General features: G+C 44.9%; 129 protein-coding genes, 1 tRNA gene and 2 pseudogenes (1 of these 132 cut by a window edge). 97 read left to right on the top strand and 35 right to left on the bottom strand.

What is annotated here, in order from left to right:
• Positions 1 to 449: the 5' portion of a YgjP-like metallopeptidase domain-containing protein gene (locus ACTD55_RS00790; protein WP_438862393.1), read on the bottom strand. It extends 61 nt beyond the left edge of the window; only the first 449 of its 510 coding nucleotides appear in the window; it begins with the start codon at positions 447 to 449; the stop codon falls past the left edge of the window.
• Positions 450 to 594: 145 nt separating this feature from the next.
• Between ACTD55_RS00790 and ACTD55_RS00795 the strand changes: the two genes are divergently transcribed.
• The gene (locus tag ACTD55_RS00795) at positions 595 to 927 is read left to right on the top strand and encodes a DUF3392 domain-containing protein (RefSeq protein ID WP_438862394.1); all 333 of its coding nucleotides are present in this window, start codon (positions 595 to 597) and stop codon (positions 925 to 927) included.
• A 34-nt stretch (positions 928 to 961) separates the two neighbouring features.
• Here the strand turns inward: ACTD55_RS00795 and ACTD55_RS00800 are convergent, their stop codons facing one another.
• From ACTD55_RS00800 to ACTD55_RS00810, 3 genes are read right to left on the bottom strand one after another with little or no spacing between them, the layout of a single operon-like run.
• On the bottom strand, positions 962 to 2,149 hold the full coding sequence (locus ACTD55_RS00800) for an endo-1,4-beta-xylanase (RefSeq protein ID WP_438862395.1): 1,188 nt from the start codon (positions 2,147 to 2,149) through the stop codon (positions 962 to 964).
• A gap of 35 nt (positions 2,150 to 2,184) precedes the next feature.
• The gene (locus ACTD55_RS00805; protein ID WP_438862396.1) at positions 2,185 to 4,329 is read right to left on the bottom strand and encodes a hypothetical protein; all 2,145 of its coding nucleotides are present in this window, start codon (positions 4,327 to 4,329) and stop codon (positions 2,185 to 2,187) included.
• A 33-nt stretch (positions 4,330 to 4,362) separates the two neighbouring features.
• Positions 4,363 to 6,009, bottom strand: a complete 1,647-nt coding sequence (locus ACTD55_RS00810) for a glycoside hydrolase family 43 protein (RefSeq protein ID WP_438862397.1) — start codon at positions 6,007 to 6,009, stop codon at positions 4,363 to 4,365.
• A 382-nt stretch (positions 6,010 to 6,391) separates the two neighbouring features.
• Here ACTD55_RS00810 and ACTD55_RS00815 point away from each other — a divergent pair, with 382 nt between their 5' ends.
• From ACTD55_RS00815 to sugE, 3 genes are all read left to right on the top strand, one after another.
• Complete coding sequence (locus ACTD55_RS00815) at positions 6,392 to 9,475, top strand: TonB-dependent receptor domain-containing protein (protein WP_438862398.1); 3,084 nt, start codon at positions 6,392 to 6,394, stop codon at positions 9,473 to 9,475.
• A gap of 118 nt (positions 9,476 to 9,593) precedes the next feature.
• Complete coding sequence (locus ACTD55_RS00820; RefSeq protein WP_438862399.1) at positions 9,594 to 11,012, top strand: glycoside hydrolase family 28 protein; 1,419 nt, start codon at positions 9,594 to 9,596, stop codon at positions 11,010 to 11,012.
• Positions 11,013 to 11,218: 206 nt separating this feature from the next.
• Positions 11,219 to 11,539 (top strand): quaternary ammonium compound efflux SMR transporter SugE, encoded by a 321-nt coding sequence (sugE, locus tag ACTD55_RS00825; RefSeq protein WP_438862400.1) that lies wholly within the window; start codon positions 11,219 to 11,221, stop codon positions 11,537 to 11,539.
• 293 nt (positions 11,540 to 11,832) lie between these two features.
• On the opposite strand, the gene glpK is transcribed toward sugE, so the two are convergent.
• From glpK to pepA, 5 genes are all read right to left on the bottom strand, one after another.
• Positions 11,833 to 13,311, bottom strand: a complete 1,479-nt coding sequence (gene glpK / locus ACTD55_RS00830) for a glycerol kinase GlpK (RefSeq protein ID WP_438862401.1) — start codon at positions 13,309 to 13,311, stop codon at positions 11,833 to 11,835.
• Positions 13,308 to 14,927, bottom strand: a complete 1,620-nt coding sequence (locus ACTD55_RS00835) for a glycerol-3-phosphate dehydrogenase/oxidase (RefSeq protein WP_438862402.1) — start codon at positions 14,925 to 14,927, stop codon at positions 13,308 to 13,310. The genes glpK and ACTD55_RS00835 overlap by 4 nt, the downstream gene beginning before the upstream one ends.
• A gap of 156 nt (positions 14,928 to 15,083) precedes the next feature.
• Positions 15,084 to 17,852 carry a valine--tRNA ligase gene (locus ACTD55_RS00840; protein ID WP_438862403.1) on the bottom strand — a complete coding sequence of 923 codons (2,769 nt, stop codon included), beginning with the start codon at positions 17,850 to 17,852 and terminating at the stop codon, positions 15,084 to 15,086.
• On the bottom strand, positions 17,845 to 18,306 hold the full coding sequence (locus tag ACTD55_RS00845) for a DNA polymerase III subunit chi (protein WP_438862404.1): 462 nt from the start codon (positions 18,304 to 18,306) through the stop codon (positions 17,845 to 17,847). Before ACTD55_RS00845 ends, ACTD55_RS00840 begins: the two co-directional genes overlap by 8 nt.
• Positions 18,306 to 19,814, bottom strand: a complete 1,509-nt coding sequence (gene pepA, locus ACTD55_RS00850; protein ID WP_438862405.1) for a leucyl aminopeptidase — start codon at positions 19,812 to 19,814, stop codon at positions 18,306 to 18,308. Before pepA ends, ACTD55_RS00845 begins: the two co-directional genes overlap by 1 nt.
• 172 nt (positions 19,815 to 19,986) lie before the next feature.
• Here pepA and lptF point away from each other — a divergent pair, with 172 nt between their 5' ends.
• The 6 genes from lptF to ACTD55_RS00880 all read left to right on the top strand — a co-directional run bounded on the left by lptF (position 19,987) and on the right by ACTD55_RS00880 (position 30,632).
• The gene (gene lptF, locus ACTD55_RS00855; protein WP_438862406.1) at positions 19,987 to 21,093 is read left to right on the top strand and encodes an LPS export ABC transporter permease LptF; all 1,107 of its coding nucleotides are present in this window, start codon (positions 19,987 to 19,989) and stop codon (positions 21,091 to 21,093) included.
• A complete protein-coding gene (gene lptG / locus ACTD55_RS00860; protein WP_438862407.1) occupies positions 21,090 to 22,151 on the top strand; it encodes an LPS export ABC transporter permease LptG in 1,062 nt (353 codons plus the stop codon). The genes lptF and lptG overlap by 4 nt, the downstream gene beginning before the upstream one ends.
• 420 nt (positions 22,152 to 22,571) lie before the next feature.
• The gene (locus ACTD55_RS00865; RefSeq protein ID WP_438862408.1) at positions 22,572 to 25,394 is read left to right on the top strand and encodes a TonB-dependent receptor; all 2,823 of its coding nucleotides are present in this window, start codon (positions 22,572 to 22,574) and stop codon (positions 25,392 to 25,394) included.
• 77 nt (positions 25,395 to 25,471) lie between these two features.
• Entirely contained in the window at positions 25,472 to 26,419 is a 948-nt protein-coding gene (locus tag ACTD55_RS00870; protein ID WP_438862409.1) for a hypothetical protein, read from the top strand.
• 55 nt (positions 26,420 to 26,474) lie between these two features.
• Positions 26,475 to 29,027 carry a family 20 glycosylhydrolase gene (locus tag ACTD55_RS00875; protein ID WP_438862410.1) on the top strand — a complete coding sequence of 851 codons (2,553 nt, stop codon included), beginning with the start codon at positions 26,475 to 26,477 and terminating at the stop codon, positions 29,025 to 29,027.
• A 45-nt stretch (positions 29,028 to 29,072) separates the two neighbouring features.
• Entirely contained in the window at positions 29,073 to 30,632 is a 1,560-nt protein-coding gene (locus tag ACTD55_RS00880; RefSeq protein WP_438862411.1) for a tetratricopeptide repeat-containing sulfotransferase family protein, read from the top strand.
• On the opposite strand, the gene ACTD55_RS00885 is transcribed toward ACTD55_RS00880, so the two are convergent.
• Complete coding sequence (locus ACTD55_RS00885) at positions 30,629 to 31,759, bottom strand: helix-turn-helix domain-containing protein (RefSeq protein ID WP_438862412.1); 1,131 nt, start codon at positions 31,757 to 31,759, stop codon at positions 30,629 to 30,631. The genes ACTD55_RS00880 and ACTD55_RS00885 overlap by 4 nt on opposite strands.
• 139 nt (positions 31,760 to 31,898) lie before the next feature.
• The gene (locus ACTD55_RS00890; RefSeq protein WP_438862413.1) at positions 31,899 to 32,411 is read right to left on the bottom strand and encodes an RDD family protein; all 513 of its coding nucleotides are present in this window, start codon (positions 32,409 to 32,411) and stop codon (positions 31,899 to 31,901) included.
• Positions 32,412 to 32,585: 174 nt separating this feature from the next.
• Between ACTD55_RS00890 and ACTD55_RS00895 the strand changes: the two genes are divergently transcribed.
• The 5 genes from ACTD55_RS00895 to ACTD55_RS00915 all read left to right on the top strand — a co-directional run bounded on the left by ACTD55_RS00895 (position 32,586) and on the right by ACTD55_RS00915 (position 39,778).
• Positions 32,586 to 32,672: transfer RNA gene (locus ACTD55_RS00895), tRNA-Leu, on the top strand.
• A gap of 218 nt (positions 32,673 to 32,890) precedes the next feature.
• The gene (locus ACTD55_RS00900; RefSeq protein WP_438862414.1) at positions 32,891 to 36,997 is read left to right on the top strand and encodes an AAA domain-containing protein; all 4,107 of its coding nucleotides are present in this window, start codon (positions 32,891 to 32,893) and stop codon (positions 36,995 to 36,997) included.
• Complete coding sequence (locus ACTD55_RS00905; RefSeq protein ID WP_438862415.1) at positions 36,987 to 38,054, top strand: DNA cytosine methyltransferase; 1,068 nt, start codon at positions 36,987 to 36,989, stop codon at positions 38,052 to 38,054. Before ACTD55_RS00900 ends, ACTD55_RS00905 begins: the two co-directional genes overlap by 11 nt.
• A 197-nt stretch (positions 38,055 to 38,251) precedes the next feature.
• Positions 38,252 to 39,010, top strand: coding sequence for a DUF2034 domain-containing protein (locus ACTD55_RS00910; RefSeq protein WP_438862416.1), 759 nt, complete (start codon positions 38,252 to 38,254; stop codon positions 39,008 to 39,010).
• Positions 39,011 to 39,028: 18 nt separating this feature from the next.
• Positions 39,029 to 39,778, top strand: coding sequence for an NYN domain-containing protein (locus ACTD55_RS00915; protein ID WP_438862417.1), 750 nt, complete (start codon positions 39,029 to 39,031; stop codon positions 39,776 to 39,778).
• 151 nt (positions 39,779 to 39,929) lie between these two features.
• On the opposite strand, the pseudogene ACTD55_RS00920 reads toward ACTD55_RS00915, so the two are convergent.
• The 3 genes and pseudogenes from ACTD55_RS00920 to ACTD55_RS00930 form a co-directional block, all read right to left on the bottom strand.
• Positions 39,930 to 40,063 (bottom strand): annotated as a pseudogene (locus tag ACTD55_RS00920) (transposase); the annotation flags it as partial.
• Positions 40,064 to 40,238: 175 nt separating this feature from the next.
• Positions 40,239 to 40,988, bottom strand: a complete 750-nt coding sequence (locus ACTD55_RS00925) for a CPBP family glutamic-type intramembrane protease (protein ID WP_438862418.1) — start codon at positions 40,986 to 40,988, stop codon at positions 40,239 to 40,241.
• Between the two features lie 167 nt (positions 40,989 to 41,155).
• Positions 41,156 to 42,019 (bottom strand): hypothetical protein, encoded by an 864-nt coding sequence (locus tag ACTD55_RS00930; RefSeq protein ID WP_438862419.1) that lies wholly within the window; start codon positions 42,017 to 42,019, stop codon positions 41,156 to 41,158.
• 621 nt (positions 42,020 to 42,640) lie between these two features.
• Between ACTD55_RS00930 and ACTD55_RS00935 the strand changes: the two genes are divergently transcribed.
• The 5 genes from ACTD55_RS00935 (at position 42,641) to ACTD55_RS00955 (ending at position 50,051) form a co-directional block, all read left to right on the top strand.
• Positions 42,641 to 45,289 carry a TonB-dependent receptor gene (locus ACTD55_RS00935; protein ID WP_438862420.1) on the top strand — a complete coding sequence of 883 codons (2,649 nt, stop codon included), beginning with the start codon at positions 42,641 to 42,643 and terminating at the stop codon, positions 45,287 to 45,289.
• Between the two features lie 171 nt (positions 45,290 to 45,460).
• Complete coding sequence (locus ACTD55_RS00940) at positions 45,461 to 46,498, top strand: helix-turn-helix domain-containing protein (protein ID WP_438862421.1); 1,038 nt, start codon at positions 45,461 to 45,463, stop codon at positions 46,496 to 46,498.
• Between the two features lie 204 nt (positions 46,499 to 46,702).
• Complete coding sequence (locus ACTD55_RS00945) at positions 46,703 to 47,341, top strand: c-type cytochrome (RefSeq protein WP_438862422.1); 639 nt, start codon at positions 46,703 to 46,705, stop codon at positions 47,339 to 47,341.
• A 103-nt stretch (positions 47,342 to 47,444) separates the two neighbouring features.
• Entirely contained in the window at positions 47,445 to 48,503 is a 1,059-nt protein-coding gene (locus ACTD55_RS00950) for a cytochrome-c peroxidase (protein WP_438862423.1), read from the top strand.
• A gap of 33 nt (positions 48,504 to 48,536) precedes the next feature.
• Positions 48,537 to 50,051, top strand: coding sequence for a parallel beta-helix domain-containing protein (locus tag ACTD55_RS00955; protein ID WP_438862424.1), 1,515 nt, complete (start codon positions 48,537 to 48,539; stop codon positions 50,049 to 50,051).
• Positions 50,052 to 50,201: 150 nt separating this feature from the next.
• Here ACTD55_RS00955 and ACTD55_RS00960 read toward each other — a convergent pair whose 3' ends face one another.
• From ACTD55_RS00960 to ACTD55_RS00970, 3 genes are all read right to left on the bottom strand, one after another.
• Positions 50,202 to 50,834: a GNAT family N-acetyltransferase gene (locus ACTD55_RS00960; protein ID WP_438862425.1), complete on the bottom strand. Its 633-nt coding sequence runs from the start codon at positions 50,832 to 50,834 to the stop codon at positions 50,202 to 50,204.
• Positions 50,835 to 50,917: 83 nt separating this feature from the next.
• Positions 50,918 to 52,135 (bottom strand): acyltransferase family protein, encoded by a 1,218-nt coding sequence (locus ACTD55_RS00965; protein ID WP_438862426.1) that lies wholly within the window; start codon positions 52,133 to 52,135, stop codon positions 50,918 to 50,920.
• A 65-nt stretch (positions 52,136 to 52,200) separates the two neighbouring features.
• Positions 52,201 to 52,800, bottom strand: a complete 600-nt coding sequence (locus tag ACTD55_RS00970; protein WP_438862427.1) for a CIA30 family protein — start codon at positions 52,798 to 52,800, stop codon at positions 52,201 to 52,203.
• 335 nt (positions 52,801 to 53,135) lie between these two features.
• Here ACTD55_RS00970 and ACTD55_RS00975 point away from each other — a divergent pair, with 335 nt between their 5' ends.
• From ACTD55_RS00975 to ACTD55_RS00995, 5 genes are all read left to right on the top strand, one after another.
• On the top strand, positions 53,136 to 54,695 hold the full coding sequence (locus tag ACTD55_RS00975; RefSeq protein ID WP_438862428.1) for an RNA polymerase sigma factor: 1,560 nt from the start codon (positions 53,136 to 53,138) through the stop codon (positions 54,693 to 54,695).
• 168 nt (positions 54,696 to 54,863) lie between these two features.
• A complete protein-coding gene (locus ACTD55_RS00980; RefSeq protein WP_438862429.1) occupies positions 54,864 to 56,951 on the top strand; it encodes a TonB-dependent siderophore receptor in 2,088 nt (695 codons plus the stop codon).
• Between the two features lie 56 nt (positions 56,952 to 57,007).
• Positions 57,008 to 58,156 carry a PepSY-associated TM helix domain-containing protein gene (locus tag ACTD55_RS00985; RefSeq protein ID WP_438862430.1) on the top strand — a complete coding sequence of 383 codons (1,149 nt, stop codon included), beginning with the start codon at positions 57,008 to 57,010 and terminating at the stop codon, positions 58,154 to 58,156.
• Positions 58,153 to 58,335, top strand: a complete 183-nt coding sequence (locus ACTD55_RS00990) for a hypothetical protein (RefSeq protein ID WP_438862431.1) — start codon at positions 58,153 to 58,155, stop codon at positions 58,333 to 58,335. Before ACTD55_RS00985 ends, ACTD55_RS00990 begins: the two co-directional genes overlap by 4 nt.
• 245 nt (positions 58,336 to 58,580) lie before the next feature.
• Complete coding sequence (locus ACTD55_RS00995) at positions 58,581 to 60,545, top strand: serine hydrolase domain-containing protein (RefSeq protein WP_438862432.1); 1,965 nt, start codon at positions 58,581 to 58,583, stop codon at positions 60,543 to 60,545.
• A gap of 119 nt (positions 60,546 to 60,664) precedes the next feature.
• Here ACTD55_RS00995 and ACTD55_RS01000 read toward each other — a convergent pair whose 3' ends face one another.
• Positions 60,665 to 61,819 carry a diguanylate cyclase gene (locus tag ACTD55_RS01000; protein ID WP_438862433.1) on the bottom strand — a complete coding sequence of 385 codons (1,155 nt, stop codon included), beginning with the start codon at positions 61,817 to 61,819 and terminating at the stop codon, positions 60,665 to 60,667.
• Positions 61,820 to 62,055: 236 nt separating this feature from the next.
• Here ACTD55_RS01000 and yghU point away from each other — a divergent pair, with 236 nt between their 5' ends.
• Complete coding sequence (yghU, locus tag ACTD55_RS01005; RefSeq protein WP_438862434.1) at positions 62,056 to 62,895, top strand: glutathione-dependent disulfide-bond oxidoreductase; 840 nt, start codon at positions 62,056 to 62,058, stop codon at positions 62,893 to 62,895.
• A 103-nt stretch (positions 62,896 to 62,998) separates the two neighbouring features.
• Here yghU and ACTD55_RS01010 read toward each other — a convergent pair whose 3' ends face one another.
• Positions 62,999 to 64,303, bottom strand: coding sequence for a glycoside hydrolase family 2 TIM barrel-domain containing protein (locus ACTD55_RS01010; protein ID WP_438862435.1), 1,305 nt, complete (start codon positions 64,301 to 64,303; stop codon positions 62,999 to 63,001).
• A gap of 407 nt (positions 64,304 to 64,710) precedes the next feature.
• Here ACTD55_RS01010 and ACTD55_RS01015 point away from each other — a divergent pair, with 407 nt between their 5' ends.
• The 3 genes from ACTD55_RS01015 to ACTD55_RS01025 all read left to right on the top strand — a co-directional run bounded on the left by ACTD55_RS01015 (position 64,711) and on the right by ACTD55_RS01025 (position 69,386).
• A complete protein-coding gene (locus tag ACTD55_RS01015) occupies positions 64,711 to 66,957 on the top strand; it encodes a TonB-dependent receptor (RefSeq protein ID WP_438862436.1) in 2,247 nt (748 codons plus the stop codon).
• A gap of 143 nt (positions 66,958 to 67,100) precedes the next feature.
• The gene (locus ACTD55_RS01020; protein ID WP_438862437.1) at positions 67,101 to 68,126 is read left to right on the top strand and encodes a DUF1611 domain-containing protein; all 1,026 of its coding nucleotides are present in this window, start codon (positions 67,101 to 67,103) and stop codon (positions 68,124 to 68,126) included.
• Between the two features lie 123 nt (positions 68,127 to 68,249).
• Positions 68,250 to 69,386, top strand: a complete 1,137-nt coding sequence (locus ACTD55_RS01025; protein ID WP_438862438.1) for a hypothetical protein — start codon at positions 68,250 to 68,252, stop codon at positions 69,384 to 69,386.
• Here ACTD55_RS01025 and ACTD55_RS01030 read toward each other — a convergent pair.
• Positions 69,383 to 70,069, bottom strand: coding sequence for a GntR family transcriptional regulator (locus ACTD55_RS01030; RefSeq protein ID WP_438862439.1), 687 nt, complete (start codon positions 70,067 to 70,069; stop codon positions 69,383 to 69,385). The genes ACTD55_RS01025 and ACTD55_RS01030 overlap by 4 nt on opposite strands.
• A gap of 241 nt (positions 70,070 to 70,310) precedes the next feature.
• Between ACTD55_RS01030 and ACTD55_RS01035 the strand changes: the two genes are divergently transcribed.
• The 9 genes from ACTD55_RS01035 to ACTD55_RS01075 all read left to right on the top strand — a co-directional run bounded on the left by ACTD55_RS01035 (position 70,311) and on the right by ACTD55_RS01075 (position 81,668).
• The gene (locus ACTD55_RS01035; RefSeq protein ID WP_438862440.1) at positions 70,311 to 71,849 is read left to right on the top strand and encodes an amidohydrolase family protein; all 1,539 of its coding nucleotides are present in this window, start codon (positions 70,311 to 70,313) and stop codon (positions 71,847 to 71,849) included.
• Positions 71,850 to 71,975: 126 nt separating this feature from the next.
• Positions 71,976 to 73,892 (top strand): serine hydrolase domain-containing protein, encoded by a 1,917-nt coding sequence (locus ACTD55_RS01040; RefSeq protein WP_438862441.1) that lies wholly within the window; start codon positions 71,976 to 71,978, stop codon positions 73,890 to 73,892.
• Positions 73,893 to 74,146: 254 nt separating this feature from the next.
• Positions 74,147 to 75,328, top strand: a complete 1,182-nt coding sequence (locus tag ACTD55_RS01045) for a dipeptidase (protein ID WP_438862442.1) — start codon at positions 74,147 to 74,149, stop codon at positions 75,326 to 75,328.
• Positions 75,328 to 77,271 (top strand): serine hydrolase domain-containing protein, encoded by a 1,944-nt coding sequence (locus tag ACTD55_RS01050; RefSeq protein ID WP_438862443.1) that lies wholly within the window; start codon positions 75,328 to 75,330, stop codon positions 77,269 to 77,271. The genes ACTD55_RS01045 and ACTD55_RS01050 overlap by 1 nt, the downstream gene beginning before the upstream one ends.
• Positions 77,272 to 77,397: 126 nt before the next feature.
• Positions 77,398 to 78,507, top strand: coding sequence for a mandelate racemase/muconate lactonizing enzyme family protein (locus tag ACTD55_RS01055; RefSeq protein ID WP_438862444.1), 1,110 nt, complete (start codon positions 77,398 to 77,400; stop codon positions 78,505 to 78,507).
• A gap of 39 nt (positions 78,508 to 78,546) precedes the next feature.
• On the top strand, positions 78,547 to 79,689 hold the full coding sequence (locus tag ACTD55_RS01060) for a DUF819 family protein (RefSeq protein ID WP_438862445.1): 1,143 nt from the start codon (positions 78,547 to 78,549) through the stop codon (positions 79,687 to 79,689).
• Between the two features lie 119 nt (positions 79,690 to 79,808).
• Positions 79,809 to 80,882 (top strand): branched-chain amino acid aminotransferase, encoded by a 1,074-nt coding sequence (locus tag ACTD55_RS01065; RefSeq protein ID WP_438862446.1) that lies wholly within the window; start codon positions 79,809 to 79,811, stop codon positions 80,880 to 80,882.
• A gap of 115 nt (positions 80,883 to 80,997) precedes the next feature.
• Entirely contained in the window at positions 80,998 to 81,174 is a 177-nt protein-coding gene (locus ACTD55_RS01070) for a CopG family transcriptional regulator (RefSeq protein WP_438862447.1), read from the top strand.
• 161 nt (positions 81,175 to 81,335) lie between these two features.
• Positions 81,336 to 81,668, top strand: a complete 333-nt coding sequence (locus ACTD55_RS01075) for a zinc ribbon domain-containing protein YjdM (protein WP_438862448.1) — start codon at positions 81,336 to 81,338, stop codon at positions 81,666 to 81,668.
• A gap of 46 nt (positions 81,669 to 81,714) precedes the next feature.
• Here ACTD55_RS01075 and ACTD55_RS01080 read toward each other — a convergent pair whose 3' ends face one another.
• The 3 genes from ACTD55_RS01080 to ACTD55_RS01090 form a co-directional block, all read right to left on the bottom strand.
• The gene (locus ACTD55_RS01080) at positions 81,715 to 82,245 is read right to left on the bottom strand and encodes a DUF3750 domain-containing protein (protein ID WP_438862449.1); all 531 of its coding nucleotides are present in this window, start codon (positions 82,243 to 82,245) and stop codon (positions 81,715 to 81,717) included.
• Positions 82,246 to 82,357: 112 nt separating this feature from the next.
• Positions 82,358 to 83,230: an endonuclease/exonuclease/phosphatase family protein gene (locus tag ACTD55_RS01085; protein WP_438862450.1), complete on the bottom strand. Its 873-nt coding sequence runs from the start codon at positions 83,228 to 83,230 to the stop codon at positions 82,358 to 82,360.
• A 71-nt stretch (positions 83,231 to 83,301) separates the two neighbouring features.
• Positions 83,302 to 84,216 (bottom strand): AraC family transcriptional regulator N-terminal domain-containing protein, encoded by a 915-nt coding sequence (locus tag ACTD55_RS01090; protein WP_438862451.1) that lies wholly within the window; start codon positions 84,214 to 84,216, stop codon positions 83,302 to 83,304.
• A 377-nt stretch (positions 84,217 to 84,593) separates the two neighbouring features.
• Here ACTD55_RS01090 and ACTD55_RS01095 point away from each other — a divergent pair, with 377 nt between their 5' ends.
• The 3 genes from ACTD55_RS01095 (at position 84,594) to putA (ending at position 89,993) form a co-directional block, all read left to right on the top strand.
• On the top strand, positions 84,594 to 85,073 hold the full coding sequence (locus tag ACTD55_RS01095) for an ester cyclase (protein WP_438862452.1): 480 nt from the start codon (positions 84,594 to 84,596) through the stop codon (positions 85,071 to 85,073).
• Between the two features lie 188 nt (positions 85,074 to 85,261).
• Entirely contained in the window at positions 85,262 to 85,906 is a 645-nt protein-coding gene (mlaC, locus tag ACTD55_RS01100; protein ID WP_438862453.1) for a phospholipid-binding protein MlaC, read from the top strand.
• Between the two features lie 286 nt (positions 85,907 to 86,192).
• Positions 86,193 to 89,993: a bifunctional proline dehydrogenase/L-glutamate gamma-semialdehyde dehydrogenase PutA gene (putA, locus tag ACTD55_RS01105; protein WP_438862521.1), complete on the top strand. Its 3,801-nt coding sequence runs from the start codon at positions 86,193 to 86,195 to the stop codon at positions 89,991 to 89,993.
• An 85-nt stretch (positions 89,994 to 90,078) separates the two neighbouring features.
• Here the strand turns inward: putA and ACTD55_RS01110 are convergent, their stop codons facing one another.
• Positions 90,079 to 92,250, bottom strand: coding sequence for a multiheme c-type cytochrome (locus tag ACTD55_RS01110; RefSeq protein WP_438862454.1), 2,172 nt, complete (start codon positions 92,248 to 92,250; stop codon positions 90,079 to 90,081).
• A gap of 244 nt (positions 92,251 to 92,494) precedes the next feature.
• Between ACTD55_RS01110 and ACTD55_RS01115 the strand changes: the two genes are divergently transcribed.
• From ACTD55_RS01115 to ACTD55_RS01130, 4 genes are all read left to right on the top strand, one after another.
• Complete coding sequence (locus tag ACTD55_RS01115) at positions 92,495 to 93,547, top strand: metallophosphoesterase (RefSeq protein WP_438862455.1); 1,053 nt, start codon at positions 92,495 to 92,497, stop codon at positions 93,545 to 93,547.
• 393 nt (positions 93,548 to 93,940) lie between these two features.
• Entirely contained in the window at positions 93,941 to 94,153 is a 213-nt protein-coding gene (locus tag ACTD55_RS01120) for a calmodulin (protein WP_438862456.1), read from the top strand.
• Between the two features lie 84 nt (positions 94,154 to 94,237).
• The gene (locus ACTD55_RS01125) at positions 94,238 to 94,450 is read left to right on the top strand and encodes a calmodulin (protein WP_438862457.1); all 213 of its coding nucleotides are present in this window, start codon (positions 94,238 to 94,240) and stop codon (positions 94,448 to 94,450) included.
• An 81-nt stretch (positions 94,451 to 94,531) separates the two neighbouring features.
• Positions 94,532 to 94,744: a calmodulin gene (locus tag ACTD55_RS01130; RefSeq protein ID WP_438862458.1), complete on the top strand. Its 213-nt coding sequence runs from the start codon at positions 94,532 to 94,534 to the stop codon at positions 94,742 to 94,744.
• Positions 94,745 to 94,862: 118 nt separating this feature from the next.
• Here ACTD55_RS01130 and ACTD55_RS01135 read toward each other — a convergent pair whose 3' ends face one another.
• Positions 94,863 to 96,995, bottom strand: coding sequence for a M3 family metallopeptidase (locus tag ACTD55_RS01135; RefSeq protein WP_438862459.1), 2,133 nt, complete (start codon positions 96,993 to 96,995; stop codon positions 94,863 to 94,865).
• Between the two features lie 269 nt (positions 96,996 to 97,264).
• Between ACTD55_RS01135 and ACTD55_RS01140 the strand changes: the two genes are divergently transcribed.
• The 9 genes from ACTD55_RS01140 (at position 97,265) to ACTD55_RS01180 (ending at position 107,888) form a co-directional block, all read left to right on the top strand.
• Positions 97,265 to 98,572 (top strand): hypothetical protein, encoded by a 1,308-nt coding sequence (locus tag ACTD55_RS01140; protein WP_438862460.1) that lies wholly within the window; start codon positions 97,265 to 97,267, stop codon positions 98,570 to 98,572.
• A 46-nt stretch (positions 98,573 to 98,618) separates the two neighbouring features.
• Positions 98,619 to 99,782, top strand: a complete 1,164-nt coding sequence (locus ACTD55_RS01145; protein WP_438862461.1) for a DUF819 family protein — start codon at positions 98,619 to 98,621, stop codon at positions 99,780 to 99,782.
• A 19-nt stretch (positions 99,783 to 99,801) separates the two neighbouring features.
• Positions 99,802 to 101,223: a C40 family peptidase gene (locus ACTD55_RS01150; protein ID WP_438862462.1), complete on the top strand. Its 1,422-nt coding sequence runs from the start codon at positions 99,802 to 99,804 to the stop codon at positions 101,221 to 101,223.
• Positions 101,224 to 101,231: 8 nt separating this feature from the next.
• Positions 101,232 to 102,335 (top strand): dipeptide epimerase, encoded by a 1,104-nt coding sequence (locus ACTD55_RS01155; protein ID WP_438862463.1) that lies wholly within the window; start codon positions 101,232 to 101,234, stop codon positions 102,333 to 102,335.
• Positions 102,335 to 103,096 carry a L,D-transpeptidase family protein gene (locus ACTD55_RS01160; protein WP_438862464.1) on the top strand — a complete coding sequence of 254 codons (762 nt, stop codon included), beginning with the start codon at positions 102,335 to 102,337 and terminating at the stop codon, positions 103,094 to 103,096. Before ACTD55_RS01155 ends, ACTD55_RS01160 begins: the two co-directional genes overlap by 1 nt.
• A gap of 153 nt (positions 103,097 to 103,249) precedes the next feature.
• Positions 103,250 to 104,839: a sodium:solute symporter gene (locus tag ACTD55_RS01165; RefSeq protein WP_438862465.1), complete on the top strand. Its 1,590-nt coding sequence runs from the start codon at positions 103,250 to 103,252 to the stop codon at positions 104,837 to 104,839.
• 4 nt (positions 104,840 to 104,843) lie between these two features.
• The gene (locus ACTD55_RS01170) at positions 104,844 to 105,752 is read left to right on the top strand and encodes a BadF/BadG/BcrA/BcrD ATPase family protein (protein WP_438862466.1); all 909 of its coding nucleotides are present in this window, start codon (positions 104,844 to 104,846) and stop codon (positions 105,750 to 105,752) included.
• The gene (gene murQ, locus ACTD55_RS01175; protein ID WP_438862467.1) at positions 105,742 to 106,686 is read left to right on the top strand and encodes an N-acetylmuramic acid 6-phosphate etherase; all 945 of its coding nucleotides are present in this window, start codon (positions 105,742 to 105,744) and stop codon (positions 106,684 to 106,686) included. Before ACTD55_RS01170 ends, murQ begins: the two co-directional genes overlap by 11 nt.
• A complete protein-coding gene (locus tag ACTD55_RS01180) occupies positions 106,683 to 107,888 on the top strand; it encodes an exo-beta-N-acetylmuramidase NamZ family protein (protein ID WP_438862468.1) in 1,206 nt (401 codons plus the stop codon). Before murQ ends, ACTD55_RS01180 begins: the two co-directional genes overlap by 4 nt.
• A gap of 76 nt (positions 107,889 to 107,964) precedes the next feature.
• On the opposite strand, the gene ACTD55_RS01185 is transcribed toward ACTD55_RS01180, so the two are convergent.
• Entirely contained in the window at positions 107,965 to 108,816 is an 852-nt protein-coding gene (locus tag ACTD55_RS01185) for a MurR/RpiR family transcriptional regulator (protein WP_438862469.1), read from the bottom strand.
• Between the two features lie 254 nt (positions 108,817 to 109,070).
• On the opposite strand from ACTD55_RS01185, the gene ACTD55_RS01190 reads away from it, so the two are divergent.
• Positions 109,071 to 111,923, top strand: coding sequence for an FAD-binding and (Fe-S)-binding domain-containing protein (locus tag ACTD55_RS01190; RefSeq protein WP_438862470.1), 2,853 nt, complete (start codon positions 109,071 to 109,073; stop codon positions 111,921 to 111,923).
• A 49-nt stretch (positions 111,924 to 111,972) separates the two neighbouring features.
• Here ACTD55_RS01190 and ACTD55_RS01195 read toward each other — a convergent pair whose 3' ends face one another.
• The 3 genes from ACTD55_RS01195 to ACTD55_RS01205 form a co-directional block, all read right to left on the bottom strand.
• Positions 111,973 to 113,172, bottom strand: coding sequence for an acyltransferase family protein (locus tag ACTD55_RS01195; RefSeq protein ID WP_438862471.1), 1,200 nt, complete (start codon positions 113,170 to 113,172; stop codon positions 111,973 to 111,975).
• Positions 113,173 to 113,185: 13 nt separating this feature from the next.
• Positions 113,186 to 115,063, bottom strand: coding sequence for a glycoside hydrolase family 3 protein (locus ACTD55_RS01200; protein ID WP_438862472.1), 1,878 nt, complete (start codon positions 115,061 to 115,063; stop codon positions 113,186 to 113,188).
• A 232-nt stretch (positions 115,064 to 115,295) separates the two neighbouring features.
• Entirely contained in the window at positions 115,296 to 118,310 is a 3,015-nt protein-coding gene (locus ACTD55_RS01205; RefSeq protein ID WP_438862473.1) for a carboxypeptidase regulatory-like domain-containing protein, read from the bottom strand.
• Positions 118,311 to 118,802: 492 nt separating this feature from the next.
• On the opposite strand from ACTD55_RS01205, the gene pbp4b reads away from it, so the two are divergent.
• The 3 genes from pbp4b to ggt all read left to right on the top strand — a co-directional run bounded on the left by pbp4b (position 118,803) and on the right by ggt (position 124,607).
• Positions 118,803 to 121,274 (top strand): penicillin binding protein PBP4B, encoded by a 2,472-nt coding sequence (pbp4b, locus tag ACTD55_RS01210; protein WP_438862474.1) that lies wholly within the window; start codon positions 118,803 to 118,805, stop codon positions 121,272 to 121,274.
• 103 nt (positions 121,275 to 121,377) lie between these two features.
• Positions 121,378 to 122,940: a serine hydrolase gene (locus ACTD55_RS01215; protein ID WP_438862475.1), complete on the top strand. Its 1,563-nt coding sequence runs from the start codon at positions 121,378 to 121,380 to the stop codon at positions 122,938 to 122,940.
• Between the two features lie 17 nt (positions 122,941 to 122,957).
• Positions 122,958 to 124,607, top strand: a complete 1,650-nt coding sequence (gene ggt / locus ACTD55_RS01220) for a gamma-glutamyltransferase (RefSeq protein ID WP_438862476.1) — start codon at positions 122,958 to 122,960, stop codon at positions 124,605 to 124,607.
• A 45-nt stretch (positions 124,608 to 124,652) separates the two neighbouring features.
• Here the strand turns inward: ggt and ACTD55_RS01225 are convergent, their stop codons facing one another.
• Complete coding sequence (locus ACTD55_RS01225; RefSeq protein WP_438862477.1) at positions 124,653 to 125,636, bottom strand: LysR family transcriptional regulator; 984 nt, start codon at positions 125,634 to 125,636, stop codon at positions 124,653 to 124,655.
• Between the two features lie 142 nt (positions 125,637 to 125,778).
• Here ACTD55_RS01225 and ACTD55_RS01230 point away from each other — a divergent pair, with 142 nt between their 5' ends.
• From ACTD55_RS01230 to eda, 6 genes are all read left to right on the top strand, one after another.
• Positions 125,779 to 127,038, top strand: coding sequence for an efflux RND transporter periplasmic adaptor subunit (locus ACTD55_RS01230; RefSeq protein WP_438862478.1), 1,260 nt, complete (start codon positions 125,779 to 125,781; stop codon positions 127,036 to 127,038).
• A gap of 2 nt (positions 127,039 to 127,040) precedes the next feature.
• Positions 127,041 to 130,223, top strand: coding sequence for an efflux RND transporter permease subunit (locus tag ACTD55_RS01235; RefSeq protein ID WP_438862479.1), 3,183 nt, complete (start codon positions 127,041 to 127,043; stop codon positions 130,221 to 130,223).
• 449 nt (positions 130,224 to 130,672) lie between these two features.
• Positions 130,673 to 131,821: an NAD(P) transhydrogenase subunit alpha gene (locus ACTD55_RS01240; protein WP_438862480.1), complete on the top strand. Its 1,149-nt coding sequence runs from the start codon at positions 130,673 to 130,675 to the stop codon at positions 131,819 to 131,821.
• Positions 131,822 to 132,097, top strand: coding sequence for an NAD(P) transhydrogenase subunit alpha (locus ACTD55_RS01245; RefSeq protein ID WP_438862481.1), 276 nt, complete (start codon positions 131,822 to 131,824; stop codon positions 132,095 to 132,097).
• 11 nt (positions 132,098 to 132,108) lie between these two features.
• Positions 132,109 to 133,479 (top strand): NAD(P)(+) transhydrogenase (Re/Si-specific) subunit beta, encoded by a 1,371-nt coding sequence (locus ACTD55_RS01250; protein ID WP_438862482.1) that lies wholly within the window; start codon positions 132,109 to 132,111, stop codon positions 133,477 to 133,479.
• 60 nt (positions 133,480 to 133,539) lie between these two features.
• Positions 133,540 to 134,157 carry a bifunctional 4-hydroxy-2-oxoglutarate aldolase/2-dehydro-3-deoxy-phosphogluconate aldolase gene (gene eda / locus ACTD55_RS01255; RefSeq protein ID WP_438862483.1) on the top strand — a complete coding sequence of 206 codons (618 nt, stop codon included), beginning with the start codon at positions 133,540 to 133,542 and terminating at the stop codon, positions 134,155 to 134,157.
• A gap of 629 nt (positions 134,158 to 134,786) precedes the next feature.
• Here the strand turns inward: eda and ACTD55_RS01260 are convergent.
• Both ACTD55_RS01260 and ACTD55_RS01265 read right to left on the bottom strand, forming a co-directional pair.
• Positions 134,787 to 135,998, bottom strand: a complete 1,212-nt coding sequence (locus ACTD55_RS01260; protein WP_438862484.1) for a DUF4861 family protein — start codon at positions 135,996 to 135,998, stop codon at positions 134,787 to 134,789.
• A 57-nt stretch (positions 135,999 to 136,055) separates the two neighbouring features.
• Positions 136,056 to 138,797 carry a TonB-dependent receptor gene (locus ACTD55_RS01265; protein ID WP_438862485.1) on the bottom strand — a complete coding sequence of 914 codons (2,742 nt, stop codon included), beginning with the start codon at positions 138,795 to 138,797 and terminating at the stop codon, positions 136,056 to 136,058.
• Positions 138,798 to 139,135: 338 nt separating this feature from the next.
• Between ACTD55_RS01265 and kduD the strand changes: the two genes are divergently transcribed.
• The 17 genes and pseudogenes from kduD to ACTD55_RS01350 all read left to right on the top strand — a co-directional run.
• Entirely contained in the window at positions 139,136 to 139,894 is a 759-nt protein-coding gene (gene kduD, locus ACTD55_RS01270) for a 2-dehydro-3-deoxy-D-gluconate 5-dehydrogenase KduD (RefSeq protein WP_438862486.1), read from the top strand.
• Between the two features lie 11 nt (positions 139,895 to 139,905).
• Positions 139,906 to 140,748 carry a 5-dehydro-4-deoxy-D-glucuronate isomerase gene (gene kduI / locus ACTD55_RS01275; RefSeq protein ID WP_438862522.1) on the top strand — a complete coding sequence of 281 codons (843 nt, stop codon included), beginning with the start codon at positions 139,906 to 139,908 and terminating at the stop codon, positions 140,746 to 140,748.
• A 29-nt stretch (positions 140,749 to 140,777) separates the two neighbouring features.
• The gene (locus tag ACTD55_RS01280; RefSeq protein ID WP_438862487.1) at positions 140,778 to 141,758 is read left to right on the top strand and encodes a TRAP transporter substrate-binding protein; all 981 of its coding nucleotides are present in this window, start codon (positions 140,778 to 140,780) and stop codon (positions 141,756 to 141,758) included.
• Between the two features lie 8 nt (positions 141,759 to 141,766).
• Complete coding sequence (locus tag ACTD55_RS01285) at positions 141,767 to 142,267, top strand: TRAP transporter small permease (RefSeq protein ID WP_438862488.1); 501 nt, start codon at positions 141,767 to 141,769, stop codon at positions 142,265 to 142,267.
• Positions 142,267 to 143,562: a TRAP transporter large permease gene (locus tag ACTD55_RS01290; protein ID WP_438862489.1), complete on the top strand. Its 1,296-nt coding sequence runs from the start codon at positions 142,267 to 142,269 to the stop codon at positions 143,560 to 143,562. The genes ACTD55_RS01285 and ACTD55_RS01290 overlap by 1 nt, the downstream gene beginning before the upstream one ends.
• A 3-nt stretch (positions 143,563 to 143,565) precedes the next feature.
• The gene (locus ACTD55_RS01295; protein WP_438862490.1) at positions 143,566 to 144,348 is read left to right on the top strand and encodes an IclR family transcriptional regulator; all 783 of its coding nucleotides are present in this window, start codon (positions 143,566 to 143,568) and stop codon (positions 144,346 to 144,348) included.
• A gap of 65 nt (positions 144,349 to 144,413) precedes the next feature.
• The gene (locus tag ACTD55_RS01300) at positions 144,414 to 145,448 is read left to right on the top strand and encodes a LacI family DNA-binding transcriptional regulator (RefSeq protein ID WP_438862491.1); all 1,035 of its coding nucleotides are present in this window, start codon (positions 144,414 to 144,416) and stop codon (positions 145,446 to 145,448) included.
• Between the two features lie 43 nt (positions 145,449 to 145,491).
• Positions 145,492 to 146,682, top strand: coding sequence for a glycoside hydrolase family 88/105 protein (locus ACTD55_RS01305; protein ID WP_438862492.1), 1,191 nt, complete (start codon positions 145,492 to 145,494; stop codon positions 146,680 to 146,682).
• A 171-nt stretch (positions 146,683 to 146,853) separates the two neighbouring features.
• Complete coding sequence (locus ACTD55_RS01310; protein ID WP_438862493.1) at positions 146,854 to 148,305, top strand: glycosyl hydrolase family 28 protein; 1,452 nt, start codon at positions 146,854 to 146,856, stop codon at positions 148,303 to 148,305.
• Positions 148,302 to 149,795 (top strand): UxaA family hydrolase, encoded by a 1,494-nt coding sequence (locus ACTD55_RS01315; protein ID WP_438862494.1) that lies wholly within the window; start codon positions 148,302 to 148,304, stop codon positions 149,793 to 149,795. Before ACTD55_RS01310 ends, ACTD55_RS01315 begins: the two co-directional genes overlap by 4 nt.
• 23 nt (positions 149,796 to 149,818) lie before the next feature.
• Positions 149,819 to 151,246 carry a glucuronate isomerase gene (uxaC, locus tag ACTD55_RS01320; protein ID WP_438862495.1) on the top strand — a complete coding sequence of 476 codons (1,428 nt, stop codon included), beginning with the start codon at positions 149,819 to 149,821 and terminating at the stop codon, positions 151,244 to 151,246.
• A gap of 11 nt (positions 151,247 to 151,257) precedes the next feature.
• On the top strand, positions 151,258 to 152,721 hold the full coding sequence (locus ACTD55_RS01325; protein ID WP_438862496.1) for a mannitol dehydrogenase family protein: 1,464 nt from the start codon (positions 151,258 to 151,260) through the stop codon (positions 152,719 to 152,721).
• 22 nt (positions 152,722 to 152,743) lie between these two features.
• Positions 152,744 to 153,679, top strand: a complete 936-nt coding sequence (locus tag ACTD55_RS01330; protein ID WP_438862497.1) for a sugar kinase — start codon at positions 152,744 to 152,746, stop codon at positions 153,677 to 153,679.
• A complete protein-coding gene (locus ACTD55_RS01335) occupies positions 153,676 to 155,028 on the top strand; it encodes a pectate lyase family protein (protein ID WP_438862498.1) in 1,353 nt (450 codons plus the stop codon). The genes ACTD55_RS01330 and ACTD55_RS01335 overlap by 4 nt, the downstream gene beginning before the upstream one ends.
• 570 nt (positions 155,029 to 155,598) lie before the next feature.
• Positions 155,599 to 155,796, top strand: a complete 198-nt coding sequence (locus ACTD55_RS01340) for a CPXCG motif-containing cysteine-rich protein (protein ID WP_438862499.1) — start codon at positions 155,599 to 155,601, stop codon at positions 155,794 to 155,796.
• Between the two features lie 226 nt (positions 155,797 to 156,022).
• Positions 156,023 to 158,368, top strand: a complete 2,346-nt coding sequence (locus ACTD55_RS01345) for a GH92 family glycosyl hydrolase (RefSeq protein WP_438862500.1) — start codon at positions 156,023 to 156,025, stop codon at positions 158,366 to 158,368.
• Between the two features lie 329 nt (positions 158,369 to 158,697).
• Positions 158,698 to 159,642 (top strand): annotated as a pseudogene (locus ACTD55_RS01350) (TonB-dependent receptor plug domain-containing protein); the annotation flags it as partial.
• Positions 159,643 to 159,657: 15 nt separating this feature from the next.
• Here the strand turns inward: ACTD55_RS01350 and ACTD55_RS01355 are convergent.
• On the bottom strand, positions 159,658 to 160,542 hold the full coding sequence (locus ACTD55_RS01355; RefSeq protein WP_438862501.1) for an IS982 family transposase: 885 nt from the start codon (positions 160,540 to 160,542) through the stop codon (positions 159,658 to 159,660).
• A gap of 374 nt (positions 160,543 to 160,916) precedes the next feature.
• On the opposite strand from ACTD55_RS01355, the gene ACTD55_RS01360 reads away from it, so the two are divergent.
• Positions 160,917 to 162,680: a TonB-dependent receptor domain-containing protein gene (locus ACTD55_RS01360; RefSeq protein WP_438862502.1), complete on the top strand. Its 1,764-nt coding sequence runs from the start codon at positions 160,917 to 160,919 to the stop codon at positions 162,678 to 162,680.
• A gap of 128 nt (positions 162,681 to 162,808) precedes the next feature.
• A complete protein-coding gene (locus ACTD55_RS01365; RefSeq protein ID WP_438862503.1) occupies positions 162,809 to 167,611 on the top strand; it encodes a pectate lyase family protein in 4,803 nt (1,600 codons plus the stop codon).
• Between the two features lie 41 nt (positions 167,612 to 167,652).
• Here ACTD55_RS01365 and ACTD55_RS01370 read toward each other — a convergent pair whose 3' ends face one another.
• A complete protein-coding gene (locus ACTD55_RS01370) occupies positions 167,653 to 168,036 on the bottom strand; it encodes a hypothetical protein (RefSeq protein ID WP_438862504.1) in 384 nt (127 codons plus the stop codon).
• Positions 168,037 to 168,355: 319 nt separating this feature from the next.
• Here ACTD55_RS01370 and ACTD55_RS01375 point away from each other — a divergent pair, with 319 nt between their 5' ends.
• The 8 genes from ACTD55_RS01375 (at position 168,356) to ACTD55_RS01410 (ending at position 183,045) form a co-directional block, all read left to right on the top strand.
• Positions 168,356 to 169,090, top strand: a complete 735-nt coding sequence (locus ACTD55_RS01375) for a DUF5020 family protein (RefSeq protein WP_438862505.1) — start codon at positions 168,356 to 168,358, stop codon at positions 169,088 to 169,090.
• 27 nt (positions 169,091 to 169,117) lie between these two features.
• Entirely contained in the window at positions 169,118 to 170,776 is a 1,659-nt protein-coding gene (locus tag ACTD55_RS01380; protein ID WP_438862506.1) for a methyl-accepting chemotaxis protein, read from the top strand.
• A gap of 285 nt (positions 170,777 to 171,061) precedes the next feature.
• Positions 171,062 to 173,254: a 4-alpha-glucanotransferase gene (gene malQ, locus ACTD55_RS01385; protein ID WP_438862507.1), complete on the top strand. Its 2,193-nt coding sequence runs from the start codon at positions 171,062 to 171,064 to the stop codon at positions 173,252 to 173,254.
• 4 nt (positions 173,255 to 173,258) lie between these two features.
• Positions 173,259 to 175,490, top strand: coding sequence for a 1,4-alpha-glucan branching protein GlgB (glgB, locus tag ACTD55_RS01390; protein WP_438862508.1), 2,232 nt, complete (start codon positions 173,259 to 173,261; stop codon positions 175,488 to 175,490).
• Positions 175,491 to 175,492: 2 nt separating this feature from the next.
• On the top strand, positions 175,493 to 177,607 hold the full coding sequence (glgX, locus tag ACTD55_RS01395; protein ID WP_438862509.1) for a glycogen debranching protein GlgX: 2,115 nt from the start codon (positions 175,493 to 175,495) through the stop codon (positions 177,605 to 177,607).
• A complete protein-coding gene (locus tag ACTD55_RS01400; protein WP_438862510.1) occupies positions 177,597 to 180,068 on the top strand; it encodes a glycogen/starch/alpha-glucan phosphorylase in 2,472 nt (823 codons plus the stop codon). Before glgX ends, ACTD55_RS01400 begins: the two co-directional genes overlap by 11 nt.
• Positions 180,069 to 180,143: 75 nt before the next feature.
• A complete protein-coding gene (gene glgC, locus ACTD55_RS01405; RefSeq protein WP_438862511.1) occupies positions 180,144 to 181,412 on the top strand; it encodes a glucose-1-phosphate adenylyltransferase in 1,269 nt (422 codons plus the stop codon).
• Positions 181,405 to 183,045: a glycogen synthase gene (locus ACTD55_RS01410; protein ID WP_438862512.1), complete on the top strand. Its 1,641-nt coding sequence runs from the start codon at positions 181,405 to 181,407 to the stop codon at positions 183,043 to 183,045. Before glgC ends, ACTD55_RS01410 begins: the two co-directional genes overlap by 8 nt.
• A 13-nt stretch (positions 183,046 to 183,058) precedes the next feature.
• On the opposite strand, the gene ACTD55_RS01415 is transcribed toward ACTD55_RS01410, so the two are convergent.
• On the bottom strand, positions 183,059 to 183,391 hold the full coding sequence (locus ACTD55_RS01415) for a hypothetical protein (RefSeq protein WP_438862513.1): 333 nt from the start codon (positions 183,389 to 183,391) through the stop codon (positions 183,059 to 183,061).
• A gap of 97 nt (positions 183,392 to 183,488) precedes the next feature.
• Between ACTD55_RS01415 and ACTD55_RS01420 the strand changes: the two genes are divergently transcribed.
• The 6 genes from ACTD55_RS01420 to ACTD55_RS01445 all read left to right on the top strand — a co-directional run.
• On the top strand, positions 183,489 to 185,489 hold the full coding sequence (locus ACTD55_RS01420) for a diguanylate cyclase (RefSeq protein WP_438862514.1): 2,001 nt from the start codon (positions 183,489 to 183,491) through the stop codon (positions 185,487 to 185,489).
• Between the two features lie 11 nt (positions 185,490 to 185,500).
• Positions 185,501 to 186,052: a pyridoxamine 5'-phosphate oxidase family protein gene (locus tag ACTD55_RS01425; protein WP_438862515.1), complete on the top strand. Its 552-nt coding sequence runs from the start codon at positions 185,501 to 185,503 to the stop codon at positions 186,050 to 186,052.
• Positions 186,053 to 186,090: 38 nt separating this feature from the next.
• Positions 186,091 to 186,522, top strand: a complete 432-nt coding sequence (locus ACTD55_RS01430; RefSeq protein ID WP_438862516.1) for an HAD family hydrolase — start codon at positions 186,091 to 186,093, stop codon at positions 186,520 to 186,522.
• A 77-nt stretch (positions 186,523 to 186,599) separates the two neighbouring features.
• Entirely contained in the window at positions 186,600 to 188,966 is a 2,367-nt protein-coding gene (locus ACTD55_RS01435; protein WP_438862517.1) for a DNA polymerase II, read from the top strand.
• A gap of 225 nt (positions 188,967 to 189,191) precedes the next feature.
• Positions 189,192 to 189,974: a PEP-CTERM sorting domain-containing protein gene (locus tag ACTD55_RS01440; RefSeq protein ID WP_438862518.1), complete on the top strand. Its 783-nt coding sequence runs from the start codon at positions 189,192 to 189,194 to the stop codon at positions 189,972 to 189,974.
• A gap of 305 nt (positions 189,975 to 190,279) precedes the next feature.
• A partial coding sequence (locus ACTD55_RS01445; RefSeq protein WP_438862519.1) for a DUF885 family protein occupies positions 190,280 to 190,983 on the top strand: 704 nt, incomplete at its 3' end.

Genomic DNA, 190,983 nt, shown 5'->3' on the forward strand with positions numbered 1-190,983 from the left:
TCCAATTGATGGTAATCCGCTAGCATATGGGTGCAAAGTTGATAAAACGCTTTGTTATGCTGCTTTTGTTTAAAGTGGGCTAATTCGTGCACGACTATCATGTTTAAAAACGCTTCGGGAGTGCGTTTGAATAAATCACTGATACGCATCTCATTTTTACTTTTTAATTTATTTCCTTGAATGCGTGTTGCGTAGGTATGTAAGCCTAAGGCGTTGTTGATAACGTGAATTTTTTTATCGAATAGGACTTTGCTAAGCGGCGCTGCATTTTTCATATAACGATTTTTAAGTGTTAACACATATTCACGTAAATCATTGTCATTAGCGATGTTATGGGTGTCTGGATATTTATTGCGTAAATACTCTCCTAGCTTATTTTGCGCTAATAAACGGCTGATTTGTTGTTGTAGCTCGGGTGAATAAGCCGACAGATAAGTTAAGGATGACACGAAACCGTTTTACACCATGCAGAATAAAAGATGTTTTATTGTACGTTAACAGAGCTGCGTTTAGGGGCAGAATTATTTACACTACAGCCACTTTTTATTTCTCAATCTTCAAAATTGAGACAAGTCGTTATTCAAGTGAGTCGTAATGGAAGTTTTGCAGTCTTTTTTATGGCAATTAACTCGTTGGATGCAGCCGTATTATGGAGAAATCGCCTTAACCATTCTCGCTACCGTGCTGGTGGTGTATGGTGATGTGTTAAATAAACATATCAAGCGGATGTTAAGTCCTTATCATTTTATTATCCGTACCATTGTATTTGTGCTGGTGTGCGCCTTTGGTTATGGATTGTTGATGGTGTTTACCACGCCGCTGGTGAAACAAATTTTGCTGATGATCCCCGGCTTATACCGGGGAGTCATTATTGTTGGCGTGTTTTTGTTATTGGGCTATTTGGCTGAACATCGGCGCTATATTTAGTCTTAATGCGTTAGCCAGTGACGAAGGATGACTTTTAAAAATCCATCACCGCGTGAAATGCAGATTTAGGCTGATGATTGACATCAAATAACATCGGGAAGTCCGCACGACCCGAGTCAAACTCCGATAACCAAGTATCGTCATCGGCAATGCCCCAGAAGGTCACACTGCTAATGGCATCGCGGTTGCGACGTAACATGGCAAACAAATCGGCGTAGCGTTGCGCCTGTTTTTGATCCAGTTCGGCAGGGATGCTATCGGCAGTATAAAAATCACTTTTCTGATACTTGTTCCCGCCAATATACAGCGATACATCCAGTTCGGTAATTTGCACCTCCAGCCCTAACGAAGCATACATCTGAATGGCTTTTTCCAGATTGTCGATACTCTGGTGGTAAGACTGGTGCTCAGGATTGGACGAGGGAATAGTATTGATATGTGCCTGTAATCCTACGCCGTGAACGGGGACACCGTCATCCAGTAACTCTTTCACTAGCTGATAAATAGCCTGCTGGCGGGCTGGAATGTAATTGTAGTAGTCGTTATAAAACAGTTTGGCTTGTGGATCGGCGGCGTGGGCATAACGAAATGCCGCGGCGATATAGTCTTTACCCACTGCGCCGTACCAGTAACTTTTTTGATTGTCGGCTTCTTCTTTATCGGTACGTAAGCTACCGTCATCCATAATTGCTTCATTGACCACGTCCCAGTAATCAACTGTACCTTTAAAATGACCGACGACATTGTCGATATGGTTTTTCATGATGGCTAATACTTCATCTTTGCTGCGCAGCTCGCCTTCATCATTAAAAAATACCCAGTCTGGGGTTTGCCGGTGCCAAACCAACGCATGACCACGCACCGCCATGTCGTTGCTTTTGGCAAAGGCTAACATCTTGTCGGCAATCTCATAGCTGAAATGATTTTGTGTTGGCTCCACGGATTCAAACTTCATCTCATTTTCAGTGGTCATACTGTTGAAGTGGGTTTTGAGCAACTCTGCATGAGTGATATACGAGCCTTGATCGGCAGCCGCGCCAATTAAAAAGTAATCGGCGTATTTATCACTCAAGCTTTGTTGTTTTGTTTGCTGAGTTATTTCCTGTTGAACACTCGCCAGCGCAGCGGTTGGATTGGTTGGACTATCGTTATTGGCCGGAGTACAGCCGATGGTAGCCAGTGCTGCTGCACAAATTATTGGAGTAAGTAATTTATTTCGCATGATATTTCCTATTTTTAAAGGGAGCGTAGTTAAATTCACTGTGCTAAAAATCCTTCTGCTTTAACTTGCCATTGGCCGTTATCCGGAAATCCCAGTGTTGGCTGGTTGGTATTGGTGGTCGCCATCCGTGCCACCGCTGCCAGTAAGGCTCCGTTGGCAGGTAGATAAACTGGCAACCCGACTTTTTTCTGTGGGCAATGACCGTTAACCATATAATGGTTGTTGTGGGCATCCATCAATAAGGCATCTATAGCCGTTTGTGGTTGATTTAGTTTGCTGGCGGTCATGGCAATCATTGGATAATCCCAGCCCCAGATCCGCGTTTCGAAATCCCAGCTATGCATCACCGCATCCAACGTATTGCGCATGGTAGTGAGATTAACCCTGTCGTCGGCTAACAAGCCCCAAGTCGCTAACATCGCCGGGTGATCGTTACGGCTATCGATATTATCAAAGGTGTCCGGTATGGTTTCTATCGCCACATATTTGCCGTCTTTTTGCGGTAAATCGGCCAATTTATCGATTTGATTTTGCCACAACGGATTAGGTTGTTGTCCCATACGTTGCCGCCATTGTTGCGCCGTTTGCAATGCAGTACGCCAGTAAGCTAGTTCAAATGACGGGTTTTTGGATTCGGTTACATCATAGTGTTCTTGCGCAATCCAGATGGGCGGATTGAGTGAATAACGCTGTTCAGCTTGTTCCCACATCAGCATCGACGACAAGCCTTGGGCGGTTTCATCCACTAACTGAGCGTAACGTTGCAGAATTTTTGGGGAGGGTTGACCTTGATAAATCAGCTCGGCCAAATCTATCGGTTGGGGTTGATTCCAAATAATTAACGGATTGCCGCCGGGGCTTTCTCGCCCATCTGGCCCCACCATTTTCGACCAGCGCGCACCTTGTAATCCTCGCTGTTTGGCGGTCTGTTTGGCTACGTCGATATGTGCTACATACCAATCGAGTACGTTTTCAGTTGGTTGCGGACGGCTCCATAGCGCCCAATGTGCCGTGTGCCACCAGCTCATTTCGGTATGAAATTTTCCATACCAAGAACTACTAGTTAGTCCGGTTTCCTGTGCCGGAATGGAGGCTCGTTCTTGTACCGCCATTAAATATTGACTAAGCACGATACGGCGTTCCAGCTCTTTGGCTTGTGGCGCAGTGCTACCGCTAAAATCAATTGCAGCACCACTGTTCCAGAATGTTTGCCAAGCCTGTTTGGCTGAATCCGCCACTTGGGAAAAGTTATTGTTATCCAGCAGCGTTTCTTTTGATTGGCTAAATTGCACGGTTAATGAAAAAGCTTGATTAGATGAAGCATTTTCTAACAATTGCAACTGGAATTGGTGGTCTTTCAATTGACTGAGCTTGGCCTTACCTTGCCATTGTAGTTTGACCCAGTGCTGTTCATCGTCAATCTGACGGTAGAACAGGGCTGAATGGTGATCACTTTGTTTGAGTTGGGTGGTGTGTTGTGAATCATCCTCCCAATCCAGCGCCGGGGTATTTTTTACCGCTAAATCATAGCCACGCGGAAAAGCCAGTTTGATACTCAGTTGTTGCTTGGTGATTAAATCCGACTGTAGTTTAAACGCCAGCGTATCGGACTCGTTGGCGGCAATGGTTTCCACCTGTACCGCAGTGGAATCCAATTGATATTGACTGCTTAATCGCCCTTGCCATAGATCCAATGATTGCCGAATGTTTGATAATTGCTCAGCCTGCAAAGCTTGGCCTTTATAGTTGAGAGAGATACGCGTTAACGGTAAATCATGGGGATTTTGGCGTAACCACTGACCGGCCGCCGAGTCCATATTGGTGGGAAAATCCACTTTTTTACCGTAAGCATCATAGCTTTTAGCCGCATCTTGTAATTTGTAGTTTGCAGGGTTTGGCCGACTGTGCCACGCCCAACGGGCTTTGGTTTCAAGCGGGGTCCCCTGGTTAAAATAGCTAGTCGCTAAGCTCTGAAAGCCGGTCACATCTGCCGTAAAAGCAAATTGACCGTTACCCACAGTAAAAGGTGATTGTAGATCAATCTGGTTGAGTTGTGGGTTATGGCGGTTGACTAGCGCGTGGCGATCTATCTTATGGTCGCTTTTACTGTTACTCCCGCAGCCCGACAAAATGATTAGCGAGGTCACAACGATTAAGCTGCCTTGTTTAAGGTACTTCATTATTATTCCTGTTTATTGATTGATGTTTGCTTATTAGTCCATTCTGAACCAGTCAAAATCGGCATAACCGCCGCTTTTATTAATACTGGGACTTAGTGCAAATAGACCGACTTTGGCACCAATCCATACACCCGCGGTGGCTTGTAGCGGCTCACCCAGTGCAGTAAATTTTTTACCGTCGCGGCTGTAATAAAACTGATATTCACCGCCTTGTTTAACGTCAACTTTGAAATAGTAGTCATACTGTTCTGATGCCGATGGTTCGGCAGCTATTGAAGCCATTTCAACGGTGGCATCGTCATACTGTTCATAGTGGCCTTTAAACGCGCCTAGTCGCACTCCGTCGTTAGTTTGATAGAGGGCTATATAGCCCCATTTTTGACCATTAACTACAAGGCCACTTTTGTCGTTAAGTTGTTTTGGATGGAAACTGATCTTGGTGGTCGCGCTAAAACTGGGTGAAGAAAACTTCTGCAACAGCTGATTACCGACAAAACGCAAATTACCAAATTGGGTTAAGTTCTGTTCTGCGTATAATCTAAGGTGACCGGGATTGGCCAGATTGAGTGAATACCAGTTTGGTTGCGGATTGGCATGCCATTGCCATTGCAAGCCCAGTTTATCCTGATTGAATTCGTCCGAAGTCTGCGGGACAGTGACCGGATAGGTTTGACCTACGTCGGGCTTTTTCCATCTAGCCACAGGCTCACCAATACCATCGTTATTTTGATCCTTCCCCATTTGTGGCCAGCCATCATGCCAAGTCATGGGTTGCAGATGCGGGATACGCCCGAACAGGCCGCGATCCTGAAAGTGCATAAACCACCATTCACCGGATTTGAGCTGTACAACGCCGCCTTGATGGGGGCCGTTAATCTCGGTGTTACCTTTATGCAATATGATTTTACTTTCGTAAGGACCATAAATATTTTTGGAGCGTAATACCGCCTGCCAGCCGACTTTTACCCCACCGGCCGGTGCAAAAATATAATAGTAACCATCCTTTTTAAGCACTTTTGGGCCTTCGATCACCGGTTGTGTGTCGAGATCTTTAAAGATGACTTGGCCGTCATCTAGCAGACGTTTACCATCGGCACTCATTTGGTGGATATATAAAATGTCTGCTCTCACCTTGCCGCGGATCAGGTAGGCTTTTCCATCATCATCCCAAAAAGGGGTGGGATCTTCCCACAGCTCGACACTGGCCATTTGTTCCAGTTGCCAAGGGCCAGCCGGATCTTTAGCGGTGGCAACAAACAAGCCGCTATGGGGTGTGCAAAAATACACATAAAACTGACCATTATGGTAGCGAATGGTTGGAGCCCAAGAGCCGTTGCCATGAGAAGGCTTGTCAAACTTTTCCAGTGGAAGTTGGTTGTAAACGTGGCCAATGATGGTCCAGTTAATCATGTCTTTGGAATGCAATATCGGAATGCCGGGCATGACATTAAAACTGGAAGACACCATATAAAAATCATCTCCTACCCGGATCATATCCGGATCAGAATAATCAGCATATAGAACCGGATTCTGGTACTGGCCATTTTTAAGGTCTGATTGCCATGTATCGGCGAATACGCGCTGCAATGGAACGACCAATAACAAAAGTAATAAATAACGTTTTATCTGCATAATTTTTTTACCCATAGCGTTTTTAATAATGGTGATTTGCAAAGACATTGAGACTATTCGAGCGATTTTGAGTGAATCGCAGGCAAAATGTTACGAAGTTGTTGCAATTTCAGTCATGAAATCTCTTTATCCGTTAATGTTTTTTCACACAGCCGAATTTCCCACTTCAAGCTGAATGCCTTGCTACCGGTGGCAGGGTAGCCAATTAAAGGATCTAATGTCAAATTTTCGTTAATAAAGTGTAATGATTGGTATTGACCTAAAATGTCTTATTGTATATTTTTTGTGAACTAATTTGATTGAATGTGATTAATTTTGGATCGCGTGAATTCAATAGTTAGGCAGCGTTATTAGATGACATAACTGCATTTACTTTAAATCTTTAGGGTGTTTGGGAAGCCATCCTATGGATACTTGGAGAACATAACAAATGAAAAAACAAACAGCATCTAAATTCCACTCAGGTAGCTTGTCCTTGCTCGCGATGGCGGTGGGGATGGCATTGATCCCCGGTGTGTCTCAGGCTCAGCAACAGCAAAAAGCTCAAGATGAAGCGGTCGAAACAATTGCGGTGACAGGTAGTCGTCTGGCACCTCGTGGTATGGACTCACCGACACCCGTTAATGTGGTGGGTGAAGAAGAATTTGTGTTGTCCGGCACACAAAATGTTGATGAATTACTGCTTGATACGCCACAATTTTCAGGTAATCAACTAGAAGGGCCTAAATCGAATACGGTTCAAGCGGGATCTCCGATAGGGGTATCAACCCTTAATCTGCGTAACTTTGGTGCTAACCGTAACTTGGTGTTGGTAAACGGCCGGCGTTTTGCGATTACCGGCCCATCAATGACAACGGATATTAATACCATTCCCGCAGCATTAATCCAGCGTACTGAAATTGTGACGGGCGGTTCTTCCGCCGTATATGGTTCTGATGCTATTACCGGTGTGGTTAACTTTGTGATGAAGGATGATTTTGACGGCGTTGAGCTAAATTTACAAAGCTCTTGGGATCAGCCTTCAAGTTCACCGACTTATAGTGTTGATCTTACCTTTGGTGGTAATTTTGATGAGGGCAAAGGCAATATTACCGCATCATTAGGTTATTTAAATCGTAAAGGTTTTACCACCAATCAAATTGCAGATATTGCCTTTCCTGGCCTATCTGATGGGTGTGTTACGGCCGATTCATGGAGCAACTCAAGCGCGGGAACGCCTCTAGATACTGGCGGACAAAGTTGTCAAGCTGCGGGCGGACGTCTTGGTTTTGTGACCGGTGGTTCATCCAGTGTCCCTAATGGACGTATTGGTAATCTGCCGACTGTGGGGTCAACAGGTGATCCAGAAATGGATGCCGCGTTAATTGCCGCTGGCTTGCAAAATATGACAGGACTGGGTGCTATTTTTGATCAGCAAGGTAATGCTGTCAGACCTTTTATCAGCCCTGATGACCGTTTTGATTTTAACGACAACTCTTTTGTACTTGCTCCGCAAGAACGTTGGATGGGTAATGTCTTCGCCAATTATGATTTAAATGAGGACACCCAAGCCTATTTGGAATTACATTACAGCGGTAATGTGACCAGTGTGCAAATTGCACCGCCTAATGTGGGTGAAAACTTCTTGTTTGATGTTGATAACCCCTATTTAAGTCCTGAGATGCAGAATATTCTGGCTTTGCTTGATGCTCGTGAAACCGGCACGACGACCGTTAATCCGGGTAATTTGAGTATGTCGACTGAGCCAAATGACGGTTTGGCACTATTGAATTATGGCCGTCGTTTCAACGATTTGGGCGGACGTTATGCCGAGGCTGACCACAATGTTTTTCGTACTGTAGTCGGTGTTAATGGTTTACTGCCTAATGTATCGAGCGATGTTTTATATGATTTGTCTTATGACGTTTATTACAGTTATGCCAAAACATCGGAAACGGATCTGCAAACCGGCTCTGTGTCCAGAAGTGCTGTACAACGGTCTTTGTTATCACAAAATGGTAATGCGCCACTACTCAATCTTTTTGGTAATGGTAATATCAGTGAGGAAGCTGCTGAGGCCATTGCCATTGGTGCGGTATCTAAAATTGATGCCGAACAAGAGGTGGCAGTTGTCAGCTTAATGGGTGTTGCGTTTGATATGCCTGCAGGGCCAGTTGATTTTGCAGTTGGACTGGAATGGCGCGATGCCTCTGGTTCTTATACACCTGATTCTTATCTTGCATCTGGTGATGTGTCAGGGTGGAACTCGGCTAAAGCCACCAGTGGAAGCCAGTCTGTTTCTGAAGTGTTTGGTGAGTTTCGCATTCCTCTTCTTGCTGAGTTACCGGGTATCGAGAAGCTAAATTTGAATGCGGCATTTCGTTATTCGGATTATGACGTAGGCAGTGATGATGGCGTATGGACCTACTCAAGTGGTCTGGAATGGGCGGTGAATTCTGATTTATCCTTCCGTGGTCAGTTCCAGCACGCAATCCGTGCACCGAATATCGGCGAGTTGTTTGGTGGACAAGGTTCCGATGGACCTACTGCTATTGATCCCTGTTCTGCTGGTCAGCCTGCTTCAGGGCAAACTCAAGCGGTTAGAGATCTTTGTGTCGCAACCGGTGTTCCGGCTGGAGCCGTTTTTACCGTTGGTGTTCAGACCTCTCCATTTTTAACCCAGATTCGAGGAGGGAATCCTGAATTAAACCCAGAGGAATCAGATACCACCACGTTAGGAGTGATTTACCAACCTAGCCAAATTAAAGGGTTGGCGTTAGCGATAGATTATTTCAATATTGAGCTACAGGATGCGATTGCCCCGTTGGGAGGTGGTGGATTGCAGAACGTTTTGGACTTGTGTTACAGCACATTACAAGATGCTAATAGTGTTTATTGCCAAGCCATTAACCGTGATAGTACCGGTCAAATAGCAGCACCGAAATACGTTTATACGACCAATGCTAATATAGGTGGTATTAAAACCTCGGGCATTGATATTAATGCTAACTATACATTTGATGTTGATTGGGGTCTGTTTGATGGCGGTAGTAATTTTAGTGTGAACACGTCGTGGACCTATACCGATGAATTTACAGTGACTCCCATTCAGGACTTACCTGATATCACTAATGAATGTGTGGGCGCTTTTGGTAATACTTGTGGGCAACCTTTGCCTGAGTGGAAGGGGACGTCCCGAATTACTTGGCAAAATGGACCTGCGCTGGTGTCATTGCGGATGCGTTATCTAGGAGAAGTAACGACGGATAATATTGTTTTACCAGAAACAAGAGGTGAATCAGCACCATCTGCTGACTCGTTTGTTCATCCAACTATTGATTCCTATGCTTACTTTGACCTGACAGGCGGCTATGAGGTATCGGAAGATACCAACATCACTGTTGGTATGCGTAATATGTTTGACAAAAAAGCGCCAATTATGGGCAGTTTGACCCTTGGTGGGGCTAATACAATTCCATCAACCTATGATGTACAAGGCCGTACTCTATTTGTTGGAATCAATACGCACTTTTAATCGTGTTTGAAATATTGGGAGGTGTAGCTGTGATGGTTACACCTTTTTTATTGCTTGTTTTCACGTTCTTTAATAGGACGATATGTTTATTCAAAAAACGGGTTAAGAGGGCATTATTGTGAGTTTTACATTATCCCGCCGGAATTTTATCTGGTTAAGTCTGATGACCAGCGCTTGCACTGTTATGCCGTGGGAAAACAGACAAGGTGCAGGAAAAAGCGCCGATGCCTGGCAGAGAGCTAGTCGAATTCTAGACTCATTGGTACCGCCGAAGATCCCTGATAACCAGTTTAACGTGCTGGATTACGGAGCGATGGCCGATGGTCAAACCAAAAATACGGAGGCGTTTGCCAAGGCTATTGATGCCTGTTACGCCGCTGGGGGCGGCACAGTGGTGGTACCGGAAGGACGCTATCTGACTGGTGCGATTCATCTTCGTTCTAATATCGAATTGCACATTCAATCCGGCGCGGTGATTTTATTCAGTACTGATCCGGCTGATTATCCGCTGGTATTAAGTCGTTATGAAGGCGTGGAGGTTTATAACTATTCGCCGTTAATTTATGCCCGAGATGCGCAAAACGTGGCGGTTACCGGTAAAGGCAAGTTACATGGTCAGGCCGCCGATGAAAATTGGTGGTCGTGGTGTGGCTCGTCCAAATTTGGTTGGCAGCAAGGGATGCCAAGACAAACAGAAGATCGTGATCTGTTGTTTCAAATGGCTGAAGCCGGTGTGCCGGTTGAGCAGCGACTCTTTGGTCAAGGGCATTATTTGCGGCCTAGTCTGATGGAGTTTTATCAGTGTGACAATGTGCTGGTTGAAGGACTGCATATACAGGATTCTCCCTTCTGGAATATTCACCCGGTATTGTGCCGAAATGTAATTGTGCGTGATGTTGATGTCTCAGGGCATGGTCCGAACAATGACGGCTGCAATCCCGAATCTGTCGACGGTATGTTGATTGAACATTGCCGCTTTGATACCGGTGATGATTGTATTGCAATTAAATCCGGGCGAAATGCCGATGGTCGTCGTGTTGCGATGCCATCGCGCAACATTATTATTCGCCAGTGTCAGATGAAAGCGGGGCACGGTGGCGTGGTGATTGGCAGTGAAATTTCTGGCGGGGTGTATAACGTATTTGTAGAAAACTGCCAAATGGACAGCCCGGATCTGTGGTATGCGTTGCGTTTCAAGAATAATGCTATGCGCGGTGGACGGATTGAAGATATTTACGTACGCGATGTCAATGTAGGGCAGGTCACCTACGCCGCCATTACCTGTGATTTTAATTATGAAGAGGGCGCGAATGGTTCTTTTACGCCTGAGTTAAATAATCTGGTGGTGGAACGGTTGCATGTTAAAAATGCCGGTCGAGTCATTGACTCACAAGGCCTAATTAATGCCCCGATTAGAGGTATCTATTTAAGCGATTGTAGTTTTAATGGAGTCCACAAACCTAGTGTGATTACCCATACCCAAAACCTCGAACTGGATAGTATTCGGGTTAATGGTGAACCCGTATCTAGCTTGTAAGTGTTATTTATTTTCGATTTAAACAGTTATTGTCCGTCAAAGTATCTGATGTTTATGCATCAGATACTTTTGGGGTTTTATTGCACTATAAAATTCAAATATTTTTACCTGATATAGAATATAATTCCAACCTCTATAAGAAGTGAGGACGACCTCACCGCTCTAATGTCAATTGAGGACGGCCTCGTCACTTAATAGAGGTATACATGAATTGGTTTCTTTTGATTTTAGCGGGGCTATTCGAAATTATGTGGGCGGTAGGGCTAAAATATACCGAAGGCTTTAGCCGCCTATGGCCGAGCGTTGGCACTGTACTGGCGATGTTGGTTAGTTTTGCCCTGTTAGGCATTGCGATGAAATCTTTGCCTGTGGGCACCGCTTATGCGGTGTGGGTGGGTATCGGCATGGTCGGTACTGCGATATTAGGGATAGTGTTATTTGCCGAACCCGCCAATACATTGCGTTTATTCAGTTTATTGTTAATTGTCGCCGGTGTGATCGGATTGAAGCTAGCCACACCGGTTTAGTTGACGGATTCTCACAGCACCAATACCAACCTAAAAGTGCATACATATCGGTAGGTCGGGCTTTAGCCCGTCAAGTTCGTTATCTCTGCCCAAAACACGGCAGGGATGACGATGGGGGCATCGCAGGAATGAATATATTGCATTGCTCTTCGACTATTCGTGCCTCATGCTCAGGGCGAACGGCGATTGTAATTAAATAACACCGTATCCCTGTGGTTAAATGGTTTTTTGCGCACCCTGCGGCGTGGTTATGGTTTTGCTCGTTGCTCGAAGTTCATGACTTACCATTCGCTTTAACTTTTCACTCGTTGAACCGCGTCCAGCCAGCCGTTGTATAACTTATTACGTTGTTCGGCGCTCATGCTGGGAGAAAAAGACTGTTCACAATGCCACAGGGCAGAGAGTTGTTCGAAATCAAAAATACCGGCTTGTATTCCGGCTAAATAGGCTGCGCCCAGCGCTGTGGTTTCGGTAATTTGAGGCCGCTCCACTACCGCACCTAACATGTTGGATAAAAAATCCAGAAACCAGTCATTGTTCACCATGCCGCCATCTACCCGTAACGTGGTGGGACGCAGGCCGTCCAATTGCATGGCTTTTTGTAAGTCTTTGCTTTGATAGGCCACCGATTGCAATGCGGCTGAGGCGATATGTTCTTTTCGGCTATCGCGGGTTAAGCCTAAAATCGCGCCTCGCGCATCGGGATCCCAATGGGGGGCACCTAATCCGGTAAACGATGGCACTAAATACACGCCATGCTCTAAGGGCACTTGTTGAGCCATGTTGGCGGTTTCTTTAGCGCTAGGAATAAGCTGCATATTCTCCACTAGCCATTTAATAATCCCGCCAGCCATAAAAATACTGCCTTCGATGGCGTATGTGGTTTTGCCTTTAAGGCGATACGCCACGGTGGTTAATAACCTATTATTGGATTTTAACGCTTTATCGCCGGTGTTAAGCATCACAAAACCACCGGTGCCGTAGGTGCTTTTGGCCATTCCCTCACTAAAACAGGCATGGCCGAATAGCGCCGCTTGCTGATCGCCGGCCACACCAAGAATAGGAATGGCGGCACCCAGTATGCTTTGTTGGGTAATGCCAAACTCGTCGGCACTGTCCATGACTTCAGGCAGCATACTGGCAGGAATATCAAACAATGCTAACAGTTCATCGTCCCATTGCTGCTGATGAATATTAAATAACAAGGTACGTGAAGCATTAGTGGCATCGGTGCGATGTTGTTTGCCGCCAGTTAATTGCCAAATAAGGTAACTATCCACGGTGCCAAAAGCTAACTGTCCGGCTTCAGCCTGCTGACGGGCATTGGGTACATTGTCTAATATCCAGCGGATTTTAGTGGCGGAAAAATACGGATCAAGCAATAACCCGGTTTTGGCCTGTAATTGGGCTTCAGTCTCAGGTGTGGAAAGTTGCTGACAGTAATCGGCGGTACGTCGGTCTTGCCAAACAATGGCGCGATATATGGGTTTACCGGTCGTTTTATCCCAGACTAAGGTGGTTTCTCGTTGATTGGTTACGCCAATCGCTGCGATTTGTTCGGCGCTTACTTGCTGTTCAGCCATCACTTGCCGACAGGTGGCGAGTACCGATGAATAAATATCATCCGGTTCATGTTCTACCCAGCCGCTATGAGGGTAATATTGGCTAAAATCTTGCTGGGCAATGCCTTTTATTTGGCCTGTTTGATCAAACAAAATCGCGCGTGAGCTGGTGGTGCCCTGATCAATTGCCAGTATGTATTTTGTGGTCATAGCGGGTTGTCCTGATGTTCATCAATATATTCTTGTAATTTGGCTTGCCATTGATCGGCAAATAATATTTTGCATGCCTCCACCAAACCCGGTGCATTAATAATATCTTGATGAGGCACCACTAAAGATATTTTGCTGCGGCGGCGTAAAAAGTCAGATAACTTGGTTACCATCTCACGTTTGGCGGCATGTTCCACTTCTACCCGTAAATATTCGGCTTTTTTAATCAGTAACTCAGCCATGGATGGATTTTCACGAATTTGTTCCAGCATATTGATAGCATTACGGCCATAGCGCCGCCAAAATCGTTGGCTTAGTGGTTCTGATGAGGTGGCCGGGGTGAGTGCATCCAGCCCCATTAATGTTGCCCGATGATAAAACTCATTCTTAACCGAATCATCCGGTTCGCCATACCATTTGTGTGCGGCGTAAGGCAGCGTGATACCGCATTGCCTGATAAGGTCGGCAACTTCATTACCCACATTGATACAATCGGTGAGTTTGCCGCCAAAAATAGACAAGTAACCGGTGTTTTTGTTTATATCGATGGCATGTTTGCGGGACAGTTGCACCCAATCTGCTTTGCCTCCTGTACCATCGATGGCCAGAGGACGCACGCCGCAACGCTCAGCAATAATATCCTGATCCGTTAAGGGGTGAGCTAAGTCCAGTAGTTTATTAACGTTGCTTAATACAAAGGCGCGGTCTTGCGCGGTTACGTTCGATTCGGGTTTTTCTACTTGCGTATCGGTGGTACCAATGCAGGTTTTTGGCCCCATGGGGATCACAAAAAACAAGCGGCCATCGTCGGCAAAAAAAGTCAGCACTTTATTGTGTTCGGTCAGGCGATTAACAATAAGATGAATGCCTTTGGAAAACACATGATGATGTTGGGTGGGTTGCTGGTTAATCTGGTTAACCTTATCCACATAAGGGCCGGTGGCATTAATCATGGTTTTACTACGAATAGTAATCTGTTTACCGCTGATACGATCGTTAACTTGGCTTACCCATATACCATCCTGTTGCTCCGATTTAATCAGTTCCACATAGTTAGCCGCGATACAGCCATAACTCATGCTGGAACGGATAAAGTTGAATACAAAACGGGCATCATTGTCATACAGGTAGCTATCGGAATATTCAAAGCCGCCGCTGACGTTATCGGTATTAATCACCGGCTCTATTTTTTTTATCGCTTGTTTGGATAAATAGCGGGGCATACGGGTAAAAAAGCGCCCCATTACCCAATACAGTCCGGTGCCTAAAAATACCAGCCAAGGAGGGAAACGAAAACCGCGTTGAATGCTGGTTAAAAAACGAATTTCTTTAACAGTCGAAGGGTAACTACGCATTAAATGGTTGCGGCTTTTACATAGCTTGTATACCAGCCCATATTCGTGGCTTTCCAGATATTTAATCCCGCCCCAAGCCAAGTTAGACGAATTAGAACTGGTGGCGCCAGCAAAGTCGCCCTGATCAATTAATGCCACCCGTGCGCCTTTCGCAGCTAATGCAGCGGCAGAGACTGCGCCATTAATCCCGCCCCCAACGATGAACACATCAAAGGTTTCTTGTGGGAGTTTATCGATATTGCTTTGGCGTAATGTATTCATGGCGATGTTATCGGCTCACTTATTGGTGATGACTATCATTAACCTTTTATACAAGATAAACCAATCCCTAAATAAAAAGCCGCAACTGAAAATTCAATTGCGGCTTATTTATTCTCTTTACCTGCAGTCTTAAACAGGCTTTATTTTTTAGTGCAGTTACAGCTGTTCAATCGTCTGTTTTTGCTCGTTGAGTTTATCGATTTGTAACTGGAATTCGTCCAGCTTAGCGCGTTCTTTGGCAATCACGGCCTCGGGCGCTTTACTGACAAATTTTTCATTACTGAGCTTGCCTTGGGTACGGCCAAAGTCGGCTTGGATTTTTTCCAGTGCCTTGTTGATCCGCGCTAGTTCGGCATCTTTATCGATTAAACCGGCCATGGGGATCATCACTTCCATCTCACCCACAATAGCGGTGGCAGAGGCGGGGCCTTTTTCACCGGCTGGCAACAACTCGATATTCTCCAGTCGCGCTAAACGCGACAGAAACACATCGGTGATTTTTAACCGGCGTAGGTCTTGCTCTCCGGCATTTTTTAGTAATACCGACAGCGGTTTACTGGGCGCAATATCCATTTCACCACGAATATTCCGTACCCCCACAATGACTTGCTTCAACCATTCAATATCCGCTACCACTTGTTCATCGGTTAAACTGGCATCTTGTGCAGGGAAGGTTTGCAGCATAATGCTTTGCTCACCTTCAATACCGGCCAGTGGTGCCACTCGTTGCCAGATTTCTTCGGTAATGAACGGCATCACCGGATGCAACAGGCGTAACAGATTTTCCAGTACATTGACCAGAGTATGACGAGTACCGCGTTTTTGCGCATCGCTGCTGTTGTCTGAATTGAGTACCGGCTTGGATAGTTCTAAATACCAGTCACAGAATTGGTTCCAGGTAAATTCATATACCGCTTGGGCGGCAATATCGAAACGATAATCTTTAAGCGCGGCTTCAAAAGCGCTCAGGGTTTGCTGGAAACGCGCCCAGATCCAGCGATCAGCCAGACTCAGTTCCAGTTCACCACCACTTGCACCGTTATCCTGATCTTCGGTATTCATCAGCACAAAGCGCGAGGCATTCCACAGCTTATTACAGAAGTTGCGATAACCTTCGACCCGGCCCATATCAAAATTAATATCCCGACTGGTAGACGCCATAGCGGTAAAGGTAAAACGCAGTGCATCGGTGCCGTAAGCGGCAATCCCATCGGGGAATTGCTCACGGGTACGTTTGGCAATTTTTTCGGCCAACTGGGGCTGCATCATACCGGCGGTACGTTTTTCCAGTAGCGCATCCAGTTTGATGCCGTCAATCAAATCGATGGGATCGAGTACGTTACCCTTGGACTTGGACATTTTATTGCCCTGTTCGTCGCGGATAAGGCCAGTGATATAAATCTCTTTAAACGGGATTTGGCCGGTGAATTTTTTAGTCATCATAATCATTCTGGCCACCCAGAAGAAGATAATGTCAAAACCGGTGACTAACACAGAGGACGGCACAAAGGTGTCTAATTCGGGCGTTTGTTTTGGCCAGCCCATAGTGGCGAAGGGCCACAAGGCAGAGGAGAACCAGGTGTCCAGTACATCTTCGTCCTGACGCAATACGACTGAATCATCTAGTTTATGTTTGGCACGAATTTCCGCTTCATCACGGCCAACGTAGATGTTTTCATTTTGATCAAACCAAGCTGGTATACGGTGCCCCCACCATAACTGACGGGAGATACACCAATCCTGAATGTTATTCATCCACTGGTAATAGGTTTTATTCCAGTTTTCCGGTACGAATTTAATCTCGCCGCTTTCAACTGCTTCAATGGCCGGTTTAGCCAGCGATTCCACCGCCACATACCATTGATTGGTTAGGTAAGGTTCGATCACTGCGCCGGTGCGATCGCCACGGGGCACTTTGAGTTTGTGTGCATCGATTTTAACCAATAAGCCGGCGGCTTGCAGATCGTCGACGATTTGTTTACGGGCATCGAAACGATCCAGACCACGATATTGCTCCGGTGCTTGATCGTTAATTTTGGCATCGTTGGTGAGAATGTTGATCATCTCAAGGTCGTGACGCTTACCCATTTCATAATCGTTAAAATCATGAGCCGGAGTGATTTTGACGCAACCGGTACCAAAGTCTTGCTCTACGTAATCATCGGCAATAATTGGAATTAAGCGGCCAGTTAGTGGCAGTTTAATTTGCTTGCCAATAAAAGCTTGGTAACGCTCATCATCGGGATGCACTGCCACGGCGGTATCACCCAGCATGGTTTCTGGGCGCGTGGTGGCGACGATTAGCTCACCGCTGCCATCGGCCAGCGGATAACGCATGTGCCACATGTGGCCGTCTTCTTCTTCATTCAGTACTTCTAAATCCGATACGGCGGTGTGCAATACCGGATCCCAGTTAACTAGCCGTTTGCCTCGATAAATCAGCCCTTCTTCATGCAAGCGGATAAACACTTCCTGTACCGCTTCAGACAAATTATCGTCCATGGTGAAAACTTCACGCTCCCAGTCGGGCGAGGTACCCAAACGGCGCATTTGTGAGGTAATGGTGCCGCCTGATTCTTCTTTCCATTGCCAGATTTTGTCGATGAAGGCTTCACGGCCCAGATCATGACGGGTTTTACCTTGGGCATTGAGTTTACGTTCAACCACCATTTGGGTGGCAATACCGGCGTGATCGGTACCCACTTGCCATAAGGTATTATCGCCTTTCATGCGGTGATAGCGGGTCAGGGTGTCCATTATGGTTTGTTGGAAGCCGTGGCCCATGTGCAAGCTGCCGGTTACATTGGGAGGCGGTAATAAAATGCAGTAAGGATCGCCTTTACCGCTGGCTTTAAAATAGCCTTTTTGTTCCCAGTCTTGATAACGGGTTTGTTCGATATTTTGTGGATTAAACGTCTTATCCATTGTGTGTCTCGTTGTTGATGGTGGCAGGCGCGGTACTTAGTTGATGACCGGCGGCACGGTAATGTTTGTATCTTTCACGGGCTTGTTGTTTCAGATTGTCATCGGCTGGCACAAAATCATAGATCTGCCGGAAGCGTTCAGGCTGAGTGGGCATCTGGTTACTTAAATTGATTAACACCGAACGATTGCTGATGTTATTCAACTGCCAGACTATCTCTACCGGCGATCCGCCATTGGGGCCTTCGCCACTAAGATTATGTGGCACAAAAGCGTCGGTTGGCCGTTGCCAAAGTAATTCATCAAAGGCTTCGGCTTGAGCCTGATCTTCAGCTAACACCACACAGCGTTGCCGTTGACGAAAGCAATCGGTGGCCAATTGACAAGCCAGCGCAAAGTGCGCTGGCTGCTGGTCTATCTGTTGCTGTTCAAGCAAATGAAATAAGATATTAGCCACTAGTCTTCCGTTGGTACGCCTGAACGATTAATTAAAAACTGGGTGAGCATCGGAACGGGGCGGCCGGTAGAACCTTTGTTTTTACCACCACTTACCCAAGCGGTACCAGCAATGTCCAAATGTGCCCAGTTGTATTTCTTGGTAAAGCGCGACAAGAAGCACGCCGCGGTAATAGTACCGGCCGGACGGCCTCCCAAGTTACTGAAATCGGCAAATGGACTTTCCAGTTGATCCTGATACTCATCCCATAATGGCAAGCGCCACGCTTTATCACTACTTTGCTCAGAGGCATTCATAATTTCATGAGCCAAAGGATTGTGAGTACTCATTAATCCGCTGGCATGCTTACCTAAAGCAATAACGCACGCTCCGGTGAGGGTGGCAACGTCAATAACCGCATCCGGGTTATAACGCTCGACATAGGTCAGGGCATCACATAATACCAAGCGGCCTTCGGCATCGGTATTGAGTACTTCAACCGTTTGGCCTGACATGGTAGTGAGAATATCACCGGGACGATACGCTTTGGCATCCGGCATATTTTCACAACCAGCCAATACCCCAATGACATTAATGGGCAAATTCAACGCAGCAATGGCATGCATGGTTCCCAAAACCCCTGCGGCACCGCCCATATCGTATTTCATTTCATCCATGGAATCAGAGGGCTTAATGGAAATACCGCCAGAGTCAAAGGTTAGTCCTTTGCCTACCAGTACAATGGGGGCCTGGCTTTCATTGCCCCCTTTGTGGTGAATAATCGTCATTATGGATTCGTTATCCGAACCCCGACCGACCGCCAAATAGGAATTCATGCCCAACTCGGCCATCTGTGCTTCACCTACCGATTCGACGCTAATCGACGGACATTGCTCGGCTAACTGATTTGCTAATTGCAGCAAATAAGCCGGGTTACAAATATTGGGTGGCATATTGGCCACATCTTTACAGGCCTTAACACCTGCGGCCACGGCCAGACCATGTTCAATAGCACGTTCGCCAAAAGGGAGTTCGCGACGAGTGGGGACATTAAATACCAGTTTGCGTAATGGGCGACGTTGATCGGACTTTTTACTTTTTAACTGATCAAAGCTGTAGAGTGAATCCTGAGTCGTTTCTACCGCTTGGCGGACTTTCCAGTATGTATCACGGCCTTTTACATGTAATTCGGTTAGGAAGCACACGGCTTCCATCGAACCTGTTTCATTTAGGTTACTGATGGTTTTGGCGACAATTTGCTTGTACTGGCGTTCATCCAGTTCCCGTTCCTTACCACAACCGACTAACAGTACTCGTTCACTGAGAATATTGGGTAAATGATGTAGTAGTAACATTTGGCCGGCTTTACCTTCCAAATCACCTCGACGGATCAGGTTACTAATGTATCCACCGCTAATTTCGTCTAGCTGCTCGGCAACGGGCGTCAGGCGACGGGGTTCAAATACACCGACTACTATACAGGCACTACGTTGTTTTTCCGGACTGCCACTTTTGACACTGAATTCCATGGCCTTGTCTGCTCCCCTTGAAGTTCGCTGGTTAAAGCTGTAATTTTCAATTAATAATCGTTAAAATGACTTTAATTATACGCTTCTGCGAAAATAAACTTGTGAAAACACTAAGTTTACTTAAAATTTCACAGCATTCCACTAAAAAACCCACTTTCCTTAGGTTGCGATATTGCTGATATTTAGATATTTACTGACCGAAACGATGAAATCGCAAGCTGCGGTTTTTATGGTTTTAATGGCAATCTTCATTACCCAAAAATTTGTCCGTGTGCTGGCAGATGCCACCAATGGCGACATTCCGGCTGGGTTGATTATGGGATTTTTGTCTTTACAGCTACCTTTTTTGGCTCCTCTAATTTTACCACTGAGTTTATTTTTAGGCATTATGCTTGCCCATGGTCGCTTGTACGCCGACAGTGAAATGTCAGTGATGCGAGCCTGCGGGATCAGCGAGTGGTATGTTACCAGAGTGATGTTGACCCTTGGTTTGGTCATGGCACTAATAACGGCATTACTGACAATGTGGTTAGCACCTGCTGCGATGGAAAGAGAGTATCAATTGGAAGAACAGGTGGGGGCGGAATCCGGGCTCACAACCTTAATGCCGGGACGTTTTCAGGAGACCGCCAATGAACAGGCGGTGATGTTTGTGCATGATATTGGCACTGAGGATAACCAACTTGAAGGGGTTTTTGTTGCCCAGCATAAAACCAAACCCGACGATAAGTCGGTACATATTGTTTATGCCAAAGTCGGCAATGTGAACGAAGAAGCCGATGGTTCCCAACAGCTGATTTTGGGCCAAGGGATCCAATATGAGGGCAATCGAGGTCAGCGCGATTATCAGGTGGTTAAATTTGATCAATATCAGGTTGAAATCGCTGAACAGCAGGCGGAGCAAAAACGTCGAAAATTAACCGCTTATCCTACCGAGCAACTATTGGCCGATGATTCTTTGGATGCCACCGCTGAATGGCAATGGCGTATCGCGGTGCCCTTGTCTATTCCGTTCTTGATTTTGATTGCGGTGCCACTGAGTTCAATTGATCCGCGCCAGGGACGCTTTGGTAAAATGTTTCCCGCCCTGATGCTGTATTTAGGCTATTTTCTGCTGTTAATGGCAGGTCGAAAAGTGTTGGAAGACGGAAAAGTGCCGCCAGCGGTTGGACTGTGGTGGGTGCACGGCGTTGTGTTGTTTATTGGGATGGTATTGCTGATACGAGGGCGCTCAGTTGGCGTGAAGATACGTGCGTTAATTAAGGGGCAACGGATATGATTAAGATACTGGATCTCTATCTGGCTCGCACCTTGATTGGCACGACCTTTATTAATTTACTGATATTGGTGGGGTTAAGCAGTCTATTAAAGTTTGTTGACCAGCTCAAACACATCGGCCGTGGTAGCTACGATATGATGGCAGCCGGTATCTATGTGTTGTTGAGTATGCCCCGCGAAATAGAGCAGTTCTTTCCGATGGCGACCTTGTTAGGTGGATTGATTGGATTGGGAATTCTGGCCAGTAATAGTGAATTAGTGGTGATGCAGGCGGCGGGATTAAGTCGCAGTAATATTATTGTGTCGGCCATGAAAACCGCATTATTAATGGTGATCTTTGTCATGGCCTTGGGGGAGTGGGTGGCTCCCATAACCGAAACCAAAGCTAAAGAAATTCGTACTCAGGCGATTTCGGGCGGTAGCCTGTTCTCAGGTGACCAGCTTGTGTGGGCGAAAGACGGTGATAACTTTGTCAGTATTGGCGATGTCATCAGTAAAGATGAACTGTCCGATATTACTATTTATCAATTTTCTCCTGAGCTTAATCTGGAACAAATTACCAATGCACGTAAAGCCACATTTATGGGATCGAGCTGGCGTTTAGCGGATGTGTCATACACCTATTTTACTGAACCGCAAATTCGCACAGATAAAGCCGCCCAGACACGCTGGCAATCCTCGTTGACCCCCGATAAATTAGGGGTAGTGACGATTACGCCCGAGGCACTATCTATTCGTGGATTACAAGATTATGTGACCTATCTGCGTTCAAATAGTCAGGATGCCAATCGTTACGAATTGGCGTTGTGGCGTAAAATTTTGCAGCCGTTGTCCATTGCGGTGATGTTATTGATGGCCCTGTCATTTATATTTGGCCCACTACGCAGTGTGACCATGGGGGCGCGTGTGATTATGGGGGTGTTAACCGGATTTGGTTTTTTTATTGCCAATGAGATTTTTGGTCCGTTGAGTATGGTGTATCAATTCCCTCCTATAGTCGGTGCGGCATTACCCAGTTTGGTATTTGCGACTTTTGCGATATATCAGATACGGCGCTAGCTAGTCTTCTCTTCAATATTGCGGTGGATCTACTGCCGCATAATCAGTCAGGTTTGCAGTACCTGGCAAATATGTTTTGCTTCAGCCAAATAAGTAATCCACTTGTTTTACAGCGCATAGATAAAAAGTAAGTTTATTTGTTATAAATTTATATCTTAGAATTACCCATATAATTCAAGTGGTTAGTTAAAGGTTCACTTTGTTGATTAAAGTAGGCCGGTGCAGTTTAGGAATATTCCTGTAGTGGGTCGACAGCTAAAAGAGCAATTTGCAATATTCAGCGAGCAGTTTGCTGGCAGTGTTTTTTTTAACACGACAATAGGTAACGATGTGGTCAGCAATCAGACAAAAAATAACAACGAATAATTGAGTAGGCTAGGAACAATTGGCTGCTCTCTGAAAATTGCAGAGGACACATGAATGTTTACAAGAACTAAACTCTCCATTGCTATGATTGGCGCACTGAGTACTTTGAGTCCGCTATATGCCCAGCAAGCGGACAACAACAAAGATGAAGAAGTCGAAAATATCGTAATTACCGGCATTGCTGGCAGCCTGGAACGCAGCATCAGTCGTAAACGTAATCAGGATCTTATTTCCGACGGCATTTCCGCCGAAGACTTAGGTAAATTTCCCGACAATAATATCGCCGATTCGTTACAACGCGTTCCCGGTGTGGCGATTGACCGGGCAGGTGGTGAAGGGCGTTTTGTCAGTATTCGGGGATTAGGTCCTGATTTTACCGGCGTAGTTATTAATGGCCGTACACCTGCCACCGAAAATGAAGAGCGAGCCTTCAGCTTTGACACACTGGCATCCGAACTAATCAGCACAGTGGATGTATTCAAAACATCATCAGCCAGCCTGAAAGAGGGCGGCCTAGGCGGTTTGGTTAACATTGTAACCGCCAAGCCTTTTGACTATGACGGGTTCAAGTTTGCTGGCAGTGTAAAAGCGATGTATGAAGAAAATAGCGATAAAGCCAAGCCTCAAGGCTCCTTTATCGTTAGTAATACATTTAATGACGGCAAGTTCGGTATTTTGGCCTCTGTTACCTATCAGGAACGTGCCACCGACAAATATACGGTAGAAAATGAACATATTGCCAAAACCACGCTGGAACCCTTTTTAGGCTTTACCGATCCCAGTCAGGGATGGGCTGGTGGTTATGCCTATTCTGGTGATGGCCTCGAAGAAGACACCTATCGTATTCAAAGCCTATATGCCGGTATTACCCATGAAGAGCGTCGTCGGGTAGGAGGTAATGTGGTCATGCAGTGGCAGGCAACGGATGATCTTATTCTTACCGCAGATTATATTTATTCTGATTACGATACCTCTACATCCCGCTATTGGACCGGATCTTACTTGTGGGCGCCGACGTTGTCGGACAAGAATGTGGTGGATGAAAATGGATTCTATCAAGTCATTAATCATGGCTTCGACGACGGATATAACATTAGTGGCTATGCACATGGTTTAACTACCACCGAAAGACCCACCAAATCCAGTGTGACTGGTTTGAATGCTGAGTGGTTAATCAATGATGAATGGACCATGGTGGCGGATATTTCCCGTTCGGATGCGCTACTGGATAACCGTGGTCTGGATCGTATGTATATCCTCGAGTTTCTTGATCGCCCCGGTTATTTGCTAACCTCAACGGGGGGCATTCCCAGTATTGAATATGCCGATGAAGCAGCCATTAAACCCGAGATGGGCAGCCAGAACATGAAGGATCTGCGGGCAAGAATTACTTCTGATGATGGTGTGTATAACAAGGCCGACAATAACGAGTTTAAACTTGACTTTAAATGGGAGCCTTTAGGTTCCAGTATCCGTAAAGTGAAGTTCGGGATGAATAATACTGTCGCCAAGAAACAGACCGAGTATTGGCAGACACCTGATCTTATCCGTCGGATGTATCATGGTTTGGCTACCCGTCAGGAAATTGATTACAACAGTATTGTGACGGGCGTATTCAGCCCGGGTGATGCATTCAACGGTTTAAGTGCCGATGTCTATATGATTGACCCGGATGCTTACCGTACCTGGATGGCCAACAATATTGATGGCAGAACAAAAGCCGATACAGCAGCAGGAATAGCATCCAAAGAAGCCTTTCTGGCCAACAACAGTAGCTGGGACGCAGTCAAGTCAAACGATTCCTATCTTATTGAAGAGGAAGTGACATCAGCCTACGTTGAAGTTTCTACCGATACCACCGCTTATGATATGCCATTGTCGATTACTGCGGGGCTACGTTATACCCAAACGGATCTGACTTCTAACGGTACTACCCAGGTTCTGGAAAGTTTGGAGCGTGAAAGTACCTTGCCGGATGAACCTCCCTCACCCTGGTTGGTACAAACTTTTGCTGATGCCGCAGGTACCGCTGTCGCACTGGATAACTCTTATGACAACTGGTTACCCTCAGTTAACGCATTATTGAAAGTAACGGACGAGTTTTATGTGCGCGGTGCGTTCAGTAAAACGCTAACCAGACCGACCTTATCTGCAATGGCGCCTTATACGTCGTATGGCACCACAACAGTGACAACTAGAACAGCTATGGGCGGCAATCCAAACCTTAAACCCTATACTGCAAAAAACTATGACCTTTCGTTTGAGTATTATTACGGTGATTCGAATATTTTGGCACTGGCTCTGTATCGTAAGGATATTGATAACTTTATTGTGCGATTGTCCGGTCCTGAGACATTTGACAATCTGCAGGTAGAAGATCCTGCCTGGAAAGAGTTTTATGTAACCCGGCCGCAAAACGGTAAATCTGCCACTATAGAAGGGGCAGAAATTAACTGGGCGATGACGTTCGATAATGGTCTTGGCGCCACAGCCAACTATACCTTTGTGGATAGTAGTGCATCTCTTAGCGATGCCAGTGACGCAGAACAATTTGCCTTACCGGGTTTAAGCGATACGGGAAATGTATCGGTGTTTTATAACAACGAAAAATTACAGGCCAGAATCGCCTATAACTATCGAACCCCTTTCTTGGGAATTGTATTTAACGGGCCTTCAAACGAGCCAATTCATTACGATTCTTACGGCACCGTTGATGTGAGTTTGAGCTACAACATCACTGAACAAGTTACCGCTTTTGTTGACGGTATGAATATTACCGGAGAAACCGTTAACAAGTATGGTCGTTACCAGAACCAGTTTATCGGTTTCGAAGATACCGGTGCGTTATTCACTGTTGGAGTCCGTGTGAGACTCTGATCACTGTGTTTGGCCCGATCTTGTATCGGGTCCTTTTTATTTCCTGATTTCATTTAATAACTATTGGAAATGACACAATGAACAAGTGGATAGGACTACTAAGTATACCAAGGGGTATAGGCGTTTGGTGTGCCCTGGGATTGGCTTTGCTGGTTTCATCTGTGCAAGCTAATGCCGATTGTGAGTGGGTTAAGGGTATGTACGTGTCGTTGAATCGACCCGAGTCGACATCCTTGCTGGGTGACCAGCAGCAGGAAACGACCTTGCTGGAATTTGCCGCGGAACATGGTTTTAACTATCTCATTTTGTATGATCTGGAAGGACTCCAGGCTAACAGCAAGCGGGCTGAACAACTCGCCCGCTTTATCAGTACAGCAAAAAAAGAATATGGTATTGCACGAATTGGCGCTGCGCTGGGCAGTAAACAGGCTGCCGATAATATTATTCGCTTCAATTTAGCGCATGCCAAATCGCAACATATCGATGTGCTTAATCTGGAATACGAGTTCTGGAACAAGTCAAACCGTGAACAGGCGTTTGAATATAGTCTGTCGGTACTCGACTATTTCGCTCAACTCGCATCCCGATACGGTATGTTGAGTGAAGTCTATATTGGCTGGATTACACCAGCAGAAGGTGAAGCGCTGGCGAAAAATGGTAGCCGCATCTTATTGCATTACTACCGACATGACGATGTGAATATCATCGATTACGGATTGGAGCGCATGATGTATTTGGCTAGCGCTGGCGTGACTGTCGATATCGCCCCTATCTTTTCCAATGAAGGCCCCGACAATTCTGCCGATCCTTCGGGTTATTTTATGGGCCCCTGGCTGGAAAAAAATGGTGTGGATAAAGCATTCCTGAGCTGGATACAGCAATACCAGCAGCTCGATGTTGATTGGAAATCTAACCTGCATGTTTTTGGCAGCAGCTGGTTTTTGTATAACCATTTTGACGATATTCAGTTTAGCCCGACGCTACCGGAAATCACCGATATGCCCAGTGTCCGCTGTGCACCATGAGGCTGGGGCAATCCTTATGCAGCCTTGTTATTCACTTACTCCAGAAAATAAATTTATGAAACTTATCCTTGCGATTTTATTCTCATCCTTTGTCAGCCATTACGCGTTTGCCCTGGATACGGAAAACTTTACCCGTCACGCCGAGCTTAAATTTGGTGTATCGACTAATTTTGTTAGTCAGGGCCGGTTTGAGGCCTTTGTGGAAATCAACAATCAGTCCAGAACCGCTATTCCTGAAGGGTCTGGTGATTGGCAAATATATATACATTCTGCCCGCCGTATCGTGCAGTCTTTAACCGAGCAAGTCACATTTCAGCGTATACAGGGCGACTTGTACCGTATTAGCCCGACTGACAAGTTCGCAGGTATCGCACCGGGCAAAATCGTGCGTTTTGGCTACCGCGGCCTCGGGGATATTGCCAGTTACAGTTATTTTATGCCCAGAGCCTTTATGGTTGATGGTAGTGAGCAACATTTTGTATTCCGTAATACCGACACGGAAACATTTGAATCCTACGTGTTGCCATTTGAACAGCCGCAACAATATTTGCGATTTAATCAGCCGGTGGATCGGTACGGTTTGAGTAAAGATGATCCCGAGTTTGAGCAGCACTATAAAATGGATGGTCAGACCGACAGAATTGCTATTGTGCCGACACCGCAGCAGGTTACCAAGTTGGGTGGCAAGGTTCATATTGATTCTGCCTGGACAGTAAAACAACCGGGCGGCCTGGAATTTGCCAAGGGATATCTTGTTGAGCAGCTAGCTTTTCGAGGGTTGAAATTGGATGCTGATAACCGCCAAGCCGACAGCAATGTTATTGAGCTGACTTTTGACCCATCCATCGACGATGCTGAAGGTTATCGGCTAGTTGCAGATTCGAATACCATCTCAATAAAAGCCAAAACTGAAGCCGGTATTTTCTATGCTGTGCAAAGTTTGCTGGGGTTATTGCCGTCTAAAACGGTCAAGCAGGTGTTAAGCCTGGATGCGATCGATATTAGTGACCATCCCCGTTTTACATGGCGTGGCATGCATTATGATATCGCCCGTAACTTTCATGGCAAGCAGGCCATTTTAACCTTGCTTGAGCAAATGGGCAGATTCAAGCTGAATAAACTGCACTTACACCTGACCGATGATGAAGGATGGCGGCTCGAAATCCCCGGTTTGCCCGAACTGACCGATATAGGCGCACAACGCTGTTTTGATTTGCAGGAACAGGATTGCTTGCTGACCCAGTTAGGTAATGGCCCGGGTAAATTGCAAAGTGGCAGTGGTTTTCTTACTACCGATGACTATATTGAGCTGGTGCGTTTTGCCAAACAACGCAATATTGAAGTCATTCCCGAGATAGACATGCCGGGCCACGCCAGAGCGGCAATAGTGGCAATGAAAGCGCGCTACCAGCGTTTGTTAAGTCAGGGAGATGAATCGGCGGCCAACCAGTATTTATTGGCTGACTTGCAAGATAAATCTGAGTATCTGTCGGTGCAAAGTTATAGCGATAATGCCATTAACCCCTGCCTGCCTTCGACATTTCATTTTGTCCAAAAAGTGATGTATGAACTGGAAAGAATGCACCGTATGGCAGGCAGTAAACTGAATATTTTCCATATGGGGGGAGACGAGGTAGGTAAAGGTGCGTGGCAGAAATCGCCTGCCTGTCAGCAGCAGTTTGATTCATTGTCTTCGCCTTTGATGGGCGTGGATGATATCAAGCCCTATTTTGTCAAAAAGGTAGCCGAACTGGCAGCACAACGGGGGCTGGCTATTGCCGGCTGGGAAGATGGTCTGATGTATAACCGTGACCAGCCTTTTCAGCGCAACGCTATCCCTAATCAGCAGGTGATTGCTAATGCCTGGGACAACATCTGGGAAGCAGGCGTGTCTGATCGGGCGTATTTGCTGGCGAATGCAGGATATGATGTTGTACTTTCCTCGGCCACACACTTGTATTTTGACCATCCTAACGAAGCGTCTCCCTTTGAGCGTGGTTACCACTGGGCAACCCGTTACAGTGACTTATACAAAGTGTTTTCCTACACACCGGACGACCTTTATGCCAACGCAGCCAGAACCTTGCCGGGGGACAAAATTACTGATCTTGACCATTTAGTTAACAAACATCATGTAGCATTGCAGGCGACCGGCAATGTGCTGGGAATTCAGGCCCAATTATGGTCAGAAACAGTGCGTAGCGCAGCGCAAATGGAGAATATGGTGTTTCCGCGAATTATCGCCCTGGCAGAGCGAGCCTGGCATAAAGCGGACTGGGAATTACAGCCCAGGAATAAACAATCCTCTGCTTTTGCCAATGATTGGCATGGCTTTTTGCGTGTACTGATTGAGCATGTGTTGCCAGAGCTGGATCGACAAGGTATTCATTTCTATGTACCTCCACCCAGAGTTAAACAGCAAGCGGATTCCTTGATTGCCGAGCCGCTCATCGAAGGTCTGGAGGTGCTGTATAGTTGTGACAAAGGCCAAAGCTGGAGCCGCGGGCAGCAAGCGTTTTGTGATGACAATAGTCAGGTGTTGTTCAAAACCCGTTTGGGTAACCAGCATAGTCGTGAAATATCACTGGCTGAGTTGAGCCAGTACTGATGGTAGACTGTGTGGTTATTGTCACTTATTCAGCAGGCTAATTGAATGCATCTTGAGCAGTTGGAAGAAAAAGCACGACTGGCACTCATCCAGGGACGGGATCAGCAGGCCTATGAGTGCTTGCAGACCATGCTGGCAACCGATGAAAACAATGATAAAGCCTATTATCTGCTCAGTACGCTGGCGCATAAATATGCCAATTATCGTCAAGAGTTGCAGATGCTGGACTCCGCCATTGCACTACAACCGGCAATCATTGATTACCAGGTTTATCGGGCTCGGGCGCTGGCGCAAGCAGGGGAAACTGACAAAGCCAAAAAGCAACTGGATCAACTGGGGTTGCAAACTATCAGCCAACCCGCATTGATTGATGCCATTGCCACGACCTATAACCGCCTGAATTTATATGCTATTGCCTGCCAGTGGTTCGAGAAACTGGTCCAGGTTGATGATGCTAATCCATATAGCCTGTTTAATTTGGCCACCTGTTATAAATTTTGCGGGCAATTTGAACGGGCGCAGCAAGCTTACACTAAGGCCGTTGCACTTAAACCGGATTATTACAAGGCCCAGGCCGCCATCTCGCAACTGGGGCACGCTCTTGACCCGGCCGAAAGGGTCAAATGTCTCGAATCATTAAGACAAACGCAGCCGCATCTCGATGCCCGGTTACACTTGGCCCATGCCTTGTCGAAAGAATATGAGAGCATGGGGCAGTTTGATAACGCATTTAAAATCTTGAAAGACGCCAAATCAGCAGTCAAAACACAACTCGATTATCAGTTTTCGTCTGATCAACAGCGTTTTGACGCGATTAAACAAGGCTTGACTAATACTGACGATCATAAGCCCGCTGAGTTAAGTAACCTGTTTGTTGTCGGTATGCCGAGAACAGGCACAACCTTGCTTGAACGCATTCTGTCGGCGCATGCTAACGTTGTGTCGGCCGGGGAGTTGTATCAATTCAGCATGGCGGTAAAGCAGGTGACTGGTGTGGCTGAACGCAGTTTTGCGCCTGCACCATGTTTGGGGGCTATCCAGCCCGATCAGTTGGAAAAAATAGGTCAACTTTATCAACAACGTACGGACTATTTTTGTGAAAACGGACAAATTTTACTGGATAAACTGCCACTGAATATTTTGTATGCCCCGCACATTCTGGCTGCGTTACCTAATGCCATTATGGTCTGTCTGGATCGCCATCCGCTGGATACTATTGTCAGCAATTATCGGCAACTATTCAGTTTTGAAGATGAAGCAACGCGCTATTCTCTGGATGGCCGGGATACTGCCCGTTTTTATCTGCAATTCAGACAATTGATGGATCTGTTGCGCAACCATTTCCCACAACGATTTTATGTAATTAACTACGACAAGCTGGTGACCGAGCCGCTCGAGGAAGCGAAAAAACTCTTTGCATTCTGCGAGTTGGAATGGAACGACGATTACCTTAACATTGAGCTAAATCATGCTCCGGTGGCGACTGCCAGTTCAGTCCAGGTGCGGAATAAAATTAGTTCGAAATCTGTTGGACAATGGCAGCGCTACGAACAACAGTTAAGCGAGGTAAAAGATATCCTCTCCCGCAACGACATTCACTTCTAAGCGGACGATTTGTGCGACATATGTGTGATTCGGTATTCGCTAGGTGACAAGTCGGTTAAACGTTTAAAAAACCGCTGAAAAGCAGATTTGCTGTTAAACCCGGACTCCAGCAGGATGTCCATGATCGACATATCCGCATATTGTGGATCGGCCAGATAACGCTTGGCCTCTTCCACCCGGTAAGAATTGATAAACTCGAAGAAATTGGTGCCGAATTCACGGTTGATAGCAAAAGACACATCTCTGGCTGGCAGGTTAATTTTGTCGGCAAACTGCTCAATATTAATACTTTGGTTGAGGTAGAGTTTATCGGTGTTTATGCCAGTCATAATGCCATCAATGATGTGTTTCAGATTACCTGAAATGTCGCTGGCTCTTGAATGCTTACGGGTCAAGGTCAGCTTTTGGGCATGCGACGCACTGTAAAAGAATAAGGCTATTAGCAGACCAAAGTTCAGGTAGTTTTCGGTAACGCCATAAGGGAGTCGATATACCAGGGCCAGAATACTCAGGATCACCGACCAGCAACTGGTGCCGATAAAGGCTAAAGTGAGCAAATACAGCCAGATAATGGCCTGTTCATTAACATCAGAGTTATCAGATACAACCGACTTATGGTAACGGTGCACAATCAGCAAACCAAACACAAAATAGGCCAAGGGTACCAGTTTTAGCGACCACCAGATCATGTCTGTGGTGAGATAGGCCGCCCGATCAATGCCAAAGGTATCTAGTCTCATCAGATTGATGTCAACACTAAAAAAGTACAGGCAACCAAATACAATCAATATTGGGATTAGATGGAATAAGTTGCGTTTGGATAAACTGAAATCCTGATGAGTAATACTGCCTACATACAGCACCAGCAGAGGGCCTTTTATGATAGTGGAAAAACTGTACAGATAGGGGACCAGCTTTTCGATCCAGCCGGGTTTGGGCAGATATTCATTCCAGATAAGCATGACGCCAATATCAGATATGGCGATAGAGATAAAAAACGCGCTAAGTAAATATTTTGACAGCTTATTTTTGGCCGCAATAACAGATTGAAACAGCGCCAGTATAATACTCAAACCAATAGAGAGAATTAATATTACATCATTAATATTAAAATAAAGTTCAGTCATTTTTATTGTAATTGTTCGACCTTATTGGCAGGTGATCAGGGTTGAATTTGATATTGTTATCATCTGAACAATATAACGGACAGTCTATCAGCAATGAAGAAGGTGGACCAAGCTCCCGATACTAAAGTTTTGCCAAAATTTAACTTAGGCCTTCCCAGCTGCGGTGATGGTTGGCTTCTTTGGTTAGACTCACCACTTCGGTATGGGCAATCCGGTCTTGCAGAGATTGTTTGTGTTTAAGATCAAACAATACCAATAACGTGCCTAAACCTAGTAATGAGCTGAGCATGCGCACAAAAATACGCGGATAGGTCAACGGCTTGTCTGTGGTACTTAATATGCGTAATCGCCAAGCCCGCATTCCCAGAGTTTGTCCGCCATTGCGCCAAAACCACATAAAAAAGCCCATAATCCACAGACCAACCCAAAGTTGAATGGCGGTTTTGATCAATACTGACTGCTGAATAAAATCACTGGAATGTTCAGCGCCTTGCATATCGATAACGCCGTTTTCCAGCAAAATAACTAGCGGCAAAATAATTGCCATTGCTGCACACATGCCCACTGCAACGGCAACTAAGGTATCGTAAATCATAGCGGCTAAACGTCGAAAAAAGCCTGCACGGGGAAAGGTATTAATTGAATCAGTCATCGGGTTATCACGACAATAAAAGAGGCCGAAGTGTAACAGTAATCCCTATCTGGAATAAACCCGAACATAAAATAGTCAATTGAAATAACAAGCTCATAAAACACTTGCAAGCAAGCCTTTGATCGCTATAATGCACAGCCTGTTCAGCACTAGCTGGATGGATCATCACTCAGTGCCAGAGTGGCGAAATTGGTAGACGCAGCGGATTCAAAATCCGCCGGTGGCAACACTGTGCCGGTTCAAGTCCGGCCTCTGGTACCAACTCTTTTTAGAGTTAAAGTAAACCGACATTATGTCGGTTTTTTTGTGTTACAAACACAATGCTCTGACTCTTTAGCAGCTACAGTAGATTTTAATTATCCTAGTTCATCCCGTATTGTACCGCGCTACTTTTAACTATAACAAAAAATCATTGAATGGTCGTATAGTGACGAATATTATCTTTATGATTATAAGTAGTTTAATAAGGAATAAGGTCTATGGATTGTAACTTCACAACAGCAACTGAAATCGGTGAATTCATTAGATTCAGTAGTTGCCAACGCAGATTTAAATTAGCGCATAATGGCAGAAAAGCGGCAAGAAACATTCCTTTTTATGACCAACTTGTTAAGTCACTTGATCCAGTATTACAACATGTAGGTGAGCAGAATGAGGTTAAATGGGAAAGAGCACTCGTTCGAGATCATAAGTTTGTAAATGTTTGTGATAGTAATTCAGCCCCTTTAGAGTGGTCAACATTCTTAGACGGCCTAAAGTCTATAGAGAAAGATAAAAAAAGCTTTTTCAGAGAAGTAGAAATCTGTGGGCAATTAGGTGATTTTGATGTCAAAGGACGGATCGATTTTATCTTAATAGATTGGACTAGTAAAATTCCAACTCTCAGAATTGTAGAACTTAAAGCTAGCCGAAAAGATAAAACATATCAGAGACTTCAGCTAGCAATTTACTATCAATTATTTTCTACAGAACTTGATGTCATAAAGAGAATTCTTGATATCAATGAAATTAATTTTGAAGCAGTTGTCGGGCGCATAAATGAAGATGACAATACCTTGCAGGATATTTTTAGTTTAGAGGGCTTTGATCTTAAAATTGAACTTCAGGATTTATATTATTTGACTATTAAAGATGGCGAATTAGAGCGTATTCTTAAGTCCTCACTTTCAGAATTACCATATCAACTAAATTCAAAATGTGACCAATGTGTTTTCAATACCCACTGCTTAACAGAAAGTGCACGAGAGAGACGAATAGAGCTTCTAGGAATCAGTACTAACAACGTTAGGGTACTTAGAAAAAATGGCTTAAAAACCATAGATGATGTTGCAAATATAGATCATAGCTTATTGTTAAAAATACAATCAGATCCCGATTTTAATATTAATGCTGAACATCTTATTATCAAAGCAAAAACACGCTGCTCCACTCTTCCAAACCAACCTGAGCCGAGCCCTAAAGTTGTTCAATTACCAAACTGTGGTTCGCAAACAAGCCAGCTTCCTATTCATGTAATTGAAGGACAAAGATTAGTGCGTGTTTACGCGACTGTAGAATTTGATTATACCGAAAACAGATTAATTGGAATTGCTGCACACGTTACAAACTCTGAAAATAATTTGCATACTGGCTTCTTTGAAACTAACGAAGGAAAAATAAAGCCGGACCCAAAAGTTTATGAGATAAACCCTAATACGAAAGAAGCTTCTCCCTTGAGTGGTATAGATGTCATTGTTTATCAGCATTCGCCATGGAGTGGTGATTTCGGCCAAGATTCTGGTAGAGAGCAAAGTATGCTCGCTGAATTTTTTGGAAAAGTCGTTAATGCCATAGCAAGTATTGTTGATGACGAATATGCTCCTGTTCATTTTTATGTTTGGTCTAGGCAGGAAATGTCTGACTTGATTGATGCTTGCACGCGAGCTGGTAGTAAAACCTTATCCAATTTCCAAGAATTGATGGGATGCCGAGCAAGCCTTGAGCAGTTAATTTTCTCATCTGTACAGGACGAAATAAAGTCTAGGTTTGCATTAGGATGGACTTCAAATGGTCGATCAGTGGCCTCTTCTCTTAATTGGTATGGTGACAGATTTCATTGGGTTAGGAACGTCAGGAACAAACCAGAACCTCTTGACAGAACATTTACACAAGGCCTGTTTGATTTTAAGACAGATTTATTCCTTTCAGAACAAAATGAATGGCTTAGTGCAAAAGAGATTGAAAATCTAAAGTTGAAACAAGATATTGATTCATTAAAAAATAAATTCGAAATAAGAAGTCGATTTAATGATGGTATCCCAGTCCCTTATTGGTATGCTCTTTGGAGAAAATTTTCTGATATAGACCTTACAAAGCTCCAAGGTAATGCCAAACAAGATATTGAACGCTTCAAAAAGTCAGCTAGACCACTTGTTATGGATGAATTTTTAAAAGCTCGGGCTCATTGCTTGAGATGGTTGGAAGAAAAGGTCAAATTCAAAAACCCTGAAATAGCTAAACCAGCCCTACATGTCGACAACTTGCCAGATTTCAGTCTAAACGTTAATGATATAGCTAGAGCATCCTTAGACTTTCTTCGATTAGAGCACCATGTAAAAGTTAATGATTGGCTAACAAGTCAATTAGATAATATAGAAAATAGAGTGGCGAGAGGTAAAACTCTCGTTCTGCAAAACTTCTCTAGGTCAGGAGATACAGTTACTGCTGAGATTGTATGCGAAAGATATGGACTTACATTAAAAGAGCTATCGAAAAGATCTACGCTAAGTGGATTTGGAAGGGTAACAAAGCTGCCCGAATCAGGCAGTCAAACTTTTAATATGTTACTAAAATTTGGTACTACTGTAATTATCAATGATATCTGTTGGGAATCTGGGCGGGTATCTCTCGAAGAACTCAGGAGCAACAGAGGCTCTAACTATATTCTTGGTTGTGCACCAGTTTTTGAAAATTCAGTTCTGGTAACCTTAGATGAGAGCGTTTCAGATTTTGTTTTTTCTAGGGTCGATGGCAGGCTTGAAGAGCTTAGAAACGGTACTGGAAATGTTGATGTTTTAGAGTGGCTTGACCCTACAGAACCGAATATACCAAAGGTAAATAAGCTTTCGGAAGCATTGCTCCAAAGAAGCTATGCAATTATAGATGCGATGAAGTTTGACGATGGCAACGGTAACAGCTTTTCGTTATCTGATGACCAAAAAGAGGCTCTATTCAAAAGCTTAAATACTAAAATTTTCCAATTACAAGGCCCTCCTGGCACAGGAAAAACTCAAACAACTGCAGTAGAGACGCTTTTAAAAATTCTAAATTGTACGAATGAAAATAGTTTAGTAATAGTGGCAGCAAATACTCATACTGCTGTCGACACTCTCCTTCGTCGAATTGAGAAAATTATTAAGCCTTTTTCCTCTGCATGCGATGAGGTGGGGGTTACCTTCAATATTCCCATCATTAGAAAAATCGTTTCCAAAAATGACGAAGATAACCTTTTACTTGACGAATCCGAGAATATACAAAAGATAAAAGCTACTAGCATCGTCAAAAGAATGAATGAGATGTTGTCTCAAAGCCCACTGATAATTGGGAGTACAACTAGTACTGTTCTGAAATGGGCAAAAGATTTGAATAACAAACCAAGCTTTAATAGTCGTAACGGTGTTGCAGCCGATATTTTGATAATTGACGAGGCGTCAATGTTGGTATTTCCGTCATTTCTAGCCTTAGCCTCTTTAGTTGCCAAAGACGGAAGAATGACACTTGCTGGCGACAATAGACAATTGTCACCAATCTTATCTCACAATTGGGCACAAGAAGAAAGACCTCCCATCGAACTATACCAACCACATATGAGTGCTTATGATGCCATCGTGCAATTAGAGACTTTTGATACAGTTCAAGAAAACCAAATTTCAATTGCCAGACTGAATAAAACCTGGAGATTACCGGATCCGATTCGAGAGTTAATCCAAACGGTATACAAACAAGATGACATAACCTTAACCGGTCGAAAAGAGTATACTAAGTCTGGTTCATTTAATTTCGACAATGATTTTTCAACTGTATGGAAAGATAATGTCGGAGTATTCCTTGTTGTTCATGAAGAGAATGAATCAAGGCTATCTAATGAATTTGAAGCAAAGTTGATTCATAAACTCGTCAGTGCAATAGATACCCACAAGCCCAAAAGTATTGCCATCATCACTCCGCACAGAGCGCAGCGAACGCTTTTGTCTGAGGAACTAGTAGATGAAAATTGTATCTCTCTAATTGATACTGTGGAGCGACTGCAGGGAAATGAAGAGAGTACAATTATTTACTCAGGAACTGAGAGCGACCCTTCATCAATAACATCTAATGCAGAATTTATTTTAAATCTTAACCGATCAAATGTAGCATTCTCGCGTTCAAAAGAACGATTAATTGTAGTCTGTTCTAAAAGCTTGATTAATCATATTCCAGCTGATATTGAAAATTATAGATCCGCTTCGTTATGGAAGAGTTTGAGAACCCATTGCTCCACTTTGGTAGAAACATTGAAAGTAGACTCTATATCAGTAGAAATTTACACGAGTAGAAATGATGCATAATACCAATTACTCATTGGCGTCTGTTTTTTCTGGTGCAGGAGGTCTAGATTATGGATTTCACAAGGCAGGATTTGAGCATATTCTAGCTAATGATAAAAATATCGACGCATGCGAAACTTTTAAAAAAAATATCAGTGATATTGAGTTTGGTCCTCTTAGCAGTATTCAAAAGAAGCTCGAAGCTCTCGATGGATTAGATTTATTTATTGGTGGTCCTCCATGCCAAGGGTTCTCGGTCGGCGGAAAAATGGATCCTGATGATTCCAGAAGCAAACTCTCCTTCGAATTTATGAGAACTCTAGATGTTATCCGCCCTAAGGTTTTTGTTTTCGAGAACGTAAAGGCACTCGCCAAGAATAAGCGTTGGTTAAACGTATTCCAAGAATTAAAAAATAGAGCCCATAGTTCAGGATATGAGCTGTTTTGCGATGTATTAAAGGTCAGAGAATTTGGGGTTGCGCAATTACGAGAGAGACTTTTCATTGTTGGTTTCAATAAAGAAAGAATTGCTAATGCTTACGATGCAAGGTTAGCCTTTGAGGAAAAGTTATACAGTTTAAAAAATAAAGCCGAACCAGCTAATAAAATTCTTTCTAAACTAGGACAGGCTGGCACAGACCAAAATCCCATAACATGCTCGGCTAAAGTTATATTTGCTAAAAAGCCAGTTCTCCGAAATAGTCCGTTTTCAGGTATGCTTTTTAATGGTTCAGGCAGACCCGTAAACCCTTCATATTTTTTTCCGACATTAGCTGCTTCCATGGGCGGTAATCGCACACCCATAATAGATGAAGCAAACCTTTTCATGGCGGATGAATGCTTTGTTAGCAGGTATTTCAATCGCCTCAAAAGTGGAGGAACACCATATATAGGTGAGGCACCAAGTAGATTGAGAAGAATGACGGTTAATGAGTGCAAACTGGCTCAAACATTCCCTGAAGATTTTATACTTAAAGGAACCTCAATCTCCCAATATACCCAAATAGGGAATTCAGTACCGCCCAAAATGTCAGAAGCCTTAGCCCTTTCAATTAAGCATGTTCTTGATTCATTGTAACTACCAGTCAATTAATACAAGAAAGACAATCAAGGCCAGTAAAGCAGGAGAAATATCGTCTCCTTACTCAATGGAACACTCTCTATTTTTTGTTACAGTGGGTTGCTCGAGCTTAATACTACACGATTGGAATTAATACCTATTTAAGATATTACTTGGGTTAATATACTTTGGGAATTCAACAAGGATGTTTGATTATGCCGAGAAAAAATACTTCTTTTGCTAACCTGTTATTCCACGCACCATGGTGGGCGTCTGTATTACTAGCAGCTATTGTCTACGTGGTAATGGGGCATGTTCTGCCTACACTTGATACAGAAAACCTGATACTGAATACGCTATTCAATGCGTTTGCTATTCCCGCACCGTACTTCGCTTTTTTTATTTTACTGATAGCGCCATTTGCTTTTTTTAATTCTCGTCGCAAAGCCAAGCAGTTCGATGCACAACGCAATATTGAGTCCATTCGAGAACTGCATTGGCGCAATTTTGAAGAACTAGTTGCAGAAGCCTATCGCAGACAAGGTTATCTGGTAACCGAAGGCGGTTTCGGTGCAGATGGAGGTATCGACCTGGAATTGAGGAAGAGCGGCGAGCTCACACTGGTGCAATGTAAGCAGTGGAAAGCCCAGAAAGTCGGTGTGAATGTGGTGCGTGAAATGTTTGGCGTATTGACTGCGAGTAATGCAAACAACGTCGTCATTATCTGCTCAGGCCGGTATACACAGCAGGCGATAGATTTTGCGGCTGACAAAGCGATCACTCTGGTAGGTGGAAATGAGTTGGTTTCGCTAATTCGCGATCTACAAGCAAAAGCCAATATTGAAGCTCCTGAAAAAAAGTCATGCCCGAAGTGTGGCGGCGAACTTGTAGAGCGTGTTGCTAAACGAGGAGCTAATACTGGTCATAGTTTTCTTGGTTGTTCTAACTTTCCAAAATGTCGCTTTACCGAATAATTAATTGAAGGAGAATAAATGAAAGACTTGGATATTCATAAAAAAGTGGCGGTGTTAATTGATGCTGACAATGCGCAACTAAGCAAACTTAACGTGATATTGGATGAAATCTCGGCGCATGGTCATGTGTTGATTAAGCGTGCCTACGGGGATTGGTCTATTGATTCACTGAAAAACTGGAAAAAGCCGCTCAACGAACTAGCCATCCAGCCTATTCAACAGTTTGCCTACACGACAGGCAAAAATTCAACCGATGCCTCCATGATCATCGATGCGATGGACTTACTTTATTCGGAGCGAATTGATGCTTTTGCGCTGGTTTCAAGCGACAGTGACTTCACCAAACTGGCTTCGCGGTTGAGAGAATCTGAAAAATTTGTTTTTGGTGTCGGTGAAAAGAAAACTCCCGTGTCTTTTAGAAATGCCTGTGATGATTTCATTTTTACTGAAAATCTTGGTGCGGGTCAGGTTTCCAAGAATGATGAAAACAAAGACTCAGTTACATCACCATCAAATGGCGCTGAAGAGTTGATACCTGCTCTATTAAAAGCATGGGAGTTATATCAAAACGATGATGGATGGGTAAATGTTGGGCCGGCCGGTAGTTTTCTGAAACGCGCGAAACCTGATTTTGATCCACGAACCTATGGAGCTGCAAAGGTGACAGATGTGATTGCTAACTTGTCGACGGTATTTGATATGACTAAACAAAAAGGAAAAGGAACGACACAGGTTATTCTGTATCGTCCCAAAATTTTAGGAAATTAACGTCGAATTGATAAGAGAATAGTATTTAGCTGATATCCTGTGGGGGAGCGCTGTTAAATGGCTGTAAGTCGAGCGCGATACGTGCGGTTCTAATCGGTACATCTCAAGTTCATGATCTCGAATCTGGACCATACTTTTTTATTCAGGCCTAAAGGCTGTGGGCTGTGACATCTAGTCGTTTGGCAACACAACAACGGAATGGCCGCGATCAACGTGTTTGACCGCCTGAATTTTGAATTCTTCGGGGTAACGTATACTCCTCGCAGGCACCTCTCTCTTAGTCATTTTAGCGAACTAAGAGGTGACTAGGAAATTAGTGGCGATTCAGAAGAATATTTGCAAGCCGTCTAATCTTTACTCTTAAATACTCTGGCTTAACCTTCTGCGACCAACTTTTTTCAACTTAATTAACTATCGTTGATAATGATCTGGAGTGCAGGGCGCTTATTTTACACTGGTGCTATCCGTCTGAATGGAAAGATAAAGTAGCGATGACAAACATCAGCCAGTCATTGGTAATATGAGCGCCGGTGGATACCCACAGGTTTTTGGTAATGATATAGACTGCGGTGAGTAACAGCCGTGCAAATCCAACGCCCCATAAAACCTGCAGTAGGTTCCAGTTGTATGCCGGCAAATGAATGAGCGCAAACCACACCGCAGTGATTATCCAGGCTAAGAATACGGCTTTGGGTTGAGACCAATGAAAACGGTGATGACAATAATAAATAATCGCCAGAAACGGCAAAATGGTGATTACCTCTTCGCCAAATAATTGCGGCACTGAAAATAGGAAAAAGCGTATTTTCTGGCCACCTGACATTGCCTCTAAACCTTGTATTCCATGGTTCGGAGAGGTATCAATAAGTTGCGTCATAAGGAGGGCACAGCTCACCGACAGTACAAAAGTCAATACGCCTAATCCAATGCTTTGGCCGACAGTTTTAAAGGTTACTCGTTGAAACAGACCTGCGCCTTTATCGGGGCTTACAAAGTAGAGTGTGGCAATCGGCAGAGCCGCAAACATCAGTATACTAAATTGGGTCGCAACTTCGTGTCCGTTAAACAGAGCCGGGAAAAATAACAGTATTGCTACTGCAACCAAGACACTAGCTAACACTATCCCCCACAGAGCGGGTGATAAATTTGTAGACGACTGGGAAACATAAGGGAACTCTGCCCGCACATCATCCGCAATTTTAGTGAACATATGAATACTTCCTTAAATTATCCTTTTCAGTTTATCCCGGTCAGACTCGCACTTTTTAAGGCTGCGTTATGCTTGTGCCAGAGTTTGGCTGTCATATCTTTAGATTTAAGCGTGGTCATAAAATAAATCCGTCACACGATAAGGGTAATTTTTGATGTGGACAGCGATTACTGCGCAATCACTTCCAAAGTATGTAATTGATCTTTCATGAAATAATGTACGCCAAACAACATTGCACCAGCGTTCCCTGCGACACTCATGTCGCCACTATGCCGGAAAATAACATAATCTTTTCCTTCTTCGATCAACTCACCGTCGGAGAGGTGCATCATGTAAGGCGAAACCAGCCCTCCGAGTCGACTTCCGTATAGATACAGACTACCAAAGTCCACTTTTTGGCCGGTTGGTTGCAATTGACCATTGGCGTCCCGCTCAATTAATTCAACAAGCTTGCTAAACCCTATTTTAAATTCATTTTTCATCTGGCTGAGCTCTTGCTCGGTTGGATTGCTAATATCCTCGGCAGGGATTGACGTAGGCACGTGATACAAATAGCGGCCAGTCCAGTCGGGCGATTCAATATGTATCGCCAACGAAATACGGAATTTTTCATCAATACATTCCTGCACATAGGCGACAGGATGAATTTGCATTGCACCGGCACTATCACTGGCCAGCGAGCTTTTTGCCAATGCATCGCGAGCAAAACCGACTACGTCTAAGCCAAGATAGTGGTCCCGATACGACTTGCTCTTACTGCTATTGACAGAATCTTCGACTGCTTCTCCAACAAAAGGGATCGGCATCAATAACGTTGCGGCATTTTCCGCAAAAACGACTGCAAAATGAGTATCTGGAATGACTTGAGCGTCCGAGGGCAGTGTCACAGGCATTTTATCACTCACGGTGAGACCTACTTGCCGGGCTTTTTGAGCGGGGATGTTAGTACTTGCCTGCATTGACACACAACCACCCAATCCAAGTGCACTCGCTAAGCCGATCACAATGAAAATACAGTTAAACTTATTCATACCTAATAGTCCTTTTTTCTTTATTACATCAAGCTCTGAACGACAGAATTTTAGCTATTCAGTGCTGTAGCTTTTCCCACAACTGCGGCTTTAACAATCATCAGTACAGATTATGCTGCGTTTGTACATACCTTGTCTTGGCTTGATGGTTCCCACCTAAGGGTGCCATTACGCCCATTTACTTTGAATTGTTTTCCAAAACTACCCACATATCGTCCAGCTTCATCCAGCAGAAAAATATCATTCTGGTTGCGATAGTCTATGCTGATTCCGGGCGGAATATAAACTCAGGCCACAGGTAGAGTTACATTCAATGAATCTATTCCCGAATATTTATCCCATTGGTTATAAGCGGCAGATGAAATTGCCAGTTTGATTAGCCATGTCATTGACTGATAAATCGTTGTTGTTTTTTGTTTTGGCTGTTGATTCTTCAACCGATTGTTGCGTTGCCTGAAAATTTATCAGTCGTTCAAATAATGAACGGGAAATCTGCTACAGGCCACTTATTTAGTACGATTTTTTGGAATCCGTCAGATTTTTTTTATATTCCGTAAGCTTATTTTTTCTACGAATCTTATTGTGGCTTAACAAAATAATAACAATCCACAGGGGATACAGATGCAGCATTGTCAGCAATTCAAAATTAAGAGTTTGAAAACGTCGAAAAAACTTCTTGCTACCACATTAAGCAGTATTTTGTTGGCAGGCAGTTTCAACACCGTGGCCCAACAAGTTGAAGAAAAAAATGAAGCAACCGAAGTGATTATGGTGACCGCTCAGAAGCGGCAACAAAATATCATGAAAGTGCCAGTGGTTGTGGATACGGTATCTGCGGATACACTGAAAAAAACCAACTCCATTTTACTCAGTGAGGTTGACAAATTTATCCCGGGTTTCGATTTTAGTGATACCAATATGACTCAGGCGGGTATTACCATGCGTGGGATCAGTAGCCCGAATATCAGTGTGGGCGGTGACCCGTCTTCTGCGACCTTTTTTGACGGCGTGTATATGCCCAAAGCGGCACAAAATGTGCTGTTTTCCGATATTGCTCGCATTGAGGTATTAAAAGGCCCGCAAGGTACCCTGTTTGGTCGTAATGCGGCGATGGGGGTAGTTAACATTATGCCCAATGCCCCAGAAAATGATGATCTTGGCTTTGTTAAAGCCGTCGTAGGTAGTGATAATCTGCGCCGTTACGAAATGATGGGGAATGTGGCATTAACCGATGACTTTTTCATCCGTGTGAATGCCATGAGCAACAAACAGGACGGTTTGGCAGAAAACATTTATGACGCGCCGTGGAACGCGGGTACGAAAACCTGGGATCCGGGGGCGAAAAATCACACAGCTGCTCGAATTGCGGCTAAATGGGTGATTAGCAACGAGACGAATTTACAATTCTCTTATGATTATGATGATCTCGAGCAAGCTCCTCCCATTGAGATCGGTGTTAGCCAATGGGCATATGGTGGGGGTAAGGACGTGTTTTCCGATAAAATGGAAAATGACGTACGTAATGGGATTGAAACCCGTGATATGTATGGCTATACGGCCAAACTGAATCACGAATTTAATGATCAGCTTTCGATGGCTTATACCGCCAGCTTCCGTGATTGGCAAACGGTTAACCGCGAAGATGAAGATGGAACCAAAGAGATTACTCGTTACTTCGACACATCGAATAACGAAGACTCCAATATTTTCTACCAGGAACTGCAACTCAACTATGTGGGTGACAAGTTCAATATGGTGGGGGGATTTTCCTATTCAAAAGAAAAAGTGAAACAAACCTCAGAACTTAACCTGACCGCAGATTCTGCCGCGCGCTTTATTACCGGTTCAGTCAATGATGTGATTAAAGGATCCATCGCGGAACAGATTGCCAGTATGATTCAGGTGGATGCTTTTGGTGGTGATGCCGATGCCGCCGCTGAAAATGCCTTTGGCCCCGGTGCAACCTTTAATGGTGTCGTTAATGATTTTTATACCAGTTCCGGTTTCCCTATCGATCATATGTGGGATGCTAACGCTTGGGCGGGCGCGCTTAATGCTTTAGGTTTTGGTGACGCTATTATGGGCGCAATCGGGATGGGCGGGATGCCGTTAACCGGTGATATTGTTAATGCCACCGGTGATGTGACCTACGATATCGTAGCCCAGCAAATGGGCATTGCTGAAATATTCGGACCCAGTCATTCAGGTGAGTTCTGGGAAGAAAGTATCAACAATACCGGCCACTTCACTAACTGGGGCGTCTATCTTGACGGTGACTGGGAACTAAATGATCACTGGAGTATCCTGGCCGGTTTGCGTTACTCCAAGGACAATAAAGATTTTAGCTGGTTTATTCCGCAGACTAGCTTTGCTGAATTACGTCCCGGTGTGGGCAATATATTGTTCCCGATGACGACCGATGCCGATGGCAATAGTGCACCGATTTTAGCTTCAAAAAGTTGGGACAAAATTACCGGACGTTTAGTGGCGCAATATCAGGTAAACAATGACCACATGCTGTTTGCGTCATTCTCGACCGGTTATAAAGCCGGTGGTTTTGATTCATTGGTAGTGTCAACGGCACAAACGCCATTTAAACCTGAAGATACCACCAATATTGAGTTGGGATACAAAGGGGTGGCCTTTGACTCATTGCGCACCACTGCCAGTATTTATCATTTGCAGTTAGATAATCGTCAACGTTCTATCGACTCCAAGGCACCAGATAGTCCTACGGCGGTACCGACCATTATTAACGGTGACACCACCATTGATGGTCTGGAATTAGGATTGGAATGGGCGGCAACCGATACACTTAACCTTGGTTTAGTCACAGAATTCAGAAACACTGATGCTCAATGGCAAGAGTTCTATAACGCTGAAGGTACCTTTGTTCCATCAGAAGAGTCTAAGAGTAAAGTGAGTAATAACTTCACTCTGCGTGCTGACTGGATGCCGGATTTTGGGGTAGGTACAACGACGCTGCATGTTGATTATGTGTATGTGGAAAACACCAATGCCGATCAAGTGGGACTGGAAGAATATAAGAAAGCCATTTCAGCCTACTTTACCGATACACAGGATTTGAACGCTCGAATTTCCTGGGAAAATTCTGATGATGATCTGGAAATCGCACTGTGGACGAAAAACTTGTTGGATAAACGTTATGTCAAAGGATTAGGCGGGTTAACGGCCAGTATTTTAGGTACGCCGGTAGCCAGCATTAATCGCGGCAGAGAGTTTGGTGTCGATCTGACTTATCGATTCTAGAAACTGGGCGTAGACTCAGTAATTTAACCTGCTTAAAGCCAACAACGTACATTTGTTGGCTTTTTTTTATAACGCGGAACGGTGTTAAATGTGTAAATTGGCCGTTTCTTCTGACTTTTTTTAAGGTATTGTAGAACATAGTGAATTTGGTTTTTTCTGAAAGATTTATCTGTGTTTATTGATCCCGTCTCCAGCTTTTTTTACACCTTTGCCCTGGCGCAAATGGTATTTTGTGCCATTGCCCTGCTAGCACGTCCCAGTAAAAGTCAGCTTGCCTGGCTGTATATTGCCCTGATGCTGTCGAGCAGTTTTTATTTGCTGGGACATATCACCAATAGCAAAGATTTTTATCCGTTGTACCTGATAACGTTTATTGCGGGTAACAGTTTGCTGGGAATTTTCTGGTTGGTGAGTCTTTGTTTGTTCAGTGATCATATTAAAGTCACTGCGAAACATTACCTTATCGCGAGTCTGCCTTTGCTATTACCCAGCCTGCTCAGAGTCTGGTCATTACTACAAGCCCCTCCTGTGGAAGTCGCTGAAGTGGTATCCAAAGTCGTAATGGTAGTGGAGTTGTCGCTAATTTTGCATGCCCTGACGATTACCTTGAAATATTGGCGCGATGACTTGATCCAGCAACGACGCTTTTTGCGGGCTTCATTGATTTGCTTTGTCGGTATCTATTTGTTTTTGGTTATTTTTTTGGAACAAGTCCTGCAAATAAAGGGTAGCTGGCTGACCCAAATTGAAAGTGGCGTACTGGCGGGGCTGAGCCTGTTTTTAAACTTTTTCTTGCTACAACTGCGTGAAATGTCGCTGTTTCCCAGTAATGAGCCGCAGCATAAGAAAAGTCATGCCAAAAAACATTCACCGGAAGTGGAGCCGATTTTGGCTGCGATGACCGAGCGTTCGCTTTATCAACAGGAAGGACTCACGATTACCGAGTTGGCGAAAATGCTGAATATGTATGAATACAAGCTGCGCAATGTGATCAACGGTGAGCTGGGGTACCGCAATTTTAATGACTTCCTCAATGATTACCGGATTAAAGAGGTCACTGCCAAGCTGCAAGATCCAAAGTGCAGTTCTATCGCTATTTTAAATCTGGCACTGGATAGTGGCTTTCGTAGTTTGAGTTCATTTAACAAAGCGTTTAAGGATAAACATCAAGTGACCCCCAGTGAATTTCGCAAACGCTACGTCGACTAATAAACATTATAAGCGCTGTCAAAAATTAGCCAGCGCAAACGGGGATAATTTCATATCAGCAATATTTGCCGGTTTTCAGTGACTTTTTTAGAATTCGTCAGCTGTTTTGTTAAAATCCATAAGCATTTTTGTGAATTTATCTCTAATTTATTAACTATTGTAACGCTGACTGGGCGTTTGTTATTTGAGTTGGAAAATAAAGTCATGAGACGTAGTAGATTATTATTGATGTTGTTGTTGGGGCAATTAACCGTTTTACACTCAGCGGTTGCTCAGGACGACAATGCTAAAGGCCAAAATCTGTATCAAAGTTGTGCAGCCTGTCACGGTAATAAAGGGCAGGGGCAACCGGCTATGCAAACCCCGGCGATTGCCGGCTTGTCAGCGGAATACATCACCCGCCAGCTTACACATTTCAAAACTAAAATCCGTGGTTCTCAAGACGATCCCTTTGCTGCACAAATGCTGGCATCCAGCCAATTATTAACGACAGATGAAGATGTTAAAGCGGTGGCGAGTTATTTAGCCTCGTTGCCGGTTCCAACTCTGGATAGCGGATTAGACGGGGATATCAAACGTGGACAAAACTTATATAACGGCAGTTGTGGTGCCTGTCATGGGGCTTCGGGAGAGGGAAATGACAACTTGCATGCTCCGCGCTTAGCCAATCAGTCCGTTGTTTACTTAACGCGTCAACTTAATGCATTTAAATCAGGTCAGCGTGGTACCGATCCGGCCGATAAGTATGGTCGGCAAATGGCCATGATGGCCGCCTCGGTTAATATTGAACGGGATTTAGCTGATATTTTAAGCTATCTGCAAGTTAAAAGTCAGGCTAAGTAATATGACGGTACGGCCCGTAATTTGGGGAATATTATTGTGCAGTTGTTTGTTGTTATGCGCTGTACTAAAGGCGGAGTCAACCGATCCATTAGGTCCTTTTAAATTGAGTGAACACTGCCCACCGAGTTTTGAAAAAACACCGCAAGGGCAATGTAAATTGGTCAGTTTTTATCAAATGTACGATTCGGTTGAAAACAAAGGGATGGGTGGCACTCAAACATCGTTGCCACCTTATCGGGATGGGTTTAGTCCGCAGCAGATAGATTTGGGACGTTATTTGTTTTTTGACCCGTTGTTATCAGCTAATAAAAACTTGTCCTGTGCCAGTTGCCATCAAGAAGATAAAGGCTTTAGTGATGGACGGGATCGCAGTATTGGTATTCTTGGCCAGAAAGTTAAGCGCGGAGCGCCCACTTTGTGGAATGCAGCCTTTTTAACTCGTCTGTTTTGGGATGGCCGCGCCACCAGTTTGGAAGAACAGGCTACCGGCCCGTTGTTCGCGGCTGATGAAATGGGCAATAGCCCTGAACAGTTATTGAACTCATTACAGACCAATCAGTTTTATCCTGCCATGTTTAAACAGGCCTTTCCCGAGGCGGATAAAATTGAACTGCCTCAGGTGTATGAGGCGTTAGCCGCGTTTCAAAGCAGTTTAATCAGTTTGAATAGTCGTTATGACCATTACGCCCATGGTTATCATCAGGCGTTGTCAGAAAAAGAAGTTGAGGGAATGAATATTTTCCGCTCTTTTGTTGCCCGGTGTTCCGAGTGCCATACTCCGCCATTATTCACTAATCAGCAGATTGCGGTGATTGGTACACCAGAGCCGGAAGGGCTGGCACTGGATGTGGGTGCAGAAGAGACCTTTCATAGTGATAAATTAAAAGGGGGGTTTAAAGTCCCCACCTTACGAAATATTGTTAAAACTGCACCTTATATGCATTCCGGGGTGTTTACTGACTTACGGGAAGCAGTGGATTTTTACAATAAAGGGCGTGGCCATGCCGTGCCTGAAGGGGTAAAAATGTATATTCACTGGCATATTTGGGAACCCAATTTAACCGAAGAGGAAATTGACCGTATCGTTGATTTTCTTGGCGCTTTAACCGATGAAAGTTTAGCACCGGCAGTCCCTCAAAGCCTGCCATCAGGCTTGAAGTAAACAATAACTATAAATTCGACATTGGAGATTAACATGAAAGTGAACAATATCGTTGTAACCCTGTTACTTGCCGGGGCCTTTGTTGGCGGCATGTATTTAGGGCAAAGTCGGTCCCCTGCAACGACTATTACTGACAGTTCCAAAAACGTCAGTTATCAGGGGGGGTATGATAAAAATGCAGATCAGCAAACCTCATCAAAAAGTGCAGTAAAACAGCGTGATGTGGCTGGGGAAACACTGGTTGTCAACGAAGGTGACAAGATCATGGACGCAGTAATCGCGGCCAAACCAGGTGATACCGTACAGATTATGCCCGGAACTTATCATGAAACCGTGTTTATCGATAAAGATGATATTCGTATCATCGGTGTGATCAAAGAAGGTAAACGTGCAGTACTGGACGGTCAGAAGAAGCTTAATGATGCGATCCTGTATTCCGGTAACAATATTGTGGTGGAAAATCTGAAAATTACCCAATACAAGGGTAATGGCATCATGGGACAGGCGGGTAACAACTTTGAAATCCGCAACAACATTATTGAAGATACCGGGGTGTACGGTATTTTCCCGCAACTGGGTAAAAACGGTATTGTTGAATACAACATTATTTCCGGTATTGAAGATGCGGCGATTTATGTGGGAATGAGTGACAATATCCATGTTGCTCATAACGAAGTCTTCGCCAGCGTGGCCGGGATTGAAATTGAAAACAGCCGTCACGCCATTGTAGAAAATAATCTGGTTTACGATAACGCCGGTGGTATTTTGGCTTTCGTAACCCCTGGTTTACCGGTTAAAACCACGTTTGATGTGATTATTCGCCATAACTTCATCAATAAAAATAATCACGTTAACTTTGGCGCACCTGGTTCAACCGTCTCGGGGATCCCTGCCGGTACCGGTATCCTGGTGATGGCGGCAGATGATGTGATCATTGAAGACAATATTATTAGTGACAACAAGGTTGCTGGTATCATCATTACCGACCACGCTAATGCGCCGAATATCACCATGGATCCAGAGTCGGATCCAACTCCCGAACGCACCATGATTTTAAATAACCTTATGGTTCACAACGGTTATGACACTATTGATGAAGCAAAAGTCTTGATGCTGTCTGAATTTAAACAGGGGAATCCGGATATTGTACGAGTGGGTGATAACACCGGCAGCTGTATTATAAATCGCCATCAATATGTCACCGTAGGTGTGAATGATTGGGCAGAATGTGACTTTACCAATACTGACAGTATTGACAGTTATATTCTGGATGAACCGGTTGCCCCTCGTGAGATCCATGGTAGTGAGCGCGGAAAAATGGCTTATTTAGGTATTTGTGCCGGTTGTCATACTTATACGGGACGTATGATTGGACCGCCAGTACAAGTTATTCAGGCAATGTATATGGATAACCCGCAAGGCTTGGCTGACTATATCGCGGCACCGGTCAAAAAACGTGATGATTATCCGGAAATGCCGGCGCAAAATTATCTGGATGAAGAAACTCGTTTGGCCGTCGCCAAATACATGCTGAGCGTAAAAAAGTAAGCTCGGATTAAGCAATAGCAGTCTGCACAGGCATATCAAACCCCGTGCAGATTGCCAATATTAACGTTTTGCGTTGATGTAAATGTTTTGGTTGGCGACAGTTAGAGTGTGTTGTCAGCCAGAAAATATCTTGTGGAGGAAGATGTGAGCCTATTGGTTTAAGGGCAATTCCATATAATGATGATCCACAACCTCACCAAACTGACTTTTCATCCCACCTTGATGACTCTGTTTTAGTGTAAAACCAAGTCGTTCATAGAGCGCTCTGGCAGCGGGATTGGTGTCTGCCACATCTAAACCTGCAATCGACAAATGCTGTTGTTTTACTTTGAGTAACAATTGTTGAATCAATTGCTGGCCAAGACCTTGCCCTTGTCTATCGGGGAGGATCGCCAGATGGTAAAGATTCCCCACTCCAGCACGAGGGGGCTTTATTACCTGCTCAATACGCAAGCCTCGCGTTATGGTGGTTAATGCCTGCATCGGCGAGTAAAACTGAAATATCTGTTGAGCGGCTGACAACATAAACGCAAAATTTTGTGAGGGATAACGCATGGCACCGATCCCGACCATCTCGCCATCCAGCAATACCGCCAGATGTTGCTTATAACTAAATTCGGACTTTGGCTGGACAAATGCCTTTTGCAAAAAGTGTTGCGCCTGTTGCGCAGAATCATGGCAAAATACGAAATTAAATGCAGCGGGACCGGAACTGTATATCAGGGGAACCGCAATCTCTACGTCTTGTGGTAGACAGGGTCGGAAACTGACACCATTAGTCATCTAATTATACTCGCTGCATCTATTTAATTTAATTATTAATCAATAACTTAAACTTGATTGTGGATTCATGCAAGCACAAACTGTTATCCATCCACAATGGTCGTCTTAGTCACTAACAGGCGGGGTTTGCGGCTGCCATTTAAAATACGACCCACCCATGTGGAACGAACAAAAGCATCGTAAATAACGGTTGATAAGGCAATGGTAATGGTGCTGATCCCCAACAATTTTAATGACCAATGCAGTGGCAACTCGGCAAAGGCAATCTGAAGCCAAACAACTATCGGCAAATGAACAAGATAGAGCCAGTATGAAGCATCAGCCATGTAACGGATAAACCGGTTAGGACGACTAAATATGCGTTTGCACAGGCCAATCGTTAACGCAATTAATGTCCACATCATCATGGCGTAACTAAACATAAAGCCGACTTTAATCAGGTCATAGCGTGTATGATTCAGTTGTCCTTCAAATTTGGACAGCAGCATTGAGGCGATGATTGCAATAAGACACAGTAGTGATTTCCCCCATGTTATCTGGGCAAATGTCTCTAACAGACGGGGCTGTCGATGTAATAGCCAACCGAATAAAAAGAATCCAGCATATATCAACGTGACAGGAATGGTGGGGACTAGTGATTTATCCGGTGTATCCATTCCCCAGTGTTGCATAAACCACAGGCTGGCAGCGGTGGGAATAGCGACAACCAACATCCCAACGGGAGTTTGGCAAATCCAGCTAATTATCCAGTCAGCCAGACGGGTTAGACGTTTTTGAAGCGGTGTTATCCGGCCGACAAAACAGCGAATCAATAACAGGCTAGCGGTGATAAATAGCAGGTAATACAAAAACCACAAATGGGTGCCAACCAGCAAGTCCTTTGGAATATCGGCCAAGGTTTTTATCCCCTGAACCAATGCTCCGCTAATATTGGCGTCACCGCGCATACTTTCCGCGCCCATGATCCAGCCGGATACCAGCATTGGACGAAACAAAAACCAGCCAACAATAAACGGAATGGCAATTCTCACCAGACGTGATTCGACTAGCTTGTGCCAACCCCGTTTATGAAAGTTCATGTGGCTAAAGAAACCGGCAATCAGAAAAAATAATTCCATTCGGAACGAGTGACTAATTAACGCAAAAAATGGAATGAGGTTACTGGTTGATATATCCATTACCGCCCAGCCAATAAACATCGGCATAAAGGATAGGCTGGCGTGGAAAATAATACCTAATATCAAGGCGAATCCTCGAACCGCATCAAGGTAATCAAGCCTGTTTGATGGTAGTGATGACATACTTACACCTTTTGTGAAGTCGTGATAATTCCGGGCTTGTTCAACAAGCCCGTTTACATTTGTGCTTAATAAAAACGGACTTCGTCGATTTCAAAATCAAAAGGAGCAGGCTGCATCGCGTAAGCAATAATACTCAGGCTGTTAAGCGTGGCCGGGTTAAGATGGGTTTGCTCCGACCATCCCCGTTTCATCGATTCAAAGGGGATTTTTACTTGATGAAAGGTGCCATCAGACGGCACTGAAATGGGGGCAGAATGATAGTCAAAATTATCAACCTCGGTACTGTTAGCAGAAATCGACAGGTTACCGCTATGGATTTTGATTAATAGTTGAATGCCCTTATATTGACTGGCATCTTCAGGCTCTCCCATATTGCCAAGTGGCAGTATTGAGCTGGCCCAGCCCGGCTGTCCTCGAGGCGGTACAATGTCACCTTTTAGACGCATCACACCCGCGGCTATATCAACTTCACTGCTGGTGTTGCCACCTGCTACGGTGTCACTCATCAATTGTCTTGGCAACCCAAGGTTATTGTCTGTGGCATTACTGAAGTCGTCTACCAGTGTTGGCAGTGAAGCACTCAATGCCCCAGTTGAAAATGCTAACATGGAGGTTAACAGCATCGTTTTAACGGAATGTAAAGCTACTTTGTATAATGTTTTCATAATCTGTTCTCTTGGTTAAAGTGGGTAAATCGTTCGGGATTGACTAAAAAATTAAGCGCCGTAATGCAGCGTTGTAGATAAGTGCCGGGGGAAATAGAAAAGGTGACAAAAAACTAGATATTTTTTTTCAGCAGGCGTTAATTCAATTATTTTAAAAAGAAGTTGTCACCTTTTGTATAAAGTAGGGCACATACTGGTATCAAGGGGCTGTTGAACTGTCATTTATCAACAGTGCTAAAGATAAAAGAGAAACAGACCCTAGCCAGAGATTGAGAACCATGAATTTATTTAGCAAAAAAAACTTAATATCCGATACAAGCGATTCCAATTTAGTGATGCACTCATTAGGAGGGGATCGTGATGCGTTTTGTGAAATCGTGACGCGCTACCAAAGTTTACTGTGTTCTTTGGCTTATTCCGCTGTTGGTGATGTCAAACATAGTGAGGACATCGCTCAAGAAACCTTTGTGGATGCCTGGAAACAGCTGGGCAGTTTACGTGATCCCGAAAAATTAAAATCCTGGCTGTGCGGTATCTTGCGATTTAAGGCAAGTCATCATCGTCGTAAAGAGCATAACCAGCCGGTTAAAAATGCTGAGGAGTTGGAAGATCATACGCTTTACCAAACCGATAATACGGGAATGGACGAGCTGGCTATTCAGCAGCAGCAACATAGCTTGCTCTGGAAAGTATTAGACAGGATGGAAGATAATTACCGTGAACCACTAATTTTATTTTACCGTGAAGAACAGTCGGTTGAACGGGTGGCAGCGCAGTTGGATCTCTCTGAAGATAGTGTAAAACAACGTTTATCTCGTGGTCGAAAATTACTTAAAAGAGCCATGACTACCTTCGTGGAAGAAGCGTTGAGCGAAAGCAAACCCGGGGTGGCATTTACTGCGGCTGTACTGGCGGCTATTAGTGGTATTCCCGCCCCTGCGAAAGCCGCTGCGTTGGGTGCAGGTGCAGCGAAAACCGGAACACTGTTTAATATAACGACGTTGTTAACCTTGTTGGCAACCTGTTCAGGGCTTATCAGCTCGTTTTTCGGCTTACGCTCCAGTCTTGACCAATCACGCACACAACGTGAGCGCCAATTAGTTATAAAGGTTGTGACCCTGTATATGTCCATTGCGCTGATTTATGTTTTGGGAACATTCGGATTGAAGTATCTGGCAGTCAGTTACAGTAGTGATGCTGGCTTTTATACGCTGGCTTCCGCGCTAGTGGTATTGGGCTTTGTCGTCAGTTATTTGCTTCTGGTAACCCGGATGTTTGCAGCAATGCGCAGACTCAGGGCGCAAGAGCGAATATTTCATCCCCAAGCGTTTCGCAGTCAAGCCGATCAGCCTGGATCCAGGCAACGTGAATATATAAGCCGGGCGCATTTGTTTGGCGTGCCATTAGTTCACATGCAGTTTGGTATGCCGGAAATGGGTGACAAACCGGCATTTGGCTGGATTGCCGGGGGAAGCAGCGCCCGTGGATTATTATTAGCCTGGGGTGGTGTGGCTATTGCACCGATTAGTGTGGGTATTGTATCGGTTGGTTTTATTAGTGTGGGAGCTGTGGGTTTCGGTATATTGGCGTTAGGCACTGTGGCGATTGGTATTATTGGTTTTGGTGCATCAGCAATCGCTTATAAAGCTTATGCCTCATTATCTGCTTATGGCTGGCAAAGTGCTTTTAGTAATGGTTTTTCAGTGGCAAAAGATGCCGCCATAGGACCGTTTGCTTATGCCGATCAAGTGAATAACTCAATCGCCTATGAAATCAGTCATGTCACCCAGTTTGGTCTTAGTTACCAATGGGGACTGGCCCTGATTGCGATTCTGGTTATTGTGCCGGCGGTATGGCATGCCCGTAAAGTGAGGCAACGGATGAAGCCTGAATAAGATTTTATTGCTAAACGACCCATTGAAACCTGCTTCGGCAGGTTTTTTGTGTGCTTCGGCAGGTTTTGTGTATAAAAATTCAAATGATAATAGTTATCATTTGAATTTGTTTTTGTGGTGCGCTAATATTTGCAACGAATTTCAACTCACACTTAACAACGGATAATCATGCAACCTATTTTTTCAAAACTCTCCTTAATAGCGGTAGCTTGTCTGGCAGCCTATGCAGCCCCGAGCCTTTCTTATGCAGATGATGACATCGATAATATTACGATAATCGGCATGCGCGATAATCGTGTTAGCGAAGGGGCAACCGGTTTGGCTCTGGATATTCAGGAAACACCGCAGTCAATTAGCGTGGTTGATCGTGAATTAATGGATTTGTTTGGTACCGATGATATTAATAGCGCGCTGGATTTGGTTACCGGTATTCGCGTGGAACGTTGGGAGACTAACCGGACTAATTATTTATCACGGGGGTTTGAAATTAAAAGCACCCAAATCGATGGTGTCGGTTTACCCAATAGTTGGGGCTTGGTCGAAGGCGCCATCGATTCTTTTGGCTATGAGCAAATAGAAGTGATCCGGGGTGCCAACGGGTTACTGACCGGTTTAGGTAATGCATCGGGAACCATCAATTATATTCGCAAACGCCCGCTGAATGAAAAAGCCGGACAGGTTGGCGCGAGTATTGGCTCTTACGCCCAGTATCGTGTTCAGGCAGATTATTCTTCCCCCTTGACCGAAAACGGTGACTGGGCTGGTCGGGTGGTGGTTGCTGCCGATCAGGCTAATTCCTACTTACGCGGTTACAGTTCCGACAGACAGTACATTTACGGCGTTGTTGATGGTCAGTTAACCGATGTGTCCAGTATAGCGGTGGGCTATTCCTATCAAAATGCCCAGTCTGATGGTGTGATGTGGGGAGGACTGACGTTTTCCAACCTTGATGGCACTCAGGCCGAATTTGACGTAGGCGCTTCAACCGCACAGGACTGGACCTATTGGGACAATATTAATCAAAGTGCATTTGTGGAATATAACCATCTATTGTCTGCTCAATGGCAACTGCAACTGAGTTATAACTATCGGGCGATGGAGTCGGATAGTGAATTACTATTTGCCTATAGCTATGAAGGGCTGGATCCGGACACTGCGGAAGGCTTGGTTGGCTGGCCCGGAAAATGGCCTGGGGAAGATAAAGCGAATATTTTTGAAGCAAAATTGACAGGTTATTTCGATTGGCTAGGTGGAGCTCATCAGGTGGTTGTCGGTGCCAGCTCGGCTAAAAATAAGAATGATTCATACATGCACCCATTTGCAGACGATGAACCTGCCTATGCAGGTTTACCGGCATTTCCTTATGGTGGTGCAGACATTCCAGAACCAGTTTGGGGAGCTAAAACTCTGGATAGTCAAACCGAAGATACCCTGCGCCGTTACTATGCTGTGACCCAGCTTGAGTTTTCTCAATTGGCACTGACACTCGGAGTCAACGCAGTGTCATTTGACCGTGATTCTTCTACGCTCGAAACCACCCTGAAGGGCGATGAAATCAGCCCTTATGCCGGTATTTCTTATCACTTTACCCAGGATGTCATGGGTTATGTGAGTTATTCAGATATTTATCAGCCGCAGGATTACTATGATGTTACCGGTGATTATCTGGATCCGACTAAAGGAACCAACTACGAAATTGGGGTTAAAACCGCCTGGTTGGATAAAAAACTGGTGGCTAATCTGGCATGGTTTAAAGCCGAGCAATTGGGGTTGGGTGTATATGCCGGATTAAACACCGACACTGGCCAGTATTATTATGAAGGTCAGGATACTTATTCAGAAGGTGTTGAGCTGGAATTACAAGGTCAATTATACCAGCAACTTCAGTTTACTTTTGGTGCCACATTGGTCGATGTTGAAGATGAAAACGATCAGGATGTTTATCCTTGGGTACCTGAAAAAACTGTTAATTTGTCGCTGTTTTCAGCGCTGCCACAAAATGATGATATAACTCTGGGGTTATCGGCCAAATGGCAGTCCGAAATCAGTAAAGTAGACGGTTATAGCGGTTTTCCTGTCAGACAGTCAGCGTATGCAAAACTGGATGCGTTTGCCACCTGGGATATCGATGAACACTCCCGTTTGCGTTTCAATATTGATAATCTTACAGATGAAAAATATATCACTAGCTTATGGGAGATCGGTTTCTATGCCGCCCCCCGCCAATATAAACTCAGTTATCAATACAGCTTTTAATATCAACAGGTCAATAAAAGGGAGCTGCGCTTCCCTTTGAATGTGAAGGATAGTATATGAATCGCTCGTTCAGAAACTGGTATTGGGTACACAAGTGGACCAGTCTGATTTCCACCCTATTTTTATTGATGCTGTGTATTACCGGATTGCCTTTGATCTTTTCACACGAAATCAGTGAGGTGTCTGGATCTGTTGTTGAGCCACTGGAAATGCCGGGAGTAACCACACAGGTTAGTATTGATAATATTGCAGCAGCAGCTAAGCAACGCCTGCCTTCTGATGTTGTGCAATATATGTTTCAGGATGCGGATGAACCGGAATATTGGTGGGTAACCATGGCGCCTTCCGTGGATGCAGTTGAAGCGTCGGCTTATTACGTCTATGACGCCAGAACTGGAGATTTTGTTTTTGAGTATCCGGTTGCACAAGGATTTGTGTACTTTATGTATCGCTTACATTTAGACATGTTTGCCGGTTTAAGTGGTACCTTGTTTCTGGGCGTGATGGGACTTTTGCTGGCCGCATCGCTGGTCTCTGGTGCGATGATATATGGACGCTTTATGACCCGGTTAGAGTTTGGAACGGTGCGAAAAAAGCGTAATCAACGACTTAAATGGCTGGATTTACATAACCTGCTGGGCATAGTCACCCTGTGTTGGCTAATGGTGGTAGGAGTCACCGGCGTGATTAATACGTTGTCGGTACCTATATTCGGCTACTGGCAAGGCACAGAGCTAACTCGTATGACTCAGAGCGTGTCTGCTGACAAGCCGCTGGCCGGTGAAAGTGTGTCGGTTCAAAACGCGTTTGATGCGGTTAAACAGGTGAGTCCTGATACTTACGTGAGCTTTATAGCCTTTCCCGGTAACAGCTTTGCCGGACCTTCCCACTTCGGTTTTTTCATGAATGGTAATACCCCGTTAACTTCTAAATTACTGACCCCTATTCTGGTTGATGCACGTACATCAGAAGTGACTGAAGTGGGCAAAATGCCTTGGTATGTTACCGCACTATTGGTATCTCAGCCGTTGCATTTTGGTGATTATGGGAATTTGCCGCTGAAGATCATCTGGGCGTTATTCGATATTCTTGCCATTATTGTGTTAGGTAGCGGTGTTTATCTCTGGCTTAAAAAACGTAAATTAACTGCCGAACAACGCTTTGGTTTATCTGAGACACCTTCGAATGTGGAAACGCGGATATGAATCGTGGTTTAAGTTCTGGTCAGATTTGGTTACGCCCGCTGATATATAATTTGTTAAGTCTTATTGGTTTGGTATCGGCATTACTGTCAGATTCGTGGGGAGATTGGTTAGCTTGGTTGACCTTAACATTGCCTTTATGGGTAATCGTTTATTGTTGGTGGGGCAAATCAGATGGTTGACGAAGTATTTGCTAATTAGATTAAAAGTTATCTAGTTAGTAACATTGCTATTGATGTTACTGGCTCGGAAGACTAGGTATTGAACAAAAGTGTCAACGTTATTTAGGACGGGTCATGATAGCGAATTAAGGCGGGCGCACTCCGCTTTTTTATAAAAAACGGTTAAATCTTTCAGTATTTTATCCTTTTGCGACTACGCTTAGGTTTTGTATAAATAACAACCAAAATCTAAAGGGATTTATGCCATGCGCCAACGCTGTGTTATTTTGCTTCGTTTTATCCTGTTCGCCTTCAATTTATTAATCTTCTCGACTCATGCCACCACCTTGGCAAAGGACACTCCATCCTCTACTACAAAGGGTAATACCTTCGTCGCGCCAAAAGAATGGTCACTTAGTCAGCAAGGGGCTGTCACCATTTTAGAAGTGCCGGAAGGGCAGTCCTATATCGTGCTGGTAGATGTACAGGCCGATAACGCCGAAGCCGCTGTTAGTCAGGCGTGGGGGGCTTATAAAAATTCAGGGCGTGAAATCAAGTTGGTGACTGAACAGCCTGATAAAAATGGGTGGTCGAAACAGAAAGAGTTTGAATATGAAACATCACCCAATGAAAAACGCAGTGTGTATGCCGGAGCTATGTTTGCCAACAATGGCTGGACTGTTTGGCTGTACGATATGGCACATCAGGTCGGTGAAAAACGCGGCGCACAAATCGGACTTATTTTTAGTAGCCTGACACCAAAAGGTTATAGCAAGGAAAGTTTTGCCGGTAAGAAAGCGCATAAACTGGATCAGAAAAGATTGGCCGAGCTCACCGATTTTATCCAAATGGCGATGCAAAAAGCAGATGTTCCCGGGGTGGGCTTGGGGATTTTACAAGATGGCAAGGTGGTCTTTGCTGACGGATTTGGTGTACGCGATTTTGACAAACGGCAGAAAGTGGACGCTGATACCTTGTTTATGGTGGCCTCCAACACCAAAGCCATGACCACAATGTTGCTGGCCAAACTGGTGGATGAAGGCAAGATGAACTGGACAACACCGGTGGTCGATTTGCTACCGTCATTTCGATTGGGTGATGATAAAATCACCCAGAGTGTGTTGGTCGAACATTTAATTTGTGCCTGTACCGGTTTGCCCAGAAAAGATATGGACTGGATTTTTGAATACGCTAACTTAACGCCTGAACTGGCCATGGTTGAAGTGGCTAATACCCAACCCACCAGTCAGTTTGGTGAAATGTTCCAGTATTCCAATTTACTTGCTGCCGCGGCCGGTTATGTGGGCGGGCATGTGGCTTATCCCGAGCTTGAATTGGGGGCAGGCTACGATAAGGCTATGCAAACCCGGATTTACGATCCGTTGTCAATGGGATCCACCACACTGGACTTTGATGCAGCGCTGGCAAAAAATCACGCCGAGGCCTTTGGTACCGATATCGATGGCCATAACAAACCTCTGGATATGAATATTAATCGAACGGTGATACCGGTTCGTCCGGCTGGTGCGGCCTGGAGTAATGTAAATGATATGCTCAAATATATTGCCTTTGAGATGAATGCAGGGGTATTACCCAATGGCAAACAATATATTTCCCGCCAAAATGTATTGGAACGACAAAAACCGATGGTGCCACTTGATGATAACGCAACCTACGGTATGGGCTTGATAGTAGACAATGAGTATGGGGTCAAAGTGGTACATCATGGTGGAGATATGTTTGGTCATCATAGCGATATGATGTGGTTACCCGAATTTGGTGTTGCAGCCGTGGTGCTCACCAGCAGCGATCCTGGCTGGTTAATTCGCTCCCAATTTCGGCGCAAATTGCTGGAAGTACTATTTGACGGGGAAGATAAAGCCGATAACGCGTTGACCACCGCTGCCAGTAACTATTTCAAACAAATCGGCAAAGAGGTTGATGGGTTGGATGGCGTTATGGATAACGATGCACTCAGCACCTTAGTTAGCCACTACTACAATAAAGATTTGGGTGATATTGATGTTACCCGCACAAAAAGTGAAGTGATATTCGATTTTGGCGAGTGGCAATCTCGGGTACGGAGTCGCAAAAATCCGGATGGAACAGTGTCCTTTTTAACTGTCGATCCGGGCTTGTTCGGTTTTGAATTTGTGGTGGGTTCCGCTGATCAACCACAACTGATCTTGCGCGACTCACAACATGAATATGTGTTCGAAGGTGATAAATAAACCGGAACGTGGATAAGTCTGTAAAAGGGCAGCCGATGTTGGCTGCCTTTTTAGTTTTGCTGTTGTCGCGTTGCCTGTTGAACATAGTGTTTTTTACAGTGGTTTGGATGGGGTAGTGATTAGTTAATCTCGACATTACTCAGGGTAATTGTATTACGTCCATCCCGTTTGCTTTGATATAGCGCGTCATCGGCCATTTTTAATGCTGCAGTGAAGCTATGTTGTGCAGGAGTGACGTTAGCCAAACCTATGCTAATGGTGACATTGACCAGATCGTTATCCAAGTAACGCATTTGCTCTGTAACTCGCTGACGGAGTCGTTGGCTAATGTCGATGGCCATGTCTGCACTTGCGTTATTTAATAACACGGCAAATTCTTCTCCACCGATCCGGGCGACAATGTCGCCACTGCGCAGACATTTGGATAATATCGAGGCTAAGTTTTTAAGTACATCATCGCCTTTGGCATGCCCAAAATTGTCATTGATGGCTTTGAAGTGATCAATATCAATCATCATTAACGTGACTGAGGTACCGCTATTTTCCTGCCAATATTTTTCAAGTTGACTAAAAAAATATTCCCTGTTGGCCAGTTTGGTTAATCCATCGCGCTGAGACTTAAGTGTGAGCTTGCGTTCCAGCCTTAGAAAAGACAGCCATGGCAAAAGTAACGCCGTTAATGTGGTTAGAAATACGTGACTGATTAACGTGTAGGCGGTGCTGGCAGGTAAACCTTGAGGATCGCTACTGGACCAGTGGGTGGCTATCAGCGTTGCTTGCAAGAGCATGATCAGGCTATGAAAAATAAAGATAAATTGCAGCGTACGGGTGTAAACCGGCTCACTAAAAACGGACTTTTTCAACAATATTGCACAGATAAAAAACAGTAATGCAATAATAATGGCAGCGACAATATTGGCGATTTGCGCGTGCTGGTGAGTGGAAAATAAAACAATAATGGTGAGCGCCAAAAAACTGTAGGAACGCTGGCGTTTGATTTTGGTAAAACGCAATCGTGAAAATTGAATGAGTCCAAGCAGGATAAAAACCGGAGCGAACAACAGCAACACGTCTGCTATAAAAAACGTGATAATTGGAGCGAAACCATAGGCGCGTAAGGCTGCCAGAGAGCCGCCTAAAACAAAACTTAAGCAGGATGCCGCCCAAAATTTGAAGCATTTATCTTTTGGTCGCCGCTGATACAGGATAAATAGGTAAAAACTGACCATCAGATTGATCATCAGGGTTACGGCTAATATTGTTGGTAAATGCATTTCTCTCCCTGATGCTTTGGTACATCAACATTAATCTCATGTTCCTTGCAGCAATGTAGCAGAGCTGCTTATAAATCACTATAAAATCATGGGTATAGCTAGCTGAAACCAGGTATATATTTTATTGGCTGTGATGGTTGGCCCTTTCGTTAGTTAAACTGATTATTGACTTGTTTTCATTAAACTTGCCCCAAGTAAGTTATTTAATACTTAGTTGTTAGCCAAGGAGATGTGACATGTCAGATCCAACTTATACGCCACCTAAAGTCTGGTCATTCGATGCCGAGAATGGTGGAGAGTTTGCCAGCATTAACCGCCCCACTGCCGGGGCGCGCGTTGATAAGGCACTACCTCGGGGTAAACATCCATTCCAGTTGTATTCTTTAGCGACCCCCAATGGGGTGAAAGTTACCATATTGTTTGAAGAGCTATTGGCCGCCGGTTTTAGTGAGGCTGAATATGATGCGTATTTAATTAAAATCGGAGATGGCGATCAATTTGGTAGCGGCTTTGTCGAGATTAATCCTAATTCGAAAATTCCGGCCTTATTGGATACCAGTACCAAACCGGAAACCCGTGTGTTTGAATCCGGTTCTATCCTGCTTTATTTGGCGGAAAAATTCGGTGCCTTTATTCCAACGGATCCTGCTGGCCGAACCGAATGTTTAAATTGGTTATTTTGGCAAATGGGTAGTGCACCGTTTTTAGGGGGAGGATTTGGGCATTTCTATAAATATGCACCGGAGAAATACCAGTATCCGATTGATCGTTACACGATGGAGGTAAAACGTCAGCTGGATGTACTGGACAAACAGTTAGCTAAACATCGTTATATTGCTGGTGATGACTATACGATTGCCGATATTGCAATTTGGTCCTGGTATGGTCAGGTGGCATTGAACCGTGCCTACGAAGCGGCCGAGTTTTTACAAACTCATGAATACAAGCATGTACTTCGTTGGGCTAAGGAAATTGATCAACGGCCAGCGGTAAAGCGGGGTTTAAAGGTTAACTGCACTTGGGGAGAGCCGGAAGAACAGGTTCATGAGCGTCATAGTGCTGCGGATTTTGATTAACACGGATTGGCCAGTGGCCTGCTAACACAGGAGACTGGCCTTGGTCGTGTCCAATTTGTGGATTACAGCTTGAATACGCCTGTTTGATTGCTAACGACAGGTTTTATGATTCATCCACATAAAACGGAATATTGGCATTGGCGACTTTATTGTCTTCGCTACTAATCGTTACGAATAACCGATAGGCACCTGGCTTAGCGGGAGCACTGAAACTTAGATTGCCTTGCTTGTCCTGATACTCAAAAAGTCCGGAGACTGGCTTCGGACGGGCTTCCGGATCGCCACCGGCTTTAATATCGGTGCTTTCCGGCAGGATTTCCCAGTGGATGGTTAACGCACCTTCACCGTGATGCAGTATATCCACGGCAGCCTGATTTTTGCTGTTGCGGTTTAAATGAATGCTGTCGATAGCATGTTGGTTATTGATGCTATAATCAGCAATCGAAGGGGCACGGCTGGCAGGCCATTCGCCTGTCCACAAGTATTGCAGGTTATCGACAACTTCATTTGGATTACCTTGTTCGGTAAACACGCCATACCAGGTTGGGGTGGTTTCCTGTTTTTGTCCCCATAAAAATGCGTAGGAACCTAACGCTCTGTCAGGAGCACCTAACACTCCGCCTTGATAACGGCTGCGATAAGAGGCGGCTTTTTCAGTACTGGTCTGTTCAATCGGCGCATCCCAGTCGGTTTTAGGGACTTCCCAGTGTCCGGTTGGTCCCCATTCCGTTACACAATAAGCTGCGGTATAACCGTAATCGAGTAGTTGTTGGGGTAAGGCTTCTAATCCACCATAGGTATTAATACTTAAATAATCGATGCTGGGCACCCGTTGCATAATGAGTTCGGTTTTGGCTTTATCAATACCTGCGGTGACGGTGGTCACCAGATGATTGGGATCGAGTTGTTTGATCATCCTGGCAATATCTTCCACGGCATACCAGACATTGGTATTGGTATAAAACAAGTCCAGTTCGTTACCAATTCCCCACGCGAGTAGGGCGGGGTGATCTTTATATTTAAGTACTTGTTGACGCACGGCTTCTTTTTGCGCCGCAACAGCCTGTTTATCATTGTAATCAAAACCGTGCCGTTCAGGTGTTAAGCGTAATCCCATCATGACGGTTAAGCCGTTGGCTTGGGCATTATCCAGCACTTGTTGGGCGTTATCGGTTCCCCAGGTACGTATTGAGTTTCCGCCAGAGGCTTTAAGCAACGCCATATTGCCGCTGCCACCACCGCCTTTAACAAAATAAGGCTGGCCATCGCGGATTATTTGATAGTGACCATTTTTGTGCTGCAAGCTAGTTTTAACCGCTTGAGTATCTGAGCTGCGGGTTAACGGTTGCTGACAAGCGGCTAGTAATAATAGTGAGCTGAATACAGCGATTCGTAAGATTACATGCATGAGTAGACTCTTCCTGAAGGACATAAACGAATTAAAATGATAGCGCTTACATTAACCTGCTTATTAGATGAGATGCAAAGGTTTGTTAGGGCGGGTTAGTTGTTGGCGTCTCAAATTTGTTCTAACCAGCCTTTTTTGATCGCGACGTCCGGTTACAAGTCAGCTGCATTCAAGTTAACACCCATCAACAGTGAATGACTCACCAAGTTAGTGACGTTTAATTAACTCAAATTAGCTGATTAAAATCATTTTAATTCAGCCTTAATATAAAAAAAGACTGTACAGTTAAAAAATGTATGGCTAAAGTATGAACAGAATTGTCAGAATTTGTACGATATTTTTTGAGCGTTGGCATTCTCGATAATAGACATCTCAACTAAAACTAAAAAAATTCAAGGGGAACAATTGTGTCTGAGCAAACAAAGAAATATTGGTTATTAGCAGCCATGTCAGCTGTTGTGTTACCACTAAGTTCGCTAGCTTATGCAGCAGACGAGGCGAATACTGATAAAGAAGCCGAGGACCTCGAAAAAATAACAGTGACTTCATCAAGAAGGGTGCAAACCATTCAGGATGTACCCGCGTCGGTCACAGCGGTCAACCCGGAGTCTTTCCTGAATACTGGCTTGAATTCGATAGGCGACATTATTGATTATAGTGCCGGTTTCAATATTGATCGGGGCAATGGTCAGCGAGGGCGCGGCTCAATTTCGGCTCGCGGTGTCAGCCAAACCGGCTCAACAGCGGTCACTGCCATTTATGTGGATGATGTCCCCATGACCAGTAACAGCGGCTTTGCAGAGGGAGGCACCTTGTTTTTTGACGGTCTGCTCGGCGATGTTGAGCGAGTAGAGCTGATCAAGGGACCACAAGGGACGTTATTTGGTGCTACTGCGATAAGTGGTGCAATTCGCTATATCAGTAAAGAACCGGCTTTGTTTGAATCACGGGGTAGTGTTACTGCCGATGTTTCTGCTATTAAGGATGGCGGGATTAACAAACAGTACCGCGGATTTTACAGTTTTCCCCTTGTTGAAGATAAGCTCGGACTGACCTTGTCGGGATTTTCTTCCGATGATGCCGGTTATGTGGATCAGGTTGATCCTGCCAGCGGTGACGTGTTGCGTGAAGATGCTAACGACGCGGATAACTACGGTTATTCTGCTGATTTGTTTTATGAGGTATCAGCGGATTTAAGTTTCCGTGTTAAAGGATTAAAACAAAAGTCTTCGTTTGGTATGGGGTCGGCGGTAAAAATTGCCTCTTTGGATAAAGATGAGGCTTATGGAAAACTGCAAGGTGACGACTCCTTTGGCAGCGATGAAATGGAAAACACCATGTTATCCGCCAGTATGACTTATGAATTTAGTGGTGCGACACTGGATTTGACTACCAGTGACGTTGAGTACCAAGTAGCGCGTAGCGTTGACTATACCCAGATCTATGGTCCCTATCTGGATCTGTTGGAAGGTAATCCTCCAGGCACAACCACATCCGCACCTGTTACCTACGATATTCAGTCAGAGAAGCGGGTACATGAAGCACGTTTAACCTCAAAAAATAACGATAAAATTGAATGGATTGCCGGATTGTACGCCGCCGATGAATCCACTAATAATCAGCAGTCATTAATTGGTCTACCTACCAATGTTATTGGCTTGGTTGCCGCCTTTCCGAGTGAATATGAAGAGTTGGCAGCTTTCGGGAATCTGACTTATTACGTGACGCCTGATTTTGATCTGACGGCGGGGGTGCGTCTGGCAAAAACCGAATTGGCATTGCGTTTTATGCAAGAAGGATTGTTGGTGCAGGCCTCGGACGAACAATTGGAAACCGCTAAATCGGATATTCAAACGTATTTGTTGACGTCGCGATACAGACCGAATAAAGACACGTCTTTTTATGCTCGTATTGCCAGCGGTTATCGTCCTGGTTCGTCGAATCTGTCATTGGTTGATCCGGTAACCGGTGTGTTGTTATCGCAACCTACTGTTGAACAGGACGATTTGTGGAGTTATGAACTGGGGGTCAAAGGCGATGTGGACAATCGTTGGTTTAGCTACGATACCAGCCTGTGGTATCTGGATTGGGATAATTTCCAGAGTGCGGTGTATTTCAATGGTTTGGGCACTGAAGGTAATGCCAAAGGCGGTGTCACTGCGTACGGTTTTGAAGGTGCGTTTACTATCAATCCTGGCAATGGTTTTAGTTTGACCACCTCATTGGCGTATTCGCGCAGCACCCTGAATGAAGATGAACCACAGTTATATGGTGTTAAAGGGGCAGATCTGGCCGGCGTTCCCAGGTGGCGGGCAACCTCCATTGGTCGTTACGATTTTGAATTAGCCAATGGCACCGATGCCTGGGTTGGCGGAGGTTTCCGTTATACCGGTAGTGCACCGTCCAGCTTCGTTAACGGCGACCCGACAAATCCGCTGGTCAATATTGATAGTGACAATGTGTTGCTGGTTGACCTGAATGCCGGGCTTGAGTGGGAAAGTATCCAGATTAACTTTTATATCAATAATCTGCTCGATAACGATGCTTATAGTAGTTATACCGCCAGAGCTGTGCCGGGAACGGGTACTTTCAATATAACCGCAATCCCGCTGCAACCAAGAACAGTAGGCGCCAGCCTGACTTATTCATTTTAACTCGATTGGGAAATCTCATGATTCAATCCGCCAGGGGTGGATTGGATCATGTCAAAGAGTGTCTTTGAGAGATCATTTTTCGAGTCGTTACGCATTATTTTTATCTTGATAGTAATGCAACGATTCCGGCTGAGAATGTATATATGAATCAAGTTACAACAATTAAGTTATCCCCTCCCTATGTCATTTTTCTTGGTGATGTGACGGAGCTGTTGCATGCCAAAACCGGTGCCGGACTCGTACAGTGGTGCCCGGAAATGGTGGTGGGCCAGTATCGTCAACGTCCTGATGTGGTGGATTTAGGAGTCCCGGATTTAGATATTGAGCAGTGTGTTGCTGCCGGAGCTAAAAGTCTGGTCATTGGAGTGGCTTCTGTAGGGGGAGCCATTAGCGATAACTGGGTACCCTTATTGAATCAGGCTGCGTTAGCCGGTTTGGATATTGTCAGTGGATTACATTCTGACTTAGCTAATGTTCCGGGCTTGGCTGAATCGGCCAAACAAGGCGGAGCCAAGCTGGTTAACGTGCGCAGAGCGCCAGCCCGATTACCGGTGGGTAATGGTCGTAAACGCGCAGGTAAAAGAGTGTTAATGGTGGGCACCGATTGTGCCGTGGGGAAAAAATATTCTGCGTTGGCGTTGTCACAATCCATGAATGAAAGGGGAATAGCAGCCACTTTCCGTGCAACCGGGCAGACCGGTATCATGATTGCCGGTAGTGGAATTCCGGTGGATTCGGTGATCGCCGATTTTATCAGTGGTGCTGCAGAAGTCATTTCACCAGATAATGAAGCCAATCATTGGGATATTATCGAAGGGCAGGGCTCGTTATTTAACCCATCTTATTCAGGCGTCAGCCTTGGTTTATTGCATGGTTCCCAGCCAGATGCCATTGTGGTCTGTCATGATGCCAGCCGCGAATTTGTCAGCTCGTGTCCCGATTACCGCTTGCCATCGGTTAAAGACTGTATTGAGCTGAACCTGAGCTGTGCGAGAATTACTAACCCTGAGGTTGTCTGTATAGGCGTGTGTGTAAATACGTCAAAATTATCCGAAGAAATGCGTCAGGATTATTTACAACAACTTTCAGCACAACTTCAACTGCCTTGTGTTGATCCTATTCGTGATGGTTGCAATGCGCTGGTGGATGAAATACTCAAACTAACATAAAGCCCTTGATACTCCTGTACTGATGTCAGGGGCCAGTCTTTGTGACACAATTATCGACGTTGAATAAAGCCATCGATAGTGGGTTATGAAACTGATAATAAATATAATTAAACAGGAGTAAGCATGGCCAACACGGCTTTTGGGTTATTTAATGCCAATCACGTTGTACGCCGGTATCTGCTGCCCGGATTGGTTTTTCAGTCGGTAATTGTCGGAGGCGGCTACGGTACCGGGCGCGAAATTGCGGAATTCTTTCTGGTACATGGTCCCTTGGGTGGCCTGCTGGGGATGGCAATCGCCTGTATTGCATGGGGACTGGTGTTAGCCGTGGCGTTTGAATTCGCCAGATTGACTAAAAGTTATAACTACCGCAGTTTTTTCCGTCAGCTTCTTGGCCGCGCCTGGCCATTATTTGAAATTATCTATTTGCTAATTGCCTTGTTGGTGCTGGCCGTGCTTGGTTCAGCAGCGGCAGAAATGGTTTCCTCGGCATTGGGCATACCGGGCATTATCGGCACATTTGTTTTACTGATTACCGTTGGCAGTCTGGCTTATTTTGGTAGTAAGGCAATTGAAGGGGTATTGGCTTTTTGGTCATTACTGCTTTATGTGGTTTACGCCGTATTTCTGGTGTGGGCGTTAAATGTCTTTGGTGAGGATATTTCCACAGCCCTTGGCAGTGAAGAAATAATCGGAGCCTGGCATCTTGATGGATTACGCTATGCCGCTTATAACCTCAATGCGCTAGCCGCGGTACTGTTTGTGCTGCCGCATCTTGAAACCCGGCAAGAGGCAATTGGCTCAGGCTTATTGGCTGGGGTGATCGGTATCGTTCCCGGCATCTTTGTGTTTATTGCCATGTTGGCACAATATCCTCAGATAATTGAAGTGCCGGTGCCTATTACGTCGTTATTGCAGGGCTTAAATGCACTGTGGTTTTTTATCGTGTTCCAAATTATTTTGTTTGGTACCTTTATCGAAACCGGCGCTGGTATTATTCACGCCATTAATGAACGCGTGGCGAGTGTGTTTATGGAACGGCAACGACCATTTCCTAATGGTTTACGTTTTGGTTTGGCGGTCGGGATTCTGGCTATTGCGGTATTTTTAGCTGATAGCGTAGGGATTATCGGTTTGATCGCCCAAGGCTATGGAATGTTGTCTTATGCCTTTATTCTGGTGGTGATTGTGCCGCTGATGACGGTAGGGGTGTACCGGATTGTTCGTTCCAACAACCCGGTAAATCGACAGGTTGATTAAACCAGTAAGTCCTGAGTATAAAATTGTTCATGAGAAAAGATGGCGTTCAATATGCGTTCTTCGGTTTGCAAGATCATTTCTTGCACCACCGTATAAATCTTTTTCGGCTCATCTGTTTTGATCACATCCAGAATAATGCTCTGTTGTTCGCTGGAATAGGGAAAGGACTTTCTGGTTTTCACATATAGCCAGTAAATTCGCATCGCAGTATCTTCCAATTGACGTGCCCAGTCGTCTACCAACGGATAACCTGCCGGAGTGCAGAGCGCCAGATTCAATTGTTTATTGATTTTGAGAATGTCCAGCGCGGACAGATCATCTTTAATGGGTAATGAACGTTGAATTTTTTCATGTAATGCATTGATATGCTTGAAATCGACTTTTGCCCCGGACAGCGAAATAACTTCAGGTAGCAAGATCTTGCGCAAGGTGAAGTTTTGCTTAATTTCCAGCAAGGTTAATGGGGCTACCTGTGTCACCCGCGGAGACAGGGAGACTAAAAATTGTTGGGCGATTAGCCTTTCAATCAAGTTTCTTGCTACGGTGCGACTGATACCAAACATGTCGCTTAAAATATTTTCAGACACTTTCTGACTAGGAGTCAGTTTTTGCGTCACAATCGCATCCATTACGATTTCATAGGCATCGGCAGCATCGTTATTCTTGGCGGCTCCCTTACTCATTGCTTTTCCTCAATATATTTACAATGTGCATTTTGTAACCTACCCAATCCGAATATACAAGGGTTAAGAGCCGCTTAAATTAAAAATAAGACTGTATTAATTTATAAAATGGCTGTACAAAAGCGTTGTGTTGTGATTAAAGTATAACCAGTTCGATTCGGTGCGGTAATTTATGACCAAACTGAATTTTGTTTCATTAAGTGATAACTGCCTGAGATAAAGGCAGATTTTGGTGACAAAAATGGCAGACCTGATTAAACGAGCCTTGCTTATTATGATCGCGCTTCTTCCTTTGGGCAGCATGGCTAATAGTTATGACATTGCGATTGTCGGTGGCCGCGTTATCGATCCGCAAAGTGGTTTGGATGCCGTGCGCAATATTGCGATTAGCAACAACAAAATTATGTTGGTCACTGAACAAAATATCACTGCCGATAAAGTCATTGATGCTAATGGTCTGATTGTCAGTCCCGGTTTCATTGATATGCATGCACATGGTCAAAATCTTGTTGCCGGTCGGGTTCAGGCTATGGATGGGGTTACCACCGCATTGGAACTTGAATCGGGAGCCTTGCCAGTCAGTCAGTTTTATCAGCAAGCCGCAGATGAAGGACGGGCAATCAACTATGGTGCATCGGTTAACTGGGCGAATGCGCGGATTGCAGCATTTGTTAAGGATTTACCTGAAGATGGTTCACAGTGGTTCGAAGCCAATATGGACAAATTAGATTGGCAACAACAACCCGCCAGCCAAGAACAATTGGATAAAATTCTCACTGCTGTTCAGCAAGGACTGGATGAAGGTGGCTTGGGAATTGGCTTTTTACTCGGTTACGCACCCGGTAGTGGTTATAAGGAATATTATCAGGTATCCAAACTTGCCGCACAGGCCGGGTTGCCTACATTTACCCACGCACGGTTTTTATCCATGCTTGAGCCAGACAGCTCTTTTGAAGCCATGTCGGAAATTGTGGGGGTGGCAGCCAGCACGGGTGTGCATGCCCATATCGTCCATCTGAATTCTATTAGTCTGCGCGATATCGCGTTAATTGGACCGATGATTAAACAGGCACAGCAGCGCGGTGTCGACATTAGCACCGAAGCCTATCCCTATGGAGCCGGTTCCACTAGCGTGGGATCGGCATTATTTCGCGGGCCAAACTGGCGCGAAAAAGTCGGGGGGATCAGTGCGCACAATTTCGATCTGAATGGCCACCGCTTAAATGAAGACGAACTCGCTCATTTACAAAAAGACGAGCCCGGCACAGAAGTCGTTATTCACTTACTGGATACCTCTAATCCTGTCGATCAACATTATCTGGATGAATCTATATTATTTGAAAATGGCGTGATCGCCTCTGATGGTATGCCCTGGATGCTGGACGGCCATCCGGTTGCAAGTGGTGAATGGCCTTTGCCGGTTAAGGCGTGGAGTCATCCGCGTAGCGCTGGAACCTTTTCACGTTTCTTACGTATATATGTTCGCGAACGCAAGTTGCTTTCCTGGTTGGAGGCAATTGAAAAACTCAGTTATGGACCCGCCAAAATACTGCAAGATGCGATCCCGCAAATGAAATTTAAAGGCCGGATCCAGCCCGGTGCCGATGCCGATATTGTGGTATTTGATCCTAAAACCGTGACAGATAAAGCCACGTTTAACCAACCGGCACAGACCTCAAGCGGGTATCACTATGTGTTGGTAAATGGCGTTCCGTTAGTGGATCAAAGTCAGTTAAATCCGGCGGTATTTCCCGGTCAGGCGATTCGTAATGCTCACTAACCGCTGGTGTGTTGGTTGGCTAGGCGCTGCCCTTATACAGTGCTGGCCAATCAACCAGCTGACATACATAACCATCAATTCATCAACATTATTTATAACAACAATATTTGCACAGGAGCGAAAAAAATGACCCGTTTACCCCTTTTCAGGTATTTATTATCTGCTGTAATTCTGCTTTTTAGTTGCGTGGGATTGACCAATGCGCAAGATGATTCCAGCGTTGAGAGTGAGCCGTTACCCGGTCTTGAATCCTTTATGGACGGTCTGGTTAATGCGCAGCTTAAAAATAGCCATATCGCCGGCGGAACTATTGGCATTGTAAAAGATGGCAAAGTATTAATGGCCAAAGGATATGGTTATGCGGATGTTAAAAATCGCGTGCCGGTTAGTGGTGAAAAAACGTTATTTCGTCCTGGTTCTACATCAAAATTGTTTACTTATACCGCTGTGATGCAATTAGCTGAGCAAGGCAAAATTGATCTTAATGCCGATGCGAATAGCTATCTGACTCAATTCCAGATCCCTGACACCTTTGAGAAGCCAATCAAAGTCATTGATTTACTGACCCATACTGCCGGTTTTGAAGAGAAATTTATCAACATGATTGTGTTTGATGAAAAAGAACTGGTGCCAATGGATCAATTTTTAGCAAACGGGTTGCCAGATCGGGTTCGTCCTGTTGGTCAAAATTCGTCTTATTCTAATCATGCGGTGGCGATTGCCGGTTTGATTGTGGCTAATGTATCGGGCATGTCATTTGACGAGTATGTGGAAAAAAATATTTTTTATCCGTTAGGGATGAACAGCACCACCTTCAGAGAACCGTTGCCAGCCAATCTGATCGATAACATGTCGAATGGATATACCTACAATCCAGATACCGAAACCTATCATCAGGAAAAATTCGAAATGGTGCATATGTTAGCGCCCGCTGGTTCGTCTTCGTCGACAGCTGCGGATATGGCTAAATTTATGATCGCACATTTAAATCAAGGTAGTTACAACGGTGTGAGTATTTTACAGCCGGAGACGACTGCTAAAATGCACAGCAAACTGTATTCCAAAAACTTTGGCGGGCACGCCATGGATTATGGATTTTATGAGACCAGTTATAAAGGTCTGGATATGATTGGGCATGGTGGTGACTTGCTGTTCTTCCACTCGGATATGTATCTTTTACCGGAACAAAATTTCGGTATCTTTATGTCATTTAATACCGCGGATGTTGGTGAAACTCGCAATATTATTATTACTGCATTGTTAGATGAGTATTTTACCCAAGAGACTGAGGTGCCAAAATCTCCCGCTGATTTTGCCAGCAAGGTAGGAAATTATGTGGGTGAATATCAATTTATGCGCCATTCTTCCAGCGACTTCACTAAGTCTGCCGGTTTGCTTGGTGGCACACTCAGTGTGTCTCCCGGGGAAGATAATACCTTGTTGATTAAACCAATGGGCGGACGCTTTGCGCAAGTGGATGATCATCTGTTTGTCAGTGTTGATTTAAGTTCACCTGATTTTAGTAAAATAACGTTTAATCTGGATGCAAATGGAGAGGCAGATGAACTGTATTTATTGCCCTTCATGCATGCGACCAAGCTGGGCTTTTTTGAAAGTCCCAGTACCCATCAGGTGTTCCTGATTATTTGTGCGATTGCGTTTGTTTCCATCCTGATCAGTGCATTTCGTCAGAGAAAGAAACATGTTGGTGTGGCTAAATCGCAATTACTGTTGCCTCGTTTGTTAGCGGTAGTCAGTGGTCTGAATCTGTTTTTTCTGGTGTTTTACGGCATAGCGTTCTCTATTAACTATGCCACTTTATTTGCCGCTTCGTCGTCAGCGTTCATCATGATACCTATTGCATTAACGGTTCTTCTGGTGTCGTTGCTGGTATCGATTCCGCTGGTCTATGTGACTTATGTTGCTTGGGCTAAAGGTGAATGGCATACCAGAAGACGAGTGGCCTATACAGTGGTGACCGTGTTGGTCGTGCTGTTCCTGATACTGATGAATTACTATAACTTGATTGGATACCAATACTGATTAGTGACCAATATTAGTAGTCTGTCTGATGCCCACCATCCGGTGGGCATTTTTTTGTGTTTCCCCCTTCCGAATCCGATAGATAGCCTATCCTCATTAACATGGCTGAATAAAAAATAAATTAACACAGCGTTAATTTAAAAAAAGGCTGTACAGTGTTGGGGTGTTGTGGTTAAAGTATAACCAGATTACATGTTCAATATGGGATCGTTAGTGCGGTACATCCTTATTGTCTGAATGACGAAGGTAAAAAAATGAAAATAAAAAAACAGATCGCCTCAGCTCAGCAAACTAGTCGACGTTCTTTTCTCAAATCCGCTGTGACAGCGTTGGCGTTACCGATGATTAATTTGGGTTCATTCAAGGTGTTTGCCGCATCCGAAACCCGTTACAGCAGTAAAGTCATTGATTTAGTCAACAGCACACAGGTGTTTGATATGTTATCGCTGCTCACACCTATCGGGCAGATGATGGAGGCGATGTACAGCGACAAGCCCAAACAGCAGGACGCTTATACAATTTCCGACCAATATATGCGTACCATTTTGTCCTCCGGCATCGATGTTTTTCACCCGGCGGTGGGACTGGGTGCCGAAGAGGCTATGCCCTTTGTGGCCGGTTTAAATTCGATGATCGCCGAACACGCAGGGCATATTAAACGTATTGATTCTATCAGCGACTTGGAGGGGCTTAAAAAAGGTCAACAAGTTGGATTGATTATCGGCATTCAGAATTCGGATCACTTCCGTCAGGTCGATGACGTGGATCAGTTTTATCATCTGGGTCAACGGGTTAGCCAGTTAACTTACAACAGCCAGAATCTTATCGGCACCGGGTCTACTGACCGCAGTGATGGTGGACTAAGTTCTTTCGGGGTGCAGATAATCGAACGGATGAACAAACTCGGTATGGCGGTAGACGTCTCCCATTGTGGCGATCAAACCACGCTGGATGCCTTTGAAGTGGCCACTAAACCGGTTTTGATTACCCACTCAAATGTCAGGGCTCTGGCCGGTGGTCACGTCCGTTGTAAATCTGATGAGTCCATCAAAGCAATGGGCAAATCCGGCAGTGTGATGGGGATTACCGGTGTTCGACAGTTTGTCAGCGACAAGGAACCGACCAATATCAACAATATTATTGATCATGTTGATTACGTTGCCCGTTTGGTGGGCGTGGAGCATGTTGGTGTCGGTTCGGATATGGATATGGACGGTTACGATGATATTCCCCAGCCTTATTACGACGCGCTAAAAGCAAACTATAACGCCAGCTATGCATTTCGCGGCAAAATCGATACTGATGGTTATGACCATCCCCGCCGTATTTTTGACTTAACCGCCGGATTACTCAAAAGAGGCTATTCAGATGAGGATATTCGTTTGATTCTGGGTGGAAATTTCAAACGGGTATTAGGTGAAATCTGGTCTGCCTGATGATTGATAATACTAAAAATAGAGATAGCAAGATGAACAGCAAAGCAAATAATAAAGTAAGAGCAGGACTGTCCTGCCTGTTGGCGATGACGCTATTGTGGATGACCAATTCGGTGCACGCCAACAATGTTCCTGATGTTACCGACCCCGCAATTGTAGAAGCCTTTGTGGATGGTGTGGTTAAACCGAGTATGAAAAACAATCACAACCCGTCAGGTGTGGTGATGGTGATGAAAGACGACAATATCATCTTTGCCAAAGGCTATGGTTATATCGATGTAGACAAGCGCATTCCGGTTGATCCGCAAACCAGCCTGTTTCGTCCCGGATCTATTTCCAAATTGTTCACCTGGGTGTCAGTAATGCAGCAAGTTGAACAAGGCAAACTGGATCTGGATGTTGACGTTAATACCTATTTATCGACCTTTAAAGTGGCCGATACATGGCCCGGTCGTCCGGTGACTTTGCGCCATATTATGACTCATACCGCTGGATTTGAAGATGGGGCACTGGGGTATTTGATTCTAAATGATCCAACCCAGATTGTGCCTTTAGCAGAGTCGTTGCAGCAGCATCAGCCAGCGAGAGTAAACCCTCCGGGCGAGCATGTTGCTTATTCAAATTGGGCCACTGCGCTGGCAGGCTTAATTGTCGCGAATGTGTCCGGTCAGGATTTTAATAGTTATGTACAACAGCATATTTTTGATGTGCTTGGCATGACAAGTTCGACTTTTGTGGAACCATTGCCTCCTGAGCTGGATGCCAATATGGCTAAGGCCTATCGCTATGAGGCAGATCAATATACTGAACTGAACTATGAAATAGTTTCAAACTTTGGTCCAGCGGGTGCCATGGCCACTACTGCCTATGATATGTCGTTATTTGCCAGAGCGTTGTTGAATAATGGTGAATACAACGGCAAGCGTATTCTCAAAGCGGTAACCTTGAAGCAAATGTTGGAACAGGGTTTTAGCCATGACGAGCGGGTACGGGGAACCGGGCTGGGATTTCTGAAACGTCGTTTCGGCCCCGATGGCTTTGACAATTTCGGTCATGATGGTGCTACTAACGTGTTTGTGTCTCATTTTGGCCTGTCCTTGAAAGAACATTTTATGCTGTTTTCGTCCTTTAGTGGGGTACCGGGCGCTCATGGTCCACATAGTGATTTGGTAAAAGCATTTTATGATGAGTTTTTCCCACGTGATGTACCGGTAATAACCCCTCCGGCAGATTTCGCGGAGCGGGCCGAAAAATACGCCGGAACTTACAATAACTGGCGTAATAATTTCACTCAGGCTGAGTCGTTATTAGGACTTTTTGCTGGCACTCAGGTTACTCCCATGCCGGATAATACCCTGATGATTGGGGATAAGCGTTATGTCGAAGTGGAGCATAATCTGTTTCGTGAAGTAAACGATTATGGACGCATTGCCTTTCAGGAAGACGCTAATGGACAGATTAGTGGTTATGTAATCGATGGCTTTGGTGTGATGCAGTTTTATAAAGCGCCTTTCTATCAAACAATGGGCTTTACCAGCTGGTTGATGGGCTTATCGATTATTGTCTTTATCAGTGTATGGATTCGATTGGCATACCAATGGCGGACTTACAAGCAAATGGCCTTGCCGGAAAAGAATACTTTCCGTGCCTCTATTGCGGTAGCTAGTTTTAATTTGTTGTTTTTAATCATTTTTACATTGGGACTCAGTGCCGGGATTGACGAACTGATTTACGCGATCCCAACCACGCTGAAGGTGTCGCTTATCTTCCCAATATTGGCATTGATTGCCACCCTATACCATTTGTATTGCACCACCCAGGTCTGGCAGCGCAGTTTGCTGAATGGAATCTGGGCTCGGCTGCGTTATTCGGTCGTGAGTGGCTGCGCAGTGTTCATGGTCTGGTTTTATTATTACTGGAACCTGTTTGGGTTTCAGTACTAACCCGGATTGATAATCTATCCCACCTCCCTGGGATCAGGATTGTGGCTGTTTTTGACCCTGCAGCCACAAGCCTGCTTTAGGGGGCGTTTCATCTGATCGAATCTGATATTAGCGGAACAAAATGTTATGCAAATTAGCAAAATCGAAATTAGCCATCTGAATGTGGCACTTCATCACCCCATTAGAACGCCTCTGGGGGCGATCGATGCCGCGCGCAATGTGGTGGTAAAAGTTTGTACTGATAGTGGTTATGTTGGCTGGGGGGAAGCCAGTCCTTTCGCACCTATTACGGGAGACAGTCAGGACAGCAATTATATTGCTGCCCAGCAACTGGCCAAACTGATTATCGGTAAAAATCCACTGGCAATAGCGGCGCGAATGGCGCAAATTAATCATTTTACCCTGGGGGATCCTTCTATCCGCTCCGCGTTTGATATGGCGCTGTATGATATTGCCGCTAAGGCAGCAGGATTGCCGCTGTATCAATTCTTGGGGGGAGAAGCCAGAGCGTTGCGTACGGATTTAACCATCGGTATGCAGGACAGCGTAGAGCAAACAGTGCAACAGGCGCAAGCCATACTGGATGCGGGATTTGATGCTATCAAACTCAAAGTGGGTCGTGATGGGTTGGAGGATGTAGCCCATGTCGCTGCCGTACGAGAACTGGCCGGTGCCAATGTAGCGATAAAAATTGACAGTAATCAGGGCTGGGATTATCCCACTGCGGTAGCCAACCTAAAGGCGATGGCGTCACTCAACCTGCAGTATTCAGAACAACCTCTTGCCGCCTGGGATCATGCCGGCTTGGCTCGTTTAAGAGACAAGGTTGATTTACCAATCTGTGCCGATGAAAGTGTGTTCAATCATCATGATGCCCTTAAGCTAATCAAATTGGATGCAGTGGATTATCTGAATATTAAACTGGGTAAAGCCGGTGGTATTCAAACGGGGATGAAAATCAACACTATTGCAGAAGCCGCCAAGATTAAATGTATGATTGGCTGCTTTGGTGAGAGTCGTTTAGGCTTGTCTGCTGCCGCACATTTGGCCATGGCCAGACCGAATATTACCTTTCTGGATTTGGATTCTGCCTATCATTTTAAAATGAATCCGGTTAAAGGTGGGCTTGTTTATGATGAAAAGACAGGAGGGGTTATACATTTACCTGATGCACCCGGACATGGTGCTGAAATTGATGAAACCGCAACCGAAAATCATATTAGTATCGAGCTGTGATACGAGTTTTGAAAGCAACAAATATGCGTGGAGAATGCTGTGTCAATTATTAGTGCCGATAATAATATCGCGTTACTGGCGGTAATTATGCTGATTGTGGCGTTTGGGTATCGCTGCGAAAAAACCTCGTTGGGCAGCAAAATATCCGCGCCTCTAATTATTCTGGTTGGTGGACTGATATTGGGAAATATCGGTGTGATCCCCAATAGCGCCGGATTATATGATGCTGTTCAGTCACTGTTGGTGCCGCTGGCTATTCCTCTGCTGCTGTTTCGTGCGGATTTGGTTCGGGTGTTTAAAGAAAGTGGCACGATGTTGGTTGCTTTTGGATTAGCCACTGTATTTACTGTGATCGGGGCCTTTATTGGAGCCTGGCTGGTGGATCTGGGAGAACTGGAAGGTAAAATTGTCGGGGTGCTGACTTCCAGTTATATCGGCGGTAGTTCGAATTTTGTTGCGACCTCCGAAGCGGTGCAATTGACGGATTCATCAGTGTATTTATCGACGTTAGCTGCTGATGCAATGGGGGCAGTAGTCTTTCTGATTCTATTGATGTCATTACCTGCCTCTGCGCTGATCCGACGATTTGTGCCTTCTGCCCATATGGACAATGCGACAACGCTGCAAACCACACAGGATGAAAGCATAACCCAACAGACCACTTCCGTGACCATGAGTGGTGTGGTTAATGGTCTGGCATTAAGCCTAAGTATTTGTGTGTTGGGGGGATTTTTGGCGGAATATATACCTATTCCCGGTATGTTTATTATTTCGATTACAATTTTGTCATTAATCGCGGCTAATTTTGGCAAAAAAATGATAAGTAAGATTAATTTCGACTTTGAAATTGGCACTATTTTTATGTACATCTTCTTCGCTACTATCGGTGCCAGTGCTAATATGAGTAACTTGCTCGGCTCAGCCCTGATGATGGTGTTGTTTCTGGTTGTACTGATTGTGGTGCATATAGTATTACTGTTACTGTTTGGTTGGTGGTTTAAACTGGATTTGGCAGAACTAATGATTGCATCCAGTGCTTGTATACTTGGACCGGCTGCCGCTGCAGCACTGGCTGCAGGACAGGGGTGGCGGTCATTGATCACATCAGGCATGCTGGTGGGCGTATTAGGTTATGCTATTGCCACTTTTATCGGTATTAGCATTACAGGTGTTTTATCTTAAATAATCTGAGTTTTGCTGGTTACTAATCAGCATTTTTCCCATAATATTCGGCGATAAAATCATTTTTCAGAGGCGGGATGTTTTCACCCTTCTCTTATACAAAGTTAGGAGCAATATAGATGTCTATTGTTATAAAGCCACTTGATGTTGCCAAGCGAGGGGCTTGCCCAGCTGAATTCAGTTTTGGTGGTACGTTTTCGGATCATATGTTTAGTCAGGATTACGCTCCGACAGTGGGATGGCATAATGCCGAAGTCAGCCCTTATCACCCGTTAACCTTGGATCCGTCAGCGGCGGTATTGCATTACAGTCAGGAAATTTTTGAAGGTCTTAAAGCGTATCGTAATGCGCAAGGCAATATTAATTTGTTCCGTCCCGGTGAAAACTTTAAACGTTTTAATCGCAGTGCCAAACGGATGGTGATGCCACAAGTGGATGAACAGTTCCATTTTGAGGCATTAAAATCATTGATTGAATTGGATCATGCCTGGGTTCCGGATCAAGTTGGTTCGTCGTTATATATTCGTCCTACCATGATTGCGACCAGCTCCAAATTGGGCTTGGGGGCTAGTGCTAACTATACTCATTTCATCATTACTGGTCCGGCCGGCGCTTATTTTCAGGGTGGTTTTAATCCGATTCCTGTCTTTATTGCGGACAAGTACCGTCGTGCCGTGGTTGGTGGAGTGGGTGAAGCCAAAACCGGTGGTAACTATGCAGCAAGTTTGTATGCCTCGGAAGAGGTGGCCAAACTAGGCTATTCACAAGTGCTATGGTTAGATGCTGTTGAAGGTCGCTTTATCGAAGAAGTGGGCGCAATGAACATCTGTTTTGTGTATGACAATAAAAAAATTGTCACACCGTCATTAAGTGGCAGTATCTTGCCTGGCATTACTCGTGATTCAATATTAAAATTGGCGCCGACCTTGGGTTATGAAGTCAGTGAACAGCGACTGGATGTGAATCAGGTGATGGCGGATATTGATAGTGGTAAAATTACCGAATGCTTTGGTTGTGGCACTGCTGCGGTGATTTCACCGGTGGGTAAACTATGTTTTATGGGCAAAGACTATATCGTCAACAATAATCAGTCTGGTGCAGTAGCCAAACATTTATATGATCAGTTAACCGGTATTCAATACGGTACAGTAGCAGATCCTTTTGACTGGATTGTGGAAATCCCGGTTAAATAGCCCGAATATTAAATTCACAAAAAACCACCTTAATCGGTGGTTTTTTTAGTTTTACGGTTTCTATAATGCCAGTTAACATTATAATCAAATTATAATGTTATTCGTTGGAGCTATGATGGAAAATAAAACGGCCCGCTTTACTGTTTTGCTTGATCCGCGCAAAAAGAAAGCCTTTGAACAATTGTGTGCTTCGCAGGATTTAACTCCCTCTCAGGTTGTCCGCCAGTTAATCCGAGGCTATCTGGAACAACATGATGTTGATTTTATGCAACATGATGATAACCCGGATTGACCTAACCATTAATCACCACAGTCCAGTCTGATCCAATTGAATAAACAGGCGATAACTGCCTGTTATGTTGACTGTATAAACTAATGCACAGCAAATAATTTATTATCATTACATTATAATTTAGTTACAATGAGTTTTATGCTGTTATCTGAGAGGTTACGATGAATTTGCCAGCTTGCCCAAAATGCGACTCTGCTTTTGTGTATCAAGATCAGGATCTGTTGATCTGTCCGGAATGCGCCCATGAATGGAATCCGAATGAAGTCGTTGAAGAAGATGGAATGGTCGTAAAAGATGCTAATGGCACTTTGCTACAAGATGGCGACAAGGTAACGTTAATCAAGGATCTGAAGGTTAAAGGTTCTTCGATGGTGCTTAAAATTGGCACTAAAGCAACAATTAAACGCCGGGTTGAAGGTGATCATGATATCGACTGTAAGGTTGATGGCGCCGGTGACATGATGCTCAAATCCGAATTTGTCAAAAAAGCCTAACACTCATAGAGCAGTTAGGGGGCGGTAGCAATGGTCCTGTATCCAGCTAATCGGCGTAGCCACTGCCAATGGCGTTAAACGGCATTACCAGACCCAGTTCTGGTACCTGTAGACCTACCCAGGCTGGAAAGGTATTGCTGTTTGGACCCGGAAATAAAGTGTATTGATCTGCCCAGGGATAGCGATCGATAGCACTGATCATTTGGGGAATGAGCCTTGCGGCTTGATCTCCCTGAATGGATAAAACCTTTTCTGGTTTGGCACCATACCAATAACGATCGGGTGTTGTAGTTTGATATTGACGCAACGCAGGCAGTCCGCTTTTAACTCGCCAGCCGACCACTTCGTAAACCGTATAATCGGCAGCATCCTGTTGCTTGACTGCAATCCAGGTATGTACCGCAAACCAACCTCGCCAACTAAATGCATCTGCGGCATAAACTTCTATTACCGCTTGCTTTTGTATGGCCGGATTCGGGGCAATACCTGCCGGTTCCCGTGAGGCGGTGCGCCAGTTATTGTTTGAACACCCACTGAGCAGAGATATTAATAACACTATTATTGCGAGTTTAGGCATCGTTGCTCCTGAGCGTTGATTGAAGGACATTTATGGTTATTGGACTGTCGGTGGATGTCGACGGTTTACTATCACCCGAGAGTAGTTACAGGGTGACGTAAATCCGGTGATGTTAAGGTTTAAACCAAAGTCGCGTCGAAATGGGATAGTGATCGGAAATATAACGGTCTTCTTCACGGATTTTGTGGGTAATATAGTCACTACTGGTGAGTCCTTTACTAATAAAAATATAGTCAATGCGTTTGCCATCGTCGTGGCCAAAACCATTAAATGTGCTGGCCGGAGAGTCGCCATTTGCGAGTCCTGTATCGGTAAACTGTAGTGTTGGATCAGCTAAAACAGTTGAGTATGCGGCTTCTGAATCCAGTGTATTCAAATCTCCCATCAGAATAACCGGTGTGTCTCCGGCTATCTTGGGAATGTAATTAACCAGAAATTCTGCACTTTTTTGACGGGCCAGATCGCTGACATGGCTGAAATGGGCGTTGAATACAAAAAAGATATTGTTGTTGTGGTTGAACTTGGCCCAGGTTACCACTCGGGGCAGTTTAGCCAACCAGCCAACAGAGCCTGCTACATCAGGTGTTTCCGATAACCAGAAGTATCCGCTATCCAGCTTTGTCAGCGTGCGAGTATTGTATAACAAGGGAACAAATTCGCCGGCGCGTTTGCCGTCATCACGACCGACACCGATAAAGGCGTAATCGGCTAAATGGTTATCCAGCCAATCCAGTTGATGGGCGAGTACTTCCTGCATGCCAACCACATCAGGTTGAGTTTGCTTGAGGTGCGAAAGCACAGTTTGCTGGCGCTTAGGCCAGGCATTAATGCCATCATCCGGATTATCGTAACGCAGATTAAAGCTTTCTACTCTGATCGATGATGCAGCTTCGGTTAGTTCTTCATCATTACCGGTAGTGGGAGCCGCTTGTATATTTAAACTAAACAGTATCATAGCGCTGAGTAAAACCAGTAATGAATGCATGGTTAATTCCTTATAGGCATGTTTGGATAGCCTATATAGTGATTAATTATCAATGACGTGACAAGTTGTTCCTATGCCTGTTTCGCCCACTTATGTTTTTCCTGTGCTGGTGGCACATCAAACAGACGACGATATTCCCGACTGAACTGGGAAGGACTTTCATAGCCCACCGCGCGTGCGACTGCGGCAACGCCCTGATCGGTGCTGAGTATCAGGCGTCTGGCTTCTTGAAGCCGCAAGTTTTTATGGTATTGAAGCGGGCTGATTGCGGTAAATGACTTAAAATGGTGATGCAGGGCTGAGACACTCATATGTGCCTGCTTTGCCAGTTCATCAACTTTTAGTGGTTGATGATAATTATCATGTAATAAATGTAATACCCGGGCAATCCGATTGACATGCCCATCTTGCATAATCATTTGTTGTAACTGCTTGCCTTGTCCGGCTCTGATCAGGCGGTAGAATATTTCCCGTTTTATCAGCGGCGCTAAAATAGCAATATCCTCAGGCTGCTCTAATAATTTCAACAATCGCACCAATGGATCGAGTAATTCGTATTCCAGACGATGGATTTGAATGCCTTTAACATCTTGTGTCTTTTCCATCGGGGGCAAGTGTTCATCGGCCAGTAACAAGCTTAATTCTTTACTATCCAGTAATAAACGGAATCCCATTGACGGCTCCGACTCACTGGCCAGGGTAACTTTGGCTGTGACCGGCAAATTGGCAGTGGATAACAGGTAGTGAAACGGGTCGTAACTGAAGGTCTCGTTGCCAATCCACAACTGCTTTGAACCTTGCACGATGACCGATAAGGCGGGCTGTTGAATGGATGACTTGGGGCCAGTTGAACTACAGACTTTATGTAAAAATAAACCCTCTATTGCGGTATCAATTGAGCCTTCCTGTTTTCCTATAATGCGGTTCAATACCGCGACTAACTCTGTTCGAGCCTGTGTCATCAGAGGGGCAATAACGTGTTCCATAACGTCTCCTGAAGGGATTTTAAACTTTTCTTTTGTAGAAATAGGCAAAATTTTTGGACAAATGTATTAGTTATTTTCTTTTAACATGTAAAAAAATCAGATCTAGACTTCAACATTAGCAAGAGATTATCACTTTGTTGCTGTAAATTAATCCAGTAATAATGACAAAGTAAACATTATGCATAATTAGGCAGTATATAAACAGGAATAGGCATGTTTAGTTGAACAGACTACTACTATAGTATCGATACTGTTATTGAGTAGGTTCAATTTTCAGTTGGCAATGAATAACTATTAGAATTGGTTTTACTCCCCAGCCAACACCTCAATGCTGTGACAGGGTCATTATTCCAACCGATAAATCGATAGGGGCGAGCATGTCCGTAATTAACAAGTATGAGCATAACAAGCTCGTTGTCGAAAGCTGGTTTCGCGGTTTCTGGGGAAATCCAGCCGACTTATCCGTGATCGAGCGTTATCTTGCCAGTGATGCCGAGCTAATTTACCCTGGCCGGGAAACCCTGTGTGGTCACCAATCTATTCAGCAATTTATGCTTGCTTTTCGTCGGGCCTATCCCAATTTGCAGTTTTGGCAAGTGGGGGAATTGATTGCTGAAGGGGACTATATTATTGGCCGGTGGGATGGAATGGCCACCCATACAGGTTCTGCCTTTGATGATCCTTTAGTTGGCGTACCCTATGCCAACAGCGGTATGTCGATAAGATTTACCGGGGGTAATATTCGTTTTTATCTTGTTGACGGTAAAATTAAGCAAGAGCGATCTCAAGGGCAAGCACTAGTGGCTTTGCAGCCGGATTCGGTCGACTGGTTTAGACAGCCATTGCATGCTTACTAGTGAACTCAAGTTAACACTGAATAACGGTGTACATATCTTTATACAAATTTGCACGCCATTTATTAGCTAAAAGTCTTATAAATAAATAGTTCGAATGCGTATCTCACTTTACAAACAGGCATGAATGTATATAATAAACATTCACTGATGTATGTATGTTTTATTATTGTTAATACCAAGGAAATCACATGTTCAAAACATTGGCAATGAGTCTCGCCATCGTTGTTGTCTCTTCTTTTTCTCAATTTACTCAAGCTAATGAGATTGATATCCATAACCCGTACAAAATGGTTGATCAAGTTGCCAGTAAAACCTTTAGCCGTATTAAGCGTGAAAAAGCGAATATCGAAAAAAATCCGGATGTCTTGCGTGATATTGTCTCTCAAGAATTAATGCCTTATGTAGATTCAAAGTATGCAGCACTAAAAGTGTTGGGTAAGTATTATCGCAATTATCCTAAAGAAATGGTCTACGAATATATTAATGACTTTGAACCTTATATTGTCTCTACCTATGCCAATGCGTTGACTTACTATAACGATCAAACGGTTGAATTTGAGCCGGAAAAAGACTTTACCAATGAAAAGCAGGTATCGGTTAAAGCGCTGGTTAAAGATAGCGGTAAGCCGGATATAAAGCTCACTTTTATTGTTCGCAAAAATAACGAAACCGGTGAATGGCGGGCTTATGATATGGTAGTCGAAGGTATTAGTCTGGTATCCAGCAAGCAAAGTGAGTTTGAATCTATTCTGCGTCAGCAAGGTTTGCAAACGGTGATCGATTTAATTAAAGATAAAAGCAAGCAAAAGATTGAGATTACTGCCACCAAGTAATCGATTATTCAGATATACAGACTTAGTGCTTTAGCTCGTTATGATCGATTAAGCGGGGCGCTGAGTCTTTGGCCATTCGGCTGAAATCCCTCCAAACGAGCCTGTAAATTTTTAAAGGCAATACTGTATTTAGCCAGTTATCCGGCTTTGATTGGAAGCCTGCCTTAAACACGTTAGAATTACCCACAACAGTGTGGAAGTGAGCAATGAAACTTCTGCTGGTCAAATTAATCATAAACGCTATTACTATTTTCATTCACCCTTACATCACATACTGAGGCTGCTTATGCTGTTTAACGGTAATTTAACTACCGAATGTCCTATTCGTCAGAAAATTAGAGATTTTTATCGTATTGAAGAAAATCTTGCCGTTGATCAAATACTACCTGATGCAGAAGTTAACATGCGGGCCCGAAGTCGCGCTTGGGAGCGAGCCCGCACGATGGTGTTGCGTATTCGTCGTGAGCAAGAAGGGCACGGTGGGATTGACGCATTACTAAATGAATATTCCTTATCTACCGCAGAAGGCGTGGTACTGATGTGTCTGGCAGAAGCGTTATTGCGTGTGCCAGATAAAGCAACTCAGGATGAGTTGATCCGCGATAAATTATCCAAAGGCAAATGGACTCCTCATTTGGGCAACAGTGATTCTTTGTTTGTAAATGCCTCTTCCTGGGGACTGTTGATGACAGGAAGCATGGTCAAATATGCAGATAAACGCCAGAAAGAACATTTTGGGATTCTTAAGCAACTTATTGGCCGCGTAGGTGAACCGGTGATCCGTAAGGCGATGAATATCGCCATGAAGATCATGGGCCGTCAATTTGTTATGGGCGAAAATATTAAGGATGCAGTTGCCAGAGCAGAAGAAAAAGAACGTAATGGCTATGTCTATTCCTACGATATGCTAGGTGAAGGCGCGCGTACCAGTAAAGACGCCCAACGTTATTATGACGCTTACGCTAATGCCATAGAAGTCATAGGCAAAGCCGCCGCCGGCAAAGGGCCACGTAAAAGTCCTGGTATTTCGGTAAAACTTTCTGCTATCCATCCTCGTTATGAATTTACTCATCGTGAACGGGTGTTAGCGGAGATCCCGGCTAAATTAAAAGCCTTATGTTTACTGGCTAAAAAGTACGATATTGGCCTAACGGTTGATGCTGAAGAGTCAGAACGCCTGGATATTTCGTTGGATATAATTGAAATGGTATTCAGCGATAAAGATTTAGATGGCTGGAGTGGTTTTGGATTGGCGGTTCAAGCCTATCAAAAACGCGCATTATTTGTGATTGACTGGTTACGCCAGTTAACTCAGCAAGTGGGTCGTACCATGATGGTGCGTTTGGTGAAAGGGGCCTATTGGGATACCGAAATTAAAAATGCCCAAAAAGATGGCTTAGATCATTTTCCCGTGTTTACCCGCAAGTATTCTACTGATGTGTCTTATCATGCCTGTGCCAACCGGTTACTGGATTATCGCGATACCATCTATCCACAGTTTGCTACCCATAATGCTTATACTGCATCGGTCATTCTGGAATTGGCCGGTGATGATAAAGAAGGCTTTGAATTCCAGTGTTTACACGGTATGGGTGATACGCTGTATGATCAAATTGTAACGGTCGATAATATTCAGTGTCGTGTGTATGCTCCAGTTGGCGATCATGAAGACCTGTTAGCTTATCTCGTGCGTCGTTTGCTAGAAAATGGCGCCAACTCTTCGTTTGTTAATGCCATCGTGGATGAAACCCGACCCGTAGAATCGTTACTGGAAGATCCGGTGGAAAAAACCCAGCGGTTAACTCGCAAATATAACGACCAAATACGTAAACCGGTGGATCTATATGGCGACGAACGTTTTAACTCTAAAGGCTTGGATCTGACCGATATCAATGCAATCGGTCCTTTAAAGCACTCGCTTGATCGTTGGTTTAACGAACACCTGCTTAGTGAAGATAGTGTTCCTGAAGGTGCCACCGCGGTTCGCAATCCAGCCAATCCTAGCGAAATCATTGGTTATCATCGCTATGATGATAGTGAGCAAATGCTGGCCAAATTAGATAAAGCACACAATGCTTTTGCTTCCTGGTCACAAACACCGGTACAAGATCGCGCCAATTTGTTACGTCGTACCAGCGATATACTCGAACGACATATGGATGAACTGATTGGTTTGTGTATTAAAGAAGCCGGTAAAGTGACCCAGGATGGTATTGATGAAGTGCGTGAAGCGGTGGATTTCTGTCGCTACTATGCGGCACGAGCAGAAGAAGTGGCAGCTGATGACCGATTATCTCCGCGTGGGGTCGTGTTATGTATCAGTCCGTGGAACTTCCCGCTAGCCATTTTTATTGGTCAAGTGGCCGCAGCATTAGTCACGGGGAATACCGTGGTGGCCAAACCCGCCGAACAAACCAGTTTGATTGCCTTAAGGGCGATTGAATTGATGGAGTCCGTCGGTATGCCGGAAGATGTGGTTCAGATGCTCATTAGTCCCGGGGCCAAAGTGGGTGAAACCATTATTCCTGATGAACGGGTAAAAGCGGTGATGTTTACCGGCTCAACCCAGACTGGTACGTTGATTTCGCAAATTTTAGCTAGTCGTGGTGGAGAGCAAGTGCCCTTGATTGCTGAAACCGGCGGACAAAATTGCATGATCGTCGATTCGACAGCATTACCCGAGCAAGTGGTGGATGATGTGATTTCTTCTGGCTTCCAAAGTGCCGGTCAACGTTGCTCAGCGTTGCGTATTTTGTTTTTACAAGAAGATATTGCTGATGATGTTACCGACATGCTGATTGGTGCGCTCAAGGAATTGCATGTAGGTGATCCGGCGTTACTGTCGACTGATGTGGGTCCGGTCATCGATCAAAAAGCCTTAAAAGCACTCAATAACCACGTGCAAAATATGCAAGATAAAGCCAAGTTGTTATATGAATGTTCCGTTGCGGATGCACCTGAAGGTTCGACTTTCTTCGCCCCACGCTTGTATCAAATCGATAATATTAATGTGTTGGAACGAGAAGTGTTTGGCCCTTGTGTACATATCGTGCGATTTAAGTCGAAAAGTTTGGCACAGGTAATAGAGGACATTAACTCAACCGGTTATGGCCTTACCATGGGGATTCATTCGCGGATTGAAGAACGCGCTGTGGAGCTGGGTAAGCTATCCAGAGCGGGTAACGTTTATATTAACCGCAATATGATAGGTGCTATCGTCGGAGTGCAACCTTTTGGTGGTCGCGGCCTTTCTGGTACCGGCCCTAAAGCGGGTGGACCCAATTATTTGCCACGTCTGATGCTGGAGAAAGCGACTCCCAAAGCGGTATCTGATGATTATGAGCCAGAGCAAGATGTCGCACTGCATAGTGATGAACGAGGTCGTAAACAAGCCCACGAATTTATGCAACAGGCTCGCGCAGCCGAGAATGACTGGCGTTTAACCGTTTTGAATACTCGTATTTCCGCTGTGCGCCAATTGCTGGCGAAAATATCTAAAGTGGATATTGTTGAAGAACTGGCAGATGACTTAAATAGCACCTTATCGACAGCACGTTCGCAGCTTATCAGTATTGAAAAGCTGTTAAGAAAGCCGAAAGAGTTGCCAGGACCAACAGGCGAATCTAACGTTTTATATTTGGAACCGCGTGGAATATTGGTCTGTTTTGCGGATAAAAATGTCACCTTTGAATACTGGACATTATCCATTGTTACGGCACTGGCGACCGGTAATGTGGTTATTTCGGTGGTATCCGATCTTTTCTATGAAGAGGCGATGGAATTCCGTAAGCAGTTCGTCGCTACCGGATCTCCGGAGGGCGTATTCCAAGTTGCTAAATTAGGTCATTTGGAAGCCCTATTGAGCGAAGATAAACTGGCCGGTGTGGTCATCGATAGTCACAGTGATCGAAGCGCCTACATTGCGCACAAGTTGGCTGAACGGGAAGGGGCGATATTGCCAGTGATCACCGCTGAATATAACGATAACCTGATCCAGCGTTTGTTAACCGAAAAAACCATCAGTATTGATACTACCGCATCGGGTGGTAACACCTCATTAATGACGTTAGTGGAAGATGATGAGTAACACTTAATACCTGGTTGACCAATTAATAAGGAGAGCGCGGCTCTCCTTTTTTGTTGGGGCGATGCGAGGCAATGCAAACGCGCTGTTAACGTTGCTGCATAAACCAGTCATAGCTGTTTCTGTCCTGATTTTTTTGAGCCAGATACAGTCCTAATTCGAGTAGTTGTTGATCGCCTTGAAAACGTGAATAAACCATCTTTAAGGTATTAAGGGCTTGCTTGGATTGGCCAATACCATCCATGGATAATAAATAGGCATACAGATATTGGCTGTTATCAGGTTGTAGTTTATAAGCGCTCTTAAATGCCTTTAATGCCGGTTGATATTGTTGCTTACGCACTAAAAATAGCGCTTTGGAGTAATGTAATTGGGCCGAATCAGGTAGCCGCTGCAACGCAGTTTGATACAGTTTATCCAGCAAATCTTCACGTTGCTGCAATCGATATACTTCGGCCAAGGCAAAATAGGCACCGTCGAAATAGGGATCAATCTTAATGCTTTTTTGCAATTCACTGGCTGCGTGGTCGAGGTTATTTAATTGAATATTAATTGCTGCCTGATTCGCATGCCCTTCACCACGCCATGAGTTAACTTCTACAGACTGCATCAATTCATCAAAGGCATTATCAAAGTCAGTTTTATCTTGTCCGGATAATGGAACTCCCACCATACTTCGTGCCACGGCGACTCTAACAGCCTTATACTTATCGCGTAAGAGAGGTACCAGCAGAGCTGTTTTCTGTATCGGCGTTAAAGTAGTAGCTGCTTGGGCGGCACTAAGGCGAAACAGTGCCTCATCACTGTTAAGTAAGGCTTGCAGAAAATGGCTATCCAGCTGTGATTGGGTCATGCCTAATAAGCTAATAGCTGTTGCTCGAGAAATAACCGGGATACTGTTGTCCCTGATCAATGCCATATGCTCGCTCGGTGTAATCCTCTGACCCAATTGCAATTTGTACAAGTTGTGCAAATTAGCTGAAATGGTCGGTGGTTGGCCAAACCATTTAGTTAATTGACCTGTTGCCCATTGACTGTTTTTATCCTGATGACAGGAGGTACACGCATCGGGAGTGCCAAATTGTTCAGCAAGCTGTGGATGAGGAATTTTCAGACTGTGGTCGCGTCTGTCATCGACTCCCATATAACGGTTGGTTGGCATATGACAGTTGATGCATTGAGCGCCTTCACTTTGCTGTGGATGATGATGATGCGACTCTACATCATAAGCTTCTGCCGAATGGCATTGCAGACACAACCCATTACCCTGAATTTTTATCTTCATACTGTGTTTGTCATGGCAATCCAGGCAATTGACACCGGCCGCATACATTTTACTCTGCAGGAACGAACCATAGACGTAGACTTCTTCTTTAATCTGGCCATCTGCGTGGTACATCGGTGCCAGCAGCAGTTGTGGGGAGAATTGATCGAGAAATGCATTATCAGCGCTAAAGCCATCGGTCAGCGGTGAACGTAATGAGTGACAGGCAAAACAGGAATCCATAAAACTATTATCCCGCTTGGGGCCATGCCAGCTGGCAATTTTTTGGTCGGCTTGACGTAACCAGTTACCGATATAAGCCGCTGCGTCGGACTTGCCATTGTTGGTCGTGGATTTATTCGAGCGTGGCTGATCTGGATGACCTTGCATCTCACCATGGCAGGATAAACATCCGACATTGATATTTTTCCAGTGGCTATTGAAACTATTTTGCTCAGGATTGTAATGACGTTGTATTCCATCCGAGTGGCAATCGGCACACATACCATTCCAATTTTGTAAAGGTTGCAGCCAGTGCAGCCGATCGGCAGTAGTGATGTTTTCTGCCTCATAATTGTGATACCAACGCTGACCGCCGTCCTGTTTGCTGCGGGCATCCCAGCTAAAGGGTAATACTTGTAACTTGCCCGGCTCTATTTCGACTAAATACTGTTGTAATGGGAAATGACCAAAAGTGTACTTTATCTGATATTTTGTGGGGTGGTCCGTTTGTCCGATCTCCACCCAAAACTGCTTGCCTTGTCGATAAAATCGGGCTTTTTCTGCATAGTGTTCAGTGCGGACGTCGTTAAAATCCCCTAGCACGGTTGATTCATCCGCCACTGCCATGGCTTTGGCATGATCGGATTTGAGCCATTGCTGGTGCTCATTTTGGTGGCAATTAGTACAGGCTTGCGTAGAGTATTCTTCAGATTGAACACTAAAATTAACTAATGAAAATAATATCAACAATGTGATTATTATGCGTAATGACAAGACGTTCCCCAAGGTAATCGCGACATAGGTTCCAGAAGCCAGTCAGCTGAATAGTGAGCGTAGCGCGGAAACTTATTGAAGCTTGTTAGATATGTCAACATATGCTTTAAGGAGATGCGGTATATTTATCCATCGTGTATCTACATCAAAACCGTAAGTGTAAATAATGGTTAGGAAATAGTGTACGAGAGGTAAAAAAGTCACGTTAACAATTATTTTATTAATTGTTATTTGAGGAAACTTAATGAGAATTCATATTTTGTTGATCCTGTCATTGTTGCTTCTAGCTTGTTCTGACATTGATCAATCAGAAGTCAGAGATGGACCTTATGTATTAAAGTTGACCGAACAATGGCAAGCATTATGGGTGTGTGACGGATTAGCTAAAAGCTACAGCTTTCCGCCCTTGACCGAATCCCGCACTGTCGAAAAATGCGGGTTGAGTGCTCATTTGCAACCCAATCCGGCACAGCGTCCCGCTATTAGTTATCCGCCAGTAAATAAATTAGCCGTTTTCAGTGATATTCACGGCCAGTTCGGGATCATGACGCGACTGTTGCATGCTCATCATATTATTGATGAAAACAATGACTGGAGCTTTGGACAAGGGCATCTGGTATTGGTAGGTGATGTGTTTGATCGCGGCCCACGAGTAACTGAAAGCCTTTGGCTGCTTTACCAGCTTGAGCAGCAAGCCAGGACGGCCGGTGGGCAACTGCACTTTCTGCTCGGCAATCATGAAGTCATGACCCTAAACGGTGATTTGCGCTATTTAAATGAAAAATATCATTTGGTAGAACAAACACTAAACCGATCAATTTCGACGCTTTATGCATCCAATACGGTGCTGGGCCAATGGTTGCAGACTCGAAATGTGCTGGTCAAAATTGGAGACTTACTTTTTACCCATGGTGGTCTAAATCCTGAACTGGCCAGACAACAGCGTAGCTTGGCTGAGATTAATCAGGTCTTTACCGAACACTTGCTTAAACAGCCGGATCAGCCGCGTGAGGGTTTTGCCCATTATCTGCATAAATCTGATGGGCCGATTTGGTATCGAGGTTATTTCCGCTCACCGCAGGCCAGCGAGAGTGATATTACGCTGCTTAAAAGTACCTACGATGTAAACCATATTATTGTTGGTCACACCACTCAAGATCAGATTTTGGGGTTGTATAATAACGCGGTTATCGCTGTCGACAGTGGCATTAAACGGGGGAAAAGCGGCGAAATATTATTAATTGAACAAGGTCATTTTTATCGCGGCTTACTTGATGGCAGCCGACGCCCGTTGTAATTTAGGTTGTTTTTTCACATAAACGTCTTGGTCATGGTTAGCGAAAAATCCAAGATTTCTTCTTTATGGGCTATTTACCTAATGGCCCTGTAAATCCCGCCAAATAAGCTATTCCAGTCATTTGTTACCAAAATGTATCAACTTAACCTTTTGTTATATAAGGATTTATTTTCTATTCCAGTGCATTTGTTGCTTAAAAGTAACATTGCCCATTCAGGTCATTTTGCATATTCACTGCAATATCCATGTAAGTCTTTGAAAAATAATAATTTATAAAAGTTGGCATTCAAATTGATATAGGTTCTTTCGAACGAAGTAGAAAAACGTTCGTGACGTATCACTACTAGTTACGCCAATCGAAATGATTTTTTAACTGAAAAAGGAAACAAGATTATGAAACGTATTACAAATAGTTTAGCCATGTTAACGCTAATGACCACTTCTGCTGCTTTTGCGGTGACTCCTTTTGCAGAGTTGGATGTGGATCAAAATGGTGTATTGAGCATGCAGGAAGCTGCGGCTGATAGCACATTAGCTGAAAAATTCAGTGAGTTGGATACCAATCAAGACGGTCAGCTTTCTGAAGCGGAATATAACAACGCTTAATCGCTAATCTTAAGTCAAGTTGGCGTAGCGAGCGCATCAAGTTACGCCAATTTATTAATTTGTAACTGAAGAAGGAAATACATTATGAAACGCATTAATACTACCTTAGCCATGTTAACCCTTGTTACCACTTCTGCTGCGTTTGCGGTTACCCCATTTGCGGATCTGGATGTGGATCAAAACGGTTTCTTGAGTATGCAGGAAGCTGCTGCTGATAGCACACTTGCTGAAAAATTCAGTGAATTGGATACCAACCAGGATGGTCAACTATCTGAAGCGGAATATAACAACGCTTAATAGTTACTTTGGATAACGCTGGCGTATCAATCATGCTGCGCCAGCCAACGCTTTATTTTTTACTGAAGAAGGAAATACATTATGAAACGTATTAACACTACCTTAGCCATGTTAACCCTTGTAACCACTTCTGCTGCGTTTGCTGCGACTTCTTTTGCAGAACTGGATGTAGACCAAAACGGTGCCTTGAGCATGCAAGAAGCGTCTGCCGATGCCACTCTGGCGCAAAAATTTGAAGAGTTGGATACCAATCAAGACGGTCAGCTTTCTGAAGCGGAATATAACAACGCTTAAGAATAGTTTGTTTGGTTCGGAAAGGGATTTCCGTTTTTTATTCCGGCTTTAAATCAGATAACAAAAAGCCCATTCACGTTATTGAATGGGCTTTTATTATTGCATAATGAAAGAGGGTTTAATCGACGAGTCCGCGGCGTTTTAATAACGCATCAACAGTCGGCTTTTGACCTCGGAAATTGACATAATCGGTCATCAAATCTTGTGAATTACCCATCGATAACACCGCTTTTCTGAACGCATCACCATTTTCACGGGTGAGTCCACCGTTTTCCTGCATGTAAGCAAAGGCATCGGCGGCAAATACTTCGGTCCATAAATAAGCGTAATAGCCCGCTGAGTAACCGCCCGAAAAGGCATGGCTAAAATAAGCGGACTTGTAACGTGGTGGCACTGGCGCATAATCAATACCATGCTTGGCCAGCGCCTGCTTTTCAAACGCTGCTACATCATCTATTTGGGTACCGGCGGGGATTGAATGCCATTCCATATCCAGTAACGCGGCAGCTAAATATTCAGTGGTATCAAATCCCTGGTTAAACTGGTGTGATTTAAGCACTTTATCCAGCAATTCGGCTGGAATAGGCTCCCCGGTTTGATAATGTTTGGCGTAATTAGCGATTACGGCAGGCTCAATATCCCAGTCTTCATTAAATTGTGACGGAAACTCGACAAAATCACGGGCGGTTGAGGTGCCCGCTAGGCTGGGGTATTTGACTTTGGAAAATAATCCATGGGCGGCATGGCCAAATTCATGGAACATGGTGGTCACTTCATCAAAAGTCATCAGTGTGGGTTGCCCTTCAGCCGGTTTTGGAATGTTTAGTACGTTATAAACAACCGGCTTATTGCCTAGCAGATTATTTTGAGTGACATACTCATCCATCCAGGCTCCACCACCTTTACCTTCGCGCGCGTAAGGATCAAGATAGAACAAGCCGATTGAGCTGCCGTCTTGGTCGAACACTTCGTAAGCAGAAACATCAGGATGATAAACCGGCAGATCATCACGTTCCTTAAAGGTGATGCCATACAGCTTTTGCATCGCAAAGAATAAGCCATCATGTAAGACGGTATTTAGCTCAAAGTAAGGTTTAATTTGCTCTTCATCTAAATCGTATTTGGCTTGGCGGACTTTTTCTGCATAAAACGCCCAATCCCAAGGTTGTAGCTCGAAATCACCACCAGAGGCATCAATTTGTGCCTGAATGTCGGCCGCTTCCGCTTTGGCTTTAACAACAGCTTTAGGCGCTAAATCGTCCAAAATTGCGTAAACCGCTTCGGGAGTTTGAGCCATTTGGTCAGCGGTCACATAACTTGCCCAGTTATCGTAACCTAGCAACTTGGCCTTATCTGCACGAAGTTGAGCCAGTTTAATCAGCACCGGTCCATTGGTATCCATGGCGCGGTTAGCCGACGTTTTCCAGATTTTTTCACGCAGTGCGCGATTTTCCAGACTGCCCAAAATTGGCTGGCGGGTGGTGTTGACCAAGGTGATCATATAGCCTTGCTTGCCGGCGTCTTCAGCGGCAGAAGCCAGAGAAGCAATGTCACTTTCAGACAAGCCTGCCAATTCGCTTTTGTCGCTAACCAGAATCACGTCTTCCTTAAAGGACTTTAAAATATTCTGCGAAAATTCGGTGGAAAGCGTGGATAGCTGACTGTTAATCTCGCGCATCTTGGCTTTATCAGCTTCAGATAATTTGGCCCCGGCACGGACAAATTCATCATAGTAATAGGTGATCAGACGTTGATCTTCGGGACTAAAATCAGCCAATTTGTCATGTATGGCCGCGATCCGAGCAAACAATGTGGCGTTTAAATAGATATTGTCATTATGCGCTGATAATTTGGGCGCCATGTCAGCTTCGATACGTTGATAGTCAGCATCGGAAATCACCCCGGCTAAATTGAAAAATGCTCGGGATACACGATCGAGCAGTTCGCCACTTTTTTCCATTGCTACCAGTGTATTCGTAAAGCTAGGTGCTTCGTCATTATTGGCAATAGCGTCAATTTCAGCTCGATGCTGTTCGATGCCGGCAGCAAAGGCTGGCTCGTAATTACGGGTGGTAATTTTATCAAATTGCGGGGCTTGATCTTGTAACGGACTTTTGTTGAGTAAAACGTTATCGCTCATTTTGGTTTGGCTCGCTGCGGGACTGCTCATGGTTTTTGCTGAGTTGTTATCTGAACAGGCAGAGATCGCCAAAGCCGCACTGATTGCGGCGGTAAGTATGGTAATACGCATAATTTCTCCATCTGGAATATTCTGGTTGCGTTGAAGGACCTTACAACAGCGAAAAGCTGTTATTGCTAAACCATAACAGTTATAAAGTAGCCAGCACAATCCTGTTGAGCTTATTCAGCATGGCTTTTATCGTAAACCGCAGTGTGCAGCCTTCAAATCGGTGATTATGATTTTTTATTCCTAAGTTGGGGTTAAAATAAGGAATAAGATATTATTGCATTTTGCTCTTCAGAGTAATACCTTATTGGATTTAGAATGTTGGGGGCAATATGAATAAACCATTATTATCTAGCGCATTGTTAGTTGGCTTCCTTTGCCTTTCTCAAGCGATGGCTCAGACCGATAAAGAGGCCGAGCAATCTGTTAAGCAGTTTTATCAACAGGTAATGAATGCAGAAGCATTGATGCCTGCCGATCTATCCGACGCTTTTATTAGTTGCCCTGTTACCCACATCAATAATATTGACCGGCAAGCTCAATATAAGACATCCGCCCAAGTGGACTATCAACAGACTGGATGGGAACAACGTATCAGTGCAGACTGGCAATATTTTTCGCCAAATCAGCAACAAGGCAAGGTGCTGGTAATCGATTTCGGCATGACAGAAAAAGGTTTAGGCTATCGCTATTTAGCGAATGATAATAGCCAAGATCAGCTGTATGAACCGTGGAGCTCTTCAAAAATCATGGCTTTTACTGCCGCAGTGGGCAAAGCGCGGGAGCAAGGCGTAGGGGCGATGAGTAAAGCAGGGGAAACCCCGCTGGCCGATCTGATTACCAGTATTAATAGCTATGCGCCATTTGGTCAAGCTGATGGTAACTCTAACGGTATTGCCACTTATTTTTTAAATGTAGCCGGGCGAGACCGCGCCACCGCTTTATTGCATGATGATTGGCTGAAATTAGCCAATCCAGCGATCCGCTTTCGTGGTGCGTACGAGGTGGAGTTATTTAAACCATCGGTTCCTGTTTGGCAAAGTCTAGAGTCGGCTAACACTGCCAATATGCCCGAATTATTCAATAATAGTGATGACCCTGGCTACCAGTCCTATCGTTGTGATGAATGCGGATTGACGGGCAATAAGCCCATGACGACCTTGGCACAGGCTGAATGGTTAAAGCGTTTAGCGAGTTACGAGCGAGATGCTGCGACTCGCCAGCCAGGCTTAACGGCCAAGGATGTTGAAGTATTGTTTTACGGTACAGGCCATACTGACAAAAATCATCAAGTGGGCGGTATGATGCAAGGTATTAGCAGCATGTTACAACATGCCTTGGCCGATGCAATTGCAGGTAAAGCAGTAGCCGATCCTAAAACCGTATTAGATAACGCGACTAACGGGCAATGGCGTGTTTGGCAAAAAATTGGCTGGGGGCCTAGCGAAACCCGAGGTATGGGCGAAAATGTGGTGTTAGCTCATGTATGTTTACCTGGCTTTCAGGGCGGCAGAGAATTTACGGTTGCAGCACAGGCCGCTTATCCGGGAGAAGATGATAGCGCAGTAAGTCATGCTGGTATGAAGATACAAAGTATCCTCAATAGTGCCATGCAAAAGTTGCTGTCTCCCCAGCAATGATGTTTATATCAATGATTAATTTTACTAATTGGAAAAGGTTGGCTGCATGATCACTAGCGCGTATTCTTTTATTGCTTTGTTATTAGCGGTTGCTGGTGGCTTGAAGTTGCTTGAAGCGAAAAGTCAGTGGAAATTATTTGAATTCTTGCCTGCTATTGTGATGCTTTATTTTGTCGTGATGTTGATGTCAACATTCGGTTTTTGGCAGCATAGCGAAGCGATTAATCAGGCTTATTCACAGTTAAAACAAAACATCCTTCCTGCGATGATTTTTCTAATGTTACTTAACAGCGATTTACGTCAAATTCGTAAATTAGGAGGCAAAATTATTCTGGCCTTCTTCGCTGCGGCGATCAGTATTGGTATCGCCTTTGTATTAGCTTTTATTCTGTTCCAATCGGCATTAGCAGAAGGAGCATGGAAGACGCTAGCCGCTCTTAGCGGTAGCTGGATGGGCGGCACTGGTAATATGGCGGCAATTCAAATGGCACTCAATGTACCGGATGCCAGCATGGGTTATACCCTGTTAATTGACTCCATTGATTATGCATTGTGGGTCATGTTGTTGTTGGCGTTGGTACCCTATGCACAACGTTTTAGTCAGTGGACCGGCGCTGATACCAGCCAGTTGGATGCGGTTGGAGAAAGTTTGACTGAAGCTGACAGCAAACCGGTTAGTGGTGATCAAACAACGTCACTGTTATTTTTGTTAGCGATTTCCCTGGTCGTGTCGGTATTGACTCAAGCCGGCGCTGAACTATTACCCACCAGTGCCTTTTTTACCCAAACTACCTGGACAGTGTTAATTGTTACTATTTTGGGTGTACTGGCGGCGATGACACCGATTAGCAAGTTATTTGGGGCGATTGAGCTGTCGAATATTATGCTGTATTTGATTATTGCCCTGATTGCCTCCCGGGCCGACTTTGCTGAACTGGCAGCGGCACCAACCTACATTTTAATGGGGATTGTGATTTTATTACTGCATGGCCTGATGATGGTGCTGTTTGCCAAATTATTTAAGTTTGATTTATTTACCTGTGGTGTGGCCTCACTGGCTAATATTGGTGGTGTGGCGTCAGCGCCAATTTTAGCTGCAGCTTATTCCAGAGCGTTGATTCCGGTTGGCGTGTTGATGGCGATGTTAGGTTACATTATTGGTACTGGTGGTGGATTAGTTGTCGGCAAGATATTGTCGATTCTTGCCTGAGATAATTAGGATAGTTTTTATGATGATGAGATTGTTAGCTTTATTTACGTTGAGCATGGCCATGACGGTTCATGCCGACGATGCCCAAAAACAAGTGCCATGGCGTTCAGATGTGGTGGGAGTGAATTATGCACAACTCTCACCGGATTATTGGTTAGCCAAAGTGAATGAAGAGCCTGCTCCGTTAATGACTCAAGGACAAATTCAGGCGTTTAACCAACAACTAATTGATAGTGATCCTCATGTTGTGGATCCATTGAGTTTTTACCCTGCCACGCTGGATAAGCAAAAACTGACGGATTTAATTCATTCCATCAGTTCAATTCCATCCAGTGCCCGTTTTTATGCCGATGGCAGTGAGTTAAGTGCATCTGATTTTAAAACCTATACCGATAACTTAGCGCTGGATTCGATACAGTCTAGCAACCCTGTACGTTATGGTATGGCGGTGACACGAGAAATACTGCGCACTTTTCCTACTCATGAACGCGTGTTTAATCAAGGAATGGATACCGATTTGGATCGTTTTCAGGAAACCGGTATTTTTCCGGGCGATCCGGTGGCGGTATTACACGCCAGTAAGGATAACCAGTGGTATCTGGTACAGAACTATCATTATTTAGCTTGGGTACCACAAAGTGCGATTGCTTTGAGTGATAAAGACACTATCCGCAGTTATGCTCAGGCTGAGCCCTTTGTCGTTGTAACCGGCAGTAAGGCGTACACCACGTTTGTACCGGAACAACCGCAAATATCCGAAATACAACTGGATATGGGCACGCGTTTACCGCTGGTCAAAGCGGAAGATTTACCTACTCAACTGTATGGGCAAAACCCCTATGCTTCCTACATGGTACGTTTACCGGTGCGTGATGAGCAGGGGAAATTGCACATCACCAGCGCATTAATTGCCCGTAGTCAGGATATGCATGTGGGATATTTGCCGATGACCAGTAAAAATATTATTACTCAGGCATTTAAGTTTTTAGGTGAACGTTATGGTTGGGGACATGATTATAACGGCCGCGATTGCACCGGCTTTGTCGGCGAAGTGTATAAAAGCTTTGGCATGAAGCTTCCGCGTAACTCGGGTGAACAAGGACATGGACAATACGGCCTAAATAATCGGTTTGACAAACAATCAACCACCGAGCAAAAGTTAGCTGTTATTCAGCGCATGCAGGTAGGTGATTTAATTTATATCCCTGGCCACGTGATGATGTATTTGGGCGATGATAACGGTCAACCTTATATTATTCATGATGTAAAAGGGTTGGGTTATCTGGATGAAAATGGCCAGATGTATCGCGGCACACTCAATGGTGTTTCAGTGACGCCCCTGTTGCCACTACGTTTATCTGAAACCACCAGTTATGTGGACCGGATCTATAACATCAAGCGTCATCGCTGGCCGCAAATTAGTCCGGCAACGAAGCACTAGAGAATAATATGAAAATAACCAATATTCGTTTTGGTAAATTATCAGTTCCCTTGATTACGCCATTTAAAACTGCGCTGCGTTCGGTAAGTAGTATCGAAGATATTGTGGTGCTGGTGGAAACCGATAGCGGTGAAATTGGCTATGGAGCCGCCCCTTCTACACCGGTCATTACGGGTGATACTCATGGTTCGATAATGCATGCCATTGATCGCGTTATTAAGCCGCAAATTATCGGCATGGATATCGCGGATCTTAATCAACTGACACAACGTATTCAGGGCTCGATGGTAGCTAATTACAGTGCCAAAGCTGCTTTGGAGATTGCCATCTACGATTTGTGGGGCAAATTATACAAGGCACCATTGTATAAGATGCTCGGTGGTGGCAGCCCGCAACTGGAAACCGACATTACCATTAGCGTTGATGATATAGATAAAATGGTCGCTGATTCCTTACTGGCCCTTGAACAGGGATTCAGCATTCTAAAAATCAAGATTGGTAAAGATATTCATGCCGATATTGAACGGGTGAAGGCTATTTATCAGGCGGTTAATGGAGCGGCGCAAATTCGTCTGGATGTGAATCAGGGCTGGACAGCCAAACAGACCGTGTTTGCCGCGAAGGCGTTGGATAACGCTGGTGTGCAGCTTGAACTGATTGAACAACCCGTGAAAAGTCACGATATTGATGGTATGCGCTATGTCACTCAGCGTGTTTCCACCCCAATTATGGCCGATGAAAGTGCCTTTTCACCCAAACAGGTTATTGAACTCATTCAAACCGGTGCTGCCGATATTATTAATATTAAATTAATGAAAACTGCGGGGCTGAGCAATGCGATCAAGATTGCCGATATTGCCGCACTATATGATGTAGAGTGTATGATCGGCTGCATGCTTGAAGGCAGTATTGGTGTTGCAGCAGCGGCACATTTGGCCGCGGCTAGAGCCAGTGTTATCTGCAAAATTGATTTGGATGGTCCGGCGTTAGGGCAATACGACCCAGTCCAGGGTGGTGTCGAATTTAATCTAGCCTCGATTAGTTTAAGTGGTGGGGCAGGCTTAGGTATTCAATCCATTAAGGGATTGCAGGAAATAAACGGAGAATGGTAATGGTAAAACGTTTTTCACGTTACATATGCAGCACGTTAATTTTGCTATGCAGTTATTCGGTCTTGGCTGAACAAGCGGTATCTCCTTTACAAGCATCAGATGTTAAACAGCTCATTGTAGCAGTATCGGATGATTGGGATGCCACTACAGCGCAGCTCTATACATTTGAAAAGCATGATGGACATTGGCAACAAACTGATTTGCAGTCAGAAGTTAACTTGGGCAGAACCGGTTTAGCGTGGGGAAAAGGGCTGCACCCGCAACAAACCGGCGTCACTAAACAGGAAGGTGATGGTAAAGCACCCGCGGGGATTTTTGATTTAGGTATCGCTTTTGGTTATCTCAAGTCAGTTAATACGGCAATGCCTTACCAGCAAATGCAAGCGAGTAACTATTGCATGGATGTGAATGGATCCCCCTTATATAACCAAATAGTCGATCAAAAAGTGGTTGGTGTAGAGGCGACCGAAGGGTCCTCTGAAGCCATGCGACTGGATATTCATCATAATCAGAACATGTACAAAAAAGGCTTGGTGGTAAAACATAATCCGGCCAATATTTCTGGTGCAGGTAGTTGTATTTTTATGCATTTATGGAAAGGTCAGGGCAAACCGACGGCGGGTTGTACTTCCATGCCCGAAACGGTTATGGACAGATTATTAGCCTGGCTAGATAAATCACAACACCCACTTTATGTCGCTTTACCCAAATCCGAATACGCTGCGAAGCAGCAAGCATGGTCATTACCGGCTATTCAGTAAATGCGTTACCGCGCCATGTGCGGTAACGATTCTACTTTTTCGATTGTTATTAGATAAATAAAGTTATATAAAATTCAATTTGTTTGTTAAAATAAGAATAAGTTATTCGTTGTTACGCGAATTTTCCGGGTAACCGACATTTGAGGAGTATCCATGGGTGCACAATATAGCGGGCTGGATTGGGCTGTATTTGCCGGTTATGGCTTAATCATTGCGTTTAGTGGCTGGTTGTTTAACCGCCAGAAGTCGGCCAATAGTGCAGACTATTTTCTTGGTGGTAATCAAATGCCCACCTGGATTGTGGCGATTTCAGTGTTAGCGACTTCACAATCTGCAGCAACCTTTATTGGTGGACCTGATCAAGGTTATCAGGGCGATTTGTCTTATTTAGCAACGAATATCGGTGCTTTTATTGCTGCCATGTGTGTGGCGATATTTTTAATTCCCAAGTTTTATCAATATAAAGTCTATACCGTTTACGAATTACTGGAAAAGCGTATTGGCCCGAAGGCTAAACGACAAGCAGGACTGATGTATCTGTTTGGTCGAGTATTTGCCAGTGGCGCCCGTTTATATATGGCGGCGATCGCGGTATCGATGATTCTATTTGGCGATATTCATGCTTCAAGTGTTATTAGTTCTGCGATTATTTTAACCGTGGTAGGCTTGTTATATACCGTATTTGGCGGTATTCGTACGGTGATTTACAGTGATGTTATTCAATGTGCAATCTACGTAAGTGCCGCCATTTTTGTGATTTATTTTTTGTATATAGCGATTCCGGCAGACTTTTCTCAAATTGTAAGTGCATTACAACATCCTGCTCCCGGGGCGCCCTCTAAACTGGCCCTATTCAAATTTGATTGGGATTTTAGCTCGGCGGGTGTGTTTAATATGGCGTCGGTATTAACCGGTTTTGTGCTGCTAAACATTGCTGCTTTTGGTTTGGATCAGGATATGACCCAGCGCATATTGACCTGTAAAAGCGCCAAGGAAGGCAGTAAAGCCATGTTATTTTCGGTCGCGTTAGTGATCCCCGTAATGTTCCTGTTTATTGTCATTGGTTTATTACTGTTTATTTTTTATCAGCGTCCCGACTTGATGATGGGTAGTGATTTGGCGGTTAATCAGGAATTTGACGGTGAAAAAATTACTATCTTTATGTACTACGTGTTACATGAAATTCCGTCCGGTGTTCGCGGGCTGGTCACCATCGGAATCATCGCAGCTGCGCTATCAACTTTAAATTCCGGTTTAAATTCGATGTCATCGGTCTTGATTCAGGATATCTATCAGCCATTAATGTTGCGTCGCAATAAGAAATTAGATGACCGTCACTATGTAAAAGCGGGACAAGTCGGTATGGCAGTGGTTTCAGCGGCCTTGTGTTCTATGGCCATTTTGTGTTTTTACTGGCAGCAATATACCGAAATGCCATTATTAAAGTTTGCGTTAAGCGTAATGGTTTTTTCTTATAGTGGTTTGTTAGGGGTGTATTTCACCGCGTTGTTTAGTAAACGAGGCAGTGAGCGTTCGGTCTTAGCTGCGCTGATTGTTGGCTTTTTGATTACATTGGCCTTCCAACCTTACGTGATGGATTTGTTGTTGCCCACTGAACTGCAATTTAATCTGGGTTTCACTTGGCAGTTATGCATTGGTACGTTGATTTCATTTATTGTTTGTATGCTGGGCAATAATAAAGAAGAAAGCATGCGTAATTGTTTTGCACACGGAGCGAAATAAATTTATGCCATATCATCCCAATTTTATATTAGGTATTGATGGCGGCGGTAGTAAGACTATTGGTCGCCTAGTTGATATCAATACTCGGCAGCAATGGCAAGTTAAAGTGGGTGGCGCTTCATTAACCAATGATTTTGATAATGCCTGGCGGACTATTCAGCAACTTATTCTGCAGTTGTTCAACCAAAGTGGGGCATCCGCGCAACAGGTTGTCGCCGTTATCGGCGTGGCGGGTGCGGGAAGCTCAGCACGGGCCGCTAAACTGCGCGAACATCTGGCCTTGCCTTTTGCTGAATTAGTGATTTGCAATGATGCCCGTACGTCGTTATTTGGTGCCAACTTGGGCGAGCCGGTAGCAGTGGTTGCATTAGGAACGGGGTCAGTTGGCGCTCGATTAGATCTAAATGGCCAAACGGCTTTCTTTGGTGGTTGGGGGTTTAATGCCGGTGATGAAGGTGGTGGCGCTAAGCTGGGGTTGCATGCAGTTCAAGCCATGTTGGCTGAATTTGATCAAGCAGGCCAGTTACACAGTGCCCTGGCCAATATCATAGCTGACCAGATTGGTCGTGAGCGTAATGCAATATTAACCTGGTTATCCGCTTCCGGTCCTGCCGATTTTGCCCGCTTTTCACAATATGTATTTGAATTGGCGTCCAGTTGCCCTGTCGCCAGAAAAATAATTGATATTCATTGTCAGCACGTCGAGCAATTAATTACCGATACCCGTGCTGATACAAATTTACCACTTGTTATGTTGGGCGGTTTAGCCGAACCCACTCAACCTTATCTTTCCTCTCATATCCAGCATCTTCTGATAGAAGCTAAAGGAACAGCGTTAGACGGTGGATGCCTTATGGCACAGCGTATCATCGAACAACGCATTAATCTTGGAGTAACCCATAATGCCAGTTGAGCAAATTAATAAGCAGTCTGTATTGCTTGAAGAATTAAATTATATCGTATCGGAAGGGCAAAACCCGGATACCTTGGATATTGACCTGCTCGACAGCATGGAAATATTAAAGAAGCTGAATGATGAAGATCATAAAGTGCCAGATGCGGTACGGCAAATATTGCCGGAAGTAGCCAATGCCGTCGATCTGATTGTCAAAGCATTCGCCAAAGGCGGGCGACTCATCTACATTGGTGCCGGAACTAGTGGACGACTTGGTGTATTGGATGCGGTTGAATGTCCCCCCACATTTAGTGTTACCGACCAACAGGTAGTGGGTATTCTGGCGGGTGGTCAAAGTGCCATGTTTAAAGCCGTGGAAGGCGCAGAAGATGATCCTGAATTAGCCATACGCGATTTGCAGCAGGTTAATCTTTCAGCTGATGATGTATTAGTGGGGATTGCTGCCAGTGGCCGAACTCCTTATGTTATCTCGGCACTGCTATATGCACGTCAAATTGGGACTAAATCGGTTGGTGTTACCTGTAATCCTGACTCCGCTGTGGTGAATGAAGCCGATATTGGTTTATGTGCGGTGGTTGGCCCAGAAGCGTTAACTGGCTCAACTCGTCTGAAATCCGGAACTGCGCAAAAGTTAATTCTGAATATGCTAACCACAGCCAGCATGATCCGTTCAGGTAAAAGCTATAGAAACCTGATGGTCGATGTAAATGCCAGCAATGAAAAACTACAGGCCAGAGCGGTGCGTATTGTAATGCAGGCGACCGAATGCGATTACCAAACCGCCAAAGATGCCCTAGAACGTTCTGGTGAGCGCGCTAAATTAGCTATTTTAATGGTGCTAACCGGTTTACCTGCTGAGCAAGGTGAAAGCCTGCTAACGGATTGTGGTGGCTTTTTACGTAAAGCCGTGCAGCAAGTGGTATCAGTATGATAGCCCGTATTCCAATGCTAAAGCTTTGGCTGCTAAGTTGTGTGACGTTGTTGCAAAGCATCACCTGTGTGGCGGCTAATACAGGTACCTCTGACACCGTCATAGTGGGGGCCAGCCAATCTCAGCGTTATTTATCGTTACTTAAAGATAAGCGTGTCGGTCTAGTGGTTAATCAGACCTCACGAGTGGGAAATCAGCATTTGGTGGACTTTCTGCTTAGTCAGAAGGTGGATGTAAAATTCGTTTTTGCTCCGGAACACGGCTTTCGTGGCGATCATGATGCAGGGGCGAAAGTGGATAGCTCTGTCGACCCGGCAACGGGGATCCCTGTGGTGTCTATTTATGGTAAAAACAAAAAGCCCGCTGATGAGATTATGCAACAACTGGATGTGATTATTTTTGATATTCAGGATGTTGGCGTGCGCTTTTATACTTACCTTAGCTCCATGCATTATATGATGGAAGCTGCAGCAGACGCGGGTAAAGCCTTTATTGTCTTTGATCGTCCCAATCCTAATGGACGGTTTGTGGATGGACCAATACTGGAGCCTGAGTTTCGTTCTTTTGTGGGAATGCATCCTATTCCGGTCTTGCATGGTATGACGTTAGGCGAGTTGGCCCGGATGATTAAAGGTGAGAAGTGGTTAGATACAACGGCTGAGCTTAATTTAACCGTTATTCCAGTTAAAAATTATCGTCGCGATATGCATTATTCCCTGCCGGTGAAACCCAGTCCGAATTTATCCAATGATCAGTCTATCCAGCTCTATCCGTCGTTATGCTTTTTTGAAGCGACTCCGGTGAGTATTGGACGGGGAACTGACTTTCCATTTCAGGTGGTTGGACATGATCAAATTAGTTTAGGTCACTTTAATTTTACGCCACGAGCCATGCCTGGTAGTGCCTCCAATCCTAAACTTAAGGATATTCAAGTATCCGGACAGGATTTACGCCACAGCCAGATTGAGGGACTGGATATTCAATTATTACTGGATTGGCATCAGGCCTTTGCTGCCAAGCAGCGTGAGTTTTTTAGCCGGGCTGGCTTTATGGATAAACTCGCCGGTACCGATAAACTTCGTTTGGCGATTGAAGCGGGTGAAAGCCTGAATGACATACGTCAACACTGGCAAGCGGGACTAACTGACTTCCGCAAGCAAAGAAAACCTTATTTGTTATATCCGGATTATCCCACTGAATAAATTGTAGATTTCGTTTTGTTGGTGTCTTTGCAAGGATGCAGATTTATCAGGGCTAATACTCGTATTAGCCCTTTTTTTATTCGGTTGAATGGCGGTAATCACTCACCACCGAATTGGTTTTTTCGAGTAGTTTACGGCCTTGACGAGATGATTGGGTAATGGCGATAAACAATATATCAATGACAAATTCTTGCGCGGTGCGGGCCAGAATAGAAGATAGCCTGTGAGATTCTTCTTCAGCGATAGAAAATAGCTTCACATCGGCATGCTCCGATACGGGCGTATCACCGTATTTAGTAACGGAAATCACTTTGCTACCATTTTTCTTGGCTTGTGCAACCACTTCAGCGACTTCGCGAGTCACACCGGATTCACTAATGGCAAAGACCAGATCATCTTTAGAAAAAGTTGCCACGTATGCGAGTTGAGCATGCCCGTCCGGTTCAGCAATCGCCGACATACCAAGTTTTTGCAGTTTATAAGAAAAATCTTTACCTACTAAAGCAGAGCCACCCAAGCCACAAATTAAGATACGCTTGGCATTTTTTAATAATTCCACTGCTTGCTCAAAGGGTTGAGCCTCATTCAGATTTTTGGTTTCGGTGAGTACCGACATCTTGCTGGCCAGCAGTTTTTCGGCTATCTGAGACAAACTGTCATTTAAGGTAATTTTGCCATGCAAACGTGGCTCGGCGGTTTCTTTATTTAATGCATCGATAACCGCTAATTTAAAGGTTGGATAGCCTTTATAACCGAGTTTTTGAGCAAACTTAACCACACTGGATTGACTGACATTAACCACTTTCGCCAGTTCTATCGAGGATAAATCACGAATAACATTAGGTGAATTAAGGGTAAAATTAGCCAATTTGGCTTCGCTACGTGACAGGGATTTACGAATCGCTTTGATTTTTACAAAAGTTGTCATATTGTATTCAGGCAATAATAATTTATTCTTTGAACTTTATAACATTAAATAAATGCAGTTTGCCAGTCTGTGTTTATTTATTTGCTGCTTTTATTCAGATTTACTCGAAAATTAGCGTTAACTGTTATCAATAGTGTCATTTTAAAATATTGTATTCTTATTTTTCTTTTATATAAAAATAAAATAATTAGTGACGAATTTTTGTTATTCTTAACCTCGCCTTAATAATCTAGAGTTGCTGTATGAGGAATAATGTGACCACGCATAGTCATAATGTTGGATTTGATCAGTTTATGCAGGCGATAACGCCTTTTTTTAGCGCTGAAAATCGGTTAACCAGCTATTTACAACGCTATGCCTATGGTACTGATGCCAGTTTCTATCGTTTAGTACCCAAACTGGTGTTACGCGTTGAGCATCTTGACCAGCTTATCGAATTACTAAAACAAGCTCACAACTATCAGATCCCTATTACATTCAGAGCGGCGGGAACCAGTTTGTCTGGTCAGGCTATTACTGATTCGGTATTGGTATTATTGTCCAGTGCATGGCGGCACATTGATATTCTTGATGACGGGTTTAAAGTCAAATTGCAGCCTGGGGTGATAGGAGCTCAGGCGAATCAGGCATTGTTGCCTTTTGGTCGCAAAATTGGTCCCGATCCGGCTTCTATTGGCAGTTGTAAAATTGGTGGGATTGCGGCTAATAATTCTTCCGGAATGTGCTGTGGAGTCAGTCAGAATAGTTATCATACCCTAGCTGATATGACGCTGGTGTTTGCCGATGGCAGCGTACTGGATACTCAGGACTCAGCGTCTAGACAGCAGTTTATTCAACAACACCCGGATTTGATTCAATCACTGATGCAGATGGTGGTGGAATTAAAAGCCAATCCTCAATTAGTGGACAAAATTCAGCGCAAATACCGTTTAAAAAATACTACCGGTTATGGGGTAAATGCGTTAATTGAGTTTGACGATCCTATTGATGTGATCAGTCATTTAATGATTGGTTCGGAAGGAACGCTGGGTTTTATTGCCGACATCACCTATCACACTATTGCGTTGCCGGCATTTAAAGCCACTGGATTGTATGTTTTTGATGATATGCATATTGCCTGTCAACTTGTGCATTTATTGGCTAATGAAGCCGTGGATGCGGTAGAAATCATGGATGCCAGGGCATTAACATCGGTACAGTCAAAACTGGCGCGTATTATGGATATGCCCTCATTGACACCTGATAGTGCTGGGTTATTGATTGAATTTGGTGCAGATAATTCAGCTGAATTTACTCAACGCCGTCAGCAGATTGAACAAGCAATTGATGCATTTCAGGCTAACTTACTTGGTTGTCAGGCATTTACCCAACAAGCTGAATTGATTGATGCCATGTGGCAAGTGCGCAAAGGTATGTTTCCTGCGGTGGGAGCAGAACGAGAAGCGGGCACTACCGTTATTATTGAAGATGTCGCGATGCCGTTGGAGGTACTGGCCGATGGGGTAGGCCGTTTGCATCGACTGTTTACCCGTTATCACTATGATGAAGCGATTATTTTCGGCCATGCGTTAGCCGGTAACCTGCATTTTGTATTTACCCAGTCATTTGATACGCCTGCGGAAGTTGAACGTTACGAACAGTTTATGGCAGCGGTAGCACAGCTGGTGGCGGTGGAATATCAAGGTTCACTGAAAGCGGAACATGGCACAGGTCGCAATATGGCCCCTTTTGTTGAGTTGGAGTGGGGCAGTGAAATTTATCAATTAATGCAGCGAATTAAGCAATTATTCGATCCGGCTGGAATTTTGAATCCGGGAGTGATCATTAATGCTGATCCCTTGGCGCATTTGCGTGAACTCAAAACGATGCCTGCCGCGGATGATATTATCGACCAATGTATTGAATGCGGTTTTTGTGAGTCGGTTTGTCCTTCTAAAGATCTGACTCTGACTCCGCGACAACGTATTACCCTATGGCGTCGGCTGAGCGAACTTAAACAATTGCAGCGATTGCGTCCATTAACGGCCGAAGAGAAATTGCAATCCAGTCAATTGGAACAAGACTATCAGTATTATGGTATTGATAGTTGTGCCGCCACCGGATTATGTGGTCAGCAATGTCCAGTGGAGATTGATACTGGCGTCTTTATAAAATCACTCAGAGCACAAAATGCGAAGGCGCAGGGAATCGCCGGGTTAGCTGCACGGCATTTTTCCACAGCCAGTGCGATTGCCCGCTTTGGACTAAGCACCGTTAGACAAGTGAATAAACTGGTGGGAGATCGCACGACTCATGGTGCTTTTAGTGTGTTAAATACACTTAGTGGTAAGCACATTCCTAAATGGTATCGTCATTGGCCAACGGGGGCCTCTAATCGCACGGTTTCAACTGGGCAACACCAAACTAAGATGGTGTATGTAAGCTCATGCGCCAATCGCGTGTTTGCAACCGATCCTGATGCAAAAGACCAACGTTCTATTCAGCAAGTACTCAAGTCGGTATTGGATAAAGCTGGCATTGAGATGATAGTGTCGCCATCGGAAGCTGAATTGTGCTGCGGTATGCCATGGGCGTCTAAAGGCCAGAACCAGTTGGCAGCCACCAAGCAACAACAACTCAACCAACAAATCGAAGCCCTATCTGAAAACGGTCGTTGGCCGGTGGTGTTAGATGCCAGCCCTTGTGCACTGACGTTAAAAGACAATCCCAATATCAACGTATTGGAATTGACAGAATACTTGGCGATACACGTGCTTGAACGGTTACAAGTGACTCAATCCAGTGAGTCGGTATTACTGCATAAAACCTGTAGCAGCCTTAAAATGGATGGTGGCCGTTATCTTGAGCAAGTGGCCCGTGCTTGTAGCGATAATGTGAAGATTCCAAATAATATACATTGCTGCGGATTTGCCGGTGATAAAGGTTTTTTTGTACCAGAATTGAATGCCAGTGCTTTAGCGGACTTAAAACAGCAAGTACCTGCTGGCTGTGAACGAGGGGTGAGTAATAGCCGTACTTGCGAAATCGGCTTGTCCCATCACGCGCAAATTCCTTATCAATCTGTGTTGTATTTGCTCGATGAGGTTAGCGGGTCTATAGAGGATTAGATCATCTATGCTTGCTAAATGAGATAGCAAGCATAGCGACTCTTTAGTGTTATACCTTCCAGAAAATCCCTTTACGGTACATTTGGTACATTACCAAGTAGGACACAATCAAAAAGCTGATCGCAAAGGCCAGAGAGCCGTTCAGGTTACCCAGCAGTGGTTGGTATATTTCGCTGTATAACCAGCCTTTAAGCGACGTTTGACCAACAGGGATCATGATAATAATCCGGCCCACAACACCAGCAAACATAAAAAAGGCGATGCTGTTGGCACCAAACACCACAAACGGTGCGGTCCAGCTACGTTGCTGTTTTATATCTATTAACCATAGTAGCGCCCCCAACATAAAGCAGGCATAGCCACTGGATAACATTACAAAACTGGAGGTCCACAGCGCTTTATTGATAGGAAAGACGAAGGACCAGCATTCACCGGCAATAATAGCGATTATGCCGACCAACAGTAATATATTGGCTTTTTGAATATTTGAACGAGCCGGGTGGGTAAGCCATTGGCCGACCAATACCCCGCTTAAACAGCCAGCAATAGCTGGTAAGGTACTTAATACGCCTTCAGGATCAAAGGCAAAGGGGGTCGCGTCAGGGTAATATAGATGGGTTTTATCCATTAACAGGTTATCCAGCCAGGCACTGAGATTGTTACCATATTCGAGTAAGCCTTGATATACATGTCCGGCATTATCTGAATAGGCCACTTGAGTCATGAGAATCCAATAACCGAGCAGAATCGCGACCATCCAGACGGCTCGCCCTAAGGTTTTAAAAGCCAATACCAGTAATACGCTACAAAAATACACCAGCGCTATACGCTGCAATACACCCAAAATACGGATTTGCTCCAGTCGTTGGTTTACCCAACTAAAATCCGGATCGCGAAAATTGTAATAAAACAGCGCCAAAAACCAGCCGAGTAAGAATAGTTTGCATGTACGAATTGCCGCATGTTGGATGATGGCGATACGGCTATAGCCGTTGTCGAGTTGCCGACCAATGGAAATGCTGATGGAAATTCCGACGATAAAAATAAAAAACGGGAAAATTAGATCAGTTGGCGTCCAGCCATGCCAGTGAGCGTGCTCTAAAGGGCTATAGATATGCGCCCAACTCCCCGGATTGTTAACCAGGATCATGGCGGTGATGGTGATCCCGCGCAGCGCATCAATGGCCAGCAAACGATGGGCTGGTAGTTTGTCCAGTATGCTGGAGGTATGTTGCTGTAACCAGCCCATTGTGGTTCTCCTATTACTTGATGGAAACCGGCAATGCACCGGTTGCTTCCAGTTTACCGGTTAAAATATCGGCGACAGCGTTAAAAATCGGTCCTTGATATTGGCTAACTAACCGCCCGTAATCATCTATATAGTGAGATTCTCTAAGATTATGCGCGAAGGTTGCCAAAATCGCATCGGAGTAGGGAGCATATAAAGGGACGTTATAAGGGGTGCGCATGCTGATAAAAATACTCGGTTTACCCAGTGCTTTGGCTTGTTGCATCAAATCCAGCAGGGTAGCGGTTTGGGTTTTTTTATCCGCACGGTCTCGCCATTGCTGAATATCATCCATCCCACCCATTTCAGCCATGCTTTGCTGTGGAGTAATATCGGCAGAAATGACTAAATCAGCCTGTTTAATTAATGTCATGGCATCGCCGGGCGTTTTTCCGGCCAGACTACTACAGCTGAAAGTGACTTTAGGCAGACGGGTTTTAAGCGCTAAGGTCATGGCCATGCACTTGGTTTTATCCGGCATGTTTAAGTGTACCGTCCGAATCGATTTCGCGAGTGGATAAACGCCATTATTGGCAATGCTAACAATGGCATTGTTAGCCAGCTCTTGTTCAATTTCACGATGAGCTTTGTTGCCTAGCACGCCGTTGGCTTTAACAGTCGCTATGTCTACATCCTCAGGAATTAACTTATCAATAGCATATTGTTGTTTTAAGGCATCAATACGTTGTACTGATTGGGTAATTTCCTGTTGATCTAAACGACCATCAATGACGGCTTGACTGACATCGCGGATCAGTTGTTTAACTTTGGCAAAGTCTGCCGGAGAGCGCACCGAAACAGGCATCAAAGCAATATCGCTACCCGCATGAAAGGTCTGGATCACCGCTTCGGTCGGATCAAAAAAGTGGGCAATTCCGGCCATATTCATTGCATCGGTGACAATAACGCCCTGATAGTTCAATTCGTGACGTAATAAATCGGTAAGAATTTTACGTGACATGGTGGCTGGCAGAATAGTACTGCTGCCATCTTTGGCAGTAAATTCGGTATCATCCAGCTCAGGGTATTGAATATGAGCGGTCATAATCATACCCGGAGCACTATTATCAATGGCATATTTAAACGGTTTTAAATCTATGCTATCGATAGTTTTTCGATCGTGATCAACCCGCGGTAAACCGGTGTGGCTATCCACATTGGTGTCACCATGGCCGGGAAAATGTTTAAGCGAAGAAATAATGCCCTGTTGTTGCATCGCATTCATTTGTGCCAAGCCTAACTTAGCAACTAAATCGGCATCTTCACCAAAGGAACGTACGTTAATCACTGGATTATCAGGGTTTACATTAACATCGACTGTGGGGGCGAAGTTGACATTAACCCCCAGCGCTAACAGCTCTTTGGCGATCACACTGCCTGTTTGTACGGCAAATTTAGTACCGTTAACTTCCGCGCTGGCACCAATGGCCATATTACCGCTAAATGAAGTGCCTAAACTGTGTGGAATACGCACCACGCGCCCACCTTCCTGATCAATTGAAATCAGTAAAGGCTGATGTCCTGCTTTTAAGGCGGCTGTTTGTAAGTCTTTATTTAACTGAATAATTTGCCGCGTATCCACCAGATTATTGGCAAACAAAACAATACCGCCCACATCGGTGTCGCCGATTAATTTGGCAAGAGAATCGGGTAGCGTGGTAACCGGAGTGGTACAACGTTCACCCTCTTGTAGCTCAGGACAAAAATAGCGAATATCGAGCATGATTTTCTGGGCAATTTGGGCCTCTAGCTGAGAGTTGAACTTAGCTGATGGAGGAGACTGAACCGCACATGAGGCCGTTATCATCGCCCCAAGCACAACATATAAATATTTAATCGAAAATTTTGACATTACTGAATCCTAATCAACACGCTATAACACAAAATAAATTGCCCTCAATGTACCAGAAGTAAACCAAAATGTAATGGTTAAATTATTTTTAAATTGACCATTTAAAGGAATTATTTATTATTTATTGGCTGAGTGGAAAACATAAAAAAATCCCCGCATAAGCGGGGATTTGTATATTTACCGAGTAACCCGTCAGCTAAGCTGAAGGTTAGCTGAAGGTTAGCTGACAAGGTTAAAAAGCAACATTCACCGACAATTGAATTCGACGAGGGTTGATTAAGTTACGTGGCTCACCAAATGTAGTGTTAGACACATAGGGGTCGTAGTTATAACCGGTTTGGTTATCAAATACGTTATACACATCGGCTCTAAAATCCAATACCAAATCTTCGGTTAAATTGAAGTTTTGTACGTAGTTTAAATCCAGCTGCCAGTGACTTGGTTCACGGCGACTACCGGCCGGTTCTGCATAGCGAATGGTTGAGCTGGAGTAGCCATAAAGTGATCCATCCCATGCTTCCCATACATCACCAGATTGAAATACGAATCTAAAGCCAATATCGGCATTCCAGTCGGTTGTATAGTAACCCATGGCTTTTAAAACATGAGGCTTGTCACCGTTTAGATTACCGTATTTGCCATCCCATAACATGCGACCTGCGCCATCACCCAAGTTAGATGAACCAATAAACAAGTTATCGTCTGAGGCACCACTGGTAATATCCTGATCATAGTTACCAAAATAATGGCTCCATACGTAGGATACATTTAAGTAGGTGCGATCACCGATGTATTCACCTTCGACACTAAATTCATAGTATTTGTTTTCGGCACCATCCAGCTCTGCAATAACATAGGAGGAACCGCCGACTTCATCACGGAACGCGTCCAGATTATCAATATATAAGCCTTTGGCAGCAATGTCGGCAGGTACACCACCAAACGGGCTCTGATAGTTACCTAACAAACGCAGGTTGTTAGGTACATCTTCCCATGGATGGAAGGCTTTACGCTGACGTATATGAGTACGGACCAGTAAATCGTTAGATAAATACTTAGTTGCACCAATAGTAATTTCATCGGTACGACGCGGAGACATATCCTCTACAAAGAATTTACCTGAAGAGCCTGATGCAGCAGTGTTGCCTATAAAGTCACCGTTAACATCGAAGTACACTAGTTGAGTTGATTGGCTATTGCGCGCCCATGAAGCTGCACGAGCCAGCGAGCTGGTTTCAGGGTTATAACTGGCAAAGTTAACAAAGACGGTATCTTGTCCACTGTAATTCCAGGTAACACCTAAACGGGGTTGAATCATATCCAAAAAGTCAACTTCATACATTTTGTATTTATGACCTTCAGCCAACTCATAACCGGAAACATTCGTGGAGTTTTCCTTCAAGCCCTGTCCGTACAGAATATCGTTACTGAACATGAAGCCAATATTGTAAGTAAAGTCGCCATCGTGAATGGTGTCATTTAATTCAATATTATAGTTTTCCGATGATGAGACGATAGGAGGTACAGCACTACCTTCAGCCGCTCCTAAACTCATTTGCTGAATAGTAGCTCTATAGTAAACCGGTACGTCACTTTCAAAGTTGTCAGCATTTTCTCCGCCTAAGAAGCTGATTGCTCCCCAACCGTTGGATAAACGGGACAGAATTTCTTTGTTTTCTTTCCATTGGAAGCCCACGTGCAGGTTGTGCACCATGTCGCCCCATTCCATTTCATGATCCAGTTTTACTTCGAAACTCTTACGATAGAAATCCTGGTTATTAAATGTGGAACCGTAACCGACTGAACCACCGCCAGTTAACTGACCATCATCACCAATATAACCATATTGATCGATTAACCCTTGCGCAGTGACATTATCGAAAACATCACTGTCCGGTTTTAAATTAGGCACGTTAAACAGGCCTAATTCATCCAGCATGCTCAGGTTCAAAGAATCGCCAATACTCGGCATAACGCCAGTTGCGATGTTATCTGGACGACCACCACCTTTATTTTTAAAGTCATAATATTGGAAGGTTAAAGTAGTGTAGTCATCGATTAGATACGAACCATCCAAGGTTAAAATATCTTGCTCAGTGGTTGAACCTTCTGACGTCGAATCAGCATCAAATGCACCAACAGACTCACCTTTACCTTCTCTATCAGAAGTACGGTAACTTAGATTTAGTAACAATTCGTCAGTCGGCGCCCACGTTAATTTACCAAAATATTCTTCACGAACACTTTTATAGTCTTTAACTTCACCTCGAGCGTTTTCTTTATTGGCTCGCTCTACCACTGGGCGATAGTATGAACCATAGAAAAATAATTCGTCTTTAATGATAGGGCCACTAACACTGCCACTTAACCAAGTTTTGTCATCGGTATATTTAGTACCATCGGCATCATCTTTATCGGCCACGAAGCTTTTAGGTTGGATGATATAACCCACGTTAGCGTGAAAATCATTGGTACCGGATTTTGAGGTGGTATTAATCGCTAAACCACCAGAACGGTTAAAACCAATGGCTTTTGAGCCACCGCGATCAATTGAGACGTTGGCAATATCCTGAGTAGAAGGTTCCGATGCGAGGTTACCAAACATGGGTAAGGATACATCGACACCATCAAAGCCGTATTTATTATCACGACCTGAACCTCCCGCAGAGGGGCCTAAGGTTGTCATTTCACTGTACTGAACGCCCGGTACGATGGCCAATAGGTCACGGTAATCCTGACCGGTTGGCACTTTATTAACGACGTCTTGGCTTAAGGAATTACTTAACGACGAATCACCGCTACGGACAATTTTTGAACCCGTAATATAAATGACTTCCGTATTATCTTTAGCCGTATCTTCGAATGCCACATTGACATTCGATGCTTGTTCTAAAAGCACCTCTACCGTAGTTTGACGAACCGTTCCGTCAGCTGAAGTAAAGGTTAAGGTATATTCACCAGGTAACAACGCCGGTAGATTATAGCTACCATCTGGCTTGGTGGTAACGGTACGCGGTTTAGGCATTACGTTACTTGATGCGGTAACCGTTACCCCGGCAACCGAGATGCCGCTGACTTCCGTGGTTACTTTACCTTTAATACTACCGGCTTGTTGTGCCATCGCGGGAGTACACACTAAAGCACTAGCCAGCATCATTGCTGAAATTGAATTGACCGGCGAGCTCCAAGCTCTGCTGGTTGCCTGCGCGAGGCGTTTTTTAATAAAATTAGTTGTTTGCATAGTCATGTGTCCCACCTTTGTTTTTATTAAGTATTTTTATAATTTTTGGCAATCTGATGCTGCCGAAATAGATCATATACAGCAAAATACCTATATGTGTTTCATCTACCATTTAACAAAGAATAGCCTAGTTCGTCAAGAATATTATTTTCTCTATTTATTTAATACTTAGTAATAATTTATCTTTAATTTTATATGTAAATATTTTTTAGTTATTAATAGGGGCGTTAAAGCCGTTTTTAGTGTGGTTTCGATTTGATTTGAACCGTAAAAATAAGGAATTTTATATTCACAATGGCCGTTTAAAAATAAGTGATATAAATTGCCTGTCGGAATTATGTGGATAATCGCTACCGAAGTTGTCACCTTTGCAAGGATGATGGCACAATTGCTGAAATAACCGCATGAAATATTTATTCTCAAATGTTATAAATGAAATAATTTTTTATTCTACTGTGAGTGATGTTAGTAATGGCTAGACAAAATCGGCAGCCTCTTATGCTTAAACTAGCGCCTTTGGGATTGGGTAAATCTGTCTTAATTGGTGTTTTCAGTGCTGCATTATTAAGTTGTGCAAGTTTCCCTATCGAAAAAATGCAATCCCATAATTACAGCCAGCGGATCAAATTTTTGGTGATGCATTTTACGGCAATTGATTATCAACAGTCGGTAACCGCGTTAGTGGATGAAGGTGGGTTAAGTGCTCATTACCTGATCCCGGAAAGTCATGATCCAAGTTATCCGGATGATGAGTTGAAAGTATTGCAATTAGTCGACGAAAACGAGCGAGCCTGGCATGCCGGATATAGTCATTGGCAAGGACGGGATGGAATTAATGATCAATCCATCGGAATAGAAATCGTTAATGTGCCAACCTGTAATCGTGCCGAGCCAGTGCAGAGTGAAATTATTGCTGAGCAGCATGAGAATGGTGCTGATCGGCTGTGCATTTTCCCCGATTATGATCCTAAGCAAATTGAGCTATTGATCGATTTATCCAAACAGATATTGGCACGTAACCCGGATATTGAACCTACCGCTATTATTGGTCATGCGGATATTGCGCCGACTCGTAAAAACGATCCGGGTCCGCGTTTTCCCTGGTATCAATTGTATAAAGCGGGCATCGGTGCATGGTATGACAACGATACTATCGACAAGTATTGGAATATGTTCAAACAGTATCCTCCCACTATCGGCCTAGTACAGCATGCTTTGCATAGCTACGGATATGGTATTCAGGAAACCGGTCAGTTCGATCAACAAACCCTTGATACTATCTCGGCCTTTCAAATGCATTTTTTGCCTTGGCAGGTATCAGGAGATGCTGATAGTAAAACGGCCGCCGCAGTTTTTGCCTTACTAGACAAGTATTTCCCAGCCAAGTTGACTAGCTTGCTTGAACGCTATGAATTGGAAAAAATTGCTCCAGAGCAACCAGTGGTCGCAATGAAAAACGGCCAGATCGATCAGGTGTTTCCTGAACAAAATCGCAGTACTCGCGAGTTGGTCAATGATCGCGGTATTTTCAAAGCCTATCAGGGCCGAGGTGAGATAATCATTGATAATATTGACGCAACATCGGCAGATATTTATATCAATGGTGAAAAACTCAATATTGATCTACCGCTTAAGCCATACCAACGCTATCAATACAGTTTGGCACGTCGCACTAAAGATGAAGACAACACGTTACGGGTTGATAATGTTCAACCGGAAGGAGCCAGCCTTAACATTCGCATTCCTTACCCTGAACTTGTGGATGCAACGGGGCAAAATAAAAACCGTTTCGCACAGGTAGACAAGTTAATTAATACCGACATTGAAAATGGCTTTCCAGGCGCTGTATTAATGGTGGTTAAAGATGGCAAAATTCTGAAAAATACGGCCTATGGCTATGCACGCAAATATGCTGATGGCGGAGCACCTCTGACTCAGCCGGTACCCATGCGCACCGATACACTATTTGATTTAGCTTCGAATACCAAAATGTTTGCCACTAATTTAGCGCTGATGAAACTGGTTAGTGAAGGCAAGCTCGATGTAAACCAGCCCTTGATGAAGTATATGCCTGAATATCGAGGGGGCGGCCGTGAAATGCGCTTAGTCAAAGACTTGTTAACTCACAACGCTGGTTATGCACCGCAAGTCCGCTTTTTTACCCCAGATAATAATTTGGGCGAGGCGTTCTTCTCACAAAATGCGGCTCGGACGAAACAACTTTTATTAACTCAAGTACCGTTTGAAGTGGGACGCCAGACAAAACGCATGTACAGCGATACGGATTATATGTTGTTGGGCCTGTTGGTGGAACGCCTTACCGGAATGCCGCTGGACAGTTATGTGGAACATGAGATCTATCAACCATTGGATCTGCAAAACACCTTGTTCAATCCACTTAAAAAAGGTTATTCCAAATCGCAATTCGCGGCCACCGAAATACACGGTACCAGCCGGGGCGGTCGGATTAACTATGACAATATCCGTACCTATGTATTGCAAGGTGAGGTACACGATGAGAAGGCCTTTTATTCTCTAGGTGGTGTTGCCGGTCATGCCGGATTATTTTCTACCGCCAAAGATATCGCCGTATTGTCACAAGCGTTGTTAAATCGCGGCGGCTACGGTGACAAGCAACTGTTTAGACAAGATGTACTGGATCAATTTGTCAAACCGGATGATGGTGATGGAAGCTTTGGTTTAGGTTGGCGCCGTGCCAGCAATGGCGAAATTAAATGGCATTTTGGGCCTTATGCCAGCCCGTTAGCCTTTGGTCACACCGGTTGGACGGGGACAGTGACAGTCATCGATCCGGAACACGATTTGGCAATTATCTTACTGACTAACGCTCGTCATACCTTAATAGAAGGTGACGACAAGCATTATGAATTCTTGGGTAAAGAGTTTGAAACCGGCAAATACGGCAGTGTGGTATCGCTGATTTATGAGGCCGTTCTTAATAAGAAATAGCTACGAGTGACGAGCTAAAAGCAAATTAAGTTTCGAGTGGAGAGCTTCGGGCTGCGCCTCTGTGGCTAATGTCTTAATTATTTGAATTAAAAGGAAAATAATCATGCGTAGGGTAATTGTTTGTCTGGGTTTAGTCGTGTCGTTATCACTACAGGCGAATCAGGCTAGTCCACTTACTGAACAGCAAATTGATCAGGTGGCCAAAAGGGTAATGCAGCAGTTTTCTGTGCCCGGTGCCGCAGTCGGCGTGGTTTATCAAGGTAAAGTTGTGCACGCCAAAGGTTATGGGGTGAAAGACATTCGTCACCCGGAGCAAAAGGTTGACCTCAATAGCCTGTTTAAGATTGCCTCTAATACAAAAGCTTTTACCACCGCCGCCTTAGCCATATTGGTTGATGAGGGCAAACTCCGTTGGGATGACAAAGTTGTAAAATACTTACCCGATTTTAAATTGCATGATCCATGGGTTACGGACCATTTTATTATTAAGGATTTACTCACTCATCGCAGTGGTCTGGGGCTAGGAGCGGGAGATTTAATGATTTGGCCAAAACCTTCCAGTTTTAGCCGTCAGGAAGTAATGCATAATTTACGCTATTTAAAACCCGCTGGGGAGTTCCGGGCCAGCTATGCCTATGACAATCTGCTGTATATTGTTGCGGGAGAACTGATTCCTGCCATTACCGGAATGCAATGGGAGGACTTTGTTGAGCAAAAGATTATGCGCCCATTGGGCATGCAGCATTGCTTTGCAGGCAAGGTGGCTGCGGACAACATGGCCGATATGGCGACACCTCACGGTATTGTTGAGGGTAAGTTACAAGCGATTGAGCGTCCTGAGCGCGAAGGTCCCGCGGTATCATCTGCCGCCGGAGGAATAAAATGCAGTGTGACCGATATGCTGAAATGGCTGCAACTGCAATTGAATGAAGGCCAATATGGGGATGGCAAACAGTTGTTTTCTGTTGAACAGCATCAGGCCATGTGGTCATCCGAAACCATTATGCCGGTCTACGACAGCGCCAAACGTCGCGATAATACTCATTTTAGTACTTATGGTTTAGGTTGGCGTTTGAATGACGTAAATGGTTACTTGCGCGTACATCACACCGGTAGTTTAGCTGGAATGTATTCTTTTGTGAGTTTTTTTCCGGAACTCGATTTGGGGATTGTTGTCATGTTAAATCAGCAATCCAGTAATGCTCGTAGTGCGATGATGTATTCCATCATGAAATCTTATTTGCCGGTCGCCCCTCATGACTGGGTGGCAGAGTTTATACCTAAACCCAAACAAGATGATGTACTACAGGAAGATACGTCGAACAAAGTAAAAGCTGAGTTGTATCACCTTGATAAACAACATCAATTATCTGATTATGCCGGTCGTTATCAGGATCCTTGGTTAGGCGTATTTACCCTGTCGTTGCACAATGACAAATTGATAATGAGCTCCGAACGGGTCGTGCAATTGGTTGGTGATATGCAACCTGTGGCATCAGACAAGTTCTTGGTACGCTGGAATGATCGTAGTTTGGAAGCGGATGTATTTGCCATTTTTAATCGTGATGACAAGGGCAATATTCAGCAAATGTTATTGATACCGGAATCGGACGATATTGATTTCAGCTATGACTTTCAGGATCTGGATTTTAAAAAGTTACCTTAAAACCAACAGGAAAAATCATGACCTTGCGTATTGTTTATGTTTTATTGGCTTTATTTGTTGCTCCGTCGTTAGTCGCCAAAGAACAAGCGGCAGTGGCAATGCCAGACAAGTTCAGCGCTGATGTGGCTAAAAGTATCTTGCAACAAGGTGGTAATGCGGTAGATGCAGCCATTGCCGCCCAGTTCACTTTAGCTGTGACGTTACCCGAAGCCGGTAATATCGGTGGTGGCGGTTTTATGCTGGTGTATAAAGATAAAAAAGCCGACTTTATTGATTATCGCGAGAAAGCCCCTTCTGCTGCCCAGCGAGATATGTATCTGGATAAGCACAAGAATGTTATCCCGAACAAGTCGCTATACGGTATTTTTGCATCGGGTGTACCGGGTACAGTATCCGGAATGTGGCTGGCTCATCAGAAGCACGGTTCATTGCCATGGAAAACCTTGGTTCAGCCTGCGGTGGATTTGGCTAAAAATGGTTTTGTCATGCCAGATAGGTTAGCCGGATACATTGGTCGTTACATTCAGCGTATGAGTAAAAAAGACATTAACCTGAATTTTGCGACCTATTTTGGTCACGCTGTCGGTGGTGAAATCTTTAAACAGCCAGAATTAGCCGCGACCCTTGAACGCATTCGTGATCAAGGCTATGACGGTTTTTATAAAGGCAAAACGGCCGATATTATTGCGTCATTTATGCAAAAGTCCGGTGGGATTATTAACCAGCAAGATTTGGCGGCCTATCAGGCTCAGCAGCGTACACCAATCCAATCAGACTGGCGCGAATATCAAGTGTTAACCTCACCACCACCCAGTTCTGGTGGAGTGGCAATTATGCAATGGCTGAAGATGTATCAAAAAGTCAGCGCCGGATTACCCGCAATGGAGCATAACAGCCTTCCTTACGTACATATTCTGGCCGAGATTGGTAAACGCGTGTTTGCCGATAGGGCCGAATATTTGGGTGACCCGGATTTTTATCAGGTACCGTTAACACAGCTGATTGACGACGCCTATATTACCCAACGATCGGCGGGGATCAGGGTGGATAAAATTTCTACTACTGAGGATATTAAACCCGGTTTACACGAAAGCGAGGAAACCACTCATTTTTCGATTATGGATCAGTGGGGCAATGCGGTTTCCAATACCACCACGATTAATTTGGGTTTTGGTAGTGGCGTAGTGGTCGAAGGGGCAGGCTTTATCCTGAATAACGAAATGGATGATTTCAGTTCTAAACCCGGTGTAGCCAACGTGTTTGGTGCAATTGGTGGTAAGGCTAATGAAATTCAGCCACATAAACGTATGTTGTCCTCCATGACACCGACCATTCTACTGAAAGGTGATAATGTCTTTATGATCACCGGTTCACCCGGCGGCACCACTATTATTAGCTCGGTCTACCAGTCTATTCTCAACGCGGTGGTGTATCACATGAATGCCCAGCAGACGGTGGATAGCCCACGTTTCCACCATCAGCTGTGGCCTAAAAACGTGATCCGTTACCATGATGGTTTAAAACCAGAAGTGACAAGTGGTTTGCAGGATATGGGCTATCAGCTGGACAATCGTCATTTTGGTGACATGCAGACCATTATTAATCGTGATGGTCAACTTGATGCCGCTTCCGAGTCCAGCGGACGTGGACAGTCTTACGTATTCTGATTAGTCTATTAAACAAAGGCGGATATGGTTATATCCGCCTTGTTATTATCCCGCCTTTTTAAGTTTATTGCCTTGCGCCATACATTTTTTGTTTTTGCATAAAAACTGCTCCATTACCTGATTGTGTCGAAGTGAATCTGCGGTAACAATATTTTTAATATGTTTACGTAGCCAGATTAATCCTCCGTCGCGGTCTTGGCGCTTATGCCACAAACTGGAAAGCTGTGACATTTGAATATCCAGTGGTGCTTTGGTGGCGGCTAATTCCCCGTTAATAATGGCCATTTCCACTGTTGCGGTGGGTACAACGGCAATAAGATTGCTGTTTTTTAACAACGGCACCACCGCTGAAAAGTGATTAACTGTACAGGCGATACGTCGAGTTAGTCCTTCCTGTAATAACGCGGCATCGGTCATACCGGTAGGATCTCCCGACAGCGATACCAATAAATGATCGGCAGCCGCGAATTCTTTTAAACTTAAATTGGCTTTAGCCAGTTCATGACCCGGACGCATAGCACACACATAGCAAGGTGTCATGAGGTGTTCACTGCGTATGACGCTGGGAGTCTTATTAATGGCGCCTACCACCATATCGACTCTGGCATCATCGAGTAATTGCTCAGCATTGGTCAAGGTATAGGGAATGGCATGTATATCAATGCCTGGCGCTTCCCGCTCTATTATCTGGCGTAACGGTGCCCATAGCATATCGACAAAAATGTCAGCCATCGAAATGCGGAATGAGCGTTTGGCGGTGGCAGGATCAAATTCACGGGGATCAACAGCATCAGCCAGTAACCCCAGTGGATGTTTTATCTGATTCCATAAATTTTGCGCATAAACGGTTGGTTGGATATTACGTCCATCTTTAACAAAAAGTTCGTCCTTCCAAACGGCTCTCATTCGGCTTACTGCGTTTGAAACAGCCGGTTGAGTCATAGCCAAGCGATCCGCCGCACGGGTAATGGAACGCTCTGTCATCACGGCATCGAACACCATCAGTAAATTCAGCTCTTGTGGTCTCATCAATATAGCCCCTGTTTGAATTGCGAATTACTATACATCATTTTGTGTGATGTATTCTGTATGAATATATAATTATTTTTATTTTAATTGGACGTCCATACTGCACTCCGTCGAAAGAATTTTGGTTGAGGAGCTAAAAATTATGGAAACCCCTTTAATTGTAAAATCGGTCTTGTTCGTCAGCCTTATAAGTGTGCTAACTGCCTGTGGCAATGCGGAATCGGAACAACAACCTGCGGCTATGCCAGCACCACAAGTTAGCGTGGCAACAGTGGTTAATGAGCGACTGACTGAGTGGGATGAATTCACCGGTCGTATTCAGGCCCCACAAACCGTAGTGTTGCGTCCCAGAGTCTCGGGGTATGTTGATATTGTGGCCTTTAAGGAAGGCAGTATCGTCAATGCGGGTGATACGTTATTTTTAATTGATAATCGTCAGTTTAAAGCGGAAGTCAAAGGCCTAAAAGCCGACTTGCTCTACGCGCAGAGTCAACTGGATTTAGCGCAACGCGAGCATAAACGTGCGATTGAATTATCGGCTAAGCAGGCTATTTCAGCTGAATTACTGGATAGCCGTATGGCCAGCGTGCAGCAAGCCAAAGCCAAAGTTAAGTCGGTGGGGGCAGCGCTGGACTTGGCCAAATTAAATTTGGGTTACACTCGAGTTGAGGCACCAATTACTGGCCGCGTATCTAACGCACTCATTACTCAGGGCAATTATGTCACTGCCGGGCAGAGCATTCTTACCAGTATTGTCTCTACACAAAAAGTGTACGCATATTTTGATGCGGATGAACAAACTTATCTGAAATACAGCAAGCTGGCTCAACAAGGCGAACGTCCTAGTTCCAGAAATGTGCGCAGTCCTGTGATGATGGCGCTAGCCAATGATAGTGAATTTACCTATTCAGGCGAACTGGATTTTCTGGATAACCGTGTCAATGCGACGACTGGCACGATCCGTGGCCGGGCGGTTTTTGATAATCAGGATGGTAGTTTAATTCCCGGTTTGTTTACTCGATTGAAATTGGTCGGTAGCGCCAGTTATAACGGTATCCTAATCGACGATAAAGCCATCGGCACCGATTTGAATAACAAATTTGTGCTGGTATTGGATGATCACAATACCTTGCAATATCGCGCGGTCGAGCTGGGTGAAAAGCTGCATGGCTTGCGGATTATCAAGTCCGGCCTGTCTGCCGGTGAAAAAATTGTGGTTAATGGTTTGCAGCGAGTCAGACCTGGAGCTGAGGTCACGCCGCAAAATGTGGATATGGTGGCGCAACATATTATTCAACAGATCCACACTGAGCAGCAGCGTATCGATGCGGCACAACAGACAGATGAAACGGCGAGTATTGGCACCGGGCATCTGCTTGAAAGTGCTGTGGTGGGAGGTTAAACATGAAATTCTCCCAATTTTTTATCCATCGACCGATATTTGCCGGTGTGATTTCACTGATTATTTTTATAGCCGGTGCCATTGCCATGTGGCAACTGCCTATTACTGAATATCCTGAGGTAGTGCCGCCTACGGTGGTGGTTAATGCGACCTATCCCGGCGCAAATCCCAAAGTGATAGCCGAAACAGTGGCCACACCTCTGGAACAAGCCATCAAAGGCACCGAGGATATGTTGTATATGTCCTCGCAGGCCACTTCTGATGGACGTATGACATTGACCATTACATTTGCCATTGGTACCGATGTAGATAAAGCCCAGACATTAGTACAAAACCGGGTAAATCGTGCTTTGCCGCGTTTACCGCAGGAAGTACAGCAACTCGGTGTCGTCACTCAAAAGTCATCACCTGACTTGACCATGGTGGTGCATTTAACCTCACCTAACGATCAATACGATATGTTGTATCTGTCCAACTACGCCAACTTGTATGTAAAAGATGAGTTAGCGGGTTTGAATGGGGTGGGGGAAGTCCGTCTTTTTGGCGCCGGTGAATACAGTATGCGGGTATGGCTGGATCCGGATAAGGTTGCGGCTCTGGGACTTAGTGCAAGTGATGTAGTGGCAGCGATTCAGGAGCAAAACAAGCAAGCAGCGGCGGGGAGTTTGGGGTCACAACCCACCGGAGATAGCGAATTTCAGTTACTGATCAATATAAAAGGCCGATTAAGTAGCGAAGAAGAATTTGGCAATATCGTGATTAAAGTCGGTGAGCAGGGACAAATTACTCATTTAAAAGATGTTGCTGAAGTCAAAATGGGCGCCGACTATTACGCCTTGCGTTCTTTGTTGGATAACAAGTCAGCGGTGGCAATTCCAATATTCCAGCGTCCCGGCTCCAACGCCATCCAGATTTCTGATGACGTCCGCGCCAAAATGGCCGAATTGAAACAGTATTTCCCCGCCGGAGTGGATTATTCGATTGTTTACGACCCCACCGTGTTCGTGCGCGGCTCCATTGAGGCAGTGGTTAAAACGCTGTTTGAAGCGTTACTGCTGGTGGTATTTGTGGTGGTACTGTTTTTACAAACCTGGCGTGCGTCAATTATTCCATTGGTGGCCGTGCCGGTTTCGCTGGTTGGTACCTTTGCGATTATGCATTTATTGGGATTCTCGTTAAATGCGTTGTCGTTATTCGGGCTGGTGTTGGCGATTGGTATTGTGGTGGATGATGCCATTGTGGTGGTTGAGAACGTCGAGCGTAATATCAGTGAAGGTTTAGCCCCCATCGATGCAACCAAAAAAGCCATGGGGGAAGTGACCGGGCCAATTATTGCTACCACACTGGTCTTGGGCGCGGTGTTTATTCCCACTGCTTTTATGTCGGGCTTAACCGGTCAGTTTTATAGTCAGTTTGCGTTGACTATTACCATCTCTACCGTGATTTCAATGATTAACTCATTAACATTGAGCCCGGCATTGGCCGCAGTGTTACTAAAAGATCACGACGCCCCTAAAGACGGTTTGTCCCGATTGATGGATAAAGCATTAGGTGGATGGTTGTTTAATCCGTTTAACCGTTTATTTGCCAAAGGCGGCAAAGCTTATGCCTATGGAGTGAAAAAGATAATCCGTTCTGGTGGCATCATTCTGACGTTATACGCGGGATTATTGGTATTAACCTATGGTCAGTTTGTGTCAACGCCAACCGGTTATGTACCGGGACAGGATAAACAATATCTGGTGTCCTTTGCCCAGTTACCCGATGCCGCTTCACTGGATCGTTCCGAAGCCGTTATCCGTGAAATGTCACGTATTGCGTTAGCGCATCCGGGGGTGGAATCGGCAGTGGCATTTCCCGGTTTGAGTATCAACGGTTTTACCAATAGTCCGAATAGCGGCATCGTGTTTGTGACCTTAAAACCCTTTGCCGAGCGCAAATCAGCGGAGTTATCAGCCAGCGCGATTGCCGGTAGTCTGGGCCAGCAGTTTGGCAGTATTCAGGACGCCTTTGTGGCGATCTTTCCGCCCCCGCCGGTGCAAGGCATGGGAACCATCGGAGGGTTCAAGTTGCAGATTCAGGATCGTGGCAATATGGGTTACGAGGAACTGTATAAAGTGACTCAGCAAGTGATTCAGAAAGCCTGGGCGACGCCGGAACTGGCCGGGATTTTCTCCGGTTATCAGGTTAATGTTCCGCAGTTAACCGTGGATATCGATCGGGAAAAAGCCAAGGCACAAGGCGTGGCGATAAACGATATTTTTTCTACCATGCAAATCTATTTGGGATCGCTGTACGTTAATGATTTCAATCAGTTTGGCCGCAATTACAAGGTTAATATTCAAGCCAAGGATACCTTTAGACAGGAGCCTGAACAGATTGGCCAAATTAAAGTGCGTAATAATCGTGGCGACATGATCCCGTTAGGCTCTTTCTTGAAGGTAAGTCATTCTGCCGGACCAGACAGGGTTATGCACTACAACGGTTACACCACCGCAGAAATCAATGGTGCTGCATCACCTGGCTTTAGCTCAGGGGAGGCCCAGGCTGCGATTGAGAAGATTCTGGATGAAACCCTACCTATTGGTATGAGTTACGAGTGGACAGATTTAACCTATCAGCAATTATTAGCCGGCAATACTGCCATGTTGATTTTCCCGTTAGTGGTGCTGTTAGTGTTTTTGGTACTGGCGGCGCAGTATGAAAGTCTCAGTTTACCGCTGGCGATTATTCTAATTGTGCCTATGACGTTATTATCGGCCATGACCGGCGTGATCCTGACCCATGGTGACAACAATATCTTTACCCAGATAGGCTTGATTGTGCTGGTAGGATTGGCGACCAAAAACGCCATACTGATAGTCGAGTTTGCCAAGGAGAAAGAAGATCAGGGATTGACCTTGATGGAAGCCATTATGGAAGCGACTCGCTTGCGCTTGCGCCCCATTTTGATGACCTCGTTTGCCTTTATAATGGGCGTGGTACCGATGGTCATGGCGACCGGAGCGGGAGCCGAAATGCGTCATGCCATGGGGGTGGCAGTATTCTCAGGAATGTTAGGGGTCACCTTCTTCGGATTATTGTTAACGCCGTTGTTTTATCATCTGGTCAGACGGCGAGCCGCCAAGCGCAGTACCCACAAGTTAGAACATTCTTCACCATCCAAACAGCAAAACGCTGCCTGAGCTAGCGTGGTATCTGCGACGGTGACCACTCCAAATTAAGCCGTTGCAGATACCTCTTTAGAGGCACTTGTCACCATCACAAATACCGCTCCTTAATCTGGTTTGTGCTGGTGGTAAGTTGCCTCGTTTTATCATCTAACGTCCTCCCACCCCAGTTTACAGATTATTCCTTCTAAAACTTGGTTAAAGAATACTATGACAACGCTTAATTGGATTTAAATAGTTAACATTTGAATAAAAAAGTTTCCATTTAAACGCAAGAGTTAATATATGAACAAAAATATGCAGTTTTATTGCGTGGTTCATATTTCCAATTAGTCTAAGTATCAAGTTATCTATAACAACATTCAGTCTTAATGGCTGAGAAAAATAAATGCCTACAAACAGTGAGTTCTGCGCGCTTTATCCTGCGTGTAGTGGATTTTTGTGTCTATTTACAAGGGGAATATATGCCAATCTTAGCTTTTCCTAAAGAAACCTTGAAAGGTGAAATGCGCTGTGCGTTGCTGCCTGCCAATATTAAGGCTTATAAATTATTAGGTGTCGATGTCATAGTCGAATCTGGTCTTGGTAATGGCATTCATATCACCGATGAACAGTTTGTACAGGCAGGTGCACAGGTTATTGATAGCCGGAAAGCACTATTACAAGCGGCAGACGTGGTGTTAGGCATTCATAAGTTAGCCGAATCTGAACTGCCAAGCTGTCGCCCAAATACCTTGTTGATTAGTTATCTGGATCCCTTTAATGCAGCTGATTATCTGGCCAGTTTATGTCAGCACAAACTTACCAGCATTAGCATGGAAATGATCCCGCGCATTAGTCGTTGTCAAAAAATGGATGCACTCAGCTCGCAAGCCAGTTTGGCCGGTTATGTGATGGTAGCTAAAGCCATGTTTGCACTACAATCCGTGTTACCGATGATGATGACGCCAGCCGGTACTCTAAAACCGGCCAAAGTATTTGTGATTGGTGCCGGGGTGGCCGGATTACAAGCCATTGCCACCGCTAAACGTTTAGGGGCGGCGGTCACTGCGTTTGATACTCGTGCAGTGGTGGCTGAACAAGTGCAATCCTTGGGTGCCAAGTTTCTACAAATAGATTTGGGCGATACTGGCCAAACCAACCAAGGTTATGCGCAATCTTTAACGGCAGAACAAATTCAAAAACAGCAAGCCGGTCAGGCTAAGTGTATTGCCGAATCAGATATTGTCATTACCACTGCCCAGTTATTTGGGCGTAAACCGCCATTGCTGATTGATGCCGCGACTATTGCGAAAATGAAACCTGGCAGCGTGATTGTGGATATGGCGGCTGAAAATGGCGGTAATGTGGTTGGTTCTGTTGCCGGTGAAGTGGTCAGTGTAAATGGCGTGACTTTAATTGGAACCGGCAATTGGGCTAATGAAGTAGCTAAAGACGCCAGTCAAATGTACACCAGTAATCTATTTAACCTGTTTAGTGAATTCTACAATAGCGATAACGCCAGCATTAATATTGATTTGCAAGATGAAATTCTTAATGCCTGCGTCATCACCCATCAGGGCGAGATTGTTAACCCAACCATTGTTTCCCATTTTAATCAGGAGGTCGCGTAAATGACGGCTATCTATCTGCTTTTTATTTTAATGTTGTCGATATTTGTCGGCTTTGAACTGATCCGCAAGGTACCGGCTACCTTGCATACACCGCTGATGTCCGGTGCCAATGCCATCTCCGGTATTACCCTGATTGGAGCACTGAATCTGGCTGGTGGTGAATCGGGGCAATTAGCCACTTATCTGGGCGCACTGGCCGCCTTTTTAGCCACTATTAATGTGGTCGGCGGCTATATGGTGACTGATCGTATGCTTGCCATGTTTAAAAAGAAATAGGGTGAAATGTGATGTTGGATACTGCTTTATTAATTAATGCTGTTTATGTCGTGGCGGCCACCCTGTTTATCTTCGGGCTAAAACTGTTAAGTCATCCGACTAGCGCTCGCAAAGGCAATTTGTTGTCAGCACTGGCGATGCTGTTGGCGGTTATTGTGACCCTGCTGGACAGGCAGATTCTGGGCTTTGAATGGATTGCTGTCAGCGTGTTGGCTGGCACTGTGGTTGGGATCTTTGCCGCGCGTATGGTAGTGATGACCTCGATGCCGGAGCTGGTTTCGCTGTTTAACGGTATTGGCGGGCTGGCTAGTGTGGCTGTGGCCTGGGCGATGATCGACAGTGGCGAAAATCTGTCCAGTTTTGTGTTGATAGTCAGCTTCTTGGCTTTGCTAATCGGGGCAGTGACGTTTTCCGGCAGTGTGGTGGCCTGGGCAAAACTCAGTGAACGTATTCCCGGTCGTCCGCTGTTATTTAAAGGCCAGGTAGTGGCCAATTTGTTACTGGTGTTGGCGATTGTGGCGTGCGCCATTGTATTGGTGCGTCAGCCAGACTTGACCATTGTACATTGGCTTGCAATCGGTTTAGCGTTGTTAATGGGCGTGATGATGGTCTTGCCAATCGGTGGTGCCGATATGCCGGTGGTGATTTCATTGCTTAACAGTTATTCCGGTCTGGCGGCCTGTGCGGCCGGTTTTGCACTGGAAAATAATCTGTTAATTGTTGCCGGTGCGCTTGTCGGTGCCAGCGGCATTATTTTGACCAATATTATGTGTAAAGCAATGAACCGTTCATTAACCCATGTACTGGTATCAGGCTTCAAACCTGTGCTGAAAAGCGAGATGAAAATCGAAGGAGAGGTTAAACCTTTATCAGCCGAAGATGCGTTTTTTGTGCTCGAGGCAGCCCAATCGGTGGTGGTTATCCCCGGTTATGGTATGGCAGTGGCGCAGGCGCAACATGCCATTAAAGAGTTACAGCAGTTGCTGGAAAAAAACGGTGCCGAGGTGGCCTATGCGATTCATCCGGTCGCTGGGCGGATGCCGGGACATATGAACGTGCTGTTGGCTGAGGCCGATGTGTCCTACGAACAACTTTACGAAATGGATGAAATCAACCCCCGTATTGAAGGTTTTGATGTGGCGATTGTGATTGGCGCTAACGACGTGGTCAATCCGGCCGCGCGTGAAATGCAGGGCAGCCCCATCTATGGCATGCCGGTGATCAATGCCGATCTGGCCCGCAATGTGTTTGTGCTTAAAAGGGGCATGTCGGCCGGTTTTGCCGGAGTGGATAATCCGCTGTTTTTTAAAGATAACTGCCGAATGATTTTTGGTGATGCCAAGGACACCCTGAATAGCCTGGTTCGCCAGTTTGCCGACTAATTTTTACCGGTTCAGTCACCTGAGTGGCTGACACCACCAAAACAATAATAGGACAACAATATGCAATCATTTTCGACCTTGATGGGAACCCAGACTTTACTGCCAATTATCCAGGCTGACAGTGCCGGGCAGGGCGTGGATATCGCCACAGCCATGCAGGCCGCCGGTATTAAATTGGTAGAAGTGGTACTGAGAACGCCTGAGTCGCTAGATGCCCTGAGAGCGATAAAGCAGACCTTACCGGATTTGATTGTCGGTGCGGGAACGGTGATAAATGAGAAAACACTGACAGACGCTATCGATGCCGGTGCGGATTTTATTGTCACACCCGCCAGTTCACCCAAATTACTGGAACTATTGGCCCGCTGCGGTATTCCTGCGCTTCCCGGCGTCTCCAATACCGGCGATATCTTGCTGGCTAGCGAAGCGGGGTTTAGCGAATTAAAACTATTTCCGGCCACGTTATCCGGGGGGGCGTCGTTCTTAAAAACCGTCGGTTCAGTATTTCAGAACATGCGTTTTTGTCCGACTGGTGGGGTCAATGCCGATAACCAGCAGGATTACTTGAATTTATCCAATGTTTTTGCGGTAGGGGGAACCTGGGTGGCCAAACCCAACTGGGTTGAGGCGGGAGACTGGACGTCAATTACCCAGGCCTGTCGTCAGGCTTTAATTTGAGCGACAGGAAAGCCTGTTTATCACGCCAAGCCGCAAAGTCGCAGAGAAAAACAATATAGCGACAAGTTTCGAGCTGAGGGCTACGAGCTAAAACAACATTCACCGTTCGCCCTGAGCCATTCGACAAGCTCATGGCAGGCATGTGGTACGAATAGTCGAAGGGTGAACCAAGGATCGGCTTCTGAGCCGGGAACCCTTAGTAAGTGTATGATTCACTAGCTACTGGATCCCTGCTAACAGCATGCAGGGATGACCGTATTTCCCCTTCGACTGCTCAGCATGATCGTGAAGAACCGATGAAGGGCAATACCATATTTCATTGTCCTCTGTGTTCTCTGTGCCTCTGCTGTTAATTAACGTGCTTGGCACAGGGACACAGAAGCACAGCCGGCTACGAGTGGCGTGCAGCGAGCTAAAACGACATTCGCCGTTCGCCCTAAGCATGAGATACGGATAGCCGAAGGGTGAACCAAGGAGCGGTTTTTGTAGCGAACCGAAAACTATTTTCACCTTAGGGAAAAATTCACAGAAAAAAATGAGTGCTGGGCAGTGAGCTACGAGCTTAATCTTTTGCTCGTAGCTCGTAGCTCGTAGCTCGTAGCTCGTAGCTCGTAGCTCGTAGCTTGTCATTATTGCAGTTGTAATGGATGTTCCAAGGCTTTTAACTTGTCGTTTAGTAGCTGTACAAATTCGGCCTGATCCTTGATACCACCTTTAAGCTGTGGCCAGGCACTAAGGATCTGATAACTGATGATTTTACTCGATGGTTTAAACAGGACTAAATCGTCATGTTCACCTTCTTGTAATCCGGCCACCTGATCCAGTTGATAAAATAATGCCAACCCAAGTTCGTCATCAGCACCGGCTAAACTTTGTTTGCCATAACGGGCAATATAACCCCATTGCTGACCCTGTTTGTGCAGTTGCACGGTATGTGGATGTCTGACCAGACCGGTGACCAGATTATCCACCGGTTTTGAGGTTTCAACTTCGATGATGGTAGCGGCGTCTCCGGCGTTAATCCGGTAACGGGTATCCACGTCTATGGTGCTGTCCGCCACTTTCCAGTCTTTGTAATCCACTTCAAATGCCGAGCTCAGGTGACCATTCTCCAGTAACTGGTAATGCATAGTGCGATGATGCTGAAAATGCATGACTTTGCCATTATCCAGTCGCCCCAGTGCACCGACTCCTAATGCTGATCCCACTTTGAGCAAATCCTGACCCCAGTCACTCATGTGATGGTAACTTTCATAACCGTCTTGTCCGACTTGGGGTAATACGATGTCACTGTTTTTTTTACCAAACACATCGATAGCGTTGCGCCAGTCTAAATACAGTCGGTAACCAATTTGATCATTTTCCCATCCGGGGCCTTCATAGCGCAAGTGATAGGAATGGTCTGTTGCCTGTGGTGGCGTTTGGTACTGCTCGACGGTTTCAAAACCGAAGTAACCGGCAATGTAGTCGCTGCCGTGCCATTTTCCGCCCACACGAGTCGACAGTTCGGCATGGGTTAGTATTGGTAACTGGTATTGTGGGTCGAGACTAAACTTAATGGTTTTATGGTGGCCAGCATCAATACTGGTTTGTAGACGCGCCGCATCCGCCAGGTTATCGCCGTCTTTATCGAGTAACTCAATGCGGCTGTTATCATTGGCACGTAAATTTTGTTGCATGGGTAGAGGTTGTGACAGTGGAATATCGATGATTTGGGAAAGTGAAGATCCACTGTCTGGATTGTTTACCGTGATGGATAATGCCGCAGGAGAAGTAGACTGGCAAGCGGTTAAAAAAAGTAAACCGCCAGCAATACCGACGGGGGAGTAAAAGTTATTCATATTTTAGCCTTAAAAAAGAGGTGTGACGGGTTAGTGCCAACCCGTCACGGGGCATGGTTAAAACTTATACTTGGCTCCCAAGTAATATTGACGACCGGTGCTATGGTAATAGGACAAACGGTTACCGTTTGAATCGACCCATTGATCATCGACTTCATCAGTCAAGTTTAACGCTTCCAGAGTAAACTGAACATGTTCATTCAATTTATAGGTAACCGACGCATCTACGTTAGTGGTTGGGTTGGTTCCTTCCATATCATTACCGTTACGACCTAGTGCATTGGTTAGATATTCGGAACGATAGGCCATGGATATACGTGCCGCGAAAGCGTCTTTTTCATAATACAATGTCGCGCTGCGGGCATTTTCTGATAAGCCCTGTAAGTTACGTGTGGCTAACACTTCACCGGACGTATTCACATAATCCAGCTGACCTTTTACGTAGGTATAGTTGGCGATGATACCAAAGTCTTGCCAGAACTCAGGCAAGAAGCTAAACGGCGTTTGATAACTAATCTCAAAGCCGTATAAATCCCCACCCGGGCCATTTAACGGTGTAGTGGTATCCCAGTTTACATTCTCGTCACAGCCAAACTCTGCACCATAGCCCGGACCGGCATTACAGGCATCAATAGCTGCCTGAATGGGTAAGCCCGTTTCGGTGAAGGCTTTGGTTTCACGCAGGTTTTGTACCTGACTTTCGACATCTTTTCTGAAGACCGCTAAGCCTAATAAACCATCGTTTTCAAAGTATAATTCTAAGCCTAAATCATAGGTTTTGGCGCGGGTGGGTTCTAAAGTGGGGTTACCGCCACTGATGGAGCGAGCTCCACCGGATACCGATACTGATACGTTTGGACGAATGCTAGCTAAGCCTGCTCTGGCCATCACTTCGGCATAGCCAACACGGATTAGCACATCGTCTTTGGGTTCAAATACCAAGTTCATTGAAGGCAGTGTTTCTGAGTAGCTATGATCCGCAGTGATTAATTCAGGATCACCACCAATCGTCGCCCAAGCGGTAGAGGTTTGGTCGGTATTAACGTAACGCACACCTACATCACCTCGTACGATGGTATCACCCAGCTCAGTGTTGAATACCATTTGCACATAAGCGCCTTGAGTTTCTTCACCAGAAGAGTAATTCTCGGTTAAGCGATTTTCCGTGCTGACTGCAAAAGTCCCGGTATTACTGTAAATATTAAATGTATCGGCAATGGCATCCCGATCCGGGATTAACCATACCGGATCAACGCCAAGACCGGAGTCATAAGACATAATAAATTCGGAGGAGGTTGAAATGGCACTGGCTGCACCACCTTCTGAAGCAATTCTTGCACCGAAGGTTTCAAACTCGAATTTTTTATAATGAATACCGGATTTCAGCATGATGCTGTCATTCAGATCATATTCCAGATTCAACTCGGCAGTATCAAAGGTGTTTTGGGCGCCTAATGGGCGTAGACGCACACTGTTAGGCGACCAACCATCGGCATCATATACACCACTACCAAAAATTAATTCCGGATCCTGACGTTTGCCACCGCGATAATCATAGCTGAAATCAACCCCGCGTTTTTCCATCACGATAGTGGTTTGAATTGGATTGTCGAATTCGGATTTAGCCGTACCAACTAAACCGTCGAGGCGCAATGTGTCGCTCAAAGCGTGCTCAAGGCTGAGGGTATATTGAGTAAATTCGGTGGACAGTTCATCGTAGCGGTTTTCTGACCGCACGGTGGCGTTTTCAAACGCGCCTTGAGTCATGGTGTTGGTGCCATCAATTTCGTAACTGGTGACATTCATGCCACTGGTTAGGCCGCTACTATTGAGGATCCCCTGCATAAATACTTCTTGACGTGATGCATCATGTTTGGAGTACAAAATATCCAAGCTGATTTCGGTATCGTCAGATGGTCTGGCCTGAAACGAAGCACTCATGCCTAAACGTTTCATTTCGTGTTGATAGGAATCATAACGCGGTAGTCTGGGACGAAATGCTTCGTTGATCTCGGCCAATTCCGCTGCATCGGCATTGCCTTGATAGTTACCAAAATCGTTGGAGTTATCCCAACGCACGGTACTAGCACCGTTATCATCAATATTACGTTCCGAATAGGATAATGAGAACAGTGCACCAAATTTGCCATCAGCAAAAGTATTACTGATCAGGAATGAAGCCTTGGGATCGGTGCCGCTGGCCATATCGTTGTAACCCAATTGGCCGGAAGCCGCTAGCGTGAACCCGTCATAGTTAAATGGCTGAGCCGCTTTTAAATCAACGGTGGCACCTAAAGAACCTTCTTCGACATCAGCAGACGCGGTTTTTCTGACCGTTAATGAACTGAATAGATCAGAAGAAAATGTATTGAAATCAAATCCCCGTCCACGGTTTGCCCCACCGATGGCATCAGTACCACCGCTGGTGGCAATGGCTTCCATTCCGTTAATTCTGACCCGGGTAAAATCCGGGCCAAGACCACGAACTGATATTTGGCGACCTTCACCGGCAGCACGGCTAATGGCAACCCCCGGAATGCGTTGTAAAGATTCGGCCAGATTTAAATCGGGGAAATCCGCTATATCTTCTGCCAAAATGGTATCGACTGCACCAGTTGCAGTGCGCTTGTCGACTAGGGCTTTGTTTAAACTGTCACGAAAGCTTCCGGTTACTTCTATCACTTCCAGACTATCGTCTGTTTCTTCTTGCGCAAAGGCAGCGGGCAGGCCGAGATACTGGTAGCCAGATAACAGACATAAGCATGTAATTAGTTTTTTCCGTTGGAACTTGGGTTTCATGTAACACCTCATTAGGTACATTTATTATATTGTCTCAGCCAGTCATACATCTGCACTGACGGTTACATTTCGTTTTATCCTTACGCCACCGGTAGCAAATAATTGTTGACAAATTGCTACCGGTAGCAAAAACTTTTAATACTTTGTTTGTTTGATGTAAACAAAATGTAATTCGCAGATTAGGTAATTTTAAAAAAAGCTCAAATGTTTTAAGAATATTTATTCAAATACGAATATTTAAGTTTTTATATGAATAGATTTTGGTGTTCGTACTTGAACCAACGTAAACCCCTGTTAGTCTCATCAAACTTGAATAAACGGGTTAGGAATATGTGCAGATGATTAATTTTTCACTAGACGGAAAGCATGCCTTAGTGACTGGAGCTAGCAGAGGCTTAGGGCAGGCAATTGCAATTGCGTTAGCTCAAGCGGGAGCAAAGGTCGTGTGTGCGAGTTCACGCCAAGGAGGATGTGATCAAACTTTGCAACATATTCATAATAGTGGTGGTCAGGGATTTGTGCTTGATGCTGACTTGAGCGATGAAAATGCTGTAAAGGAATTAGCAGAAAAAGCAAAAGCCATCTGTGGTGAGATTGATATTCTGGTCAATAACGGTGGCACCATATTTCGCCATCCTGCGGTCAGTTATCCCATGGAAGAGTGGCATCGAGTTTTGCAAGTTAATCTGGATGCCAGTTTTATGCTTTGTCAGGCCGTTGGCAAAGACATGATCAAAAAAGGTCAGGGCAAAATTATCAATATTGCGTCAATGCTGTCATACAGCGGGGGCTTGACGGTGCCTGCCTATACTGCCAGCAAACACGCTATTGCCGGATTAACCAAAGCCTTAGCTAATGAGTGGGCGCAACACAATATTCAGGTGAATGCGATTGCACCTGGTTATATCCGTACTGATAACACTGAAGCATTACAAAACGATGAAGCTCGCAGTGAGCAAATTAAGCAACGCATCCCAGCCGGACGTTGGGGCGAACCTGAAGATTTACAAGGTGCTGCGGTCTTTTTGGCGAGTCAGGCCAGTAATTATATTAATGGTCATATTTTAGCTGTCGATGGCGGCTGGTTAGCGAGATAGAGAATTCAATGATGACAACTGGATACGAAGTACGCTATGCCGTTGGGCAGCGAGAAGTCAAAGCTTATGATACTGAGCAACTGCGTCAGGAGTTTTTGGCTGACAATATTATGCAGCCCGGTAAGGTGTACTGGGTGTATAGCCACTATGAACGTTTTATGCTTGGTGGTGCGGTACCGTTGGCTAAAGCGTTAATGCTGGATACTATCGAACCGCTCAAAAGTGATGCTTTTTTAGCTCGCCGTGAACTAGGCATTATTAATATTGGTGGTGATGGCGTGGTGACTGTCGGTGAGCAGCAATTTGAATTGAAAAAAGAAGAAGCGTTGTATGTTGGACAAACCCGAGAACCGGTCAGTTTTAACTCGGTTGATAGCGCGAATCCAGCCAAGTTCTATCTTAACTCTACCCCGGCTCATCATGCCTTTCCGCATAAAAAAATCGGTAAGCAGGATGCTAATGTGCTGCATATGGGCAGCCAGCAAACGTCTAACGAACGGGATATTAACCAACTGATTATCCACGGAGTAGTTGAAACCTGTCAGTTACAAATGGGACTGACTCGCCTCAATCAGGGCAGTGTCTGGAATACGATGCCCGCGCATCAACATGACCGTCGTAATGAAGTGTATTTTTACTTTGATATGGAGGCAGGGCAGGCCGTCAGTCATTTTATGGGTGAGCCTAAAGAAACTCGACATATCTGGGTAAATAATGAAAGTGCAGTGTTATCTCCGCCCTGGTCCATTCATTGTGGGGTGGGAACCAGTAATTATGCCTTTATCTGGGGGATGGCTGGCGAGAATCTTGACTATGACGATATGGATAAATACCCACCTGATCAATTGCGCTAATCAATAATATCAAGCTTGGAGATAAATAAATGAAGTACTTCAGAGCCACCAGTCTGCTGGTTGGATTGATGACGTTAAGTCTGCTTAGTGCATGCGCCCGTAAAGACGATACCGTCATTTTACGTTTGGGCCATTCGTTAGATACCCAGCATACCGTGCATAAAGCGATGGTTTATATGGGCGAGCGGCTGGCCTTTTATTCAAAAGGTAAAATGAAAGTCATGATCTATCCCAGCAGTCAATTAGGCTCTGAACGGGAACTGGTGGAATTACTGCAAATTGGTAGCTTAGCGATGACTAAAGTCTCCGCCAGTCCATTGGAAGGCTTTGTGCCGGAAATGCAATTATTCAGTATTCCTTATGTTTTTAGAGATCGGGAACATTATTGGCGGGTTTTAGACAGCGATTTAGGCAAGTCATTGTTAAAAGGTGCTGAAAAAGTACGTCTTAAAGGCTTAGGTTATTATGATGCAGGTAGTCGCAGTTTCTATACTACCGATGGACCGATTAATTCACCGGCCGATTTGAAAGGCAAAAAAATTCGGGTATTAAATAGCCCTACTGCCGTTCGTACCGTCAAGGCCTTGGGCGCAGCTGCTACCCCGGTGGCGTGGGGCGAACTATATACTGCCTTACAACAAGGCGTAGTCGATGGTGCCGAGAATAATCCTCCTAGTTATTATTTATCCCGTCACTATGAGATTTCCCGTTACTACTCTTTGGACGAACATACTTCGGTGCCGGATGTGGTGTTAATGAGCTTAAAGGTGTGGAATTCGCTAACCGAGCAACAGCAACAATGGCTCACGTTGGCGATGGCCGATTCAGTCGAATATCAGAAAAAACTCTGGCAACAAGCCTCTGATGAAGCGCTTGCTGCAGTGAAAGCGGCTGGTGTACAGGTAATTTATCCCGATAAACAACCCTTCCGTGATGCGGTAAAAGAATTTCACCACTCCTTCGATGGCACCCCAGTGGGTAAAATCATGCAACAAATTGAAAAGATGTAGGATAAAGAATGAAGTCACTTATTCACATATTGGACAAAATATTGGCATTTGCCTTGATTATGGCTATGAGCTGCATTTTGCTGGCGGTTAGCTGGCAGGTTATTTCCCGTTATTTATTACAGGATCCCAGTTCGGTTACTGAAGAATTATCGCGCTTTTTATTAATTTGGATCGGTATGTTAGGTGCTGTGTATGCCTATCGGCAAAATGCTCACTTAGGCCTGGATTTACTGGTGGATAAAATGACGCCAGCCAAGCAACGAATTACCCGCATCGGGATTCAACTGGTGGTGATTATCTTTTCTGCGTTGGTATTACTTTACGGTGGAGCGGAGCTAGTGGATTTGACCATCGAGTTGAAGCAAATTTCCGCATCATTAGGCATCAATATGGGGGTTGTTTATGCCGTTTTACCGGTTACAGGCGGGATGCTGATTTTGTATGCGCTGTTTAACTTATCCGAATTAATCTCCGGTAAAATCGACGTCAACGTACAGGAGCAACACTGATGGAATTAACTGCACTTGTACTGATTGCCGTATTCTTTATTTTATTGGTATTTGGCGTACCGGTTTCATTCGGGATTGGTTTAGCCACTCTGGTGACGATGCTAATGAGCATGGATTTAACCCCGGCGGTTACCACGATGGCCCAGCGTATGGCGGGCGGACTAAATAGTTTTGCCTTGTTAGCCATTCCATTTTTCGTACTTTCCGGACTTATCATGGGGCGCGGTGGTATTGCCAAACGTTTGATTGAATGTGCGATGGCATTGATTGGTGCCTTGCCCGGTGGTTTGGCGCTGGTTAACGTGGTGTCTTGCATGCTATTTGGTGCAATTTCCGGTTCGGCGGTCGCAGCCACCTCGGCCATCGGTAGTTTTATGTTGCCGGAAATGAAGAAAAGCGGTTATGACGAAAACTTTAGTGCCGCTGTAACCGCCGCCGCATCAACTACCGGTTTGTTGATACCACCCAGTAATATTTTGATCATCTATGCGATTGCCAGCGGTGGTGTATCCATTGCGGCGTTATTTTTAGCTGGTTATCTTCCGGGAATTTTGGTGGGTTTGGCGTTAATGGTTATTTGTATGATCCATGCCAAGCGCAAAGGCTATCCAGTTGGAGCACGTTTACCTTTATCCGTGGTGGTAAGAAAGGTGCTGGCTGCGGTACCTAGCCTGTTTTTAATTTTCCTGGTGATCGGTGGCATTATTGGCGGTATTTTTACCGCCACCGAAGCCGGTGCTATCGCGGTTTTCTATTCGATATTCTTGTCGATGGGAGTTTACCGCGAAGTCAAACCGGCTGAATTCCCGAATCTATTACTCAAAGCAGCGGAAACGACGGCAATTGTGTTGCTGTTAATTGCGGCCTCTACGGCCATGTCATGGCTGCTGTCTTATGAAAATATTCCACAGACTTTCAGTAGCTTCTTATTAGGCTTAAGTGATAACCCCATCATCATTTTATTGTTAATTAATTTGGTGCTTATTGTGGTTGGTGCCTTTTTGGATATGACACCCGCAGTGTTGATTTTTACACCGATTTTTCTGCCAGTGGCAATGCAACTTGGTATGTCACCACTGCAATTCGGTATCATGATTGTGTTGAATTTGTCCATTGGCCTATGTTCACCTCCAGTAGGAGCCGTGTTGTTTGTTACTTGTGCGATTGCCAAGACCAAGCTGGAAAAAATTATCAAACCCTTATTACCGCTCTACGCAGCCATGTTTGTGGTGTTGATGCTGGTGACGTATGTGCCGTGGATAAGTGAATTTTTACCAGACTGGTTGGGGTTATAAATTATGGAACGTTACCTGATCCCCGGTGTAGTGCATGCATGCAAATTGCTTAGGATTTTAGCGACACATGATTCGGGAATGACGTCACAACAAATAGAGTCAGCGCTGGGCTTGCCGCGTACCACAGTATTTCGCTTGCTACGTACGTTGTGTGCGGAACAGATGTTGGAAAAGCGTAATAAAAAATACTTCTGTGGCGCTGATCTGATGAATGTGGGATTACAGGTGATCAATTCTGATCGTTTGCATCAGGTAGCGATTCCCCATGTGCAAAGATTGGCGTTAACCACCGGCCATACTGCTCATTTAGCGGTTCCTCATCATGGAAGTGCCTTGATTGTCGAAGTTTTTGATAGTCCGCATCCGTTAAGAGTTGCAAGTCGCCCCGGTGTACGTGCCCTGATGCATTGCTCCTCAACCGGAAAAATATTCCTGGCCTTTTTGTATTACGACAATCTGGAACTGATGTTTGAAAATAAGGAAATGGAGAAGCGCACAGCGAATACTATTACTAATCTGGATGATTTACGTAAAGAATTACAACGGGTAATGGCAATTGGTTATGCCATGGATAACCGCGAATATCACCAAGACGTGCGTTGTTTGGCTGTGCCGGTCAGGGATAAACGTGGTGTTGTGGTGGCCGCTATCGGGATTACTGCCCCAGCGGCCTCTTTCACTGAAGCTCAAATCCCTATGATTGCCTCGCAGGTTAAAGAAGCGGCCTGTGCAATTTACAAGGATGTTTATCAGCTAGATTCCGTGATACAGGATAAAACCGGATGAACCTTGCTAGCGGCTTAGTGCCGGATTAAGGTCTGAAGCGACAATAGCCATCGAGAATAATTAAAATGAGCGATAAAAAACCAACTATCAATGATGTTGCCAGAGAAGCGGGCGTATCCAAGCGTACGGTATCTCGAGTGATCAACGGCTCTACCAATGTCGGTAAGAAAACCCAATTGCAGATCCAACAGGTCATCGATAGGCTGGACTATTCACCGGATAAGCAGGCTCGCGGGCTGGCGTCCAGTCGCTCTTATTTATTGGGATTGATTTACGATAACCCGGACGCTTTGTATATCGATCAGGTGCAACGCGGTGTGCTGGGTGTGTGTTCCCGTCGTGGCTATGAGTTAGTTGTTCATCCCTGTCAGTATCGCAGTCCATCAGTGGTCGAAGATTGTCTGGGCTTTATCCGTCGTTCCAATATCGATGGTGTCATTGTGTTGCCACCGGTATCCGAATCCAAAGACTTGGCCGCTGCCCTGCGTGAGGGATCCCATTGTTATGTACGTATGGCCTCCGTGGATCTGGATGACCATATGAATATAGTGGTGTCTGACGAGCGCGCTGCCATGAGTGAAATGGCACGCTATCTGGTGTCACTGGGGCATCAAGATATTGCCTTCATTACCGGTCCATTAAATTATTATTCTTCCATTGAACGGCTTGAAGGTTTTCGTAACACCTTGCAGGAACTGCAATTAAGCCTACCAGAATCACAGGTTTATGAAGGTAATAACAGTTATCAGAGTGGCATTGATTGTGCCCGTAAAATATTAACTCAGTTACAACGACCCACCGCTATTTTTGCCAATAACGATGAAATGGCCGCCGGAGTGCTAAAAGTGGCTCATAGTCTCGGTATTCGAGTGCCTGGCGAACTATCGGTAGCCGGTTTTGATGATAACTTGCTGGCATCGCGCATTATTCCATCGTTAACTACCATCCAGCGTCCAGTGGGAGCGATGGCATCACTGGCGGCACAAAAGATTATTCAATCAATTGAAAAGAAAGCAATACAAAGCGTCGATAGCGACTTTCTGGTTAAACCCCATTTAATAATACGTGAATCAACGGCACCTCATTCGGAAATGTCGTAATGTCGTTTGGGTTGTAATAGCAAATGAAGGAAAGGATCCATAAATGAAAACAATAACTTTGATTAAAGCCTGTTGTTCGGCTTTATTGTTGACCCTGATAATGAGCCATCAAACCTTTGCGGTACAGAGTGACAAGCAAAGTTGGGCAGAACGTATGGCATGGTCTGAAGTGAAACGTCATCCTCAAGCCTGGACAATAGAAGGGCATACAAAACCAAAATGGAATTACACTCAGGGGCTGGTGTTGCTGGCAATTAGCAAAGTTTATGCGCGCCACCCCGATCCTGACTTGCTCGCTTATATTAAAGATTATGCCGATGAACTGATTGATGAAAAAGGTGATATTCGTGGCTACAAGATGTCGGATTACAATATCGACATGATTAATGCCGGTAAAATTCTGTTTTTCTTGTCCGAACAAACCGGGGATCCCCGCTATCAAAAAGCCATGCACTTGCTGCGTGAACAGCTTGCAGGGATGCCTCGCACCAGCCAGGGCGGATTCTGGCATAAAAAACGTTATCCGTTCCAGATGTGGTTGGATGGACTGTATATGGGCGCACCTTTTTATGCTGAATATGCCCAGTGGTTTGCCGAAGGAAGCGCTACTTTTGATGATGTGGCCTTGCAATTTCGATTAATTGAACAGCATGCAAAAGACTCCAAAACAGGATTGTTGTATCACGGTTGGGACGAGAGTCGTCAGCAGAAGTGGGCTGATCCAACAACCGGTACATCGCCTAATTTCTGGTCACGGTCGTTAGGCTGGTATGCGATGGCACTGGTGGACGTACTGGATTATTTCCCCAAGGGCCACAAAGATCGGGAGTTCCTGATTGAAAGCTTGCAAAATCTGGCCGCAGCGGTGACTAAGGTGCAGGATAAGTCAGGCTTGTGGTATCAGGTTACCGATCAGGGAGATCGAAAAGGCAACTATCTGGAAGCATCCGGCACGAGTATGTTGGTGTATGCCTTGGCTAAAGGCGTTAATCATGGCTATCTGGATCAACAATATATACAAGTTGCCGAGAAAGGCTATCAAGGTTTGTTGGACAAGCTGATTAAAGTTGATGATGGACTGGTCAATATCACCCAGGTTTGTGCCGTTGCCGGATTGGGCGGCGATCCTTATCGCTCAGGCAGCTATGAATATTATGTCAATGAAATGAAGCGCGATAATGATCCTAAAGCCACCGGGCCTTTTATTTTGGCCAGTCTGGAGTTGAACCGTTAAATATGTTTTAAATGTTAATAAAAAGTGACAAGTCGGGGCTATTCATTGACGGAATTGCTGTTTCTACGTAAAATGCCACCGGTGGCAAATGGGTGAAAATAATGTTTCAACAATATCTGGACATTAATTGCTTGTGACTTTTGCAATAAATCATTACAGGAGCTTGCGCGAATGATGCAACGCCGATTATTTCTGAAAACGCTTTTGGCAACTGCAGTCGCGGCAGGGTTGCCGGGTTGTAGCAAAAATTCCCCGTCGGGACAGATGTCGGCTGAAACTGCCGACAGTCGCTGGACGATGGCAGAAAGTATTCGGAATTCTGTTCAGCAAACCAGTTTTGCTGATCGTGACTTTGTATTGACCGATTTCGGTGGCAAGGCCGAGCCGCAATACGACAATACGGCAGCATTTGAAGCTGCGATTGCAGCTTGTCATCAAGCCGGTGGTGGACGTGTGGTGGTACCGGCAGGGCGTTATTTGACCGGCCCTATTCATCTTAAATCCAACGTTAATCTGCACCTGCAAAAAGACGCGATAATTGCGTTTAGCACTGAGCCTGCGCGGTATCTCCCGGCGGTATTTACCCGTTGGGAAGGAATGGAAATGATGGGCTATTCACCGCTAATTTATGCCTATGAGCAACACAATATTGCGGTGACCGGTGAAGGGATACTGGATGGACAGGCCGATGACAACACCTGGTGGCCGTGGAAAGGGGCACATAAAGAAGCCCATTGGCGTCAAGATCCGGTCGAACTGACCCAACAGCCAGCCCGTGATAAGTTACAACAAGACGTCGAGAAAGGCGTGCCGCCCGAGCAACGTATGTATGCTGAAGGTGCTTATTTAAGGCCGCCATTATTGCAACCTTATCGATGTCACAAAGTATTGATTGAGGGCGTAACTATTATTAATTCGCCATTCTGGTTAATCAATCCGGTACTCAGTGAAGATGTGACCGTGCGTGGGGTAACTTGCCGCAGCCATGGTCCCAACAATGATGGTTGTGATCCTGAGTCTTGCAGCCGGGTGTTGATCGAAGACTGCCTGTTTGACACCGGAGATGATTGTATTGCGCTTAAATCAGGTCGTAATGCCGATGGTCGTCGGGTCAATAAACCGATAGAAAATGTGCTGGTGAATAATTGCCAGATGAAAGATGGTCATGGCGGCTTGGTTATTGGCAGTGAAATATCCGGTGGTGCGCGTAATATCTTTATGCAGAATTGCCAGATGAGCAGTCCTGAGCTGGAACGGGCCATCCGGATTAAAACCAATTCGGTGCGGGGCGGTTTGATTGAAAATATCAATGTACGCAATGTTGATGTTGGTCAGGTACGCGATGCCATTGTGATTAATTTTTACTATGAAGAAGGTGATGCCGGGCAGTTTGATCCGGTGGTACGGGATATTCATATTGCCGGACTCAATGTACAAAATGCCAAACATGCGATGGTGATCCGTGGGTTCGAACGGGCACCGATTCACCATTTAACTTTACAAAACTGCCAATTCCAGCAGGTCGAAAAGCCCAGTGTGGTAGAACATGTCAAGCAATTGGAACTGGAGCAGGTATTTATTGCCGATATGCCGTTACTTGCCAAGGATATTGTCAGTATATGAGTGACAATCAAATGAAATCCCTGTTAAAGATTCACCCTAACGACAACGTTGCAGTGGCCACGCGCGATTTAACCGCAGGTCAGCGATACGATGAATTTGATTTGATCCTGCTGGATGATATTCCGGCCGGACATAAAGTGGCGCTCAATGATATAGCGCCGCAGCAGTTAATTATTAAATATGGTTTTGAAATTGGTGGTAGTACTTGCCCTATCAAAGCCGGCCAGCATATCCACAGTCATAACCTGAAAACCAATTTATCTGATGGTACCCAGTATCAGTATCAGCCAGTTAATACGGGAGCCATACAGCCTGATAAGGTACCGACTTTTATGGGCTATAAACGAGCCAATGGCAAAGTGGGTATTCGCAATGAAGTGTGGATTATTAATACCGTGGGTTGTGTTAATCGAACCGCCCAGCGTATTGCTGAAATTTGTAATCAGCGCTTTTTTGGTCAGGCCGATGCCTTTGTGGCTTTTACCCATCCCTATGGCTGCTCACAGCTAGGCGACGATTTAAAAGATACTCGTGCCATTCTGGCCTCGCTGTTAACCCATCCCAATGCCGGTGCGGTGTTGGTGGTGGGCCTTGGCTGTGAAAATAATCAGATGGCCGCGTTGCTGGATGCCGCTGGTGACTATGATACAAATCGGGTTAAATTCTATAACTCACAGCAGGTGGGGGACGAAGTCGAAACCGGCGTTGAAGCCATTCAGCAAATGTTGCCGCTGCTGGCGCAAGATAAGCGCAGCGAATGCCCGGCCTCGGATTTAGTGTTGGGTATGAAATGTGGAGGCTCGGACGCCTTTAGCGGTATTACTGCCAATCCGCTGGTGGGAAGAATGTCGGACAAGGTCACCCAAGTTGGTGGCACCGCATTGTTAACTGAAACACCGGAAATGTTCGGTGCCGAACAGATTTTGATGAACCGTGCCAAAGATGCAGATACCTTCAAACAAATCGTCGATCTGGTCGGCGACTTTAAACAGTACTTTATCGCCCATAACCAGCCCATTTATGAAAATCCGTCACCGGGTAATAAAGCTGGTGGGTTAACCACACTGGAAGAAAAATCACTGGGTGCCATTCAAAAAGGAGGGCAGGCCATTGTTAATCAGGTACTGGATTACGGACAACCGGTCAGCAGTAAAGGGTTGGTTTTATTGCAAGCCCCGGGGAATGATGCGGTTTCCTCTACTGCTTTAGCCGCTAGCGGCGCTCATATGGTGTTATTTACCACCGGAAGGGGCACGCCATTGGGCTTTCCGGTACCGACCGTGAAAATATCATCCAATTCCGATTTAGCTGCCCGCAAACCGCACTGGATCGATTTTAATGCCGGTCAGGTGCTCGAAGGCACCAGTATGGACGATTGTGCCGAACAATTCTTTGCACAACTGCTGGAGATTGCTTCCGGCAAGCGTACTCAAAATGAACAAAATCAAAACAGAGAGATTGCGATCTGGAAACGCGGCGTGACTCTTTAATGACTATTTACAGGAGCCTTTAAATGGTGAATTCAACAACGGCCTTATCACTTAATCCGGATCGACTGTTTCCTGCCGATCCGACCGTACGGGATATTGCGCGCCGCTTATATAGCCAGATCAAAGATCTGCCGATTATCAGCCCTCATGGGCATACCGACCCGCGCTGGTTTGCCTATGATGAAAGCTTTGGTAATGCCACCGAGTTATTGATCCGTCCGGATCACTATGTATTCCGCATGTTATACAGTCAGGGGATTTCACTGGAATCACTGGGTATTCCCCGCTGGGATGGGGGAGCGGTTGAGCAGGACCCGCGCAAAATCTGGCGTACTTTTGCCAAACACTATTATTTATTCCGTGGTACGCCGTCGCGTATGTGGCTGGACACGGTGTTTCATGATGTATTTGGCTTAAAAGTACAGTTGAATGAACAAAGTGCGGATCACTATTATGATCACATTACCGAGCAATTGAGCACGGCGGCATTTCGTCCTCGTGCGTTGATGGACAGATTTAATATTGAATTAATTGCTACCACTGAAGGCGCATTGGATACCTTGCCCCATCACCAGGCGATTCAGGGTTCACCTTGGGCCAAGCGAGTGATCACCAGTTTCCGCCCTGATGATGTGGTGGATGCCTCCCGTGAAGATTTTGCTGATAACATTAAACAACTGGCCGAATTAACCGGACAGGATACGCAAAGCTGGAGTGGTTATTTGCAAGCGTTGCGTTTGCGTCGTGAATATTTCCGCAGCATGGGCGCCACTGCCACCGATCATGGTCACCCGACCGCGCGTACCGCCAATTTATCCACAACCGAAAGTGAGAAGCTGTTTGCCCTGTGTATAGCCGGAAAAGCCGATGAACAGCAGCAGGAATTATTCCGCGCCCAAATGCTCACCGAATTGGCGGGAATGAGTGTGGAAGACGGCATGGTGATGCAAATTCATCCCGGTGCATACCGGAACCATAATCCACAAGTGTTCACACAATTTGGTCGCGATAAAGGAGCAGACCTGCCGGTGCAGACTGAATACGTGCAGGCACTAAAACCGATGCTGGATAAATACGGTAATAATCCGCAGTTGAACGTGATTTTATTCACTCTGGATGAAACCACCTATGCCCGTGAACTGGCGCCTTTAGCCGGCCATTATCCTAGCCTTAAATTAGGCCCGGCCTGGTGGTTCCACGATTCACCGGAAGGCATGTTGCGTTTCCGCCATCAGGTGACCGAAACAGCCGGTTTCTACAATACCGTTGGTTTTAATGATGATACCCGGGCGTTTTTGTCCATACCGGCTCGCCATGATGTGGCCCGTCGAATTGATTGCCGTTTTCTGGCCGAATTGATCTCTCAGCATCGTATTAATGAAGACGAAGGTATGGAGCTGGCGCACGACCTGACTTATCGACTGGCTAAAAAAGCCTACAAACTGGATTAATAAGCATCATTATGCAGCAACTTAATAACAGCAATAGCAATCAGTTACCTGAATCGGTGATCCATAGTAATTACGATCGTAATCAATTAGGCATAGGTATCGTCCATCTTGGCCCGGGCGCGTTCCATCGCGCTCATCAGGCGGTATTTACCGATAATGCACTGGCTTATGGTGGTGATTGGGGAATATGCGGTGTCTCCATGCGCAGTAAAGGCGTGCGGGATAATTTAGCCGAACAGGATAACCTCTACACGCTGGCGATTCTGGATGAACAACCTGCCTATCAGCTAGTCGGTGCCATTAAAGAAGTGCTGGTATTGGGGGATCAACGCGAGCAAGTGATGCAACGTTTAACCGCCGCCACTACGCATATTGTTAGCCTGACGGTGACCGAAAAAGGCTATTGTCTGAACGGGGACGGTTTGCTGGATCGCACTCATACCGACGTGGTGCATGATTTAGCTAACCCTGAACAGCCCAACAGTGCCATTGGTTTATTGGCGGCGGCATTACAAGTACGTTTTGAGCAAAATCACAAAGCATTAACCATTATCAGTTGTGACAATTTGGCCGACAATGGTAGCAAGTTGGGTAAAGCGGTAGTGGCTTTTGCCCGTGAACTGAATGACAAACTGGCCGACTGGATTGAGGCCAATATCTGTTTCCCGAATACGATGGTGGACAGCATTACTCCCGCCACCGATGATGCCTTGAAAGACCGTGTAGCTGCGGCCATTCAGGTTAACGATAACTGGCCAATCCAGCGTGAAGCGTTCAGTCAGTGGGTCATTGAAGATAACTTCAGTGGTCCGCGCCCCCATTGGGAAAAAGTGGGGGTGACATTCACCCATGATGTGAGTGGTTACGAAAAAGCCAAACTCAGATTACTTAACGGTAGTCACTCCACGTTGGCTTATACCGGGTTACGCTGTGGATTTGAAACCGTTAGTGAAGCCATTAGTCATCCGGCATTGCACAAACTGATTAGTAGCATGCTGCTGGATGAAGTAAAACCGTCATTTAATGCGCCAATTGAAATGGATGTGGCAGAATACATTCAGGCTATATTAAAACGCTATGCCAACCCGCATATTCGCCACCTGTTGGCACAAATTGCCTGGGATGGCTCGCAAAAATTACCGTTCCGGTTACTCGGCACCATTAAAGACAATCTGACTAAAGGTAACAGTATTCGATTGTTATCCACTGGGGTAGCGGCGTGGCTACATTTTTTGGTGAATGCCGCCCATCAGTCGTTATCGATTACCGATCCGTTAGCGGATCTGTTGCTAACCACCGCAGCCGACTGTAGTGGTCACGATGCCAGCGATGTCACCAAACTGTTGGCAATAAGTGCGGTGTTCCCTGCAGAGCTGGTTAATCAATCCCAGTTTAGTGAAGCCGTCACCAAGGCCTACTTAACCTTGGCTTCACTCAATCCGACCAATATTGAGTCGGTTTTAGACCGGATTTAAGCGATTTCGGATGAGAAAAAACATGCACAAAACAGTGATTATTGGTGAATGTATGGTGGAGCTGTCATTAGTGGCAGCGCAACAATATCAACAAACCTTTGCTGGCGATTCTTACAATACCGCTGTGTATTTAAAGCGTTGTTACCCTGAACAAGCCGTTTGTTATTGGTCGGCTATCGGCAACGATGCACTAAGCGATCAGCTGGTTGATGCAATGCAACAAGAACACATTGATACCCGTTTGACGTTTCGTCGTGAAGATAAAACCCTCGGCTTGTACATGATCAACACCGATGATCAGGGGGAGCGCAGTTTTGCCTATTGGCGAAGTGATTCTGCCGCTCGTCAGGCGGTGCAATCTTTGTTAGCCAAGGGTGGAGCGGCGCTGCTGGCCGATTATGACAGCCTGTTTTTATCCGGTATTTCACTGGCCATTTTATCGGATCAGGACAAACAGGCGTTGCTGGATATTATTAGCCAGTTACGCCAGAACGGTTGTCAGATTATTTTTGATCCCAATTACCGACCGCAATTATGGGCCTCAGTAGAACAGGCGCGGCTCTGGACGGATAAAGCTTATGCGTTAGCCGATCTTGCCTTTCCCGGTTGTGATGACCATCGGGTACTATACGGGCATGATAATGTGACTGACGTACACAGCCATGTTCAGGCGTTGGGTGTGGATGAAATTGTGATAAAAAACGGTGCACAGGGCGTGCAGATATTTGAGGATGGTCAGCACAGCATTGTTCCCGTCCAACAAGTGGCAAAGGTAGTCGATACCACATCGGCTGGTGATGCTTTTAATGGCGGTTATCTGGCCGCTCGTTTTGCCGGGCACAGCGCACAGAATGCTGCCAGTTTCGCTGCCCGGATTGCGGCCTATGTGATTGGTCATAAAGGTGCGATTGTCGCGGCGCAAACTATGAAACCTTTTTTGGAAGTGAACTCATTATGAAATCAATCCTTCAGCGCTTAATTTCGACCTTTTTGACGGGCTTATTGTTAATGGCTTGCCAATCGGTTTCGGCCGCTAAACAATTAGCGTTTCCGGGGGCTGAAGGATTTGGTCAATACACTCAAGGTGGCCGTGGTGGTCGGATCATTGTGGTGGATTCACTGCAAGATTCCGATAAAGCTCTCCCGGGTACCTTGCGCTATGCGGTTAAAGCTAAAGGACCGCGTATTGTGGTGTTTAGTGTATCGGGCGTCATTCATCTGGTTAAACCGTTGGAAATTAAACAGGATTTTATCACTATTGCCGGACAGACATCGCCAGCGGGTATTGTGCTGACCGGTTCCGAAACCCAGATTGATGCCAGCCAAGTGATTATTCGCTATTTGCGTTTTCGTCCTGGTGCCGAGCATGAACAGGGTGATGCCATTACCGGTAAACGTCATCACGACATTATTATTGATCACTGTTCAATGAGCTGGGCCAATGATGAAGTGGCGTCTTTTTACAACAATACCAATTTTACCCTGCAATATAGTATTGTCAGTGAAAGTCTGAATAATGCCGGTCATGCCAAAGGCAGTCACGGCTATGGCGGGATCTGGGGTGGGCAGCGCGCCAGTTTTATTCATAATGTATTGGCGCATCACACCAGCCGTAATCCGCGTATCAACGGATATCGCTTAAATGCGCCTTATCAGCAAAAAGATGTACTGACTGATATTCGCAATAACGTGATTTATAACTGGTCGAAAAACAGCGCCTATGGCAGTGAAAATGGTCGTTTTAATATGGTCAACAACCTGTTTAAACCGGGGCCGGCAGACGGGCCATTACGCTTTTTCCAATTATGGGATGTGGATAATAAAAAACTTGCAGGACAGGCCTATATCACCGGAAATGTGATGTTTGGTCATGATCAACTGTCGACAAATAATCTACTCGGGTTAGAAATTAAGGATGAAAAGCATTTAGCTAAAACCCTAGTTGATAATATCAAGCAAAAATTTTTGGTGGTAGAAGCCTTTAACGACGCGCAATTTCCGCAGGATTATCTGCGAGAAGCCGCGTTGGACAGTTATCAACAATTGATTGTTAAACGTGAAGTGGGGGCCAATCGTAATCGTTCTGGCCCGTTTCAGGATTCAGTCGATCGTCGTGTGTTAGCCGAAATTGCTGCCGGTAACGCGACCATTGGTAACGGGATTATCGATTCCGAACTACAGGTGATTAAAAGCTGGGATGCCTACGCACAGGAATTTGTAGCAACAGGCGCCGGTACTATTCCAGCTGAGTATTTAAATGATAGCGCTGGCACCCAGCAATGGATAGATAAGTTAGGTGAGTTTTAAGGCTTTTATTGGCTGCGCAAATTAACTGAGTCATAAAAATTGAGTTTGGGTGTCGCGCTGGTGAAACCATGACTGGCTTCGCCAGTTGTCCTGCCTGACATTTGTCACTCGCATCCCTGCGAGCGAGGCACTTTTCAAGGACAAAATTACCCAAAAATCCTTTCACTCCACTCACTTTTTTCGCTGCTAAACCAGCAGACACATTCTCAAACCGGCGCGAAGTAGAGTCCCTTCAAAGCAAGCGCCTTTGCAAAACATCCCTGTTTGGCCATTCGAGAGCATGATGATTTAGCGACAAAAAGTGAGAGTCGCAATGTAAAACCCAAATTGATCCACACTGTTCACGCTGGCTCTTCGATAAGTTTAGGTGGCACAGAACTTGTCGAACGCGGGTATCCATAAACGGGCATTGAATATCATTATTTTCATTGATCCAATCATGAGTAAATATTCAGGTATAATTCGAAGTCTGTTATTTTCATGTATTTGGGATTATTTGCAGGGAAAGCCCGTTCTCGTTGTTTTAGCTTTTAGCAACACTCAAAGCCACACTTTACACAGAGGGAGATAATGAACGACTTAATCGAAACCATGATTTCCTGTCCTTATTGCGGTGAACAAATTAGTGTCACTGTCGAAGTGCTGGATGAGAATCAGGAATATATTGAAGATTGTCAGGTATGTTGTCGGCCGATTATTTTTACTATAGGTTCTTCGATGGATGACTATCCTTCAATTTCGGTGCGCTCAGAAGATGAGACTTTTTAATGTTTTTCCACGAACGTCAACAATGAATCCCAGCGCTAACGACTAGCGGGATGACAAACCTATACTCTGTGCCTTAGCTTGATGCTGTTTTTAGCTCGTTGCTCGCAGCGAGATAATGATTTCCATCTTGACAGGCTGCTCCCATCCGGCAAAGATCGGCGCACTCAAATAATATCAATAATTTAATAAACACTATCGTCTGTGGCGATAGTGTGGGAACGCTTTTATGTTAACCAACCTTCCTCGTCTTTTATTATCTTGCGTTATCGGCTTGTTGTCCTGTCAGACTCTGGCGGCCGATTCGGTAGATTATATTGATCCTTTTATCGGTACTGGCCCTGATGGACATACCTTTCCCGGCGCGGTGGCGCCTTTTGGTATGGTGCAATTGAGTCCGGATACGCAAATTCGTACCGGTGGCGATAGTTACAAATGGTGTGCCGGTTATCTGTATACCGACACCACCATTCAGGGGTTTAGTCATACCCATTTTTCCGGTACTGGCCACAGTGATTTGGGCGATTTACTGTTAATGCCGATGAGCCATGAACCGCAACTGGAACCGGGGCCGGTGGAGCATCCGGAACAAGGTTATCGTTCCCGTTTTAGTCATGAACAGGAAAGTGCTAAAGCCGGTTATTATTCGGTTGAATTGCTGGATGAAAATATCAAAGCTGAACTCACTGCCACCGACAGAGTGGGCATGCACCGCTATACCTATCGGGATGTGGATAAAGGTTATGTGATTATGGATTTAACCACCTCCATTTATAACTTTGATCGCAAAGTATTGTGGAGTGATATTCAGCTTAGCCCCGATAAGCGCAGCCTGACGGTATTTCGTTCTACTAATGGCTGGGCCAAGTATCGCCCCATGTATTTTGCGATAGAATTTTCCCAGCCGATTGCCGAGGTAAAAATTTATAATGAGGATGATCACCATTATCGCAATCGTCCCGGTTATCGTCCCAGCAATACCGGCACCTTGATTAACAGCAATAGCAATACCGCCGGAAGTAAAGCGTTAAAAGCGGTGTTCCGCTTTGATCAGGTTGCCACGCAGCCATTGGAAATTAAAGTAGGGGGATCTTCTGTTAGTCGGGCAGGGGCCAAAGCCAATTTGGCTGCCGAAACCCCGGATTGGGATTTCGACAAGGTGGTTAAACAAACCCAGGATAAATGGCGCAAGGTGACCAACCAGTTTGACATTGAGGGTACCGGCAGCCAGAAGCGCCAGTTTTATACCGCGCTGTATCATGCCTATCAGGCGCCGTCTATTTATCAGGATGTAAACGGGCAATATCGCGGGGTGGATGGTGATGTACATCAGAGCGACAATTTTGTTAATTACACCACTTTTAGTTTGTGGGATACCTATCGGGCGTTACATCCGCTGCTAACGTTTTTAGAGCCTGAACGTACCGGTGATATGGTGCAATCCATGTTGGCCCATTATCAGCAAAGCCCCGATCAAATGCTGCCCATCTGGTCATTTCAGGGCAATGAAACCTGGACCATGATTGGTTATCACTCGGTGCCGGTGATTGTTGATGCTTATTTAAAAGGGATTAACAATTTCGATACCAAGCTGGCACTGGATGCCATGTTAAATACCTCTCAACACGGGTCTTACGATGGTCTGGATGATTATATGCAGCTTGGCTATGTACCAATGGATAAACAAGGCGAGTCGGTGTCCAAAACTATTGAAATGAGTGTGGATGATTTTGCCATTGCTCGTTTTGCCGAATCACTGGGAGACATAGCGGTTGCCAAACAGTATTACCAACGGGCTAAAAATTATCGCAACGTATTTGATTCCAGTATCGGTTTTGTGCGTGGCAAGGATAGCCACGGCAAGTGGGAAACTCCATTTGATCCGCAGGAAGCCAAACTCTATGGATCGTTTACCGAGGGCAACAGCTGGCAGTACAGTTTTGCTGCCCAGCACGACATCAAAGGCACGATTGAACTGATGGGCGGGGATGAAAAAGTCAGCGCCAAGCTGGATCAACTTTTTACTCAGCCACTGGATGCCGAGAAATTCAAGGAACATGAAGATATTGCCGGACTGATTGGCCAGTATGCTCATGGTAATGAGCCCAGCCATCATATTGCCTATTTATATAACTACACTGGCCAGCCGTGGAAAACCCAACAGCGTATCCGCCAGATAATGGATACCTTAGCATCAGATAAACCCGATGGACTCGCCGGAAATGATGACTTGGGGCAAATGTCGGCGTGGTATTTATTCTCCAGTATGGGCTTTTATCCGGTTACTCCCACCAGCTTAACCTATGTAATTGGCGCTCCGCAGCTGCCCAGTGTGGTGATGCATTTGCCCAATGGTAATAGTTGGCAAGTGGAGGCTAAAAATCTGAGTGAACAAAACATGTATATCGGCAGCATTGAACTTAATGGAGTGCCATTACGCCGCAGTTATTTGACTCATGCTGAAATCATGGGCGGTGGGAAACTGGTGATGACCATGCAGGCTGAACCTAACAAAAAATGGGCAACCGCTGTGCGCGATCGTCCGCAGATTCAGGCATTAACTGTGGGAATATAGTGTGGTCAATTGGTTAAATTAAATTTCCTTTATCTTCTTCCGGAGTATTATGCTCCGGAATATATATCCCCAGTTAGACTCAAGGGGAGAGTTCGTACTTCCTGTATTTGGCAATTCAAGAAAAAATATTCATATATTTAACAAATGGGTCATTAGTTTAACAAATTATTGACATTTGTATTTTTTAACACCTAAACTGCCACCGGTGGCAAATTTCCTAAGGGAAGTGTGGGTGTTATTTGCTACCGGTGGCAAGTGAATGACAGCTTTGCTGCTGATGAATGTTAAATATGATGAATTAAAATAAAAATGCCAGGAGAAAATCCGATATGAAAAGTTTTCAAATGAAGGCTTTGGTCGTTGCGATGGCGATGGCTTTACCGGTATATGCTCAGCAGTCTGATAGCGCCAAACTGCCTGTGCAAAATGATAGCGAAAAAGCCAAACCCGCCGTCGATGCAGACGGGAATCCGATAGACAATAAAAAAGCAGAAGATGAAGTCGAAGTAGTATTGGTCACTGGCGTCCGTCAGGCCGATTTGAAAGCGCGTGATCTGGAACGTGAAAAAGATGGGTTCAGTTCAGTCATCGCCACCGATGATATTGGTAACTTTGTCGATCAAAACGTAGCCGAGTCGTTACGCCGCTTGCCTGGTGTAACATTACAGCGCTCCGAAGGTGAGGGAAAATACGTCACAGTGCGCGGGCTTGGACCGGGCTTTGTATCCGTGAATATGAATGGCTCGGAAATGTCCGGTGTGGGTGATGATCGTAAAGTCGGTCTGGATGCCATTCCATCCGATTTATTAGGTTCAATTGAAGTATTAAAAACCCTCACGCCGGATCAGGATTTGAACTCCATTGGGGGAACGGTCAACGTCAAGGCCATTTCTGCTTATGACCGTGGCAAGTCCGGTCTTAAGTTCAAAATGCAGGACTCCTACAGCCAAAAGCGCGAGAAACACTCCCCCAAATTTAGTCTCGACGGCACCCAGTTTTTTCTAGATGAACGTCTGGGTATTGGCTTTGCGCTATCCAGTGAAGATCGAAAAACCATGGTGGATGAAACTCGTCATCATAGTTCCACCGAAATGCGTTTTTATCAGGCCGATATCGGTTTTGCCGATGATGATGCCATTGCCGCTGGCCCCGAAATTCTTGGCCCAACCCAACTGGAGTTGCGCCGTGAAGTGGCCAATCGTACTCGCAAGGCGGCGGCTATCAATGTGGAATTTAAGCCTGACGATACCAGTTACTACTACATCAAAGGTAATTAACCCCAGATCGGTTTAAGCAACAACCATAGTATTTCTCTCTACGTCAGTAATATTAAGGGATGGCTTATTCTCCTTTAGACAATAAGCCACTAACCCAGCCATCAAGTTGAGTGTAAAACCGTTCATGCTGCGATGTCTTGAGTGTTCAATGAAAGAAATATTCTTTAACTGATCATTAATCGTTTCGATGATAAAGCGTTTTGAGAGCATTGCTCTGTCCCATAATGACATGGCTTTTGCCTTCATGTTTTTACGTACTGTGGTGATAAGTTCGATACCTTTTTCGAATAAATTAGCGGCTAACGCTTGGCTTAAATATCCTTTATCGCCATACAATTTATCCAGCAATCCTTGTGCTAATTCTTCAACAGGCTTTGTGTCATGTACGTTACCAGTGGTGACTTTTGCCGCCACAATTTCCCCATGGTGATTGACGATTAAGTGAAGCTTAAACCCATAAAACCACCCCATTGTTCCTTTGCCTCTTTGAGCTATACCGTCGAAGGTTTTATGCCGGGGAATACGGATGTTGTGACAGACCTTCAGACTTGTCGAGTCAATAAATTCAATGCCTGTAGGCTTGCCCTTTAGCGTGCTGAAGTATGCGCACATGGGAACAATCGTTCGAGGCATCACTTCCAAAAAACGAGTGTAACTGAGTAACATCGGAAAGTCTTTTCGATAAAAAGCCTTAACATATCCCAAATAATAATTCTTAAAATCGCGATGATGTGACATGTGGAAACCAATGATTATCGTCATGATTTCGCTCATAGACAGGCGGCATTCACGTTGCCGTTTTCTAGTGCCATCTTCCAGTAATTGTTTTTGCCATTGGGGGATAAATACTCTGCAAAAATCATCGACATCACAAAATAATTCAACTAACTTCTTCATGCCTGTTCCTTGTTAAATTCGAATCGCTCTTGGTCGAAAGATCCGATCTTGGAACAGGCATTTAGTTCAATTTCTTATCCCGAGTTCGGGTTAATTATACCCAGTACGATGATGAGGATATTGCCTTACGCGAATTCTATGATTTTCAGGACGCAGGTTCGACAGGGGATGGTGAAATCGCCTATGTAAATGACCAGACTAAAGAATTTATCATCACAGATATCGATATTTTCCATCAGTACTTTATCCAGGGTGGTGATAACAAGACCAAAACCTTTAGCCTGGGAGGCGAAAACAAACTGGCCGATACCTGGACGCTGGATTATGAATATGCCCAGTCTCGTTCTGAAGATGTGTCCAACGGTGATCACCGGGTGCAGTTTCGCGAGCGGGATCTGATTGTTTACGGACAAGGCACCAAAGACAATATTATTGGCCGCGCTGTGACCCCGGAATACGCCGCTGAACTAGGTGGTTTTGCCTATGATCCTGATAACAGTATTTTTGGAACCTCAGGTAGTGGCGATGCCAGCGACTTGAATAACTGGGATTTTGACAATTTGTTTCTGGAAGACGGTACTCGCGTTGATGAAATCAAGAATGCCCAAATCAACTTGAAAAATGACTTCTATTACGAGCATTTAAGCTATGTCAAAGTCGGTGTCGCAATGTCAGAACGTACTCACGTGCGTAACAAGGATCGCTGGAGCTTTGATCCTTCTGCTGATGATTGCAGTGGTGATCAGGAATGTATCGATGTGGTTAATTCGGTGCATGCTGATTATGCTAGCGCTATCCCCTCGGGTAGCCGTTTTCAATATCCTTTTGTCGAAAAGGAAACGGTAGATTACATGTCCCGCATTGGTCGGCAAACTACTGAAAGCGCCACCAATGGTGAAGTGTCGGTGGATAGTACCAAAGAAGATTATACCCTGACCGAAGATACTAAAGCAGCTTATGTGATGGCAGAAATGCCAGTCAATGACGATTTAACTATGATTGCAGGTGTGCGTTGGGTGGAAACCGAATTTGCTTCTGACGGCTTCCTGTCATTGGAAAACGACGACTTCGAGTTTAATGGAGCCGGAGCCGGTAGTCTGGATATTGCCGTGCCGTTACCGGAAGCGTCGATTAAATACAGTGAATATTTCCCTAGCGTGCATCTGCGTTATGAGCCTACAGCGGATATTCTGGTCAGGGGAGCTATCTGGACCAGTTTTACCCGCCCGTCATTTAAACAGGCGCGCGGCTTTGCCAAATTTGATAACGATATTGAGTTATGTCCACCCGATAGTGACAACTGTGATGATGCCCAAGGCGGCGCCAATGTTCGTCAATTGCAGGATTATATTTTAGGCTCCAACAATACGCTGGATGTGGGGAACCCCAATCTGCTGGCGATGACCTCAGTTAACTATGACGCTTCGATTGGCTGGTATCCCAGCAAAGATTTATTTATGGAAGCGGCGATATTTTACAAGGATATCGATAACTTCATCGTCGATGTGAGTGGTATCACCATGTCTATTGATGATTTGCCACTTTCCTTGCCAATTGATCAGGTGACCGAATTTGTTATACCCCATGACTTGGTATTGAACAGCGTCAACATCACCCTTAACGGTAAAAAAGCCACTGTATTGGGTATGGAGCTGAGCTATAACCAGTATTTTGAAAATGGCCTGTTTGTACAAAGTAACCTGACCTTGCTGGATAGCGAAGCCGAGCTGGATCCGACCATTCGTGCTGAAAAAGTGGCATTGCCGGATCAGGCTGACACCACCTTTAACCTGACGGTGGGCTGGGAAAATGAAGACTTTTCTGCTCGTCTGATTGGAAATTATCGTTCAGATATTCTCGAAGAAGTCGGCGCTTGCCCTGAAGGCGTCAGCGCATCAGAGGTGAAGTCCTGCAAAACCTGGTCAGACCGTTATCAGGACGCCATCAAAACCCTCGATTTTAAAGCCAAATATAAAGTCAATGGTCAATTGTCTGTTTACTTTGATGCTATCAACCTGACGGACGAAATCGATTTGCGTTACTTCGAAGGTAATCAGATGAGCGGCGGCAATATTCTTTATCAACGCGAAGAATATGGCAGAACTTTTCAGGTTGGACTGGATTACAAGTTTTACTGATTGGCAACAGTTGGTAGACCACGTGAATGAATATCTATGTTTAAAGTTGACAAGTAACCGGAGCCGAACGGTGATGATGGCGACAGATAGCCGGTTACCAATAATTTCTCATCCTTGGGAGGGTGATTATGAATTATAAAAATAATATTGCGCTCAGTGCAGTTGCTGCCATAGTGCTAGCAGGCTGCGGAGCTGAAAGTACGACCAATGTCAAAGAGTTACCCGCACCTGCGTTAACAGGTCAGTTTGTAGATAGTCCGGTTTCGGGACTGAGTTACAGTTCGGAATCTTTTCCTGATGGCACCACTGATGCTAATGGCGAATATCAGTATTTCCGTGGTGATCTAATTACCTTTTCTATTGGTGAATTTAAATTTCCGGCGGTGCCAGCATCGAGCATTTTAACTCCGCTGGATATGTTTAAGGCAGATACGCCCTTTAATCAACCGGTGGTTAATACGTTGCGCTTGTTACAAGCTCTGGATGTGGATGCTAATCCGGATAATGGCATCGAAATCAGTGCCAATGCTGCGGGTGCGGCTATGATGACCTTAACCGAAGGACAAACGGTCGAAGATTTTTTTAATCGCCCCGCGTCTGAATTTGCCGCCGATGTGGAGCCCTGGTTAGCAGCGGCTGGTGCCGGCAGTAATACGCTTGCTCCGTTTGATAGTGCGCTGGAACATTTCGTGACCTATCTGGAACAGGAATTCGGTACGCTGTTTTCCAATACTTTCGATATTTCCCAATTTAACGGGACTGTCTATAACCCCTATCTGAGTGGTAGCACTGCTTTGATGGACAGCTTTAATTTTACTCCGGCCGACGCCACCGAGACCAGTGGTAGTTATACCCATACAGTCGACGGTGTTGAAATCAGCGGTAGTTATGAGTTTCAGTTTGGTCGACGTGCATTACTGCTAACCAGCGAAACTGATGCAACTTATATTATCGCTCGTTCTTATAATACGGTTAATCAGGTGTACAGCTTGTGTATGACCGATGCATCTGTCGGGTTGGCCACCGCTGTTGCCCGTTGTGATGCTAATGATGATGACAAAGAAAATTTGCTGGTTTTATCTGAAGCGCAGGCACAAGCCGAACTGGTAGCGCTGACCGATAAAGCTAATACGGTTGAGCCAGCATTGCTGGAAGAATTTGATACCGATACTGATACCTTTTTCACATCGGGTTACAAGCGTTTGACCGACGATCCCAATAGCGGTGCCCTGTTTAAGAAAACCGGTGGCAGCCCGATTATTGATGCGACTACCGGCCAGTTAACCTTGTCAGGAGCTCGTTTCAGTATTGGTAATGCAGCAGTTAATCCAGACAAAGAAACCTCATCCAGTGATACTTATGGCACCGGTATTTATAACATCAGTGAAGGTTTTACCATCAGTTTTGACGTGGTTTCGCATAATAGCGGTGGTTCGTTGTCACTGTATGTGGATAACAACACCACTAGTCAGGGGAATTCCGTACATGGTGATGCCTCCAAGTTCTACGGCTTTTCAATTAATGATGAAAACCTGCCACAAGGCCAGCGCTTTAGTTATACCTATATTCCCGGTGAAGATGTAGTCACCGGGCCTGATTTAAGCTCGCCCGATGCGCGTGGTGTGCTGGATGCCAGTGTGACCAACTCCTTCTTCCAATTGCGTACCGACAGCAGCGGCACTATTGTTATCGATAATCTTAAAATTGAAACGGTCGCAGATGCGGTTGATTTGGAAGAGCCCACCGAGCCGGAAGAACCCGAAGAGCCGGAAGTACCGACTATTCCACGAGTAAATTTGCCGACTACCACTAACTATATTGGCGTAACGGAAGATATTTTCTCCACTGCCTATCAGTCGTTAATTGATTCAACAGGATCAGAAGTGCCGTTGTACAACCGTACCGGTGGCTCGGTTACAGTGGTGGCAGATGGGTTAGAAATTGATAGCGGTCGTTTTACTATTGGTCATTCTACTCCCGAAGTGGATACAACAGATCAAGACACCAGCGCCACCGGGGTGTTCGATTTAAGCCGTCCGTACAATGTGGTGATGGATATTGTGTCGGTGAATGACCCTGATGGTGACAACAATTTCCAGATCTATGTGGATAACAGCACCAGTAGCAGTTCCAAATCCATGCATGGTGGTGACTCAAAATTTTATAGTGAGTTAATTAATACCCTGACACCGGGAACCACTTTAACGGTGCCGGGACTGGTGGCGACCAAGAATTCCTTTATTCAGTTACGTACCGAAAGTGGTGGTACGGTGGTGATTAATAATCTACGAATCGAATATATCAACGAAAATATTCTGGCTGAGGAAATGTTTGAAACCACCGTTGAATTGTTATTCAGCCCCGATTACAAAGCGATCCCGGGTAATGATACTGTGCCTATGTTCAGTATTACTGGAGGTGGTAGCGGCTTAAGTATTGCCGATGGCAAGTTGACCATGGACAGTGCCCGTTTTACCTGGGGAAACACCACACCTGACGTTGAAAGTTCGGCCGATGACACGGTGACAACCGGCATCTTTGATTTAAGTAAGCCCTACAAGGTTATTTTTGATGTGGTCGCTATTGATGATGCTGAAGGGAATAACAACCTCCAGATTTATGTGGATAACAACAGCAGTAGCAGCTCCAAGTCTATTCATGGTGGTGACTCAAAATTTTATTCGACGCAAATTCTGGATTTAACTCCGGGACAAACCGTTACGGTAGAAGGCTTGTTAGCCACTGAAACTTCGTTTTTGCAATTACGCACAGAAAGCGGCGGTGTGGTAACAATTGATAATCTGCGGATTGAATACATTGAAACCAATTTAGTCTTGCAGGAGGCCTTTGATACTACGGTAGAAGCGTTTTTTACACCGGAATACAGTGCCTTAGCGACTGATGAAACTATTCCCATGTATAGCGTTACCGGTGGTGGTAGTGGGATTACTATTACTGATGGTCAAATTACTTTAGACAGTGCCCGTTTTACTGTGGGTAACAGTACCCCCGATGTTGAAAGTTCCGCTGATGATACCGTGACAAGTGGCGTATTGGATCTGAGTCGTCCTTATACCGTTAGCTTTGATGTCGTCGCGGTAGACGATGCGGAAGGCAATAACGGTTTCCAAATTTATGTGGATAACAATACCAGCAGTAGTTCCAAGTCTATTCATGGTGGTGACTCGAAATTTTATTCATCACCCATTCTGGATTTAACCCCGGGACAAAGGGTGACAGTTGAGGGCTTAGTTGCCACTGAAACCTCGTTCTTACAATTACGTACTGAAAGCGGTGGCATTGTCACTATTGATAATCTGCGGATTGAGTATGCTGAAGATGATAGCACCGGCAGTAATGAGCAGTCGGTATTGTATGCTGGGAGTGGGTTTGCCGGATATAACTTTGATGTGACCGGTGGCGCCAATGGCATGACGGTGACAGTCGATACGGGAACCAAATTAAATGCGGCTCTGGAACAGGCAAAGTCAGCTAATTTACCGGTCACTATCTATGTAGATGGCACTATTACCGATGCAAACAGTGGCGGCAGTGGTCGCTCTATCGATATTAAAGATATGGACAATGTGTCGATTATTGGCGTAGCGGATCGTGGCGAATTTGATGGTATTGGTATTGCCATTCGCCGTGCCAATAACATTATTATCCAAAATCTGAAGATCCATCATGTATTAACCGGTGGTAAGGATGCGATCTCTATTGAAGGCGATAATGATGGCTCTACCACTGAAAATATCTGGATTGATCACAATGAGTTGTATAGCACGCTGGATGTGGATAAGGACTATTATGATGGATTGATCGACAGTAAATCCGGTGCCAAGAATATCACTATTTCTTACAACTATTTGCATGATCACTGGAAAGCCTCGTTACACGGTCATACCGAAGATGATTCGGCCAGTAGCAACACAGATCGGAACATTACTTTCCACCACAACCGCTTTGAGAATATTGAATCGCGTTTGCCGCTGTTCCGCTACGGTCATGGGCATTTGTACAATAACTATTACAACAACATTCACTCTACTGCGATTAATTCACGGATTGGGGCTGAATTATTGATAGAAAATAATGTATTTGAAAATACTCAAAACCCGATAGTTTCGTTTTATTCAGATGTGATTGGCTATTGGAATACCAGTGGTAACCTGTTTGGTAGCGGCGTGACCTGGACAACTCCTGAAGGCACCGATGTATCTGCTGGAGCAGAGGCAACCGCTACCAGCAGTTATGTGGTGCCGTACAGTTACGCTCTTGAAGCCGTTGATAGCGTAAAAGCGAATGTCATTGCCTTGTCGGGGGTGGGAAAAGTGGATCAGTCAGGCTTGACGATTCCTGCCATCGAAGATGAAATCACGACACCATCTGAACCGGCAGTAGCGGCTGATGTGACACTACCTTTTGAAGAAGACTTTTCAGCTTCTGATTCAGACCAATTTTTTACTGTCAGTTACAAAGCGATACCGGATGACACCAGTACGGCACTTTATTCAGTAACCGGTGGTGGTAGTGGGATTAGTATCAGCAATGGTGAGCTCAGTTTAACCAGTGCACGTTTTACCTTGGGCAATAGCCAGCCTGAGGTTGATAGTGCCGATAGTGACACTCAAAGTGTCGGGGTGTTTGATTTGAGTAAGTCCTATCAAATTGTGATGGATATTGTTTCGGTCAGCGACCCGGACGGAGATAATAATTTGCAAGTTTATGTGGATAACAACACCAGTAGCAGTGGTAAATCTATGCATGGTAGCGCATCCAAATTCTATGAAGAGTTAATTACTTCGCTTGCACCGGGGACGATAACCATTGAAGGATTGGTGGCGACGGCTAACTCATTCCTGCAAATTCGTACTGAAAGTGGTGGTACGGTGGTCATTGATAATCTGCGGATTGAATATACTGAATAGTGTGTTAATTAATGTCCAAGCCGTCTTCGTTGGCGGCTTTTTTATAGCGCCTGAAAGGCAACCACATAGTATCCCGGCATAAGAACGCTATCTATCTGAGTGTAGACTTTAAAACGTTTAGTCCCGTTGTATTTTGTGCGTAAATTGACGTCGATTGAAATAAAGCCATCGCCTGTTTCCTGGGCGGACGAGACTGCCAGCTCCCATTGCCTTTCGACGACATTGGCATAATTTTCATCCGGGTAGACAGTTTTCCACCAGGTGTTTTTATCAGGGATATCGGTTAATTCCCATCCGATCACCACAGAAAACGCCTGATTGAGAAATACCAGCGGGAAATTGAGGTCGTTCGGCAATTCTTTGGTGACAGCGATGGGAATAGGCAGCATATTCAAAAACACTTCGGGAATATTTTTATTTTCCATCCGAAATCCAGCTTGGTTGCACGATTAACAACCAGTGTGCCATGTGAAAGTTATAGCGTCTACAGATGCTTGGCTGTCAGCAAAATGCAAAGCGGTTAATCATGCAAGGCTCCAGTTCCACATTTTTATTGTATTGTTGTTTTGTTTAATTTCAAATAAATCAAGATGATAAGTGGATAAATTATTAAAAATTTCTAGTATTAAACTCACTTAGCTAAGTAAACTGTCGATATAGTTGATTCCGGTTTCCCTTAATACGTGAGCAACTAAAGTATGCTTAATTTGTTAAACAGAGAATGACCTACAGGTGTGCAGACTAATGTGTAAAAAGTTAATTTTGACTGGATTTTATACGGTGTTGATGTTGGCATCGAACTCCCTTTTAGCAAAGGTATTGTGGCAGGATTTTAGTGTGACTTATCTGTCAGGTCAGAACTATGAAATAGGCGATCCTGACCGGCAGGTGATAACGCTGGAACATGTTGCTGGTACAAACTGGGGTGACAGTTTTATGTTTCTCGATCATCTTCGCTCCAGCAATGGCGAGCGTTCCAACTATGCCGAATGGTCTCCCCGGATCAGCTTATGTAAAACCGGTATTAGCTGTATTTCCAACGCTTTTATTAAAGATGTACTGATTGCCAGTACGGTAGAAATGTCTAGCGCCTCGACTGATTTTTTGTATGGTGTGGGATTCGATCTGAATATTCCTAAATTCCAGTTTGTGCAGTTGAACTTTTATCGTCGTAATAATGATAACAACGAGGATAACTGGCAAGTCACCAGTGCTTGGGCGTTGCCCTTTGAAATCGCAGATCAGCCTTTTCGTTACGATGGTTTTATTGATTGGTTTAACAGCACTGATGATCAGCGCAGCTCGTTTAATTGGACGTCGCAACTAAAATGGTCAGCCAGTAAATGGTTGGGTTTATCAAGCCCGCTGTATTTTGGCATTGAATATGTCTTTTGGCGCAACAAATATGGCATTGCGAATAGCGCGCAATTCGATACCAATGAATCCAACGTAAACTTGCTGGTTAAGTGGCACTTCTAATAAATTCCTGATTGAAAGGACACGTAGATGAACAATCTGTCGATTAAATTCCGTATTTTACTGTTAGCCGCTATACCGACGCTATTGTTGGCGGTAGTGATGACCATCTTGGCGATAAACAATGCATCAAGCATTGTAGAAAATAGTCTGGCGCAGCAAAAGCAGTCTCTGTATCAAGCCAAGCGGACCCAATTAGACGAGTTATTGCATATGGCGATAACGGCGGGTTCGGTGGCTCAAAATGAAGATGAACTGAAGAACATATTGCGCACTATCCGTTATGAAGGGGGTAAAAATTACTTTTTTGTTTATGACACGTCAGGCGTGCAAATTGTCAGTGCCGATAATACCGAGCGTGAAGGTAAAAATTTCTATAATAGCCGTTCTCCTGAAGGGCGCTATTTAGTACAGGAGTATATTGCCGCTGCTCGCAAAGGTGGCGATTATGTCGAATATAACTGGCCCAAAGCCGGCTCCACAGTGCCGAGTCCTAAAATGGCAAAAGCCATTATGTTTCCCGGTAAAGATTGGGTAATAGCCACCGGTTTTTATATTGACGATCTGGAGAAAAACCTTGCAGAGTTGGACGAAAAACTGCAATCGAGTACCAATAAAAGTGTGATCACAACGGTGATAATCGCCATTGTATTGTTGGCAGTTGCGTTAGCATTGGGCGTTGTGTTGTCGGCAAGCATATTGCGACCCATTAACGGTGCCGTTGAAGCAATGCAGGATATTGCCAGTGGTGAGGGCGATTTAAGCCGAAGACTGGATGAAAACGCGGCTGAAGAGATTCAGGCCCTGGCGAAGGCATTTAATACCTTCGCGCAAAAAGTAGCGGATTTGGTTAACAATGTCCGTAACTCTATTACCACTATGGCGAACTCCAGCGAAGAACTGACCTTATTAATGACCCAGACCGATGATGGCGTTAAACGCCAGCATGTTGAAGGCGATATGGTGGCGGTTGCCATGAACGAAATGTCGGCGGCGGCGCAGGAAGTGGCGACCAGTGCCGGAAATGCGGCAAATGAAACCGCTGAAGTAGAAAAACAGGTGGATAGCGCGGCCAAACGGTTAGATGGAGCGATTTCGGTTATTTCTGGTCTGGAACAAAAAGTGAATGCCGGTGTTGAGGTTATTTCTCGTGTGGGTGAAGAATCCAAGAATATTGGAGGCGTGCTGGAAGTCATTAGTGGTATTGCTGAACAAACCAATTTACTGGCATTAAACGCGGCCATTGAAGCAGCACGTGCCGGTGAACAAGGACGTGGTTTTGCGGTAGTGGCCGATGAAGTTCGCACATTGGCGGCCAAAACCGCAGCCAGTACCGGTGAAATAAATCAAATGATAGCGCGTTTACAAAACGGTTCTAGCGAAGCGGTAGACGCTATTAGTTCGATTCGTGAAGGTAGCGAAGAAACGGTAATGCATACCAAAGAAGTGGATACCGCGTTGAAAGAAATCCATCAGGCGGTGATGACCATTAATGACATGAACAGCCAAATTGCGACAGCAGCCGAAGAGCAAACCTCGGTGTCGGAATCTATCAATGAAAATCTGCATACTATCGTGAGTATTGCTGAAGAGACGGCGAATAGCACCGAGGCTGCTCGTGGCATTTCTGAAGATCTGAATAAATTGGCCGCAGAACTGGACAGCCTGGTTGGGCAATATAAAACCTGATCAGTCGTTCATGCTAACTTGCTAAATGGTGCGTTTTTCGAAGCAACGCTCGTTTCTCAAGTTAGCATGATGCTTGCACTTTTATCTTCCCCTTGCTGCACAATAAATGTGCAATTCTGTTATTTCCCTTATTTAACAAACTGTTAACCACTTTCTGGTAAATGAGTGCTGGTGCGGGTTTCTGTTGTCATATCAGTGTCTTATTGCTGTAGCAAAACTATTACTTTCAACTGGCATGTTTACTGCTCATACTAAATGATTGGTTTCTAACCGAAGTGGATCTGTATGGCTCTAGACAAATTACTGTACTTACAAGGGGTGGGCGCGGAGTTTATTGATTGTTTCGGCCGAACAGTAATTATTCCTGAAGATGACCGCAGAGGTATTCTGCAAACCATGTGTGCTGATCAGGTTGAGCAGCCTGAACAGCTATTTACGCCGGAATTTATCCAGCATCGTAATTATGTTTTAGATGCTGCTGGCTGGAAAGATCCCTTGCCCGACTTTCAATGGTGTTATGTTGATGATCTGCGTCTGAATTTGTATTTGCCAGCGGATATACATACGGACATAGCGCTATGTATCACTACCGAGCAAGGACAGACGATTGACGTGCATCCACGGATGGAGCAGCTACGCCAGGTCGGTGACTATCGTATCGATGAAAACAGTTATTTTCACTATCAAGTCTTGCTGGCAGAACAGCTTGATGACCAGCAATTATCTACTTTAGCGATGGGCTATCATCGGCTGGAGACCCGTTTTAGTAATGAGTCTTTAGTTGCCAGCCATGGTCAATGGATGGTCGTTCCGCGGCAGGTCTATCAACCCGCCATCGATAGGGATGAGTCAGTACGTTGCTGGGGAGTGAATATTCAACTCTACGCCCTGCGCAGTCAGTCGCCATGGAAAATCGGTGACTTTGGTGACCTGAATGATGTCATTAACTGGATTGCAGCCGAAGGAGCCGACTTTATTTTGCTCAATCCGTTACATGCGTTAAATATTAGTGCTGCCGAAGATGCCAGCCCTTATAGCCCTTGTGATCGACGCAGAATGAATCCGCTGTATATTCAAATAGAGCAACTTCCTGAATATAAGGCCTTGTCGGTTAAGCCTCTGACGTTAGTGAGTGAGCCGTCAAGCCAAGATCCGGATAAGGATAATTGGTTAGATTACACGGCTATTCATCAGCACAAGTATCAAATTTTTATTCAGTTGTATCAGATTTTTTGTGCCCAGCATTTAGCCAAAAATACTGCCAGAGCAAAGGAGTTTAAGCGTTTCGTTAAACAGCAGGGGGCCAGTTTACAAGACTTTGCCAGAAATGAAGCAGCGCTTTGTGCGGCCACATTAGCTCAGCCTGACGAATTTTTTGTTTTTCTGCAATTTGTGGCGGAGCAGCAGTTTTCCCAATGTCAGCAAAATGCGAAAAAGCGTGGTATGAGCATCGGCATTATTCGAGATTTGGCAGTCGGGGCCGTGTCAGAGGGCGAAGAAGTGACTGCCAATGCCGAACAATTCTGTTTATCAGCCAGTATTGGTGCACCACCGGATCCGTTTGCTCCACAAGGACAAAACTGGCAATTGACCCCACTTGATCCGGTTAAGTTAAAGCAACATCAGTATCAGCATTTTATCCAGCTGATTCGAGCCAATATGCGGCACTGTGGTGCCTTAAGAATGGATCATATTATGTCGCTAATGCGGCTTTGGTGGTGGCCAAAAGATGACACCCTTGGTAACGGTGCCTACGTTTATTATCCTTTTGACACCCTGTTAGCGATTTTATGTCTGGAAAGCCATCGTTCACGCTGTTTAATCATTGGTGAAGATTTGGGCGTGGTGCCTCCAGAAATCGTCTCGCGCCTTTATGACGCCGGGATTATTTCCAATGAGCTGTTTTATTTTTGCAAACATGAGCAGGGTTTTAAGTCACCCGAACAGTATAAAAGCCAAAGCCTGATGATGTTGACCAATCACGATGTGCCTACACTAGCGGCATGGTGGCGGGGTTTTGATCTGACGTTAAGGCATCAATTAGCCTTATTAACCAGTCAGGAGCTAAGTGACGCTCAGCACGAGCGACAACAGGAAAAGCAGCAAGTCATTGAGTTATTGATCGAGCAAAAGGCAATCGCGCAGGACAGCGACATGGAAAATATTGATTTTATGACGTTGGTACCCGCATTGGCTGCGGTGGTTGCTAGTGGCAATGCCAGATTATTTAGTATTCCGCTCAGTGATTTAATAGGGGATGAATATCCGGTTAATATTCCCGGCACCTGGAAAGAGTACCCTAATTGGCGACGTCGTCATTTACTGACGATTGAACAGTGCGCCAAAAATAAAAACATTAATTATGTACTAGGCCAAATTGCCAAGCAGCGTCCCAATTTGCGAACGCGAGCGCCTGTATCGTTGGATGGTAACGTGACGTCGTCATCCACTCCTCATCATTCTAAACGTCATGGATAAGCGTATGTTAGAGCAACAAGACAGGTTCATGAGTCAGGATCAGCAACAGGCGTTACTCAAAGGTGAGTATACCGATGTGTTTGGTTTGTTAGGGATGCATCAGATTGATCAAGGAAAATCGCTGTTAGTACGCTGTTATTTACCCAATGCCCAACAGGTAGAGGTGATTGATTACAAAACCGGTAAGAAAGTGGCCGGTTTACAGTGCCTGAACTCCGGCGGATTATTTGTCGGTAACATGGGGCGCAGGGTTAAGCCTTTTCGTTATCAATTAAGGGTGCATTACCCGCAAGCCGAAGTGGACATTTTGGATCCTTATCAATTTAGTTCGTTATTAAACAGTGATGATCTGTATTTGTTAGGAGAAGGGCGCCAGCAGCAAGCCGATAAATTTTTAGGCGCTAACTGGCATGAATATGACGGGATCAGCGGGGTTAATTTTTGTGTTTGGGCACCGAATGCCAAACGGGTTTCCGTTAAGGGGGACTTCAATCATTGGGATGGCACACGTCATGTGATGCGCCATCATCCTGCTAATGGATTGTGGGAACTGTTTTTGCCAGAGGCGCAAGCTGGGCAGCACTACAAGTTTGAAGTGTTAACCCAATCCGGTGAATACTTACAAAAATCCGATCCCTACGCCAAAAGTATGCAATGTGCGCCGGACAATGCCTCTATTATTGCTGAGCAAACCGGCTATCAGTGGCAGGATCACTCTTGGTTGGCTGAACGGGCTAAGCGTCAGTGGCACAGACAACCAATGTCTATTTATGAAGTGCATTTAGGTTCGTGGCGACGCAAAGGCTGGCAGGGTGAGCACTATCTGGATTATCAGCAACTCATCGATGAATTATTGCCTTACGTACTGGAAATGGGCTTCACTCATCTGCAATTAATGCCGATTAGTGAATATCCTTTTGATGGTTCGTGGGGGTATCAACCTGTTGGTTTGTATGCGCCAACTTACCGTTTTGGCTCCGCCAGTGGGCTGAAAAAATTTGTCGATGCGTGTCATCAAGTTAATATCGCCGTGCTACTTGATTGGGTACCTGCTCATTTTCCCAGTGATCCCCACGGATTAACTCAATTCGATGGTACGCATTTGTATGAACACGCCGATCCGCGTTTAGGCACCCATCCAGACTGGAATACCCTGATTTACAATTATGGTCGAGGCGAGGTGCGTAGCTTCTTGCTCAGTAACGCCAGCTATTGGTTGCGCGAATTTCATTTTGACGGATTGCGTCTCGATGCGGTGTCATCGATGTTGTATCTCGATTACAGCCGTAAGCCAGATCAGTGGTTACCCAATATTTACGGTGGTCGTGAAAATCTGCAAGCAATTGATTTTTTAAAAGATTTAAACAGTCGAATGTACCAGAGCCATCCCGGTATTTGTATGATTGCTGAAGAATCAACCGCTTGGCCCGGTGTTACTGGACAGGTGGATAACAACGGACTGGGATTTGGTTTTAAATGGAATATGGGCTGGATGAATGACAGCCTTAGTTATCTCCGGCGTGATCCGGTGCACCGTCGTTTTCATCATCACGAATTAACCTTTGGTTTGGTGTATAGCTATACCGAACAGTTTATTTTGTCCTTAAGCCATGACGAAGTGGTGCACGGTAAAGGTTCACTGGTGAATAAAATTCCCGGTGATGACTGGCAAAAATTCGCGACGTTACGCAGTTATTTAGGCTTTATGTGGGGGCATCCCGGTAAAAAATTATTGTTTATGGGTAATGAATTTGCCCAGCGCAATGAATGGTGCCATGACCGCAGTCTGGATTGGCACTTGCTGCAATATCACTCCCATCAGGGCATTCAGCAGTGGGTCAAGGATCTAAACCAGTTGTATGTTAATGCTCCGGCTTTATTTGTAACTGATCATCAGCCTGCAGGGTTTGCCTGGCTGGATTGTGATAATGCTGACATTAGTGTGTTTGTGTTTATTCGCTACGCCGAGGATCGGGATCAACATCTTATTTTTGTGGTCAATATGACGCCAGAAGTCCATCAACAGTTCAGGATTGGTGTGCCCCATCGTGGTCGTTATAGAGAACGTTTAAATAGTGATAGCGAATATTATGGCGGTAGTAATGTTGGTAATAGTGGTCTGTTGGAAGTGTCCTCAGCGGCCTATCAGAACATGCCATTTAGCTGTTTGGTAACGGTTCCACCCTTAGGCTGTCTGGTGTTGGAACCGGAATTAATTACAGATAAGGGGAAATAACGATGCAATGGCAACGTGGCTACCCTTTTCCGTTAGGGGCAACGGTTGACGATAACGGTGTGAATTTTTCGATTTTTTCGGCGAATGCAACCTCGGTGACCTTGTGTTTGTTTGACGAACAGGGTGAACAACAAATTGAGCAATTTCCGCTACGTCATAAAACCCAGCATATTTGGCATGGTTATTTAGCCGGCGCTAAAGCCGGTCAACTCTATGGTTATCGAATAGATGGACCTTATCAGCCTAATCTGGGGCATCGGTTTAATCCGAACAAACTGTTGCTTGATCCATATACCAAGCAGTTGGTTGGGCAGTTTATCCCCGACGATAGTCATTACGGTTACGATGCGAACAGCAAAGATGAAGATTTATCTTTTGATAAACGGGATAACGCCCGCTTTTTACCCAAATGCAAAGTGGTGGATTTACGTGCCAAAGCGACGCCGCAGCGCTGTTTATCTAATCAGTTAAGTGACTGTATTATCTATGAATTACATGTAAAAGGTTTGACCATTCAGCATCCCGCACTCGATGAAAAAATCCGCGGTAAATTTGCCGCGATGGCAGATGAGCAGGTCATTGAATACCTGACAGAGTTAGGGATTAACTGTGTTGAACTGATGCCCGTACAGGCCTTTTTTGATGAACCTTTTTTGCAGGCTAAACACCTGACGAATTACTGGGGTTATAACAGTTTAAGCTTTTTTGCTCCTCATCCTGCTTATTTGTCATCAGACGATATTTTTGAATTCCGGACCATGGTGGACAAACTACATGCGGCTGATATCGAGGTGATCCTTGATGTGGTTTACAACCATAGCGCTGAAGGAAATCATCTTGGCCCGACCTATAGTTTTCGTGGTATCGACAACGCCAGTTACTATCGATTGCACCCTAATGATCAACGTTTTTATATTAACGATACTGGATGCGGTAATACCTTGAATATTACTCATCCGCGGGTATTACAGTTGGTGATGGACTCATTGCGGTACTGGGTCGAAGTGATGGGGGTAGACGGATTTCGTTTTGATTTGGCCAGTTGCTTAGGCCGCGAGTCTTACGGATTTGATCGCGGCGCTGGATTTTTGGATGCAATAGCTCAGGATCCGGTGTTGTGTAAGGTTAAACTGATTGCCGAGCCTTGGGATATTGGCCCAGGCGGCTATCAGTTAGGTAACTTTCCGGTGGCATGGAGTGAATGGAATGACCGTTATCGGGATGCCATGCGCCGTTTCTGGCGCGGCGATAGCGGTATGTTGGCCGAGTTTGCCCGACGTTTTCATGGGTCGGGGGATTATTTTGAGCATTCCGGTCGCAGCCCTGCCGCCAGTATCAATTTTATTACCAGTCATGATGGTTTTACCTTGCGGGATTTGGTCAGTTATAACGATCGCCACAATGAAATGAATGGTGAAAACAGTCGCGATGGTCATCAGGAAAATTTTAGTTATAACTATGGCGTTGAGGGTGAAACCGATGATGCCGAAATTAATAGGATCCGGGTTCGCCAGCGTAAGAATTTGCTGACCACCTTGATATTGTCACAAGGGGTACCGATGCTGTTGGCCGGTGACGAAATAGGCAGTACTCAGCAGGGGAATAATAATGCCTATTGTCAGGATAATCCCCTTAGTTGGCGAGACTGGAGCCCATCTGATGATGGGGCTTCGATGCTGGCGTTTACTCGTCAGTTAATCGCATTGCGCCGACGCTTTGTACTGTTGCGGCATGGCGATTTTATTCATCAACCCGAAAATCCGCAGGATCCTGGTTTATTCTGGTTTAGTCGTCAGGGCGAGGTGATGAGTAAGTCATTGTGGAGTGAAGGGCAAACCCGCACGTTGAGTTTAATGTTAAGCGGTGATTTGGAAGGTAAAGGTGATGCGCCTGACAGCAAACAGGCGTTATTGCTGACACTTAATGCCGACGAACAGGACCTGCTATTTAAATTTCCGGAAATTGACGGTGTGGCTCAGTGGCAATGCCTGCTGCACAGTCAAGATAATGTACCCGAATCTCCCCAGTTTATAATTACCGATCCATTTCAGCTTCAAGGTCGCAGTCTGATGCTGTTTCACGCCTATATTTGTCAGGAGTCAGAAAATGGTAAATAAAGTCACCACCAGTAGTACTAAAGAGTTAGTTCAAAGTGCTCCCGCCTATTGCGAGCCTTGCGATAGTTTGGGTATGGCTTTTTCAAGGCATATTCGTTATTGGCTAAGCCGTGATGAAGATGCGTCGACAGCGGTGTATTACTCCTTAGCATTAAGTATCAAAGAACAGATGCTGGATAACTGGCGAAATACCCGCAGTCAGGATGCACAGTTTGACAATAAACAGGTCGCCTATTTGTCTTTGGAATTTCTGATGGGGCGAGCGCTGGGAAATGCCCTGCTCAGTTTGGATTTGAATGATGAGTCCAAAGAAGCACTGGAAGAGTACGCGGTGACGCTCGAACAGGTGCAGGAACAGGAACATGATGCGGGCTTAGGTAACGGTGGTCTTGGTCGTTTGGCGGCCTGCTTTTTAGATAGCTGCGCCAGTATGGACTTAGCCGTGACCGGTTACGGAATCCGCTATGAATATGGCATGTTCGTACAAAGAATTGTCGATGGTTATCAACAGGAAAGTCCGGATAAATGGCTACGTCAGGGTAACCCTTGGGAAGTCAGAGTACCGGTACATAATGTGACGGTTCCGTTTTTTGGGCACACCGAATCGCATGTGGATAAAAATGGTCGACGTCATATCTGCTGGGTGGATACTCACGATGTATTGGCAGTGGCTTATGATATGCCAATCCCGGGTTATCGTAATCAGCGGGTTAATACCTTGCGTTTGTGGAAATCAGAAGCGACTGACGAATTTGATTTGGACGAGTTTAATCAGGGCGATTATGCCGAAGCCGTAGCGCGCAAAAACTTGGCGGAACAAATTACCATGGTGTTGTACCCCAACGACTCCAGCGAGAATGGTAAGGAATTACGTTTACGTCAGCAGTATTTTTTGTCGTCGGCCAGTTTGCAGGATTTACTGCGTACCTGGGTGAAAAAATTTGGTACGGATTTTAGTCAATTTGGTGCCAGGAATGCGATTCAGTTGAATGATACTCATCCCAGTATTGCGGTACCCGAATTAATGCGTTTGCTGATGGATGAATATTTGCTCGAGTGGGATGAGGCCTGGGCAATCACCACCAGCACTATGGCTTACACCAACCATACATTGTTGCCCGAAGCGTTAGAGCGTTGGTCGGTCAGAATGTTCAGCAATATGCTGCCCAGAATTTTAGAGATTATTTACGAAATCAACGCCCGTTATCTGGATATGGTGGCACATCAATGGCCGGGCAATGGTCAGAAATTGGCAGAAATGTCGATTATTGAAGAAGGACCCGAGCCCCATATTCGCATGGCGTATTTGGCGATTGTAGCCAGTTTTTCGGTTAACGGTGTAGCCGGTTTACATACGCAATTGCTCAAGTCAGGATTATTCAAAGACTTTTATCAGCTGTGGCCGCATAAATTCAATAACAAAACCAATGGGGTTACGCCAAGACGGTGGTTGGCCTATTGTAATCCCCGTTTGTCTGCATTATTAACCGAGCAGTTAGGTCAGGACTGGGTGATGGACTTAAGTCAGCTACGCAAGATTGAAAACTGTGTGGAAAATAAGGCGTTTATTAAGCAGTGGCAACAGGTTAAGCAGGCGAATAAGCAAGTATTGGCAGATCTGGTTAAACAACAGTGTGGAGTGGATTTTGATCCGACCATGATGTTTGACGTGCAGGTTAAGCGCATCCACGAATATAAACGCCAATTATTAAATATTCTGCATGTGATCCATTTGTATCACCGGATTTTACAGGGAGATACTCAAGATATGGTGCCGCGCTGTGTGCTAATCGGTGGCAAGGCTGCACCGGGTTACGCCATGGCCAAAATGATTATCAAACTGGCCAACAATGTTGCCCATATGGTTAATTCTGATCCGGTAGTGAGACCTTTCCTACGCTTTGCCTTTTTACCCAACTACAATGTGAGTGCGATGGAGAAGATTTGTCCCGGTACGGATTTGTCCGAGCAAATTTCTACTGCCGGTAAAGAAGCCTCCGGTACCGGTAATATGAAGTTTATGATGAATGGCGCACTCACCATTGGCACCCTGGATGGCGCTAATATTGAAATGCTGGAAGAAGTGGGCGAGGACAATTTTTTCCTGTTTGGCCTTAATGCTGAGCAGGTCGCAGAAACCCGTCAGAATTATCGCCCTGCTGATATTGTTCAACAATCACCAGCGTTATCTGCCGTGATGGAACTACTCACCAGTGGACACTTTAATTTAATCGAACCGGGGATTTTTGACCATATTATCAATGCCATTTTAAGTCCTGATGATCAGTGGATGACCGCTGCGGATTTTGATGATTACTGTCGGGTGCAGCACATGGTATCCAAAGCGTATCTGGATCAGCAGTACTGGACAAAAATGAGTATTCGTAACACCGCAGCCAGTGGTCGCTTTTCTAGTGACGTTACGATTGCCGGTTACCGTGACGAAATATGGAAGATCTAATGAAGGAGAGCCTAACTATGTATCAGCAATTTCAGCGTCGATTCGTTTGTCCGTTTCCGATAGGAGTGTCATCGTATGCCTAATTCCAGCCCCCGTTATATCAGTAATATTACCCGAGATACCTATGCGCTTATATTGGCCGGTGGAAAGGGATCGCGTTTGCATGAATTGACCGAATGGCGAGCTAAACCCGCACTGTATTTTGGTGGCAAATTCCGGATTATCGACTTTCCGTTGTCGAATTGTATTAATTCCGGGATCCGCCGGGTCGGGGTGGTGACACAATATAAATCCCACTCTCTGATCCGTCATGTGATGCGTGGTTGGGGGCACTTCAAGAAAGAATTAGGCGAATCGGTTGAAATACTGCCCGCGTCACAACGTTACTCAGATAACTGGTATCAAGGTACTGCTGATGCCGTGTTCCAGAATATCGATATTATTCGTCATGAATTACCTAAATATGTCATGGTGTTATCCGGTGACCATGTTTACCGCATGGACTATGCCGGGTTATTGGCCGCCCATGCGGAATCTGGTGCGGATATGACCGTTTCTTGTTTGGAAGTGCCACTAGAGGAAGCGGCCGGTGCTTTTGGGGTCATGGAAGTTGATGAAAGCAATCGTATCTTGGGATTTGAGGAAAAGCCCAGAGTACCCAAGTCTTTGCCTGGAAATCCGGATATGTGTCTGGCATCGATGGGGAATTATGTTTTTAATACTGAGTTTCTGTTCGAGCAACTTAAAAAAGATGCCAACAAAGAAGGCTCTGCCCGCGATTTTGGCAAAGACATTATTCCGTCCATTATTCAAAAACATAATGTGTTTGCCTTTCCGTTTACCAGTGATTTTAATGATGAAAAAGCCTATTGGCGCGATGTAGGTACCCTGGATTCTTTCTGGTTAGCCAATATGGAATTACTTTCTCCGACGCCAGCACTAAACCTGTACGATGCCAAGTGGCCAATCTGGACCTTTCAGGAGCAAACCCCTCCGGCTAAATTTGTGTTTGATGATGATGACAGACGCGGGATGGCGGTGGATTCGATTGTGTCTGGAGGCTGTATTATTTCTGGGGCTATCGTCCGGCATAGTTTGCTGTTTAATAATGTTGAAGTGTGTTCCTATTCGCTATTGGAAGATTCAGTTGTGTTGCCGGATGTGGTGATTTTACGCAATTGTCGAATTAAAAAGGCCATTATTGATAGAGGCTGTATTATTCCGGAAGGAATGGAAATTGGATTTAACCATGATCAGGACAGGGCAAAAGGTTTTAGAGTGTCTGAAAATGGCGTGGTTGTCGTAACCAGAGAGATGTTGGGATTACCGGTAGGCTATGAGTAAAAAACAGACTGAATCGAAACGGGTACTAATGTTGGCCACTGAAAATGCCGCATTAAAAGGCGCTAAGGTGGGAGGGATTGCGGATGTGATTGGTGACTTACCGCAAGCACTAATTGCACAGCAGGTTATTGCTGATGTGGCGATGCCCGGATATGGACGACTGGCTTTGCAAAATGCTGCACAACCATTTGCTCAGGTCACGGTACCTTTTGCCGGACGACAGGAACAGGTGAGTATATTTCGTTTGCCTCATCCTGATGTAGAACAAGCCAGCATTTATTTATTTGAGCATGGCTTATTCGCGATAGAAGGAGGTGCAATTTATTCTCAGGGCAATACTGAACGTCCCTTTGCCGAGGATGCTACCAAATTCGCTTTATTCAATATTAGTGTGGCCTGTGCACTGCTAGAAAAACATATTCCGATGCCGGACGTATTGCATTTACATGATTGGCATACTGGATTGATGGCCTTACTGAGGGCATTTGATCTGCGTTTTTTAGCCTTAAAAAAGTTGAATTGCGTTTTTACCGTACACAATTTGGCCTTGCAGGGGATCCGTCCCTTTAGTCATGAATCTTCTTCATTGGCAGCCTGGTATCCAGAACTTTTTGCCAATATGACCGAAAAGCAATTTGAACAGGTTAAAGATCCACGTTATCCGTTTTGTGTTAATCCAATGCGCGCCGGGATCGTATTGAGTGATAAAGTACATCTGGTGTCCCCTAGCTATGCCAAGGAAGTCTTACAAGCATCTTCTCATGCAAATGGTTTTTTTGGTGGCGAAGGGTTAGAGCTGGATTTACGTGGCCAAGATCGTCAAGGTAATTTGGTTGGAATTCTAAATGGTTGCGATTACAGCAAGCCTATGACTAAAAAAGTCAGTTCACCGATTCAGTTAATTTTGGATAAAGCTGAAGTCGCGGTGCTTGCGTGGTTGGGTAAACATTCACAGGCCATGGCTGTGGATATGATCGCGCTAACGCGGATTAATGCGTTGCGACGTCAAGACATCAATAAATGTGAGTTTCTATTGACCTCGGTAGGGCGTTTGACCGACCAAAAAGTGTTGATCTTGCGCCAGTTACGTGAGGATGGAAAAACCGTGCTTGAGGCGTTACTCGAGCAATTAGCCGTCAATGCACCCAACGGATTATTTATTATGTTGGGCAGTGGTGATGATCATATTGCTGCCGAGTTTCGTGTTATTGCCTCACGCTATAGTAATTTTTTGTTTTTACATGGCTACCATGATGACTTACCCGAATATTTATATCAGTACGGTGATCTGTTTTTAATGCCCAGTTCCTTCGAACCTTGCGGTATCAGTCAAATGCTAGCTATGCGCGCGGGGCAACCCTGTTTAGTCCATGCGGTTGGTGGATTAAAAGATACGGTTAAGGATGGGGTGAGTGGCTTTGTGTTTGACGGTGAAAACCTCGCTGAGCAAGGGAAGCAGTTATTGTTAACCTTAAAAGCAGCACTGGATTGCCGTAAAACTCCCCAATGGCAAAAGATTAAGCGTCAAGCAAAAGCCCAACGTTTCGGTTGGGATAAAGTGAGTACCAGCTATGTAAAAAAATTATATGGACTGAATATAAAGTCGAAAAAGGATGCTTTACAGCAAGTTTAATACGGTATTGGCGCTAATTCACCGGCCAAACTGGCTTAGCTGATGCTGTTAACTGGTATTGGTCGGCTAAGCCATGAATTGCCATCTCCGGCCCGCTGACTTGTCCGTTTCCTGATATATCCCGGCTAAAAGTTAATGTACTGAAGCCTTTACTTAGTGTGATATTTCCATCATGACGCCAGCTGTCGGTTCCTACGTAGATTCGACCTTTTTCCCAGCCATTTTCGAGGCATTGAGCAATGATATTGGTACATTGAGTGACAGGAATAAATTGAATAATTGCCAGTTTTTGCCGTTTGAATTTGCGTTCTATTAATTTTTGTCGGATGACGCTAAAAAGGTTCATTGGGATTCTTTATATATTGATATATATGATGTTTTTACGTGTGTTATGGTCTTTTGTAAAGGCTGATGAGATTGTTTAATAAATAACCTGAGTATTAATGGTCATATCTGTTAGTGACGTATTGAGTATTATGCTCTATTGGCGGTATAAAGATTGTGTCGGTCGTTTTCGGATTGCTAAAAATAATGGATATATTTTGAATCATATTAGTCGGTTTTACTTATTAATGCTTATCTGTAGCTTGCTCAGTGTCGGCAAGGTACTTGCTGCAGACTGGTTGGGAACGCTGTCGCAACCATATCAGCGTATGCAAAGTCAGCTGAGTGTTAATCCAAATCAGGTTTTATCAACGTTGCTCGATCAATCGATTGATAACAATGCCACTGCGACCGAACAAGCCCAATATCATTTATTACTTAGTCAAACCTATTACATGCTGACTTATCCTCATGAGGCGTTGCAAGAAGCAAAAACGGGTTTGATGCTGGTTGATCAACGTCAACAGATTTGGCTGTACCATCAATTACGCTTGGCACAAGCCTTGGCTTACGATGGAGTTGGTACGCCAGCTAAAGGGATGACGTTGGTAAATGCCGCTATGGATTGGGCTGAAAAACAGCAGGACAGGGCTGTAAAACTTGATGCTTTGTATGTGCGGGCCGCCTTGCTTACCAGTTTGGTGGATTATCCTTCAGCATTAAGTGATTTGCAGCAGGCGAATGAACTGGTGCCACAGCAAGGGTCTACTATTTCTAAAGGGCAGGTGGCTAGCGCAATTGCATTAGTGTATGAATATCGTCGCGAGGCGCAGCTATCGATACCCTATTTTGAGCAGGCTGTAAATTATCATCAATCACAGGATGAATGGCAGGAACTGAGTATTGCACTGTATGGCTTAGGACGTGCGAATAAGAATATCGGTAAAACAGAATTGGGCCGCTCGCAACTAACACAATCAGCCGAAATTGCTCAGCAGGTTAATGATGTTCAGGGCGTGGCTTATGCGCTTAAAGAGCTGGCGGGATTAAATATTAGTGAACAACATTTTGTGCTGGCAGAAAAGCAGTTGTTGGAGGCTCAGGAAATTTTTGACCGCGCTAACAATCCTTATATGCAATTGGATGTGGCAAGCTCTTTGTTAGAGTTGGCTTTGGCAACCAATCAACCTGAACGGGCTAATCAGTATTTGCTCCAGGCTCGCTACTATCTTGATCCTGAGACGATGCCTATTCAAAAAATTGCCTTAGATGAACAGGCAGCCAGAGTCACTGCGTTGATGGGGAATTACCCATTGGCCTATGAGCAGCTTGAACAAACCGTAAAAGCTAAACAAAAAATCTATAATCAGCAAAGTACCGAACAGTTGCACCAGCTTCGTTCCCAGTATGAATTGGAAACCAAAGAGCAAAAAAACCAGTTACTTGAACGGCAAAACCAGTTGCAAAAAATGTCGCTGGCGGCACAACAGCGGCAATATATTAATTTATGGGTGATGTTTGGATTTGCGCTATTAATCTGCTTGTTGTTGGCGATATTGGTTTATCGTAACCAACAAAATAAACGTCGATTAATCCATTTAGCCAATGTGGATGGCCTAACCGGTTTGCTTAATCGACGTAAGGCATTGGAAATGTTGCAATTGCAATTTGATTTAGCCCAACGCCATAAATTTCCATTGTGTGTGGTAATTATTGATTTAGATCTGTTTAAACAGATTAATGATAAATTTGGCCATGCCATAGGTGATAAAGTGCTGCAAGGATTTGGGCAACTATGCTTGGCGACCTTCCGCCATACTGACGTTATAGGCCGCATTGGCGGGGAAGAATTCCTCATCGCCTTGCCGCACACAGAACAGCCTTCAGCAGAAAGTTTGCTGCACAGTTTAAGTCATCAAGTGCAAGCGATGGCAGCAAGTATTGAAGCTGATGGGTTGATGGTGTCTATTTCCTGTGGTTTAGCCATGTATCAAGACCAATCATGTATAGAAGAGTTAATGACACAAGCCGATAACGCACTGTATCAGGCTAAACTACATGGTCGTAATCGAGTGGAAATTTTTATGCCGAATACGAGTCAACATTTATTACCCGTTTAAGTGAGCGTGTTATGGGACAGCAATTCAATCAGATTTCCACTAAATTAACGCAATTCATTCAGGCGCAAAAAATATTTTTTGTGGCGACGGCAACTGCGGATAGCCGGGTCAACCTTTCGCCTAAAGGGATGGACTCATTGCGAGTGCTTAGTCCTAATCGGGTGATATGGTTGAATGTCACCGGTAGTGGCAATGAAACGGCCTGTCATGTGCAGGAAAATCCGCGTATGACCATTATGTTCACCGCTTTTGAAGGAGCGCCGATGATCTTGCGGTTATATGGCCAAGCCCGTGTCATACATCAGCATGATAGTGAGTGGCATGAGTTATTTGGATTATTTCCCGCCATACCTGGCGCCCGCCAGATATTTGATTTGCAGGTGGATCTGGTACAAACCTCCTGTGGTATGGCCGTGCCTTTTTTTGATTATGTGGAAGAACGTGAGCAGCTTAAAGACTGGGCAAACAAGCAGGGTGAGGAGGGGATTAAAAGTTATTGGCAGAAAAAGAACCAGCACAGCATTGATGGCAAACCCACTCATATTTTACATGACAGTGAATAACTTCGGTGGTTTATTTATTTGATTGGGGGAATACCCTAATGGTCGATAGCCCTGATCTCCCCGGTAAAATGTGTGACTGGGAATCTGTCGAAGCGGTTGCAGGTGCCAGACAAACGTTAGCTCACCTCGCGATTACACATACACTTTATGTGGCCTCTGGCGCCCAGGATTCATCTGCTCAGGATATTCAAAAGGCCCTGCAACGAGTCGATATGGCGCAATATATCCGGGGGTACTTTTGCCCAGCCAGTATAGGTATTGCTAAAGGTGCTCCAGCGTTTTTACCCGAGATTATGCGCCGCTTAGGTAAACCCGCCGCACAACTATGTATGGTTGGAGATAGTTGGGATAAAGACATTTTACCCGCGTTGGCCGTCGGTATGCAGACTATATGGTACTGTCCACAAGGTCATTCTGCCCCTATTGATCAAGTCACAACAATTCGCTCATTAACTGAATTGTGTCAGTAATTCTCATCGGTGGTAACAGTCACGCGAGCGTCATTGTGTTACATTAACAGCATACTCATTATTGGATCTCAACATTTTTGCCACACACTGCCGAAGGGTTTATTTTAACTCGCCATCAAGTTGAACGAGCTGGTAAAACACAGCTGGAGTTTTGGTTAACTACCCAAGCCGGGCCGGTAAAACTAGTAACACCCGCGCAAACATTTACGTTTTTTATTCATCAAAGCGATGTGACTAAAGCGCAAGCATTACTTGCCGAGGTTAAAATTCAATGTGAGTTTAAGTCATTAGCCTTAACGACTTTTCATCATCAAGCCGTATCCGGATTATATTTTACCAGTGCCAAATATCTGTTTGCCGCTAAAGATTTGTTAAAAGCGGCAGGCATTACCCGTTATGAAGATGATATTCGTTTAGCCGATCGCTTTTTAATGGAACGCTTTATTTATGGCAGCGCTGCCTTTAGCGGAATTCCATTGCCAGTTAAATCCGCTCAACAGGCATCTGTAACCTACCAGCAGGCGCGCTTAAAACCTTCAACTTATCGTCCCAACTACAAGGTATTATCACTGGACATAGAATGCAGTGAGCAGGGACATTTGTACTCGGTCGGATTAGCAGGCGCGGATTGGCAACAAGTGATTATTATCGGTGATGCCCAAGCTGGTCCTGACTGGATCTGTTGGGTAGCCGATGAATCTGGCTTATTACGTGCCATGATTGATGCAATTCATCACTATGACCCCGATATTATACTTGGCTGGAATGTAGTTAATTTTGATTTCCAGCTTTTGCTCAAACGAGCCCAAGTAAACGGCATCCCTTTAAGTCTTGGTCGAGAGCACAGCATTGCCACCTGGCGAGATGCCAAAAGTGAAACCAATCAGGGGTATATCACCATTCCCGGACGGGTGGTGGTAGATGGTATCGATGCCTTGAAAACCGCGACCTACCAGTTTGACAGTTTTAGTCTTGAGTCTGTGGCGCAAGCTCTGTTAGGCAAGGGCAAAAAGACGGAGGATGTGGATAACCGGCTGGCGCAAATTACGTATGACTTTCAGCATAATAAAGTCAAATTGGCCGAGTATAATTTGCAGGACTGTGTGCTGGTAAACGAAATTTTCGAGCACACAAAGCTATTAGACTTTCTTACTTTGCGTAGTCAATTAACCGGCTTGGAGCTGGACAGAATGGGGGGTTCTGTTGCGGCGTTTACTAATGTGTATTTACCCAAGCTACATCGAGCTGGCTATATTTCGCCTAATCGTCCGGCTAATGGCGGCTTGGCCAGCCCGGGTGGGTATGTGATGGAATCCAGACCGGGTTTATATAAAAATGTACTGGTATTGGATTTTAAAAGTCTATATCCATCAATAATCCGGACGTTCAAAATCGATCCGCTTGGCTTGATCGAAGGTTTAAAATCACCGGACAATGCCATTCCCGGATTCCGCGGGGCGCAATTTAGCCGCGATAAACACTTTTTACCGGATATTATTACCTCATTGTGGCAACAGCGTGATGAAGCCAAACGCAATCATGATGCGGCTCGTTCTCAAGCGATAAAAATATTAATGAATTCATTTTATGGTGTACTTGGTTCTGGCGGCTGCTGTTTTTATGATACGCGTTTAGCCAGTTCTATTACCTTGCGTGGGCATGAGATTATGCAGACCACGGCACAATGGATCCGGGAAGCTGGGCATCAGGTTATTTATGGCGATACCGATTCGACTTTTGTGTGGCTGGAAGGCGATTTGAGCGAGGAACAGGCGCACCAAACCGGCAAGCAATTGCAAACGCAAATCAACCAACAATGGCAACAAAAGATTGCCGACGAGTTTGAGTTGGATTGTGATTTGGAAATTGAATTCGAAACTCATTTTAAACACTTTTTAATGCCCACTATTCGTGGTTCGGAATTGGGCAGTAAAAAACGTTATGCCGGAATTAAAGCGGGAAAACAAGGCGATGAACTGGTGTTTAAAGGGCTCGAAACGGTTCGCTCCGACTGGACAGACATTGCCAAACAATTTCAAACCAGACTCTATGCCATGGTGTTTGCCGGTGAAGATGTTAAAACCTATTTACGAACCATGGTTGACGGGATAAGGGCAGGTCACTATGACGATTCGCTGGTGTATCGAAAACGTCTGCGTCAACGACTGGAAAAGTACGTTAAAAACGTTCCTCCCCATGTTAAAGCCGCCCGACTGGCAGATGAAAAAAATCAACAATTAGGCAAAAGTCTAAAGTATCAGCATAAAGGCTGGGTATCTTATGTTATCACCCTGAATGGCCCTGAACCCCTGGAATACCTTATAAGCCCGATTGATTATGATCACTATATTGACCGGCAAATCCGTCCCATAGCAGAAGGTATTTTGCCTTTTGTTGGCATCGACTTTGAACAACTGACCAGTGATCAGCTGGGGTTATTTTAATTATTGGATTTAATCGTCATGTAGCCATTTATATAAATAATAATTTAAACAATAAAGTGTCAGATAAATTTACAGTTTTATTGATGACTAGCGATATTTTATACTTAACGTTTTGATTATTAACATTTTATTAGTCATGGCATATAAATTGATTGATCCGCTGTAATTCCAACAAAACACCTTCGGGTGGATTCTAGTTGAATAACTACAAAAGGAAATAAGTGGATGAAACAAGTAAATAAAATAGCTATAACGGCGGTTGCTTTAGCAACCATCTTCACCGGCAGTGCTTCAGCAGCCCTAATGTATGATGCTGATGTAACCATGAATGCTATTTTTGGCGGTGGCAATATTAATGGTTCATATACTGTTGATCAGAACAATGGTATTGAACTTGGTTTGCGTGGCAAACTTCGCTTTAATAATGCCGGTTTGCCTGAAAATACTTTTAATAGTAATGGTGATGGGACTTATAGTTTTGATGCTGGTGTTGCGCCAACACAAAGCTCGCCTGTTGCGATATGGAGTTTTGAATGGTCAATTAATACTGATTTTAGTGATCAAGACCAAACAGAGTATGATCTTAATGATTTAGTGTATGAGTTGGCTTTGGATAGTGATGCAAGTTTAGGCACCAACTTTATTGTTTGGGATCCAATTAATGTTTCATTTGCTGATCATGATATTGGTGATAACACTACCGCACAATCTGCAGGAACAAATGCAACAGATGCGGCATCATATGCATTGCTAATCTCGGAAAATAATCTAGCACAAAATTCATGGCAGCCTCATTGGTTTAACGCCGGCTTAGATCCTACCGTTGATGGAACCTATGATATTATTCTATCTGCTTACTCGCGTAATGGCGGGGAAGCACTGGCCAGCACTACTATCCAAATCATTGTTGGTCAAGGCGGTTCTGCTCAGGTGCCAGAACCTGCCTCAATCCTGATGTTTGCAGCGGGTTTGTTGGGCCTAGGCGCGGCAAGACGACGTAAAGCATAATAGCGTTCTGCAAGGAACTATAGTGCAATGATTAGCCGGCTTACTCGCCGGCTTTTTTATCTGTATTAGAATTAATCACCGCATAGGCAGCAAGATCACAGAGTGTTTGATTAGCAATATCTTGGCCTTGGCACTCGAAGCACCATACTCGCTGCTATATCATTTCTTTTTCTGTGACCTCTCATTCCAGCAGTAAATAGGGATCTTGGCGATTGGGATGCAATAGGCTAGTCTTGAAAGCAATCTGAATTAACCGCTCAGATCGTCACGTTTAATAACAATAATAAAACAATAGGGAATGAGCCATGTTTAAACCCGCTATTTCAGTGCTGATTGGTAGTTTGTTGTTCGCTTGTAGTCAGCCAGCGCCAACACCAGCATCGTCCACTACATCAGAATCCGCTACGCCAACGGCATCGACGGTTGATCAAAATGCCCAATTTGATCAGTTTAAAAACCAGTTTTTGCAAGATACCTGGCAAGTTTATCCCGATTATGGGGTCTATGTGGGGTACTACAAATTCGATGATGTATTAACGGTTCCTGATGATGAGCAGCAGCAACAAGAAAACAGCTATCTGCAAAATACACTCGATAGATTAAACCAGTTCGATCTGAACAGATTGTCGCCATCCAACGCAACAGATTATGCGCTGATTAAAAATCAGATTGAAGCCACGATCTGGTATCGGGATACGTTTAAATCGGATCAATGGGATCCATCCAATTATAATGTGGCGGGGGCATTTGGGGTAATCCTTAATACGGACTATAAACCTTTGGATGAGCGTTTAATGTCAGTATTGGCGCGCTTGCAGAAGGTACCCGCTTATTATGCTGCGGCAAAGCAAAATATTACTCAGCCGACGTTGGAGCATACTGATTTAGCCATCCAGCAAAGTAAAGGTGCGTTGGGTATTTTCGAACAATCGATCCCGAACAGTTTGGCGCAATCTACTTTAAGCGAGGAACAGAAACAGGCATTCGACCCCTTGCTCGATGAGTCGGT

Source organism: Neptunicella sp. (assembly GCF_048268085.1).
In the GTDB taxonomy this organism is placed as follows: Bacteria; Pseudomonadota; Gammaproteobacteria; order Enterobacterales; family Alteromonadaceae; genus Neptunicella.

Coding starts and splice junctions, on each gene's coding strand:
- ACTD55_RS01120 (WP_438862456.1), top strand. CDS start 93,941: ATGAAACGTATTACAAATAGTTTAGCCATGTTAACGCTAATGACCACT.
- ACTD55_RS00795 (WP_438862394.1), top strand. CDS start 595: ATGGAAGTTTTGCAGTCTTTTTTATGGCAATTAACTCGTTGGATGCAG.
- ACTD55_RS01200 (WP_438862472.1), bottom strand. CDS start 115,063: ATGTCAAAATTTTCGATTAAATATTTATATGTTGTGCTTGGGGCGATG.
- kduD (WP_438862486.1), top strand. CDS start 139,136: ATGATTAATTTTTCACTAGACGGAAAGCATGCCTTAGTGACTGGAGCT.
- ACTD55_RS01000 (WP_438862433.1), bottom strand. CDS start 61,819: ATGCATTTACCAACAATATTAGCCGTAACCCTGATGATCAATCTGATG.
- ACTD55_RS01245 (WP_438862481.1), top strand. CDS start 131,822: ATGACGGCTATCTATCTGCTTTTTATTTTAATGTTGTCGATATTTGTC.
- ACTD55_RS00865 (WP_438862408.1), top strand. CDS start 22,572: ATGTTTACAAGAACTAAACTCTCCATTGCTATGATTGGCGCACTGAGT.
- ACTD55_RS01410 (WP_438862512.1), top strand. CDS start 181,405: ATGAGTAAAAAACAGACTGAATCGAAACGGGTACTAATGTTGGCCACT.
- ACTD55_RS01180 (WP_438862468.1), top strand. CDS start 106,683: ATGATAGCCCGTATTCCAATGCTAAAGCTTTGGCTGCTAAGTTGTGTG.
- ACTD55_RS01070 (WP_438862447.1), top strand. CDS start 80,998: ATGGAAAATAAAACGGCCCGCTTTACTGTTTTGCTTGATCCGCGCAAA.
- mlaC (WP_438862453.1), top strand. CDS start 85,262: ATGTTCAAAACATTGGCAATGAGTCTCGCCATCGTTGTTGTCTCTTCT.
- ACTD55_RS00805 (WP_438862396.1), bottom strand. CDS start 4,329: ATGAAGTACCTTAAACAAGGCAGCTTAATCGTTGTGACCTCGCTAATC.
- ACTD55_RS00960 (WP_438862425.1), bottom strand. CDS start 50,834: ATGACTAATGGTGTCAGTTTCCGACCCTGTCTACCACAAGACGTAGAG.
- ACTD55_RS01160 (WP_438862464.1), top strand. CDS start 102,335: ATGGTAAAACGTTTTTCACGTTACATATGCAGCACGTTAATTTTGCTA.
- lptG (WP_438862407.1), top strand. CDS start 21,090: ATGATTAAGATACTGGATCTCTATCTGGCTCGCACCTTGATTGGCACG.
- yghU (WP_438862434.1), top strand. CDS start 62,056: ATGTCAGATCCAACTTATACGCCACCTAAAGTCTGGTCATTCGATGCC.
- ACTD55_RS01440 (WP_438862518.1), top strand. CDS start 189,192: ATGAAACAAGTAAATAAAATAGCTATAACGGCGGTTGCTTTAGCAACC.
- ACTD55_RS01085 (WP_438862450.1), bottom strand. CDS start 83,230: ATGCATTCATTACTGGTTTTACTCAGCGCTATGATACTGTTTAGTTTA.
- ACTD55_RS00900 (WP_438862414.1), top strand. CDS start 32,891: ATGGATTGTAACTTCACAACAGCAACTGAAATCGGTGAATTCATTAGA.
- glgB (WP_438862508.1), top strand. CDS start 173,259: ATGTTAGAGCAACAAGACAGGTTCATGAGTCAGGATCAGCAACAGGCG.
- ACTD55_RS01240 (WP_438862480.1), top strand. CDS start 130,673: ATGCCAATCTTAGCTTTTCCTAAAGAAACCTTGAAAGGTGAAATGCGC.
- ACTD55_RS01205 (WP_438862473.1), bottom strand. CDS start 118,310: ATGACTATGCAAACAACTAATTTTATTAAAAAACGCCTCGCGCAGGCA.
- ACTD55_RS01125 (WP_438862457.1), top strand. CDS start 94,238: ATGAAACGCATTAATACTACCTTAGCCATGTTAACCCTTGTTACCACT.
- malQ (WP_438862507.1), top strand. CDS start 171,062: ATGGCTCTAGACAAATTACTGTACTTACAAGGGGTGGGCGCGGAGTTT.
- ACTD55_RS01145 (WP_438862461.1), top strand. CDS start 98,619: ATGATCACTAGCGCGTATTCTTTTATTGCTTTGTTATTAGCGGTTGCT.
- ACTD55_RS00985 (WP_438862430.1), top strand. CDS start 57,008: ATGAATCGCTCGTTCAGAAACTGGTATTGGGTACACAAGTGGACCAGT.
- ACTD55_RS00835 (WP_438862402.1), bottom strand. CDS start 14,927: ATGAATACATTACGCCAAAGCAATATCGATAAACTCCCACAAGAAACC.
- ACTD55_RS01040 (WP_438862441.1), top strand. CDS start 71,976: ATGACCCGTTTACCCCTTTTCAGGTATTTATTATCTGCTGTAATTCTG.
- ACTD55_RS01010 (WP_438862435.1), bottom strand. CDS start 64,303: ATGCATGTAATCTTACGAATCGCTGTATTCAGCTCACTATTATTACTA.
- ACTD55_RS01075 (WP_438862448.1), top strand. CDS start 81,336: ATGAATTTGCCAGCTTGCCCAAAATGCGACTCTGCTTTTGTGTATCAA.
- ACTD55_RS01215 (WP_438862475.1), top strand. CDS start 121,378: ATGCGTAGGGTAATTGTTTGTCTGGGTTTAGTCGTGTCGTTATCACTA.
- ACTD55_RS00970 (WP_438862427.1), bottom strand. CDS start 52,800: ATGAAAACATTATACAAAGTAGCTTTACATTCCGTTAAAACGATGCTG.
- pepA (WP_438862405.1), bottom strand. CDS start 19,814: ATGGAATTCAGTGTCAAAAGTGGCAGTCCGGAAAAACAACGTAGTGCC.
- ACTD55_RS00890 (WP_438862413.1), bottom strand. CDS start 32,411: ATGACTGATTCAATTAATACCTTTCCCCGTGCAGGCTTTTTTCGACGT.
- ACTD55_RS00955 (WP_438862424.1), top strand. CDS start 48,537: ATGAAAGTGAACAATATCGTTGTAACCCTGTTACTTGCCGGGGCCTTT.
- ACTD55_RS01025 (WP_438862438.1), top strand. CDS start 68,250: ATGGCCAACACGGCTTTTGGGTTATTTAATGCCAATCACGTTGTACGC.
- ACTD55_RS00925 (WP_438862418.1), bottom strand. CDS start 40,988: ATGTTCACTAAAATTGCGGATGATGTGCGGGCAGAGTTCCCTTATGTT.
- ACTD55_RS01380 (WP_438862506.1), top strand. CDS start 169,118: ATGAACAATCTGTCGATTAAATTCCGTATTTTACTGTTAGCCGCTATA.
- eda (WP_438862483.1), top strand. CDS start 133,540: ATGCAATCATTTTCGACCTTGATGGGAACCCAGACTTTACTGCCAATT.
- ACTD55_RS00910 (WP_438862416.1), top strand. CDS start 38,252: ATGCCGAGAAAAAATACTTCTTTTGCTAACCTGTTATTCCACGCACCA.
- ACTD55_RS01095 (WP_438862452.1), top strand. CDS start 84,594: ATGTCCGTAATTAACAAGTATGAGCATAACAAGCTCGTTGTCGAAAGC.
- ACTD55_RS01325 (WP_438862496.1), top strand. CDS start 151,258: ATGCAGCAACTTAATAACAGCAATAGCAATCAGTTACCTGAATCGGTG.
- ACTD55_RS01315 (WP_438862494.1), top strand. CDS start 148,302: ATGAGTGACAATCAAATGAAATCCCTGTTAAAGATTCACCCTAACGAC.
- ACTD55_RS01055 (WP_438862444.1), top strand. CDS start 77,398: ATGCAAATTAGCAAAATCGAAATTAGCCATCTGAATGTGGCACTTCAT.
- ACTD55_RS01355 (WP_438862501.1), bottom strand. CDS start 160,542: ATGAAGAAGTTAGTTGAATTATTTTGTGATGTCGATGATTTTTGCAGA.
- ACTD55_RS00870 (WP_438862409.1), top strand. CDS start 25,472: ATGAACAAGTGGATAGGACTACTAAGTATACCAAGGGGTATAGGCGTT.
- ACTD55_RS01140 (WP_438862460.1), top strand. CDS start 97,265: ATGAATAAACCATTATTATCTAGCGCATTGTTAGTTGGCTTCCTTTGC.
- ACTD55_RS01050 (WP_438862443.1), top strand. CDS start 75,328: ATGATTGATAATACTAAAAATAGAGATAGCAAGATGAACAGCAAAGCA.
- ACTD55_RS01020 (WP_438862437.1), top strand. CDS start 67,101: ATGAATCAAGTTACAACAATTAAGTTATCCCCTCCCTATGTCATTTTT.
- ACTD55_RS00935 (WP_438862420.1), top strand. CDS start 42,641: ATGCAGCATTGTCAGCAATTCAAAATTAAGAGTTTGAAAACGTCGAAA.
- ACTD55_RS01425 (WP_438862515.1), top strand. CDS start 185,501: ATGGGACAGCAATTCAATCAGATTTCCACTAAATTAACGCAATTCATT.
- ACTD55_RS01155 (WP_438862463.1), top strand. CDS start 101,232: ATGAAAATAACCAATATTCGTTTTGGTAAATTATCAGTTCCCTTGATT.
- ACTD55_RS01080 (WP_438862449.1), bottom strand. CDS start 82,245: ATGCCTAAACTCGCAATAATAGTGTTATTAATATCTCTGCTCAGTGGG.
- murQ (WP_438862467.1), top strand. CDS start 105,742: ATGCCAGTTGAGCAAATTAATAAGCAGTCTGTATTGCTTGAAGAATTA.
- ACTD55_RS01185 (WP_438862469.1), bottom strand. CDS start 108,816: ATGACAACTTTTGTAAAAATCAAAGCGATTCGTAAATCCCTGTCACGT.
- ACTD55_RS01285 (WP_438862488.1), top strand. CDS start 141,767: ATGAAGTCACTTATTCACATATTGGACAAAATATTGGCATTTGCCTTG.
- ACTD55_RS01250 (WP_438862482.1), top strand. CDS start 132,109: ATGTTGGATACTGCTTTATTAATTAATGCTGTTTATGTCGTGGCGGCC.
- ACTD55_RS01170 (WP_438862466.1), top strand. CDS start 104,844: ATGCCATATCATCCCAATTTTATATTAGGTATTGATGGCGGCGGTAGT.
- ACTD55_RS01305 (WP_438862492.1), top strand. CDS start 145,492: ATGAAAACAATAACTTTGATTAAAGCCTGTTGTTCGGCTTTATTGTTG.
- ACTD55_RS01030 (WP_438862439.1), bottom strand. CDS start 70,069: ATGAGTAAGGGAGCCGCCAAGAATAACGATGCTGCCGATGCCTATGAA.
- ACTD55_RS01065 (WP_438862446.1), top strand. CDS start 79,809: ATGTCTATTGTTATAAAGCCACTTGATGTTGCCAAGCGAGGGGCTTGC.
- ACTD55_RS00840 (WP_438862403.1), bottom strand. CDS start 17,852: ATGGATAAGACGTTTAATCCACAAAATATCGAACAAACCCGTTATCAA.
- ACTD55_RS01260 (WP_438862484.1), bottom strand. CDS start 135,998: ATGAATAACTTTTACTCCCCCGTCGGTATTGCTGGCGGTTTACTTTTT.
- ACTD55_RS00810 (WP_438862397.1), bottom strand. CDS start 6,009: ATGTCTTTGCAAATCACCATTATTAAAAACGCTATGGGTAAAAAAATT.
- ACTD55_RS00990 (WP_438862431.1), top strand. CDS start 58,153: ATGAATCGTGGTTTAAGTTCTGGTCAGATTTGGTTACGCCCGCTGATA.
- glpK (WP_438862401.1), bottom strand. CDS start 13,311: ATGACCACAAAATACATACTGGCAATTGATCAGGGCACCACCAGCTCA.
- ACTD55_RS01415 (WP_438862513.1), bottom strand. CDS start 183,391: ATGAACCTTTTTAGCGTCATCCGACAAAAATTAATAGAACGCAAATTC.
- ACTD55_RS01280 (WP_438862487.1), top strand. CDS start 140,778: ATGAAGTACTTCAGAGCCACCAGTCTGCTGGTTGGATTGATGACGTTA.
- ACTD55_RS01400 (WP_438862510.1), top strand. CDS start 177,597: ATGGTAAATAAAGTCACCACCAGTAGTACTAAAGAGTTAGTTCAAAGT.
- ACTD55_RS00930 (WP_438862419.1), bottom strand. CDS start 42,019: ATGAATAAGTTTAACTGTATTTTCATTGTGATCGGCTTAGCGAGTGCA.
- ACTD55_RS01330 (WP_438862497.1), top strand. CDS start 152,744: ATGCACAAAACAGTGATTATTGGTGAATGTATGGTGGAGCTGTCATTA.
- ACTD55_RS00885 (WP_438862412.1), bottom strand. CDS start 31,759: ATGACTGAACTTTATTTTAATATTAATGATGTAATATTAATTCTCTCT.
- ACTD55_RS01310 (WP_438862493.1), top strand. CDS start 146,854: ATGATGCAACGCCGATTATTTCTGAAAACGCTTTTGGCAACTGCAGTC.
- ACTD55_RS01045 (WP_438862442.1), top strand. CDS start 74,147: ATGAAAATAAAAAAACAGATCGCCTCAGCTCAGCAAACTAGTCGACGT.
- ACTD55_RS01370 (WP_438862504.1), bottom strand. CDS start 168,036: ATGGAAAATAAAAATATTCCCGAAGTGTTTTTGAATATGCTGCCTATT.
- ACTD55_RS01195 (WP_438862471.1), bottom strand. CDS start 113,172: ATGGGCTGGTTACAGCAACATACCTCCAGCATACTGGACAAACTACCA.
- ACTD55_RS01115 (WP_438862455.1), top strand. CDS start 92,495: ATGAGAATTCATATTTTGTTGATCCTGTCATTGTTGCTTCTAGCTTGT.
- ggt (WP_438862476.1), top strand. CDS start 122,958: ATGACCTTGCGTATTGTTTATGTTTTATTGGCTTTATTTGTTGCTCCG.
- ACTD55_RS01135 (WP_438862459.1), bottom strand. CDS start 96,995: ATGCGTATTACCATACTTACCGCCGCAATCAGTGCGGCTTTGGCGATC.
- ACTD55_RS01365 (WP_438862503.1), top strand. CDS start 162,809: ATGAATTATAAAAATAATATTGCGCTCAGTGCAGTTGCTGCCATAGTG.
- ACTD55_RS00905 (WP_438862415.1), top strand. CDS start 36,987: ATGATGCATAATACCAATTACTCATTGGCGTCTGTTTTTTCTGGTGCA.
- ACTD55_RS00915 (WP_438862417.1), top strand. CDS start 39,029: ATGAAAGACTTGGATATTCATAAAAAAGTGGCGGTGTTAATTGATGCT.
- ACTD55_RS01230 (WP_438862478.1), top strand. CDS start 125,779: ATGGAAACCCCTTTAATTGTAAAATCGGTCTTGTTCGTCAGCCTTATA.
- ACTD55_RS01295 (WP_438862490.1), top strand. CDS start 143,566: ATGGAACGTTACCTGATCCCCGGTGTAGTGCATGCATGCAAATTGCTT.
- ACTD55_RS01225 (WP_438862477.1), bottom strand. CDS start 125,636: ATGAGACCACAAGAGCTGAATTTACTGATGGTGTTCGATGCCGTGATG.
- ACTD55_RS01430 (WP_438862516.1), top strand. CDS start 186,091: ATGGTCGATAGCCCTGATCTCCCCGGTAAAATGTGTGACTGGGAATCT.
- ACTD55_RS01300 (WP_438862491.1), top strand. CDS start 144,414: ATGAGCGATAAAAAACCAACTATCAATGATGTTGCCAGAGAAGCGGGC.
- ACTD55_RS00880 (WP_438862411.1), top strand. CDS start 29,073: ATGCATCTTGAGCAGTTGGAAGAAAAAGCACGACTGGCACTCATCCAG.
- ACTD55_RS01420 (WP_438862514.1), top strand. CDS start 183,489: ATGGTCATATCTGTTAGTGACGTATTGAGTATTATGCTCTATTGGCGG.
- glgC (WP_438862511.1), top strand. CDS start 180,144: ATGCCTAATTCCAGCCCCCGTTATATCAGTAATATTACCCGAGATACC.
- ACTD55_RS00980 (WP_438862429.1), top strand. CDS start 54,864: ATGCAACCTATTTTTTCAAAACTCTCCTTAATAGCGGTAGCTTGTCTG.
- ACTD55_RS01375 (WP_438862505.1), top strand. CDS start 168,356: ATGTGTAAAAAGTTAATTTTGACTGGATTTTATACGGTGTTGATGTTG.
- uxaC (WP_438862495.1), top strand. CDS start 149,819: ATGGTGAATTCAACAACGGCCTTATCACTTAATCCGGATCGACTGTTT.
- ACTD55_RS01290 (WP_438862489.1), top strand. CDS start 142,267: ATGGAATTAACTGCACTTGTACTGATTGCCGTATTCTTTATTTTATTG.
- ACTD55_RS00975 (WP_438862428.1), top strand. CDS start 53,136: ATGCACTCATTAGGAGGGGATCGTGATGCGTTTTGTGAAATCGTGACG.
- ACTD55_RS01130 (WP_438862458.1), top strand. CDS start 94,532: ATGAAACGTATTAACACTACCTTAGCCATGTTAACCCTTGTAACCACT.
- ACTD55_RS00875 (WP_438862410.1), top strand. CDS start 26,475: ATGAAACTTATCCTTGCGATTTTATTCTCATCCTTTGTCAGCCATTAC.
- ACTD55_RS01150 (WP_438862462.1), top strand. CDS start 99,802: ATGATGATGAGATTGTTAGCTTTATTTACGTTGAGCATGGCCATGACG.
- glgX (WP_438862509.1), top strand. CDS start 175,493: ATGCAATGGCAACGTGGCTACCCTTTTCCGTTAGGGGCAACGGTTGAC.
- ACTD55_RS01265 (WP_438862485.1), bottom strand. CDS start 138,797: ATGAAACCCAAGTTCCAACGGAAAAAACTAATTACATGCTTATGTCTG.
- putA (WP_438862521.1), top strand. CDS start 86,193: ATGCTGTTTAACGGTAATTTAACTACCGAATGTCCTATTCGTCAGAAA.
- ACTD55_RS01345 (WP_438862500.1), top strand. CDS start 156,023: ATGTTAACCAACCTTCCTCGTCTTTTATTATCTTGCGTTATCGGCTTG.
- ACTD55_RS01335 (WP_438862498.1), top strand. CDS start 153,676: ATGAAATCAATCCTTCAGCGCTTAATTTCGACCTTTTTGACGGGCTTA.
- ACTD55_RS00815 (WP_438862398.1), top strand. CDS start 6,392: ATGAAAAAACAAACAGCATCTAAATTCCACTCAGGTAGCTTGTCCTTG.
- ACTD55_RS00945 (WP_438862422.1), top strand. CDS start 46,703: ATGAGACGTAGTAGATTATTATTGATGTTGTTGTTGGGGCAATTAACC.
- ACTD55_RS01165 (WP_438862465.1), top strand. CDS start 103,250: ATGGGTGCACAATATAGCGGGCTGGATTGGGCTGTATTTGCCGGTTAT.
- ACTD55_RS01235 (WP_438862479.1), top strand. CDS start 127,041: ATGAAATTCTCCCAATTTTTTATCCATCGACCGATATTTGCCGGTGTG.
- sugE (WP_438862400.1), top strand. CDS start 11,219: ATGAATTGGTTTCTTTTGATTTTAGCGGGGCTATTCGAAATTATGTGG.
- ACTD55_RS00800 (WP_438862395.1), bottom strand. CDS start 2,149: ATGCGAAATAAATTACTTACTCCAATAATTTGTGCAGCAGCACTGGCT.
- ACTD55_RS01090 (WP_438862451.1), bottom strand. CDS start 84,216: ATGGAACACGTTATTGCCCCTCTGATGACACAGGCTCGAACAGAGTTA.
- ACTD55_RS00995 (WP_438862432.1), top strand. CDS start 58,581: ATGCGCCAACGCTGTGTTATTTTGCTTCGTTTTATCCTGTTCGCCTTC.
- pbp4b (WP_438862474.1), top strand. CDS start 118,803: ATGCTTAAACTAGCGCCTTTGGGATTGGGTAAATCTGTCTTAATTGGT.
- ACTD55_RS01035 (WP_438862440.1), top strand. CDS start 70,311: ATGGCAGACCTGATTAAACGAGCCTTGCTTATTATGATCGCGCTTCTT.
- ACTD55_RS01340 (WP_438862499.1), top strand. CDS start 155,599: ATGAACGACTTAATCGAAACCATGATTTCCTGTCCTTATTGCGGTGAA.
- ACTD55_RS00965 (WP_438862426.1), bottom strand. CDS start 52,135: ATGTCATCACTACCATCAAACAGGCTTGATTACCTTGATGCGGTTCGA.
- kduI (WP_438862522.1), top strand. CDS start 139,906: ATGACAACTGGATACGAAGTACGCTATGCCGTTGGGCAGCGAGAAGTC.